The organism is Mesorhizobium shangrilense (assembly GCF_028826155.1).
GTDB classification, from domain to species: Bacteria; Pseudomonadota; Alphaproteobacteria; order Rhizobiales; family Rhizobiaceae; genus Arvimicrobium; species Arvimicrobium flavum.
Window position 1 is genome coordinate 3645152 of sequence record NZ_JAQGPN010000001.1, and the last position, 227400, is coordinate 3872551.

Genomic DNA, 227400 nt, shown 5'->3' on the forward strand with positions numbered 1-227400 from the left:
CATGCGGGATCGTGCCGACGCCCAGTGGAGAGACGCGGCCCGGGTAGAGCTCGACTTCGGTCATGCTGCATCGTCTCCGTCGAGCGCGGTGATTTTCGAAAAGTGCCTTGCGAGAGCGCCGAGGAATGCGGCCCGGGACTCCGGCGGGGCGATGCCCCGTGGCTCGTAGACGCTTCGGTCGAGGAAGAAGCCCGTCAGCCGGAACGCGTCCTCAAGGGCTGCCCGATCCGCCCTAATGCCGGAACCGGCGCGCAGGAAGCCGGGCAGTGCGAGCATCTTGTCATGCCACGGCGCACCGGCTGCACGCGAGACGGCGCGGCCCGACTTCGGAGAGACATAGGCGAGGTCGTCGGGCGTGCCGGTCGCGGCGCAGGTCAAGAGATCGAGGCCGAAACCGAGATCCTCCAGGATCAGCAATTCGAACCGGACCAGCAGCTCGCCCGCCGCAGACGGCTCGTCGAGATGTGCGATCATCACCCTCAGCGCCTCGAAGAGCGCGGCGTGTGGGTCCCGCTCCGGCAGGAGGCGCAGATGCGCGGCAAGCGTCTGGATGGCGAAGATGCCGGACGCGCTGTCGAAGAGGCGTGCGGCATTGAGCTCCAGCGGCTCGACCTGGAAGACGCCCATATGCTCGTCGAGCCGGGCCCGCCACAGGAGATCGACGAAATTGCCCACCTGCAGCGTCGGCTGCTGCTTGCGGGAGCGGCCACCGCGCACGAGCCCGAGGTGCCGTCCATGGGCACGCGTCATCACTTCGAGGATGGCGCTGGTTTCGCCATGTTTCCTCGTACCGAGAACGATTCCTTCGTCGCGCCACTCCATGCGCCAGCCTTTCATCGCATCCGCGACGAAATCAAGGACTGCGCGCGGCGAAGCGGCCCAGGCGCGCGTCTCCTGGCGTCAGCTCATCGCTTGCGCTCCGTCGTAGAAGGAGGGACGCCCGCCGACATCGACGCGAACGGGGCGCTGCGAGCGGTACGATTCCAGGCATTTTTCAGCTGTCTTCGTGGACGCGTAGCCGTCCCAGGCAGACGCGCCGACCGGTTTGCCCGGGGTGGCGATGGAATTCACCCATGCCTGCAGCTCGCGCCGGTAGGCGTCATCGAAGCGGCCGATCCAGTCCGGGTGCAACGCATGGCCGGACGAGCCGGAGGCATATGAATGGACCGGCGACGTCTGACCGAGCGACATTGCGCCCTTCTCGCAGACGAGTTCGGCGCGCACGTCGTAGCCGTATTGCGCGTCCACAAAAGCCTCGATGTCGACGATCACGCCGGATGCCGTCTCCAGCACCAGGAACTGCGGACGCCGGTCGGGCGCCGCTGACGTCGCGCGGCCGGCGCGCACGGTCGCGTCGACAAACTCCTCGCCGAGCAGGAACCGCGCGGCGTCGAGTTCGTGCACCGCAGTGTTGAGGATGATCATGTCCGAGGTGGTGTAGGAGGCGGCAACCGCGTTGCGGTGGATGCAATGCAGGAAGAGCGGCGCGCCGAGCCGCCGGTCGTCGACAGCCGCCTTCATGGCTTCGTAGCCGGGATCGAAGCGACGCATGAAGCCTACCTGCACGAGGCGCCTGCCGAGCTTGATTTCGGCTTCCACCACCTCCAGGCATTCCGCCGACGTCGTTCCTAGAGGCTTCTCGCAGAGGACCGGTTTGCCCGCGCGCAGGCATTCCATGACGAGCGGATAATGGGTCGGATCGGGAGACGCGACCACAACGGCGTCGACCCTCGCATCGCGAACGAGCGAAACGCCGTCGGGCAGCACGCGGGCGCCGCGCAACTGATCGCCCAGGCCACGTGCGCGGCCGGCGTCGGCGTCAGTCACTGCAGCAACCTCGCACCCGGCAATCTGGCCGTTCAGCATGCGGGCGTGGCCTGCGCCCATGCTGCCCGCGCCGATCACTCCAACCCTGACGCTCATCGCCTTTCCTCCACGATCGCGCCCCATAAGACAATCGGACGTGCGCGCCCGCAAGTCCGCGGTCGGGCTGGAGGACATTCCTGCCACGAAATCGCGGCCGAGGATCAGTGGAGAGCTGATCGGCGGGCTGGACGGCTCCGCCAAAGGGGGTCAGGTCGGGAACTGCAGACCCATCTCGCGATAGCGCTCGGGGTCGTCGCCCCAGTTCTCGCGCACCTTCACGAACAGGAACAGGTGCACCTTCTGCTCCAGGATCTCCGCAATCTCCTGGCGAGCAGCCTGCCCGATGGCGCGGATGGTCTCGCCCTTCTTGCCGAGCACGATCTTCTTCTGGCTGTCCCGCTCGATGTAGATCACCTGCTCGATACGGACCGAGCCGTCCTTCTTCTCCTCCCACCTTTCCGTCTCGACGTGGGAAGAATAGGGCAGCTCCTGATGCAGCCTCAGAAAGAGCTTCTCGCGGGTGATCTCGGCGGCGAGCTGGCGCATGGGGAGGTCGGAGATCTGATCCTCCGGATAGTACCAAGGGCCGGCAGGCAAAGTCTGGCCGAGATAGTCCAGGATATCCTGGCAGCCGGAGCCCGTCAGCGCGGAGACCATGAAGGTTCGCTCGAAGGCGACACGCTGGTTTGCCTCGGCCGTCAGGCCGAGAAGCACTTCCCGGTTGACGCAGTCGATCTTGTTCAGCACCAGGATCTTCGGCTGTCTGACGGTTTCGAGTTTTTCGAGAAGCGCTTCGGCGTCGCCCTTGATGCCGCGCTCCGCGTCGATGAGGACGAGCACGACGTCGGCGTCCTTGGCGCCGCCCCATGCGGTCGTCACCATCGCCTCGTCGAGCCGCCGTTTCGGCTTGAAGACGCCAGGCGTGTCAACGAAGACGATCTGCGCGTTGTGATGGGTGGCAATGCCGCGCACGATCGCGCGCGTGGTCTGCACCTTGTGGGTGACGATGGATACCTTCGCGCCGACGAGCTGGTTGACCAGCGTCGACTTGCCGGCGTTCGGCGCGCCAAGCAGCGCCACGAAGCCCGAGCGCGTTTCAGTGGGTTGTTCAGTCATGCCGCAGCATCCGCATTGTCGGTGACGCCCTCGCGGGCAAGGAACGCAGCCGCTGCCGCCTGCTCGGCCGCCTGACGCGACCTCCCCGTAGCGACGGAGGCGTCGAAGCCCGGCGCCTGCACCTCGACGGTGAAGACCGGCTCGTGATCCGGTCCCTCGCGTCCGATGATCGCATAGGTTGGGCGCGCGCTGTCCTTCTGCGCAAGCCACTCCTGCAGCATGGTCTTCGGATCGCGCACGGCGCGCCCCACCGTCTGCGCGCGCTTTTCCCAGAAGCGCAGGATGAAAGCCCGGGCGGGCTCAAGCCCACTGTCGAGATAGACCGCCGCGATCAGCGCCTCCATGGCGTCGGCGCGCACGTTCTTGGCCTTGCGTCCATTCACCCCTCGCACCGCGGCGTCGGCGTGAATGAACTCGGTCATGCCGATCTCCTCGGCCACCTCGGCGCAGGAGTCGCCGCTCACCAGAGAACTCAGCCGCACCGCGAGCTCTCCCTGTGTCGCCTCGGGATGCCGCCTGAACAGCATCTCGGCGACCACCAGCGCGAGCACCCGGTCGCCCAGGAACTCCAGTCGCTCGTTGTCGGCGCCGACCTTCCCGCGGACGCTCGAATGCGTCAGCGCACGCTGCAGCAGCGCAACATCGTGGAACGCGTAGCCGGTGCGCTCCGCGATTATCGCAGCCAGCGCATCTCCTTTGGGTCGCTTGAGCGGCATCAGTTCACGAAGTTGAACAAACGCGTCGGCCGCATCTCGGTCGGCCACTTCCAGATCTCCAGCGGGCTGGCGCCGCCGGCGATCGAGAAGAAGATGATATTGGCGCGTCCAACAAGGTTTTCATAGGGCACGAAGCCAACTGCGAAGCGGCTGTCGGTGGAGTTGTCGCGATTGTCGCCCATCATGAAGTAGTGGCCTTCGGGCACGATGAACTCGCGCGTGTCGTCGCCGATTCCGTTCGGCGAGAGATCCAGCGTGTCGTAGCTGACGCCGTTCGGCAGCGTCTCGCGATAGACGTCGACCGGGCGATCCATCTCGGTCACATCCGGATCCTCGATCTGGCCCACCTTCTCGCGCTGCACCGGCGCTCCGTTGATGTACAACTGGCCGCCGCGCATCTGAATGCGATCTCCAGGCAGGCCGATGACGCGCTTGATGTAGTCGAGCGAGGGATTCGGGGGATACTTGAAGACGACGACTTCGCCCCGCTCGGGCTCGCCTCCCCAGATGCGTCCCGAGAAGATGTTCGGCGAGAACGGCAGCGAGTGACGCGAGTAGCCGTAGGCCCACTTGGTGACGAACAGATAGTCGCCCTCCAGAAGCGTCGGCCGCATCGAACCTGAGGGGATCGAGAACGGCTGGAACAGGAAGGTGCGGATCACGAGGGCGAGCAGCAGCGCCTGCACGATGACGCTGACTGTCTCGCCAAGTCCGCCGGCCTTCTTCCGGGTCTTTTCGGCCACGCTCATGTCTTCCTCGTTTTCCGATGGGCTTCGTCTTAGCGGCTCGGTCGATTCCGGGCAACGGCCTCGCGCGCTTTGCCGCGGGGTTGTTCGGACGATGATGGCTGTTTCTCGCTCGTTTCAGACGATGATGGCTATTGTTCGACCGCAAGCGCCTCGATGATGACGAAGGCCTGCGCCAAGGGAAAATCATCGGTAATGGTGAGGTGGATGACTGCCCGATGCTTTGCCGGCAGCATCCTTTCAAGCCGCGCCGCCGCTCCGCCGGTCAGGTGCATGGTGGGCTTTCCGCCGGGCAGATTGACGACACCCATTTCGCGCCAGAACACCCCGTCCGACATGCCGGTGCCCAGCGCCTTGGCGCAGGCCTCCTTGGCCGCGAAGCGTTTTGCGTAGGAAGCCGCACGCTGGGCCCGGCGATCCGATTTGGCGCGCTCGACCGGTGTGTAGACGCGTGCCAGAAAACGCTCGCCGTGGCGCTCGAGCGCCTTTTCGATGCGACGGATGTCGATCAGATCGCTGCCAATTCCAAGGATCACCAGGGTGGCTCCTTCAGATGTTGCGGCTGCCCGGCTTGACGGGCGGAATGGCCGCCAGTTCGGGCGGAAGCCGGTCGGCCGGGTAGGCCGGCACCTCGTACTCGGCGAGCGCAATCAACGGGACACCCACGTCGGATTTGCCGGCCGAACGGTCGATGATGCACGCAGCGGCAATGACCTCCGCGCCAAGCTTGCGCAAACAGTCGATGGTTTCGCGGATCGACAGGCCGGTGGTGACAATGTCCTCGACGATGACGACGCGCGCCCCCTTCTCGATCTCGAAGCGGCGGAGCTGAAACTCGCCCGCTTCGCGCTCGACCCAGATGGCGGGAACGCCGAGGTGGCGTGACGTCTCGTAGGCAGGAATCAGGCCGCCGATCGCCGGACCGACGACAAAGTCGATCTGGCCCGGGACGTCCTGCCGGATCTTCGCGGCCAGCGCCTTGCACAGCCGCTCGGTCTTGTCGGCATGCATGAAGACCCGCGCCTTCTGCAGGAAGACCGGACTGCGCAAGCCCGACGTCAGGATGAAATGTCCCTCCAGCACCGCGCCGGCGGAGCGGAAGACGTCGAGGACTTCGTTGGTGTTCATTCTACCTCTATGCCTGCGTTTGACCTCAGCCATTCACGCGGCGCACGCCGCTGACGGCCGAACTGTCCTTCAGCTGCGAGAGCAGCCGGTTGAGATGCTTCAGGTCCCACACTTCGAGGTCGATCAGCATCTCGGTGAAGTCGGGCGCCGTTCTGACCATCGACAGCATATGAATGTTGGCGTCGTTAGTCGCGACGACCTGCGCTATTTCGGCAAGCGAACCGGGAGCGTTGATGGCCGACACCGAAATGCGAGCCGGGAACCGCTCCTTCATGCCCTCGTCGATATCCCAGCGCACGTCGACCCAGCGCTCCGGCTGATCGTCGAACGCCGTGAGCGAAGGCGACTGGATGGGGTAGATGGTGATGCCCGCGCCCGGCTGCAGGATGCCGACAATACGGTCGCCGGGCACAGCGCCTTCGGGTGCAAACTTCACCGGGAGGTCTCCACGCACGCCGCGGATCGGCACCGCGCCCTCCCCCTTGCGCTCGCTCCTCTGGCGGCGCGATGAACGGCCGGGAATTTGGAACAGCATGCCGGCGGCGTTGCGCAGGTTGAACCACCCCTCCTCGCGCGGCTTCTGCGGAGCGGACGTGACGCGCTCATCCTTATAGTCGGGGAACATCGCCTTCAGCACATCGGCGGACGCAAGCTCGCCGCGCCCCACCGAGGCCAGCACGTCCTCGACGTCCTTGCGCGCAAGGCGCGGCAGGACAGGCTTCAGCTTCTCCTTCTGGAAAACCTTTCCGGCGCGCTCGAATGCGCGCTCCAGGATGCGCAGGCCCAGACCGGAATATTGCTTGCGGACCGCATTCTTGGTCGCCCGCCGGATCGCAGCGCGCGCCTTGCCGGTAACGACGATGGACTCCCACGCGGCGGGCGGCGTTTGGGCGTTCGAGCGGATGATCTCGACCTCGTCGCCATTTTTTAGCTCGGTCATCAGCGGCATAGTGCGGCCGTTGACCTTGGCCCCGACGCAGGTGTCGCCGACATCTGTATGCACGGCGTACGCAAAATCGATCGGGGTGGCGCCACGTGGCAGCGCGATCAGCCTTCCCTTCGGCGTGAAGCAGAAGACCTGGTCCTGGAAAAGTTCAAGCTTGGTGTTTTCGAGGAAGTCTTCCGGGTTATCGCCTTCGGCCAGCTGCTCGATCGTGCGCCGGAGCCAGGCATAGGCGTTGGTGTCCTTCGACAAGGCATGGCTCGATCCGTTGCCGGACTGGCTACCGTCCTTGTAGAGCGCATGGGCCGCCACGCCGTATTCGGCGACGTTATGCATGCTTCGCGTTCGGATCTGGAGTTCGACGCGCTGGTTCGACGGACCGACGATGGTGGTGTGGATCGACCGGTAGTCGTTCTGCTTCGGCGTCGAGATGTAATCCTTGAAGCGACCGGGGACCATGGACCAGGAGGTATGGATGGCGCCCAGCGCGCGGTAGCAGTCCTCCACAGTATCGACCAGGACGCGGAAGCCGAAAATGTCCGACAGTTGCTCGAAGGAAAGCGCCTTGGTCTCCATCTTGCGGAAGACAGACCAGGGCTTCTTCTGGCGACTCTTGACCGTAGCGTTGATGGAGTATTTCTCGAACAGCTTCGTCAGCGTCTTCTCGATATCCTCGATGACGCCGCGATTCCGCTCGACGACCTCTGCCAGGCGCGCGGTCACCGTTTTGTAGGCTTCCGGATTGATGTAGCGGAAGGAGAGGTCTTCCAACTCCTCGCGCACGCCCTGCATGCCCATGCGCCCGGCCAGCGGCGCATAGATGTCCATTGTCTCTTCGGCGATGCGCAACCGCTTGCTCTCAGGCATGTGGTCCATCGTGCGCATGTTGTGGAGGCGGTCGGCAAGCTTGACCAGAAGCACCCGCACGTCCTCGGCGATCGCCAGAAGCAGTTTTCTCAGGTTCTCAGCCTGCTCGGCCTTTTTGGAGACCAGATCGAGCTTCTTCAGCTTGGTCAGGCCTTCGACCAGACGCCCGAGGTCCGGTCCGAACAGTTCGTCGATCTCCTGACGCGTCGCCGTCGTGTCCTCGATCGTGTCATGCAGCAGGGCAACCGCAATCGTCGCCTCATCCATGTGCATGTCGGTGAGGATCGCCGCCACCTCCAGCGGGTGGGAGAAATAGGGATCTCCCGAAGCACGGCGCTGGTGGCCATGCTTCTGCATGGCGTACACATAGGCCTTGTTCAACAAGGCTTCGTTTGCGTCAGGCTTGTAGCGCTGGACGCGCTCGACAAGCTCGTACTGACGCATCATAGGCGAAATCCCGGAAGCACAAAGAAATCAAGCGCCGCGTCAATGACGCAGCGCTTGAAGCAATTAGACATGAATCGCGCCGCCACGGAAGTGGCTGAACGCGTTTCGCAAATCAGAAGTCGTCGCTCTTTTCCGGCGGCACAAGGCCCTCGATGCCGGCGAGCAGATCTTCCTCCGACATCCGGTCGAAGGTGATGTTGCTGTCTTCGTCCTCGTCGACGGCGCTGGCGACGGCCGGCACCGTCTTGTCCGCAACCTCGGGGGCCTCCGGCGCCTCGGGCTCGTCAACCTCGACGTGCTTCTGGAGGGAGTGGATCAGATCTTCCTTGAGGTCGCCTGGCGACAGGACCTCGTCGGCAATCTCGCGCAGGGCGACGACCGGATTCTTGTCGTTGTCGCGATCCACCATGATCGAGGCGCCCTGCGAAATCTGCCGCGCACGATGGCTGGCGAGCAGGACGAGTTCGAAGCGGTTGTCGACCTTATCGATGCAGTCTTCAACAGTAACGCGGGCCACTGATTGCCCCTTTCACGCTTGGATGTGTCGGAAAACTTGCGTGCTCCATAAACTGAAGCACTCCAGATTTCAAGCAATTTGGGCATAGGGACGCGGAGCTCGCGGATCGGCGAGCCTAGCCCCTCCTCTTCACATTTCCTTGCGTCACCTTGCATGTGGGTTGCGGGAATAAGGAAGAACGCTATCTGATCTATCGTTGACATCAAATCGATTACGGCGTGAAACCGTAGACGCTGGCCGTACGTTTCACACTGGACTGTTTGAGATCATTACATTCAGGGACTACCGACATGTTTGATCCACGTGAAAAGATCGCCCTTTTCATCGACGGAGCAAATCTTTACGCAACATCACGCTCGCTTGGCTTCGACATAGATTACCGCAAGCTCCTGGGAAGCTTTCAGAAAAAAGGCTATCTACTTCGCGCCTATTATTATACCGCGCTTGTAGAGGATCAGGAATATTCATCGATACGCCCGCTGATAGACTGGCTGGACTACAACGGATACAAGGTCGTCACCAAGCCAGCAAAAGAATTCACCGACGCGTCCGGTCGCCGCAAGATAAAGGGCAACATGGACATCGAACTGACGATCGACGCGCTGGAGCTGGCGGACGTCGTCGATCACTACGTCATTTTCTCCGGCGACGGCGACTTCCGCACCCTGGTGGATGCGCTGCAGCGGCGCGGACGCAAGGTCAGCGTCGTCTCCACCATGGCGTCGCAGCCGCCGATGATCTCCGACGACCTCAGACGGCAGGCGGATTATTTCATTGACCTCATGTCGCTAAAGGCCGAGATCGGCCGCGATCCATCGGAGCGGCCAGTGCGACGTCCCGAGCCCCAGGAAAACGACGACGAGGTTTGACGCAGTTGCTTGCGCCGCATGTCACGGAGCCCGGCCACGACTGCCCGCTCTGCCCCCGCCTTCATGATTTCATCGCCGGATGGCGCGACAGGGAGCCCGACTGGTTCAACGGGCCGGTGCCGACCTTCCTGCCCGTCGGCGGCGACAGCAACGCACGCCTGCTGATCGTGGGACTGGCGCCCGGACTGCGCGGCGCCAACCGTACCGGCCGGCCCTTCACCGGCGACTATGCGGGCGATCTCCTCTACTCGACGCTCGTCCGCTTCGGCTTCGCGCGCGGCGTGTTCCAGGCGAGGCCCGACGACGGGCTGGAACTGATCGATACGGCGATCACCAATGCAGTTCGCTGCGTTCCGCCGGAGAACAAGCCGACCGGCGCCGAGATCACGACCTGCCGGCGGTTTCTTTCGGCAACCATCAATCGGTTTCCACGGCTTGAAGCAGTGCTGGCGCTCGGCGCCATCGCGCACCAGTCGACCGTACGCGCACTGGGTGGACGCGTGGCGGCCCACCCGTTCAAGCACGCCGGCGAACACAGGATCGGCGCGCTCACGCTCTTCTCCAGCTACCACTGCTCGCGCTACAACACGAACACCGGCGTGTTGACGGAGGCGATGTTTGTCGGCGTGTTCGAGAAGATCGCCGCGTTCCTGGAGCATGAGTTGCCGCGGTGACCGGGCCGATCAGCTCACGAGCACCAAAGAACGCCCCGACATCAGACGCCAAGCCGCGTCAGAACGAATTCCACGCGCCCTCGTGCGAAATCCCACATATGCGCGCGCCGAAATGAGCGATCTACTCTGAGCGGAAGCGGCGCCAGGTCCACCTGCATTCCTGCATTCCCTTGCCGCTTAGGGAAGTGCCGCATTCATGGGAGAGCGCGATGATCTCCGTGCTGACCGTATTCCATTTCCATCGTGCGGTGCATAGGAGCCCGAGCGGCGAGGACGCGCCCGACGGCCTCTACGACAAGGGCGCGATGGGGCGCGTCATCTACACTTGGGAAGAGCGCATCCGCGCTCGTCGGGAACTCGCTCGCCTTGCCAGCGAAGCTCCTGAGCTCATCCAGAAGATGGGCTTCACCATGGCCGAGGTTGACGCCGAGCTCGCCAAGCCGTTCTGGCGCCGCTGAACCGCGACACCGCTGGAACGCCGCATCCACGGCTCCCTCTCCTGCCGGGCAACAGGCGGTCGCGCGGCGACCGCCTCTCCGTCCATATCATCCCGTGCGTTGCAGTTCTCTGCTGCGAGCGCTACGCAACAGCAGACGATCACAGGCGGCCGAGCAGTTCCCTGCTTCGGATCGCATTGCGGACCTGCACGAATGAACATCGGCCTGACAATGAGTCCCGCCAACCGGATCTATGCCGGTTTCGGCATTTATTCGTTTGGCCTGGGAAACATCTTTCCCCGTCTGCCCGATATCCAGGCGTCAATGGGTATCGAGGAGGGAGCGCTTGGCCTCGGGCTGATCGGCACGCCGGTCGGGACCCTGGCGGCACTGACCTTCGCTGCCCCGATCCTCGAAAGGATCGGCTACCGCGCCGCGCTCCTGACCACAATTCCCTTGATGAGCCTTGGTTATGCCCTTGCCGTGCACGCGCCCGGGCCGCTGATCTTTTTTCTTCTGCTCATCCCGGTGGGGCTCATGGTCGGAACCATCGAGGTCGCGCTAAATGTCGAGGCCGATCGCACAGAGCATCTGATCGGCCGCCGCATCATGAACCGCGCCCATTCTTTCTGGAGCTTCGGCTTCTTCGGAGCAGGCCTGTTCGGATCGGGCCTGGCGCAACTTGGACTGTCGCCGCAGGTCCACCTCGCGCTCGTCGTGCCGATCTGCCTGCTCGGCGCAGCCTTGATCTTCGGCAACTATGAACCCGCTCCCCACCGTGCGGAGTCAAAGGGCGAGACCCTACCGCTCGTGGCACGGCCCAGCGCCGCGATCCTCATCCTGGTTGTGGTGACACTCGGCGCGATGCTGATGGAAGGCGCCAGCATGGACTGGTCCGCCATCTATATGAGGGACGTTTACAGCGCGGGACCGTTCTGGTCCGGTTTTGCGGTCGCCCTGTTCGCGCTGACCCAGGCGACCTCGCGCTTCTTCGCCGACCGGTTCGTGGACCGCTACTCGCCAAGCCGGGTCGCTCGCTTCCTGTTGAGCGTGCTCACGGCGGGCATCCTGCTGGTGTTCTTCTCCCATACGCCGGCGCTTTCGCTGCTAGGATTTGCGCTGCTCGGGATCGGCAGCAGCGCCATCTTCCCTCTCGCCATCTCCGCCGCCGCGCAGCGTACGGACCGACCTTCGGCCATCAATGTGGCGGCGCTGGCGCAGATTTCCTTCGTCATCTTCCTGCTCGGCCCGCCCCTGCTCGGCTTCGTCGCGGAGCACTGGGGCATAAGGTGGGCATTCGGGCTTGGCCTTCCACTCGTTCTCGTCGCGTTCGCGATGGCGGGAGCGCTTGGTCGAAAGCAAGCCTATTCGCGTGACAGACCGGACCGCACCTGACCAAGACTTGCCTCTGGACCGACGGAGGCAATAGGCGGCCGCAGAGGGGGCGACGGCGGGAACCTGAACATCCGCTTCGGCGGGTTTGGGAAGGTGGGGCGTCCTGGCCTCCGAAGAACTTACCGGCGTCAAGGCCGTCCAGGCATCAAGCCATCGCAGGCATACGAAGCGGTGGATTCCGAAGGTTGCGTGCGCTGGGGCAGGCTCCTAGCCGCGCTCCTTCAGCAACCGCCCCTTCTCCCGCGCCCAATCGCGCTGCTTTTCGCTCTCGCGCTTGTCGTGCAGCTTCTTGCCACGCGCGATGGCGAGCAGCAGCTTGGCGCGGCCGCGATCGTTGAAGTAGATCTTGAGCGGCACCATGGTCATGCCTTCGCGGTCGACTGCCTGCCCAAGGCGCGCCATCTCGCGCTTTTTCAGCAACAGCTTCCTGCGTCGGCGCGGCTCGTGGTTGAAGCGGTTACCCTGCAGATATTCAGGCACATAGGAGTTGATGAGCCAGATCTCGCCATCCTCCAGAGAGGCATAGGACTCCTGGATGTTGGCGTGCCCCTGCCGCAGTGACTTCACCTCGGTGCCGGTCAGCACAAGGCCGGTCTCGAGCGTGTCGAGCACCTCATATGCAAAGCGCGCCTTGCGGTTTTCCGCAGCGACCTTGTTGTTCGGATCGGATTTCTTGCCGGGAGCCATGCTGGGTAGATAGGCGGTTTGCGCCTAGTTTATCAATCCCGCGTGCTGCATCGCCGCATCGATCTTCTCGGCGGTCGACGCCTCGATCGTGGTGAGCGGCGAGCGCACAATGTTCTCGACCTTGCCCAGCTTCGACAGCGCGTACTTGGCGCCAGCAAGCCCGGGCTCAATGAAGATCGCCTTGTGCAGCGGCATCAGGCGGTCCTGCAGTTCCAGCGCGCGCTCCTTGTCGTTGCGAAGCGTGGCTTCCTGGAATTCCGCGCACAGGCGCGGCGCGACATTCGCCGTCACCGAAATGCAGCCGACGCCGCCGTGCGCGTTGAAGCCGAGCGCCGAAGCGTCCTCGCCGGAGAGCTGGATGAAATCCTTGCCGCAGGTCATGCGCTGCTCGGAGACCCGCTCGACCTTGCCGGTGGCGTCCTTGACGCCGACGATGTTCTTGAAGTCGTGAGCCAACCGGCCCATCGTCTCCGGCGTCATGTCAACGACCGAGCGCGGCGGGATGTTATAGATGATGATCGGCAGGCTGGTCGCCTTGGCGACCGCCGCGAAATGGGCATAGAGACCGCGCTGGGTCGGCTTGTTGTAGTAGGGCGTCACCACCAGCACGGCGTCGGCGCCGACCTTCTCCGCATATTCGACTAGGCCGACCGCCTCCGCGGTATTGTTGGAGCCGGCGCCGGCGACAACGGGGACCCTCCCCTTCGCCACTTCGACACAGGTCTTCACCACAGCGCGATGCTCGTCATGCGAGAGCGTTGGGGATTCACCGGTCGTACCTACGGGAACAAGGCCCGTAGTACCTTCCGCGATCTGCCATTCGACGAAAGCCCGAAAGGTTTTCTCGTCGAATGCGCCGCCATTCGTGAAAGGCGTCACAAGCGCAGTCAACGACCCTCTGAGCATCTTCTCGCGAACTCCATGGCCCCATTCCGCAGGGCGTATTGTCTTGAATCGCGCCTTCTAACGGAAGGCGAAGCCGCGCACCATAGTCTTGACACTTCAAGCCCGCAATAAACGGCGGTTCCCCGAAAAGCGACAATCTATGGATCGGATCAACCAATCGTTAACCCGCTCTTCACCGGCTGCCCATAGGCTGTCGCATACCCGCTCAGCCGTGTATTGTGACTGGAAGGGGAAATTGTTGATGTCAGTCCAGTGGTGCAGCCGCCTCGTGCTGATCGCGGCGCTCTCGCTCCTCGTACCTGCCGGCACGCCAGCGGTGTCCGGCGCTTCCAAGGTGCCCGGCGCCGCGAAGGTGGCTACCTTCCCCGGCACGCCCCCCAGCACCGAGAAGACCGGACGTCTCGACATCATCACCACCGCATCGATCCCGCGCGCACCCGCCTTCATGGAGGATGCCGGCGCAGTCAGCATGGCCGAGCTGAAGCGCGGCCTGGACGCCCTCGCAGTAGGCGACGTGCGGACAGCCTGGACCGCGCGCGAAGCGCTGATCGAAGGATCTCTCGATCACCACATCATGACGTGGGCCATCGCGATCGGCGGAGGCCTCGCCAGCCATGAGATCGCGGGGGCCGCGCGAGCACTGCATGATTGGCCGGGCGTGGACATGCTGCGCAGGAACGGCGAGCGGGCGCTCTTCAGGGAGAATCCCCCGCCGAACGTGGTGCTCGAAACGCTCGGAAGCATGCCGCCACAAACAGCCGAAGGCGCGAGAGCCCTTGCGCGCGCCCACCTCGCCCTCGACGACCGGACGGCAGCGCAGAAGGTGATCGGTCCGTTCTGGCGCACGGAAAAGCTCGAAGCGCGAGACGAGGCCGCAATCCTCAAGGAGTTCGGCGAACTCCTCACTAAATCGGATCATCGGTTCCGCATGGAGCGGATGCTCTATGCCGAGCGGATCCGCTCCGCCGAGCGCGTTGCGCCACGCGCGGGCGCGGAGCAACTGCAGAAAGCATGGGCGGCCGTGCTGCGCGGAGAAAAAGGCGCGGCAAAGCTGCTCGCCGCCGTGCCCGCCGACCAGAGATCGGCCGGCTTCTATTTTGCTGAGGCCAGACTCTTGCGGCGCGCGGAGCAGTTCGCCAAGGCCGCCGCAGCCATGGCGAAGGCGCCCAAGGATGGCGAAAGCCTGGTCGACCCGGACGCGTGGTGGATCGAGCGCCGCGTGCTTTCGCGTGAATTGATGGACATTGGCGATGTGAAGGGCGCCTATGGCGTGGCCGCCTCGCATTCCGCACAGAACCCCAGCAATGCGGTAGACGCCGAGTTCCATGCCGGCTGGTACGCGCTGCGCGGGCTGAACGAGCCGGTCAAGGCGGCCAGGCATTTCGCCCGGATCGCCGAGATCGCGGACGGGCCAATCTCGTCCTCGCGCGCCTATTATTGGATGGGGCGTGCCGCGGAAGCAGGCGCGCCCGGCGATGCAAAAACCTACTATCGGAAGGCCGCCGGCTACGGCACGGCCTTCTATGGACAGTTGGCGGCCCAAAGAATCGGCCTCTCCATCATCAACGTGCCCAACCCCGAGCCCAGCGCGTCCGACCTCCGGAGCTTTGCGCGCCGCGAATCGGTCCAGGCGATCGCTCGTCTCGAGGCAGCCGGCCATGCAGGTCTCGCCGACCGGCTCTACCGCGACCTCGCCGTCCAGCTGACGAGCGCCGGCGAAATGGCGCTGTTGACCGCCAAGGCAGAGAAGCGCGGCAACCATTTCTTTTCGCTGCGGCTTGCCAAAGCTGCCGCGCGCCGTGGCATCGATATCGGCGGACTCGCGCATCCGGTCGGGGTGATCCCGCCCTCCGCCGACATCAAGGACGCGGGCAAGGCCCTCGCCTATGCGATCGCGCGGCAGGAGAGCGAATTCAACATCGGCGCGGTCTCGAAAGCCGGCGCGCTGGGGCTGCTGCAACTCCTGCCCGGTACAGCCAAGGACATGGCGGAGCGGAACGGCCTGCCCTTCTCCAAGGCGCGGCTGACAACCGACGCCGGCTATAATGCGACGCTCGGGGCCGCCTTCCTCGGCGAGCAGCTCGAGCGCTTCGACGGCTCCTACATCCTCACTTTCGCCGGGTACAATGCCGGCCCCTCCCGTGCGTCGCAGTGGATCAAGCGCTACGGCGATCCTCGCGGCAAGGACATCGATACGGTCGTAGACTGGATCGAGAGAATTCCCTTCACGGAAACGCGCGGCTACGTGCAACGCGTCATGGAGAATTATCAGGTCTACAAGATGCGACTGACGGGACAGTTCAATATCGTCGGAGATCTGGTGCATGGACGGCAATAGGCGCGGCATGCCTCCTCGCCGCGGCAGAGCTTGATCGGCTCTCGTCGCTCGCGTACCCATGACGCCGGGTGCGCGGCCAAGCCGCACGAGGAGCGATGTCCGCCATGTCCGAAACCACCGAATTCAGCGACTTCTTCTATGAATCGGCGGACGGGCTGAGACTTCACGCCCGCGTCTATGGAAAGGACCGGAAAGGCCGGCTTCCGGTCGTGTGCCTGCCCGGACTGACGCGCAACGCGCGGGATTTCCACCGCCTGGCCCGGTTTCTGTCGCAGCAGGCTCCGGTTCCGCGCCGGGTCGTCGCGTTCGACTATCGCGGCCGCGGACTGTCGGCGTACGATCCGAACTGGCAGAATTATACCGTGGGCGCGGAACTGGCAGACATCCTGCTGGGTCTCGACGCGCTGAACATTCACCGCGCGCTCTTCATCGGCACCTCGCGAGGCGGCCTGATTGTGCAGGTCATGGCGGCGTTCAAGCCGCAGGTGATCGCAGCGGCGGTCCTCAACGATATCGGACCCGTCGTTGAGCGCCAGGGCCTCGAAGCGATCCGAAACTATCTCGACAATCAGGTGCGTCTCCAATCGCTTGCCGAAGCTATCGAGGCCCAGAAGAAGATCCATGGGCACGCCTTCCCTGCTCTCGCCGACGAGGACTGGGCGGCAATGGGAGACGCGCTCTACCGAATCGAGCATGGCCTGCCGGTGCCGGATTTCGACCCGGAACTCGTCAAGACCCTGACCTCGGGCGATCCCGACCAGCCCCTCCCGCAGCTCTGGAAGGAGTTCGATGCACTCGCCGGCAGGCCGGTCCTGGCGATACGCGGCGCCAATTCGACGCTTCTGTCCGAATCGACTCTTGCGGAAATGGCGAAACGCAGCCCTCAGATGGAGACGATCACAGTCGAGGGCCAGGGGCACGCGCCCTTTCTGGAGAGCGGCGACCTGCCTGAGCGGATCGCCGCTTTCTTCGATCGGGCGGAGCGCCGCTGACCGAAAGTCGAAGAGCTATCCTGCACAGTCCCGTTGGGAGGCGCTCTCCGGTTCGCCAACACCAGATCAAGGTAAAGTACGATCCGGCGGACCGCCGCGCCAATCGCCCAATGCAGCATCCGCGCATTCGGGGCCTTGGTCACCGAGCCCAATCCCACCCCGTTGATAAACGAAAAACCCGGCGGTTGCCCGCCGGGTTTTCACGAACGATCAGCTCAGCCGATCAGAAGCTGCGCTGGAAGCGGATGATGCCGCCGAATGCGTCATCGTCGCCGTTGTCGTAGTAGTCGATTTCAGGCGTGATCCGGAAGCCCGGGACCAGTTCGTACTGGACGTTCAACGAAGCGCCGAACTGCTCCGAGTCGTCATAGCCGAGCTGCAGGTTCATGACGGCCTTCTCGGAGACCTGCGCGGTCATGCCGCCCCAGATCGCCCACTCGCCGCCCCAAGGCTTGTAGAAGTTGGCGCCAGTCTCGCCGATGATCAGGAGACCCGTATCCGGATCGACACCGACCACCTCATCGGCGTCATCGTCACCCCAGCCGCCCATCAAGAAGAACGACAGGGCTTCGGTAGCCTTGATGTCCAAGCGCGCCTTGACAGCCCAGTTCTCATGGATGCTGTCGTAGCCGCCAACGATGCCGATGCCGCCCCAGCCCTGCGTGAACTTCGCACCGGCAACCACGTGCGGGACGTAGCTGTCGATCGAGTAGTCATGGCCGTAGGAGTCGTCCGCGCCGGTTTCGAGCGAGACGATCGCCGAGAAGCCGTTGCCGGTCGAGAAGGTGTAGCTGATCAGGTTGGTGTCGAACGGACCGTAGGGCACCAGATCGTCGGCGATGACGCCGCCGGCATAGTCGAGGAACACGGTATAGGCAGATTCGTCCTTACCGACGCGGAAGCCGCCAAGTTCGATCCAGGCGAAGTTCAGCGTAACGGAGGTGCCGTCATAGCCGTTGGTGCCGCCAGCCGAGTCGGCGAACCCGTCACCGTCGGTGTCGAAGATCACCGGGCCGCTCGGGGAGCCGTTGCCCCACTGGAAGCGGGTTTCCGTGTAGGTCTTCAGGGTGCCGAGTTCGGTCTCGGTGCCGGTCCAGGTCTGCAGCGACAGACGTGCATACTTGTTCCAGGTCTCGTTGATGCTGCCGTCCTCGTGATCGACCGCAGAACGCTCCCAGAGATCGCCGCCAGACGCCTGGTAACGGACGTAGCCGCCGATGCGCAGGCAGGTCTCGGTGCCCGGAATGTAGAAGTAGCCGGTGCCGTACACGTCGCAGACGCGAACGTATTCCACCGGCTCCGGCTCGGCAATCACGACCGCGTCAGCGGCCTGTGCGCCGGACACTGCGACGAGGGCCGCCGCCGAGCCGAGAAGAAGGCTCTTGATGCTCATTTCTGACCTCCAGTCAAAAGTTAAAGTACCGGGTCTGGGCTATATTTGCTGAAGGACAGCTGCTCCCTGTCCCATCCCCTACTTGAAAAAGGCCCGCTAGGCGCTCCCTCTTCCTCGCCAACTCTTACCGATGCTGATTTGCCGTTCAACCCTGACAATTCAAATGTGGCGGTTGCCCCACCTGTATGCCCAATCGCTGTTGCGAAAAGGACACGTTTTGGCCACGCTATTTACTTCCACGTAACCATCAAGAGGCTGACAACTCGCAACTTCATACGTGTGCAGACGAATACTTGCGGTCGACTCAGCTTGATTGAGCTCCATCTGACTCGCAACCTCCGCGCGAGCGCCGCCAGCCGGCAGCCTCTTGAGCCGGGCTGCGCCCGCCCTTGACGCCCGAGAAGTAACGCGACCCTCGAGGAGGACAAGGCGGCGAGACGACTGCCATAGGTTGAAGCGGAGGCGGCTCTCAATTTCTGTGTCTTTTTGGTCACAACTGCATCCGCCCAAGCCGATGCAACGGCCATAATCGTTGTATGAGGTTGAATGCACGCTCCGACTCGATATGAGTCCGCTCTCGAAGGGGGCGTGCTTCGGCTGCATTCTTCAAAGTTGGGAATGGGGGCTAGGGGATGGGGCAGGGAACGCCGGTTTAGGCGAGTACCCATACTTTTCAGCATTATACCCGGACTCGATACTTTAACCATTGATTGGAGGTACCACATGAACATCAAGAGCCTTCTTCTCGGCTCTGCTGCGGCCCTGGTCGCAGTGTCCGGCGCCCGCGCTGCCGACGCAGTCGTGATCGCCGAGCCGGAGCCCGTCGAATACGTTCGCGTTTGCGACGTGTACGGCACCGGCTACTTCTACATCCCGGGCACCGAGACCTGCCTGCGCATCGGCGGCTACGTCCGTTACCAGATCTCGGGCGGCGACCTGTGGGAGCGTTCCGCGACCGACCATCAGGACGGTAGCGAAAACGAGACCTGGAACAAGTATGCACGTCTGTCGCTGCAGACCTGGACCGGCACCGAGACCGAACTCGGCACCCTGAAGACCTTCACCGAGACCCGCTTCACGTGGGGCAACGGTGGCACGAGCGGCCCGGCGATCTTCCGCGACCGGAACGGTAACCTGGTGCCCGGCGGCAGCAACGGCTATGACGGCACCTCCGTCTCGCTGAACTTCGCCTGGATCGAACTCGGCGGCTTCCGCGTCGGCAAGGACGAATCGGCCTACACGACCTTCCTCGGCTACGCCGGCGCGGTCATCTCGGACGACATGGTCCCCTACGGTCCGTTCGACACCAACCTCATCAGCTACACCTTCAACGGCGGCAACGGCTTCTCGGCGATCGTCTCGCTCGAAACCGGCAAGGACGGTTCGTACGGCCACGACTACTCGATCGACAGCTACGTCCCGCACATCGTTGCCGGTGCGAAGTTCGCGCAGGATTGGGGTAGCATCGGCCTCGTCGGCGGCTACGACAGCATCCACGAAGCTTGGGCCGTCAAGGCGCGCCTGGACGTCAAGGCGACCGACACCATCTCGCTCTTCCTGATGGCCGGTTACGGCGACGACGGCGCCGAAGAGGTCGTCGGTCGCAATGCGGCGGGCGAGCTGGTCGTCGCTACGACGGGCGCCAACTTCTACAAGCCGTGGGGCGGCGAGTGGGCCATCTGGGGCGGCGCGAGCGCCCAGGTGTCCGACAAGGCCAAGGTCAACCTGCAGCTCGCCTATGACGACTCCGAGGCTTTCGGCGCTTCGATCAACGTCAACTACGACCTGGTTCCGGGCTTCCGCATCACGCCGGAAATCGACTACTACGACAACGGCGTCGACGACGCCTGGGGCGGCGTGATCCGCTTCCAGCGCAGCTTCTAATCAGCTGAGCTGATCGTTGTTGGGCCCGGCGGTTTACCGCCGGGCCTTTCATATCAATCTGACGCATGCGGCTTGGCTATATTTGCGCAACCGCGACCCCGAATGCCGCCGGCAACGCCTCGCGCCAACACCTCTTCGATTTGTCGTCGGGAAAGCGCTTGAATATAGGAACCCGGCAGGCTATGCGGACGCCACGGAGAGGTGGCCGAGTGGTCGAAGGCGCTCCCCTGCTAAGGGAGTAGAGGTCAAAAGCTTCTCGAGGGTTCGAATCCCTTCCTCTCCGCCATTGGCCGCCGTTGCACCCCATCCTGCGCTGTTTCCGCCGATCACCGGACCGCCACCGAGCGGCAGGGTACGCTACCGATAGTGCGCACATCCCGACCGATGTCGGCCCAGCTGTGAATTGGCCAGCGCGATATCGGCAGCTTTCAGCCTCCCGACAGTTCCTTGTGCAACTCGACCGCGCGTGCAAATTCCGTCGCGGTCGTTGCTGCAAACCGATATCCTGAAGCTCCGTAGAACGGACGAGCTCGCTCGCCAGCCACGACGAGCAGCGTGCGTGCCCCGATCGCGCTGGCACGACACTCAGCTTCGGCGAGTAGCTTTCTACCCACCCCCTTCCGCCATGCCTCAGGGGCGACGAACAGGTCCTCCAGCTCGGCCTGGAAGGCAGCTTCAGCAGGAAGGACCGTTGCAAAGCCTACAATCTCTCCTTCAATCTCCGCGACGATGGCATGTGGCAAGTGCGCGGCAGGCACCTCTCTCGCTTCCGAGAGTGCTTGCAGCTTTTCAATGTTCTCCCCCCACCCCAGAGAAGACCGCAGCTTAAGTGCTCCGAGGGTGTCCCTGTCCTCAGGCCGTGCTTCCCGAATGAGAATCGCCATCCGCATCGCCCCTCCCCCCAAGTGGCCTATGCCCCGACTGGACGTCTCAATCCGCCAGAGCATCTTCCGCCACTATCATCGACCCACTACGCGGGTTCGCTCCCCGTTGCCCGCAGCTTCGGGATCGCTGCCAGTCGTGTCGCCTGCCTGCTTGAAGGCTCGGACAAGAAGACGAGGCAGCAGCGCATCATGTGCCCGGCGATTCGCATGCTCTCAGGGAAGACAGCCGTCACCTCAGTCGCTCACGAGCGTGCCAATCGCTGGACGATTCCTTCCCGGCACTAGAGAAGAGCCTCCGAGATGTCCCGACAGGTCGCGACCAGCCGATCACGAATGTCGCCGAATTCGCGACTGGCGCCGATTTTCTGCAGGCAGGGCATGACCACGCTGGCGACGCCGCGTCCCGACCTGTCGAGGATCGGCGCGCATATGTCGGTGATGCCGACGAAATGATGGCTCTCCGAGATCAGGAAACCTGCCGCGGCGATCCGGTCAAGCTCGGCGTTCAGCGTTTCCCGCAAGGGCCCGCACTCGAGAAGCGAGAGGCTTTCTTCCATCATCACTTGCCGGCGTTCAGGTGACTGGAAAGCCATGATGGTCAGACCGGATGCGGCGTCAGTCGCCGGTCGGCTGTAGCCGAGCTGCAGCGTGAAATTGAACTCGGCGCGCGCTGCCGCACTCGCGACGACCACTGTCTCGCCTCGACTGATCACCACCAGATGGCTTGCATGGCCCACCCTGCCGCTGAGCCGCTCCATCGCCGGCAGCGCCACCTCCACCAACGCGCGCGGACGGGGCGTTCGCATGCCGAGCTCGAACAGGCGATTGCTCAGTGAGAGCCTGTCGGTGGCGGCGTCCCGGCGCAGATAGCCGCGGTCGACCAGCACATAGACCATGCGGAAGATCTCGTTCTTCGAGCGGCCCAGGCGCTCGCCGATCTGCCGCGCCGTCATCGCCTCGCCTTCCGACGCAAGCACTTCGAGGATATCCAGCCCCTTTTCCAGGGCCGGCGCCGAATAGGCGCCGCGCTCCTCGTGGGACGTGTCGCTGATCATCGCCATACGCCTTTGGCGGTTTCATGTGCGGTTCTTGACTTCATATGCGAAACGACCCCTAATCGCAATTGCGATACGCTGTTTTGCGCATGGAGCACACGGGGTAGAAGCCCAACGCGGCCACTCTGTGCCACGCGCCGGCGCTGACCGATCGGAACGGAGAAGCTGAAATGTCCGGCGCCAGTCCGGTTTCGATCCAACTCGACCCACTTCAGTTTGGAGACAGCGAGCGATTGATCGCCCGAAGTGGCATGCTCAGCGCCACGGCCTTCCGCTACCGCTCGGGCGTTGCCGGACTTCGAATCGAGAACGGCGCAGGCACGGCAACGCTGCTGCCGTTCCAGGGCCAGCAGATCTGGGATGCGCATTTCCTCGGCCGCAGCCTCACCATGCGCTCGCTGTTCGACGAGCCGCAGCCGACCCGTGACTATCTGAGGACCTACGGCGCGTTCTTCATCCATTGCGGCGGAACGTCGATGGGCAATCCCGGCCCGACCGACACGCACCCGCTGCATGGGGAGTTGCCCAACCTCCCCTATGAGATCGCAGCGCTGGTGTTCGGTTCGGACGAGGCCGGAGTCTATGTCGAGCTGACTGGCACAGGACGTGACACGCTGGCCTTCGGCCACGACTTCATCGCCCGGCCGCGCGTGCGACTGCGCGAAGGCGCGACCTCCTTCGAGGTCACAATGGAGGTCGACAACCGCGCCGGCAGGCCCATGCCGTTCCTTTACCTCGCCCACGTCAACTTCCGCCCCATGGATGGCGGAGTCCTGGTGGACGCGGTGGAGGACGACCGCGCCGATATCGTGATCCGAAAGCCCGAACTCGATCCCGGAGAACGCGAGGAAGTCCGCGGCTACCATGCCGCGGTGGCCGCCAATCCTTCCGTGCACCGGACACTCGCTGCGGGCGTACCGGTCGAACCTGAGTTGGTGCTGACGATGAAGGCGAGGAGCGACGTGGACGGCTGGACCCATGCCGTGCATCGCCGTCCGGACGGCTCCGGCGACTGTGTGAGCTACCGTCCGTCGGAGCTGCCCTTTGCGGTGCGGTGGATCACCCGGGGACCGGACCAGGATGCGCTCGGGCTGGTGCTGCCGGCCACTGCGCCGCCGGACGGTCTTGCTGCCGCCAAGGCGAACGGCCAGTTGGTCTGGATCGCGCCGGGCAAGTCCTGGCGTACCGAGATGCGCTTCGGGGCGATCGACGCAGCCGCGGCACGGAAACTGGAAAACCGCATCACCTCAGTGCGCAGCCGCTGAACCGGCCGACGCAATATGACGGACACGACGTTGAACACCACCCCTCAGCCCTACGCCGGCAACGCCTTCACCGAGATCGACTTCGAAAAGCCCGGGCGGCAGATCGGTTTCATCAACTTCCCGCACTCCCCCCACTCAGATGCATGGGGGGTGACGCAGGTTCCGATCGCAGTGATTTCCAACGGCGCCGGCCCCACCGTCGTGATCGAGGGCGGCAATCACGGCGACGAGTACGAAGGGCCGATCACCATCGGCGAACTTGCACGAGACCTCGACCCCGGCAGCATGCAGGGGCGGCTGATCCTGATGCCCGCCAACAACGTGCATGCGGTGCTCGCCGCGACGCGCACCTCGCCGGTGGACGGGCTGAACTTCAATCGCGTCTGGCCGGGGGACCCGATGGGCTCGATCACCCAGCAGATCGCCGCGTATGTGGCGCACCGCATTTTTCCGATGGCTGACGCCTTCCTCGACCTGCATTCGGGCGGCTCGTCGCTCGACATCCTGCCGAGCGCGATCATCGAGCCGAGCGGCGACGCCGACCTGCATAGGCGCAACGTAGCCGCCGTTCAGGCTTTCGATGCGCCCTACACCGTCGTCATCTCAAATCTCGGTGACAAGCGCACGGCCACTGCCGCCGCATGCGCAGCAGGCCTCGTCACGGTCGGCACCGAGATGCGCGGGTGCGGCGCCGTCTCACTCGACGCGCTGCAGATCTGCCGGCGGGGCGTTCGCAACGTGCTGGCGCATCTCGGGATGCTGGTGGGCGATGCGTCGCCGGTTTGTGCGGAGCGACCGATCCTCGAGCTGCGCGGACCCTCCGCTTATGTCTACGCAACCGAAGACGGCATCTTCGAGCCATTCCACGCCAATGGAGAACAGGTTTCCGCCGGGCAGCCGGCGGGTCGCATCCACCGGATCTGGGACATGGCCACAAAGCCGCTGACGCTGCACTATGGAGCAGACGGCATCGTCTATGGCCGCCGCCATCCCGGCCGGGTCGCGCCGGGCAACTGCTGCGTCGTCGTCGCGTCGCCTTACGGAGAGAGAAAATGATCACTGTCGCCGACATCGAAGCTGCGCGCGAGCGCATCGCACCCTATGTGCGGCGCACACCGATCATGGAGGCGACGCTGGCGCGCGAACCGCTGCCGGTCAGCGGCAGTGTCGTGCTGAAGCTGGAACTGCAGCAGGTGACAGGTTCATTCAAGGCGCGCGGCGCCATGAACCGCCTGCTCGGCGCATCAAAGGATGAGATCAAGGCCGGCATCGTGACGGCGTCGGGCGGCAACCATGGGCTGGCCGTGGCGCGCACCGCCAAGGTGGCGGGCGTGCCGGCGGTGGTCTACGTGCCGGAAACTGTCTCGCCCGCCAAGGTCGACAAGATGCGGGGCTGGGATGCGGACGTCCGCGTCGTCGGCGCCGAATGGTCGGTGTCGAATGAGGCGGCATGGGCCTACGCACGCGAGAGCGGCGCCGCCTATTTCCATCCCTTCGCCGATCCGCTGGTCGTGGCCGGACAGGGCACGCTCGGGCTCGAACTGATTGAGCAAGTCGACGTGGACACCGTGGTCATCGCCATCGGCGGCGGCGGTTTGGTCGCCGGCATGTCGACTGCGATCAAAGCAGTTCGGCCGAACGTGCGCATCGTCGCCGTTGAGCCGACCGGTTCGCCGACGATCAAGGCGAGCCTCGACGCCGGCGAGGTCGTCACGCTGGCCGAGGTGACGAGCAAGGTGGCGACCATGTCCTGCCGCAGGACGGACGAGCGCGTCTTCGAGATCGCCCGCCGCAACATCGAAGAGGTGGTGCTGGTATCCGACGAAGAAATGCTCGGCGCCTCGCGCTGGCTGTGGCAGGAGTTCGGCATCGCCGCCGACCTCTCCGGAGCAGCCACCACCGCCGCGCTCCGGAGCGGCCACCCGACCTTCGCCGACAGCCGCCGAATCTGCGCGGTGGTCTGCGGCGCCGGTGCGGAAGGCACGACGCCATGAAAATCATGGTCGCGGGCGGCGGCGCCTTCGGCAAGGAACACCTGAAGACATTGGCGGAGATCGGTGGCATCACCCTCGCCGTCGCGGAAGCGCGCGTTTCCGAGCATGACCTTCTTCGCCAGATCTTCCCGCTCGCCGACTGCGATGCGGACGCCTTCGCCTTGCTCGACCACTTCGAGCCCGACGGCGTCATTGTGGCGACCCCGGCCGCCGCTCACGCGTCGCTGGCGACGAAGGCGCTGGAACGCGGGATCCCGGTGCTGGTCGAGAAGCCGGTCGCACCGGACGACGCCACGATGCGCAGCTTGTGCCAGGCAGCAGCGGTCAGCCGCGCCTTCCTCCAGCCCGGCCACATCCTGCGCTTTTCAGCCGGCCACCGGCAGCTGCTGGACGTGCTGCGCAGCGGCGAGATCGGCCAATTGCTGAGCTTCAGCTCACGCCGCTATCGCGATGCAGGTCATGCGGGGCGCTATGCCGACATCGATCCCGTGCTGATGACGATGATCCATGACATCGACCTCGCGCTGTGGTTCGACGGCGGAACCGCCGTTTCAGCGAACGCCACGCGGCGGCCGTCCGAAATGGCCCGCTCGCTGACCTCCGCACGCCTCGAAAGCACGTCGGGGTCGGTCTGGCATCTTTCCACGTCCTGGCTGCATCCCGGCCCCGACTGCCCACCGGATCGTGTGGAGATCATCGGCACCAAGGGCAGTGCCGAGTTCGAGATCGGCAGCCATATCGAGATTTTCGGCAGCCTCCAGCGGCGCATCTCGGTCGACGCGAGTGACAATCCCCTCCGTGCCGAACTCGACTGCTTCCTCAGAGGCATCCGTGCTGGCCGTTCGCACGCGCCGGTCACGCCTCAGGACGCGATGAATGGCCTGCTCGCGGCGGAAATGATCATCGGCAAACTGAACCAATGACAATCATCGATGCCCATCTCCACCTGTTCCCGAACGGCTACACCGGGTTCCAGCGCCCCTCGCCGCTCGGCCAGGAAGTCGACCTGGACGTCTATGAGCGGCTGATGGCAGCGCACGGTATCTCCGGCGGACTGGTGGTGTGCTACGAAGGCGACGGGATTGATCCGACCAACAACGCCTATGTGCGCGACCTTGCGGGCACGCGGCGCTGGATAGAGAGTGTCGCTTACGTCGATCCGTCATCGGCGCTCCTGCCCGGGCACATCGAAGCGCTGCTTGCCGCTGGCCATGTCGGCGTCGCACTTTACCTGCCCGACGCGTCGACGGTGAAGGCGGCTTTGGCATGGCCGCGCGAAACATGGGACCGGCTCAGCATCGCGCGCGCCATTGTCTCGCTGAACGCGCGGCCGGAAGCGATTGCCGCGTTGCCGCCGCTTATCGAACGGGCCGAAGGCTGCGCGTTCCTGTTCTCACACCTTGGACTGCCCGGCCGTTGCGAGGCGCGTCCGGCGCTTGCCAAGGCAGCCGTCCGTCTCGATCCGCTTCTGCGCCTCGCCCCCTGCGGCAATGTCGGGGTCAAGATTTCCGGCCTCTACGCAATCGATCCGGTTGCCCCGCACCGAGCCGCCCAGCCGTTCGTCGAACTTTTGCTGGAGCGGTTCTCCCCATCGGACCTACATTGGGGTTCGGACTTCAGCCCGGCGCTGGAGTTCGTCAACTTCGAAGAGACAATGCAGTTTCCCGGGAGCGACGTCCTCAGCGACTCCCAGCGCCGCCTGATCTTCGGCGAAGGTCTGGCCGCGAAGATCCGTGAGGTCCGTCGCTGACCAAAATGGCATTTGAGTTGCCCTGACAACTCGGCCGTCAGTGTCTCGGCTCTATCGCCTCTCTTCGCTTCAGTCTGGTTGACAGTTGCTTGAGCCAGGTTCGCAAACAAGGCTGGCCTCGCGCACCAAATCGTCCGGAATGGATCTCAACTCCTTCAAAAATTTCGCAAAATTCGCTTCCATCGCTTCGAACAATCCTTCCTTGCTGCCAGGTACCGGCATTCCTCGGCCCTGCGCTGCGGTTCGAAGCCTCCGATCCTGATGGGCAAGATCCGAACGCCCAAGCGGCGAACAAACTGTTCGAAAAGCGGCCGCAGGGGCGCTTTTGGATAGCGCTGGTGCGCCCGCTTGCTCTAAGAGGCACACGGAATTGTGAGCCGACTAGATTATTGAACGGGATTCACGACGATGATGAGCTTCTTTCGGGCACTGCTGCCGCGTGAAGACCGGTTCTTCGATCTGTTCGAGGCGCACTCCAAGCTGCTGGTGGAAGGCGCCGAAGCGCTGGAGCGGCTCCTCGCCGGCGGTGAAGGCGTCGAGGCCGAATGCCAGAAGATCAAAGACCTTGAGAACAAGGCTGACGCCATCACGCGCGATGTGCTGCTGGCGGTGCGCCGCAGCTTCATCACCCCCTTCGACCGGGGTGACATCAAGGACCTCATCCAGTCGATGGACGATGCCATCGACATGATGCACAAGACGGTGAAGACGGTCATCCTGTTCGAGCAGCGCGAATTCGAACCGCGCATGCGCGAGATGGGCGGCATCATCGTCCAGGCCGCCAAGCTGACAGCGCAGGCCGTCCCGCTGCTCGAGAAGATCAGCCCGAACGCCAGCCGGCTGAGCATGATCACCGAGCAGGTCATGCGTGTGGAGGAGCGCGCCGACGAACTTCACGACCTCGGCCTCAAGGAGTTGTTCCAGAGGCAGGGTCGCAGCGATCCGATGGCCTACATCATCGGCAGCGAACTCTATTCCGAGCTGGAGAAAGTGGTCGACCGTTTCGAGGACGTCGCCAACGAGATCAGCGGCATCGTCATCGAAAACGTCTAAGCCATGGATGCCTCCCTCGCATTTCCGATCCTGGTCGCGCTGATCGCGATCGCGCTCCTCTTCGACTTCCTCAACGGGCTGCACGACGCGGCCAATTCGATCGCCACGATCGTATCGACGCGCGTGCTTAGACCGCATTACGCGGTCGCCTGGGCGGCCTTCTTCAACTTCATCGCCTTCCTCTTCTTCGGGCTGCATGTTGCAGAAACGCTCGGCAGGGGCATCGTCCACGCCGACATCGTCGACCCGACCGTCATCTTCGCCGCGTTGACGGGCGCCATAACGTGGAACGTCATCACCTGGCTCTACGGCATCCCCTCGAGCAGCTCCCACGCCCTGATCGGCGGGCTGGTGGGAGCCGGCGTCGCCAAGGCGGGAGGCGGCGCCATCGTATGGTCCGGCCTGCTGAAGACGACGGCGGCCATCGTCGGCTCGCCGCTGACCGGTTTCATCCTGGCCCTGCTTCTGGTGCTGATCGTGTCCTGGGTATTCGTGCGCAGGACGCCGTTCGCGGTCGACAGCACGTTTCGCGTGCTGCAGTTCATCTCGGCATCGCTCTATTCGCTCGGTCACGGCGGCAATGACGCCCAGAAGACGATGGGCATCATCGCCGTGCTGCTCTACTCACAGGGCATGCTCGGGTCGGAGTTCTACGTCCCCCTATGGGTGGTGCTGTCTTGCCAGGCCGTACTGGCGCTGGGCACGCTGTTCGGCGGCTGGCGCATCGTCCACACGATGGGTTCGAAGATTACGCGGCTCAACCCGATGCAGGGGTTTTGCGCGGAAACCGGCGGCGCGATCACGCTGTTCGGCGCGACCTGGCTCGGCATTCCGGTTTCGACGACCCACACCATCACCGGCGCCATCATCGGCGTGGGCGCCGCCAGGCGTGTGTCTGCCGTGCGCTGGGGCATTGCAGGCAACATCGTCTGGGCCTGGATCATCACCATCCCGATCGCGGCCGCGATCTCGGCCGCGACCTACTGGGTGACGTCGCTGATCACCGGCTGAGCGGCTCTTGAGGAGCTGCGGCGGGCGCGCTCCGTCAGTCTACCCGGCCGCGCGCGGCGACCGGAACGGTCTCGATGACACGATCGCCGGACACGAGATGCACCTCGTCGAACAGGTTCGACACAACGCAGGCGTGATTTGGCAAAATGCGGACGCGGTCGCCGATCGACAGGTCCGCACCGGCGGCCAGGGTCACGTTGCCGTGTTCTTCGCTGAGGCCCGTGACGGATGCGCCGGGTATGCCGACGATCTCGCCGAAGCCGTCCATGCCCAACGTGTCGCTGGTCAGCGCCTTGGAGCCTGAATCGAGGATGGCGCGCGTGGCGGTCGGCTTGCTGACAACAGTCGCCAGCACCGTCAGGGCGCAGTTGTCGGCGGTGCCGACGTCTTTCGCCACCTGATACCTATCCAGATAGATGTAGGTTCCAGGCCGATATTCGGTGATCACATCACTATCGCCGGCATGCCACATGTCCGGCGTTCCGCCGCTCGATATGCGCTCGCAGGCAATGCCTTGCTTGGCCAGGAGATCGCGCGCTTCTTTCAGCCACGCGTTCGCCTCGGCCGCCTTGCCGGCGGCCGGATAGGTCATCAAGCCGCCGAACCTCAATCCGGGGGCAGCATCGATCCGCTTCGCGAGATCCAGCGCCTCTTGGGGCGACTGCACGCCGCATCGCGCCATGCCGGTGTCGCATTCCACTAACACTGTCAGCCTGTGATCGGGGTCGGTGAATACCGACGCCAGGCCCTCGATGGTCTCACGGCTGTCGGCCGTCACGGAAAGCGTGATGCGCCTGTGCAGCGCGAGCAACCGCTCCAGCTTCTGGCGGCCGATGATGTTGTAGGGCAGGAAGATGTCGGCAATGCCAGCATCCGCCATCACTTCGGCCTCGCCGATCTTCTGGCAGGTGATGCCGACGGCCCCGGCCTCGACCTGCTTCCTGGCCCAGAAAGGCAGCTTGTGCGTCTTGATATGCGGCCTGAGCTTCTTGCCATGGGCATCTGCATAGGCCTGCGCCCGCAAAATGTTGGCCGAGGCGCGGTCCAGGTCGACGAGGACACAGGGCGTTTCAAGATCGTCGATGGTTCGGTCGGCGGTCATTTTTCAGTCTCCTAGCGGCAGTCGCGGATCGTCCACCTTGAGCGTGTTCAGGCTCAGCTTGATCCGACGCAGAGATTCCAGCACGTTGCTGTCGCGGCTCTCGGCTGTCGCCGTGGCGATCATGTCCACGACCGCCAGCAGAGCGTAGCGCGACGATGTCGGCTTGTAGATGTTACTGTCCTCGCCGTGCTGGAACGGGATGACGATCTCCGCCGCCTTGGCCAGCGCGGAGCCCGGTCCGGTGATGGCGACGGTGCGCGCGCCGTACTGGCGCGCCACCACGACCGAGTCGATGACCGACTTCGCGTAGCCTGAGATGGAGAACGCGAGGACTGTCGTCTCCGACGTGGCCACCGCCGCGTACATGCGCTGCAACTGACCGTCGACCTGCGCCACCACTGAAACGCCGAGCCGGAACAGCCGGTTCTGCATCTCCGTCGCCATCATCGATGAGGTGCCGCCCGAGCCGATGCACAGGACGTGCCTGGAGGCGGACAATCTTTCGGCAACCGACATCAGCGTCGACATGTCCAGGCTCGCGGCAATGCGCTCGATCGCCTGGGTCGCCCCAACGGTGATGGCCGCCGCAATGCGCTGCTCGCGCGCATCGCGGTTCAACGGCGCCGGCATCAGGTAAAGCCCGCCAATGGCGATCGCCTGGGCCAGCCAAAACTTGAAGTCCCTCACCCCTTCGCAGCCGAGATTGCGGCAGAAGCGTGTAACAGTTGGCTCGCTGACGTCTGCGCGCGCCGCAATCTCCGAGATCGCGGCCTTCGAGGCGAAATCCAGATCGGCGAGTACCAGGGCGGCGAGGCGACGGTCAGACTTCGAACCGTCCTGCGTCATCATCTGCAGGCGGGTGATGATGTCCGCGACCTGTTTCATACGGCGAGGCCGCTCGCCTTGTCGAACAGATGCGCGTTGCCGGGGTCGACGCTCACCGGCAGCCGGTCGCCCGGCTTCACCGAAATGCGGTCGCGGAAGACTGCCCGCACCTTCTCCCCACCGATCGAGCCGTATACATGCGTCTCGGCCCCCGTGGGCTCGATCACGTCAACGGCGATCCTGGCCGCGGGCCGCTCTTCGTCGATGCGGAAATGCTCCGGACGGATGCCGATCTCGACGTCCTTGCCGACGGCCTTGGCGCCGGCTTCCCCCAGATTGACACGCACGCTGTCGGCAGCCTCGAAGACCGCACCCTCGGCCGAGGTAGCGACGCGGCCGCTGACGAAGCTCATCGACGGCGAGCCGATGAAACTTGCCACGAACTTGTTCACCGGCCGGTCGTAGAGTTCGAGCGGAGGGCCGACCTGCTGGATCTTCCCCTGGTTCATCACCACGATCCGGTCGGCCATGGTCATCGCCTCGATCTGGTCGTGCGTGACGTACACGATGGTGGACTTCAGGCGTTGATGCAGCGCCTTGATTTCCACGCGCATCTGCACGCGCAGCTGGGCATCGAGGTTGGACAGCGGCTCGTCGAACAGGAACACGGAGGTGTCGCGCACGATGGCGCGCCCCATGGCGACACGCTGCCGCTGGCCGCCGGAAAGCTGGCGCGGATAACGGTCCAGATAAGAGAATAGGTTCAGGATGTTGGCCGCATTCTTCACCTTCTCGGTGATCTTGTCCGAGGCCTCGCCGCGTATCTTCGGACCGAACCCTATGTTGTCCGACGCCTTCATGTGCGGGAACAGCGCGTAGGACTGGAACACCATGGCGATGTTGCGCTTCTGCGGCGGCAGGTCGTTGGCGCGCGTGCCTCCGATCCTGAGCTCGCCGTCAGTGATCGGCTCGAGGCCCGCCAGCATGCGAAGCAGGGTGGACTTGCCGCAGCCGGATGGCCCGACGAGCACCACGAACTCGCCGCTCGCAATGTCGAGATTGATGTTGTCGAGAACCTTGTGGCTGCCAAAGGCCTTCGAAAGATTGCGGAAGTGAACGTCGGTCATCGCTCAGGTACCTCCCAGGACATCGTCAATGAAGGGCAGGCAGCCGGCGGTGAGGCCGCCATCCACCGGCAATACCGTACCGGTGATCCCGCTCGCCCGGTCCGACGCCAGGAAGGCAACCGCCTCTGCCACCTCCTCGGCCTCGACGATCCGCTCCAGCGGATAAATGCGCTTCAGATGGTCCATCACCGCAGGATCCCTGGCAAGGCGGTGGGCCCAGGCCGGCGTGCGGATGGAGCCCGGACAGACGACATTGGAACGGATACCCTTGCGGCCATGCTCGACGGCGACGGCGCGGGAGAAGGCGTTGATGCCGGCCTTCGCCGCCGCATAGGCCGGATTGCCGAAATGCGCGAGGGAATTCACCGAGGAGATGAACACCACCGCGCCCGAGCCGCGCTTCGTCATCTCGCGCAGCATCACATTCGTGAAGGCCGCCACACCGGTCAGGTTGAGCCGGATCTCCGCATCGATGTTATCGAACGTCAGCGCCGACATGGTCTCGGCGCGCGTCCAGCCCGCATTGTTGACGATGACGTCGGGCACGCCCTGCCCCGCAAGGATGAGTTCCGCGGTGTCGCGGATCGATGCCTCGTCGAGCAGGTCGAATACGTAGGCGGGCCAGCGCGAAGACGCCAGAAGGTCAGCCGAACGATCGCATAGGACAAGATCAGCGCCGCGCTTGGCGAAGGTTTCGATGAAGGCCGCACCAAGGCCGCCGCCAGCGCCCGTGATGAGAACCTTCTTGCCGCGAAAATCACCTTCGGTCACTATGCCAATTCTCCCCTTTGGCGGCAGACGCGTACTGTCACCTATCGCAGTTTTTGTAAGTTAGCAACATCGAAATTGCTCTTGCATTCGCCGTTTGGTCGGATAATGTAAGAAAGTCACGGAATTCTGACGCCGGGTCATCTGGCGCGACACGTTGACACGAATGGGAGAAGATTCATGAAGACAGCTACTTGGAAATCCGCGCTTCTGGGCGGGCTCAGCGTGCTGGCCCTCGCCGCGCAGGCGAATGCCGGAGAGGTCCGCGTCACCGTCGCCGAATACAGCTCGAAGACCGGGCCCTATTTCGCCGAAGTGGAGAAGGCGTTCGAGGCCGCCAATCCCGGCATCGACGTGCAGTTCGAAATCGTGCCGTGGGACGTGCTGCTGCAGAAGCTCACCACCGATATCGCTGCCGGCACCAATGCCGACCTCTCCATCATCGGCACGCGCTGGCTGATCGATTTCGTCCAGCAGGGCATTGCCGAGCCGCTCGACGGCTACATCACGCCTGAGTTCAAGGACCGCTTCATCGAAACCTTCCTCTCGCCGTCGGTGATGGATGGCAAGACCTACGGCCTGCCGATCGCGGCCTCCGCCCGCGCCATGTACTACAACAAGGACATCCTTTCGAAGGCCGGCGTCGCCAATCCGCCTGCGACCTGGGCCGAGCTCCAGGACGCAGCGCGCAAGATCAAGGCGTCGGGCGGCGACGTGTTCGGCTTTGGTCTGCAGGGCAAGGAAATCGAGACCGACGTCTACTACTACTATGCGATGTGGTCGATGGGCACCGAAATCCTTAACCAGGATGGAACCTCGGGCCTCGGCACGCCGGGCGCGCTGGAGGCGGCGAAGCTCTACAAGTCGATGATCGATGAAGGGTTGACCGAGCCGGGCGTCACGTCGCTTGCCCGCGAAGACGTGCAGAACATCTTCAAGCAGGGCAAGGTCGGCATGATGATCACCGCGCCGTTCCTGTCCAACCAGATCAAGGAAGAAGCGCCGAACCTCAATTACGGCGTGGCGGCCATTCCGGCCGGCCCGACCGGCGCGCGTGGCACCTATGGCGTCACCGACTCCATCATCATGTTCCAGAACTCGAAGAACAAGGAAGAGGCCTGGAAGCTGCTCGACTATCTCTTCACGACCGAACAGCGCGCCAAGTTCACGCAGGGCGAAGGCTTCCTTCCGGTGAACAAGGAAGAGGCGAAGATGGACTACTACGTGAACAACGCCGACCTGGCCGCGTTCACGGCGTTGCTGCCCGACGCCCGCTTCGCCCCGGTCATCCCCGGCTGGGAGGAGATCGCGCAGATCACGTCGGACGCCATGCAGAAGATCTATCTCGGCAAGCCGGAGGAGATCGAGGCGACGCTCAAGGACGCTGCCGCGAAGGCGGACGCGATCCTGAAGAAGTAAGCCCGGCGCCTTCCCCTCTGCCCGTCTGCGGGCAGAGGCTGGCGCGAAAGTCCGGATGAGGGGCGGCGGGCAACTCCCGACATTGCCCACGGCTCCTCGTCCGCCTGCCGGCATCCTTTCCTCGCAAGCGGGGAGAGGACCGCCAATCGCGAAGCCCCGAACACGCCGAGAGCCATGCACAACCGGGCCCTGCCCTATCTGCTGACCCTGCCAAGCCTGCTGCTTGCGGCGGTGGTGATCTTCTGGCCGGTCTGGGACCTCATCCAGATTTCGACGCATGACGTCAGCCGCTTCGGCCAGTTGCGCGACTGGAACGATTTCGCGAACTTCTGGGCGCTCGTCGAAGATCCGGACTTCATCAGCGCTCTCCTCCGGACCGGGCTATGGACCGTACTGGTGGTCGGCGGCGCGCTGCTGATCTCGATCCCCGTGGCCATGATCCTCAATGCGGATTTCTACGGCCGCGGCATTGCGCGCGTCATCATCATGCTGCCATGGGCGGTATCGCTCACCATGACCGCCATCGTCTGGCGCTGGGCGCTCAACGGCGAGAGCGGCATGCTCAACTCCGCGCTGCGCAATCTCGGCATCATCGACCAGAATATCCAATGGCTGGCGAGCGCAGCCACCGCGTTTCCAATGCAGGTGCTGATCGGCATCCTGGTCACGGTTCCCTTCACGACCACGATCTTCCTGGGTGGCCTGTCGTCCATACCGGACGACCTCTACGAGGCCTCGGCGCTTGAGGGCGCCACACCGGTTCAGCAGTTCAGGCACATCACTTTCCCGCTGCTGAAGCCCTTCGTGAACATCGCGATCGTGCTGAACACGATCTACGTCTTCAATTCCTTCCCGATCATCTGGGTGATGACGCAGGGGGGGCCGGCAAACTCGACCGACATCCTCGTCACGCACCTCTACAAGCTCGCCTTCCGGCTCGGGAAGCTGGGCGAAGCTTCGGCCGTGTCGCTGGTGATGTTCGCCATTCTGCTCCTCTTCACCATGATCTATGTCCGCCTTGCCATGCGGGAGAGCCGCGGATGAGCCCGAAGCTGAAGCGCACGATCATTGCATGGGTGCTGCTGGCGCCGCTGATCGTCGTGACCCTTTTCCCCTTCGCGGTGATGTTCCTGACCGCCGTCAAGCCGCGGGCAGAGGTGCTCAATCCGACCTGGTGGCCAAGCGAGTTCCGCTGGTCGAACTTCTCTGAAATGTGGGTGGCGATCAATTTTGGCCGTGCGTTGTGGAACTCTCTCTTCGTTTCGCTCATCGCGACGGTCGGCGCGATCCTGATCTCGATCCCGGCCGCCTACGCCATGTCGCGTTTCCGGTTTGCCGGCCACGGCGCCTTCCGTCAGTTCCTGCTCATCTCACAGATGATCTCGCCGATCGTGCTGGTGCTCGGCCTGTTCCGCCTGCTCGCCGCCTGGGGCCTGATCGAGAGCACGACTGCCGTGGGCTTTGTCTACATGGCCTTCAACATCGCCTTCACGGTTTGGATGCTGCAGAGCTATTTCGACACCATCCCGCGCGACCTGGAAGAAGCTTCCTGGATGGAGGGCGGCAGCCGGTGGCTGACGCTGAGAAAGGTGTTTTTGCCGCTCGGCGTGCCCGCCATCGCCGTGACCGCCATCTTCACCTTCATCAACGCCTGGAACGAGTTCGTCATCGCGCTGACCATGCTGCGGCGCGACGAGACCTATACCTTGCCCATCAAGGTGTTCTCGCTGGTGGCGGGGCGCTATACGGTCGAGTGGCACCATGTGATGGCGGCCACGCTGCTTGCAACCGTGCCCGTCGCCATCCTTTTCGTCTGGCTGCAGCGCTATCTCGTCCGCGGACTGGCGCTCGGCGCGGTAAAGTAAGAAACCACGGAGACCAAAATTGTCCAAGAAGCAGGTTTTCGGCACCTCGCACGTGCCTTTGTCCCCCGCCGTTCGCGCCGGTGACATGGTCTATGTTTCCGGCCAGGTGCCGGTCAGGCCGGATGGCTCGATGGAGAGCGGCAACATCGAGGTGCAGACGCGCCAGGTGCTCGAAAACGTCAAGGCCGCCCTGGCGCTTGCCGGCGCGACCATGGACCAGGTCGTCAAGACGACCGTCTGGATCGAGGACGCCCGCGATTTCGGCGGCATGAACAAGGTCTATGCGACGTTCTTCCCCAGCGAGCCGCCCGCGCGAACCACTGTGGAATCGCGGCTGATGGTGGACATCAAGGTTGAGATCGAGGCGGTGGCGTACGCGCCGGTGCAATAAACCCATGGCTCGCCGTTCGGGGCTGGCTCTCCAATGAGGAGAAGCCGGCCGTCGGGCGCGTGCGGGTTGCGCCCCTCATCGGGGATGCGTCGTTCGCACAACGCTTGCCGCGGGGCTGCGGCCCGCCTCCCCATCCTGACGTGAGGGCCCGCTGAGCACCGGCGAACAGAGCACCAAACCTGAGCGGGGGCGCGTCAAGAGACGCCCCTCGGAAACAGACGGGCAAATCGAAATGCGCATCTTCACCGCCTCGCTGGCGACCGAAACGAATACGTTCTCGCCGGTGCCGACGGACCGGGCCTCCTTCGAGATGGCGTTCTATGCCGCCCCGGGGCAGCACCCGGACACGCCGACGCTGTGCTCTTCGCCCATCGTGGCACTGCGCGCCAGGGCCCAACACGACGGCCTGACGGTCATCGAGGGAACCGCGACCTGGGCGGAGCCGGGCGGCCTCGTGCAGCGCCAAACCTATGAGGCGCTGCGGGACGAGATCCTCGATCAGCTTCGGGCGACCCTTCCCGTCGACGCGGTGATCCTCGGCCTTCACGGCGCCATGGTTGCGCAAGGCTATGACGACTGCGAGGGCGATCTGCTTTCCCGTGTGCGGGAAATCGTCGGACCAGACGTCGTCGTTGCCGCGGAACTCGATCCGCACAGCCATCTGACGCCCAAGCGCGTCGCCGCCTCCAACATCCTGGCCGCCTTCCTGGAATTTCCCCACACCGATTTCTACGAGCGGGGCGAGCATGTGGTGGATCTCGGTCTGCGCGCCGCCCGCGGCGAGATCAAGCCGGTCATCTCGACCTTCGACTGCCGCATGATCCAGGTCTTTCCGACCAGCCGCGAGCCGATGCGGTCCTTCGTGGATCGCATCAAGGCCTTGCATGGCAAGGACGACATTCTGTCCGTCTCGGTCATCCACGGCTTCATGGCCGCAGACGTGCCAGAGATGGGCACGCGCATCATGATCGTCACCGACGACCAGAAGGCGAAGGGTGACGCCTTGGCCGAGAAACTCGGGATGGAGCTTTTTGCGCTGCGTGAGCAGACCGCAATGGCGATGGTGACCCCCGACCAGGGCATCGACCGCGCTCTCACCGTACACGCGGAGACCCCGCAGAAGCCCGCAGTGATCGCCGATGTATGGGACAATCCCGGCGGCGGCGTGCCGGGCGACGGCACGACGGTGCTGCGGCGCATTCTCGAGAGAGGCGTCAACAATGTCGGCGTGGCGACCATCTGGGACCCGCTCGCGGTCACCTTCTGTCATGCTGCCGGCGAGGGAGCGGAGATCGACCTGCGCTTCGGCGGCAAGGCGGGACCGCAGGCGGGCGAGCCGATCGACGCCAGGGTCAAGGTGCTGAAGACCGTCGCCGAAGGCTGGCAAAGTTTTGGCCGGAGCCGCGTGACGCTCGGACCTTCGGCGGTCGTGCGGATCGAAGGCACCGAGGTCGACATCATCCTCAACACGAACCGGACGCAGACCTTCGAGCCCGACGTCTTCTCCAACATCGGCATCGATCCGCTGAAGAAGGACCTGCTGCTGGTGAAGTCCACCAACCACTTCTATGCGGGCTTCGCTCCGATCGCCGCCGAGATCATCTACGTGACCGCTCCGAGCTCTTATCCGAGCGCCCCGCGCGTCACCGACTACCGCAAGCTCAATCGCAAGATATGGCCGCGCGTCGAGAACCCGTTCAGCGAGGCCTGAAACCGCGCTGCTTGGCGGCGGGATCGGCAAGCCGGTTGAGGAGATAAGCCCGAGGCGCTCGCGGAACCATCGGGTTTCCCTTCCGTTCCCCCATCGATCGCAAGGACGATCGATGCAGACAAAACGGAAGGAAAGAGCAATGACCCTGAAGTCCCTCGCCCTCGCCGCGGCTGCGGTTGCGATGCTTTCCGGCGCGGCAATCGCCCAGTCTTCGGACGTTGATCAGACAAAGACCAACACGGTTTCCCCGACCGGCAGCACGGCGCTCGAAGACAAACAGCTGATGGGGCCGTTCTATACGGACGACTCCATGACTACGCTGCGCACCGGCGACGAGTTCACCGCCGCGTTCAACGCGATGTCGAGCGAAGACAAGGAGCGCGTGCGCAGCGAGTGCGCCAACAGCACCTCGCCGCGCGAGGCGTTCTGCGAGAGCATCAAGAACATCCAGTAGTCTCTTGTCCCAGGGAATGGCGGGCGTTGCCGCCCGCTGTTCCCCTTGCGGGGCACGGCAGCGCTTGCGCCCGTGAAAAATGCGCTTTAGCCAGAGAGCAGCGAGATCATAAGCTGCGGACTCCCACCATGAAGCGCCCCGCCCTGACGCCAGTCGTCGAAGCCCTACCCTCTTTCGTGCCTTTCGTCGGACCGGAAGCCCAGGAACGCACCCGGGGACGGCCGTTCCGGGCGCGCATCGGCGCCAACGAAAGCAGCTTTGGGCCCTCCCCTAAGGTGATCGCCAAAATGCAGCAGGTCGCGGCCGACCAGTGGATGTACTGCGATCCGGACAACCACGACCTCCGGGAGGGACTGGCAAGGCATCTCGGCGTACCGATGGGTTCGGTGGTCGTGGGCGAAGGCATCGACGGGCTGCTCGGACTTGCGGTGCGTATGTACGTTGACGAAGGCACGGTCGTCGTCACGTCGCAGGGCGCCTACCCGACCTTCAACTTCCATGTCGCGGGCTCGGGCGGGCAGCTGGTCACCGTGCCCTTCGAGAAGGACAAGGAGAGCCTCGACGGTCTCCTGGACGCAGTGCGTCGTGAGAACGCGGCGATCGTCTATCTCTCCAACCCCGACAATCCCATGGGGACCTGGTGGGAGGCGGACGAGGTCATGCGCCTCGCCGACGCGCTGCCCGAGACGACGCTGTTCATCCTCGATGAAGCATATGGGGAAACCGGTCCCGCATCGGCTTCGCCGGCTATCGACATTTCGCGTCCCAACTTCTTGAGGATGCGAACCTTTTCCAAGGCCTACGGCCTTGCGGGCATCCGCTGCGGCTATGCGTTCGGCGAACAGGAGCTCATCCAGAACTTCGAGAAGATCCGCAACCATTACGGCACCAGCCGCATGGCGCAGGTTGCCGGCCTGGCGGCGCTCGAGGATCAGGCGTGGCTCCAGCAGGTGGTGGCGAAGGTTGCAGCGGGACGCCAGCGCCTGAACGATATCGCCCGGTCGAACGGGCTTGTTCCGATCGCCTCGGCCACAAACTTCGTCACTATGGATTGCGGCGCCGACGGCGCCTTCGCGCTCAAGGTGATGCAGCATCTCCTGTCGCGCGACGTCTTCATCCGCAAGCCGATGGCGCCGGGCCTCGACCGCTGTATCCGCGTCAGCGTCGGCCTCGACCACGAACTCGACATCTTCGCCGAGGAACTGCCCGGCGCGCTCGCTGCGGCGCGCGGCGACTGATCGCCGCCGCTCTCCCCGTGTTTCCACTGGCGAGGCCAAGATGACCATTCTCGTCACCGGCAGCTCCGGCCATCTCGGCGAGGGCCTGATGCGGACGCTGCGCGATGCGGGGCGCAGCGCAAGGGGAATCGACATCAAGCCGTCGCCGTTCACGGACGCCGTAGGCTCGATCGGAGACCCGGCTTTCATTGCCGGCTGCATGCAGGGCATCAACGCGATCATACACTGCGCGACCCTGCACAAGCCTCACGTGGCGACCCACGGTTATCGGGATTTTGTAGACACCAACGTCAGCGGTACGCTGGTGCTGCTCGAGGCCGCAATCGCAGCGAAGGTTTCGTCGTTCGTCTTCACCAGCACGACCAGCACCTTCGGTTCGGCGTTGACGCCCCTCGCCGGCCAGCCGGCTGCCTGGATCACCGAGGAGGTAACGCCGGTCGCCAAGAACATATATGGCGTGACGAAGCTTGCCGGCGAAGGTCTGTGCGAGCTCTTCGCCCGCCGCCATAGCCTGCCGACCATCGTGCTGCGCACGTCGCGCTTCTTCCCCGAAGCCGACGACGATGCCGGAATGCGCGGACGCTATACGCTGGACAATGCGCAGGCGAACGAACTGCTCTATCGCCGCGCCGATATCGAGGACGTTGTCTCGGCGCATCTGCTGGCGATGGAGAAGGCGCCGGCGCTAAGGTTCGGCCGGTACGTCGTCTCGGCGACCACGCCCTTCTGCCAGCGGCATCTCGCGGAACTGAGAAGCGACGCCGCTGGCGTGACGGAACCCCTGTTTCCGGGCAGTTCGGCGCTCTATGCCGCCCGTGGCTGGACCATGTTCTCGAGCATCGATCGCGTCTATGTCAACGCCAGGGCAAGGCAGGATCTCGGATGGGCTCCCAGGTATGATTTCGGCCATGCGCTCCAATGTCTTCGACAGGGCCGGGACTTCCGCAGCCCGCTTGCGCGGGAGGTGGGCAGCAAGGGCTATCATCAGGAGACGTTTGCAGAAGGTCCCTACCCCGTCGCATAGGCTGCGGACGGCCGGAACGATTGTTGACTGCTGAATTCATATTTATTAGCAGCGAAGAAGCCGCCACGGCGGATTGCGCGCGCATGCAGAGCCAGAAAGGAAACCTCGATGTACATCGCCATGAACCGTTTCAAGGTGCAGAAAGGCTCGGAAGAGGCTTTCGAGAACCTCTGGAAGGGGCGCGACTCACGCCTGCACGAGATGAAGGGTTTTCGCGAGTTCCATCTGCTGCGCGGACCTGAGAACGAGAGCGAGGGCTACACGCTGTTCGCCTCGCATGCGGTCTGGGATAGCCAGGAGGATTTCGTCGCCTGGACGAAGTCCGAGAACTTCCGCGCCGCCCACAAGAACGCCGGCAACAACAAGGCGATCTACCTCGGACATCCCCAGTTCGAGGGGTTTTCGGTCGTCGAAGGGGCATAGGCCCGGACACTGGCGAGCGTCTTCGTTCTTGCATCGTCGGACGGTTTGCGGCCGCCCAAACGGGCGGCCGATTGATTCCGGGCGCATCACATCCGGCAAAGAATCCACTTGAATAATTGAACGTTCGTTTTATTATCAATTCGAGGAGCGAGAATGGCACGGACCACCGGATCGGACGGGGAGAGGACGGAAGCGGCGATCCGCGAGGCGGCGCTCGCCCTTATTGCCCAGCATGGCTACGAGGCCATGTCCATGCGCCAGCTCGCGGAACGCGTGGGCGTGCAGGCGGCAGCCCTCTACCGCTACTTCCCTACCAAGGAGGCGATGCTCTTCACGCTGATGCGCGAGCACATGGAGGATTTGCTCGGCACATGGCAGCGTACGCAGCCGGAGGCTTCAGATCCAGCTGCCCGGCTCCGTGCATTCGTCCAGAACCATATTGGCTTCCATGTCGAGCAGCGTCACTCGACGCATGTCTCCAACATGGAGCTTCGCAGCCTGTCGCGGGACAATCTCAGCCAGATCCTGCGCATGCGCACGGCCTATGAACGCGAGCTGAGGACCATCCTGCGCGACGGCGCCGAGGACGGCGTGTTCGAGGTCGACGATGTCGGACTGACCGCGATGGGCATCATCCAGATGATTACCGGGGTGATCGTGTGGTTCCGGCCGGACGAGAGGCTTTCCGTCGCCGAAGTGAGCGACACATATCTCAAGATGACAATGCGTCTCGTAGGTAACCGGGACGGGAGGAGTGACCTTGTACGACCATACGATCGACTTCGGGCTAGGTGAGGACATCGATGCGCTGCGCGAGACCGTGCGGCGCTTTGCACAGGAGAGGATCGCGCCGCAAGCGGCCGAGATTGACCGCTCCAACGAATTCCCAGCCGCCTTGTGGCGTGAGTTCGGCGAACTCGGCCTGCTGGGTATGACCGCCGCTCCCGAATACGGCGGAACGGGCATGGGCTATCTCGCACATGTCGTCGCCATGGAGGAGATCAGCCGGGCCTCCGCCTCTGTCGGGCTTTCCTACGGCGCCCACTCCAATCTCTGCGTCAACCAGATCAACCGCTGGGCGACGCCGGCGCAAAAGGAAAAGTACCTCCCTGCCCTGTGCTCGGGCGAGCACGTCGGCGCACTCGCGATGTCCGAGAGCGGCTCGGGCTCCGACGTCGTCTCGCTGAGGCTCAGGGCCGAGAAGCGCAACGACCGCTACGTGCTGAACGGCACCAAGATGTGGATCACCAACGGGCCGGACGCCGAGACCCTGGTCGTCTACGCGAAGACTGACCCGGAGCGGAAATCGCGCGGCATCACCGCCTTCATCATCGAACGCGACATGCCCGGATTCTCGGTCGCGCAGAAGCTCGACAAGCTCGGCATGCGCGGCTCCAATACCGGCGAACTCGTGTTCGAGAACGTCGAGGTGCCTTTCGACAACGTGCTCCACGAGGAGGGATCGGGCGTCGAGGTACTGATGTCGGGCCTCGACTACGAGCGCACGGTGCTGGCGGGCGGCCCGCTCGGCATCATGGCCGCCTGTCTGGATGTCGCCATGCCCTACGTCCACGAGCGCAAGCAGTTCGGCCAGGCGATCGGCGATTTCCAGCTCGTCCAGGGCAAGCTCGCCGACATGTACACGACGATGAATGCGTGCCGCGCCTATGTCTACGCTGTCGCTTCGGCTTGCGATCGCGGCCAGACCACGCGCAAGGATGCTGCCGGCTGCATACTCTATGCGGCGGAAAAGGCGACACTGATGGCGCTCGACGCCATCCAGTTGCTGGGCGGCAACGGCTACATCAACGAGTTCCCGACCGGGCGGCTGCTGCGGGACGCCAAGCTTTACGAGATCGGCGCGGGCACGAGCGAGATCCGCAGGTGGCTGATCGGCCGCGAGATGATGGCCGAAACAGCCTAGCCGCACCCGAAAAGTCGCCTCCGTCCCACCTCGCAAAACTGCCGGAGCTCCAATGCCCATCATCCAATCGCAGATCTCCACCGGTTCCGATGCGTTCCGGGCCAACGACGAAAAGATGCGCGCGCTGGTCGCCGACATCAGCGACAAGGCGACCATCGTCGAGCATGGCGGGCCCGAGGAGGCCCGCAAGCGCCATCTGTCGCGCGGCAAGCTACTGCCGCGCGAGCGACTCGCCCAGTTGCTGGATCCGGGCTCGCCCTTCCTGGAGATTGGCCAGTTCGCCGCCTGGGGCATGTATGGCGGCGACATCGCATCGGCCGGCATGATCGCCGGCGTCGGCCGCGTCGAGGGCCAGGAGGTGATGGTCGTCGTCAACGACGCTACCGTCAAGGGCGGCACCTACTACCCGCTCACCGTGAAGAAGCACCTGCGCGCGCAGGAAATCGCGCGCGAAAACAATCTGCCCTGCGTCTATCTCGTGGATTCCGGCGGCGCCAATCTGCCCAACCAGGACGAGGTGTTTCCGGACCGCGAGCATTTCGGCCGCATCTTCTTCAACCAGGCCAACATGAGCGCGGCGGGCATCCCCCAGATCGCCTGCGTCATGGGCTCCTGCACCGCGGGCGGCGCCTACGTGCCGGCCATGTCGGACGAGTCCATCATCGTCAAGAACCAGGGCACGATCTTCCTCGGCGGCCCGCCGCTGGTGAAGGCGGCGACCGGAGAGGATGTGACGGCCGAGGAACTCGGCGGCGCCGAGGTCCACACCCGCCAGTCGGGCGTCGCCGACCACTATGCGCTGAACGACGAGCACGCGCTGGCGATCTGCCGGCGCATCGTCAGAAACCTGAATCGGAAGAAGGCCGTAGGCCTCAATCTTCGGAAGCCGATTCCGCCGCTTCACGCAGCGAATGAGATCTACGGGATCGTCCCGCAGGACACCCGCCAGCCCTATGACGTGCGCGAGATCATTGCGCGCATCGTCGACGGCTCGGAACTCGACGAGTTCAAGCAGAATTTCGGCACGACGCTCGTTACCGGCTTCGCGCACCTGCACGGCATGCCGGTCGGCATCCTGGCGAACAACGGCGTGCTCTTCTCGGAGAGCGCGCTGAAGGGCGCCCACTTCATCGAGCTATGCTGCCAGCGGAAGATCCCCCTGATCTTCCTTCAGAACATCACCGGCTTCATGGTTGGTCGAAAATATGAGGCAGGCGGCATCGCCAAGGACGGCGCGAAGCTGGTGACGGCGGTGGCGACCGCTCAGGTGCCGAAGGTCACGATGATCATCGGCGGCTCGTTCGGCGCGGGCAATTACGGCATGTGCGGCCGCGCCTACTCGCCCCGCTTCCTCTGGATGTGGCCCAACGCGCGCATTTCGGTCATGGGCGGCGAACAGGCAGCCACGGTGCTGGCGCTGGTCAAGCGCGAGGGTATCGAGCGCAAGGGCGGCCACTGGTCGGCCGAGGAGGAGCAGAAGTTCCGCGACCCGATCCTGGAGAAGTACGAACGGGAGGGCCACCCGCTCTATTCGTCCGCACGCCTGTGGGACGACGGCATCATCGATCCGGCAAAGAGCCGCGAGGTGCTGGCCCTATCGCTCGGCGCGGCGCTCAATGCGGAAGTCGCGGACACGCGCTTCGGCGTCTTCAGGATGTGAGGGGCACGGCGATTCCCAGCCCCGCTCCCAGACGGTTGTCGCTTTGCAGCAAAGGGCCGGCGCGTTTCCGCGCCGACCCCTCCAAAACGTCACGCCTGCTGGATCGCCGAGACTTGCCACTCGCCGCCCTTCGGGCGAACGAAGGTCCACAGTTCTGTCGTCTCGGTCGGCTCGTCGGCATCGCCGTCAACAACCGCGCCCGTCTGCCTGTCGCGGACGACGTCGCGCGACTCGTAGTTCAGGGCAGCCGTCGCGAACTCACGATCACCCTCGCTCCAGGCTTCTGCAATATCGGCCTGCAGCAGCTTGACATCGGTGACCTCGTTGCGGACTCCGTTCTGGGCGTTTTCGGCCAGTTCCTCGGAGAGGTAGGACACGATCTCGGGGGTCGTCAGGCGGCGCATGGCGGCATGGTCCTCGCGGCCGAAGGCCTCCTGGACTTCCGTCAGCATCCGCTCGAACGTGTTGAGGTCCGCCTCCTCGAGAGAGATGTCCTCGCTGACAGGCGCGGCCTGAGCCGGCGCTTGGGCGCCGCCACCGCCGAAGCTGGGGACGCGGAAGCCGCCGATGTTGCCGCCCGGCTCACCCGGCGCACCGTTGCGCGCCATGCCGGCCGGACTGCCTGCGCCGGCCAGCGCCGGTTGCTGCTGCTGGCGCGAGCGGAAGAAGCGCAGCGCGAGCATCACCAGGCCACCGATCAGCAGCACTTGCAGCAGAAGGCCGAACATGCCGGCGAGACCGCCGAGGCCCTGCCCCATCAGCAGGCCGATCAGGCCGCCGAGCGCGAGACCCTTGAGCATCGTACCGCCGAAGCCGTTCATGAAACCGGGGCGCTGCGGACCCGCCGGGGTCTGGCGCGCCGCACTGTTCGTGTTGGTGTTGGGCGTCATCGAACGATCGACGGGAGCGGTCTGCTGAGGCGCGGTCCGGGTCGGCGGCGCCGACTGGAAGGTCTTTGTGCCGCGGCTGCCGAAGCTCCCTCCACGGCGCGCTTCCGCATGGTCGATGGCGATCATGGAGAAAGCCATGAACAGAACTGCAAACAGCGGGGCACAGCGCCACGCGCGCGACAATTGCATCGGTACTTTCCTCGTATGTTGGTCCGTCGCTCCCGATATGGGATGCCACCAGCGAGATTTCAGCCCCCGAAGTCGCTGTCAACCAACAAATGCATACAGTTGACGCATTGTGATGGCGCGAAACCGCTTGCGGCCAGCCTGCGCCCTCGTACCTGCGACGCGGCAACGCCATCCCGCCATCAGTTGTCAGGAGGCCGATCGCCCAAAGTAGGCGGGCGTTTGCGCGCCCGCCGCACCGAGCCTAGCATGAACGCGGCGGAGCTGGGCTGATGGAGGATGCGATGATTGGCAAGTTCTTCTGGTACGAGCTGATGACGAAGGATGTGTCCGCAGCCGAGGATTTCTACAAGAAGGTTGTCGGCTGGAACTCCGAGCCGTTTCAAGGCGCCGGCATGCCCTACATCGTCGTGAAGGCAGGCGACCGCGGCGTCGGCGGCATCATGGCGTTGCCCGAAGAGGCCGCGAAGATGGGCATGCCGCCCGCCTGGCTGGGTTACATCCACACCGACGATGTCGATGCGCGAACACGGAGCATCAGGGAGGCAGGCGGCGCCGTGCACCGCGAGCCGAGCGACATCCCCGGCGTAGGGCGCTTCTCGGTCGTGGCCGACCCGCAGGGCGGCGTTTTCATGCTGCTGCAGCCCACCGGACCCGACCAGCCGCCGGCCCCGCCGATGACTCCCGGCCACATCGGCTGGAACGAATACATGGCCGACGACTGGGAACAGGCCTTCGCCTTCTATTCGAAGCAGTTCGGCTGGACAAAGGACCAGAGCGTCGACATGGGCGAAATGGGCACCTACCAGCTCATCGCCGCAGGCGGCGAGCCCATGGGCGGCATGATGAATCGGCCGCCGCACGTCCCGGTCAACTGGGGTTTCTACTTCATCGTCGAGGGGATCGACGCGGCAGCGAAACGCGCCACCGACAACGGTGGCAAGACCATCATGGGCCCCATGGAAGTTCCCGGGGGGCAGTGGGTGGTCAATTGCGTCGACCCGCAGGGCGCGCATTTTTCATTGCTTAGCAACACCAAATAGCAGGGGCTGCATGTTCTCGAAGATCCTGATCGCCAATCGCGGCGAGATCGCCGTCCGCATCGTCCGCACCGCCCGGAGAATGGGCATCGCAACGGTTGCGGTCTATTCCGACGCGGATGCGAAGGCGCTCCATGTGGCGGAAGCCGATGAGGCGGTGCATATCGGCCCCTCGCCGGTCGCCGATAGCTACCTGCGGGCCGACAGGATCATCGCCGCCGCCCTGGCGACAGGGGCCGAGGCGATCCATCCGGGATACGGCTTCCTGTCGGAAAATCCCGATTTCGTCGATCAGGTCACCGCCGCCGGACTGGTCTTCATCGGTCCGTCGGCGGCCGCCATTCGCGCCATGGGTCTGAAGGACGCGGCCAAGCGGCTGATGGAGGAAGCCGGCGTGCCCGTCGTCCCGGGATATCACGGCGAGGCGCAGGATGATGGACTGCTCGCCGGGAAGGCAGCCGAAATCGGGTATCCGGTGCTGATCAAGGCTCGGGCCGGCGGCGGCGGCAAGGGCATGCGGCGCGTCGACCGTACGGACGATTTCGCCGAAGCGCTTGCCGGTGCGAGGCGCGAGGCGAAGGGGGCCTTTGGCGACGACAGCGTGCTGGTGGAAAAGTATGTCGAGAAGCCGCGCCACATCGAAGTGCAGGTGTTCGGCGACAACCACGGCGACGCCGTTCACCTGTTCGAGCGGGACTGCTCGGCGCAGCGCCGACACCAGAAGGTGATCGAGGAGGCCCCCGCGCCGGGGATGACCATGGAGATGAGGCGCGCCATGACGGAAGCCGCGGTGACGGCCGCCAAGGCGATCGCCTATTCCGGCGCCGGCACGATTGAGTTCATCGTCGATGCCTCGGAAGGGCTGCGACCGGACCGCTTCTGGTTCATGGAAATGAATACCCGGCTGCAGGTCGAGCATCCCGTGACCGAGATGGTGACGGGGGTGGACCTTGTCGAATGGCAACTGCGCGTGGCCTATGGCGAACGGCTGCCCAAGACGCAGGAGGAAATCGCGCTCAACGGCCACGCCTTCGAGGCGCGCGTTTATGCCGAGGATGCGTCGAAAGGTTTCCTTCCGGCGATCGGTACGCTCCATCACCTCTCGTTTCCCATCGATTCCGCCCGCGGCACGACGATGCGGATCGAAACGGGCGTGCGCGCCGGGGATTCGATCTCGCCCTTCTACGATCCCATGATCGCCAAAATGGTCGTTCATGGACCGGACCGCCGGCAGGCGCTGAACGGGCTGGCGGAGGCGCTGGCAGGCGTCCAGGTTGCCGGCTCGGTCACCAATGTCGGCTTCCTGCATGCCCTGGCGACCGATGCCGACTTCGCCGCGGGCGACGTGGATACTGGCCTGATCGGCCGCAAGCAGGAAGCCTTAACCACGGTCGACAGGCCGTCGCAGCACGCCATCTCGCAGGCGATGCTCGCCGCGGCCCAGTTCGGCAACGCGCAAGCGGACGGCGACCCTTGGGGCGCGCTTGCCGGCTATGCGCATTTTCATCCGATCGCGCGCAAGGTGACCCTGGGCTTCGGCGAGGAAAAGCTCGACGCCCAGCTCACCTATGACGGCAAGCCTTCTTCAAACGCGGCGCTGTGGCCGGGGCACGTCACGGTCTTCGAGCGCGGCAACGCCTTCACCTTCTCGATCCCCGATCCCTTCGCCGAGGCGGCGGAGGCGGGCAGCGCCCATGGCTCGATGCGAGCGCCGATGCCGGGGCTGGTCAAGATCGTGCGCGCCGCGGCGGGTGATACGGTTGCCAAGGGCCAACCGCTCCTCGTGCTCGAAGCCATGAAGATGGAGCACACCATCGCCGCCGCCCATGACGGCGTCATCGCGGAGATCGCCGCCAACGGCTCTCAGGTGACCGAAGGCACGGTGCTCGTGCGGTTTGCGGAAGAGGCCTGAACCTCTACGCCTGCACGCCTGCACGCCTGCACCGCAGGGAAAGGCAGTTCACCGGAGGGCGTGACAGTTCAGTTCACCGGCCCTCCGCCTCCGATCTCCTCCATGACCGGCTCCGACGGGATCACGCCGGTGCGTCGGTTGATCATCACCGTCACCAGCCAGAGCACGACGCCGATGGCAAGCAGCACTCCGGCAATGACGTACTGCTCCGGATTGCGTCCGGTCCACGGCCCGACGAGGAAGCCGCAACAGATAGCGCCCAGGACCGGCAGCGCCGTCGGCGCCGTGAAATGTTCATGCGGGACCTTGTCCTTGCGCAGGACCAGCACCGCTACGTTCACCACGGTGAAGACGCACAGCAGCAGCAGCGCGGTCGTGCCGCCGAGCTGCGGCACCGTGCCGACGAACGTGATCAGGCCGAAGGCCAGAAGCGTCGTGAAGGCGATCGCAATGTAAGGGGTGCGCCGGCTCGTATGAACCTTGCCGAGCACCGGCGGCAGCACATGCTCGCGGCTCATGCCGTAGACCAGCCGACTCGCCATCAGCATGTTGATCAGCGCCGTGTTGGCGACCGCGAACATGGTGATGAAGGCGAAGACGCCGATCGGAAAATTCGGCGCGCCGGCGGCCACGACCTTGAGCAGCGGCGCCTCGCCCTCGCCGAGTTCCGCGGGCGCGACGAGCGTTACCGCCGAGATCGACACAAGCATGTAGATCAGTCCGGTGAGCAGCAGTCCGATCAGCAGTATCTTTGGAAAAATCCGCGAGGGTTCCTGCGTTTCCTCGGCCATGTTCACCGAGTCCTCGAAGCCGACCATCGCGAAGAAGGCCAGCGTCGTTGCAGCGATGACCGGCCATACGGGGCTTTGTCCCTCCGGCGTATGGAATTCGGTGATGCGGGAGACGTCCCCCTGCCCGGCGCCGATTGCCCAGAGACCGATAACGATGACGATGAGCAGGCCGGACAGTTCGATGCAGGTGAGCACCACGTTGGTTTTGACGCTCTCGCCGACGCCGCGGAAGTTGATCGCCGCGACGATCGCCATGAACAGCAAGCCAAGGAAAATGGTGCCTGCGCCTTCTTCGAGCCCCAGCCCGAACGCGCTCGAAAAGTTCACCGCAAACGCTCGCGAGGCCGTCGATGCGGACGTGATCCCCGAGCACATGACGGCGAAGGCGACGATGAAGGTCACGAAATGGATACCGAACGCCTTGTGCGCATAAAGCGCAGCCCCGGCGGCTTGCGGATATTTGGTGACCAGCTCGAGGTAGCTGAACGCCGTGATCAGCGCGACGACAAACGCCACGAGAAAGGGCAGCCAGACAGCGCCGCCGACCTGCTTGGCCACCTGGCCCGTCAGGGCATAGATGCCTGTGCCCAGAATGTCGCCGACGATGAAGAGCAGCAAGAGCCAAGGGCCCATGGCCCGATGGAGAGTTGGCTCGGCTTGCTGCGCTGCCGCAGCCTTGTCGGCGTCCATCATGGTGCGTCCTCGTTCGATGACAAGACCACCCAAGCCCACCCAGGACTATGGAACAGCTGTCGACGAAGTCAAACCGCTTGACGCTTCGCGCGCCGCGCCATCGCGCCTAGGCGAATTCCATTATGATTGCGTCGACCGCCAGGCTGTCGCCCGGCCTGGCCTTGATGCTCGCAACGGTGACGTCGCGCTCGGCGCGCAGAACGTTCTCCATCTTCATCGCCTCGACAACCGCCAGCGTCTCCCCTGCCTTGACCTCCTGTCCCTCGGCGACGGCGATCGAAACGACCATGCCCGGCATGGGGCACAGGAGCAGGTTCGAGGTGTCAGGCGGCGTCTTCACCGGCATCAGCCTGTCCAGCGCCGCCGTTGCCGCCAGCATCGCACGGGCAATGACCGACATGCCCTGCCAGTCGATCCTGACGCCGTTGAGCACCGGACGGATCTGCGCCGACACACGCCTTTCGCCGACCTTGCCGTGCCAGACTGCCTCTCCCGGCCTCCAGTCGGACTGAATGGTGAGGATCCTGCCCCCGTCGACCGAGACGTCCACCTCCATCGGCACCGAAACCATGCCCTCGAGGACTGCGACGGGCAGGAAGTCCGTCCCGATCCTGACTTCCCAGTCTCGCTTGAGCGCGCCGGCGTGCGGAGCCAACCGCCCTGAAAGACGGTCCAGTCGGTCCCGGCGCACCAGCTCTACAGCCAGCGCGATCGCTGCCAGGACAGCGCGCTCCTCGCCGTCGGGTGAGACGGGCGCAAAGCCGTCTGGATACTCTTCCGCGATGAAACCGGTGGACAGGCGTCCCTCGCGCCAGCGCGGGTGGCGCATCAGGGTCGCAAGGAAGGGGATGTTGTGCTCGATGCCGTCGACGACGAATTTGTCGAGCGCATCCGACATGGCGTCGATCGCAGCCTCCCTGGTCGGCGCCCTGGTGCATAGCTTGGCGATCATCGGATCGTAGAACATCGAGATTTCGGAGCCCTCGGTAACGCCGGTGTCGTTGCGCACGGTCACGTCCCCGAACCGGCCCTCCTCCGGCGGCCGATACCTTGTCAGCCGGCCGATCGACGGCAGGAAGTTGCGGTACGGGTCTTCAGCGTAAAGCCGGCTCTCGATTGCCCAACCGTCCAGTCTGACGTCGCCCTGCTTGATCCTGAGCTTCTCGCCGGCCGCGACGCGGATCATCTGTTCGACCAGATCGATGCCGGTGACGAGCTCCGTGACCGGATGTTCGACCTGCAATCTCGTATTCATTTCAAGGAAGTAGAAGTTCTTGTCGCGATCGACGATGAATTCGACGGTCCCGGCGCTCTGGTAATCGACGGCTTTGGCAAGCGCCACTGCCTGCTCGCCCATCGCACGGCGCGTCTTCTCGTCCAGAAAGGGCGACGGCGCCTCCTCGACTACCTTCTGGTTTCGCCGCTGGATTGAGCATTCCCGCTCGCCCAAATAGATCGCGTTGCCGTGCGCATCCGCCAGCACCTGTATCTCGATGTGGCGCGGCTCGGTGACGAATTTCTCGATGAACACGCGATCGTCGCCGAAGGAACTCTTCGCCTCCGAACGCGCACGCTCAAAGCCGTCACGCACTTCCTCCCTGGACCATGCGATGCGCATACCCTTGCCGCCGCCTCCGGCGGAAGCCTTGATCATGACCGGGTAGCCGATTTCGCCGGCGATCGTCTCAGCGTGGTCCGCATCCTCGATCACCCCGAGATGTCCAGGAACGGTCGAAACCTTGGCGGCGTTGGCGAACTTTTTTGATTCGATCTTGTCGCCCATCGCCTCGATCGCCCTGGGTTTCGGCCCGATGAAGACAATGCCCTCCTTCTCCAGCGCCGCGCAGAACGAGGCGCGCTCCGACAGGAAGCCGTAGCCGGGATGGACCGCCTCCGCGCCGGTCGCCTTGCAGGCGTCGATGATCTTCTCCTGCACCAGATAGCTCTGCGCGGCGGCCGGAGGTCCGATGTGCACCGCCTCGTCCGCCATCTCGACATGAACGGCGTCGCGATCGGCATCCGAGTAGACGGCCACCGTCGCGATGCCCATCTTACCGGCGGTCCTGATGACACGGCAGGCGATCTCGCCGCGATTGGCGATGAGGATTTTCTTGAACATGGGCGCGCGATCCTCCGTAGGCCGAACCTTGAATGAGCAACACGGGTGTGGTCAAGAACGAGGGCGCTCGATCGCTGGCCCGGGCGTTCCGATGGCGCGCCGACGCACCATGGCCAGTTCTGATCCGATCACGATGCAGTCGTCATGAACCAGCCAAGCATATATGTCGATGCCGATGCCTGCCCGGTGAAGGAAGAAGCGATCAAGGTCGCCGAACGCCACGGCCTCGTCGTCACCTTCGTCTCCAATGGCGGGCTTCGTCCCTCGCGCGATCCGATGATAAGGAACGTGGTGGTTTCCAAGGGTGCGGATGCGGCAGACGACTGGATCGTCGAGACGGCCCACCCCAACGACATCGTGGTGACGGCCGACATCCCGCTCGCGGCGCGCTCCGTCACGCTTGGCGCACATGTCCTCGGTCCAACGGGGCGTCCGTTCACGCCCGAGACGATCGGCATGGCAGTGGCAATGCGCGACTTGAAGCAACACCTGCGCGAAACCGGCGAAAGCAAGGGCTACAATGCAAGTTTTGCACCTGCCGACCGTTCGCGCTTTCTTGCCGAACTCGACCGGCTGTGCCGGCGGGCACTCAATGCAGCCCCGTCAACCGACGACGGACACGGGGGATGAACGGCCGCCCGACACGGCATCGTGCCTTCGCGATCGCCGCGGTCTTGGGCCTGCTGACGTTCGGAACGAGCTTCGCGCTCTCTCTTCCCCAGCCCTACACGCTTGCGGCCAACGTCTACTTCCTCGCCTACTCGACGCTCGTGCTGATCGAGATGTCCAAGATGTCCGTCCACTATCTCCGCACCAATGCGCGGAGGGAGGATCTGCCTGTCCTGGCAATCTTTGCCCTCACGCTGCTGGTGGTGGCGGCGGCGATCGCGGCGCTCTTCAATCTGATCAATGCTGCGCGATGCCCCTCGATCCTGGAACTGGTGGTGTCCCTGGCATCCATTCCGCTCGGCTGGTTCACCATCCAAGCGATGACGGCCGTACACTATGCGCATCTCTACTGGGTTCGTGACGAAGCGGCGGAGGAAGACGGGCCCGGATCGAGGCGCGCCGGCGGGCTGGAGTTCCCCGGCAAGGCGGCCCCGGTCGGTTTCGATTTTCTCTACTTTGCCGCCACCGTCGGCATGACGGCGCAGACGGCGGACACCGCAATCACGTCGTCGGACATGCGCAGGATGGTGCTGATGCACGCCATCGTGTCGTTCTTCTTCAACACCATCATCGTGGCGGCGGCAGTCAACCTAGCGGTGAGCCGCGGCGATTGCGAGCCACAGGCTTCTGCGGGCGCCTACATTGTTGGCATCGTCGCCAGCGCAACCCCGGTCCGTCTCAGTGGATGTCGCTAACGGGATTGCCATCGACATTACAAACCATTTAGTTTCAGATAGTTACGAGATTTCTTGTCGCAAACGGTTGCGATCGGCGGCTTGATGCGACATGCTTTCCTGCTTCACCGTCGTGACCGACGACATGTTCCCACTCACAATCTGGAGGTGCGCCGGGTGCCGGACAGCACGAGCATTTTCGACGACGAACCTGACCTTGACACATTTGGCGGACGCCTTTCCCGCGCGCGGGACGCCGTGGGCCTCACAGCCAAGGAACTGGCGTGGCGCCTCGGCGTGAAGACCGCCACAATAAAAGCATGGGAGTGCGACCGCTCCCAGCCCGAGGCCCGTTGCCTGGCAACGCTGGCCGGCCTGCTCAACGTGAGCCTTTCCTGGATGCTGCATGGCGTTGGGCCATCGCCCGACGAACCTGATACCTCCACGCTGGTCGGCGCGGTCAACTCCCAGCTCGACCGGCTAAAGCTGCTTCATCTGGAAACCGGGCATCTCATCAATCGCCTCGAGGGTGATCTGGACCGGTTGCGGCAGCCGCTTCCCGCCGAATAACGCCGCGAGAAGTCGCGCGCCCTGAAACATTCCTGCCTTCCGGTTCGTAAAAAGAACAACGGGAGCCCGGTAGATCCGTGGCCTCCGCCGACGGCCGGAGGATCGGGAACATGGTTGCAAGGGATGTTATCGACGGCGCTGCCGCATCGGCGCCGCGCACGCTGGTCTATCGCCAGTCCGCCTGGACGCGGGCGACACACTGGATCTGGGCCGCCAGCCTCTTTTTCCTGCTGCTCAGCGGCCTGCAGATCTTCAACGCGCATCCGACTCTCTACATCGGCGACCAGTCGGGGTTCGAGTTCGACAACAGCGTGCTGTCGATCGGCGCGCAGAAGGCCGATACCAGCGTTGTCGGCGTCACGAAGGCGCTCGGATTAACGTTCGACACCACCGGCTTGCTCGGCGTCTCGGGCGAACGCGCCGAGCATCGCGCCTTTCCGGCCTGGGCGACGATCCCCTCCTATCGCGACCTCGGAACGGGCAGGGTCGTTCACTTCTTCTTCGCATGGGTGCTGGTCGCGACACTTGGCGTCTGGCTCGTAGCAGGGATCCTCAACGGCCATCTCCGCCGCGACCTTGTTCCTCGCCTCAGCGACATGCGCGCCCTCCCGCGCGACCTCGCCGACCACCTGAAGCTGAAATTCCATCACACGCGTGAGTACAACACCCTCCAGAAGCTGGCCTACGCCGGGATCCTGTTCGTGTTGCTGCCGCTGATGATCGCCACCGGCCTCGCGATGTCGCCTGGCGCGAACGCGCTCATGCCGTGGCTGCCGGAACTGCTGGGCGGCCGCCAGACCGCGCGTACGATCCACTTCGTCGCGATGCTGCTTCTGGTCGGCTTCTTCGTCATTCACATGCTGATGATCGTCGCGGCCGGACCTATCAACGAAATGCGCTCGATCGTGACTGGCTGGTATCGCATCGATCGCCGCGAGCCGATGACGGGAGGCTGAAATGAGGACGCCCCATCTTTCGCGCCGCGCCCTGCTGTCGGCTGCAGGTGCTGCAGGTTCCGGCCTCCTGCTTTCCGGCTGCGATGCGTTCGGCCTGCTGGAGGGTTCCGACAGCGTCGTTCGCAGCACGCTGGAGCGCGCCAACGACCTCACCTACCGCGTCCAGCGCTTGCTGCTGGGCGCGGACCGGCTGGCGCCCGAATTTGCGGAAAGCGACATCCGCCAGGGTCAGCGGCCGAACGGCGTCACTTCGCCCGCCGACCAGGACTATCAGGACCTTCTCGCCGGAGATTTCGCCGACTGGCGTCTCGAAGTGGGCGGACTGGTGGAACGGCCGCTTTCGCTGTCGCGCGATCAGTTGCTTGCCATGCCCTCTCGCACCCAGATCACGCGTCATGACTGCGTGGAGGGCTGGAGCACCATCGCCAAATGGACCGGCGTTCCGCTGGCGCTCGTGCTCGACCTGGCAATGGTCAAGCCGCAGGCTCGCTTCGTGGTCTTCCATTGCATGGATACGATCGAGCGCAGCCTTTCCGGGCAGTTCAGATACTACGGATCGATCGACATGATCGATGCACGTCACCCGCAGACGATCCTCGCCTACGGGCTCAACGGAAGGCCTTTGCCTGTCGAGAACGGCGCGCCGCTGCGCGTGCGCGTCGAACGCCAGCTTGGCTACAAGATGCCGAAATACCTGCAACGAATTGAACTGACCGACAGCTTCGCCGGCCTGGGCTTCGGCAAGGGCGGGTACTGGGAAGACCGCGGTTACGACTGGTTCGCCGGCATCTGAACGAGCCCGGGGCGAAATGGGAGGGGTGACAAAGCCCGCACGATCGGCTAGGGAATCGGCCGTCGAGGGCTTCGGCCCTGCCGGTTTGCGGGAGAGAGCAGCTTTGCTGCCGCCGAAGGGGAAATCGCCCGAAATCTCTCAGGCAAAAGAACCGTAACCGGACGAAGACGCTCTGGAAAGTCGGGGACGAAACGCCCCGCGCCGAAGGTGTAAGCGCCGCTGACAGAGTTCCGGCAGCGCGAGTCTCTCAGGCTTCCGACAGAGGGGCACGGAACGGCCGCTTCAAGCGGCGCTTGCGTGCGACTCTGGAGGACCGATTGAGCAACGACGACCTGAAACACCTGCCCCTCGAAGACCTGCATGTTGCGGCTGGCGCCAAGTTCGGCGGATTTGCCGGGTGGTCCATGCCGCTCACCTATCCCCCAGGCGTGATGAAGGAGCACCTTCACACCCGCGAGCATGCGGGACTTTTCGACATTTCCCACATGCGTCTGTTCGAGTTGGCCGGCCCGGGAGCGATCGGCCTTCTCGATCGCGCCTGCCCGCTGGATGCCGGCTCCCTGGCCGCCGCCCAGTCGAAATACACTTTCCTGCTCGACGAGCAGGCAGGCATTCTCGACGACCTCATCGTGACGCGGCTCGGACCAGACCGCTTCATGGTGGTCGCGAATGCCGGAAACGCCGCTGCCGATGAAGCGCGCCTGCGCGCGCTGGGCAAGGATTTCGACTGCGAGATCAAGGCGCTCGATCGCGTCTTTCTCGCGCTGCAGGGACCGGAGGCGGAGGCCGCCCTGTCAAAGGCGGGCGTTTCGGCGGCACAGCCCCTCGCCTTCATGACGGGGATCGAACCGCAGCCCGACTGGTTCCTCAGCCGCTCCGGCTACACCGGCGAGGACGGCTTTGAGATCGGCCTGCCCGAAGCGGACGCGCGCAGCCTTGTCGCCAAGCTGCTGGCCGACGGGCGCGTGATGTGGATCGGACTCGCAGCGCGCGACAGCCTCCGCCTGGAGGCTGGCCTCTGCCTTCACGGGCAGGATATCACCGAAGCACTGAACCCAGTCTCCGCCGGCCTGCTCTGGGCAATCCCGAAGGAGATCCGCGCCAGCGGCGCGTTCGTTGGTGCGGAAGCGTTACGGTCGCTGATTGCCGCGGGCGCCGCCGAAAAGCGCGTCGGGCTCAAGCCGGAAGGCCGCCAGCCGGTGCGCGCCGGCGTCGAACTCTATGACGAGGCGGGCAACTCCATCGGCCGAGTCACCTCCGGCGGCTTTGGTCCCTCGGCCGGGCATCCCGTCGCCATGGGATATGTCGCAACCGACCTCGCCAAACCCGGAACCCGTGTTTTCGCGGACGTCCGCGGGACGAGGATTCCCGTCGACGTCCACACGCTTCCCTTCACGCCGCACCGCTACCGCAAAGGATGATCCTGATGGCCGCTACCTATTACACCGAAGACCATGAATGGCTGAGCGTCGATGGCGACGTCGCCACGATCGGCATCACCGACTATGCACAGGAGCAGCTGGGCGACATCGTTTTCGTCGACCTTCCGGAAGCCGGTCGCGGCCTGAAGAAGGGCGAAACGGCCGTGGTTGTAGAGTCCGTCAAGGCCGCGTCGGACGTCTATGCGCCGGTCGATGGCGAGATCATCGAGGCGAATGGCGCACTGTCGTCCGATCCGGCGCTGATCAACTCGGCGGCGACCGGTGACGGCTGGCTCTGGAAGATGAAGCTCGCGGACAAGAGCCAGCTCGCAGGGCTGATGGATGAGGCGGGCTACAAAGCCCATATCGGCTAACGGAACCCCGACATCATGAGCGACATTCTGCCTTTCTTTTCGCGCCACATCGGCCCGCGTCCGAGCGACCTCAGGTCGATGCTGGCCACGCTCGGCGTTCCATCGGTCGAGACGCTGATCTCGCAGACGGTGCCAAAGTCGATCCGGCTCGACCGGCCGCTGCGGCTGCCCGAGCCGTCGACCGAACATCAGGCCCTCGCGGAGCTTTCCGCCAAGATGGCAGACAATGTCGTTCTCAAGAGCTTTGTGGGCGCAGGCTACCACGGCACCCTGGTTCCGCCGGTCATCCAGCGAAATCTGTTCGAGAACCCCGCCTGGTACACGGCCTATACGCCTTACCAGGCCGAGATCAGCCAGGGCCGGCTGGAGCTGCTGTTCCACTTCCAGACGCTGATCGCGGAACTGACCGGGCTGCCCGTCGCGTCCGCTTCGCTGCTCGATGAGGCAACCGCCGTCGCCGAGGCGATCGGCATCGCGTTCCGGCATCATCGCGAGAAGCGCACGCAGATTGCGCTTGCCGGAGCGCTCCACCCGCAGACGCTCGACGTCGCGCGCACGCGCGCCGAACCGCTCGGCATCACGGTCGACGGCAACGAGATCACCGAGGACACCGCGGCGCTGGTCGTTTCGTGGCCGGATACGTTCGGCGTCTATGGCAACCATGCAGACCTCATCCAGAAAGCCAAGGCCGCGGGCGCGCTGGTGATCTTCGTCGCCGATCCGCTTGCGCTGACCATTTCGGATTCGCCCGCCAAGCTCGGGGCGGACATCGCCTGCGGCTCCATGCAGCGTTTCGGCGTGCCGATGGGTTTTGGCGGCCCGCACGCCGCCTATTGCGCGGTTTCCGAGAAGCTGACGCGGCTGATGCCCGGCCGTCTTGTGGGCCAGTCGGTCGACGCCCACGGGCGTCCCGGCTATCGCCTGGCCCTGCAGACCCGCGAACAGCACATCCGCCGAGACAAGGCCACCTCCAACATCTGCACCGCGCAGGCGCTGCTCGCCAACATGGCGGTGTCATACGCGATCTGGCACGGCCCTGAGGCGCTGAAGGCGATCGCGCGGCAAGTGCACGCGCTTGCGGAGCGTCTCGCCGCGGGCCTGCGCGCGGCCGGCGTGAAAGTCGATGGAAATCACCGTTTCGACACGGTGACCGTGACCGTCAAGGGCAAGGCGAAGGACATCGCGGCCGCGGCGGAAAAGAACGGACGGCTGCTGCGTCTCATCGACGAAGACCGGATCGGCATCAGCTTCGACGAGGCTTCCACCGAAGAGGACCTTCAGGCGGTCGCCGCGCTGTTTGACGCCAAGACGCCCGCCGAGGTCACCAGGACCACTCCCGGCTCGGTGCGCGGCAAGGAGTTCATGACGCAGCCGGTTTTCCACGAGAACCGCTCGGAAACCGACATGATGCGCTTCCTGCGCCGGCTGGCGGACAAGGACCTGGCGCTCGACCGGACCATGATCCCCCTCGGCTCCTGCACCATGAAGCTCAATGCAGCGGCGAAGATGATGCCGGTCAGCTGGCCGAGCATCGCGAACCTCCACCCCTTCTCGCCCAAGGCACATTCGAAGGGCTACAGGTCGATGATTGCCGACCTCGAGGAATGGCTGGGCGAGATCACGGGCTTCGATGCAGTCTCGCTGCAGCCCAATGCCGGCAGCCAGGGCGAGTTCGCCGGCCTGCTCGCCATTCGCCGCTATCACCAGGCGCGTGGCGATGCGGCGCGCGACATCTGCCTGATCCCCTCCTCCGCTCACGGCACCAATCCCGCCAGCGCCGCCATGGCCGGCATGCGGGTCGTCGTGGTCAAGTGCACCGATGCGGGCGATGTCGACGTCGAGGACCTAAAGGCCAAGGCCGCGGAACATGCGGACGACCTTGCCGCCCTGATGATGACCTACCCCTCGACGCACGGCGTGTTCGAGGAAGGTGTCCGCGAGATCTGCAAGGTGATCCATGACCACGGTGGGCAGGTCTATCTCGACGGCGCCAACCTCAACGCCCTGGTCGGTCTGGCCCGGTTGGGCGACCTCGGCGGCGACGTCTGCCACATGAACCTGCACAAGACCTTCTGCATCCCGCACGGAGGCGGCGGTCCGGGCGTCGGCCCGATCGGCGTCAAAAAGCACCTGGCGCCGTACATCCCGGGCCATGAGGCTGAAGGCAGCGACCACGCCGTCTCGGCTGCCCCCTTCGGCAGCGCGTCGATCCTGCCGATCACGTGGATGTACATCCGCATGATGGGCGCAGCGGGCCTCAAGCAGGCGACGGAGATCGCGATCCTCAACGCCAACTACATCGCCACCAAGCTCAGCGCGCACTACCCCGTGCTCTACAGCGGCAAGCAGGGCCGCGTGGCGCATGAGTGCATCCTCGACACACGCGTGTTCAAGGAGCGCGGCGGCATCAGCGTCGAGGACGTCGCCAAGCGCCTGATCGACTACGGCTTCCACGCGCCGACCATGTCGTGGCCGGTCGCCGGCACGCTGATGGTCGAGCCGACGGAATCCGAGCCGAAGCGCGAGCTCGATCGCTTCTGCGACGCGATGATCCTGATCGCCCGCGAGGTCGACCGCGTCGCCAGGGGCGACTGGCCGAAGGAGGACAACCCGCTCGTCAACGCGCCGCATACGGCAGCCGAGGCGCTTGCCGCAGAGTGGAAGCATCCGTACTCGCGCCTGGAGGCGGCCTATCCCGCCGGCGATGGCGTTACCATGGTCAAGTACTGGCCGCCGGTCTCGCGCATCGACAACGTGGCCGGCGACCGCAACCTCGTCTGCGCCTGCCCGCCGATGTCGGATTATCTCGGCGCGGCGGAGTAGGCTCGTGAACCGACATTTTCGCCCCAACGAAGTGGTTCGATTGCATCGGAGACTGCAGATCATTGATCGCATGTATCCGATAGGCTACAGATAGTGATCGAAGTTCGGCGAACCGCTGCGTATGACGCCTGGTTCGCCGAGCTTCGCGATCTCAATGCGCGTGCTCGCATCAACGCCCGGATACGCCGTTTGTCGCTCGGGAACCTCGGCGACACGAAATCTCTTGGCGGTGGCATTCACGAATTGAGGATCGACTATGGTCCCGGCTATCGCGTGTATTTTGTCAATCGGGAAGGAACAATTGTCGTGTTGCTCTGTGGCGGCGACAAGCGGACCCAGAACCGGGACATTGCGAACGCGCGGTCCCTCGCCTCACTGTTGCGGGATTGAAGATGGCATTGAAAACGGAACGCTGGGATGTCGTTGAGTATCTGGACGACGACGACGCGATTGCCGCATATCTGGACGCCGTTTTGGAGGAAGGCGATCCTCAGCTTCTCGCCGCCGCGATCGGCGACGTTGCGCGGGCGCGCGGAATGACCGACATCGCAAGGAGCGCCAATCTTTCGCGAGAAAGTCTCTACAAAGCTCTGAGCGGAACGGGGAATCCCGAGTTCTCAACCATCATGAAGGTGCTTCAAGCGATGGGCCTTCGTATTTCCATCCGCCCGGTCGGCCCCACGCCAGATGCCGATGCCTCCGCTGAAGCGCACCATTCCGGAAAGTCCAGCTAGCGCCTCATTCAACTCTTTGCCAGGAGGGCAAGGTTGGCGTCGACGACGGTGGTGTCAGACATGCCGCTGCGGGCTTCGAGCAACAGTTCCTTGGCCTTGGTCCTGTTGCCGCGCAGCAGCTGGGAATAGCCCATGTTGTTGATGACCTGCGGCTTGCGGCCGGCGACTTTCAGAAGTTGATCGTAGGCGCGGTCGGCAAAGTCGAAGCGTCCGAGTTCGTCATAGGAGGCCGCCAGCCCCATCCACGCCTCGGCATTCGACGCGCGCAATTCGACAGCCTTGCGGAAATGCTTCTCGGCCAGGCCGTAGTTGGCGTCGCGGAACTGCGCCTTGCCCTTGTCGAGGTCGGTGGCGCTGATGTCCCTGGCGGTGTGCCTGATCGAGGTCGTTTCGGTCGTGTCGACCCCGCTCGTCGTACAGGCCGACAAGAAGGCGACCGCAGCCGCTGCCACTAGGGCCGAAAAGATCTTGCGCATGTCCCTGTCCCACTTGCCCCGTTTTCCCGGGTGCTTTCATCAAGGACGATAGCAGGGAGGCATTAAACTTCGGTCAGGAATTTCGCTTAATTTTATCTGTCCGAGGCAAGACTATTCGAGCATGTTGAGCTTCACGATGATCGGGATGATCGCGATCATCAGGACGACCGGAAGAATACATACCGTGACCGGCACCGACATCTTCGCCGGCAGCGCATGAGCCTTCTCCTCGGCGAGCGACATGCGCTTGTGGCGCATCTCGTCCGAGAACACGCGCAACGCTCCCGAGAGACTGGTGCCGAGTTCCCTCGACTGCTGCAGCAGCGTCGCGAAAGAGCGGACCTCATCAAGGTTCAGCCGCTCCGACAATGATCTCAGCGCATCGTCCAGGCGGCGGCCCGCGCGGAGCTCGAGCGAGACGAGCTGCAGGTTCTGGCTGAGCGAGGGATAGGTCAGCGCCAGTTCCTTCGACACACGCTCGATGCCAGCCTCCATGCTCATGCCGGCGTCCGAACAGACGATCATCAGATCCATGAAGTCCGGAAAGCCGTTGCGGTATTCACGCACTTTGGAGCGGATGCGTCCGGCGAGGACCAGACCGGTCGCGAAATAGCCGGCGCCGCCGGCCATGACGACGAAGGTCCAGCGGCTCATCGTCGAGGCGTCACGGCCCAGCCAGCGCTCCAGCAGGAAAGCGGCGAGCGCAAGGCCGAAGAACATCGCGAAACGGATGAGGAAGTAGTTGCCCACGGCGTTCGGATTCATGTAGCCGGCCTGGATGAGCTTCATCCTCAGTCGGGCCACGTTCTCCGGGTCACTCTTGGAATAGAACTCCTGCGTGGTCTTCAGCGCCCGCTCGTGCACCATTGCGGCGCCGGACTTTTCCGGGGTCGGCTCGGCCTTCGCGGCCGCCTTTATCTCCTCGAGCTTGAGCCGCCGCTTCACTTCGTTGCGCGCCTCGCCCCCGGCCAGCAGGGGCCACGCCAGGACGACGCCGCCGGCAAGTAGCATCAGCACGGCAATCGGCAGCATCAGCGTCGAGGCGGCCGAAGAGGAAACGAGGGCGACCAGGGTTTCCATTGCCTAGAACCTGAAATTGGCCATCTTGAACATCATGGCGTTGCCCAGCATCAGCCACGCGATCGAGCTGATCAGGAGATACCAGGTCAGAGGTTCGTCCCAGATGTCCGCGTAGTAGTTCGGCATCAGCACGGTGATCGCGGCAAAGAGGAGCGCCGGCACCGCGGTCAGGATGTAGGCAGACATGCGGCCTTCCGTCGAAATGGCGCGTACCTTGCGGCGCAGCTTGCCGCGCTCCCGGATGACCGTCGCCAGGCCGTCCAGTATCTCGCGCAGGTTGCCTCCGGTGGTGCTCTGGATCGAGACCGCCGTGACGAACAGCGGCAGATCCTCGTGGCCGACGCGCTCGAACAGGTTTTGCAGCGCCGAGACCAGGTCAGAGCCATAAGTCACCTCGTCGGCGATGACGCCGAATTCTGTGCCGATCGGGTCCGGCATTTCGCGCGCCACCATAGCGATCGCCACCGGCACCGGATGCCCCGCCTTCAGGCCGCGGGTGATCAGCTCAATAGCCTCCGGCAGCTGCATGCCGAACATCTTGTGGCGGCGTTTGAGGAGATACTTCATTGCCATGAGCGGGAAGACGAAGCAAAGCACGGGAAAGGCGGCCGCCGCATAAGCCGTCGACAGGCCCTTCCAGGTCGCGAGAACTACGACCGCAAGGGCCACGCCCGACGTCTTCAGCAGGAACTGCGGGAGCGGCGTCGTCAGCCCCGATTGCGTTCGCAAGGCGCGGAAGCCGGCAGGCGAGAAGATCGATCGACTGCCGTCGAGACCCCTCTCCTTGCGCAGCTGGATCAGCACCTGTTCCTGCGTGAGGCTCTTTTCCTGGAGCTTCATGCGCCGGTTGATCGCCTCACGCCGGTCGGCGCTGCTGGAGACAAGCAGATAGACCGCCTCCGCGATCATGATCGCGGTGAGGCCGACAGCGGCGTAGATGACGAAGAGACCGTTACCCATGATCTCGCCTACGGCTTGCCCGGTTCGAAATACTTGCCTGGGAACTCGATACCCATGGCGCGCAGGTCCTCCAGGAACCGCGGGCGCAGGCCGGTGGCTTCAAAGTACCCGAGGATCTTTCCGTCGGCCTCCATGCCGGTACGGACGAAGCGGAAGATCTCCTGCATCTGGATGACGTCGCCCTCCATGCCGGTCACCTCGGCGACGCTGGTCACCTTGCGCTTGCCGTCCGAGAGGCGCGTCAGCTGGACGATGATGTCGAGCGCGCTGGAGATCTGGCTGCGGATCGACTGCACAGTCATCGGCATTCCGGTCATGCCGAGCATCTGCTCGAGGCGGGCGATCGCGTCGCGCGGCGTGTTCGCGTGAATGGTCGCCATGGAGCCCTCATGGCCGGTGTTCATGGCCTGGAGCATATCGAAGGCCTCCTCGCCGCGGCATTCGCCGAGGATGACGCGGTCGGGGCGCATGCGCAGCGCGTTCTTGACCAGGTCGCGCTGCTTGAGTTCGCCCTGCCCCTCCACATTGGCGGGACGCGTCTCCATGCGGGCCACGTGCGGCTGCTGAAGCTGCAGTTCCGCCGCATCCTCGATGGTGATGAGCCGCTCGTCCTCGGGAATGAAGGCCGAGAGCGCGTTCAGCATCGTGGTCTTGCCGGTGCCCGTGCCGCCCGAGATGATGGTTGTCTTGCGGGCATGAACGGCTGCCGCCAGCACCTCGGCCATGTTCTGCGTCAGGGCTCCGAATTCCACCAACTGGTTGAGGCCGAGCTTGTGCTTGGAGAACTTTCGGATGGAGACCAGCGGCCCGTCGACGCCGATCGGGCGGATGGCGGCGTTGAAGCGCGAGCCGTCCGCCATGCGCGCGTCGACCATGGGCTGCGATTCGTCCACGCGGCGGCCGACCGCGGCGACGATCTTGTTGATGATGCGCAGCAGATGCGCCTCGTCCTTGAAGGGAATCTGCACCTGCGTCAGCTTGCCCTTCTTCTCGATAAAGCAGCTGCGGTGGCCGTTGATGAGAATGTCGGCGATGTCCGGGTCCTTGAGCAACGGCTCCAGCGGGCCCAATCCCACCATCTCGTCGACGATGTCATCGACCAGCGAGTCGAGCTCCGCGACGTTGATGGCCATCCGCTCCTCGCGGATCTTCTCCGATACGAAGTCATGGACCTGTCTGCGCATCTCGTCCTTGGGCAGGCGCTCCAGCGCAATGAGGTTGATCTCCTCGATCAGCATGCGGTGGATGCGGTCGCGTGCATCGAGCACGCGGTTCGTCTTGGCGTTGCCTGGCGTCTCCGGCCTCGGCGCGGCCTGGCGCGTCGACGGGATGACCACCGGCGGCGCGGCGGCCGGTTCCGGCGCGTGCGCCGGCGCGACAGCCCGCTTCTGCAAGGTGGAGAAACGCGACATCATGCGGTCTTCCTCAGCAGGCCGCGCCCGAAGGCGAAGAGCGAACGAGACTTCTGCGCCTGCGCTTCGACTTCCTCGGGCAGGATGATCTTTTTCAGGTCGGCGATCACGTTCGCGTTCGGGTCGATCTTCTGCAGCGGCACGCCGCGGTCCACCGCCTCGCGAACAAGCTTGTAGTTGTTCGAAATGCCGCCCACGAAGTGCTCGCCGAGAATGGCCTGAACATCCGCCTGCTTGATGCCGTTCTCGAACATCTTCTGCTCGAAGCGATTGACGATGACGTTGGGTTTTACTTCCTTGCCCACCGTTTCGTAGATCGCCTGGATCAGGCGCTGGGTGTGCCTGAGGCAGGGCACCGTCATTTCGGCGACGATGTAGAGCCTGTTCGAGCCGAGCAACACGGTCTCCGTCCACGGGAACCAGGTGCGCGGCATGTCGATGACGACGTTGTCGAAATAGGCGGAAACAAGGTCGAGCATGCGCACCACCACGTCGGTGTTGAACGTGCGCATGTCCGACGGCCTTGTCGGCGCAGCAAGAACGCAGAGCCCGCTCTCGTGCTTGGAGAGCATGACGTCCAGCAACTGCCGGTCCAGCCGCTCCGGCTGGTTCTCGATCTCGGTGATGTCGAAGCGCGGCTCCAGATCGAGATATTCGGCGCAGACGCCCTGCTGGAAGTTCAGGTCGACGACGCAGGTCGATGCGCCGCGCGAGACGGAATTGTGCAGCTGAAACGCCGTCTGGAGCGCCAGCGTCGTGGTGCCGACGCCGCCGGCCGCCGGCATGAAGGTGGAAATCTCGGATTCCCTGTTCTCGTCGCGGCCGGGCCCCTGCAGCGCGCGCAGGCACGAGCGGACAAGGTCGGCGGTGGTGAGAGGCTTGATCAGGAAATCCGCGATCTGAAGCTGCACGAGGATGCGCACCGCCGCGGCATTGAATTCCTGCGTGACGACGACGATCGGCGTGCGACCCTCGAGCCTCCGGACGAGCCGCTGCAGCGCCTCTATGTGCTCGAGCTTTGAAGCGTCGAGATCGATGATCAATGCCCCGCATTCAGCGTCGTGGATCTCTCCGCGCAGCTCGGCGATCGGCTTCTCTATGGTGAGGAGCTGGATCTTGTCGGACGACGAGAACGCGGCGCGCGTGTCCTGCACGAACGTCTTGTCGGTAGAGACGAGCGCTATGCTCCCTGTGGACAGGCCGGCCATGATCCCTCCCTACTCCACGACCGTCGCCGACGTGGAGCGGCCGCTGTCGGAGCCGGATACCTCGCCTGATATCTGGCCCTGTACGGCGGCGGCGGCACGCTGCGCCGGCACGAGAAGCTCGGTGTCCTCGACGCCCGGCTGCCAAGGGTCCACCATTTGCATCACCGTGTTCGCTGCGACGGCCTCGCCGGCGCCCAGGGTGACGCCGTCCATCCGCATCGTCTGGTCGCTTGTGCAGCCGCCTGCCAGGGCTGCGATCGCCAAGAGGGCCAATCGCTTCATCTCATTGCTCCGCGAGTTCGAGGAAGTGACCGGACGTAGGCGCAGCCGCCCGCCGGTTCGCTGCCGCAACGGCGCGGTTGGCCTCGGAGACCTTCACCTCCTCGACATTGCCGAGGAAGAAGTCCGCATCGTTGGCCGGAGCCAGCTGATCGGCGGGCGTGACGGCCCGCCTCGAGGGGTCGATCGGCTTCACCAGATACGGCGTCACGATCATCACCAGCTCGGTCTCGCGCCGCTCATAGGCCTTCGAGGAGAACAGGGCCCCAAGAACCGGCATCTGGCCTAGACCGGGCACCCGCTGGTTGCCGAGATGGTTCTCGCTCTGCAGAAGACCGGCGACCATGAAGCTCTGGCCGCTCTTCAGGTCGACCGAGGTGCTGGCGCGGCGCACGATGAAGCCCGGAATGGAGATGTTGCCGACCTGGTACGAAGAGGACGGATCGACCGACGACACCTCCGGCTCGATGTCGAGGCTGATCAGTCCGTCACTCAGCACTGTCGGCATGAAATCGAGGCTGATGCCGAACTTCTTGTAGGTGACGGTGACCCGGTTGTCCTCTTCCGACACCGGAATCGGGAACTCGCCGCCGGCGAGGAAGCTCGCCTTTTCGCCGGAGCGCGCGATCAGGTTCGGTTCGGCCAGACGCCGGGCGACGCCACGATCCTCCAGCGCCTTGATCGCAACGTCGATCGACCAACCGCCCGAGATCAGGCCGCCGATTATCTGCCCGGCGGGTGTCGGTGACACCGGGCCCTTCGGATCCGAATTGATGATGACGCCGCCGTTGTGCCCCGCATACGCGGCCGTGATCTTGGTGCCGAGTTCGCGGGCGACGTCCCGGTTGACCTCGACGAAGCGCACGTTCAGCTGGACCTGCTGCGACGAGGAGATATTGACGGAGTTGATGACGTTCTCCTCACCGGAGAATTCCGAAGCGATTTTCTGCGCCTTCTCGGCAGCCACGGCATCCTGCGCCTCGCCGGACAGCACGAGCCGCCCATTGGCGGACTTCACCTTGATATCGGCGCCTGGCACGGTGTCGCGGATGGTGCTCGCCAGCCGCTCCGTGTCCAGCGTCACCTCGACGTCCACCGTGCCGACCAACTGCTTGTTCTGGTCGAATAGCGCGATGCCGGTCGTGCCCAGGTTGTTGCCGAGTACGTAGAAGGAGCGGTCGGTCAACGGGTTGACGTTCGCGATCTCGGGATCGCCGATGACGATCTCGTAGAACGGCACATCGGTCTTGATCGTACGCGGCTTGCCCCTAGCGATCTTCACCGACGCTGGCTTGGTCGACGAAATGCGGATCACACCGTCCGCCGCCGACGCCGGCGCGAGCCCGCCTGCGACGAGCATAACCGCCGCTACGAGCGCAACAAGCCTGTTGCGTACGGTCGGCGCCGTCAACGTCCTGCAAAACCCGCCCATGGATTGGTCCCCAATTACGGCCCCGAGCCGTTCCCTATTCGGCGGCCCCCGCCGCCTTCTTGGCTTCAGCCTTCGCCGGCACGATGACCTGGTAGGGCTGCGACTGCAGCGCGCGCGTCACGATCACGGTGGTGTGCTTCGGCCCCTCCGGCTCCCCTGTCGACGAGGTGAACATCTCGCTGACTTTCTCGACAGCGCTGGAGGCAACCGAGCCGCCGAAGGCCGAGATCGTCGTAATGCCGGACTCCAGAGCTTCCGTTTCGGCGCTCGAGCGTAAGGTCAGCGAGAGGCTGCCAACCTTGCGGGCGAGCGCGATCTTCTGGGCGCCGTCGGTCGTCACCTCGATCGTCAGCGAGTCGGCGATCTGGGGCGTCGTCTGGCGCTCGTCTGCGCCCTGCCCCACCGACAGCACCTTGACGTTCTCGACGACAACTTCGCTCGTGATGGTCGAGCCGGCCGCGCCATGCGCGTTGCCCTCCACCTCCTGGATCGCGCCGGCGTCGCGCGTCAGCACGACGTCGACACGGTCGCCGGGGGTGATGAAGCCTCCGACGCCGGCGATCTCGTCGGTCTGGACGGTAACCGCCCGCATGCCAGGGGTCAGCAAGTTCGACAGCGTGGCGCGTCCGTTCGGCCCGGAGAGCTTTGCCAGCAGCACCGGCTCGTTCGGCTCGATGGGAGACAGCACCACGCGCGAGCCCTCGGCCAAAAGCCCTTCAATGGAAGCAAAGGCGCCCTGCGGCAGCGCTTCCTGCGGCCACGGAATCTCCGACAACTGCGCCGCATCCAGCGGCATGCCGAAGCGCAGCGGTTGCTTGGCGACCACGATCTTGTTGAAATCCACGGCGGGCCCGGCCCCCTTCGGGGCGTTGTCGGCCAGGGCTCGAGCCCTTGCATCCGCCGCATTCTTGATCCATGCATCCGCCGCGAAGATGGAGACAGCCCCCATCACCGCGGCAATGCCGATCATCGTTATGATCTTGCGCTTCACAGCCCCCGAGTCCTTGCTCGCCGCCCTGTTCTTATTCGGCCAGACTAGTGCCCATTGTTAAAACTTCAGGAATCTTTGGGGGTGCATCTGGTGTCATATTGGAAGTCGTGGTTATCGAACTGTTGCCTCTACCGCGAATCATTGAATAGAACAGAACGCGAACTCCGACGGACTGAACGCAATAAGGGTGGCCAGGCGGGAGCCACCCAACCCGAGACAAGATCTAGCCATGGATAGCAACGACGATCTCTTCGCCAATCTGGAGCGCCAGCCCAAGTCGGCGCGCACGGCGCTGAAGCCGTCCGATCCCCTGGTGCAGGCCACGCGCAAGAGCCAGGCTCCCAAGGACGCCAGCGACAGCTATAGCGCCGCCGACATCGAGGTTCTCGAAGGATTGGAGCCGGTGCGCCGCCGCCCGGGCATGTATATCGGCGGAACCGACGAGAAGGCGCTGCACCATCTCTTCGCCGAAGTCATCGACAATGCGATGGACGAGGCGGTGGCCGGCCACGCGACCTTCATCGACGTTGACCTCGACGCCCAGGGCTATCTCACGGTCACCGACAACGGGCGCGGCATTCCGGTCGATCCCCACCCGAAGTTCAAGGACAAGTCGGCGCTCGAAGTCATCATGACAACGCTGCATTCCGGCGGAAAATTCGACTCCAAGGTCTACGAGACGTCCGGCGGCCTGCACGGCGTCGGCGTGTCGGTCGTCAATGCGCTGTCGGATTTCCTCGAGGTGGAGGTGGCCCGCGGCCGCCAGCTCTATCGCCAGCGTTTTTCGCGCGGCCTCCCCCAGGGCAAGCTCGAACTGCTCGGCGACGTGCACAACCGGCGCGGCACGAGGGTGCGCTTCCATCCGGACGCCGAGATCTTCAAGGGAGCGGCATTCGAGCCGGCCCGTCTCTACCGAATGGCGCGCTCGAAGGCGTATCTGTTCGGCGGCGTCAACATCCGGTGGTCGTGCGATCCGTCCCTGACCCGGGAGAAAGACACCACGCCCGCCAAGGCGGAATTCCATTTTCCGGGCGGTCTCAAGGACTATCTGCTCGCCTCGCTCGGCGACGAGTTCCAGGTGACGCGCGAGGCATTCGCCGGCAAGAGCGAGAAACAGGGCGGCCACGGCTCGGTCGAATGGGCGGTCACCTGGTACGGCGGCGACGGGTTCGTCCACTCGTACTGCAACACCATCCCCACCGGCGAAGGCGGCACGCACGAGACCGGCTTCCGTAACGTCCTCATGCGCGGCCTGCGCGCCTATGCCGACCTCACCGGCAACAAGCGGGCCTCGATCATCACCAGCGAGGACGTGATGATCTCGGCCGCCGGCATGCTCTCGGTATTCATCCGCGAGCCGGAATTCGTCGGCCAGACCAAGGACCGCCTGGCGACCATCGAGGCGCAGCGCATCGTCGAGAGCGCCATTCGCGACCCGTTCGACCACTGGCTCGCAGACAATCCGCAGGAAGCCTCGAAGCTGCTCGACTGGGTGATCGCCCGCGCCGACGAGCGCCTCCGGCGACGCCAGGAGAAGGAGGTCAGCCGCAAATCGGCGGTCCGCAAGCTGCGGCTGCCGGGCAAGCTGGCCGACTGCACCCAGAATGCGGCGGCGGGAGCCGAGATCTTCATCGTGGAAGGCGATTCCGCCGGCGGCTCGGCCAAGCAGGCGCGCGACCGGCAATCCCAGGCGATACTGCCTTTGCGCGGCAAGATCCTGAACGTCGCCAGCGCGGGCGCAGACAAGCTCGCCGCCAACCAGCTGATTTCGGACCTGATCCAGGCGCTCGGCTGCGGCACCCGCTCAAAATACCGGGAAGAGGATCTGCGCTACGACCGCGTGATCATCATGACCGACGCCGACGTCGATGGCGCCCACATCGCTTCGCTGCTGATCACGTTCTTCTATCAGGAAATGCCGCAACTCGTGCGGGGCGGCCATCTCTACATGGCGGTGCCGCCGCTCTACCGCATCAGCCAGGGCGGCAAGACCATGTATGCGCGCGACGACGCCCACAAGGACGAACTGCTCCAGACCGAGTTCACCGGTCGGGGCAAGGTGGAGATCGGCCGTTTCAAGGGCCTTGGCGAGATGATGGCGAGCCAGCTCAAAGAAACCACCATGGACCCGAAGAAGCGCACGCTGCTCCGCGTCGAAGTTGACGAGACCGACCCCGAGGGCACCAAGGGAGCTGTCGATGCACTGATGGGAACCAAGCCGGAGTTGCGCTTCCGCTTCATCCAGGAACGAGCGGAATTCGCGGCCGCAGAGGCCCTGGATATCTGATCATGCGAGGCGGCTGAGATCTGGACCCTCGTCAAGACGATCCTGGCCTCGGCCGCGCTGGGCTATGTAGCGTTCGTCGCGATGGTGTACGCCATGCAGCGCACCCTGCTTTATCCCGGCGCCGGCGGCTTCACGCCCCCGCCGGCGGTCGCGCCCTGGGGCAGCCGGGTGAGCATCGCAACCTCCGACGGTGAGACGCTCGCGGCGCTCTACCAATCGCCCGCAAACGCCAAGGCCACGTTCCTGTACCTGCACGGGAACGGCGACGACATCGCAGCCTACGGTTTCCTGGCCGATGCGCTTGGGGCGCGCGGATATGGAATGCTGGCCGTTGCCTTTCGCGGCTATCCGGGCTCGACCGGGTCGCCAACGGAGGCCGGCCTCCTCGAAGATGGCGTCGCGGCCTTCGATTGGCTGAAGACCACGCATCCGGGGACACCGGTCGCAATTCTCGGTCGATCGCTGGGCTCGGGCGTCGGGGTGCATGTCGCCGCCGAGCGCGACGTTTTTGCGATGGTGCTGGTTTCTCCGTACGCGTCCATCCTCGCCGCTGCGGGGAGCCACTATCCCTATCTGCCGGTCGCCCCGCTCATCAAGGACAGCTTCCGATCCGACCTTTGGATCGGGCAAGTCTCCGCGCCCAAGCTCTTCCTCCACGGCGAGTTGGACGACGTGATCCCCGCCAGTTCCGGGCGAGCTCTCTTCGATCTTGCATCGGAGCCCAAGAAATTCGTCCTGATGAGCGGGCGTGGGCACAACGATGTCTGGAGCGCCCAACTGGTCGACGAGGTCGTCGGCTTTGCCGATGCCGTCAAGGGCCGGGAGAGGTAGCGCGCCTCAGGCCGCGGCGATCGCCAGCGCATGACCGCGCGCATTGTCGCGCAGGGCCTCAATGTGGATCGACTTGAGCAGGCCGGCCAGTTCGCCCTCGGCGCCCTGCCCTCCCACCTCCTTCAGCATCGTCCACGACACCTCTTGCGCACCCGCCACGCGCTTACCGTTGGCGACTTCGCGCCAGATCTTCAGGGCGGTCAGGATGACGCGATGGATCCCCTCCGCAAGTCCCGCGGCGCGCATCAGCGCCGAAACGGCGACGTCGTTGCCGCGGGCCAAAAGCGTGCGGACCCGGCTTTCCGTCTGGCCGCTCAGGGCGATCATGACCGCGCCGAAGAAATCGATCTTGCCATGCGCGATGGCCCGGATGACGAAGCTGGCGCTCAACTCTCCGGACAGCCGCAGATGCTCGACCAGCGCGCCCAACTCGTCCGGGCGGGCGCCGTCGATCAGGGTCAGTGATGCCTTGGCGCACGCTTCCCGCGTGATCCGCTCGGCCCGCTGAGGGCCGACCAGCTTCAGCAGCAGGGGCGAAGTCTTGAAGGCCTCGCCCACGCGTACAAGCAGCATGTGCCGGCAGTCGGAGGGCAGATCGGGACGCTTGAGTATCGCGTCTCTCAGATCGGCATTGTCCCCATGCCGCTCGATCATGCGCCGGAAGCTGATTGCCGCGACCTTGCCGCCAGAGTTTCCGACGAGCGCAACGCAGGCGCAGACCTCGGCGACCTCCGCGATGGCGGCAGACACCTGAAGCGACACCAACGGTCGGCGCGCGACGAGAAGCTGGATGGCGGGATCGCCGCTGCACACGCGCTCGACGAGGTCGGCGTCGGTCAGGAGAGGCGAACGCCCGATGATCATCGCGGCGACATCCGGCTGGTCGGCCGCCAGGGCGCTGACGATCTGGAGGGGTGCGCGCCGGCTCATGGAGAGCGCATCGGCGATAGCCGCCCTCACCTTCGGTGAAGGATCGTCGAGAAGCAGCGTCAGCGCCGCCTCCGCCGCACAGCGGTCCTCGAACGAGAGGTCTCGATCGTTGAACGTGCGCGCCAGCGCACTTGCCGCGGCCACCCGCTCCGCCACGCGCGCCGTGCGCATCCATTTCAAGAGATGCTCGATCACCATCCGCCCAAGCCCTGCCGGCCTACCCTGAGGGCGAGACTAGCGGGGAATAGGTTTACGAACGGTTCACCATATCCGTTAACCTGACGCAACGCCTTGCGCACGAGGCTGGCGCCGCATATCAGACGCGAGCGTCAAGGGAGGTGTCGATGCCGGGTCTTTACCTAGAGGAATTCATCGTCGGTCAGGTGATCAAGCATCCGCTCCGCAAGACGGTGACGGAGAGCGACAACATGCTCTTCTCGGTCATGACGCTGAACACGCAACCGCTGCACATCGATTTCGAGGCCGCGGCCCAAAGCGAGTGGGGCAAGCCACTGGTGAACTCGCTCTTCACGCTCGGGCTGATGATCGGCATCTCCGTCAACGACACGACCGTCGGCACGATCGTCGCCAATCTGGGCATGACGGAAACCGTTTTCCCGCATCCCGTCTTCCACGGCGACACCATCAGCGTCGAGACCGAGATCAAATCGGTGCGCGAATCTAAGTCGAAGGACGATCGCGGCATCGTCGAGATGGAGCACCGGGCGTTCAACCAGAACGGGGTGCTGGTGGCGCGCTGCCTGCGGCAGACCATGGTCAAGAAGAAGGGGGCGTGACATGCGTTCGCTGCTGTTCGTCCCCGGCGATTCCGAGAAGAAGCTGGCGAAGGGCTTCCAGTCCGAAACGGACGTCGTGATCGTCGATCTCGAGGACTCCGTAGCGCCCGCAAACAAGGTTTCGGCGCGCCAGATCGCCCGGGAGTTCATCGACGCGAACCGCGGCGGCGCGACCGGTCGCATCTATGTCCGCGTAAACGAGCTGAACTCCGGCGAGATCGACCTCGACCTGAAGGGGATCATGTCGACACGGCCTGACGGCATCATGCTGCCGAAATGCAGCGGCGGTCAGGACGTGGAGCAACTGTCCGCCAAGCTGCGGGTTCATGAGGCCGAGAACGGCATCGCGGACGGGGCTACCCTCATCATCCCGCTCATCACGGAAACCGCCGCTTCGGTGCTCGCCGCATCGACCTATCGTCCGCAGGCCCGGATTGCCGGCCTCACCTGGGGCGCCGAGGATCTTTCGGCTTCCATCGGCGCACGGACGGCGCGCGATGAGGCGGGCGCCTATACGGACGTCTTCCGGCTGGCGCGCGCCCTGACGCTGCTTGCCGCATCGGCCTCAGACGTCGCCGCAATCGACACCGTCTTCCCCGACTTTCGCAACGAGGCGGCGTTCCGCTCCGAATGCATCGCCGCCGAGCGCGACGGCTTCACCGCGAAGATGGCGATCCACCCCGCGCAGGTTGCGATCATCAACGAGGTGTTCACGCCGTCGGCGGATGCGGTCGCGCAGTCAGCGGCCGTCGTCGAGGCGTTCCGTTCGGCGGGCAATCCCGGCGTCGTCGCGATTGACGGCAAGATGTACGACCGCCCTCACCTGAGACTGGCGGAGCGGCTGCTGGCCCGGGCGCGCAAAACCTGACGCACCACTCCCGAACCCGCGCAGCGGATTTGGAAGTAAAAACATCCTTCACAACAAGAGCTTAGATCGGATCGCGTGAATTCAGAGTCACGCGATCGATTTTGACGAGCAGAGAAAGCGCTATCCCTCCCACGGCCCGGAATAGTCGGCATAGATCGTCGATGCATCCGGCCGCGGTCTTTCTGGAACTGTGCCGCCAAAGGTTCCGATGTGGACGAAGCCGACCACGCGCTCGTGTGGCGCGAGGCCGAGGATGCGACGGCCTTCCTCGGTTCCCGAGTACCAGTTGGTGATCCAGTTGGTGGCGTAGCCAAGCGCGTTCGCGGCAAGCACCAGGCTCATCGCCGCGGCCCCGCCGGACAGGAACATCTCCCATTCCGGGATCTTCGGATGCTCCTTGCGGCTCGAGACGACGCCGATCACCAGCGGCGCGCGGGAGAAGCGGGCCAGTTCCTGGTTGCGGCGACCTTCCAGCAAGGGCCCTTCACGCTCCTCCGCGAGGTCGGCGAGCATCTCGCCGACGCGTTGGCGCGCCTCACCCCGATAGAGGATGAACCGCCACGGCTCCAGCCGGCCATGGTCGGGCACGTGGGAAGCTACCCGAATCATCGTCTCGATCTCCGAGTCGCTGGGCGCTGGCTCCTTCAGTTCGTGGATTGGCGGAGATTTTCTGCTCAGCATGAAATCGATGATAGGCGACGCCACGACGTTGTTTCTCCTTGAATTTCTGGCTGGATCCGCGGTGCCGGATGGGAGGCGGACGGAACTCGGGCGGGTGAATCGCCCAGCGATTGGGCCTTGAAATTGCCACCGGCTTGCGTTTCAAGGCAAGGGATGATTGCACGCCCACTCCGACATTCGGCGCGGCTCCTTCTTGTCGCCCTTTTAGCGGCAGCGGGCACGACAGCCAATGCACAGGGATTTGCCGATTCAGCGCCTGGCATCTCGCTCGATCTGCCCCCCCTCAACAACTTCGCATCGCCGGAGCAAAAGCAGGGAAGGTCGCTGGCGGCGGCCACCGCAGGCAAGACGACGCTGGCGGCGCGCCTGGTCGGCGAAGGCGAGGACATCAGCCGGGGCCTGATGTGGCGTATCTTCAAGCCCCAGGCCGGCTCCGACGGCAAGCTGCCGCTCGTCGCGTCGGCCCAGGGCGGCACCAGTGTGTTTGACCTGCCGCCCGGAAGCTATCTGGTTCATGCCGCATTCGGCCGCGCCGGCGCCACCAAGCGGATCACGGTGGGGCGAGATTCGCAACGCGAGACGATCGTCCTCGACGCAGGCGGGCTCGAACTCGACGCTGTCCTGGAGGGCGGTAAGCGCATCGCAGCCGACCAGCTGAAATTCTCGATCTACGAGGCGAATGCCGACGAGCAGGGAGAGCGCGCGCTCATCATCCCCAACGTCAAGCCGAGCACCGTCGTCAGACTGAACTCCGGCGTCTACCATGTGGTTTCCACCTACGGTTCGGTCAACGCCGTCATCCGGTCGGATATCAGGGTGGAAGCGGGCAAACTCACCGAGGCGACGGTCGAGCATCGCGCGGCCGAGATCACACTGAAGCTGGTACGCGACCGAGGCGGCGAAGCGATCGCCGATACGTCCTGGTCCGTGCTGACAGCATCTGGCGACCCGATCCGCGAGAGTGTCGGGGCCTATGCCTCCATGGTGCTGGCGGAAGGCGAATACACCATCATCGCCAAGAATCGCGATCGCATCTATCAGCGCGCGCTGACGATCGAAGCCGGCAGCGATCAGGACGTCGAGGTCCTGGCAACCGAAGAGGATGCGATCCCCGAAGGCGAGATCACGGACTAGGCGCCAGCCGGTTTTCCCCTCCTACATCAGCGGTTTGGAACCAAGAGGCGAGCTGCGGCATTCTGGGTGCGCAATCACTGCTGGAGTGTCCGTGATGGTTACATTCAGGGAAATGAACGTTCAGCGCATCGCCGAAGACCCCAACCGGTCGACGCAGGACAAGATCAAGGAACTGCTGGAGCTCGAATCCGAGGCGCGCGGTCTGCAGCGCGCGGCTTCAGAGAGCCCGATGAACGCTTACGACGGCTTGGACGCGGACCTTCGCCAGATACGCCTTCTTCTGGGGAGGCTCGGCTGGAGGGAGCCCAAAAAGGGCGCGGCAACCCTATAAAAAGCTGTCGGGAGGACGCGATCACATCAGTCACCTGACCCTATCGGCGGCCTTGGCCGCCGAACAGCATCAAGGATGCATGACGTGGAAAAGCACTTTACCAAAATTGCCAACAAGGTGGCGTACCTTGCCGGCAAGCCGCTCACCTTTCTTTCCTGCGTCGCAATCGTCATCATATGGGCGATCAGCGGTCCGATCTTCGGCTTCTCGGACACCTGGCAATTGATCATCAACACGGGCACCACCATCATCACCTTCCTGATGGTGTTCCTCATTCAGAACACGCAGAACCGCGACGGGGCGGCGGTCCAGGCCAAGCTCGATGAACTTATCCGGGTCTCCACGGAGGCTAAGGATGAGTTCATCGGCATTGAGCACTTGACGGAAGCGGAAGTGGAGGAGTTCCGCAAGAAGTGCGAAAAGGCCGCCCAGAACGCGAGCGAAAAGGCCGCCGACCGCGCCCAGGAAGCCGCCTAGCCAATGATGTCCACGGCCGGCTGCAGTCGGCGAAAGCGGTCTACTTCTTCTTCATACTTGAATCGCCCGGCCTGGAATGGCACATGAGGGCAGTGTTTTGCCCGCGTTGCGGGCCGTTTTCATTCCAGGTCAGGCATGGTCACCTATCTCGACGCCGCTACGGCACCGCTACGCAATACCGGGCAGATCAGGCTCTATGGGGCGGAAGCCTTCGAGGGCATGCGCAAGGCCTGCCAGCTTACGGCTCGCTGCCTCGATGAGCTCGTTCCCATGGTTGAGCCGGGGGTGCCGACGGAAACGATCGACCGGTTCGTCTTCGAATTCGGCATGGACCACGGCGCGATGCCGGCCACGCTCAACTATCGCGGCTACACAAAATCGTCCTGCACCTCGATCAATCACGTCGTATGCCACGGCATCCCGGACGCCAAGCCGCTGCGCGATGGCGACATCGTCAACATCGACGTCACCTACATCGTTGACGGCTGGCACGGCGACTCCAGCCGGATGTACCCGGTGGGCCAGATCAAGCGCGCAGCCGAGCGTCTTCTTGAAGTCACCCACGAATGCCTGATGCGCGGCGTCGCGGCGATCAAGCCAGGGTTGCGCACCGGCGTCATCGGCGCAGCGATCCAGAGCTATGCCGAGGCGGAGCGCTGCTCGGTGGTCCGCGATTTCTGCGGACATGGCGTGGGGCAACTCTTCCATGACGCGCCCAACATCCTGCACTACGGCAGCGCATCGGAAGGCATCGAGATGCGTCCCGGCATGATCTTCACCGTGGAGCCGATGATCAATCTCGGCCGCCCGCACGTAAAAGTGCTGTCGGACGGCTGGACCGCCGTCACCCGAGATCGCTCGCTGTCCGCGCAGTACGAGCACACCGTGGGAGTCACCGAGACGGGCTGCGAGATCTTCACGCTCTCCCCGGCGGGGCTGGACCGGCCCGGCCTGACGTCGTAGCCTCCTCCCCGCCGGTCTTGAGACCTGGGGCGGGGACATGACGTCGGATCGCGACGCGGACGAGCGGGATTTCTTTCTCGACAGTGGCAGGCCAGCGCCTGCACGGCGGGCTTCCGCGACGAAACCGCACTATGCCGGGCATCGCGAGCGGTTGCGCGAGCGCTTCGCGCAAACGGGCGCTGACGCACTCGCCGACTATGAACTCCTTGAACTCCTGCTTTTCCGCTCTGTTCCGCGGGCCGACACCAAGCCCGCCGCCAAGGCGCTGCTCGCCCGGTTCGGCTCGCTCGCCGAGGTTTTGGGAGCACCGCTCGACCTATTGTGCGAGGTCAACGGCGTCGGCCGATCGGTCGCGCTGGATCTCAAGATCGTCGCCGCAGCCACTCAAAGGGCATTGAAGAACGAGATCAGGGGGCGCGAGGTGCTTTCCTCCTGGCAGCAGGTGCTCGACTATTGCAAGGCGGCCATGGCCTTCGAGGAGCGCGAGCAGTTCCGCATCCTCTTTCTCGACAAGAAGAACACGCTGATCGCCGACGAGGTGCAGCACATCGGCACGGTGGACCATACGATGGCCTATCCGCGCGAGATCCTGCGCCGCGCGCTGGCGCTTTCGGCGACCGCCGTCGTCCTCGCTCACAATCATCCTTCCGGCGATCCGACGCCGTCGCGCGCGGACATCGACATGACCAAGACGATTGTGGAGGCGCTGAAGCCGGCCGGGATCGCCGTTCACGACCACATCATCATCGGCAAGAAGGGCTTTGCCAGCATGAAGGGATTGCTGCTGATCTGAGGCGGACCCCACCATGAGCTCGAATGCCGGTTTCCGGATCCCCCCGACCGCGAGGCACCAACGAAGGTGTGCCGGAAGCGCCAAGGCGATCCCGCCACGCAACGACCCACCCGCGCGAACAGGCGGCGACCGCCTGCGGCGTAAAGAGCGGCGAAGACCGGCGCCGCGCCGATGGCAGCTTCAGCTGCCCTGAGAACGCGGCCTATCCGAGAAAGGCCTCACGCAACCGTGCGAGCAGCCCCGGCTTCCTTCCGACCAGAATCTGCCGCACATGGGCCGCGGCGGTTGCAGCACTCACGCTGCTGCCGAAGTGGCAGTAGCAGATGACTTCGTGCAGTTGACCGTCGGTCAGTTCAAAGAACCGCTTGGCCTCGCCATAGGTGTCGTTCTTCATCCCTGCTTCGCGCAGGACGTCATCCGCGAAGGCAACGGAGATCGGAGATCCCTCGCTGCTCATGCGATCCCGGGCCAGAGGCGCCTGGTACTCCGTCTGATGCAGGGTCGACAGGCGGCGCCCCGGATCACGCTCGAGGAGTTCCGCCCAGCGCTGAAGACGCTCGCTGCGCGTCAAAGTCCGCGGCAGTCCGGGTTGTATCTCGGCAACTGCCTGCAGCTCGTCGATAGTCTGGTGTTTCATCCTGGTCTCCTATGCGGACGACAGTAGATCCACCCCCTTTTCTTTCTGAGGACAGCCTGCTCCCGACTGATATCGAAGTCCAATCACGATCTTGGACACAGGCATCAATCACGAAAATGTGGACGACCGGAGCGCGAGGACGCGCACATCAACACGTCAGGCGTTCATTTGGCCGTCCTATTGGGACTGACAGGACGCAACCGACGGTCAATCCCGCACGGTGCGCAACTCTCGACGGGGCGAGCCAACAAAAAAGCCGCCCGGAGGCGGCTTTCCTGAAATGTCTGTCGGTATGACGATTACTCGGCGTCCTTGGCAGCAGCCTTTTTCTTCGGAGCCGCCTTCTTCTTGGGCTCCTCGGCCTTGTCATCAGCGGATGCGGCAGCCTCGCCCTTCTCGGCGTCCTCGGCCTTTGCCGTCTTCTTGGCGGCCTTCTTCGCCGGCTTCTTGGCAGTCTCTTCCGTATCGTCGGCCATCAGCTCTTCCTTGGTGACCTTCTTGTCGGCCACGGAGATCTGGCCGAGCAGGTGATCGACCACCTTCTCCTCGAAGATCGGCGCGCGGATCGTGGCGAGCTGCTGCGGATTGTTGCGATAGAACTCGAAGACCTGCTGCTGCTGGTCGCCCGGGAAGCGGCGTACGAACTCGAAGAGCCCGCGCTGCATCTCTTCCTCGGAAACCTGCACGCCGGCCTTCTCGCCGATCTCGGCAAGCACCAGGCCGAGCCGCACGCGACGCTCTGCAAGGCGCATGTACTCGGCGCGGGCCTCCTCTTCGGTGGTGTCCTCGTCCGCGAAGGTCTGGCCGGCGGCCTGAAGGTCGCGGTTCACCTGGTTCCAGATGTTGGAGAACTCAGCTTCGACGAGCTTCGACGGCGCCTCGAAGGAATAGCTCGCATCCAGAGCGTCGAGCAGCTCGCGCTTCACCTTCTGGCGCGTCATCTGGCCGAACTGGCTCTCGATCTGGCCGCGCACGATCTCACGCAGGCGCTCGAGCGACTCGATGCCGAGCGCCTTTGCGGTCTCGTCGGTCACTTCCATCTCACCCGGCTTGGCGACTTCCTTGACGGTCACGTCGAAGGTGGCTTCCTTGCCGGCCAGGTTGGCGGCGTTGTAGTTCTCCGAGAAGGTGACGGTGATCTGGCGCTCGTCACCAGCCTTGACGCCGATGAGCTGGTCCTCGAAGCCCGGGATGAACTCCTTGGAGCCCAGCACCAGCGGCTGGTCGTTGCCGGCGCCGCCAGCAAAGGCCTCGCCGTCGATCTTGCCAACATAGTCGATGGTGACGCGGTCGCCTTCCTCGGCCTTGCCCTTCTTCTCTTCGTACGGACGCATGGAGTCGGTGACGCGCTTCACCTGCTCCTCGACCTCCTCGGTGGGGACGTCGTAGACTTGGCGGGTCACCTTGATGTCGGAGACGTCCTTGATCTCGATGGGCGGCAGCACCTCATAGTTCAGGCTGAACTCGAAATCGGCGCCGCCGGCCAGGATCTTCTCGGCTTCCTTCTCGTCCTCGGTCATCACGACTTCCGGCTGCATGGCGGCCTTTTCGCCGCGCTCGGAGAGGATGTCGCGCGTCGAGTTCGACAGGATCTCGTTGACGACCTCGGCCATGAAGGACTTGCCGTACATCTTGCGCAGGTGCGGAAGCGGCACCTTGCCCGGCCGGAAGCCATTGATGCGCACCTTGTCCTTGGCATTGGTCAGGCGCTGCATCAGGCGCTCCTCCATGTCCTTGGCGGGCACGGTGACCTTGATCTCGCGCTTGAGGCCGGAATTCAGCGTTTCGGTGACCTGCATCATAAAACCTTTGCTTCGACGAATCCTGCAGCTTGCGGCGCCTTCCGCCGTTCAGCCTGCCGGGTTGCGTGCCGGGAGTGCCATCTTGTGAAGTCGGTGTGTCGAGATTTCGGCGATAGGAGCCTTAAACCCGGACCTGTTTCGCGACGCCTTTGAAGAAGCAAGGATAATCTCTTGACTTTCCTGATGCTTTCGTCAGCTGCGCCAACGACTGCCTAGCCGTCTGTCACATTCGGCTCGCCTTTTGTCACACGCGACTACGATTTTCAACGCAATTTTAGGCGGGACAAGGCGCGCGGGCCTGAGCGCCTCCCTCTCCGATGATGGCATCGGCGGTTTTTTTGGAACTGGTGCCCCCGGCAGGACTCGAACCCGCGACCCCCTGATTACAAATCAGGTGCTCTACCAACTGAGCTACAAGGGCACTCGCACGTGGCCTTACCACATTGGACGCGGCAGTAAAGACAGTATCGGCGGCAGCCGGACTGTGGCGCGCTGCACGAACGGGCCTGATCACGCTGCGGCCCTCCCCTGCAGCCTTGCGGCTTTCAGCCGACCCGCGCACATGCTAACGGGGCGCCGGTTGTATGCGCAGGGAGGCTTCAGGGCCATGGTCAATAGGATCGCCTTCGTTTCGTCAGAGGCTGACGATGCGCGCGAGGCCTGCGCCCGTCTGACCGAGCAATACGGCCAGACGGAGATCGCGGAAGCAGACATCGTCGTCGCACTCGGTGGCGACGGCTTCTTATTGCAGACGCTGCGAGAGACCATGGGAACCGGCAAACGCGTCTTCGGCATGAACCGCGGCACGATCGGCTTCCTGATGAACGAGTTCCGCGAAGACGGATTGCTGGAGCGCCTCAAGGCGACGGTTCACGAAACTATCCGGCCACTGGAAATGGAGACGACGTCAGAAGACGGAACTGTCTCCACGGCTCTCGCCATCAACGAGGTCTCGCTCTTCCGCCAATCCTACCAGGCGGCAAAGGTGCGCGTCACCGTCGACGATCAAGTCCGCATGGAGGAATTGATCTGCGACGGAGTGATGGTGGCGACCCCGGCGGGCTCCACCGCCTACAACCTTTCCGCTCACGGCCCGATCCTGCCCCTGGACGCACCACTGCTGGCGCTGACGCCAGTGAGCCCTTTTCGGCCGCGACGCTGGCGCGGCGCGCTGCTGTCGAACAAGGCCGTGGTGCGCTTCGACATACTGGAAGGCAGGAAGCGGCCGGTGAACGCCGTCGCCGACCACACCGAGATCAAGTCGGTGACCAGCGTGAGCGTCCGCGAATCGCGCGACGGGACCGCGACACTGCTCTTTGACCCCTCGCACTCCTGGAACGAGCGCATCCTGACCGAGCAATTTCGCTACTGAATCCAGCGAATCCGCTACCAGGAACCCGGGACGCATCTTCCGTTAAGGAAATTGCGGTCGAATTGCCGCGTTCACTGGCGATTGTGTTGACAAATCCATATCTTCCGCTTACGGCAGCCCACAATATCCAAGGCGCGCGGCGCCTGGCGCCGTCGGCCTTTGCCTGCCCCGCCCGCGCGCAGAACACGCAAAGACGCGAAAAACACTTGTCATCAGATACGCAGAACGACAACGAAGCGGTTACTTTCGCCGACCTCGGTCTCTCCTCCAAGGTTCTCTCCGCAGTCTCCGACGCCGGATACACTACTCCGACGCCAATTCAGGCAGGCGCGATTCCGCAGGCCCTGCAGGGTAAGGACGTTTTGGGCATCGCCCAGACCGGTACCGGCAAGACGGCCGCGTTCGTGCTTCCGATGATCACGCGCCTGGAAAAGGGCCGCGCCCGCGCACGCATGCCGCGCACGCTGATCCTCGAACCGACGCGCGAACTCGCCGCTCAGGTCGAGGAAAATTTCGTCAAGTACGGCAAGAACCATCGCCTCAACATCGCACTGCTGATCGGCGGCGTCTCTTTCGACGAACAGGAAAAGAAGCTTGAGCGCGGCGCCGACGTACTGATTGCCACGCCCGGCCGCCTGCTCGACCATTTCGAGCGCGGCAAGCTGCTCCTCACGGGCGTTGAGATCCTGGTGATCGACGAGGCCGACCGCATGCTCGACATGGGTTTCATCCCCGACATCGAGCGCATCTGCAAGCTGATCCCCTTCACCCGCCAGACGCTGTTCTTCTCGGCGACGATGCCGCCGGAGATCACCAAGCTCACCGAGCAGTTTCTTCATACGCCGGTGCGCATCGAGGTCGCCAAGGCTGCGACCACCGCTTCGACGGTGACGCAGCGTCTCGTGAAGTCCGGCTCGAAGCCGTGGGACAAGCGTGGCGTCCTGCGCGATCTCATTCGCGCCGAGGGCGACGAGATCAAGAACGCCATCATTTTCTGCAACCGCAAGGTCGAGGTGTCGGAACTGTTCCGCTCCCTGGTCAAGCACGACTTCGACGCAGGCGCGCTGCATGGCGACATGGACCAGCGGGCGCGCATGGCCATGCTGGCGGGCTTTCGCGACGGCAAGCTGAAGCTGCTGGTCGCCTCCGACGTGGCTGCGCGCGGGCTCGACATCCCCGATGTCAGCCATGTGTTCAATTATGACGTGCCTATCCACTCCGAGGATTACGTCCACCGCATCGGTCGCACCGGCCGCGCCGGACGCTCGGGCAAGTCGTTCACCATCGCGACGCGGGGCGACACCAAATATGTCGACGCCATCGAGAAGCTGATCGGCAAGGAAATCGAGTGGCATGACGGCGATCTCTCGACGCTGACCGAAAGCGACGAGGACCATGGTCATCGCGGCCGTGGCCGGGAACGCGCAGGGCGCGGCCGGGAGCGAGGCGAGCGGCATCCGCGCGACGAGCACCGCGCGCGCAAGACGCGCGACGTCTCCGAAACCGCGGAGCAGCCGAGCGCCGCCGTCGTCCCGGCTGAAGCGCTCGAGGAGCGGCGCAACCGCAAGGAAGCGATCAAGGCGAACAACGCCGAGCGTGAGCCGCACCGCGACAACGAGCAGCCGCGCGGCAACGGCAGGCAGGATCGTCCGCGTCGCTACCGCGACGAGGACGAGGTCAACACGGTCGTCGGCTTCGGCGACGACACGCCGGCCTTCATGAAGGTGGCGATGAAGGTTTGACCTTCCGCTTCGCGGGGTCAGCCTTTTCCGCACGCAGCCCCGCCTCGTAGGACTTCCGCGCCCAGACCGCCATTTCGTCCGGATCGTCCAGCGCGCCATCCGGCACCGTCCAGTACGGCATCGCCACCTGTTTTCCGTGTCGCGAGCCAGTGTAGGTCCAGCGGCTGCAGCCGGCCGCTTCGAGATCCGGCGCGGTTTGCGCATCACCCTTCAGCATCAGCTCGCCACGAATCTCGATCGCGATGATGACGCCGCGATGGTAGATTCCCTTGCCGCCGAACATGCGGCGGATGTCGACCGGCCCGAGACCTGAAAACAGATCGGCGATTGCATCATTGTCCATCGGTCATGTCCCGCAGCGTGGAAATCCGAAACCGCAAGTCTGCACCGTTAATCACGCAGGAGGAAGCACCGCATGCCCATTCTGCTGAAAGGCTCCTGCCGCTGCGGCGGCGTGCGCTTCGAGGTCATGAGCCACACGCCTGTCCCCTACCAGCTCTGCTACTGCTCGATCTGCCGGAAGCAGCAGGGCGGCGGCGGATATGCCATCAACCTCGGCGGCATCGCGACGACGCTGAAGGTCGAGAGCGCTGAAACGCTTGGCGTCTATCGGGCAAAAATCGAGGACGATGAGCGCGGGCACTGCGAGGTGTCGACCGGGGAGCGGAACTTCTGCATGTCCTGCGGGTCGGCGCTCTGGCTCTACGACCCGACCTGGCCGGACCTGATCCACCCGTTCGCCTCGGCGATCGACACGGAACTCCCGAAGCCTCCGCACCGGACGCATCTCATGCTGAAATACAAGGCCTCGTGGGTCGAGCCGGACATCCGCGACGGCGACCTCGCCTTCGAACTCTACCCCGAAGAGTCGATCGCCGACTGGCACAGGCGCAACGGGGTTTGGGTGGAGTAAAGTCCCGACCTGAAAACCGTAGTCGCGCCGGCACGGCGCTACATCGCCGACCCACCGCCGTCCTCTTCCTCAAATGTGACCGCGACATCGGCATTGGCGGAGAGGCGGACCTTGCCGCCTTCCACGTCGGCGACTAGGCTGAGCGGAACATAGTGGTGGTGGCCTCTGTGATGCCCCTCCCCGCTGTCGCGCTTCGTAAGTTTTATGCGACCATCCACTACGCGGTCGACCGTACCAACGTGGACACCGTCCGCGCCGATGACTTCCGCATGTTCCTTGATCTTGCTGGTGTCAGCCATGGCCATCTCCTTCGTTGCGCAGGACAACGTCGGATGATGGCAAAGGATGCAGGCGAAATTGCAGGCAGCGCGCTCGGGGCGCGCCGGACCACCGGCTCAGGCGGCGTCGGCGGCGCGAGCCTCGGCGAGGGCCTTGAGGTCGGCCGGCTTCAGCTCCACCGATTCACCGCAGCCGCAAGCCGAACTCTGGTTCGGATTCCGGAAGGTGAATCCGGTGCGCAGCGTGGTCTGCTCAAAATCCATCTCGGTGCCGAACAGAAACAGCGCCGCTTCAGGCGCGACCCAGACATTTGCGCCTTCGCGCTCGATGTGGTCGTCCTTCGGGTTGGGCTCGGTCACGAGGTCGACCGTGTACTCCATTCCGGCGCAGCCGCCCTTCTTGATGCCGAGACGCACGCCGAGAGCATTCTCGCGCGTCGCGACGATCTCCCGCACGCGCTCCGCAGCCCGGTCGGTCATGCTGATGACGGCAAAGCGTCCCATTCAAAGTCTCCCACTCACGGCAGGTTCAAAGGCCTGCGGAATGTCTTGCCACTAACATGGTGAAGATTCGTGGCTCAGGCAAGTTCTCAGTACCAGCCGACCGCGACCTGCGCCTCTTCCGACATGCGGTCCGGCGTCCATGGCGGATCGAAGACCATGCTGACCTCGACGTCTGAGACACCCTCGACGGCGCCGACGGCGTTCTGCACCCAACCCGGCATTTCGCCCGCCACCGGGCAGCCGGGCGCAGTCAGCGTCATGTCGATCTTGACCGACCGGTCGTCCTCGATGTCGATCTTGTAGATCAGGCCAAGCTCGTAGATGTCGGCCGGGATCTCGGGATCGTAGACGGTCTTCAGCGCGGCCACGATGTCGTCCGTCAGCCGGGCCAGCTCGTCCGCCGGAATCGCCGAGGCAGTCCCTGCCGGGGACGGCTCGGTCGTGGTGGTCACGGATGCGTCTTCCATATCGCTCACCCGAAGAACTTTCGCGCTTTTTCCAGCGCTTCGGCCAGCACGTCAACCTCGGCCAGCGTGTTGTACATGCCGAATGAAGCCCTGCATGTGGAGGTGACGCCGAAGCGTTTCAACAGCGGCTGCGCGCAGTGCGTACCGGCGCGCACCGCGACGCCCGCGCGGTCGATGACCATCGAGACGTCGTGGGCGTGGATGCCCTCGAGTTCGAAGGAGACGATGGCGCCCTTGTCGGGCGCATCGCCGAAGATGCGCAGCGAATTGATGGCGCGCAGGCGTTCATGCGCATAGGCCTTCAGTTCCGCCTCGTGGGCTGCGATGCGCTCGCGGCCGATGGAATCCATGTAGTCCAGCGCCGCACCCAGGCCGATCGCCTGGACGATCGGGGGCGTGCCCGCCTCGAAGCGATGCGGCGGGTCGTTGTAACTGACGTTGCCCTCAGTCACCTCCAGGATCATCTCGCCGCCGCCCTGGAACGGGCGCATGGCCTGCAAGAACTCCTTCTTGCCGTAGAGTACGCCGATGCCCGACGGGCCGTAAACCTTGTGGCCAGTAAAGGCATAGAAGTCGCAGTCCAGGTCCTGGACGTCGACCGGCATGTGGACGGCTGCCTGGCTGCCGTCCACGAGGACCGGAATTCCCCGCGCATGCGCGATGCGGCAGATATCCTTGATTGGGGTCACCGTGCCCAGCGCATTCGACATATGGGTGATGGCGACCAGTTTCGTGCGGTCCGTCAGGCACTTCTCGAAATCATCGAGATGGAATTCGCCGAGATCGTCGACCGGAGCCCAGACGAGCTTGGCGCCCTGGCGCTCGCGGATGAAATGCCACGGCACGATGTTGGAGTGGTGCTCCATGATGGAGAGCACGATCTCGTCGCCCTCGCCGATGTTCGGCATGCCCCAGCCATAGGCGACGGTGTTGATGGCCGACGTCGCGTTCGAGGTGAACACGATCTCGTCGATCGACGGCGCGTTGAGAAAGCGGCGAACGGTCTCGCGCGCCTTCTCATAGGAGTCGGTGGCGGCGTTGGAAAGGAAATGCAGGCCGCGATGGACGTTCGCATATTCCTCGGAATAGGCGCGCTGGACCGCGTCGAGCACCGCCTGCGGTTTCTGGGCCGACGCACCGTTGTCGAGATAGACCAGCGGTTTGCCGTAGACTTCGCGGGACAGGATCGGGAAATCGCGGCGGATCGCCTCGACGTCGTAGGGTGCTGAAGTCAATGATTGGTCCATGCGCGTTCCGTCCAACTCACCTGATCCGTCTTGGCGCTCCGCGCCAATCCACCTTCTCCCACACCGGGAGAAGGTCCAGCGCCCAATTTTCCCTCTCTCCGAGGGAGGTGGCCGAGCGAAGCGAGGTCGGATAAGAGTGCGGCGCCCGAACTCGCTTCTCAGCCTGTCTTACCCATGCTCCGCAAACCAGCGGTCGAGCCGCGCTTCCAGCGCATCCACGATCTTCTCGTCGTCCAGTTCCTCGACCACCTCGGCAAGGAACGCCTTGACCAGCAGGCCCCGCGCCGTCTTCTCGTCGATGCCGCGCGCCATCAGGTAAAACAGATGGTCAGCGTGGATCTCGGTGACGGTCGCGCCGTGGCCGCAGGCCACGTCGTCCGCGAAGATCTCGAGCTCGGGCTTGGCCGCAAACTCGCCCTCGTCCGACAGCAGCAGCGTGTTGCAGGCCATCTTGGCGTCGGTCTTCTGCGCGATCTGGTGCACGTTGATGCGGCCCTGGAAGACGCCCCGCGCCTTGCCGGTCACGACGTTGCGGACGAGTTCGCGCGAACCGGTGTGCGGCACCATGTGGTCGAGCACCATCGTCACATCCGTATGCGTGTCGCCGGCGAGCAGGTTGATGCCCCGCAGCTGGAAGTCCGAGCCTTCGCCCTTCGCGGCTACATGGATCTCCTGGCGGACGAGCTTGCCGCCGGCGTTCATCACGAACAGCGTAAGCTTCGCGTTCTTGCCGATCCAGGCATTGAACTGGCCGAGATAGGTCGCCGTCTCCGGCTGTTCCTGGACGATCACGTAGAGCACGTCGCTGTCGTCGCCGACGACGAGATTGCCGACCGAGGACACGAACGCCTCGCCCGTGCCGGTCTGGCGCTCTACGATCGTCGCCTTGACGCCGGCGCCGACGCGAACCGGCAGGCGCACGTGCACCTGACCGCCCGCCTGTACGTTCTGCAGCTCGATCGGCTTCTCCAGTTGCGTGCTGTCGGCGATGTCGACGAACCAGCCGTCGGCAACGAAGGCTGCGTTGATCGCACCGATCGCATCGTCGAGGCCGGTCGGCTCCAGGGCGGCGGCATAGCTGCCGTCGGCCAGCTTCTCGGAGATGTGCCGCACGGCGACGCCCTCGAGGCCAGCCGGCGCCTTGCCGGAGGCGACCCCGTTCAGCACGGGCAGCACCGTCGACCCTTCGAGCACCGGGGCGACGACCTCAGCCCTCGCGGCGGCGTCGTGCGACGGCACGTCGGAGAGCAGGCGACGAAAATCCGTGTAATGCCAGGCTTCGATGCGTTTGGTCGGCAGGCCGAGCTTGAGCTGCTCGATGGCGTTGTCGCGCTTGATCATGACGGCTCCGTCGCCCGGCAGGTCGGCCAGGCGTGCGTCGAAGGCCGCGATCAGCGCGGTCTCCGCCTTCGTCCTTTGCGGTGTGGCGTGGATGTTCATGAATTCACTCCGCCGCTTCCTGGATGAAACCGGCATAGCCATTGGCCTCGAGCTCGTGCGCGAGCGTCTTGTCGCCGGACTTGATGACCTGGCCGCGGTAGAGCACGTGAACGGTGTCCGGCACGATGTAGTCGAGCAGGCGCTGATAGTGGGTGATGACGACCACCGCGCGATCCGGCGCACGCAGCGAGTTGACGCCGTCGGCAACGATCTTCAGCGCGTCGATGTCGAGACCGGAATCGGTCTCGTCGAGCACGCAGAGCTTCGGCTCCAGCAGCTTCATCTGCAGGATTTCCGCGCGCTTCTTCTCGCCGCCGGAGAAGCCGACGTTGAGCGGGCGCTTCAGCATCGCCATGTCCATGCTCAGCGAGGCGGCCGCGTCCTTCACCTTCTTCATGAAGTCCGGAATCTTGAGCGCATCCTCGCCGCGCGCCTTGCGCTGCGAGTTCATCGCCACCTTCAGGAACTCCATCATGGCGACGCCGGGGATCTCCATCGGATACTGGAAGGCCAGGAAGATGCCCGCTGCAGCGCGTTCGGCCGGATCCATCTCCAGAATGGACTCGCCGTTGTAGAGGATGTCGCCTTCCGTCACCTCATAGTCCTCGCGGCCGGCGAGGATATAGGACAGCGTCGACTTGCCGGAGCCGTTCGGGCCCATGATGGCGGCGACCTCGCCCGGCTGAACCGTCAGGTTCAGGCCGCGGATGATCTCGACGCCGCTTTCGGCGATGCGGGCATGCAGGTTCTTGATCTCAAGCATTCTCGTCCGTCTTTCGTCTTCGCGCCTTGCGCGTATGCGTTCTGTTCCTTGGCTTCGGAAAGTCCGCCGTTTCCATTGTTTGGCACCCGCTCAGCGCGTCACGCGCAGGGCTCTCGACTTGCCGGGCAATAGCCCTCGGTCATCCGACCGAGCCCTCGAGCGAGATGTTGATGAGCTTCTGCGCCTCGACAGCGAACTCCATCGGCAGCTCCTGGATGACTTCCTTGACGAAGCCGTTGACGATCAGAGCGATCGCCTCCTCCTCGGGAATACCGCGCTGCATCACGTAGAACTTCTGGTCCTCGGAAATCTTGGACGTAGTTGCTTCGTGCTCGAACTGGGCGGAGGAATTCTTCGCCTCGATGTAGGGCACCGTGTGCGCGCCGCACTGGTCGCCAATCAGGAGCGAGTCGCAGTTGGTGAAGTTGCGCGCGTTGGTCGCCTTGCGGTGCGCCGAGACCTGGCCGCGATAGGTGTTCTGCGAGAAGCCGGCGGCGATGCCCTTCGAGATGATCCGGCTCTTGGTGTTCTTGCCGAGATGAATCATCTTGGTGCCGCTGTCGACTTGCTGGTAGCCGTTCGACACCGCGATCGAATAGAACTCGCCCTGGCTGTCGTCGCCGCGCAGGATGCAGGACGGGTACTTCCAGGTGATCGCCGAGCCGGTCTCGACCTGCGTCCACGAGATCTTCGAGCGGTCGCCGCGGCAGTCGCCGCGCTTGGTGACGAAGTTGTAGATGCCGCCCTTGCCCTGGGCGTCGCCCGGATACCAGTTCTGCACCGTCGAATACTTGATCTCGGCGTCATCAAGCGCGATCAGCTCGACAACGGCTGCGTGAAGCTGGTTCTCATCGCGCTGCGGCGCCGTGCAGCCCTCGAGGTAGGAGACGTAGGCCCCCTCCTCCGCAATGATCAGAGTTCGCTCGAACTGGCCTGTGTTCTTCTCGTTGATGCGGAAATAGGTCGAGAGCTCCATCGGGCAGCGCACGCCCTTGGGCACGAACACGAACGAACCGTCCGTGAAGACTGCGGAGTTCAGTGTCGCATAATAGTTGTCGGTCGTCGGAACGACGGAGCCGAGATACTTCTTCACCAGCTCCGGATGCTCGCGGATCGCTTCCGAAATCGAGCAGAAGATGACGCCGGCCTTGGCCAGCTCTTCCTTGAAGGTGGTGACGACCGAGATGGAATCGAACACGGCGTCGACCGCGACGCGGCCCGACTTGTAGACGTTGTCGTTTTCGGAGTCGTCGCCGTCCTCGTCAGCCGGCTTCTGCACGCCAGCGAGGATTTCCTGCTCGCGCAGCGGAATGCCGAGCTTCTCGTAGACCCTCAGCAACTCGGGATCGACCTCGTCCAGCGACTTCGGGCCGGTCTGGTTCTTCGGCGCGGCGTAGTAGTGGATGTCCTGGAAGTCGATCTTCGGATAGTCGACGCGCGCCCAGGTAGGCTCCTCGAGGGTCAGCCAGCGGCGGAAGGCGTCAAGACGCCACTCGAGCATCCACGCGGGCTCATTCTTCTTCTCAGAGATGAACCGGATGATATCTTCGTTCAGACCCTTGGGGGCCTTGTCGGTTTCGATATTGGTCTCGAAGCCGTATTTGTATTGGTCGACATCGATCTTTCGGACCCGATCGATCGTGTCCTGCACAGCAGGCATCAGCGTTCTCCATCCACGCCAGGGTCAAGGCCCGGCAGTTTTCAAACTATGGCACCGGTGGGACGGCGTACGCCCCATATAGTGCCTTTCATCCGGAACTTCATCCGGCAGAGGGGCCAAAACACCGGCCCACGTCAATTTGCCGCCTATGCGGCCTCGTCGCCCGGCGGGCGAGAATCTTGCCCAACGCCGTCCTGAACAGGTCGAGCTCGGCGTCGGTCGTGGAAGGCCCGATCGACACGCGCAATGCGCCATCCCGGTCTCCAAGACCCATGGCCTTCAGCACATGGCTGGCTCCTACCTTGCCCGAGGAGCAGGCCGAACCCGCAGAGAGGGCAACACCGGCGAGGTCGAAGGCGATCTGCGCGGTCTCGGCCTTCATGCCAGGAACCGCGAAGAAGGTAGTATTCGGCAGGCGCTCCGCGCCGACGCCGAAGATCTCGACCGCGGGCTCGGCGTCGCGAATCGAACGCTCCAGCGCGTCGCGACGCGTCCGCAGCTCGTCCATGCGCGCAAGCTCGGACAGAGCCTCGCGCGCCGCAGCACCGAAACCGGCGATCCCCGGAAGATTCTCCGTGCCGGCGCGATGGCCCTTCTCCTGCCCGCCACCGACGACGAGCGCTGCTGGCATCATCAGATCCGAGGACGCCACGATGGCGCCGACGCCCTTCGGGCCACCAATCTTGTGCGACGACAGGATGAGATAGTCGCCGCAACCGCTTGACATATCGAGCGCGATCCGTCCCGCCGCCTGGACCGCGTCGAGCACCAGCACCGCACCGGCCGCCTTGACGATCGCGGCAATCCGCTCGACCGGCTGGACAACCCCCGTCTCGTTGTTTGCGAGGTGAATGGCGACAAGCGGAAGTCCCTCGGCCTTGTCGTGGGCAGCGAGCGCGCCCTCCAGTTCCACGAGATCGACGGCGCCGTCTTGCTGGACCCCGATCCTGGTAACGTTCTCCGGCGCAAACCTGCCGCCTGTCAGAATGCATGGGTGGTCGGACGCGCAGACATAGAGCCGCGACATGCGCACCTGACCGCGGCCCATACGCCAGTCTGGCGTCAGCAGCGTGGTCGCCGCTTCGGTGGCGCCAGACGTGAAGACCACATGCTCGGGCTTGCCGCCGACCAGCGCGGCGACGCCGCGCCGGGCCTGCTCGACGATCCTTCGCGCCTCCCTGCCCTCGGCATGAACCGAAGACGGATTGGAAGCGGCAAGCGCATCGATCACTGCAGCGCGCGCACAATCACGCAGAGGCGCGCTCGCATTGTGATCCAGATATGCCCTCGTCGCAGCCATTCGACGCCGATATGTCCCTTCGCAGCGTCCGGACTATCCGGACAGCGTTATTTCCTTGAAAATGCAAGGCGAGGCGTCCTATCTACCGGCCTTGCGAACAAGCGGCCATCGCCGCCAGTTTTGAACCATTCTAAACTAGCTTCTAAGGAGGCGCTGGCTCTGCGTCAAGGCCGCAATGGCCGAGCAGGCGGCTTCGCTTCCTCAACGTTGCTGTGCACGGAGTACCCATGCCCGAGGTCATTTTCAACGGTCCGGCCGGACGTCTTGAAGGCCGCTATCAGCCTTCGAAGGAAAAGAACGCGCCGATCGCCATCGTCCTCCATCCCCACCCGCAGTTCGGCGGGACGATGAACAACAAGATCGTGTACGACCTGTTTTACATGTTCCAGAAGCGCAATTTCACGACGCTGCGCTTCAATTTCCGCGGCATCGGCCGCAGCCAGGGCGAATTCGACCACGGCACGGGCGAATTGTCGGACGCGGCCGCCGCGCTCGACTGGGTGCAGTCGCTGCATCCCGATTCGAAGAGCTGTTGGGTCGCCGGCTATTCCTTCGGCGCCTGGATCGGCATGCAGTTGCTCATGCGCCGGCCGGAGATCGAGGGCTTCATCTCGATTGCGCCGCAGCCGAACATCTACGACTTCTCGTTCCTGGCACCCTGCCCTTCCTCGGGCCTCATCATCCACGGCGAGGCCGACAAGGTGGCGCCGCCGAAGGACGTGCAGGGGCTTGTCGACAAGCTGCACACCCAGAAGGGCATCACCATCACGCAGAAGACGCTGGCGGGGGCGAACCACTTCTTCGCCAATGACGCGCCGCTGCTGCTCGAGGAATGCGCTGACTATCTGGACCGTCGCCTCGCCGGCGAACTCGCCGACCCGAGGACGAAGCGGCTGCGCTGAGCCTGCGCGCGCCAGTTCGGAATGACGAAGGCCCGGGATCGCTCGATCCCGGGCCTTCCGCTTTCTGGGCCTGAACCTATTTTGCGGCCAGGAATTCGCCGACCTCGAGCAGGACGAATTCGTTGTCGTCGGCCTTGTCGAGCGCACGGCCAGCTGAGAACGGCAGGTTGTTGTCGTCGCCCACAACGATGTGCGTGGCATCGACCAGGTCGACGTTCTCGATCGTGTTGAACGGCATGTCGTAGAAGCCGTCGCCGCCGCCCTGGCGCTTCCTGTTGTCCGGGTCTTCGATCTTCATCAGGTCGATGTAGCCGATCTTGCGAACCGCTCCGCCGAGATTGGCGTCGTTCATCTCGATCTTGTAGATGCGCTTGAAGAGCGCCGGCGTCGCAAAACAATCCGTGGCCGGGTTCTTGGGATCGGCGCAGGCCTTGTCGGGCGACCCTGCGCCCTGGTCGCGCTCGATGACAAGCGCGGTGGTTTCGTCGATCATGTTGAAGTCGCCGATCGCGTCGCCGCCGGCGGTGAGTGGATACATCCAGCTGCGCCCGGTCCACTGCTTGCTCGCCGCATCGAATTCGATGACGCGCAGCGCCTGGCTGCCTTCCGCCTGCTCCATCGAACCGTCTTCCTTGAAGAGCGCGCCCTCGAGCAGGCCGTAGAGCTTCGTACCGTCGGGCGACTGCGCCAGCCCCTCGAAGCCGCCCGAGCGCTTGATGTTGAAGGCCGGCATCGGCAGCGTCGGGTTGGCCTGCACCGTCAGCGTCGGATGATCGGGGGACTTCACGGGCTTGCCCTCGACGAGGGTGTCCACCACGTCGGTGAGTCTGCCCTCAGTGTCGAACTTCAGCAGATAGGGTCCGAACTCGTCGCCGATCCAAAATCCGTCCGCCACCGGCTGGATCGCCTCGATGTCGAAATCGGCCCCGGTGAGGAAGCGGGTATCGCTGCCCTCGAGCACGATCGGGAAAGGCGCTTTCCGGTCGGGATCGGTGAGGAAAATGGTCTGCAGCCGGTCCACCGTGCCGGTGTCCCAGTCGAACTTGACCTGGTGCAGCATCAGCGCGGCGTCGCTGGAGTTCATCTTGTTGCCGAAGCCGTTGTCGGACAGCGTCCAGAAGGTGCCGTCGCCGGCGTTCCTGATGCCCGAGAAGCCCTGGACCGGCTGGCCGTCGAAGGGCAGCGACAGGCCGGTCGGGCGCACGCCGTCCTTGCCCGGAACGGTGCCGAGCCCGGCGGCGCGCTTGCGGTCCGGCGTGGAGAACTTTCCGGCAGTCTGCAGGTGCTCCGGCGCGTTCTCGGGGGCCTTGATGATGGTGTTGGCCGGAAGGATGGCGTGGCCGACCAGCTTCGCCGCGAACTGCGTCTCCTCGGCCTTGGCGGAGGCCGCGAGCGCCAGCAGGGCTGCGCCGGCGAGGAGGATGGATCGTTTCATGTCGGGACTCGCTTGTTTGAGTGAAGCGCCCTCCAGCTAGGTCCGCGCCGTGACCGCGCGTTAAAGCTTCCGTGACGTTTCGATGAACAAGCCGAACTCCTGCAAGCAGCCCATCACAAAACGTCCAAAAGCAAGCAGATGGGAGGTCGGGCAGAGTCTCCGACGGCAGAGCCGCTTGGGTGCACCAAGATGTTGTGCAGTCTCATCACTGATCACCAACATTGCTCGACAGCATGCTTGACGAGTGGCACGCTTTGAACTGCAAGCGAATCAGTGCCTGAGACAGGGGATCAAGATGAGCACGTTCGAAGTCTACAAGGACAAGAAGGGTGAAACCCGCTTTCGCTACCGGGCGGCAAATGGGGAGATCGTATTCAGCTCGGAAGGCTACAAGGCGAAGGCGTCGGCACTGAAGTCGATCGAGTCGCTGAAGAAGAACGTCGCGGCGGCTGCCGTGGAGGATATGACTGCGGTCGCCAAGAAGCCTGCACCAAAGGCGGCGGCGAAGCCGGCCGCAAAGGCTGCAGCGAAACCGGCCGCCAAGGCGCCGGCCAAGGCAGCCAACGGAAAGGCGCCTGCAAAGGCGAACGGAAAGGCACCGGCCAAGGCTGCGGCAAAGCCCGCTGCGAAGGCGGCCAAGGCGCCTGCTGCCGCGAAGGCTGCGCCCAAGGCGAAAGCCGCCGCCAAGCCGAAGACGCCGGCCAAGGTCTGATCGGTCAGCGCGGGGTCGTCACTCCTCGCCCGCCATTACGGACGGGCGAGAGTTCCCCCCGTCACGGCCCGGCTGCAGCCCGTCGTCGTTGGAAATGTGAGAGGCAAGCCGCGCAATGAGCGTACCGCGAGGTGCGCCCATGCCTCTGCTTCCGTAAAATCGCCGTTCAATTCCACGTCCTCGGCAATGACGACGTCTGCGCCATGCTCGGCCGCACCGGCGCGGAGATCGCCGACGATGTGGGGATTGCGGCGGCCGCCGCCGCAGACGATCCAGAGTTTCGGCGGCTCGGGCAGATGGCGGACCGACTTGAGGATGGCCTCGGCCGCGACGGCGGCGAGCGTGCGTGCGCCGTCGGCCAGTTCCAGCCCGGCAGCTTCGGAGAGCGTGAAATCGTTCCGGTCCAGTGACTTGGGAGCCTTCCTTTCGAAGAAGGGATGGGCGAGGTAGCGCTCGACCACGGCGCGCACGACACCGCCCTCACTCGCGATGGCGCCGCCGGCGTCGAAGGGCACGCCGCCTTCACGCGACACCCATTGATCGATGAGCGTATTGCCGGGGCCTGTGTCGAAGGCGACCGGATCGCCGTCGCGCGGGACGTAGGTGATGTTGGATATGCCGCCGACATTGACGAAGCAGGCCGGGAACCTCTCGCCGAGCATCTGCGCCCGCGAACGCGCCAGCGCGGCGTGATAGGCCGGCACGAGCGGCGCGCCCTGCCCGCCATGCACCATGTCGTTGGCGCGCATGTCATAGACCACGGGAATTGCGGTCCGTTCGGCGAGCCTGCCGCCGTCACCCAGTTGTACCGTCAGCGCCTGCTGCGGCCTGTGCAGGACGGTCTGACCGTGAAATCCGATCACATCGACCGCTTCGCGGCCGATTCCCTGCCGGCGGAGAAAATCCTCCACCGCCTCGGCATGGCGGTCCGTGATCTCACGCTCGATTTCCGCCAGTTCGCCCGGCCGCTGCTCGCGGCTCGCGATGGCCTTGGCGGTTTCAAGCGCGCCTTCGAGGCGTCGCCGGAAGGCAGCATCATAAGGAACGAAAAGATTGCCCCCGAACTCCATCCGGGAGACGCCGTCGGTCGCGAGCATAGCGAGGTCGATGCCGTCCATCGACGTTCCGCTCATCAGGCCGATCGCTGTTGTCAGTTCGTGGGGCATGGCTTTGTCGAGACCGTCCTTGTGATTCCCGGGTTCCAGATGCTAAAGCCGCGCATCCTCCAACGCCAACATCACGGTTTACCACCGCCAAGAGAGTTCGCATGTCCGGTTTCAAGTCCGACTTCCTTCGCGTCATGTCCGAGCGCGGTTTCATCCATCAGGTTTCGGATGAGACGGGTCTCGACGAGTTGTTCCGCAAGGAGATCGTGAGCGCGTATATCGGCTTCGACCCCACGGCGCCGAGCCTGCACGCCGGCGGCCTCATCCAGATCATGATGCTGCACTGGCTGCAGCAGACCGGGCATCGCCCGGTCGCGCTGATGGGCGGCGGCACCGGCATGGTAGGCGACCCGTCCTTCAAGGACGAGGCGCGCAAGCTGATGACGCCGGACACGATCCAGTCGAACATCGCCGGCATCAAGCAGGTGTTTTCCAACTACCTCAATTTCGGCGACGGGCCGCGCGACGCGCTGATGGTGAACAATGCCGACTGGTTGCTGGCGTTGAACTATCTCGAATTCCTGCGCGACGTCGGACAGCATTTCTCGGTCAACCGCATGCTGTCGTTCGATTCGGTGAAGATGCGGCTCGAGCGCGAGCAGTCGCTGTCCTTCCTCGAATTCAACTACATGATCCTGCAGGCCTACGACTTCGTCGAGCTCAACAAGCGCTACGGCGTGCTGCTGCAGATGGGCGGCTCCGACCAGTGGGGCAACATCATCAACGGCGTCGACCTCGGCCACCGCATGCTCGGCCGTCAATTCTACGCGATGACCACGCCGCTGCTCACCACCGCCTCGGGCGCCAAGATGGGCAAGTCGCTCTCAGGCGCGGTGTGGCTCAACGCCGACATGCTGAGCCCCTACGATTTCTGGCAGTACTGGCGCAACACGGAAGACGCCGACGTCGGCCGCTTCCTGAAGCTCTACACCACCCTGCCGCTGGACGAGGTCGCCCGGCTTGCCGCCCTTGGCGGCGCCGAGATCAACGACGCCAAGAAAGTGCTGGCGACAGAAGTGACGGCCATGTTGCATGGCCGCGCCGCCGCCGAGCAGGCCGCCGAGACCGCCCGCAAGACATTTGAGGAAGGCGCGCTGGCCGACACTCTCCCGACGGTCGAAGTCCCACGTTCCACGTTGGAGGCCGGCATCGGCATTCTGTCGCTGTTCGTGACGGCCGGGCTTGCCGCCTCCAACGGAGAAGCGCGCCGCCACGTGCAGGGCGGCGCCGTGCGGGTGAATGACCAGTCGGTCAGCGACGAGCGCCGCGTCGTGAACGCCGATGACGTCGCAGATGGCGGCGTCGTCAAGCTGTCTCTCGGCAAAAAGAAGCACGTGCTGGTGCGCCCGGTATAAAAGCCCGCCGCCTTCGGATCGGATCGAAACGGGCTCCGTCTCCTTGTCGGGGCCCGACTTTTTTCTCCCCCCAACGACCAGCCTTCAGGCGGACGGGCAACGCGTTCCTCCCGGCTCAAAGGCTTGATTGTCCCAGCCTACTGGAACTCGAAGATCTGCCTGAAAATGCCGGGCGCGATGACCGACAGCGGGTTGATCTGGAGCTGCGGCTTGCTCGCCTTGCCCGCGAGCTTGAAGGTGACGCCGATCAGCCCGCGATCGCGGCCGTTGCCGAGCAGCACCCCGATAATGGGCAGTTCGCCGAACAGCCGGTTGAGCCCGTAGGCCGGCATGAAGGTGCCGGTCATATCGATGTTGCCACGCTGGTCGTAGAGGGTGCCCTGGAAAGTGGCGCCGATCATCGGCCCGCGCAACACGCCGCCGTCGAGCTTGAGGTAGCCGTCGCCCTTCTCCACGGCCGCAAAGCCGCGCTGGAACTGCACACGCGCGGTGTCGATGTCGCGGCGGACGGCCTGGTTGAGGCTGCGATCGCTGCCGTCCGGCTTGGTCGAGACGATGGAGCCCAGCCGTTCCTCGTTGACGATGTCGAACTTGGTCGCATTGACCTGGCCGCGCATGGAGCCGCTGTTCTGGCCGCGCAGGACCAGATCGACCTCGCCGCCCTGCATATGCTCGTAGATGTCGAGGAAACGCACGAAAGAGCCAGCGTCAGCGGATTGAACCCGCATCACCTGGCGGCCATCCTCGACGCCACTCTTGACGCTGACCGCGCCGCCGCCGCGGGTAGCCGCCGACAGCGAATAGATGGCATCACCGCCCTGAGCACCGCGGTAGGTGAGCTGCACATTTGAAAGGGTTTCGCCATGAAACCCGGCCAGGCGGTCGATCGCGGCCTTGACGGAAACGGTCGGCCCCTTCTCCGTACCCTTCTGGCCCGCGCCGGCATCGCCGAGCACCAGCTTGATGAGGGAGCGCCCGTCGAAGCTCTCGCCTTTCACCGTTACGGCATAGCCTTTGCCCTGCCGGGAGACATCGACGCGGGCGGAATCGCCCCGGTTGAGCCGCACCTTGTCGAACTGGGCCGACGCAAGCGCCCCTTCCGCCAGCTTGACCTCGCCTCCAATGGCGAACGTCTCGCCGGAGAGTTCGAACTTCGAGAGGGTCGCCTTGCCGCCGTCCGCCGCCATGTTGAAGGAGACGTTGGCGGGCACGCCGGCGCCCTTGCTCCAGCCGACCCAAGGGATGTTGAGCTTGGCCTTGGTGAGGTCCGCCTTCGTTGATTGGGGCTTGTCAGGCGCGGAGGCGTCCACCTTGATGACCATCGTGCCGGACACCAGACCGTCCAGGCCGGGCGCGATCTTGTTGCGATTCTCGTCGTTTACGGTGAGCGAGATTTCGCGGCGACGTGAAGTCGGATCCGGGCCGAGCGGCTCGACAAGAGACAATTCGGCCGGCACCCCGTTCAGCCTGCCGTCCAGTTCGACAACAGCCTTGCCGGGATCCACGACGATCGTTCCGTCCGCGTTGGTCAGCTTCTGGCCTTCGAGCGGCTTTGCGAGCGCCAGCTGCGAAACCTTGAGGTCGACCTTCCACTTCAGCGACTTGAGGTCCGTGCTTTTCTGAAGCGGAAGCTGCGTCTTCACGTGTCCGGTAACAGTGCCGCTGAAATCTGCCGGCGCCATGCCGAGACGCCGCATCGCGTCGATGGGATCGAGCGACCCCAGTTCGGCAACCGCCGCGGCGTCGCCCTTGATGTCGAGAGCCAGATCGCCGACCACCGGCTGGATGTGGGCATTCCGGAAAGTGAGCACGCCGTTCGACAGGTCAACCTGCTTCCCGCTCGGCAGGAAGGCAACACCGGACGACAGCGAGATGTCGACGTCATTGCCGCGGAACTCGATTACGCCGCCGGCGTCGCGAATGGGGGGAAGCTCCCCGGTCGTGTCGAAGCGCGAGTCGGCCACCACGAAGCGGCCGGAGATTTCGTCGCCGTTCAGCGGAACGCCGTCGCCGATCCGCCCCGGGGGGACCCTGTAACGGACCTGGCTCTCCATCATCCTGCCGCCAAAAAGGTTGGCGAGCGCCCATTGGCGAGCCTTGCCGGCTGCAAGCCATGGCCAGAACTGCTTGACGTGCGCAACCGGCATTTCGGACGCCGACACCGCCAGGGCGAGGCCCGGGGTCTTGCCACGAACGAATTCGACCGAAGCAACCCCGGCCAACTCCCCCTCGCCCGTGCGAACGGCAAGTTCGTCGGCGCTCAGGAGCATGGTCGCTTCGTCGAAGTGGCCGGCCATCCGGGCGAAGAACTCGATCGGCGCCTCGGGAGAATCGATCGGCGAGAGCAGCGCGCGATCGGTCACGAACTCGTATCGATAGACGGGTCCCTGCGAGGAGCCGGCCTCGCGCGGCTTCGGCCCTACCGCGCCCGTCGCTTCGATGCGCGACCTGCCGGTCGAAATCAGCAGCTTGTCGATCTCGATCTTGTTCGCCCCCACCTCGAGCGTCGCGTCGATGTCGGCATCGGCCGGCACCACCCCGCGCTTACCCATGTCGATGATGGAGTTGTCGAGATGGACTTCGAGCGCGAGGCGAGAAGGGTTGCCGGCCACGCCTTCCGAGCCGGTGATCTTCACCTCGGCGGCCCCGAGTCGGCTCTTGCTGCCGTCGGGCGACAGCATGCCGGATGCGTCGAGGACCAGCGGTTCTGCCGGGGCGACCGCAAGGTTCAGCTCGACACTGGAGATGCGCCGGTCGCCGCCCTCGTGCGCGGCCGTTCCGGTGAGAGACATTGCGCGTCCGTCGAGCGAGCCCGTGGCCGACAGCGTAAGGATGCCGCGCCCGTCGTCGGCCAGCGACGCCTCCGTGATGACGAGACTGCGGATGCGGCCGGTATCGGCAAGCACGAGTTCCGTATTCGCAAGGTCGATGCGGCGCGTACCGCCGCGCTCCAGCGTGTCGAGCGCGTGATGAAGGACCCGGAAAAGAGCCTCCCCGGCGAGGTCGGGGTCGATCAGCCCATCCTCGTTGCGGATACTGCCAGTCCAGTCGCCGGTCCGTCCGAACAACAGCGCCGGCACCGAGATGCGCGCGTCCGATATCTTGGCGCTGCCGAGGCGAAAATCTCCGCTGAGAAGCGGCAGCAGACGGACGCCGAACTGCAGCGTCCCCGCCTCGACCTGGGGCGCCCCATTGGTGCTGACGCGGACGTCACTGATGTTGAGGGCAAGGAATCGCGAGCCGTCGAGCGAAATGCGTGCGGGACCGATCGCCGCGGCCACGCCCGGACCCGCCGCGCGCCGCAGCGCCGCCTCGGCTTCGAACCTCAGGCGCTCTGTTCCGATCCCCGACGCACCGATCCCGTAAAGACCAAGGAGCAGCACGAGGATAAGCCCCAACAGCGCCGCCACGGACTTCCCGGCCGTCCGCAGCGCACGCCCATAGACCGGCGCGCGCGGCGGGCGCGGCACGTCCTGGCCCAGCGCCGACGGAAGTGCGGTGAGATCGCAGATTTCGTCGCGTCTGAACCGGATTCTCTCGTGTCTAGGTATCTCCAGCTGCACGCACCTTCCCGTCGCGCCTGAGCCCTGTGGACGAGTTCCGTCCTAACATATAACCGAAGGCCGCTCGCGACTATTTCCGAACAACGGCAACGATATGACTGATTTGCAAATTGGCACAAAGGCCCCCGACTTCAATTTGTCGCTGGGGGGTGAACCCCAAACGCTGACGGGGCTGGAGGGCCGTCCTGTCGTCGTCTTCTTCTACCCGCGAGCCGGGACGCCGGGCTGCACCAACGAAGTGACCGAGTTTTCGAAACGGTACGGCGAGTTCGCCGCGATCGGCGTCGAGGTGGTGGGGATATCGCCCGATGCCCCGGCAAAGCTGGCGCGCTTTCGTGACAAGCACGGGTTGCACGTTCACCTCGCCTCCGACGAGGGCCTCGAGATTGCTAAGGCGTGGGGCGTCTGGGTGGAAAAGCAGATGTACGGCCGTCGCTACATGGGGGTCGAGCGGGCGACTTTCCTCGTCGATTCAAAGGGAACGATCGCCGCGCTCTGGCGCAAGGTCAAGGTCGCAGGCCATGTAGAGGAAGTTCTGGCGACGGCACGCGCTCTGGGCGGCGCAAGGGGGGACGCCTAAGACCGCAAGGCGTGGATTGACACGCGGCGGCGGGAACCCACGGCGAAGCATTCGCGTTCTGGCTTGGCAAACAAACCAGGAGAATGACATGCTTCGCTCGATCGTTCTGTGGATGCTCGGTATCCCGATCCCCATCATCATCCTGCTGTGGCTGTTCCTCGATTGAGTGGGTCAGGAGGGTGGCCGGGGGAGCCGCCCTCACCGCTTGAAACACCGCAACAAAAGTTTGTTAACCCTAATAATGTCTAATCAAACGCGTCATTGGCCTTCTCGGAAAGACGCGTCTCGTGAAGCAAGCCGGTCAGTCCGCCACATTTGGACGGCGCAAGGAGCCGCATACCGTCATCATCGCTCGTGGCGATGAGATCAAGCATTTCACCATCAAGCCCTGGGTCGGCGCACTGCTCGGATCGACGTTCGCTGCAATCGCCATCGGCTACCTGCTCGCCACCTCATACCTCGTCCTGCGCGACGACCTCATTGGTGCGTCGGTCGCGCGGCAGGCGCGCATGCAGCAAGCCTATGAGGACCGCATCTCGGCGCTCCGGGCACAGGTGGACCGCATCACCAGCCGGCAACTGCTCGACCAGCAATTGGTCGAGAGCAAGGTCAGCGAGTTGCTGGAGCGGCAGACTCAATTGTCGCAGCGCCATGGCAAGCTCGGCCCCCTGCTCGACCGCGCCGGGGGCATGCAGGCGATGCCGGAAGCTGCGCCCGTGCCTCCCGAGAAGCCGGAGATTAAGGCCGAGCTCGGCGGCGCCAATCCGCTGCTTGCATCCACAGGTCACTCAGTGACCGAAGCGCTGTCGTTCTGGGGTGCGCGCCAGGAGCCGAGCCATCGCGACTCCGCGGCCGACAGGGCCGACAAGCTTTTCGTCGGCCTCAACCAGTCGCTGCGCTCGATCGAGAGCGAGCAGATGGAGAGGGTGAGCAGGCTTGCGGAGAATGCCTATGAAAGGGCGGACACCATAGCCGGGGCCCTGGAAGCGGCAGGTCTCTCAGTCGACCGGGATGAAGACAGGCCGGCGCTCGGCGGTCCGCTCGTGCCGCTCGATCCCACGACCGCCTTCGACGCCAAGGTAAGGGAACTGGACGAAGCGCTGACCACCCTTGAAACGGTCAAGGCCGCGGCGCTGCGTCTGCCCATCGCCAATCCGGCGCCCGGGCGTTCCGTCACCAGCACATTCGGGCCTCGCCGCGATCCGCTGCTCGGCACGATGGCCCTGCACTCCGGGATGGACTTTCGGTCCAGCGTCGGATCATCCGTACACGCCACCGGCGCCGGAAAGGTCATTCACGCAGGATGGAATGGCGGCTACGGCAAGATGGTCGAGATCGACCACGGCGACGGCCTCGTTACCCGTTACGCCCATATGAGCGCGGTCACTGTGCGGGTGGGGCAGAACGTCAACGCGGGGGACGAAGTGGGCGCGTCGGGCAACAGCGGCCGGTCAACCGGCCCGCACCTCCACTATGAGGTGCGCAGGAACGGCGAAGCGCTCAATCCATTGCCGTTCATCAAGGCCGGACGCAAGATCGGCCGGTATCTGACGAGTTCCTGACCGGATCATCACCCAAAACCCGTCCGGGGAGCGCCTGAAACTGCTGAGGCGGGCTTGAGAAAACTGTCCCGGGACCCGGCATTCCGCCTCCCGGGATCATGTTCAGTCGATATCGGCGACGGGTTGCGCCGAGCCGCCCTGGATGCGTTGCGCTAGCGACGCCTCCATGAACTCGTCAAGGTCGCCATCGAGCACGTCCGACGGGCTTGGGCTCTCGACCCCGGTGCGCAGATCCTTCACCAACTGGTAGGGCTGCAGCACGTAGGACCTGATCTGGTGACCCCAGCCGATGTCGGTCTTGGTCGACTCGGTCGCGTTGGCAGCCGCCTCGCGCTTCTTCAGCTCTTCCTCGTACAGCCTAGAGCGCAGCATTTCCCACGCCTTGGCGCGGTTCTGGTGCTGCGAGCGGCCGGCCTGGCAGGCAACCGCGATGCCCGTCGGAATGTGCGTGATGCGAACCGCCGAGTCCGTCGTGTTGACGTGCTGGCCGCCGGCGCCCGACGACCGGTACGTATCGATACGGACGTCCGACTCGCTCACCTCGATCTGGATGTTGTCGTCGATCACCGGATAGACCCAGATGCTCGAGAACGAGGTATGGCGGCGCGCATTGCTGTCGTAGGGCGAGATGCGGACGAGACGGTGCACGCCCGATTCGGTCTTCAGCCAGCCGTAGGCGTTATGGCCCTTGATGAGCACGGTCGCCGACTTGATGCCGGCTTCCTCGCCCTCGTGGACCTCCAGCACCTCGACCTTGAAGCCGCGACGCTCCGCCCACCGCGTGTACATGCGCAAAAGCATGTTCGCCCAGTCCTGGCTCTCGGTGCCGCCAGCGCCGGCATGGACTTCGAGATAGGTATCGTTGGAATCGGCCTCGCCCGAGAGCATCGTCTCGATCTGGCGGGCGCGTATCTCGCCCGACAGCGACCGGATCGCCGCCTCGGCATCCTCCACGACGCCAGCGTCGCCCTCGACCTCGCCGAGTTCGATCAGCTCGATGTTGTCGTTCAGCGCCTGTCCCAGTCCCTTGATAGCTCGGACATTGTCATCGAGGCTCTGACGTTCCCGCATCAGGTTCTGCGCTTCCTGCGGGTCGTTCCACAGCGCGGGGTCTTCCGCGCGCATGTTGAGATAGTCCAGTCGCTTCAGCGCCTGGTCCCAGTCAAAGATGCCTCCTCAGCAGGGCAATCGCCTGCTTGATTTCGTCGACCAAATTCTCGGTTTCGGTACGCATTCCCGGATCGTGTCCTGATGGTTCGGGCCGCAGCCCAATGGTGGGCGCGATACATAGGGACCGCGTCCGGACCTGTAAAGCAAAATGGGCCGGCGTGGCCGGCCCATCAACATGACCAAATGACCAAGGCTAAGCCGCCTCAGTAGAGGCCGCCGGCCGACTCCGTCACCGCCTTGCGGGCTTCCGACGAGATCGGGCCGCCGCCCTCCTCGCCTTCCATGCCGATGACCCAATAGCTGTCGGCGGGGCCGGTGCCGGGCTTGAACGCCTCGACGATGGTGCCTTCGCCGCCGGCCTCGGCCTGCATGCCGGTCTTGCGGTTGATGGAGATGAGCTTCATGCCCTCCGGCACCTTGAAGTCCACGACGGGCACGTCCTTCATCGCCTCGGCCATGAACGCCTTGAAGACCGGCGCGGCAAGACCGCCGCCGGTCGCGCCCTTGCCGAGATTCTGAGGCTTGTCGTAGCCGAGGTAGAGGCCGACCGCGAGGTTGGGCGTGTAGCCCACGAACCACGCGTCCTTCTCGTCATTTGTGGTGCCGGTCTTGCCTGCGATCGGGCGGCCAAGCTCCGCAAGGGTGGTCGCCGTGCCGCGCAGCACGACACCTTCCATCATGGAGGTGATCTGGTAGGCCGTCATCGGATCGAGCACCTGCTCGGCGTTGTCGATGAGTTCGGGTTCGGTCTGGCCGGTCCATGTCTCGGCGACGCAACCCTCGCAGCCGCGCTCGTCATGCTTGTAGACGGTCTTGCCGTAGCGGTCCTGGATGCGGTCGATAAGCGAGGGCCGGATCTGCCGGCCGCCGTTGGCCATGATCGAATAGGCCGAAACCATCCGCATCACAGTCGTCTCACCCGACCCCAGGGCCATCGGCAGATACTGCGCGAGGCGATCGTAGACGCCGAATCGCTCGGCATATTCGGCGACGATCTTCATGCCCATGTCGTTGGCGAGGCGGACCGTCATCAGGTTGCGCGATCGCTCGATGCCGTTGCGCAGCGTCGACGGGCCTGCGGCCTTGCCGTCGTAGTTCTTCGGGGTCCATGTCGTGGTGCCCGTCGTGATGGTGATCGGGCCGTCCATGATGACCGAGGCGGGCGTATAGCCGTTGTCCAGCGCCGCCGCGTAGACGATCGGCTTGAACGAGGAACCGGGCTGGCGCATCGCCTGTGTGGCGCGATTGAACTCCGATTCAGCGTAGGAGAAGCCGCCGACCATGGCCAGCACGCGGCCGGTGTGCGGATCCATGGCGACCATGCCGCCCGAGACCTCGGGCGATTGCCGCAACTCGTAGCCGGTTTCCGAACCTTCCTTCTTCTCGACGAAAACGACGTCGCCGGGCTTCAGCACGTCGGCCGGTGACTTGGCCTTGACGCGCTTGCCGTCGACCACGTGGCGCATCGCCCAGGTCATGTCCTCGACTGAAACCATGCCGGTCTCGCGCTTGTCCTCGAGTGCGCCGGATACAAGGCGTTTCGGCTGCAGGCCGATCGACAGGCCAGAACCGGAGCTCTCCAGCACCACCGCGAGACGCCACTCGGGCACGTCGTCCAGCCCCTTGACCTTGCCGACCGCTTCGCCCCAATCGCCCGAAATCTCGACGTGGTCCTTCGGACCGCGATAGCCGCGCAAGCGGTCGAACTTGACCAGCCCGTCCTGGAGCGACTTGCGGGCGATGAGCTGAAGATGGGGATCGAGCGTGGTGCGGACAGAAAGACCGCCCTCGTAGAGCGCATCGACGCCGTAGCGCGCGATGAGTTCCCGTCGCACCTCTTCCGTAAAATACTCGCCGGCAAACAGGTAGGTGCCGTTGCGGCGCGGCGACACGCCGAGCGGCTCCGCCTTGGCCTTGTCGCCTTCCTCGCGCGTCACGTAGCCGTTCTCGACCATCTGGTCGATGACCCAGTTGCGGCGCTCGACGGCGCGCTCCGTCTGGCGGAACGGATGATAGTTCGACGGCCCCTTGGGCAGCGCCGCCAGATAGGCCGCGTCGGCCACGGTCAGCTCGTTGACCGACTTGTCATAGTAGGTGAGCGACGCACCGGCGATGCCGTAAGCACCCAGGCCGAAGAAAATCTCGTTCAGGTAGAGTTCGAGGATCCGATCCTTCGAATAGGCCTGCTCGATCCGGAAGGAGAGGATCATCTCCTTGATCTTGCGTTCGTAGGTCTGGTCGGCGGTCAGAAGGAAGTTTTTCGCGACCTGCTGCGTGATGGTCGACGCGCCGACCTGGCGGCGTCCCGAGCCCATGTTGCGGAAATTGGTGACGACGGCGCGGAAGAGGCCGGTCACGTCGATGCCCGGGTGGGTGTAAAAATTCTTGTCCTCGGCCGACAGGAACGCGGCCTTCACGCGGTCAGGCACGGCCTGGATGGGCAGGTAGAGGCGACGCTCCTTGGCGAACTCGCCCATCAGCGAGCCGTCGGACGCATGCACGCGCGTCGTCACGGGCGGCTCGTAATTGGCGAGCACCTCGTAATCGGGCAGTTCCTTCGTCAGATGGCCGACATAAACGGCTACTCCCGCTGCAACCAGCAGCGCCAGCATCGTGCCGATGCCGAAGAAATAGCCAATGAGCCTGATCATGCCCGCTCCAGTCGATTCTGCGCAACGCCCTTAGGGCCACGAGCGACTTCCCCTCGCCCGGAAATCATCGCGACTTTCAATCCCTACATCCTTCGTTCGCCGATGTGGGGAAAATGCGGCGAAGCGCAAGCTTCATCTGGCAGTCGTTGCAACATTTGCGTTCGTGTGGTCGTCCGGCAACGCTGCAAGGAGCGGCCGGCGCTCCCAGAAAAGGCGGAAGGCTCCTCCAGTCAACCCGCTCCGGCGCGGCTCCCCGCGAATATTGCCACCGCCTTGGAGATGCTTTCGGCCGCTTTTCGGCGCCAGTCCGCGTCCTGCAGCAGTTTTTCGTCCTTGGCGTTCGACAGGTAGCCCAGTTCCACAAGCACCGACGGCACGTCCGGCGCCTTCAGAACCCTGAAGCCGGCGAAGCGGTGGGGATTGTTGATCACGCCGATGGAGTGCGTCAGTTCGCCGACCAGCGTGCGGGCGAAACGGATCGAAAAGCTGTGGGTCTCGCGGCGGATCAGGTCGACGAGGATGTCAGCGACCTCGGTGTCGGCCTCCTGAATGTCGATGCCGGCGACCTGATCGGCGAGATTTTCGCGAATCGCCAGCGCCTCGGCCTCCGGGTCGGACGCCTTGTCCGAAACGGTGTAGACGGTGGCTCCCCGAATCCCTTTCAGGTTGATCGTGTCCGCGTGGATGGACACCAAAAGGTCGGCGCTCCGCTCGCGCGCGATGCGCACCCGGTCGTCAAGGCGCAGGAACTGGTCCGATTCGCGCGTCATCGAGACATCGTATTTTCCCGTAGCCTCAAGGACTTCGCGGAGCTCCTTCGCGAAGGCCAGCGTCACGGCCTTCTCGACCGTGCCGGCCGCCCCTTCCGCCCCGCCGTCGGCACCCCCGTGGCCGGGATCCAGGACGATGACAAACCGCTTCGACGCCTCGGGCAGCCGTTCCGTCTTCGGCGTCGACTGGCTGGAGGCGGTAACGAGCGCCTGATCGGCAAGCGCCTGGTCGAACGCCGCGGCGGATACGGACACCAGGTCTATCGCCAAGCGGTAACCCTTGGCGTCTTCGTTTGGAAGTACATCGACCTTCTCGACCGAGAACGGCCCCTTGGCGGAAATGACCAGCCGGGACACTCCGCCCTTGACGGCGCCGAAGCGCGCGTTCGCCACGAGGCCGTGCGGCTTCAGGTCAGCGTGGTCGAGCCGGAACGTGGTCTCGGGAAGGTCGACCACGAGTCGATGCGGTCCGCGCAGCAGGAACCACCGCGGTTCCGGCTCGCGGTCGAACTGCATCACAATCCGCACGCGAGAGGCGTCGCCCGCGATCTTATACGCATGCGCTTCAAGCGAAGTCGCGCGCGCTGCAGGAACTCCGGCGAGCAACGTCGCAAACAGGACAAGCGCCAGAAACACCAAATTCCGCAAAAGATATCCCTTGTGCTTCTCAACCGACACGGCGCTTCCCATATCAGTGTTGCCTGACCTACCGGCAGTGTTGCTGCGGACGTGCCTCCGCGAAAACGGGCGCAATCAATTAACGATTGGTAGCCTCGTAAGGTTAACCAAGCCTTTTCAGCCGGCATGACGCGACGGAAAGGCAGTGTGCCGCGTCGCCGAATTTGGGTTGCCATGATCGCCGGCAAATCATAAAAGCGACATTGGATCACTGCAATGCCCGACCCGCATCCGCCTACAGCTGAAGATTGTGGCGAGGTGAGGAACAGGCGGTTTCCGTCACGGATGCGGCAGCGGCGTCAGGTGACCCCGACAGATTTCTTCAAGGCGTTCCGGTGACGCGGAACCCTGAATGTGAGGAAAAACGGCCGGAACGGCAACGTTTCGCGCCGGCTCTTCGTGAGCATGAGCTGGTCCGGCGATGCCGGGCTTTGGTAAATTGTCCGCAAGGTACGCGATGACCCCACGTGCACACTCGAACATGACGGACCGGTCCGGCGCTCTGCGCGCCGGCGGCGCCATGTTCGTCGCGCGTAGTGAGCAGCGACCGGCGGGCACAATTTGGTCCGGCCCCTTGTCAGAAGGCATCCTGGGAGTCTCTCCCGGATTGCCTCGGCACTTGGGCGCTGGGGAGATAATCGATAATGCCCAACAAAATGCTGATAGACGCCTCCCACCCGGAGGAAACGCGAGTCATCGTCGTCCGCGGTAACCGCATCGAAGAATTCGATTTCGAGTCCCAGGACAAGAAACAACTCAGAGGCAACATCTATCTTGCCCGCGTGACGCGGGTCGAACCTTCGCTTCAGGCCGCCTTCGTCGAGTATGGCGGGAACCGGCACGGCTTCCTGGCCTTCAGCGAAATCCATCCCGACTACTACCAGATCCCCGTCGCAGACCGTCAGGCGCTTCTGAAGGCCGAAGCCGCTCAGGCTCGCGCCGACGAGGACGACGACGAGGACAGCGACGGCGAGGAGCGCCAGGATCGTGGACGCGGACGGCGCAAGCGCCGCGGACGCGGACGCGACCGCAACGGCGACGCCGCCCAGGCAGCGGCGACGGAGGATGCCGACAGCGATTCTTCCGGCGATGCTTCGGACGAGATCGCGCCGATCGAGGAGTTCGAGGCGAGCGAGACGATTGAAGCGAGCCACGAAGAGACGGACACCGACGAGACCGCAGAAACTGCAGTATCCGACGCCGCCGATGCGGAAGCGCAGGCCGAACCGGCCGAGAGCGAGGCCGATGGCCAGCCGGCGACCGAAGATGGCGGCAAATCGATGGCTGCGGCGATTGAAGGCGACGTGGTTTCGGAGCCCGCCGCCGAGGCTTCCAACGAGGTAGAGCCGCGCAGCGGCAGCGTCGAGGAAGTCAACCACGCCTCCAGCGAGGAGAATGAGGTCGAATCGGTCGGTGCAGAGGATGCGCTGGAAGAGGTTCACGCCCGCCGCAAGCCGCTGCGCCGCCAGTACAAGATCCAGGAAGTCATAAAGCGGCGCCAGATCCTGCTCGTGCAGGTCGTCAAGGAGGAGCGGGGCAACAAGGGCGCGGCGCTGACCACCTATCTGTCGCTCGCCGGGCGCTACTCCGTCCTGATGCCGAACACCGCCCGCGGCGGCGGCATCTCGCGCAAGATCACCAACGCGCAGGACCGCAAGCGGCTGAAGGACGTGGTCAAGGACCTCGAGGTGCCGGAGGGCATGGGCGTCATCCTGCGCACCGCCGGCGAGAACCGCACCAAGGCCGAGATCAAGCGCGACTACGAATATCTGATGCGCCTGTGGGAGAACGTCCGCAACCTGACGCTGCAATCGACGGCGCCCGCCCTCGTCTATGAGGAGGGCTCGCTCATCAAGCGTTCGGTGCGCGACCTCTACAACAAGGACATCGACGAAATCCTGGTCTCCGGCGAGGAAGGCTACCGCGAGGCCAAGGACTTCATGCGGATGCTGATGCCGAGCCACGCGAAGGTGGTCCAGCCCTACCGCGACACCACGCCGATCTTCGCCCGCAACGGCATCGAAGCCCAGCTGGACCGCATGGTTCAGCCGCAGGTGACGCTGAAGAGCGGCGGCTACATCATCATCAACCAGACAGAGGCGCTGGTTGCGATCGACGTGAACTCCGGACGTTCGACCAAGGAGCACTCGATCGAGGACACCGCCCTCCAGACCAATCTGGAGGCGGCGGAGGAAGTCGCCCGGCAGCTGAGGCTGCGCGATCTTGCCGGACTGATCGTCATCGACTTCATCGACATGGAGGAGAACCGGAACAACCGAGCGGTCGAAAAGCGTCTCAAGGACCATCTGAAGAACGACCGTGCGCGCATCCAAGTCGGGCGCATCTCGCATTTCGGCCTGATGGAGATGAGCCGCCAGCGCATCCGCGCCTCAGTGCTCGAATCGACGATGAAGCCCTGCCCGCACTGCGGCGGCACGGGCCATGTCCGCTCCGATTCGTCCGTGGCGCTGCTCGTGGTCCGCGCCATCGAGGAATTCCTGCTGAAGGACTCGCGCAACCACCTGATCGTCAAGACCCCAGCGGCCACGGCGCTCTACGTCCTCAATCACAAGCGCAGCACGCTTTCCGAACTGGAGCGGCGCTTCGCGCTTACCATCACGCTCGATGTCGACGAGACGCTTGGCGCCCAGCACTACGCGATCCTCAAGGGCGCAATCGCCGAGAAGCCGATCGACTTCGTCGAACCGGCCAGCCTGCCCGCACCGGTCTATGACGAACCAGAAGCAGCCGAGGAGATCGAGGAGGAAGTCGAGGAGACCGCCGCCGCCGAGGCTCCGTCCGAGCAGCACGCCGAGCGCCACGACGGTGCGCATCGCGAGGATGGCGAGCATGGCCGCGACCGCAAGCGCCGCCGCCGCCGTCGGCGTCGCGGAGGTCGCGACCGCGACGAGCATCACCACGACGAGCACGACCAGCAGCCGCATGATGACGCGGAGCACCCCGTCGCCGCGGCGAACGACGACCAGCCCGAGGAAAGCGCAGAAGCGGCCGATTTGGCTGCGGCCGCCACGGGCGGCGAAGTGGTCGCCGAGGCCGTGTCCGATGCCGAGCGCAAGAAGCGGCGTCGCGGCAAGCGCGGCGGCAAGCGCAACCGGCGCGAGGACGGCACTGAGGTCTCCGAGCTCGAGGCCGGTGCGGACTCCGATGCGGAAGACGCAGCCGACGAGACGCCTGAGGCCGCAGAAGTCGCCGTGGAGGTTGCAGCCCCGGTAGAAGCAGCAGCAGAGGAGGCCCCCGCCCCTGAGGCAGCCGTCGAACCCGTTGCCGAACCGGTTGTCGAAGCTGCCCCGGAGAAGCCGAAGCGCGCGACGCGCTCCCGCAAGGCAGCGACTCCCGCCGCCGCCGATGAGGCGACTGCGGAGGCCAAGCCCGCGCGCAAGCCCCGCGCAAGCCGCAAGAAGACGGTTGAGGCGCCTGCCATCGATGCCGCCCCGGCCATTGCCGCGGAGGTGGAGAGCGAGCCCGCTGCGGAGCCGGCAGCGCCTGCGAAGCAGGTGATCGAATCGGTCGACGCCGTACGGCCGGCGACTGAGCCTGCCGAAGCCGTGGCGAACCTGCCGGAGGCAACGCCCGAAGCCGAGGCAGCGCCCGAAGGGGAGCCGAAGCCCAAGAAGGGTGGATGGTGGCAGCGCAGCAAGAGCTTCTTCTGAGAGCTCAGCGCCTGACGTTATCTCGTTGAGTTGAAAGGGCCTGCCGACATCGGCAGGCCCTTTCACATTGTGGACGCCAATGTGGAGGCTTCATCGCCCGGGCCAGCGCGTTCAGGGCGAATGAGCCGAGCGTCGAATTGCCGTTCTCGTCCGCCCCGGTGGCCACATGCAGACGGGTGCGAGGCCGAGGCCGGGTTCAGAATGCGATGCTGCGTCTGCCGGGAATGCCAGCATGGAACCCAGTGCACGGATCAGTATCAGCGCGTGGATGCGCCCTGCCGCTTCGCGAAGACAACCGAATGCCCGCGTTCGGGATCGCGCCCGCCACGAGCGACGGGGCCCTGCCCGCACCAGCTTACGGCCGACGCGCCGTCACAGCGTGTCGCTTGCTTCAGGAATTTTTACGGAACGAGTGCGCGGGACGAACCTTCAGCGCAGCCATCGGTCAAGACGTTCGAGCGCCTCGACCATGTCGTCATGGCTGCCCGCATAGGAGAACCGCATGTAGCGATGCCCTTGCAGGGGATCAAAGTCGCGCCCCGGCGTAGCGGCCACATGCGCCTCGGCGAGCATCTTTTGCGCAAACTCCATGCTGTCGTTGGTTAGCCTGGCGACGTCGCAGAAAGCGTAGAAGGCGCCGTCCATCGGAGCCGCCAGGGTGAATCCCAGCTCGGGCAGCCGCTGCATGAGCAGATCCCTGTTCCAGGCATAGCGCGCCTTGACCGCCTCGAGCTCCTCGGTGGCGCCGAAGGCCTCGACGGCCGCGGTCTGCGAAAGCTCCGGCGCCGAGATGTAGAGGCTCTGCTGCACTCGCTCCACGGCCCGCACCAGGCGTTCCGGCAGCACCATCCAGCCGATCCGCCAGCCAGTCATGCAGTAATATTTCGAGAAAGAGTTGATGACGGTGACATCGTTGTCGAACGCCAGCGCGGTGACGTCGGGTCCGGCATAGGACAGGCGGTGGTAGATCTCGTCCGAGATGACGGCGATGTCCAGTTCGGACGCCGTGCGCACCAACCGTTCGAGTTCCGCGGGCGGCACCAGTGCGCCAGTCGGGTTGGCGGGACTGGCGAACAGGACGCCCTTGAGCTTCTTCTCGGCGTAGGCTGCAGCGAGATGATCGGCATCCAGGAAGGGTGCGCCTTCGAGCTCGATCTCGACGACGTCGATGCCGAGCGCGGCCATGATGTTGCGGTAGGCCGGGTAGCCGGGCGCGGCAATCGCCACGCGGTCACCCGGATCGAACATGGTGAGGAAGGCGAGGTTGAACGCCGCCGACGAACCCGTTGTCACCGCAATGCGCGACGCCGGCACATCGACGCCGTAGTGCTCGGCGTAATGCTTCGAGATGGCTGCCCGCAGCGATGCCGTGCCGAGGGAATCTGTATAACCGATGCGGCCGTCGACCAGCGCCCGCTGCGCTGCCTCGCGCACGGCAAGCGGCGCAGGGTCGGAGGGCTGGCCTACCGCCATCGAGATGACTGGGGTCCCGCCGGCCCGCAGCCGATTGGCCTCGGCAAGCACGTCCATGGCATGGAATGGCTCGACCTCGCCGCGTTTCGAGAGTGCAACAGTCATGAGGGAAACTCCGGGCGGATCCCGAGCGTCCGCCTTGCGCCGCACAAATGCCCGATTGATATGGGGATCACAAGTTGATGAATCGGCTGCTCTTCCCTTTTCACTTCCATGCAGCTCGTTTACCAGTGGGCGCTCAAATGGCGAAGCTGACGAAATCCTTGGCCTCCTGGACGCGCCTAGCCGTCAGCGCGACGGTGGCCGCATCCCTTTTCGCGTTCTCCATCCAGCCTTCCTTCGCCCAGCAGCGCAGCGTGCCGATCGTGCGGGATGCAGAGATCGAGGCACTGGTGCGCGAATATGCGCGCCCCATTCTCAAGGCCGCCGGCCTCGCCAATTCCGGCATCGAGATCGTGCTGGTCAACGAATCGAGCTTCAACGCCTTCGTCGCCGGCCGGCGCATTTTCATCAATACCGGCGCGCTGATGGCTGCCGAGACGCCCAACGAGATCATCGGCGTACTCGCCCATGAGGCCGGCCACATCGCCGGCGGCCACCAGGAGCGGCTGCGCGATCAGCTGGCGCGCGCCCAGACCATGGCCATCGTCGCCGGGCTGCTCGGCGTCGGCGCGTCCCTGGCGGGTGCGGGCGCGAAGAGCCCAGCCCTCGCCCAGGCGGGCGCCGGCATCGCCATGGGTGGTGGCGAGTTCGCGCGCCGCGGCCTGATGAGCTACCAGCGGACGGAGGAGGCTACGGCCGACCGCTCGGCCCTCACCTACCTCGAGCGCACCGGACAGTCTCCCGTCGGCATGCTGAAGACGTTCGAGCGGTTCCAGTCGGCGCTCGCCCTTTCCGGCGCGCAGGTCGACCCGTACCGGATCAGTCACCCCACCCCGCGCGACCGTATCGCCAACCTGGAGGCGCTGGCGCAGAAAAGCCCCTACTTCGACAAGGTCGATGCACCTGGCCTGCAGCAGCGCCATGACATGATGCGCGCCAAGATCGCCGTCTACACGCAGGGGCAGTCGGCGGCGCAACGGCTATTCCGAAAGGAGCGCACGTCGCTTGCCGCCCAGTATGGTGACGCACAGGCGACCTTCGTCTACGGCAACCCGCGCTCGGCGCTCTCCAAGACGGACGCACTGCTCGCGGAACAGCCCAAGAACCCCTATTTCCACGAGCTGCGCGGCGACGTACTGATGAAGGCTAACCGGCCGGCAGAAGCTGCGAAGGCCTATGCGACCGCCGTCAGTCTCGATCCCGAAAAATCGGGCATGCTGATGATCGGATACGGCCAAGCCCTGCTGGCGGTCGGCACGCCGGATGCCGTCGACAAGGCGGTGACGCAGCTGCGCAAGGGGCTGGACCGGGATCCCGAGAATTCCGCCGCCTACCGCTATCTGGCGCAGGCCTACGGGCAGAAGGGCGACATCGCCGAGGCCGAGCTTGCAACTGCCGACGGCTATTACTACGCCGGCAACTACAGCGAGGCGAAGGTTTTGGCCGCCAGGGCGCAGCAGAAATTCAAGCGCGGTTCCCCGGGCTGGGTGCGGGCGCAGGACATCATCAATCACCAGACAGGCAAGAAGAAGAAGGGCTGACGCGCCGCAAGTCGCCGCAGCCCATCTCAAGGGATCGAAGCAATGAACAAATCCATCCTGCTCGGCGCGACGGGCATCGCCGTCGCGTTCGGCATGCTTGCATTCGGCTACACGGCGGGCAACGTCCAGCCGGCCAGGGCCGTGGAGGCGCCGCAGACCGTGGCGACGCCAGCCCCCGTGGACAAGGGCGAGGTCGAGAAGATCGTCCGTGACTATCTGGTCGCCAACCCGGAGATCCTCGACGAGATGCAGGCGGCGTTGGACGCCAAGCGCACAGAGCAGCAGCGGATCGCCCAGATCGAGACGATTCGGGCGAACAAGGACGAGATCTTCAACTCCAAGCACGACGCCGTCGTCGGCAACCCGAACGGCACGATCACCATCGTCGAGTTCTATGACTACAATTGCGGCTTCTGCAAACGCGCGCTGGACGACATGAAGGCGCTGACCGACGCCGACCCCGAGCTGCGATTCGTGCTGAAGGAGTTTCCGATTCTCGGTCCCGACTCCCAGAAGGCCCATATGGTCGCCAGCGCATTCCAGCGCCTGATGCCGGAGAAGTATGAGGAGTTCCACCAAAAGCTCCTCGGCCACGAGGGTCGCGCCGGTGAAGAATCGGCCATGAAGCTCGCGCTTTCGCTGGGAGCCGACGAAGCCAGGCTGCGGGCGGAACTGGAGAATCCCGAGATCGTGGAAAACTTCTCGCGAACCTACGACCTCGCCAGCAAGCTCGCCATCACCGGCACGCCGTCCTACGTAGTCGGCAACGAGGTGGTGTTCGGCGCACTCGGCAGGGACGTCCTGAGCGAGAGGATCGCCGCCGCCCGGGACTGAGGCAGACAGCTTCTGCTAATCGCGTTCCTGCGGGAGCGGCGGGCACTCTAACGAACGCACGTCCGCCGCTCTATCTGTTCGTGATCAGAATTTGTACGATGCCGGACGATTCCCTCTGGCTGCGAAACGCTCTACGCCAGCGGTCCCGATCCTGCCGAAGGCGTCCCGGCGCCGCGGCAGCGGCTCGTGCGCGGCCCCTGGCAAACGCGATCCTACGAAGATCGCCTGTCGCCGAGATCCGTCTCGACGGCGGAGGACCGTCTCTCAGAAAGCATCGCCCTGAGGGGCGGCATACGTTCGAAGATCGGAAGGAGGATCAATTCCGGGCATGTCGCCCTGGAAAAAAATGGCGCGAGTGACGGGGCTCGAACCCGCGACCTCCGGCGTGACAGGCCGGCACTCTAACCGACTGAGCTACACCCGCGCACCCGACGCTTGCTTCGTCAGCGGCGTCGTGGCGGTCAATTACGAAGTTCGTTGGGGAGTGTCAAGCGCACCAAACGCCTTTGTGCAGAACATCTCGATTTCCGCAACGGAAGGTCGAGAAAACCGTCGGTGTTCCTATCCGGCAACTGGCGATTTCAGCTTGCGCATGTCGGCCTTACAGCCTAAACGATCCGCCGGTCCGGGCGATTAGCTCAGTTGGTAGAGCGCTTCGTTTACACCGAAGATGTCGGCGGTTCGAGTCCGTCATCGCCCACCATTTTTCTTCGAATCTCACGGCAGTTCGCTTCGCTCACGCCCCCGATGGGATGGCCTGATCGGCCGGCCGAGGCCGCCCTGCGAACCCTGTGGGTTCGACATCTCTCCCGAGACCTCTATCAGAAACTGCTTCCGCCCCAGAGCCATGGGCAGCAGTCTGTACCGATGACATGGGTGACAACCTCGTGCCGAACAGGTTGTCGATAACCTGCAAGGTCTGTCTGCCAGCGCACGGTCGCATAGCATCGCGGACATGCCGCTTGATGTCTGCATGCCGGAACGCGCCGCGTCAGGCCCTCGCCGCGTCGAGCACGCGGAATTGCACCCGCCGCACCCCGTTCCAGTAGTTCGAGGACAAGGTGCCTGCGAGATGCACGGTAGAGCCCCTGTTCCTGACGAGGAAGTCGCCAAGGTCGGTGTCGGCCGCGCGGAAGGCCATTGCCTGCAGGCGGCCGCCGCCGTCGGAGCGCAGTTCGACCCTTATGTGGTTGGCGCCGACGAGGCGCGCATCGACGATTCGGTGCCGCGGCACGGCAAAGGCCGGCGCCGGATGGCCCGCGCCGTAAGGCCCCGCGGCCTCCAGCGAATCGAGCAGCGATTCTGTCGCGCCCTCGGCGGCCACCGCAGCGTCTATCTTCAGCGTCTCCTCGTCGCGCAGCTTCGCCACCGCTGCCTGGGCGCGGTCCTCGAAGAAGGCGCGCAGCGCGCCAAGCTTCGCGCGCTCAACCGTGATACCGGCCGCCATCGCGTGGCCGCCGCCCTTCACGAGCAGGCCTTCCGTCACCGCGTCGCGCACCAGATGGCCGAGATCGAAGCCGGGGATCGAGCGCCCCGAACCAGCGCCGACGCCACTCGGGTTGAAGGCGATCGCAAAAGCCGGCCGCCGCGCATGATCCTTGAGGCGGGAGGCGAGCAGGCCGACAATGCCCGGGTGCCAATTGTCCCGCGCGGTCACCAGAATGCCGGGGCCGCCTCCCCCGATCAGTTCCGCGTCGGCCTCGGCGCGCGCTTCGGCCAGCATGGTCTGCTCCATCGCCTGCCGTTCCTGGTTCAGCCGGTCGAGGGTTTCGGCGATCCGCTGCACCTCCACCGGATCCTCACTGGCGAGCAGCCGGCTGCCGAGCGCGGCGTCCCCGATGCGTCCTCCAGCGTTGATGCGCGGACCGAGCAGGAACGAGAGGTGGAAGGTGTTCATCGGCTCGCCGATGCGCGCCACGCCCGAGAGTGCGGCGAGCCCCTTGTTCTGCAACTGGCGAATGGCCAGCAATCCCTTCGCCACGAAGGCGCGGTTGATGCCTGTCAGCGCCACCACGTCGCAGACGGTCGCCAGCGCGACAAGGTCAAGGTAGCCGAGGAGATCGGGCCCAGGCGTGGCCGGCAGCCGCGCGCGCAGGACCTTCGCGGTCTGGACCAGCGCAAGAAACACCACACCGGCGGCGCACATGTGCCCCTGCCCCGAAAGATCGTCCTCGCGATTCGGATTGACGACCGGGATAGCTTCCGGCAACGCGCCGCCGACCTGGTGATGGTCGAGCACCACGACGTCGGCGCCGGCCTCGCGCGCCGCAGCAATGGACGGCGCACTGTTGGTGCCGCAGTCGACGGTCACGATCAGCGTCGCGCCGCGTCCCACCAGCTCGCGCATCGCGTCCGGATTGGGGCCGTAGCCTTCGAAGATGCGATCGGGGATGTAGATTTCGGAGGAGACGCCGTAGTGGACCAAAAAGCGGCTGAGCAGCGCCGAGGAAGCCGCGCCGTCGACGTCATAGTCGCCGAATATCGCGACCTTCTCGTTGCGGACGACGGCGTCGGCGAGGCGTTCGGCCGCGGCCTCCATGTCGGTCAGCGACACGGGATTGGGCAGGAGGTCGCGAATCGTCGGATCGAGGAAGCGGACGGTCTCCGCTGTCGTGACGCCCCTGCCCGCGAGGACGCGTGCCACGATGTCCGGGACCCCATGATCCTGCGCGATGGCGAGAGCGGCCATGTCCTGCCGCTCGTTCAGCCGGTGCTCCCAGGCAAGCCCGGTCGCAGACTTCCGCACGCCCAGAAAGAAACGCTTTTCGTCCGCCACCGCTTCACCCGTCCGACAACGGCTGAACATAGGCGCGGTCGGTGCGCTTTTTCAAAGCGAAAGCTGCCTCGGGCCGCCTGACGTGGCGGTAATCATCAGAATTTGTCGAGATCCTGATGCCGCGCCTTGATCTCCCGCACCGTCTTGGTCGACGAGCGCAGCACGATGGTGTGGGTGCGGATCGAATCCTTGCCGAACTTGACGCCGGCCAGCATGTTTCCGTCGGTGACGCCGGTTGCAGCGAACAGAACGTCGCCGCGCGCCATCTCCTCGGCGCGGTAGACCTTCTTTGGATCGGCAATGCCCATCTTGGCCGCCCGTGCGACCTTCTCCGGCGTATCGAGGATCAGCCGGCCCTGGATCTGGCCGCCGATGCAGCGCAGCGCGGCTGCCGCCAGGACGCCCTCGGGCGCACCGCCCGAACCGATATAGATGTCGATGCCGGTCTCGTCGGGATCGGTCGTATGGATGACGCCGGCGACATCGCCGTCGCCGATCAGACGGATGGCGGCGCCGGTCGCACGCACCGCCTCGATCAGCTTTGCGTGGCGCGGCCGATCCAGGATGCAGGCCGTGATCTCGGACACCGACACGCCCTTGGCCTTGGCGAGACGGGCGATGTTCTCCGCCGGCGGCGCATCGAGGTCGACGACATCGGGGGCGTAGCCGGGGCCGATGGCGATCTTGTCCATATAGACGTCGGGCGCGTTGAGCAGGCTGCCCTTTTCGGCGATCGCAACCACCGCCAGCGCATTCGGCAGGTTCTTCGCGCAGATGGTGGTGCCTTCCAGCGGATCCAGCGCGATGTCGACTTCCGGACCGTCGCCGACGCCCACCTCCTCGCCGATGTAGAGCATGGGCGCCTCGTCGCGCTCTCCTTCTCCGATGACGACAGTGCCGCGGATCGGCAGTCGGTTGAGCTCGGAGCGCATGCCGTCGACAGCGGCTTGGTCAGCGGCCTTCTCGTCGCCACGGCCGCGCAGCCGCGCTGCAGCCACCGCCGCGCGTTCGGTGACGCGCACCAGTTCAATCGTCAGTATCCGGTCCAGCCCATCAAGGGGCGTGCTCGCATTCGCGCTGATCTGGCTGTCCATTCCGTTCCTCGTTGTTTCCGCCGCCACATGTATTTCTCAGGATCGCATGACGGCCATGCGACCGTCGGTGCGGTCTGGCGACGCGCCGCTATCCGGCGCGTTCGATCCGGATCACCTGCGGCTTGTCGGTCAGGTGACCGTCCTTGGTGATGCCTTCCACCGCCCTGCGGACCGCCGCCTCGGTGGTCTCGTGGGTCACGAGGATCACCGTTTTGCGATCCTCGCCGTCAGGCCCAACGCCGTGCTGGACGATGGATTCCAGGGAAATCTCGTTGTCCGCCATCCGCTTGGCGATCGCCGCGAAGACCCCCAGGCGGTCATATACGGTCAGGCGAATGAAGTAGCCGCCCGCATGGCTGCGCATCTGCGCCTTCTTGTAGGGGCGTAGTTCCTTTGCAGGGAGGCCGAAGACAGGGCCGTGCTGGAAGCCCGGACGGCTCTTGGCTATGTCGGCGATGTCACCGACCACAGCCGAGGCCGTGGCGTTGCCGCCCGCCCCTGGCCCGGAGAGCAGCAACTCGCCGAGAATATCAGTCTCGATGGCGACCGCGTTGGTCACGCCATGCACCTGCGCGATCACCGAGGCGGTCGGCACCATGGTCGGGTGCACACGCTGCTCGATGCCGCTTTCGGTGCGCTGGGCAACGCCCAGCAGCTTGATGCGGTAGCCGAGTTCAGCCGCGGCGCGGATGTCGGCCTGGGTGATGTTGGAGATACCCTCCAGGTAGATGTCGCCGGCCGAAATCCGGCATCCGAAGGCAAGGCTGGTGAGGATCGACAGCTTGTGCGCGGTGTCGTGACCCTCGATGTCGAAGGTCGGGTCGGCCTCGGCATAGCCAAGACGCTGCGCGTCCTTCAGGCAGGCGTCGAAGGACAGGCCTTCCGCCTCCATGCGGGTCAGGATGTAGTTGCAGGTGCCGTTGAGGATGCCGAAAACGCGTGTGACCGTGTTGCCGGCCATCGCCTCGCGCATCGTCTTGATGACCGGGATGCCGCCAGCCACCGCCGCCTCGTAGTTGAGCAGGACGCCGTGCTTCTCTGCGATCTCAGCCAGCGCCACGCCATGCTTGGCAAGCAGCGCCTTGTTGGCCGTCACGACATGCCGGCCGGCCTCGAGAGCCGCCTTGACCGCCTCATGCGCCGCACCGTTGTCGCCGCCGATCAGTTCCACGAAGACATCGATGTCCGCGCTCCGCGCCAGATCCACGGGATCGTCGAACCAGACGGCGCTCGAAAGGTCGATGCCGCGGTCGCGCCCCCTGCTCCGCGCCGACACGGCGGTCACGGCGATCTCTCGACCGCACTGCCTCGACAACTCGGCCGTCTTCTCCGCCAACACGCGAGCAACCGAGCTCCCGACTGTGCCGAGCCCGGCAATCCCGACGCGCAATGCTTCGGCCATACTTCAGCCCTCTGATTGATTTCGATGGGGTCCGGTCGGGCGCGAGGCCCGCCCTGCGTCAGCGACGCGCGGCAAGCGAGACGACGTTGTTCGGCTGCTTGGCGGACGAGGTGAGGAATTTCTTGATGTTGCGGGCGGCCTGACGGATACGGTGCTCGTTCTCGACCAGCGCCAGGCGCACGAAGTCATCCCCATGCTCGCCGAAGCCGACGCCGGGCGCGACAGCAACGTCGGCGTGCTCGATGAGCAGCTTGGAGAACTCGAGCGATCCGAGGTGGCGGAACGGCTCCGGGATCGGCGCCCAGGCGAACATCGAGGCGGCAGGCGCCGGAATGGTCCAGCCGGCGCGCTCGAAGGAATCCACCATCACGTCGCGGCGCTTGTGATAGACGTCGCGGACCTCCGCGATATCCGAGCCGTCGCCGTTCAGCGCCGCCGTGGCGGCCACCTGGATCGGCGTGAATGCGCCGTAGTCGAGATAGGATTTTACCCGCGTCAGCGCCGAGATCAGCCGCTCGTTGCCAACCGCAAAACCCATGCGCCAGCCGGGCATGGAGAAGGTCTTCGACATCGAGGTGAACTCGACGGTGACTTCCATTGCGCCCGGCACCTGCAGAACGGAGGGCGGCGGGTTGCCGTCGAAGTAAATCTCCGAATAGGCGAGATCCGATAGGATGATGATCTCGTTCTTGCGGGCGAAGGCGACGACATCCTTGTAGAAGTCGAGCGAGGCGACCAGCGCCGCCGGGTTTGACGGATAGTTCAGGATTAGCGCCAGCGGCTTCGGGATGGAATGACGCACGCCGCGCTCAAGCGCGGGGATGAAGTTGTCGTCCGGATCGGCCTGCATGGAGCGAATGACGCCGCCCGACATGATGAAGCCGAAGGCGTGGATAGGATATGTCGGGTTCGGGCACAGCACCACGTCGCCGGGTGCCGTGATCGCCTGCGCCATGTTGGCGAAGCCTTCCTTCGAGCCGAGCGTCGCGACGATCTGCGTGTCGGGGTCGAGCTTCACGCCGAAGCGGCGCGCATAGTAGTTGGCCTGCGCGCGGCGCAGGCCGGGAATGCCGCGGGACGACGAATAGCGGTGGGTGCGCGGGTCACGCACGACTTCGCAAAGCTTGTCGACGATGGCCGTCGGCGTCGGCAAATCGGGATTTCCCATGCCCAGATCGATGATGTCGGCGCCACGAGCTCGCGCGCTGGCCTTCAGGCGATTGACCTGCTCGAAGACGTATGGCGGCAGCCGGCGGACCTTGTGAAACTCTTCCATCATCATACCAATCAGGGAGTGGGCGGGAACGGCGGCGGCTATACACCCATTCGCCTACGCGGTCGATAGGATCACTGCTTGCCTTCGATGTCGGCCAGGACGGAATCTCCGCGATCCTTGGCCAACGTCAGAAGCCGCAGCCGTTCTTCCTCGGTGATGCTCGATGCGCCGACGCCCGCCTTGGCGGCGCTGGCGCTGGACACCAGTCCCGTGCGCCCCGAAGTCTGCTCCTGGGGCGTCAGCTGCGGTCCGGCCGCCTGCGGCCTGATGTTGAGGTTCGGGTAGGTTCCGGTGTTCTGGGGGGCCGAGCCGCTGATCGACGGCACCGTGCTGACGGGGCCCACACCCTCTTCGATATTCGACGCGCAGCCGCCGATGGTCAAAAGAATGCCACAGATCGCTGCATTGCGCATGACGGCGCGGCCGGAGAATTTCCATGCACCGTCAAGGTGATATCTCATACGTTCGTTTCTCCACGTCGGACCATTGCCGTTGGACCGTGTCAAAGCTGCCATGATACTATGTCAAAAGAAAAGTCCATGGGAGGATCGTTTCGATCATGTCGAGAACTGCCGATTCGAACAATGCGAACGAAGACGGCAGATCCCCCGTTGACCAGTATCTGGTCAAGGATCCCGAGAAATTTGCGCTGAACGTCGCCAAGATGATCGAGGAAGCCGGCAAGGCTGCTTCCGCGTGGGCGACCCCGCGCGAGAACGGCGAGATGCGCGACACCGTGGCGGAGCCGATGGCCGACATGGTCAAGACGTTCTCCAAGCTGACCGAATACTGGCTCGCCGATCCCTCGCGCGCCCTTGAAGCGCAGACGCGCCTCTTCGCAGGCTACATGGACGTGTGGAGTTCGGCGATCCAGCGCGTCAGCACGGGCGACGAGGTCGAGGGCCAGGTCGCGCCCGAGCGGGGCGACAAGCGCTTCCTCGACCCCGAATGGGGCAAGAACGCGTTCTTCGATTTCCTGAAGCAGGCTTATCTCGTCACCTCCCGCTGGGCCGGCGACTTGGTCGAGCACGCCGAGGGGCTCGACGAGCACACGAAGCACAAGGCCGGCTTCTACGTGAAGCAGATCTCCAACGCGATCTCGCCGTCGAACTTCATCCTCACCAATCCGGAGCTCTTCCGCGAGACGGTGGCGTCGCACGGCGAAAACCTGGTGCGCGGCATGAGGATGCTGGCCGAGGACATCGAGGCCGGCAAGGGCGACCTGAAGCTCAGGCAGGCGGACAGCTCCCAGTTCAGGATCGGCGAGAATATCGCCGTGACGCCCGGCAAGGTCATTGCGCGCAGCGAACTGGCGGAAATCATCCAGTATGCCGCCACCACCGACAAGGTGCTGAAGCGGCCGCTTCTCATCTGCCCGCCGTGGATCAACAAGTTCTACATCCTCGACCTCAACCCGGAAAAATCCTTCATCCGATGGGCGGTGGAGCAAGGGCACACCGTATTCGTCATCTCCTGGGTGAACCCCGACGAGCGACACGGGCGCATGGACTGGGAGGCGTATATCCGGGACGGGCTGCAGTTCGGCCTCGACACGATCGAGAAGGCGACCGGCGAGCGTGCGGTCAATGCGATCGGCTACTGCGTCGGCGGCACGCTACTGGCGGCCGGTCTGGCCCTCTTCGCCAGGGAAGGCGAGGACCGCATCAAATCGGTCACCTTCTTCACCACCCAGGTCGACTTCACCCATGCGGGCGACCTCAAGGTGTTCGTCGACGAGGACCAGATTGCCGCGCTCGAGCGCTCGATGAACCAGAAGGGCTACCTCGACGGCACCAAGATGGCCACAGCCTTCAACATGCTGCGCTCCGGCGACCTGATCTGGCCCTACGTCGTCAACAACTACATGCGCGGCAAAGCACCGATGCCGTTCGACCTGCTCTACTGGAACTCCGATTCCACCCGCATGGCGGCGGCGAACCACTCGTTCTACCTGCGCAACTGCTATCTCGAGAACAATCTCTCGCAGGGCCGCATGAAGCTCGACGGCAAGACCGTGTCGCTCGGCGACGTCAAGATACCGGTCTACAATCTCGCCTCGCGGGAAGACCACATCGCCCCTGCCCGCTCGGTGTTCCTCGGGTCGCGCTATTTTGGCGGCGAGGTCGAGTATGTGATGGCCGGCTCCGGCCACATCGCGGGCGTCGTCAATCCGGTGACGTCGAAGAAGTACCAGTACTGGACCGGCGGCAAGCCGGTCGGCGAATTCGAGGACTGGGTCGCCAAGGCTACCGAGCATCCGGGCTCATGGTGGCCCCACTGGCAGCGCTGGATCGAGGAAAAGGATGGCGCCCGCGTGCCGCCCCGCAAGCTGCCACCAGCCTCGCGGACGCTCGGCGACGCGCCCGGCGCCTACGTCAAGGTGCGGGTCTAGGGTCGAGGCAGGTTCGATGCTGCATCCAACCGCAAGCTTCGCGAAATGCGGATGGATCATGCTGCGATAAGCATCGTGCGCCCGGAGCGTATGTGTTGACGCTGCGCCACATTCCGGCGAAAACGTGACCGGTATCATGTTCTCGCCCCATTTCCCGCATACGCAGTTGCTCCGGGGAAATAGGTCTATCTGGGCGATTTGTTTCGAGGCGTTTGCCTCGATCCATGGATAAGTGGGCCGCTCCTAGCGCGCCAATGCGGTTGGAAGGGGAAGCGATTTTGAGTCCAGTGCGATCGCGCTCCGCGAAGAGGTTGGTGCATGCGTTTGCCGCTGCGGCGACCTCGCTGCTCATCGCTTCCTGCTCGACCTCCCCTGACGGCCAGGCCAGCTTCGCGCTTTCCAATCCCGCATTGAGTTCCGACGCCGCCACGACCGACGACACAGCGAACGGCGTTGCCCCGGAGGCAACGGCGGTCGCGGCCGATTCCAGCGCCGACCACCGAGCCGGCGCCGGCAACTCCGCCCTCCCCGCGAAGGTAGCCTATCTTCCCCCGGCGAAGCCCGGCGCGGCTTTTCCCAAGGCCGGCCTGGCCGCTTCGGCCGAATCATCAGCCGATGCGAATACGGCAGTGAAGGCAGACGCAACAGCCGCCGCCACCGCCGGGCAGGAGCCCGCTGCAAAGGAACAAATCCTTACTGCCTCGCCGCCCTCGCCGCGCAACGAACAGGTGATGACGGCTGCTAACCCGGCGGCTGCCGAACCAGCGCCGAAGAAGCGGAGCTTCCTCGCCTCCCTTTTCTCGGCGAATCAGGCGGCCGCAGCTCCCGTCAGGACGCAGAAGCCGGAGACCCAGGACAGCAACGCGACGACGGCGGCTTCCGTAAAGCCGGAGGCCCCGAAAGCGGCCTCCCAAAAGCCCGAACCGGCGCCGCTCGTCAAACTCGCCTCCACGGAACCGTCCGAACAGCTCGCGATATCGCGGGGCGTCACCGGCTCCTACGGCAGCGACGCCCTGCCCGGCGTGCGCAAGACCGAGCTCTTCGAGATCAAGCGCAAGTCGGGCCTCGACGACGACAGTGACGTCGACCTGCACGAGGAGGACGACATTGGGCCGATCAGGGTCGCCTCGGCTGCGGGCCTCGCGCGACTGGCTCCCAACGGGCTGCTCAAGCAGACCGACCGCGTCGACACGGCCTGCCTCAAGCCGGCACTGGTGCGGACGCTGAAGCAGATGGAGCGCCACTTCGGCCGCAAGGTCGTCATCACCTCCGGCTATCGCAGCGCGAGCTACAACCGGCAGGTGCGCGGCGCCAAGAATTCGCAGCACATGTACTGCGCCGCAGCCGACATCCAGATCCCGGGCGTCAGCAAGTGGGAGGTCGCGAACTTTGCGCGCAGCCTGCCCGGCCGTGGCGGCGTCGGCACATACTGCCACACCGAGTCCGTTCATGTGGACGTCGGGCCGGAGCGCGACTGGAACTGGCGCTGCCGCCGTGGCAAGGCCTGAAACAGGTCGCTGAAAAAAGTACGAAAATCGATGACTTGGCGGGTTGACCCTTCGGGACCAAGCTGACTATAAGCCCGCTGTCCGCGCCCATCGTCTAGCGGTCTAGGACGCCGCCCTTTCACGGCGGAAACACGGGTTCGATTCCCGTTGGGCGTGCCATTTTTTTCCGGCACTTTGCGCTGCGAGCGTGCAGCGAATCAGTCAATCGAAGGGTCCCTAGACGGCCCTCGATGACAGGTACGCGCGTTTCTCGCCGGCCGACGTCGTCTCGCCACTTTCCGCGCGCCGAACCAGCACCTTCCGTACCTCGATGTGACTGCGGACATCGTCGTCATGATGTCCGGAACACTCCCCTTCCCTGTCCCGGCACAGGATGCGGCCTGCAAAGACCTCAGGCGCGCCAAAGGGCGCGAGAGCGTGACGCGCAAGTCACCTGCGCGTCATCCGACGTTGCCGCAACAGCTCAGAGAATAATGCTCGCGCTCCACGTGCATGCTTGCGCCGAATCGTTCATTTGTACAATTCGCTACAACCGTACGTTAAGAAACGGCGTGGCATTCCAGCCGATCGGCATTGGACAGGGGGAGACGTTTCATGGCCACTTTCACGGGCAGTAACGGCGCCGAGATACTCCCTAACCTGATCGACGGCCCGGCCCAGGCGATCGGCAACGACTTCGTCGATGCGCTCGGCGGTGACGACATCGCGATCGGCTGGTCCGGGGATGACGTCATCCGTGGCGGCGCCGGCGCGGACGTCATCATCGGCGGTCTGCTCAATGCAGCAGGCGTGATCACTGCGTCCGGTATCGACGCCGCCGACTACACGACCTCCGTCGACGGCGTGACCATCGACCTGTCGCAAACGGTCGCCCTCACCCTTCCAAGGCTTGGCATCAATCTGCAGCTCACCAACGCGTCGCAGGGCTTTGGCGGCGACGCGGAGGGTGACTATCTGCACGACATTGCAAACCTGATCGGGTCCAACACGGGCGGCGACAGACTTACTGGCAACGCTGCCGCCAACACATTCAACGGCCAGGGAGGCAACGACATCCTCGACGGCGGCGGCGGCAACGACATCCTGCTTGGCGGCGCCGGCGATGACGTGCTGATAGGCGGTGCTGGCGCCGATTCCCTGCAGGGCGGCTTGGGTTTCGACACGGCGGACTATTCGGGCTCGGCCTCGGCCGTGACCGTCAACCTGACTACCGGCACCGGCAGCGGCGGCGATGCACAAGGCGACACGCTCACCGGCATCGAGCGCCTGATCGGCTCGGCCGGAAATGACACCCTCACCGGCTCGGCCGGCGACGACACCCTCAACGGCGGCGCCGGCGATGACACGCTCACTGGTGGCGATGGCAACGACACCATCGAGGGCGGCCTCGGCGCCGACAACATGGACGGCGGGGCCGGCTACGACACGCTGAGCTACGCCAATGCCGCCGCCGGCGTTAGGGTGGCTTTGAACGTCTCCGCCGAATACGGCGAAGCTGTCGGCGATACGATGACCGGCTTCGAGGCTTTGATCGGCAGCGCCTTCAACGACCAACTCGCCGGCGACGGCGGAAACAATGTGGTCGACGGCGGCGCGGGCGACGACTACATCCAGCTGAGCGGCGGGGCCGACACGCTGATCGGCGGCGCAGGAAGGGACCTTGTCGACGGCCGAGTCGTTGGCTCCGGCATCACCGTCAACCTGACGACAGGTACGGGCAGTGGCGGCGGCATGGCCGCGGGAACCACATTCTCCGGCTTCGAAATGGTGCTGGGCTCGGGTTTCAACGACGTCCTGACCGCCAATCTGAACCTCGGGACCGATCTGATCGGCCTCAATGGCGCAGACACGCTCAACGGCGCCAACGGCGATGACCTTCTCGTCGGCGACAATTTTGGCGGCATTGTCGTCACCGGCGGCGCCGATACGCTGAACGGCGGCGCCGGCAATGACAGGCTCGAAGGCGGCGCCTTCGGCGACGTGCTGAACGGCGGAGCCGGCGTCGATACCATCGTCTATACCAGTTCTACGGCCGGGGTGACGATCAACCTTGCCACCGGGGCCGCCTCGGGCGGAGAGGCCCAGGGCGACACGATCATTGACATCGAGAATGTCGACGGTTCCGCCTTCGATGACGTGCTCACCGGCAGCGCCGTGGCAAACCGCCTCGACGGCGGCGCTGGCAATGATACCCTTGCCGGCGGCGGCGGAGCCGATGTCCTCATTGGTGGAGGCGGCGTCGACACCGCGGACTATTCCGCCTCCGCAGCTAGTGTAACAGTCGACCTTGCCACCGGCACGGGCAGCGGCGGCGACGCGCAAGGCGACACGCTCAGCGGCATCGAGATCCTCAGCGGGAGCGCCTTCGCCGACACCCTGACCGGCGATGCCGGCGACAACGTTCTGATGGGCGGCGGCGGCGACGACACACTCATGGGTGGCGGCGGAGCGGACACTCTCATTGGCGGTGCCGGCTCGGATACCGCAGACTATTCCGCCTCGGGCGCGGGTGTCACCGTCAACCTTTCCAGCGGCACTGGCGCCGGCGGCGACGCCCAAGGCGACACGCTCAGCGGCATCGAGAATCTCCTCGGAAGCGACTTCGCCGACACCCTCATAGGCGACGCCGGCGCGAACCAACTGACGGGCGGCGGTGGCAACGACACGATCACGGGTGGCGGTGGCGACGACGCGATCGATGGGGGCAGCGGCTCGAGTGACGTTGCAGTGTTCTCAGGCAATCGGGCCGACTACACCGTCACTTTCAACGACGCCACCGACACCTACACCGTCGTCGACGACCGAAGCGGCTCGCCGGACGGCACTGATCAGATCGTCAACGTCGAGATCTTCCGCTTCGCCGATGGAGACAAGACCCAAACAACCCTCATCAACGACACGCCGGTCGTCGCAGCCGGCATCGCCGACCAGAGCACGCTGGAGGACGCGGCGTGGAACTTTGTCGTGCCGACGGCGACCTTTTCGGACCCGGACGGAGATACGCTGACCTACAGCGCCACGCTCGCCGATGGATCGGCCCTGCCGGCCTGGCTTGACTTCAACGCTGCGACGAGAGTGTTTTCCGGCATACCCCCGCTGAACTTCGGCGGCGCAATCGACCTGAAGGTCACTGCCAGCGATGGCACGCTTTCGGTCTCCGACACCTTCACGCTGACGGTCACCCCGGTCAACGATGCGCCACAAGGCACCAGCGGCACCGTGACGGCCACCGAGAATGTCGCGTATGCGTTCACGGCGGCGGACTTCGGCTTTTCCGACACGAATGACAATCCGGCGAACGCATTGTCGGCGGTCAAGATCACCACGCTGCCCGCGGCAGGGACGCTGACGCTGAACGGCCTGGCCGTGACGGCGGGACAGGACGTGTCGAAGGCCGACATCGATGCCGGCGCCCTCATTTTCACGCCCGCTGCCGATGGCAACGGCACGGCCTACGCCGCATTCACTTTCCAGGTGCGCGACAACGGCGGCACCGCCAATGGCGGCGTCGACCTCGATCCGAACCCAAGAACGCTCACTGTCGACGTCACTGCGGTCAACGACGCGCCGCAAGGCGCCAGCGGCACGGTAACGGCGAGCGAGGATGTGGCCTATGCCTTCACGGTGGCGGACTTCGGCTTCTCCGACCCGAACGACACCCCGGCGAATGCTCTGTCGGCGGTCAGGATCGCCACGCTGCCCGCGGCCGGAACGCTTCTTCTAAACGGCAACCCCGTGATGGCAGGCGACGAGGTGTCGAGGGCCGAAATCGAGGCGGGTCTTCTGACTTTCCTGCCCGCGCCGGATGTGAACGGCACGGCCTACGCCTCCTTCACTTTCCACGTGCGCGACAACGGCGGCACCGCCAATGGCGGCGTCGACCTCGACCCGACCCCAAGGACGCTCACCGTTGACGTCACCCCGGTCAACGACGCGCCGGCTGGCTCGCCGACGGCGGTGCTGCAGCCCGGCGTCGAGGATGTGCCCTATGTCGTCAACGCGGCCGACCTGCTGGCCGGCTTCAGCGATGTGGAGAACGACCCGCTGTCGGTGATCGGCCTGTCGGCGTCGGGTGGCGGGGTCGTGGTCGACAATGGCGACGGCACCTACACGGTCACCATGCCGGTCGATTTCAACGGCACGGTGACGCTGTCCTACCAGGTCAGCGACGGCAATGGCGGAACGACCGCCGCCACGCAGAGCTTCGTGATGACGCCCGCGAACGATCCGGCCGCCGTCGGCGGAACGCTCACCGGGCAGGTCGTCGAGGCCGGCCTTGCCGGGCCCGGCGCGCCGGCTGCCACCGGCGTTGCGAGCGCGTCCGATCCGGACGGGGGTGGGAGCAGCTTCGAGCCGATCAAGGCCGGCACCGCCTCGACGCGCGGCTATGGCAGCGTCGAGATGGCCCGCAACGGCAGCTGGACCTACACGCTCGACAATGCGAATGCGACCGTCAACGGCCTGAAGCATGGCGAGACGCTGAGGGACACCTTCACCATCACGACCGCCGACGGGACGACCAGCACGGTCACCATCACCATTGCCGGCGCCGACGACGCCCTCACAGGCACCCCCGACAACGACATCCTGCATGGCGGCTCCGGCAATGACGTGTTCCGGCCGCTCGAAGGCGAGGACGACATCTTCGGCGGCGACGGCGACGACAGCGTCGTCCTGCCCGGCGATGCGGACGGCTATGTCTTCGTACAGCTCGCGAACGGCAGGATCGGCGTGCTCGACATCGATCCGTCCGACGGCGATCAGGGCGCAGATGTGCTCGACGGCATCGAGTTCATCCGCTTCGGTGCGGACAACGCCGCCGACACGCCACTCGCCGGCCTGATCGACATGGAGCAGCCGGACTGGACGCTGGACCGCTTCGAGACCGGGTTGGTGGCGGCGGTCTGGCAGCTCTTCATGCAGACGGTACCGTCGGAAGCCGGCTTCGAATACCTGATCCGCTCGGAGACCAACCCGCACGACCTGACCGACGCGTACTATTCGCCGTACAATGCGGAGAACAAGTATCTGAACTTCACCACCAACCTCGCCACCGGCAACCCGGACGGACAGGCGTGGTTCGACCTTGCGTTCGGGGCCCTGAGCTACGAGGCGGCGGTGGAGAAGGCCTTCGACCTGATCATCACCGCGGCCGCCCTCACGGCCGCCGGCGGCGATCCGGACGCGTCAAAACAGTTCTTCCTCGATGCGGAAAGCTACTTCGAGCAGGTCGCCGCCGACCGCATCGTGCCGTCGGTCGGCGTCAGCCTCGACGACGCCAAGAAGATCGCGCTGTTGAGCTCCGTGCTCTACGAGGCGGTGCGGGCCGACATAGGACCCTATGCGGATGCCGTCAACGATTTCGCCGATCAGGCGCAGCGGGTCGGAACCTCAGGCGACTTCCTCGCCGACCTGCTACAAAGCGCCTAGAGCGGAGCCGCATTTGTGCGACGCCGGACGATTTCGTCTGGCTGAAAATGCTCAAGGCGGAAGGAAGGGCGGCAACAGCCCCGATCCAGGCGACTTGCAGCGGCATGCGAGGCGCGCTCAACGCAGGTTGAGCGTCCTCAGCCGAAGCGCGTTGGCGATGACCGAAACCGACGACAGGCTCATCGCCGCCGCCGCGATCATCGGTGACAGCAGCGTTCCGAACACCGGATACAAGACGCCTGCCGCCACCGGCACGCCGAGCGCGTTGTAGATGAAGGCAAAGAACAGGTTCTCCTTGATGTTGCGGATGGTCGCCTGGGCCAGGGTCCGGGCGCGCACGATGCCGTTCAGGTCGCCCTTGACGAGGGTGATGCCGGCGCTCTCCACGGCCACGTCGGCGCCGGTGCCCATGGCAATGCCGACATTGGCGGCGGCAAGCGCCGGCGCGTCGTTCACCCCATCTCCGGCCATGGCGACGCTGGCCCCCTTGGCGTGCAGTTCCTCGATCAGCTTCTGCTTGCTTTCGGGGAGCATGTCGGCGCGCACCTCGTCGATACCGAGTTTCGCCGCAACCGCCTTCGCGGTCCGTTCGTTGTCGCCGGTCGCCATGATGATCCTGAGGCCACGCGCATGCAGCGCCTCGATCGCCTCAGCGGTCGTCGCCTTGATCGGATCGGCGACCGCGACGATGCCCGCAAGCGCGCCCTCCACGGAAACGAACATCGCCGTCTTGCCTTCCGAGCGGAGCGCATCCGCCTGCCCAGACAAGATGCCGACATCAACGCCTATGTCCTGCATCATCGCAAGATTGCCCAGGGACACCTTTCGACCGGAAACGACGCCTGAAACGCCCTTGCCGGTCACAGCCTGAAAGTCGGTTGCGTCAGCTACCGTCGCGCGGCGCTGTTGGGCGCCTTCCACGATCGCTTCGGCCAATGGATGCTCCGAGCCGCGCTCGAGGCCGGCCGCAAGCGACAGAAGATCCGCCTCGTCAAAGCCATTTGCGACGACGACGTCCGTCAGCTTCGGCCTGCCCTCGGTCAGCGTTCCCGTCTTGTCGACGATCAGCGTGTCGACGCTGGCGAAGCGCTCCAACGCCTCGGCGTCCTTGATGAGCACGCCTGCCTGCGCGCCTCGTCCGGTCGCCGTCATGATCGACATGGGCGTGGCCAGCCCGAGCGCGCACGGACAGGCGATGATCAGCACGGATACCGCCGAGACGATGCCGAACACCATGCTGGGGGCCGGCCCGAAGACGGACCACACGATAAACGCCACGATCGCGATCAGCACGACAGCCGGCACGAAGAAATAGGACACGCGGTCGGCCAGCCCCTGGATCGGCGCACGGCTGCGCTGCGCCTTGGCGACCATCTCGACGATCCGGGCGAGCATCGTTTCGGCGCCCACCCTTTCGGCGCGAATGACGAGTGTGCCGTTCTTGTTGAGCGTTCCGCCCGTGACGCTGTCACCCGTCGCCTTCTCGACCGGGACAGGCTCGCCGGTGATCATCGACTCGTCGACAGAGGAGCGTCCCTCCAGCACCGTGGAGTCGACCGGAACGCTCTCCCCGGGGCGCACGCGCAGTCGATCGCCCGCCCTCACCTCGTCCACCGGCACATCGGCCTCGCTTCCGTCGGAGGCAATGCGGCGGGCGGTTTTCGGGGCGAGATCCAACAGCGCGCGAATGGCCGAACCGGTGCGCTCCCGCGCCCGCAGTTCGAGCACCTGGCCGAGGAAGACCAGAGCGACGATGACGGCCGCCGCCTCGAAATAGACCGGCACCGCGCCGGCATGTCCGCGGAACTGATGCGGGAACAGATCCGGAAACAGCGTCGCGATCACGCTGTACACATAGGCCGTTCCGACTCCGATCGAGATCAGCGTCCACATGTTGGGACTGCGGTTGACGAAGGATTCGTAGCCCCGATGGAAGAACGGCAGCGCAGCCCACAGCACGACGGGCGTCGCCAGCACCAGTTCAATCCACACGGCGGCGGGCTCACCGATCCAATCCCTGACGGGCAAGCCGACCATCGGCCCCATGGTCAGCACCAGCAGCGGAATCGATAGAACTGCGCTGACCCAGAACCGCCGCGTAAAGTCGATCAGTTCCGGATTCGGTCCTTCCTCACCGGTCGGCACGCCCATCGGTTCGAGCGCCATGCCGCAAATCGGACAGGACCCCAGCTTGTCGCGGATGATCTCCGGATGCATCGGGCATGTGTATTGCGTGCCTGTCGGCACGGGATCCACCGCCCGGCGGTCGCCCAGATACGTCTTCGGCTCCTTCTCGAACTTGTCCTTGCAGCCCGCGGAGCAGAAGTAGAAGCCCTGGCCGTCGTGGCGGAGATGATGCTTTGCCGTCGACCGCTCAACCTCCATCCCGCAAACCGGATCCGTCGCCGTCAGATAGGCTTCCGGTTCCTTCATGAACTTGTTGCGGCACGATTCGGAGCAGAAACGATAGGTGTGGCCGCCATGGTGGGCAGTCGGCTTGCCTGACGCCGGATCGACCGTCATCCCGCAAACCGGATCACGGACTGCATCGGTCGCGGGAGCGGTCGTGTGCGCCGCATGGTCGTGCTTGTCATGGGGGTGGTGGGGTGCCGTCATCGAAGCCTCTGTCGGTAGAACGACATGCAGACTAAGGCTTCCGGCAACTGGAAGGTCAAGCGCCCCTGGCCGCATTCTCCCGGCCCGCTGTCGCACGGCCGGAGGGCCGACTTCTCGCCTCGCAGGCTTGCAGATTCAGGTGGTTGCCGGCCGCCCGCGCAGCGGCCCAACCCGGCCCGACGGCTATCGGACCACCAGCACCGGCACGTTGCTGTGCGAAAGCACCTCGGAGGTCTGGCTCCCCAGCAACAGGCGGCTCAGGCCGCGACGTCCGTGCGACGCCATCACGATCAGGCTGCAGTCCCGCGCGGCAGCGGTTTCGATGATTGCAGTGGCGGGATGCTGATCCGACACATGCATTGTCTCGACGGCCACGCCCTGCTTGTCCGCATCGGCCTGCGCAGCGGCAAGGATCGCACGCGCGTGCTCGGTTTGGCTCGCCTCGTAGCGGTCGATGTCCGCGGCGGTGGGAGCCCAGGCGTCCCCCATGCCGGTCGCCATCGGCGGAAATGGCTCCGTCACCGTGACGATCAGGACCTTGCTGCCAAGCGCCTTCGCAAGGCCTATCCCGTGGTCGACGCCTTTTTGCGCGAGTTCGGAACCGTCGGTGGTAATCAGGAGGTGGCTATACATTCTGGCATTCCCGCTGTGACGAGGCATAGCAAATCAGAGACCATAGGCTCCGTCCAGCCTTCTGGCGCGCCGCCATCCGCCATCTCCCCACTGTCGGGTTCCAGCTACTCCCCCTTTGCCTTGCGCTTGAGCTTGACGCCTGGCTTGCGCCCCAGCCCCGCCGTCTTGGCCAATCGCGAGCGCATGGCGGCGTAGTTCGGCGCCACCATGGGGTAGTCGGAGGGCAGGCCCCATTTCTCACGATACTGGTCCGGCGTCATGCCGTGGCTCGCCATCAGGTGTCGCTTCAGGGATTTGAATCGCTGTCCGGTTTCGAGCGAAATGATGTAGTCGGGAAACACCGATCGCCTTGGATTGACAGCCGGCTTCAGGTTCTCAACCTCCGCCGCCGTCTGGCGCGAGCCGAGCATCGTGATCGCGGCACTGACGTCAGCAATCACCTTCGGCAGTTCGGCAACCGGAATCGAGTTCTTTCCAACATAGGCGCTGACGATCTCTGCCGTCAGCTCAAGCAAGTTCTTCATCTTCCCCCCGGATCAACATTGTTTCGCAGGACTTGCGCGTCTGTCCGGCAACTCCGCGATTTCACCTCGAACACCGCCTTCAGGCAAAGAGACTTAGCCCGAAGAAGGCTTCCCCATCCGACATATAGTCGCTGACGAAATCGTTGACGGCCCCGGCATAGAGGCCGACGTCGGCCTTCATGGATTCGTGGAGCACCGAGCCGATCATGACGAGCTTGGTCGCCTCGGCGAGCGGGACGCCGGACGGCGTCACCCGCTCCAGCGCCACCGCCGTGTAGAAGCCAATGGAACCCTGGAAGAAGGCGAGTGCGGCGGCGACATCGATGCCGGCCCCCTCGGCCGCGGCGATGCCGACGATCGCGTCATAGGCCTTGGCCACCGCCTGGTTGAAGCTCAGCCCCCCATAGGCGGCGTCGAAGGCGTCCGCGCCGACCCCGAACGCGCCGAGATTGTTGGCGAAGTTGATGAAGCGGTTCTCCTGGTTGAAGACCGCATAGTAGGCGTCGTTGAGATCGCTGGCGTTCCCCGGCGAATCGATCAGGTAGAGGAAACCGGCCTCACCCGGCACCGCTCCGGTGAAGAACTGGTAGGTTGCGGCCACCAACTCCATGTCCCGCGCTCCAAAGAGCACCAGACCGTCGATATAGATGTCGTTCTCGATGATCGACGTGAACAGCCAAGCGTGCCCATCGACGGTCGCGGCGGCGCCTCCGGTCGACACGACGCCGACTACATAGGGTCCCGAACTGGTGTTCACCCAGACCGGGCCGCCTGAGTTGCCCGGATTGATGTCCATGGCGCTGATGTCGATGTAGTAGTCCGTCCGGTCGACCAAGGCGAAGCCCGTGTCCGCCACCATGTAGCCGTTGGCGTACCCTGGGAAGCCGGTCACATTGATGGAGCCCGACCAGAAGTTCGGGTCCATTCCCATCCAGCCCTGCGCGTTGCCGATCGGGGCCGAAAGGCTGATCAGCGCGATATCGAGTTCAGCGCCGCCCAGCGTCAGGGGGGAACCGTCGCCCGGGAAGAGAAAGCCGTCTCCGTCCGGATCGAAGTCCGTAAAATACTCGAGGTAGACGGCCGAATACGACGTATTGAATTGCGACGGATTGTACGACGCATATACGAGAACCTCGTCTGCCGCCCCATAGTTCGGGTCGTAGATCATGTGGGACGCTGTCAGCACGTCATTCGCGCCGACCAGAACTCCGGATCCGACGACCCAATTGCTGCCGAACCTGGCCTCTACGTAGACGACCGTCGTGTACGGATAGACATCCTCGTTGGGTAAGAAACTCACGAAACACCCGCCCTCACAACGAAAACATCATGAGTCTATTTGCTCATACTGTGTGTGTAGATCGCTGAATATCGATCAGTTGCGAGACAGAAGTCAACTCTAAGTGGCAGGTCCGCGATTGATCCAGACACAGGCCCCGGCAGCGCACATAGGCCCCAAGCGCGGGCGACGGTCCCCAAACCTATTTGAGGCTCTCGGCGCGCCGCTACCGACCGACGCCCCTGGACCAGCCATTTGTTATTGCCACCATTGGCTTGGCTGATACACGCAAAATGAACCTGTCTCCGAGCGAATTCCTTGGCATCTTCTCCCAATTTTCGCGGCGCGCTGTTCATGGTCGTCGCCATGGCCGGTTTCACGCTCAACGACACCCTGGTCAAGGCGGCCTCCGCCGGCATGAACATGGGCCAGGTGATGCTCGTCCGCGGCCTGTTCGCCACTGCGTTGATCGGGCTCCTCGCCTGGCATCGAGGGGCGCTGGCCAAGCCTTGGATCGGGCTGCATCCACTGATCGGCGTGCGCGCGGTTGGCGAACTCGGGGGGACCGTATTCTACCTGATCGCCCTCGCCCATCTGCCGATCGGCAACGTCTCGGCCGTATTCCAGGCGCTGCCGCTCGCAGTCACCATGGGCGCAGCGCTGTTTTTCGGAGAGCGCGTCGGCTGGCGGCGCTGGCTTGCGATCAGCGTCGGCTTCGTCGGCATCCTCATCATCGTGCGCCCCGGCATGGAAGGCTTCACCATCTATTCGGTGTACACGCTGATCTGCGTCGCCTTCTGCATGCTCAGGGATCTGGCGACCCGTCGCCTTCCGGACGATATTCCAACGCTCTACGTATCGACGTTCACGGCGGGCATCGTCACGATCTCCGGCGGACTGCTGGTCCAGCCGATGGGAGGGTGGTCGCCCCTGTCATTCGAACTTCTCATCTACCTGCTGGGCGCCAGCATCTTGCTGCTCATAGGCTATCAGTTCATCATTCAGGCCATGCGGACGGGCGAGGTTTCGTTCATCGCACCATTTCGCTACACATCGCTGCTCTGGGCCTTGCTGATGGGCTACCTGGTTTTCGCAGACGTTCCGGATATGGCCGTGCTCGTCGGATCAGCGCTTGTAATCGGATCCGGCCTCTACATGCTCTACCGGGAGCGCGTTGTCGGCCGCACGAAAGTCGTCGCCGAAAGCACCCGGCCCGACATGGCGCCTGATGGTGTATGAGCAATGAACGAGTCGCGTCCTCGCCTTCACCTCTTTTCTGTCTCTGCGAGCGACAGCAGATGACGGACAGCATCGCGGGGATCATCCTGGCAGGCGGCCGCTCACGGCGCATGGGCGAGGACAAGAGCCTGATGAGGCTGGCGGGATCGCCGCTGGTGGCGCGCGTCACGGCTCGGCTTGCGGCCCAGTCGGGACGGCTCGCGCTCAATGCGAACGGCGACCCGCAGCGCTACGAATTCCTCGGCCTGCCGATCGTCGCCGATACGACCGGCGATTTCGCGGGACCGCTGGCGGGAATCCTGGCCGGCCTGCGATGGGCCGGTGGAGCTGGGTTCCGGCGAGCGGCGACGGTTGCGACCGACACGCCGTTTTTCCCGATCGACCTGGTGGAGCAGCTCGAGCGCGCGACGCAGGATGAAGATATGATCGCCGTGGCGCGCTGCGGCGGCCGAGCCCATCCGGTATTTGCGCTGTGGCCGACGGACTGCGCGCCTGCAGTCGACGCGTTCCTGCAGTCCGGGCAAAAGGCGAGCGTCCTCGGCTTCATCGAGCGCCAGAGACATGTCTTCGTCGATTTCGAGCTCATCATCACCTCGCGCGGCCCGCTCGACCCGTTCTTCAACATCAACACGCCGGCCGAACTCGCCGAAGCGGAACAGATAGCAGCGGAGCTGGACCAATGACGCAGCGCGTGTTCGGGATCACCGGCTGGAAGAACTCCGGCAAGACCACGCTGACCGAGCGCCTGGTGGCCGAACTGTCGGCGCGCGGCTGGACGGTCTCGACGGTCAAGCACGCGCATCACGAGTTCGACATCGACAAGGAAGGCACCGACAGCCACCGCCACAGGTTGGCCGGCGCTCGCGAGGTGGCGATCGTGTCGGGTCGCCGCTGGGCGTTGATGCACGAACTGCGCGACGAGCAGGAGCCGTCTCTCGGCGAGATCCTTGGCCGCCTGGCCCCGTGCGACATCGTCCTCGTCGAGGGCTACAAGCGCGAGGCGCACAAGAAGATCGAGACGCGGCGCCGCGATACCAGCGACAGGTCACCGCTGTCCGCCAATGACCCGAACATCGTCGCTGTCGCCGCCGACACCCCCCTGCCTGGCGAGCCGCTGCCGGTCTACGCGCTCGATGACGTCCGGGCGATCGCGGACTTCATCGAGAGCGCAACTGGCCTGAAGCGGACCTAGCTGAAGCTTCCCCAGCGTCATAACTGCAAACTGGTCGACGCCACAGCCGTTTCGCGCGCCATCCCCGATTGTCCAGCGCTATCAGGTGGATTGAGATTGCTTTTTGCGAAAAAAGAGTGGGAATATCCGCGCCAGCGGCGGCGGAAAGCCGCCCGGGCGGCGCGACAGCGCTGCCGTGGATAACCCAGAGAGGAACATCATGCGAATTACCAAGCGTATCACTTTGGCGGCGTCTGCCGCCGCGCTCGCCTTGTCGCTGGGCGCTGCGCAGGCACAGGAGACGTTGAAGATCGGCACCGAAGGCGCCTACCCTCCCTTCAACAACCTCACGGCCGACGGCAAGCTCGAAGGCTTCGACATCGATATCGCCAATGCGCTCTGCGAAGAGATGAAGGTAAAGTGCGAGTTCGTGACGCAGGATTGGGACGGCATCATCCCGGCGCTGCAGGCCGGCAAGTTCGACGCCATCATCGCGTCCATGTCGATCACCGAGGAGCGCAAGCAGAAGGTCGACTTCACCAACAAGTACTACAACACCCCGCCGGCGATCGTCGCCCCCAAGGATACCGACATCAAGGGCGTCACCAAGGAGGATCTGGCAGGCAAGACCATCGGCGTCGCGACCTCGACCACGCACTTCAACTATTCGGAAAAGACCTACACCGACAGCGAGATCAAGGGCTATCCGTCGAGCCAGGAGTTCCTGCTCGACCTCGCCAACGGTCGCCTTGACGCGGTTAACGACGATATCAGCGTGCTCGAGGGCTGGCTGGCCACGCCGGACGGAGCCTGCTGCAAGCTGGTCGGCGCTATCACGCCGGTTCCGGAGATCCATGGCCCGGGCGCCGGCATCGCGGTTCGCAAGGGCGAGACGGCGCTGGCCGAGAAGTTCAATGCCGCAATCGACGCCATCCGCGCGAGCGGCAAGTACAAGGAAATCAACGACAAGTACTTCAAGTACGACGTGTACGGCGGCGAATCCTGAGACATGTCGGCAAGGCGGCGCGCAAGCGCCGCCTTGCTGGCCAGAATGATCACGGGAGTACACTGACCATATGCCGAGTGTCTGGACTCTGCTGAGCTGGGGGTCCGAAGGCTGGCTGGACGATATTGCACACGGCGTGTTCATCACCGTTGCGCTCGCCGCCGCGACCCTGCCGTTGGGCCTCCTGGTCGGCTTTTTCATCGCACTTGCCAAGCAGTCGAACGAGGCTTCGCTGAGGCTGGCGGGCAACGTCTACACGACGATTTTCCGCGGGCTGCCGGAACTGCTGACCCTGTTCCTCGTCTATTACGGCGTGCAGATCGGCCTTCAGAACGCCGCCCGTCTTATCCGGCCGGACGCGACGATCGAGGTCAACAGCTTCGTCTCCGGCATGGTGGCCCTCGGCGTCGTCTTCTCCTCCTATGCCAGCGAGGTGTTCCTGTCGGCGTTCCGGGCGATCCCCCGCGGCCAATATGAAGGCGGCTATTCCATCGGCTTGAGCAAGGGCCAGACGATGCGCCTCGTCGTCATGCCGCAGCTCATCCGGATCGCGTTGCCGGGGCTTTCCAACCTCTGGCTGATCCTGCTCAAGGACACCGCCCTGGTTTCGGCCATCGGGCTCTCGGACATCCTGCGGCAAGCCGGCGTCGCGGCTCGCGTGACCCGCGAAGCCTTCCTCTTCTTCGGTGTCGCGTGCCTGATCTATCTGGTGCTGGCCATCATCTCCTCCTTCGGCATCGGCGCCATCGAGCGGAGCGTCGGACGCCATGAGGGCACGCGATGACGCTTGCCGCTGAAACGTCGGCCATCGAGATTCCTCCGCCAGTCGAGCGCGGCTGGCCGCGCGAGCGCATCCTCGGATATGTGCTGCTTGGCCTGTGGGCGGCCGCCGGGCTAGGCATCGTCGCCTACCTCGTCGGCGCATGGAATCCTGAGCTTTTCGACCGGTGGGCGCCCGCCTATCTGTCGGGCCTCGGCGTGACGCTCACCCTCGTCGCCATCTCGATCGCGCTGGGCGCAATCCTTTCGATCCCGATCGCCTACGCCCGCATGTCCCGCAATCCGGTGCTGTCCGCATGCGCCTACGGCTACGTTTACTTTTTCCGCGGCACGCCGCTCTTGGCGCAGACGTTTCTCATCTATTACGGCCTCGGCTCGTTTCGTCCGGAATTGCAGGCACTGGGACTTTGGGGCTTCTTTCGTGAAGCCTGGTACTGCGCGGTCCTCGCCTTCTCGCTCAACACCGCTGCCTATCAGGCCGAAATCCTGCGCGGCGCCATCGAGAGCGTCCCGAAAGGCCAGTGGGAGGGCGCCGCGTCGCTGGGCATGCACCGGCTGCCGACGCTCTGGAAGGTGATCCTGCCCCAGGCGCTGATCGTGGCGCTGCGGCCCTACGGCAACGAAATCATCCTGATGATCAAGGGATCCGCCATCGTCGCGATCATCACCGTTCCCGATCTGATGGGCCAGACCCGGCTCGCCTTTTCCCGCAGCTTCGACTTCCAGACCTATGTCTGGGCGGCTCTCATCTACCTCGCCGTCGTCGAAACGCTGCGGCATGGGATCGACTGGATCGAACGCATCATCACCCGCCACCTGAAGAGATAGCGTCCGGACGGGGCTATCGCGCCAGCATCCAGTTGAGGACATCCCGCCAGTCGGTCATCCGGATCGGCGTGCCGTGCGACCCGGTTTCGAACCGCACGAAGCGCGCCGGGTATCCGGGTCCGAGCGAACGATAGAAGGCCTCCTGCTTCTCGACGGGAAACACGCTGTCGCGGCTGCCGTGTCCGAAGAACACCGGCAGCTTGCGCCTGTACGCCCTCGAATTCCGGAAACCGTCGTCCCACAGCGAACCGAGCAGCAACAGTCCCGAGAGCCTCTCGCTGGTCTTGGCCTGGGCAAGACCCCAGCACAACTGGCCGCCCATCGAACCGCACGCCACGATCACGGGCGCGCCAGGCGATTGTTGCGCGTAGTGATCGATCAAGGCCCCGACGTCCCGCAAGCCGCCATCCTCGAAGTCAGGGAAGTCGGGCGACAGATAGAGCCCGCCATTGGCGGCCGCCAGGTTCTTGATGCGGTTGAAATTGCCGCCGAAGGTGAAGTCCTCGACGCCCTGCTTGCGGCTGCCGCCCTGGCCATGAAGATAAAGAACGATGAAACGTGCGCCATCTGTCTTGCCGACAGCAAAATGACGAACAGCCGCACCACCGTCGGTCTTCAGCACCAGATCCCTCTGCACCTTGCGGACGCCGAGCGAGACATATTTGCCCTTGACGCGGCGCTCCGCCACCTCGTCGCGCCGGTCGATGTCGCGCTCCTCGGAATAGTCCACGACCTTGTAGGCGCCGCCGTCCTGCTGGGAGAGGATGGCGGGATAGGCGAACAGGGCGTCCTTGTAGGGTTTCAGTGGATCGGCGGAGGCGGCGGCGACAGTAGACGCAAGTGCCGCGATAACCACACCCGCGAGGTACGCATGGCGCAACGACGACGCCAGTCCGCCAGCGTTCGCTCTGAACGAAAGGGGGAATGCCGGAGTTTGCGCTCTCCTGGACTTAAGGCAAAAAATCAACTGTTCAGTCCTGTAGCACGCCGCCCGCGCTCGCCATTGCGTCGGGCGTGTCGACGTCGATGAACGCGCCCTCCCCGATCTCCACGTCGATCACGTTGGCGCCTTCCGCCTCCACCAGGTGACGCGCGCCGGTGTCGCCCTCCAGATGGGCGATCGCGGGAAAGAGCGCGCGCGGCAGGATGACGGGATTGCCTCGCTTTCCCCTGAAGGTGGCGCGCACGATCGAGTGACCGCCATCGGCCACGAACGCGCTGATCATGCGGTCGAGGTCGTCCACACCGACGCCGGGCATGTCGCCAAGCACGATCATCGCCCCGGCAGCGCCGGGCGAGAGGGCCGCGATGCCAGCCTTCAGCGAGCTTGCGAGCCCGGTCGTGACATCATGGTTCTCCGCGATGGTCGCATCCAGCCCCTGCAGCGCCGCGCGGACCCGGTCGTTCTGATGTCCCGTGACGACGACGACCCGATCGGCGCGCGATGCGAGCGCGCGCTCCGCCGTGCGGCGAACGAGCGGCTTGCCTTCGAACAGCGCCAGAAGCTTGTTCGGCCCGCCCATGCGGCTCGAGCGCCCCGCCGCGAGCAGAACGATCTCGACGTTCGGCCGCTTCTCCGTCGCCTGCGCTTCGCGCGGCTGCGGACGGCTGGCGATCTCCATGAGCAGCCCGCCGACGCCCATCCCTGCGATGTCGGAATGCGTGACCGGTATGCCAGCCAGCAGGCGGTCGAGAACCCAGTCGAAGCCGTTCTCCTTCGGGCTGCGGGCGCAGCCCGGCGCGCCGACCACCGGTTTTCCATGAAGTTCGCCGAGGATGATGAGGTTGCCGGGATCGACCGGCATGCCGGCACGCGTGACGGTTCCGCCCGCCTGCCGAATCGCAGCCGGGATCACGTCGTCGAAATCGCTCATCGCAGACGCGCCGAATACAAGCACCATGTCGCTGTCGCGGTTGAGAGGCGGGAGCAGGTCCGCGACCGCCGAAGCCTCGTGTGTCGTACGCCGCTCGGCAACCACCCGGCTGCCCGAGCGCGCAAGCCGCTCCTCAGTCACCCGCACGGTCTTGTCGAGCACGCTCGGCTTCACCGTCGGCAATTGCGTCTGGATCACCGCCACACGGCTCGGCCGGAACCGGGACACGCGGAAGATCTCGCCGGAACGACAGATGGCCTCGACCCTGTCGACGACGGCTCGAGAGACGGCAAATGGGATGATCTTGACCGTCGCCACCATCTGCCTGGGTTGGACCGGCGCGTAATCCTTGAGCGTGGCGATGGTCACGGTCGGGTCCACCGCATTGATCGCATCGATCATCGCACGGTCGACCGTAAAGAGCCCGGCCGCATCGGCATGGAGGTTGACGCGACCGGTTGCCGGCGGCTTCACCTCGACGCCCGCAAAACGCATCGCAGCCACGATGCGCGCCGCTGCCTCGTCCTCGCCAAGATCATCGGCCTCCAGGGTCGCGGCGATCACCTCCACCAGGCCCGCTGCCTTCAACGATCTTATGTCATCGGCGCTCAGCCGGTGCGCCTTGCGCAGGCGCACGTCGCCGGCGCTTGTCGCATGGGCGAGGATCGCGCCTTCCGCCTCATCCAGCGCAATGAGACCAAACTTCACGCCGCCGCACTCCGGGCTTCCCTGCCGCGCGAGCGGAAGGCCTCGATCACCTGCGCCAGGATGGCGACGGCGATCTCGGCCGGAACCAGCGCGCCGATGTTGACGCCGATGGGCGCCTGGATGCGCTCGATCTGATCCTGACCGACGCCCATGGCGAGAAGCCGCTCGGCGCGCTTGGCGTGAGTCTTGCGGCTGCCCAGCGCACCGACATAGAAGCAGCCGGCGTCCAGTGCGGCCTTCAGCGCAAAGTCGTCGATCTTGGGATCATGCGTCACGGCAGCCAGCGCGGTGTATCCGTCGAGTGGCCGCGCCTTCAGGGCGTCCTCCGGCCATTCCGCCAAGAGCTCGACATCGGGGAACCGCTCGGGGCTGGCGAAAGCCGTGCGCGGGTCGATGATCTCGGCCGGATAGCCGGCGACCTTCGCCATCGGTGCGAGCGCCTGGCTGATATGGACGGCGCCGATCACCACCAGCCGAGGCTGCGGCATGTAGACGTTGAGGAAGCACTCGCGGCCATCCGCGGTGACTGCACCGGACTGGCCGGTATGAAAGGCCTTGCGCACCATCTCGCCAAGCTCGCCACCCAACGCCGCCGCCTCGGCCTCCGGAATGACGCGGTGCGCTTGGGTCGCAGGCTCGGTGAGCAGTATGACCGCCCGGCGCGCACGGCGCTCGGCATTCACCGCCTTGAGACAGGAAACGTCCATTGTCAGCCCAGCCTCTCGACATAGACCTTGATGCGGCCGCCGCAGGAGAGGCCCACGCGCCATGCGGTCTCGTCCGCCACGCCAAATTCCAGCAGCTTCGGATCGCCGGTTCCGATCACGTCGACCGCTTCGGAGACGACCGCGCCTTCGACGCAGCCGCCCGAGACGGAGCCGTGGAAATTGCCGTCCTCATCGATGACGAGGTGGCTGCCGACCGGCCGTGGGGCCGAGCCCCAAGTCTCCACCACCGTCGCCAGCGCCACACCGCGGCCGGTGTTCTTCCAGTCCTCGGCGATCAGCAGCGGATCGCGGGTTTCATCGAGATGCACACTGTCCATCCTGGATCTCTCCCTGGTCGCGCCGGTCAGGCGGCGCTCCTGGCCGCATCGAACCACTTGCGCGGATCGGATTGCGCGGCGTTGCCGGCCGACAATGCCCCGCAGAGGTCGGCCAGCGCATTCAGATTGTGGACGGCGCGGAACTCATCGACATGCGGCAGCATCGCTTTCACCCCTCGCGCCCGGGGCTCGAAACCGTCGAAGCGCAGCAGGGGATTGAGCCAGATCAGGCGCCGGCAGGATTTCCTCAGCCGATCCATCTCCTCGCCGAGCCCCGTCACGTCGTCGCGCTCGAGGCCGTCGGTGATCAGGAGCACGATCGCGCCCTGCCCCAGCACCCGACGCGACCACAACCGGTTGAACTCGTGGAGCGTGTCCCCTATGCGGGTGCCGCCCGACCAGTCCTTCACCACCGTCGCGCATTCGGCAAGTGCCGCGTCGGGATCGCGATGGCGCATCTGCCTGGTCAGGTTGGTCAGGCGCGTGCCGAAGACGAAGGTGTGCACGCGTCGCCGTTTCTCGGCCAGCGCATGCAGGAAATGCAGGAAGATGCGGGTGTACTGGCTCATTGAACCGGAAATGTCGGCCAGCGCGACCAGCGGCGGATGCACCTCGCGGGGCGAACGGAACTTGGGCAGGATCAGCTGCCCGCCGGTGCGCACAGCAGAGCGCATCATCGCCCGCGGGTCAGCACGATCGCCGCGCGGGTCCGGCGTGTAGCGGCGCGTCCTGACGGAATCGAACGGCAACCTGAGCGCCGCAATCGCCTGCCTGGCCTCCGCCAGTTCGGCAGCCGACATCTGCGCGAAATCCTTGGCGCGCAGCACCTCGTTGCCGGAAACGGTGAAGCGGGCGTCCACCTCGATCTCCGGGATCTCGCGCGGCGGCTGGTTTTTCTGGTGGCCCTCGAACATCGCCTGGCTGACGCGGTTCTCGGCCGCGCGCGGCTTCTGCTTCTCGCGGTGGTCGGGCGCCACCGGCGAGAACATGGCGATCATCTTCTCGATCAGCTCGCGCGACTTCCAGAACAGCCGGAACGCCTCGTCAAAGACCTGGTGATCCTCGTGCCGCGTCACCAGCACGGCGTGCAGCGTCCAGTAGAAGTCGTCGCGGCTGCCGATGCCGGCCGCCAGCACCGCCTCTATGGCATCCTTCACCGAGGCCGGGCCGACGCGCATGCCGGCCTTGCGCAGCGCACGGGCGAAATAGACGATGTTGTCGGCGATGCGCCCGTCGGTGTTGGCTGCGCTGGCTATCGTCACGCGCGCCGCCTCACGCCGAAACCGGCAACAGTTCGAACACGCGCGCCTCCCGGCTGGCTGCCGCCACATCGCCGCGCTTGAGCAAGGCACGAATGCGATCCAGCTTGAGGGCGTCTTCCTTGGAGATGTATGGTCCCCAAGCACCGTCATCGGGAACGAGCTCAATCTCGACCTCGGCGGCATATCTGTCGGTGTGCACGAAGCGAACGGCCTTCCGCTTCATTTTGGCCTCCTCTTCAAGAAATCGGCGCTCCATCTGCTTGCATCCGGCCTGTACGCGGTGACGAGCGTCGCTTCATCCGGTGAGTTCTTCGCGATGCCCCACAAGACGTGCACAGGTTCCTGACGGCCGATCGTCTGCAGGACGAGAACGCATGGGCCCTTGTAATAATCTTGGTATTCCTCGACCTGCGTGGCCTGAGGCAGACCCTCAAGCAGCTCTCCAAAGGAGATATCATCCTCGGTAAGCTCTTCAAAGCCATGCGCGGAAACCCGGACCTTCCCCGCGCTGACCAGTCGCTGGATAGTCGCCAGCAGGTTTTCCATCTACTCGGCCGCGGCGAGTTCTGCCCTGACCTCGTTCAGCAAGCGCCGGCCCTCGCCCTGATCGATGCGCGCAATGTCATCCTGATATTTCAGCAGGACGCCGATCGTGTCGGACACCGTTTCGGGATCGAGCGCCACCTTGTCCAGTTCGGTCAGCGCGCCCGCCCAGTCGATGGTCTCGGCCACGCCGGGCACCTTGAACAGCTCGAGCTCGCGCAGCTTCTGTACGAACCGCACCACTTCCGCGGAGAGCCGCCGGTTGGCCTGCGGCACCTTGCGGTGCACGATGTCCAGCTCGCGTTCGGCGTTGGGATAGTCCACCCAGTGATAGAGGCAGCGTCGCTTCAGCGCGTCATGTATTTCGCGCGTACGGTTGGTCGTGATGATGACGATCGGCGGCTCCTCGGCCTTGATGGTGCCGAGTTCCGGCACCGTCACCTGGAAGTCCGCCAGGATCTCGAGGAGGAACGCCTCGAATGCCTCGTCGGTGCGGTCGAGTTCGTCAATGAGGAAAACGGGCGCCGCACCCGTCGTGCCAGTGAGCGCGTCCAGCACCGGACGCCGGATCAGGTATTTCTCCGAGAAGACATTGCGCTCCATGTCCTTCCGGTCGACCTGCCCCGCCGCCTCCTCCATGCGGATCTCGATCATCTGGGCGGCGTAGTTCCACTCGTAGACTGCTGAGGAGACGTCCAGGCCTTCGTAGCACTGCAGGCGGATGAGCCTGCGGCCCAACGCCGAGGCGAGTACTTTTGCGATCTCTGTTTTGCCAACTCCTGCCTCGCCCTCGAGGAAAAGCGGTCGCTTCATGCGCAGCGCGAGAAAGAGCACCGTCGCCAGCGCGCGGTCGGCAACGTAATCGGCGCCTGAAAGCAGCTCGAGCGTCTCGTCGATCGATTGAGGCACGGGACGCGGAGAGTTTTCAGACATTTGCCGCCCCGGGCTCAGAGAACGTGATAGGCGCGATCGTGGTATATAAGCGGCCGGAGGTTATCGCCGATGCGCAGGCCTGTCACCTTGCCAAATAGCACACGGTGTGTGGCCAGTTCCTTGGTGTCGATCAGTTCGCAGTCGAACACGGCGACCGCGTCCACCAGTGTCGGCGCCCCGGACGCGATGACGTCCCATTCCGCCATCGCGAAGCGCTCTTCCGGTGAGAGCCGGGTCACGCCCGAGAAGGCCACGGCCATCGGTTCGTGTTTCACTGCCAGCGTGTTGAGCGCGAAATTGCCGTTCTGGAGGAAGAGATCGTTGTTCGGGTTGTGACGGTTCACGCAGGACAGCACCATCGGCGGACCGTCGGAAACGGAGCACGCAGCGATCACCGTCGTCCCCCGCCTGCCGGCGGGACCGTCGGTCGTGATGACGTGCACGGCGCCCGCGAAACGGCTCATGGCGTCGCGGTAATCCTGTGGCTCGATAACGTGTTTCTTCAGCAATGTGATAATTCCAGAAAGTGGCTCGGCGTTATATATGGCCGTAGCGCGCAGGCCACAAGGAACGCGCGCGTTGCGCGAGTGGCCATTACTCACTAACCAGTCGTCCATCGTTCCAAGGGCCGAGCTATTCCAATTTGACCAACTGGCTGCGAACCATAGCTGCGATCGGCGGCGTCCTTCTGGCTGACGCCGCGCAGGCCGGCGGCATCGGCCTGTCGGCGCCGTTGTCGGGTCCGTCCGCGATCCTGGGCGAACAGATGCAGACGGGTGCACGCGCGGCTGCCGCGGCAACCGGCGTTGCGCTCGAGGTCGCCGACGATGCCTGCACGGCGGCCGGCGGAGCAGATGCCGCGCGTCGCTTCGTCGAGGCAGAGGTGTCGGTCGTGGTCGGATACCTGTGCACCGAGGCGTTCGAAGCGGCGCTGCCGATCCTCAAGGAGGCGGGCATACCGGCCATCACGGTCGGCGTTCGCACCGACAGCCTTACCGACCGACGCGAGAAGACGGGCTGGCCGGTGTTCCGCCTGGGACCGCGCGGGGACAGCGAGCGCGAAGCCGCCGCCCGGATCCTGTCGAAACTCTGGCGGCAGGACCTGTTCGCCATCGTGGACGATGGGACCATCTATGGACGCGAGCTGGCCGAGACGGTCCGCGCGGCGGCCGAGCACGCTGCGTTGAAGCCGGTCTTCGTGGATACCTTCCGCCCCCAGATGGACAACCAGATTGCCCTGATCGGCCGCCTTCGCAAGGCCGGCGCCACGCACGTCTTCGTCGGCGGCGACCGCGAGGACGTCGCCGTGATGGGCCACGACGCCGCGCAGCTCGGCGTGCCCCTGACCATCGCCAGCGGCGAGACGCTGCGCGCTGCGCCGGATGAAATGACGGTCGCCGAAGGCACCCTCATGATCGCCATGCCGGAATGGCACGTGATCGCAGAGCCTTCGGTCGTCAATGCGATCCAGGACAAGGGTGCGGTCGCGGAAGGCTATGTGCTGCCTGCCTATGCCGCTGTGCAGGTCGCCGCGGCGGCGGTCGAGAAAGCTGCCGCCGCAGGCGCCGACGTTGTGCGCTCGCTCTCCGAGGACAGGTTCGAGACCGCGCTCGGCCCCGTGAAGTTCGACTCCAAAGGCGACCTGGCGCAGAATCCCTATCGCCTCTTCCGCTTCGATCACCGCCGCTTCGTGCCCATGGAATCGCAATGAGCTTTCAAGCCGGACCCAGGAACCTCATCACCGACGTGGCGGGCCTCAAGGTGGGCAACGCGGCCGACCACCGGCTGAAATCCGGCGTGACGGCCGTCGTCTGCGACGAGTCGGCCGTCGCCGCGGTTCAGGTACTCGGGGGCGCGCCCGGCACGCGGGAAACCGACCTTCTGGAGCCCCACAACTCCGTCGAGACCGTCAACGCCCTCGTGCTGTCGGGCGGGTCCGCCTTCGGGCTCGATGCCGCCTCGGGCGTGCAGGCGGCGCTGCGCGAGCAGGGCATCGGCTACCTCGTGCGCGATCAGATCATTCCGATCGTACCGGCCGCGATCGTCTTCGACCTGGCGAATGGCGGCGACAAGGACTGGGGACGCTATGCGCCCTACCGCGAACTCGGCCACCAGGCAGCCGCGGAAACCTCCCTCGACTTCCCGTTGGGAACCGTGGGCGCCGGGGTGGGCGCACTGAGCGCGGGGCTCAAGGGCGGGCTTGGCTCGGCCTCCACGGCCCTGCCGAACGGCGTCACCATAGGAGCATTGGTCGTCGCAAACCCGGTCGGCTCGGTGACGGTCGGCAGCACCAGGCATTTCTGGGCTGCGCCGTGGGAAATCGGCGACGAGTTCGGCGGCCTCGGGTTCCCCTCGCCGCTCCCGGCTGACGCGCAGAAGGTCCGCCTCAAGTTCCGCGACAAGCCGCGCGACCTGGAAAACACTACCATCGCCGTGATCGCAACCGACGCCGTGCTGACCAAGGCCGAGGCCAAGCGGCTCGCGATCGCCGCCCACGACGGATTTGCACGCGCGATCTGGCCGACCCATACGCCGGCCGACGGCGACCTGGTGTTCGCTCTGGCGACGGGAAGCAGTGGCAAGAGGCTCGCTCTCGACGACGCCATCGACCATTACGCGGCAGCAGGCGCAACAATGGCCCGCGCCATCGCTCGCGCGGTGTATACCGCGACGCCGGCCCCGGGCGATCTCTTCCCGGTCTGGTCTTCCAGATCGTAAGGTGCTGCAATGAATCGACAGCGAGTGCTGCGGATCCAACAGGTTGCACCCAGACACAGGTTCCAGGATAGCTCGATGACCCGTTCGCTCACGAGACATGCTGCTCGCGCCGGTCGGCGAGCACTTGCGCTGGCTCTGCTGCTGCCAGCGCTGTCGCTGCCGCTGCACGCCGGCGACACAGCCCAGCTCAACATCCTCGGCTTCAGTGAGGACGGAAGCATCTTCGCCTTCGAGGAATACGGCATCCAGGACGGTTCCGGCTTTCCCTACGCCAACCGCTACTACGTCGACACGGGCACCGACGCGTTCGTGAAGGGCACGCCGATCCGCGTCAGGCTGGATGACGAATCGGCATCCCTCGGCGTCGCCCGGGCGAAGGCCCGGGAAAGCGGAGAGAAGATCGTCGCCGAGAAGGTCCTGCAGGCGAACCCCGGCTTTACCGCCGCCTTCAACGCCGTCACCGAGGTGAATGCCGACCCTGCACGGATCGTTGCCTACCCGTTCCCGGTCTTTCCGCCGATCGCACAGGCGTTGGAATTCCGGCTCGAGGAAGTTCCGGTCGCTGAGGACGAGCGCTGCCACGGCCTCGGCGAGATGAAGGGCCTTCGCCTGCTCCAGATCGACCCTAGTGCGGGAGGCGTAACGCGTATCGTGCACGAAGACACGACCGTTCCGCAAAGCCGCGGCTGCGCCATCGGCTACAGGCTCGCGGGCTTGCAGACCCACGCACCCGACGGCAGCCTCGGCAGCTATGCAGTGCTGATCGCAGTCGAACGGGTCGGCTTCGAAGGTCCGGATTACCGGTGGATGGCGGTCACGGGGCGTCCATGACGCATACCGCCCTCTCGCCCGAGAAGCATCCAGAGGTGCTACCCTCCGGCCTGCGCGCGCGGCTGCGGGCGTCGGCCCCGCCGCCACGCATGGCGATGGCGGGAGCAGCACTTTGGACTGTCGCTATCGCCGCAAGCGCCGGCTACGGCCTTTACGTTCGTGGCTGGCAGACGGCGGAGACTGCGCGCATCATCCTCGGCATCATCGTCTTCGGCGCTGCCCTCGCATTTCCCATCGCGCTATGGGGCGCCCGCTTTCTCGCGATCGGCCGTCCCGCCCCGGTGGCGTTCGTTGCGTTTTTCATCTCGTCGGTGCTCATCACCGCCGGCGTGACGGCCGTGACCTATGCGCTCTACTATCGCCTCTACTTCGTGCAGTGGCACGACGCACCTTTCACGAAAACCTGGGCGATCCAATTCTTCTTCACAGTCGCGGGCGCTCTCTTCCAGTTCGCGGTGCTGGGCTTGCGCCTCTATTTGCCGTTCGGGCTCGTCGTCGCGCTGATGGGAAGCCTCTGGTTTGCGCGCATGTCGCGTTGAACCTTTGGCCGCACGCTGTTAGGACGCGGCCAGAACAACAGCGAGGCCGAGAACAACAATGATCCCGCGCTATTCGCGACCCGAGATGGTCGCAATCTGGTCGCCCGAGACGCGTTTCCGCATCTGGTTCGAGATCGAGGCGCATGCCTGTGATGCGCTGGCCGAGATCGGCGTGATCCCTAAACAGGCGGCGAAAACCATCTGGGAGAAGGGCGGCGCAGCAACCTTCGACGTCGCGCGCATCGACGAGATCGAGCGCGAGACCAAGCACGACGTCATCGCCTTCCTGACCCATCTGGCGGAGTTCGTCGGACCTGACGCGCGCTTCATCCACCAGGGCATGACGTCTTCGGACGTGCTCGACACCTGCTTCGCGGTGCAGCTGAAGCGCGCCAGCGACATCCTGCTGGACGACATCGAAAGGCTCCTTGCCGCGCTGAAGAAGCGCGCCTTCGAACACAAGGACACCGTCACCATCGGCCGCAGCCACGGCATCCATGCCGAGCCGACGACCTTCGGCGTCAAGCTGGCGCAGGCCTACGCCGAATTCTCGCGTTGCCGCGACCGCCTGATCGCCGCCCGCGAGGAGATCGCCACCTGCGCCATCTCGGGCGCAGTCGGCACCTTCGCCAACATCGACCCGCGCGTCGAGGAACACGTCGCCGAGAAGCTCGGCTTGAAGGCTGAGCCGGTCTCCACCCAGGTGATTCCGCGCGACCGCCACGCGATGTATTTCGCGACGCTCGGCGTGATCGCCTCCTCCATGGAACGCCTGGCGACAGAAATCCGCCACCTGCAGCGCACCGAGGTGCTGGAGGCGGAGGAGTATTTCTCACCCGGCCAGAAGGGTTCGTCGGCGATGCCGCACAAGCGCAACCCGGTGCTGACGGAGAACCTTACGGGGCTTGCACGGATGGTGCGCGCCTTCGCACTGCCGGCGATGGAGAACGTCGCGCTCTGGCATGAGCGCGACATCTCGCATTCGTCCGTGGAGCGCATGATCGGACCGGACGCCACGATCACGCTGGACTTCGCGCTGGCGCGCCTCACCGGCGTGATCGAGAAGCTCGTGGTCTATCCCGAGAACATGGAGAAGAACCTCAACAAGTTCCGCGGACTGGTGCACTCCCAGCGCGTGCTGCTGGCGCTGACCCAGGCCGGCGTCTCTCGCGAGGATGCCTATCGGCTGGTCCAGCGCAACGCCATGAGGGTCTGGCAGGAAGGCGCTGATTTCCTTGAAGAACTTCTCGCCGACGAAGAAGTGCGAGCCGCGCTCTCCGAGGAAGAGATCCGCGAAAAGTTCGATCTTGGCTATCACACCAAGCACGTCGACACGATTTTTGAGCGCGTGTTCGGCTGACCGGAAGAGCCGTCCCTGCGAATGACGTCGCCAGGAAGTGAAAAGCCCTCGCAGCACGCAGCTGCGAGGGCCTTCTCACGTTGCGGGAGCCGTTGTCGTCAGGCCGGGAATGCATCCATTAGGATGAACGTCCCTTCCTGCCGCTGGTAGCTATTGATGAGCGGGACGAGCCGGGTGAAATGCTCCGTCCGACAATGGATGTCCAGCGCGGCGCGATCCGGCCATTCCTCGATGAATACGAAGTGGCCGGGATCCTTCTGATCGACGAAGAGATCGTAGGAGATGCAGAGCGGCTCCTGCCGCGTCTTCTCGACGAGTTCCGCATAGAGCGGCGCGACGACGTCGACGTACTGGGGCTTGATGAAGTCCTGAGCGATGACTTTCAGCATGACTGGCTTGAAATCTCCGGTGCCGACGGCCGGGCCGCGATCGCCGCAGGCCCGAATCCGTTTGAATAGCTCCGGACTTACCGTCTTCGCGCAGGGTCGATAAGCCTTAACCGGGCATCGCCTCGATGGTGCGGATAACCGTGCCCCAGGGATCCCGCTTTTCGCCGGCATATTTCGGGTCCGTCGCGCGCAGTTCCACCCAGCTCAGGCCCGACCGCTCATCGTCGCGCCTGCCGGCGCGCGCGCTCTGCCAGATGTTAGCTCCGATATGGTGGTGGTAGCCGCCCGACGACAGGAAGACCGCCGCAGGGCCGTACTTCGCCACTGTGTCGAACCCATACTCCTGGTGCCAGAAGCGCTCCGCCGCGAGGGGATCGCCCACCCGCAGATGGACATGGCCGACGATGGTGTTCTCGGGCGCGCCTTTCCAGTCGGGCTGGTCCGCCGGGACCGAGGCGACGACGCCCTCGACGTCCAGACGTTCCGTGGCCATGGCGACCGACTGGCCTTCCCAACTCCAGGCCTCCTTCGGCCGGTCGGCATAGATCTCAATGCCGTTGCCTTCGGGATCGGTGAGATAGAGCGCCTCGCTGACGAGATGGTCGGACGCGCCCTCGACCCGGATGCGGTTCTGGGCGGCATGCTTGATCCAGCGGCCGAGGTCGGCTCGCGACGGGAACAGGAACGCAGTATGGAACAGGCCCGCGCTGCGCGGATCGTCCGGCTTCGCCTTGGGTGCAGACTCCAGCACCAGCAACGGACGCCCGGCGGCGCCAAGCGTGATGTCGCCGCCAGAACGGGTCAGTTCCTCGAGGCCGAGAAGCGCCTTGTAGTAGGAAGCCAGGCCCTCGGCGTCCCTCGCCCTCAGTCCGACGCGTGAAACGCTGATCGGCGTCGTCCCGGAAAATGGCAAATCGGTCATGTCGGTCTCCGTCGCTGAACGGGCCGTCGTCGCGCCGATCGCAGCGAGGCCGGCAGTCGCCAGCACTGTACGCCTTGTGATCATCTCGGTCGCTCCTCAAAAGGCCCTTTCGCAAAAGATGGGCGACTTCGATTGTTCAAACAAGCGAGTAAATTCCGAACATGCCGTTCACTTTTATTGAACGCAGGAGAGCTCGTGGTACGAACGAAGGACCAGAGACGTCCGCAATGCGCGGCGCGTTCGCAGCGCGCACGGTCGCGAAAAGAGCTTAGGATCTGAAAGATCCGCGGCTGCCGTCGGCGCACGGCCGAGCAATAGCGCCGGAGGCGACCCGGGAAAACGGGCGTCTTTTTGGTTGGAGGCTGCCGCACGGGGCGGCAGCTTCGCTCAGGCCGCCTGAAGGGCAGCCTTGACCGCGGCAATCGCCTCGCCTGCCTTGGAGGCGTCGGGGCCGCCGGCCTGGGCCATGTCGGGTCGTCCGCCGCCGCCCTGTCCGCCGAGCGCCGCGGAGGCGACGCGAACGAGGTCGACCGCGCTGAAGCGCTGGACGAGATCGTCGGTCACGCCGACGACGACGCTGGCCTTGCCCTCGGTGTCGCCGACGAAGACGACGATGCCGGAGCCGAGCGATTTCTTGCCCTCGTCGGCGAGGCCTTTCAGGTCCTTCGGCGCGACGCCGGAAACGGACTTGCCGAGGAAGCCGATGCCGGCCACGGTCTCACCGGCGCTTTCCGCGCCGCCGGACGAACCGCCCCCGAGAGCCAGCTTCTTGCGTGCGTCGGCCAGTTCGCGCTCGAGCTTCTTGCGCTCGTCGACCAGCGCCTCGACGCGGGCGAGCACCTCGCCGGGGCCGACCTTCAGCGCCGATGCGACTGCCTTGAGGCGACGGTCCTGCTCGTCGAGATGACGCCGCGCGGCCTCGCCGGTCAGCGCCTCGATGCGACGAACGCCCGCCGCGACCGCGCCCTCGGACACCAGCCGGATGAGGCCGATGTCGCCGGTCGCCGCCACATGCGTGCCGCCGCAGAGCTCGGCCGAGTAGGTCTTGCCGGCCTTGTCGCCGTGCAGCGCCGTGCCCATCGACACGACGCGCACCTCGTCGCCGTACTTCTCGCCGAACAGCGCCATGGCGCCCTCGGCAATGGCGTCGTCGACCGTCATCAGGCGGGTCGAGACCGGGCTGTTCTGGGTGACGATCTCATTGGCGAGCAGCTCGACCTGCTCGAGCTCCTCCGACGAGATCGGCTTGGGATGCGAGAAATCGAAGCGCAGACGCTCCGGCGCGACCAGAGAACCCTTCTGGGCGACATGCGTGCCCAGCACTTCGCGCAGCGCCTCGTGGACGAGGTGCGTGGCGGAATGGTTGGAGCGCAGCCGGGTGCGGCGTGCATGGTCGACCTTTAGCTCGACCGCAGCGCCGGGCTTGACGGAGCCTTTGGTCACGCGACCGAGATGGACGAACAGGCCGTCGGCCTTCTTTTGCGTATCGGTGACCTCGATGGCGAAGCCCTCGCCCGTGATCGTGCCGGTGTCGCCCATCTGGCCGCCGGATTCGCCATAGAACGGCGTCTGGTTGACGACGATCGCGACCGTCTCGCCGGCCGAGGCCTCCGCCGCCTCTGCGCCATCCTTGACGACCGTCAGCACCACGCCTTCGGCAACTTCCGTGTCATAGCCGAGGAACTCAGTGGCACCGGTCTTGTCGCGGACGGAAAACCATACGGTCTCGGTCGCAGCCTCGCCCGAGCCTGCCCAGCTCGCGCGAGCCTCGGCCTTCTGGCGCTCCATCGCGGCGTTGAAGCCGTCCGTGTCGACGGAAATGCCGCGCTGGCGCAGCGCATCCTGGGTGAGGTCGAGCGGGAAGCCGTAGGTATCGTAGAGTTTGAAGGCGGTCTCGCCGTCGAGCCTCGCGCCCTCGCTCATGTTCTCCGTCGCGTCGGCCAGCAGCCCGAGGCCGCGCGCCAGCGTCTGGCGGAAGCGCGTCTCCTCCAGCTTCAGCGTCTCGGTGATCAGCGGCTCGCCGCGCACCAGCTCCGGATAGGCCTGGCCCATCTCGCGCACCAGCGCCGGCACCAGCCGATACATCAGTGGATCGCGCGCGCCGAGCAGCTGCGCATGACGCATGGCGCGGCGCATGATGCGGCGCAGCACGTAGCCGCGGCCTTCGTTGGACGGTAGCACGCCGTCCGCGATCAGGAAGCTGGACGCGCGCAGGTGGTCCGCAATGACGCGATGGCTGGCGCGGTTCTTGCCCTCCGCCTTGACGCCCGTCGCCTCCTCCGAGGCGTGGATAAGCGTGCGGAACAGGTCGATGTCGTAGTTGTCATGTTCGCCCTGCAGGACGGCTGCGATGCGCTCCAGCCCCATGCCGGTGTCGATCGAAGGCCGCGGTAGGTCGATGCGCTCCTCCTTCGAGATCTGCTCGAACTGCATGAAGACTAGATTCCAGATCTCGATGAACCGGTCGCCGTCCTCGTCCGGGCTGCCGGGCGGTCCGCCCGGGATGTGTTCGCCATGATCGAAGAAGATCTCCGAGCATGGGCCGCAGGGGCCGGTATCGCCCATCGCCCAGAAATTGTCGCTGGTGGGGATGCGGATGATCTTGTGGTCCGGCAGGCCGGCGATCTTCTTCCACAGGTCGAACGCCTGGTCGTCGGTGTGGTAGACCGTCACCGTCAGCCGGTCCTTCGCCAGCCCGAACTCCCTGGTGATCAGGTTCCAGGCGAATTCGATCGCCTGGTCCTTGAAGTAGTCCCCGAAGGAGAAGTTGCCGAGCATCTCGAAGAAGGTGTGGTGGCGCGCCGTATAGCCCACATTGTCGAGGTCGTTGTGCTTGCCTCCGGCGCGCACGCACTTCTGCGAGGTCGCGGCGCGGCTGTACGGGCGCTGCTCGAGGCCCGTGAAGACGTTCTTGAACTGCACCATGCCGGCGTTCGTGAACATCAATGTCGGGTCGTTGCGCGGCACGAGCGGGCTCGATGCCACGACTTCGTGGCCGTTCTTCTTGAAATAGTCGAGGAAAGCCGACCGTATTTCGTTCACGCCGCTCATGGACACGCCCTTGAAAAGAAACCGCCGGGCTTTTGCCCGGCCCGGCATTGCTGTCGGCTTTTAGCCGTCGATCGTTTTCCTGTCCAGAAAGGCGCGTAAATGACATGGCGTTCGATAGTCAATCGGTCGAGTGCCCAAGCTTCGATCTCCGGGCTATCGCATCCAGCGCCCGATGGGTATCCTGATCCCGCTCAGGGAAAACAGCGGGACATTGACACTGCATGGCAGTCGAAGCGTCGAACAGCGAACTGGTGAGCGTGGTGGCGTTGCTGGCGGCCGGTGTGGTCGCCGTGCCGATCTTCAAGCGGCTGGGTCTCGGCTCCATCCTCGGGTATCTCGCAGCCGGCCTTGCGATCGGGCCCTTCGGCCTCCGGCTGTTCTCGGATCCTGCGGCCATCCTGCATGTGGCCGAACTCGGCGTGGTGATGTTCCTCTTCATCATCGGGCTCGAGATGCGCCCCAGCCGACTCTGGGGCCTTCGCAAGGAGATCTTCGGGCTCGGCGTCCTGCAGGTGGGGCTCTGCGCGGCGCTGCTGACAGCCATCGGCCTGTTCGCCGGCTTTCCCACGGCGGCCGCCTTCGTGGCGGGCGCGGGCTTTGTCATGACGTCCACCGCAATCGTCATGCAGGTGCTGGAAGAGCGGGGGGACCTCGGGCTGCCGAAGGGCCAGCGCATCCTCTCCATCCTGTTGCTGGAAGACCTCGCCATCGTGCCGCTGCTTGCCCTCATCGTCTTCCTGGCGCCGGGCGGAGCGGAAACCAGCATGGCCGACCGGCTGACCGATGTCGGGATAGGCGTCGCGGCCATCACGGCCGTCGTGGTCGCCGGCCTCTACCTTCTGAATCCGATCTTCCGGATCCTGGCCGACGCGCATGCGCGCGAGGTGATGACCGCCGCAGCCCTGCTGGTGGTGCTCGGCGCAGCGCTGGTCATGCAGCTAAGCGGCCTGTCGATGGCCATGGGCGCCTTCCTGGCAGGCGTGCTGCTTTCCGAATCGACCTTCCGCCATCAGCTCGAGGCGGATGTCGAACCATTCCGGGGCATCCTGCTCGGCCTGTTCTTCCTGGCCGTCGGCATGTCGCTCGACCTGGCCGTGGTCGCCGCCAACTGGATGAAGGTGGCTGCGTTCGTGGTGCTCTACATGCTCGTCAAGGCGGCGGGCATCTATGGAGTGGCGCGGATGCTCAGGACCGGCCACGCCGAGGCGCTGGAGCGCGCGGTGATCATGGCGCAGGGCGGCGAATTCGCCTTCGTCCTCTACTCCTCGGCGGCGGCGGTTGGCATCATAGACGCGGTGACGAATGCCGTTCTGACGGCAGTCGTCATCATCTCGATGGTGCTAACGCCGCTCGCCATGCTCGGGCTGCGCTTCCTGCTTCCGCAAGGCGAAGAGGTGTCGTTGGACGGCGTCGACGCAGCGGACGGACTTCAGGGCAGCGTGCTCGTCATCGGGTTCGGGCGCTTCGGCCAGATCGCGAGCCAGCCGCTGCTGCTCCGGGGCGTCGATGTGTCGATCATCGACAATGATGTGGAGATGATCCAGGCGGCGGCCAATTTCGGATTCAAGGTCTATTACGGCGACGGCACGCGGCTGGACATCCTCCACGCCGCGGGCGCCGGGCGGGCGCAGGCCGTGCTCGTATGCGTGGACAAGGCGGAGACGTCGCTGCGCATCGTCGAACAGCTGAAGGCCGAGTTTCCCCTGACTAAGGTTCTGGCCCGCGCCTATGACCGCGGCAGCGCGCTCGACCTGATCCAGGCCGGCGTCGACTACCAAATCCGCGAAACCTTCGAATCGGCGCTGATCTTCGGACAAGCGATTCTCGAGGCCGTGGGCGTGGACACCGAGGAAGCCGCTGAGGTGATCGAGGACGTGCGCAGGCGCGACGCTGCCCGGTTCGAGGCGCAGACAACCGGCGGCTTGACCGCGGGCCGCGGCTACTTCAAGGGCAACATGCCGGTGCCGACACCGCTGACACCGCCCAAGCGCGCCGGTCGCGCCTTGAGCGACGAAACAGAGGACGTCCTGAAGAAGCCGCCCGCCGGCCTTCCCGAGGACGCGACATAAGGAAGAGAGAATGCATCCACAGCCCGACCCACGCGCCCTCGAGTGCGCCCAATTCTGGCTGGATCTCGGGCTGGAGGGCTGGTTCAAAAAGAGCGACGCCTTCGACGCGGAGTTCCGCGAGCGCTTCCTCGACCTCCACTTCTCGGCCGCCCGGCGCGAGCTTGACGGATGGAGCGAGCATGCAGACGGATCATTCGCGCTCATGGTGCTGCTCGACCAGTTCCCGCGCAACAGCTTCCGCGGCTCCGGGCACATGTACGCCACCGACCCTCTCGCCCGGTATTTTGCGCGAAAGGCGATCGCGGCAGGGCACGACAAGGACATCGACGCCAGCGCTCGCGTGTTCTTCTACCTGCCCTTTTCGCATTCAGAGGACATCGAGGACCAGAAATCCGCGGTCGAACTCAATCGCGGCATCGACCCCGAGTTCCTGAAGCATGCGGTCCAGCATCGGGACATCGTCGCGCGGTTCGGCCGGTTCCCCCACCGCAACGCCATTCTCGGCCGCGAGACGACGCCGGACGAGCAGGCATTCCTGGAAGCCGGCGGCTTTGCAGGATAACGCTGTGGCGCGGCGCCTAGCCGCGCCACCAGTCCGCCGGAAGCTCCTGAGGGACGATGCCGGCACTGTCGAGCGCAGCCGCGCGGGCAGATGCCGTCTCGCCCGACAGGACGAGATCCGGCGCGATCTCCGCGAGCGGCACCATGACGAAGGCGCGCCCGAGCATGCGGGGATGCGGGATCACCAGGCCCGGCTCGGCGATTGCGTCGTCGCCATATACCAGCACGTCGAGATCGACGATGCGCGGCCCCCAGCGCTCTTTGCGGACGCGCTTCAGCGCCTGCTCGGTCGCCAGGCACAGTTCCAGCAGCTCTCGCGCGGTGCGGCCGGTTTCCACTTCCGCCGCGCAGTTGAGGAAATCCGGCTGGTCGGTCTTGCCCCAGGGCGGCGTACGATAGACCGACGAGACCTTGGCCACCCGCGTGCGGGGGTCCGCATCGATCGCCATCAGCGACGCCGACATCGAATGCACCGGGTCGCCAAGGTTTCCACCAAGGCCGAGGAACGCACGGGTTCTCGCCGGATCAGACAAGCGTCACCTCGCGCGGGCCCATGTCAGCGGTTGTTCTCAAACTGGGTCGGCCTCCTGCCCCTTGTGTGGTAAGGACGGGGGGGAAACGGTACCGTCTCGGTCTCCATTGCGCGCAAAGTGCGTACGAAGCAAGGTCGTGCGGAAAAGGTGATCGAAATGATGAGAACCGCCTGCGCCGCGCTCCTTCTCCTCGGAGCTACGGGACATTCGGACGCTGCCGAACTCTCGAAGACGTACAGCTATTTCTCGATCCGCGGCAACACGCTTGACGAGATCGAGGCGGAGCTTTCGCGGCGCGGACCGAATGTGAACACCACCGGCCAGCGGCATCCCGGCGCCACGCGGATGGAGTTCAAGACGCGGCTCACCTACGCCGATACGGGCAAACGCTGCGAAATCACGTCGGCGAAAGTGCGCGTCACCGCCAAGGTGATCCTGCCGCGCTGGCGGGCGGGTCGCAAGGCGAGCGCCGAGACGCGTTTCGTCTGGGATACGCTCGCCTCGGACATCAAGCGGCATGAGGAAGCGCACGTCGTCATCGCCAGGAACTACGGGCGGAAGCTCGAGGAAGCTCTGAGCGGAATCGGCCGCCAGCGGACCTGCGAGCAGGCATCGGCGAAGGCGACCAAGGTGACCGACAGGATACTGGGGCGTCATGACGCGGAACAGCAGCGCTTCGATCGTGTCGAAAGCGCCGGGTTCGAGAAGAGGCTGCTGCGGCTCCTGGAAAAGCGCATGAAGGCGCGCCAGCAAGGGTAAGTTCGCAAAAAGGCTTCCCGCCCCTGCAGTGGCGGCGCTACTCCACTGCCTTCAACGCTTCCAACAGCCGCACCGCCGACATCATCTCCGCCTTGCGCGTCTTGCGCCGTGCGGCGGCCTCGAAGTCCTCGCCCCACTGCTCGACGTTCCAATCCTCATCGACATGAGCGGCCGTCCAGCCCGTCTCGGAATCGATCTCGCCCGCCTCGACCGCGAGTGCGATCAGCGCGGAACCGGTCAGCGTCGTCATGACATGCAATGCCGCAAGCGTCAGCGCATCCTCGCGCTCCTTCAGATGACGGCCGACCGCCGCGATAGACTCGCGCGGCTGTTCGACATGCATGACGCCCTCGGCGAGGAAGAAGCGCGCGCCGAGCACCTCGCGCGCCCAATCGAGCACCGGGTCCCACGCCTCGCCCTGACGCACGACGAGCCGATCGGGGCCGTCGGCGCGGTAGAAGAGGAGATCCGTCGAAGCAAATCGCAGTATGTCCTCGAGGACGGCCTGCGGATCGGTGGCGACGCCGTCGATGGCCGTGTTCACCAGCCGCATGACGGGCATTGACACCGGATTGAACGTCTCGCTCTGCGCCGCGAACTCGTCGCCGACAAGCTGCGCCGCCGCTCGCGTCGGCAGCCGCAAGGCGTTGTGACCGGGCGTGCGGACGGGCTTGCCGTCCAAATGCACGCCAAAGCCTTCAGGCTCTTCGCTGATTGTCACGTCGCGGTAGAAGCGCTTCACGACCGGCGCCTTCATCGCGTTCTGTGCGCGCTTCGTCGGATCCGGGTCGGACAGGTGGCTTCCGTGCTCCAGGTCGTTGAGGATCTCTCGCATCGGGGTCTCCTAATGTGTGGGCGCGCGGGACGGCCGGTTGACGATGATCAGACCGGCTGCGATCAGCGCCAATGCCGCGAAAATGCGCCACGACAGCGGCTCGCCCAGGATGACGCCTCCACATAGAACGCCGAAAGCGGGCGTCAGGAAGGCAAAGCTCGACAGGCCGGCTGCGGGATAGCGGGCCATCAGCCAGAACCAGACGACATAGGTGAAGGCGACCACATAGACGGCCTGGAACATCAGTGCGCCCGTCGCGACCAGATTGGCATCCCGGATCGCCGGCCCTGCGATCCCCAAGAGCGGCATCGTGGCGGCCGCGGAGACGGCAAGCTGGTACAGCAGGACCTTCTCCGGCTTCGCGCTCGCGAGCTTGCTGCGCTTGATCACCAGCGTCGTCAGCGCCCACAAGATGCCGGCGCCGAGGCTGAGGATGTCGCCGGTAATCGCGTCGGGGGACGGCAGGCTGAGCTTGTCCGAGAAGACGAGGACGACGCCCGCGAAGGCCAGCACCAGCCCCGCCCACTTGCGCGCCGACATATGCTCGCCGAGCAGGAAGTGGGCGCCGATCAGCACCCAGAACGGCATCGAATTGACCAGCAGGCTGCTGCGGGCGACCGTCGTGTATTCCAGGCCGATGAAGATGAGCACGAACTCGCCGCCGAACAGCAGTCCGGCAACCACGCCGGCAAACAGCGTGCCGTCCCGATCGAACAGACGGATGCCGCGCAGCATGCACCAGACGAGAACCAGCGCACCGCCGATTGCCGACCGCGCGATGGACACGAAAATCGGGTCGTAGCCGGTGTTGGCGAGCTTGGCGGCAACCCCGTTCAGCCCCCATGAGAACGTGAGGCCGATCATCGCCACGACCGCCAACGCATCTATGTGGTGGCGGCGTTCGACGGTGATGGCGCTCACCGGTCTTCCTCGGCGCTGGCTTCGTCGAAGCCAAGCAGGTTCCAGCTCTGGCGCATATGCGGGGGCATGGCGGCGGTGACGTCGACGACACCGCCGTCGGGATGGGGGATCACGATGCGGCGCGCGTGGAGGTGGAGACGGTTCTGGATGCCGCCCGGAAACTCCCAGTTGATATCGGCCTCGAAATATTTCGGGTCGCCGATGATGGGATGACCGATGTGGGCAGCGTGGACGCGCAACTGGTGCGTGCGGCCGGTGTAGGGCTCCATCTCCAGCCACGACAGGCTTTGACCGGCCTGCTCGATGACGCGATAGTAGGAAACGGCGTGATCGGCGCCGTCCTCGCCATGCTTGGCGATGCGCATCCGGTCGCCATCAAGCGTTTGCTCCTTGACCAGCCAGGTCGAGATCTTCTCGTCACGCTTGCGAGGCACGCCTTTCACCAGCGCCCAATAGGTCTTCTTGGTCTCCCGCGTGCGGAACGCCTCGGCGATCTTCATGGCGGCAAGGCGCGTGCGCGCAACGACCAGCACCCCCGACGTATCGCGATCGAGCCTGTGCACGAGGCGTGGCTTCTCGCCCTTTTTGTTGCGCCAGGCCTCCAGCATGTCATCGACGTTGCGCGTCACGCCCGAGCCGCCCTGCACCGCCAGGCCCGACGGCTTGTTGAAGACGAAGACCTTGGGATCCTCATGGATCAGCATCTTGGACAGCAAATCGCCGTCGCCCGTGCCCCGGATCGTGTTGAGCGTCAGTTCCGCGCCCGCGCCCTTGCGATCGACGCCGAGCGGAGGCACGCGGACCATCTGGCCGGGCTCGACGCGCGTGTCCGACTTGGCGCGGCCGCCATCGACGCGAATCTGCCCGGAGCGCAACAGTTTCTGCAACTGACCGAAGGCAAGGCCCGGGTAGTGCGCCTTGAACCAGCGGTCGAGCCTCATGCCCGACTCGCCGTCCTCGACCTTTATCTGTTCTACGCCAGCCATATTTTTGCGCGTCCGTTCCGAAACGGGCCAGATAGCATCAGCCGAGGCTGCGCGCGAGCCACAATCCCAGGAACAGGGCAAGGATCGCTCCGACGACGCTGGCGACCGCATAGCCCACGGCCGACCCCATCGCTCCCCGCTCCCATAGAACGGCGAAATCGAGCGAGAATGCGGAGAAGGTTGTGAAGCCGCCGAGAATGCCCGTCGCGACGAACAGGCGGATCTCGTGCGACGCATGGAAGCGCTGCGACAGCCATCCCACGAACAGCCCCATCAGGAAGGAACCCGCGATATTGATGGCAAGCGTGCCCCAGGGAAAGTTGGGGCCCAGGATCCGCAGCGCCAGGCCATTCGATAGGTGGCGGAGCGAGGCGCCGACAGCGCCGCCGGTCGCAACGATGAGGATGTTCAGCAAGGGCGGGTCCCCGACGGCTTGATGGAAAGTGTCATGGCGCTCATTTTCGGCATGAACACCGCTTCGAGACGGGCCTATTGCCATGACGCAAACCAAAGAAGTGGACCAGGGTATTCATTCGCATCGTCGCCTTGACCTTGCGGTCATCGTCGTCCTCGCCGGTGTCGTTTCCTATTACTTCGTGACCTATACCTTGCCCGCCGCGGGCGGCGGCTATCTGGTCTGGATCTGCATAGCGGTTCTGATCGCAACGACAGCCTGGGTGCTTGGCCAGTTCTACGGGCAGGAAGCTGAAATCGACCTGCTGAGGTTGGAGACGGTTGCCCACTCCAAGTCCCGCGACCGGCTGCCTCCGCCCGACGAGGAAGATCGACTGAGAGAATAGAAATTGCTCAGAAGGGTCCGAGGCTCCTCCGACCGGTCGAGACGTTCGGCTGCCCCGCGATCTAAGACCGCTCCTTGCGCAGCTTTGCCCAATAGTCGAGCCGCTTCCGGACCTCGCGCTCGAAACCGCGATCCGGGGGATCGTAGAATGTGCGGCGGCCCATCTTCTCCGGAAAATAGTCCTGGCCGGAAAAGGCGTCCGGCTCGTCATGGTCGTAGCGATAGCCGGCGCCATAGCTCTCCGACTTCATCAGCTTGGTCGGCGCGTTCAGGATATGCTTGGGCGGCAGCAGCGAGCCGTGCTCCTTCGCGGCGGCGGTCGCAGCCTTGAAAGCCGTGTAGACGGCATTCGATTTCGGCGCGGTTGCGAGGTAGACGCAGGCCTGCGCGAAGGCGAGTTCGCCTTCCGGCGAGCCGAGATAGTCATACGCGTCCTTCGCCGCGTTGGCGACGACAAGCGCCTGCGGGTCGGCAAGGCCGATATCCTCGACCGCCATGCGCACCAGCCGGCGGCCGAGATAAAGCGGGTCCTCGCCGGCATCGAACATGCGCGCGAGATAGTAGAGCGCGGCGTCCGGATCCGAGCCGCGCACCGACTTGTGCAGGGCCGAAATCAGGTTGTAGTGGCCGTCCTGGCCCTTGTCGTAGATCGGCGCGCGGCGCTGGACGATGCGCTGCAGCGCCTCGGCGTCGAAGGTTTCGCGCGGTTTGGCAGCGCGCCAGACTTCTTCGGCCAGGGTGAGAGAAGCTCGGCCATCGCCGTCTGCCATCCGCAGCAGGACCGCCCTCGCCTCCGCGTCCAGCGGCAGAGGCTTGCCTTCCACCTCCTCGGCGCGGGCAAGCAGCTTCACCAGGCTGTCCTCGCCCAGAGACTGGAAGACCAGCACGCGGGCACGCGACAGCAGAGCCGCATTGAGCTCGAAAGAGGGATTTTCCGTCGTCGCGCCGACCAGCACGACCGTGCCGTCCTCCATGACAGGGAGGAAGGAATCCTGCTGGGCGCGGTTGAAGCGATGGATCTCGTCGACGAAGAGCAGCGTCTGTCGCCCATTCGCGCGACGCATCCGTGCTGTATCGAACACCTTCTTAAGGTCGGCAACGCCGGAAAAGATGGCCGAGATCTGCTCGAATGCGAGTTCGGTCTCGCCTGCCAGCAGCCGCGCAACCGTCGTCTTCCCGGTCCCCGGCGGCCCCCAGAAGATCATCGATCCGAGCGAACCCGAACGGATGAGGCGCGTCAACGCGCCATCCTCGCCGGTCAGGTGTTCCTGGCCGACGACCTCCCCGAGACTCGCCGGACGCAGCCGGTCGGCGAGCGGCCTTCCCGGCCGCGGCTTCTCCGGCTCACCGACACTGAACAGATCGGCCATTTGATCCCATCAGTAGCGCAGCATCTGCCGCATTATCCGCCCGTCGCGCTCGACGGTAAACCGCCACCAGCGCGTGTCCTTCGAAGCGACCTGGCGCAACTTCTCCGGCGTGTCGATCACCTCGCCATTGATTTCGCGAACGATGTCGCGGCGCTGGAAGCCGAAGCTCGCGGCAGAAGAGTTCGGATCGATTTCCGTCATGACGACACCCTTGCCCTCGGCACGCAGGCGAAGTCGCTGGGCAACGCGCGGCGACAGCTCCATCACCGTCGCGCCGGCAAACGGGCTCTCCCCATCGATGGTAACCTCCGCCGCCGAGCCGCCAGCAGGTGCCCGGGCGAGAGCGACGTCCACTTCCTTCTGCCCTCCCCCGCTCAGCACGCTCAGCTTGGCCGTCGCGCCGACCGCCTGTGTCGCGAGGCGATAGCCAAGGGCGTCCACATGCTGGATCTCGGCGCCGTTCATCGCAAGCACGACGTCGCCTGCCTTGAGGCCACCATGTTCCGCGGGGCCGTCGTCATCGACGGCGGACACGAGCGCGCCGCTCGGCCGAGGCATGCCGAGCGCTTCGGCGATCTGCGCCGTCACCGGCTCGAATGTCGCGCCGATGTAGGGGCGTTCGAAGTAGTCGCGGCCGTCCTTCGCGGACTCCACGACGGCGCGCACCATGTTGGAGGGAATGGCGAAGCCTATGCCGATCGACCCGCCGCCGCGGCTGTAGATCGCTGTGTTGATGCCGACGAGCTGGCCGCCCATGTTGATCAGCGCGCCGCCCGAGTTGCCGGGATTGATGGCGGCGTCGGTCTGGATGAAGAAGCCAAAGTCGGACACGCCGATGTGCGACCGCGCAAGCGCCGACACGATGCCGCTGGTGGTGGTCTGTCCCACACCGAAGGGATTGCCGATGGCAAGCACGAGATCGCCGATCTCGATGGCATCCGAATCGCCGATCGGCGCGACCGGGAAAGGATCGTCGCCATCGATCTTGAGGACCGCCAGGTCGAGCGATTCGTCCTTCAGCAGCACCTTGCTCTGGAATTCGCGGCCGTCCGACAGGGCCACCTTGAGCTCATCGGCATTGCTGATGACGTGATAGTTCGTCACGACGAGGCCGCTCGCATCGACGATGACGCCCGAGCCCAGGGAAGACTGGGCGCGCGGCGGCATCTGGCGGCCGAAGAACTGCTCAAAGAATGGATCGCCGGCAAACGGAGACTGCGCCTTCGGCTTCTGCGTAGCGTAAACGTTCACGACTGCGGGCGTGGTTTCCTTCACGAGCGGCGCAAAGGAGAGCTGCATGGCCTCGCGGCCGAAGGGCACACGCCGCTGCGGTTCAGCGGCAGGTGCGGGGGCTGTCGTCGCCGGCGCATTCTTGGAGTCTCCCAGGAACTCCTTCATGATGTCGCCCAGGAAATTGCCCTCTTCGGCGACCGCGCCGCTCGCTGCGGCGAGACCCGCCGCGATGAACACTCCTGCGACGACGCGCTTGAAATGGCCTGCCAGCATCAGCGATTCCCTTGTTCTACCCGCAAGGTAGATGGGCGATGATTGTGCAAAATGAAAGACCCTGGGCGCGATGGCGGCGCGTCGACCGGCGCGGCTACTTGACCGCGGGTCCCGCTTCGATCCGGCGGACCATCTCCGCAAAGCCGCGTTGGCGCGCATGCTGGAGGGACGTGACGCCGTCGCTGTCCGGAATGTCGCTCGCCCCGGCGTCGATCAGAAGCCCGACGATCTCCTGGTGCACCGGCCCGCCATCACTGAGGATCACCGCCTCGATCAAAGCCGTCCAGCCGAGCTTGTTGATGTGATCGACGTCGACACCTGCAGCAAGGAGCATCCGCACCGCTTCGGGATGCCCCTTTTCGGCTGCCGGGATCAGGGCAGTTCCACCGTATCGGTTGGTGTCTTTGAGATTCGCTTTTCCTGTGGCGAGTATCCCCTCGAGGATGTCGATGCGCCCCTCGGCGCCAGCATAAAGGTAGGGCGTGTCGCTGATGTCGTCCTTGGCATTGACGTCGGCGCCTGCATCGATCAGCGCCAAGGCGGCGGCGACCTGGTTGGCGCGCGTCGCCACCAGCAGGGGCGTACGGCCATCGCCGTCACGGACGTCCATCGCAGCGCCGCCGCGAAGCAGGTCACGCACGGCGCCGGCATCACCGCTTCGCGCGGCTTCGTGAAGTGACGACATAAGTGCTTCCTCTGCATGCAACTGGGCAGCGCGCCAGAACGACGCTACCGCGACCAACATGATCACAGCCCATACAAGGCGACGACTGACGAGCATATCATTCCTCAAAGAATCCGGGAGGCCGGTGCAAATGCCGGTGCGGGAGGGCAGTTTTTGGCCCCACCGCCATGTGGGGGCTCATGCGTCGCCGCGCAAATCAACAAACGCAGACGTGATCGCCCGGAGAGAAACCTATCCCCGCAAAAGCAGAAAGGGGCCCTGAGGCCCCTTTTCGCGATTCAAGATGCTCGGACGGAGATTATGCCGCCTGTGCGTCCTCGTTTGCACCCTCTGCCTCGAGGCGGGCGCGGTCGGCCGCACCCTTGGCGGACGTGTCGCGATCGACGAACTCGATCACGGCCAGCGCGGCGTTGTCACCGCGGCGGAAGCCCGCTTTCATGATGCGCAGGTAGCCGCCGTGACGGTCGGCGTAGCGCGGCGCGACGGTGTCGAACAGGCGCTTGACAACCTTCTCGTTGCCGATCTGCGCGATCACCTGGCGGCGGGCATGCAGGTCGCCGCGCTTGCCCAGCGTGACCAGCTTCTCGACGATCGGACGCAGGTCCTTCGCCTTCTCCAGCGTGGTGACGATCTGCTCGTGCTCGATCAGCGAGACGGCGAGGTTGGCAAACATCGACTTGCGATGGCTGACACTGCGGGCGAACCGGCGGCCTTTGAAACCGTGGCGCATGGCTTTCTCCTATTTAATTCTGGTTCAAAGAGGCCACGGCCTCTGATGTTTTCCGCATGACCGTCGGGCCGAGCGGCTCGCGCCGCCCCGCCATTGGCATCATGCTCAATACTGGTCTTCGTAACGCTTGGCCAAGTCTTCGATGTTCTCCGGCGGCCAGTCCGGCACTTCCATACCGAGGTGCAGACCCATCGAGGCCAGCACTTCCTTGATCTCGTTGAGCGACTTGCGGCCGAAATTCGGCGTGCGCAGCATCTCGGCTTCCGTCTTCTGGATCAGGTCGCCGATATAGACGATGTTGTCGTTCTTCAGGCAGTTGGCCGAACGCACCGAAAGCTCGAGTTCGTCGACCTTCTTGAGCAGCGCCGGGTTGAAGGCAAGCTCCGTGACCTGCTCTTCGGCAACCGCCTTCTGCGGCTCGTCGAAGTTGACGAACAGGCCGAGCTGGTCCTGCAGGATGCGCGCTGCGAACGCAACGGCGTCTTCGCCCGAGACCGAACCGTTGGTCTCGATCGACATGGTCAGCTTGTCCTTGTCGAGTTCCTCGCCGTGACGCGTGTTCTCGACCTTGTAGGAGACCTTCTTGACCGGCGAATAGAGGCTGTCGACCGGGATCAGGCCGATCGGCGCATCTTCGGCGCGGTTGCGGTCGGCCGGCACATAGCCCTTGCCGGTGTCGACCGTGAACTCCATGCGGATCTCAGCACCCTCGTCGAGCGTGCAGATGACGTGATCCGGGTTGAGGATCTCCACGTCGCCAACCGTTTGGATGTCGCCGGCAGTGACCATGCCAGGCCCCTGCTTGCGCACGACCATGCGCTTGGGTCCATCGCCTTCCATCTTGATGGCGATTTCCTTGATGTTGAGCACGATGTCGGTCACGTCCTCGCGAACGCCCGCAATCGAGGAGAATTCATGCAGCACGCCGTCGATCTGGACGGCCGTGACCGCAGCACCGCGCAGCGAAGACAGCAGCACGCGCCGCAGAGCATTGCCAAGCGTGAGACCGAAACCGCGCTCCAGCGGCTCCGCGACCAGCGTCGTCAGGGTACGACCCTTCGACGTGAAGTCGATCTTGTTCGGCTTGATCAGTTCCTGCCAGTTTTTCTGGATCATTTTTGTTCCTTCCTGCCCCTGTCACCATCCAATCGTGACAGACGATCTGGAAAACCAACAAAGGAGCGCCGGAATAGCGCTCCTTCGATCTCGATGTCTAATTAGACGCGGCGCTTCTTGCGCGGCCGGCAACCATTGTGCGGAATCGGGGTCACGTCACGAATGGATGTAATGGTGAAGCCCGCAGCCTGCAAGGCGCGCAGGGCCGACTCACGGCCGGAGCCGGGACCGCAGACCTCGACCTCGAGCATGCGCATGCCATGCTCCTGCGCCTTCTTGGCGCAGTCTTCGGCTGCAACCTGCGCGGCGAAAGGGGTCGACTTGCGCGAACCCTTGAAGCCCTGAGCACCTGCCGACGACCAGGCAATCGCGTTGCCCTGCGCGTCGGTGATGGTGATCATGGTGTTGTTGAAGGTCGAATTGACGTGGGCAACGCCCGAAGAGATGTTCTTGCGTTCGCGGCGGCGAACTCGTGTGGCTTCCTTGGCCATTAATAATCCTTCCGTTGATCTCTACACCGCCGTAGTGCCAGCGGCTCCACCTAAAAAGCGAATAGGAGGTAGGGACTAGCGAGTAGGGACAAGCTGCCAGACTACTCGCTTTCGCTATCTCGCTATTTGCTCAATTACTTCTTCTTGCCGGCGATTGCCTTGGCGGGACCCTTGCGGGTGCGCGCATTGGTATGCGTGCGCTGACCGCGGACCGGCAGCGAGCGGCGATGACGCAGACCGCGATAGCAGCCGAGGTCCATCAGGCGCTTGATGTTCATCGAAACTTCGCGGCGCAGGTCGCCTTCGACCTGGTAGTCGCGGTCGATCGCTTCACGGATCTGCAGCACCTCGGCGTCGGTCAGCTGGTGCACACGGCGCTCCGCCGGGATACCGACCTTCTCGGTGATCTCCTTGGCGAACTTCGCGCCAATGCCGTGGATGTACTGAAGCGCGATGATCACGCGCTTGTTGGTCGGAATGTTTACGCCGGCTATACGAGCCATCTTCACCTTCTCCATGTAAGCCGGTTCGACCGGCGTTTTCGTGTTGACCCGCGTCCGGTGGAGGCCGGCCCTTGCGGGTGTTTCCAATCAAATGCCAAGCGGCGCGTCGGCCATGCCTCTGAATGAAAGACCGGCCGCCGGTAGTTGAATGTTCACCGCTTGTCAAGTTTTTCCTGACAGCGCCGTATGCCGTGGCGAGATCAGACGGCGGCGAGGATCTTCTCGATCTCTGCCGTCACGGTGTCCATGTCGGCCATACCATCTATGCTCTTCAAGGCGCGGTGGGCGTAATAGTACCCGATCAGCGGCGCGGTCTTCTTGTAATACTCACGCAGGCGCTCCTCGAAAACCTCAGGATTGTCGTCCTTGCGCACGGGCTGCCCGGCGGCCTTGGCCTGCTCGGCACGATTGACGATGCGTCCGACCAGGACCTTGTCGTCGACCACCAGTTCGACGACCGCATCGAGCTTCTCGCCGCGCTCGGCGAGCATCGCCTCCACCGCATCGGCCTGCGCAAGCGTGCGCGGATAGCCGTCGAGGATGAAGCCGTTCGCGCAATCTGGTTGATCGATACGCTCGGCAACAATCGCGTTGACGATTGCGTCGGAGACCAGTTCGCCGGCATCCATCACCGCCTTGGCCTTCACCCCGACGGCCGTCTGCGCGGCCACTGCGGCCCGCAGCATGTCACCCGTGGAGAGTTGCGGAATGCCGTATTTCTCGACCAGTCTTTGTGCTTGCGTTCCCTTGCCTGCCCCCGGCGGCCCAAGCAGAATCAGCCTCATCGTCCCCTCTTCCCTCCCCGGAGCTTCGACTTCTTGATCAGCCCTTCATATTGATGGGCGATCAGGTGGCCCTGAATCTGGGCAACGGTGTCGAGCGTTACACTGACGACGATGAGAAGCGAAGTGCCACCAAGGTAGAAAGGTACGCCGGTCGCCGAGATCAGGAATTCCGGCAGCAGGCAGACCAGGACCAGATAGATCGCGCCGACGACCGTGATGCGCGTCAACACATAGTCGATGTACTCGGCCGTCCGCTCACCCGGGCGATAGCCGGGAATGAAGCCAGAATGCTTCTTCAGCTGGTCGGCCGTGTCCTTCGGATTGAAGACGATCGCCGTATAGAAGAACGCGAAGAAGACGATCATCGCCGCGTAGAAGAACATATAGAGCGGCTGACCGTGGCCGAGCGCAGCCAGCACCACGTTCGCCCAGGACGGCAGCGTCTCGGCATTCGAGAAGCCGGCAAGGGTCGCGGGCAGCAATAGCAGCGAAGACGCGAAGATCGGCGGAATGACGCCCGACGTGTTGAGCTTGAGGGGGAGATGCGAGGTATCCCCCTGGAACATGCGGTTGCCGATCTGACGCTTCGGATACTGGATCAGAAGCCGGCGCTGCGCACGCTCGAAGAAGACGATCAGGGCGATGACGACGATCGCCAGAACGATGATCGCCAGGATGAGCCCGGTCGACAGCGCTCCCGTGCGGCCGAGCTCCAGAGTTCCACCGATCGCCGACGGCAGGCCGGCGACGATGCCGGCGAAAATGATGAGGGAGATGCCGTTACCGATGCCGCGGGCGGTGATCTGCTCACCCAGCCACATCAGAAACATCGTCCCACCAACCAGCGTGATCACCGCGGAGACGCGGAAGAACAAGCCCGGATCGGTCACGATGCCGTTGCCGCTCTCCAGACCGACGGCAATGCCGTAGGCCTGGACCAGAGCGAGAAGCACGGTGCCATAGCGGGTGTACTGGTTGATGACCTTGCGGCCCTGCTCGCCTTCCTTCTTCAGCGCCTCGAGCGACGGCACGACCGACGTCATCAGCTGCATGATGATGGAGGCGGAAATGTACGGCATGATGCCGAGCGCGAAGATCGCCATGCGCTCCACGGCGCCGCCCGCGAACATGTTGAACATGCCAAGCACGCCGCCGGCCTGGCCCTGGAAGGCCTGCGCGAAAGCGTCGGGATTGATCCCGGGCAGAGGAATGTACGTACCGAGACGATAGACGAGCAGCGCGCCAAGCGTAAACCAGATACGCTTCTTGAGATCTTCCGCCTTCGCGAAGGCAGCGAAGTTCAGATTGGCGGCAAGTTGTTCGGCAGCCGATGCCATACAGGATTCTCCGCTGAATCGCGCTGAGGAGCCAGGGCCGGCAGGTCGCGCATCACCGAAGCACGAAATAGGCTCCGGGCGTCAAACATGCAAGCGGCGGACTGTGTCCGCCGCCTGATAGTTCAAAGGTTACTTCGACTTCTTGGCCTTGGGCTGGGGCTCAGCCTGCTCGGGAAGCTTTACCGAGCCGCCCGCCTTCTCGACCATTTCCACAGCCGACTTGGAAGCGCCGGCAATGTCGAAGCTGAGCTTGGCGCTGAACTCGCCCTCGCCGCCCAAGAGGCGCACGCCGTCCTTGGCGCGGCGAATCACGCCGGCCTTGATCAGCGCAGCCGCATCGACCGTCTCTTTGGGATCCAGTTTCTTGGCGTCGATCGCCGCCTGGATGCGGGCGAGCGAAACCGAGTTGAAGTCCTTCGAGAACGGGTTCTTGAAGCCGCGCTTCGGCAGGCGCCGATAGAGCGGCATCTGGCCACCCTCGAAGCCGTTGATGGCCACGCCCGAACGGGACTTCTGGCCCTTCACACCGCGGCCGCCGGTCTTGCCGGAGCCCGAACCGATGCCACGCCCTACCCGCTTGCGCGACTTGGTCGCACCTTCATTCTCGCGCAGTTCGTTGAGTTTCATGACAATTCTCCTGCGCCTACTTCTCGTCGACGACGCGAACGAGATGCTGCACCGAGTTGATCATGCCGCGCACCGCCGGGGTATCTTCCAGCGTGCTGCGGCGATGCAACTTGTTGAGGCCGAGGCCCACCAGCGTCGCGCGCTGTTCCTTCGGCCGACGGATCGGACTGCCGATCTGCTCGACGGTGACCGTCTTGGCTGCTGCTTTCTTGGCCATGGTTTTGATCCCCTGGTCAGCGACTATTCGTCAGCCGCAACGGCGGAGCCGCGGCGAGCCTGAAGCGTCGAATACTTGATGCCGCGCTGCGCGGCCACATCCTTCGGATGCAGCTGGCTCTTCAGCGCGTCGAAGGTAGCGCGAACCATGTTGTACGGGTTCGACGAGCCCATCGACTTGGCGACGACGTCGTGCATGCCGAGCGTTTCGAAGACAGCGCGCATCGGGCCGCCCGCGATGATGCCGGTACCCGGCTTCGCAGCGCGCAGCAGAACCTTGCCGGCGCCCCAGCGCCCAGCCACGTCGTGATGCAGCGTACGTCCTGAACGGAGCGGCACGAAGATCAGATCGCGCTTGGCAGCCTCGGTCGCCTTGCGGATGGCTTCCGGCACTTCGCGCGCCTTACCATGACCAAAGCCCACGCGGCCCTTCTGGTCGCCCACCACGACAAGCGCGGCGAAGCCGAAGCGGCGACCACCCTTGACGACCTTGGCGACGCGATTGATGTGGACGAGCTTGTCGACGAATTCGCTGTCGCGCTCTTCCCGGTCACGGCTGCGCTCGCGGCCGCCGTCCCTACGTTCCTGTGCCATATCCTAGTCCTTGTTCTTTTCCGGAAGCACGGGTTGCTGAAATGCCGGCGCCCTTTTGGAGAACGCCGGCGGCGAAATCTCGCGCCTTTTGCACGATCCGTTTCCGAATGTCAGCCCCTTTTTGCAGCGGGCATTCGAAACGGTGCTGGCCTTAGAAGCTCAGACCGGCTTCGCGGGCAGCCTCAGCCAGCGCCTTGACGCGGCCGTGGTAGATGTAGGCGCCGCGGTCGAACACGACTACCTTCACACCGGCCTTGACGGCGCGCTCGGCGACCAGCTTACCGATGGCAGCAGCAGCCGCGGAATCGGCGCCGGTCTTCAGCGAACCCTTGAGGTCCTTCTCGAGCGTCGACGCGGCAGCCAGAGTGTGGCCATTCGCGTCGTCGATGATCTGGGCGTAGATGTGCTTCGATGAGCGGTGCACCGAAAGACGCGGGCGATCGCCTGCGACCTTCTTCAACTGGCGACGAACGCGCTCGGCGCGCTTCTGGGTAGCTTGCTTGTTGGCCATAGCCGGTATTCCCTGCCTTGTAAGACGGCGGCGGCCATATGCGGTAAGCCGGTATGCGCTTCCCGCGACCGCCATCCGTGGCGTTACTTCTTCTTGCCTTCCTTGCGGAAGATCTTCTCGCCCGCGTAGCGCACGCCCTTGCCCTTGTAGGGCTCGGGACCGCGATACTTGCGGATCTCGGCCGCGACCTGGCCAACCTGCTGCCTGTCGATGCCCGAGATAGTGATCTCGGTCGGCTTCGGCGTGACGATCGTGATGCCTTCCGGCGTCTGGTAGACCACGTCGTGGCTGAAGCCGAGCGCGAGCTGCAGGTTCTTGCCCTGCATCGCTGCACGATAGCCGACGCCGGTGATCTCGAGCTTGCGCTCGAAGCCGTCCTTCACGCCCGTCAGGATGTTCTCGATCTGGGTGCGGGACATGCCCCACTTCGAACGCGCATCCTTCGACTGGTCGCGAGGCTCGACGGCGATATGGCCGTCTTCCAGCTTGACCAGGACTTCCTCGTTCACCACGAACTTGAGTTCGCCCTTCGGGCCCTTCGCAGTCACCGTCTGACCATTGACCGCGGCGGTGACGCCTGCCGGGACGGCGACGGGTTTCTTGCCAATACGAGACATCGTTGTCTCCTCTATCTTCTAGCCGCCGTCAGATCAGAATATCTGGCAGAGGATCTCTCCGCCGACATTCTGTTCACGGGCTTCATGATCAGCCATCACGCCCTTCGGCGTCGACAGAATCGAAATGCCGAGGCCGTTGGCGACCTGCGGGATCGACTTCACCGACACGTAGACGCGGCGGCCCGGCTTCGAGACGCGGGCGATCTCGCGGATCACCGGAACGCCGTCGAAATACTTGAGCTCGATCTCGATCTCAGACTTGCCGTTCTCGAAATCGGTCTGGCTGTAATCGCGGATGTAGCCTTCGGTCTTCAGCACCTCGAGAACGCGGGCACGCAGGCGCGAGGCCGGAGTGGACACCTTCGTCTTCTTGCGGCCGATGGCGTTACGAATGCGCGTGAGCATATCGCCCAGAGGATCATTCACTGACATATCATGCCCTCCTTACCAGCTCGACTTGACCAGGCCCGGGATCAGGCCGTTGTTGCCGAGCTCGCGCAGTGCAACGCGCGACATCTTCAGCTTGCGATACACGGCCCGCGGACGACCGGTGACTTCGCAGCGGTTGCGGATACGGGTCTTCGACGAGTTACGCGGCAGTTCGCTGAGCTTCAGCTGTGCGCGGAAACGCTCCTCGAGCGGCTTCGACTGGTCCATCACCACGTCCTTGAGCGCCTTGCGCTTCGCGGCGTACTGATCGACCAGCTTGCGCCGACGATTGTTCTTCTCGACTGAGCTGGTCTTTGCCATTTCTCAAAAATCCTCTGATCGCTGCCGTTACTGCCGGAAGGGGAAGTTGAAGGCCTTGAGCAGCGCCCTGGCCTCGTCGTCCGTCTTGGCAGTCGTACAAACGATGATGTCCATGCCCCAGATCTGATCAACCTTGTCGTAGTTGATCTCCGGGAACACGATGTGCTCCTTGATGCCCATGGCGTAGTTGCCACGGCCGTCAAAGCTCTTCGGGTTCAAGCCACGGAAGTCGCGAACGCGCGGCAGCGCGATGTTCACGAGGCGATCCATGAACTCGTACATGCGCTCCTTGCGCAGCGTAACCTTCGTGCCGATCGGCATGTTCTCGCGAAGCTTGAAGCCGGCGATCGAATTGCGCGCACGGGTGATGACCGGCTTCTGGCCGGCGATCAGCGCCAGGTCTTCGGCCGCAATCGAGGGCTTCTTGGAATCGCCGGTGGACTCACCGACACCCATGTTCAGCACGATCTTGTCGATGCGCGGAATCTGCATCTCGTTGTCGTACTTGAACTGCTCCTGCAGCGTCTTGCGGATGGTCTCGTTGTAGACCTTCTTGAGCCGCGGCGTGTATTCAGCTGCCTTAGCCATTGATGACTTCTCCCGAGCGCTTGGCGACGCGCACCTTCTTGCCGTCCGTCTCGACGCGGAACCCGACGCGGGTCGGCTTGCCGTCCTTGGGGTCGGCGATCGCGAGGTTGGACAGATGGATCGGCGCTTCCTTGGTGATGATGCCGCCTTCCTGGGACTGCGTCTGCTTCTGATGGCGGCGGATCTGGTTCACGCCGCGCACGATGGCGGTGTCGTCCTTCGGCTGCACGGACAGCACCTCTCCGGTGCGGCCCTTGTCCTTGCCGGCCAGGACGACGACCTTGTCGCCTTTACGAATCTTCTGCATTTCAACCGGCTCCTTACAGCACTTCCGGCGCGAGCGAGATGATCTTCATGTGGTTCTTGGCGCGAAGCTCGCGCGGAACCGGGCCGAAGATACGCGTGCCGATCGGCTCTTTCTTGTTATCGACGAGAACGGCTGCGTTCTTGTCGAAACGGATCACGCTGCCGTCCGGGCGGCGGATGTCCTTGGCCGTGCGCACCACGACCGCCTTCATCACGTCGCCCTTCTTCACGCGGCCGCGCGGAATGGCGTCCTTGATCGACACGACGATGATGTCGCCGACCGAGGCGTACTTCCGCTTCGAACCGCCCAGCACCTTGATGCACATGACACGACGGGCGCCGGAATTGTCCGCGACGTCGAGGTTTGTTTGCATCTGAATCATGACTGGCCGCCTTCTTATTCATTCCGGGAGGTGTTCTATCGCCCTCCCCGGCTGTCCAAACTCTGTTATTGCGCCTGGGCTTCGGTAATGACGACCCAGCGTTTATCCTTCGAAATCGGCTTCGACTCTTCGATGAAGACCATGTCGCCGACCTTGTGCGCATTGCTCTCGTCATGCGCCTTGTACTTCTTGGTCATGCGGACGACCTTCTTCATGACCGGGTGCGTGAAGCGACGCTCCACCTTGACCACCACGGTCTTGTCGTTCTTGTCGCTGACGACCGTGCCCTGCAAAACGCGCTTTGGCATCGTTGTTGTCCTTATGCCTTCTTGCCGGCCGCTTTTTCAGCGGCGATGGTCTTGATGCGCGCGATGTCCCGGCGGACCTGCTTCACGCGCCCTGTCTTCTCGAGCTGACCCGTCGCCTTCTGGAAGCGCAGGTTGAACTGCTCCTTCTTGAGGCTCCCCAGGTCGTCGTTGAGCTGGTCCGGGGTCTTGGTCCTGATATCTGAAGCTTTCATGATCAAAACCTTCCTATTCCGCGATGCGCTGGATGAAGCGCGTCCTGACCGAGAGCTTGGCGGCGCCGAGGCGCAGAGCCTCGCGAGCCGTCGTCTCGTCGACCCCGTCGATCTCGAACATCACGCGGCCCGGCTTGACGCGCGCCGCCCAGTAATCAACTGCGCCCTTACCCTTGCCCATGCGGACTTCGGTGGGCTTCGAGGTCACCGGCAGATCCGGGAAAATACGGATCCACACGCGACCCTGGCGCTTCATCTCGCGGGTGATCGCCCGGCGAGCCGCCTCGATCTCACGAGCCGTCACGCGGTTCGGTTCCAATGCCTTCAGTCCGAAGCCGCCGAAGTCAAGGTTGGTGCCGCCCTTGGCGGCGCCGTGGATGCGGCCCTTGAACTGCTTGCGGAACTTTGTGCGCTTAGGCTGCAACATCGTCCTTACTCCAAATCCTCAATGCTCAGGCGTTTTCGCGACGGCGGCCGCGTTCGCGTTCGCCCTGGTGCGAATGCTCGCCTTCGGTCGCGCGGCGCTCCGAAGCCATCGGATCGTGCTCAAGGATCTCGCCCTTGAACACCCAGACCTTGACGCCGCAGATGCCATAGGCCGTCTGCGCTTCGGCGGTACCGTAGTCCACATCGGCGCGCAGCGTGTGCAGCGGCACGCGACCTTCACGGTACCATTCCATGCGGGCGATCTCAGCGCCGCCCAGACGGCCGGCGCAGTTGATACGGATGCCCTCGGCGCCCAGCCGCATGGCCGACTGAACCGCACGCTTCATGGCGCGGCGGAACGCGATGCGGCGCTCGAGCTGCTGCGCGATGGACTGCGCGACCAGCGTGGCGTCGGTCTCTGGCTTGCGAACCTCTACGATGTTGAGGTGCGTTTCCGCCTTCGTCATCTCGGTCAGCTTCTTGCGCAGCTTCTCGATGTCGGCGCCCTTGCGGCCAATGATCAGACCCGGACGCGCAGCATGGATGGTCACGCGGCACTTCTTGTGCGGGCGCTCGATGACGATCTTCGACACCGCCGCCTGCTTGAGCTCCTTCTTCAGGTACTCACGGATCTTGAGGTCTTCGTGAAGCAGCTGGCCGTATTCGCCGGTGTTCGCGTACCAACGCGAATCCCAGGTGCGGTTGATGCCGAGGCGGAGACCGATCGGATTGATTTTCTGGCCCATCAGGCGGCCTCCTCTTTCTCTTCGACTTCGCGAACGACGATCGTGAGGTGCGAAAACGGCTTCTCGACGCGGCTGGCGCGACCACGGCCACGGGCGTGGAAGCGCTTCATGACGATCGACTTGCCGACATAGGCCTCGGCCACCACCAGCGCGTCGACATCGAGATCGTGATTGTTCTCTGCATTGGCGATCGCCGATTCCAGAGTCTTCTTGACGGTCTCGGAGATGCGCTTGCGCGAGAATTCCAGATCGTTGAGCGCGGTCTGCACCTTCTTGCCGCGGATCATGGCGGCAACCAGGTTCAGCTTCTGCGGGCTGATACGGATCGTGCGCAGGACGGCACGCGCCTCGTTGTCAGCAAGCCTGCGCGGAGCTTTGGCCTTGCCCATCGTTACTTCCTCTTCGCCTTCTTGTCCGCGCCGTGACCATAATAGGTGCGGGTCGGAGCGAACTCACCGAACTTGTGGCCGACCATCTCTTCCGAGACGGAGACCGGAATGTGCTTCTGGCCGTTGTAAACGCCGAAGGTGAGCCCCACGAACTGCGGCAGGATGGTGGACCGGCGGGTCCACATCTTGATCACCTCGTTGCGGCCGCCTTCACGGACCTTGTCTGCCTTCTTCAGCAGATAGCCGTCGATGAACGGGCCTTTCCAGACTGAACGTGTCACTACAGCTACCTCTTCTTAGCTCTTGCGCGCATGGCGCGAGCGCATGATGAACTTGTCGGTCGCCTTGTTGGACCGCGTCTTCTTGCCCTTCGTCGGCTTGCCCCAGGGCGTCACTGGGTGACGTCCGCCCGAGGTGCGGCCCTCGCCGCCGCCGTGCGGGTGATCGACGGGGTTCATGGTGACGCCGCGGTTATGCGGACGCTTGCCGAGCCAGACCTTGCGGCCGGCCTTGCCCAGGTTCACGTTGCCGTGGTCGGGGTTCGACACCGCGCCAACAGTGGCGAAGCACGAGCCGTGCACGATACGCTGCTCACCCGAGTTCAGCCGCAGGATCGCCATGCCCTGATCGCGACCGACCAGCTGGGCATAGGTGCCTGCCGAACGGGCGATCTGACCGCCCTTACCGGGCTTCAGCTCGACATTATGCACGATCGTGCCGACCGGCATCGACTGCAGCGGCATCGCGTTGCCAGGCTTCACGTCAACCGATTCGCCAGCCACGACCTTGTCGCCAGCCGCGACTCGCTGCGGCGCAAGGATGTAGCTAAGCTCTCCGTCCTCATACTTCAACAGCGCGAGGAACGCAGTGCGGTTCGGGTCGTATTCCAGCCGCTCGACGGTCGCCGAGACGTCAAGCTTGCGACGCTTGAAGTCGACGATACGATAGGTCTGCTTGTGACCGCCGCCGATGAAACGGGCCGTGATGCGTCCGTAGTTGTTGCGGCCGCCCGACTTGGTCAGACCTTCGGTCAGACCCTTGACCGGCTTGCCCTTGTAGAGGCCCGAACGGTCGACGATGACCAACTGGCGGGTGCCTGGGGTAACCGGCTTGAATTTCTTGAGTGCCATTGTCCTGTCCTCGCGCCTTAGCTCAGAGGCCCGTGGCGACGTCGATCGACTGGCCGTCGGCCAGCGTCACAATCGCCTTTTTCACGTCGCTCTGCCGGCCGACCGTGCCGCGGAACCGCTTTACCTTGCCCTTGCGGACGAGCGTGTTCACGCTGGTCACCTTCACGCTGAACAGCGCTTCGATGGCCGCCTTGATTTCCGGCTTCGTCGCCTTGCGGGCGACGTTGAATACGACCTGGTTCTGTTCGGAAGCCATGGTCGACTTCTCGGTGATCGCCGGGCTGACGATCACGTCGTAGTGGCGAAGGTCAGTCATTTGAAGCGCTCCTCGAGAGCCTCGACGGCGGCCTTCGAAAGGACCAGCGTGCCGCGGCGCAGAATGTCGTAGACGTTGATGCCCTGAATCGGCAGCACGTCGATGTTCGGGATGTTGGTCGCCGCGCGCTTGAAGTTCACGTCGAGCTCCGCACCACCGATGACCAGCGCATTGGTCAGACCGAGCGCCGACAGGTTGGCCGCCAGCGCCTTGGTCTTGGCCTCGGCCAGCTTCAGCTCGTCGATGACGATGATGCTGGACGACTTGGCCTTGGCCGACAGCGCATGCCTCAGGCCGAGTGCGCGCACCTTCTTGGGCAGGTCGTGCTCATGGCTGCGGACAACCGGGCCGTGGGCCTTGCCGCCGCCGCGGAACTGCGGTGCACGAGCCGAAGAGTGACGGGCGCGGCCGGTCCCCTTCTGCTTGTACATCTTGGCGCCGGTGCGCGCGATCTCGGCGCGCCCCTTCGTCTTGTGCGTGCCCTGCTGCTTCTTGGCGAGCTGCCAGCGCACGACGCGCTGCAGGATGTCCTCGCGCGGGTCGAGGCCGAAGATCTCCTCGGAGAGCTTCACCTGACCGGCTTCCTTGCCGGCGAGCGTGGTGATCTTGATGTCCATTATTCCGCTCCCTGGGTGGCCGGAGCCTCAGACTTGGCCGCAGCGCGAATGGCAGCCGGCTTCGGCGCATTGGCGGGCAGCGCGCTCTTGGCCGCATCGCGAACCAGGATCCAGGCGCCCTTGGAGCCCGGAACCGCACCGCGGATGAGGATCAGGCCGCGGTCCGCGTCGGTCGAAACGATCTCGACGTTCTGCGTGGTCACGCGGGTGTCACCCATGTGGCCGGCCATCTTCTTGCCCTTGAACACGCGACCCGGATCCTGGCGCTGGCCAGTCGAGCCGTGCGTACGGTGCGAGACCGAGTTACCGTGGGTGGCACGGCCGCCGCCAAAATTGTGGCGCTTCATGACGCCCTGGAAGCCCTTGCCTACCGAGGTGCCGGTGACGTCGACCTTCTGGCCGGCGACGAAGTGGTCAACCGTGATCTCCGCACCCACGTCGAGAAGGTTCTCGGGGGTTACGCGGAACTCGGCCACCTTCGCCTTGGGCTCGACGGAAGCAGCCGCAAAATGGCCGCGCATCGCCTTGGACGTGTTCTTGACCTTGCTGAGGCCGACGCCGAGCTGGACGGCGGTGTAGCCGTTCTTCTCCTGCGTGCGCTGTGCCACGACCTGGCAATTCTCCATCTGGAGAACGGTGACCGGGATGTGCTCGCCAGCGTCGTTGTAGACGCGCGTCATCCCCACCTTCTTTGCAATTACACCTGAACGCATCGGTTCATCTTCCTTCAGAGGAGCCGCACCGGAACTTCCCGGTCGGCTCATGTTTCAGCTCTCAGAGCTTGATTTCGACGTCGACGCCTGCGGCCAAGTCGAGCTTCATCAGCGCATCGACCGTCTGGGGGGTCGGATCGACGATGTCGAGCAGACGCTTGTGCGTGCGCATCTCGAACTGCTCGCGGCTCTTCTTGTCGATGTGAGGCGAGCGGTTGACCGTGAACTTCTCGATCCGCGTCGGCAGCGGAATCGGGCCCCGGACGTTGGCGCCGGTGCGCTTGGCGGTCGACACGATCTCGCGCGTCGAGGCATCGAGCACCCGGTGATCAAACGCTTTGAGGCGTATGCGGATATTTTGGCCGTTCATCTAGTCTATTCCTTGTTCTGGCGCGGCGCGGGCGTATTCCCGCCCGCGACAGATCACTTGGTTTGCTCGTTACTCAACAATCGCGGCGACGATGCCGGCGCCGACGGTGCGGCCGCCTTCGCGGATGGCGAAGCGCAGGCGCTCCTCCATGGCGATTGGCACGATCAGCTCGACGTCGACCGTGATGTTGTCGCCGGGCATCACCATCTCGGTGCCCTCCGGCAGCGTCACCACGCCGGTCACGTCCGTCGTGCGGAAGTAGAACTGCGGACGGTAGTTGGTGAAGAACGGCGTGTGGCGGCCGCCCTCCTCCTTGGTCAGGATGTAGGCCTCGGCCTTGAACTTCTTGTGCGGCTTCACCGAGCCCGGCTTGGCCAGAACCTGGCCGCGCTCGACGCCCTCGCGGTCGACGCCGCGCAAGAGCGCGCCGATGTTGTCGCCGGCCTGGCCCTGGTCGAGCAGCTTGCGGAACATCTCGACGCCGGTGCAGGTCGTCTTCGAGGTCGGACGGATACCGACGATCTCAAGCTCCTCGCCGACCTTGACGATGCCGCGCTCGACGCGACCCGTCACCACCGTGCCGCGGCCCGAGATCGAGAACACGTCCTCGATCGGCATCAGGAACGGCTTGTCGATCGGACGCTCCGGCGTCGGGATGTAGCTGTCGACGGCCTCCATCAGCTTGCGGACCGCGTCCTCGCCGAGCTCCTTGTTGCTATCCTCGAGGGCGGCCAGCGCCGAGCCCTTGATGATCGGAATGTCGTCGCCCGGGAACTCGTACTTCGACAGAAGCTCGCGCACCTCCAGCTCGACCAGCTCGAGCAGCTCCGGATCGTCGACCATGTCGCACTTGTTCAGGAACACCACGATCGCCGGAACGCCGACCTGACGGGCCAGCAGGATGTGCTCGCGGGTCTGCGGCATCGGGCCGTCGGCCGCCGACACCACCAGGATGGCGCCGTCCATCTGCGCCGCGCCGGTGATCATGTTCTTCACGTAGTCGGCGTGGCCGGGGCAGTCGACGTGCGCATAGTGACGGTTCGGCGTCTCGTACTCGACGTGCGACGTCGAGATCGTGATGCCGCGCGCCTTCTCTTCCGGCGCCGCGTCGATCTGCTCGTACGCCTTGAACTCGCCGAAGAACTTCGTGATCGCCGCCGTCAGCGACGTCTTGCCGTGGTCGACGTGTCCAATCGTCCCAACGTTCACATGAGGCTTCGTACGCTCGAATTTACCTTTGGCCATGTGAGCTCTCCATTCTTTCTTACGCCGCGTGCGGCACTAGATTAGGGTGTTCGCGCAAATCCCGGGGATTACGCGTACTTCTTCTGGATTTCCTGAGCCACCGCGGTCGGCACCGGCTCATAATGGTCGAACTGCATCGTGTACTGGGCGCGGCCCTGCGACATCGAGCGCAGACTGTCGACGTACTTGAACATGTTGGCGAGCGGAACCATCGCGTTGACGACGACGGCGATGCCACGGCTTTCCTGGCCCTGGATCTGACCGCGACGGCCGTTCAGGTCGCCGATCACGTTGCCGACATAGTCCTCAGGCGTCACCACCTCGACCTTCATGATCGGCTCGAGCAGCTGGGCGCCAGCCTTCTGTGCACCCTCGCGGAACGCGGCGCGGGAAGCGATTTCGAACGCCAGGACCGAAGAGTCGACGTCGTGGTATGCGCCGTCGATCAGCGTCGCCTTCACGCCCAGCATCGGGAAGCCCGCAATCGGACCGGAAGACAACACGCTCTGGATGCCCTTCTGGACGCCCGGGATGTACTCCTTCGGCACCGCACCGCCGACGATCTTGGATTCGAACACGAAATCCTCGCCTTCGGGGTTGGGCTCGAAGACCAGCTTGACGCGAGCGAACTGACCCGTGCCGCCCGTCTGCTTCTTGTGGGTGTAATCCACTTCGGCAAGGCGCGTGATCGTCTCGCGATAAGCCACCTGCGGAGCGCCGACGTTGGCTTCGACCTTGAATTCGCGACGCATACGGTCGACCAGAATGTCGAGGTGGAGCTCGCCCATGCCGGCGATGATCGTCTGGCCGGACTCTTCGTCAGTCTTCACGCGGAAGGACGGATCCTCAGCGGCAAGGCGATTGAGCGCGAGGCCCATCTTTTCCTGGTCGCCCTTGGTCTTCGGCTCGATCGCGATCTGGATGACCGGATCAGGGAACTCCATACGCTCCAGGATAACGGGCTTCAGCGGATCGCACAGCGTATCGCCGGTCGTCGTGTCCTTGAGGCCGGCCAGAGCGACGATGTCGCCGGCAAATGCCTCCTCGATGTCCGAACGGGCATTCGAATGCATCTGCAGCATGCGGCCGATGCGCTCTTTCTTGCCCTTGACGGTGTTGTCGAGCGAGATGCCCTTGGTCAGCTTGCCCGAATAGATGCGGCAGAAGGTCAGCGAGCCGACGAACGGATCGTTCATGATCTTGAACGCCAGCATCGACAGAGGCTCGTTGTCCGACGACTTGCGGGTGACCTCGGCCTCAGTCTTGGGATCGATGCCCTTGATGTCAGGAACTTCGTCCGGAGCCGGCAGGAAGTCGACGACGGCGTCGAGCAGGGGCTGCACGCCCTTGTTCTTGAACGCAGTGCCGCAATAGACCGGATGGAACTTCACGGCGATCGTGCCGATGCGGATCAGTTCGCGGATCTTGTCGTTGTCGGGCAGATTGCCCTCGAGATAGGCCTCCATCGCGGCCTCTTCCATCTCGACGGCGGCCTCGATCATCTTCTCGCGATATTCCTCGGCCTTCTCCTTGAGATCGGCCGGGATCTCGACGACGTCCCACTGCGCACCGAGAGCTTCGTCGCGCCAGATCAGCGCCTTCATCTCGATCAGATCGACGACGCCCTGGAAATCGCTCTCAGCGCCGATCGGCAGCTGCATGGCGACGGGAACCGCACCGAGGCGCGACTTGATCATGTCGAGGCACCGGTAAAAGTCGGCGCCGATCTTGTCCATCTTGTTGCAGAAGATCATGCGCGGAACATGATACTTCTCGGCCTGACGCCAGACCGTCTCGGTCTGCGGCTCGACGCCCGCGTTGGAATCGAGCAGGGCGATGGCGCCGTCGAGCACGCGCAGCGAACGCTCGACCTCGATGGTGAAGTCGACGTGGCCGGGCGTGTCGATAATGTTGAAGCGACGAACCTTGCCGTCACGGCCCTTCCACGAAGTCGTGGTGGCTGCGGACGTGATCGTGATACCGCGCTCCTGCTCCTGCTCCATCCAGTCCATGGTGGACGCGCCATCGTGCGTCTCGCCCATCTTGTGGCTTTTGCCGGTGTAGTAAAGGATGCGCTCCGTCGTCGTCGTCTTGCCGGCGTCGATATGCGCCATGATGCCGAAATTGCGGTAGTCTTCGATCTTAAATTCGCGGGCCATGGAAGGTGCCTCTTGCTCGTTCGTTCGCGCTTACCAGCGGTAGTGCGCGAAAGCGCGGTTGGCTTCCGCCATCTTGTGGGTGTCTTCGCGCTTCTTGACGGCGGTGCCGCGATTATTCGCCGCATCCATCAGCTCGCCCGACAGGCGATCGACCATCGTCGTTTCGTTGCGGTTGCGGGCGGCCGTGATCAGCCAGCGGATGGCCAGCGCCTGACGGCGCTCCGGACGAACATCCACGGGAACCTGATACGTGGCGCCACCAACACGACGCGAACGAACCTCGACGTGCGGAGCAACGTTGTCGAGCGCCTGATGGAAGACCGTGACCGGCTCCTGCTTCGTCTTCGCCTGAACCTGATCCAGGGCGCCATAGACGATCGTCTCGGCGATCGACTTCTTGCCGTGGTACATGACGGCGTTCATGAACTTGGTGACGACAAGATCGCCGAACTTCGGGTCCGGGTTAATCTCGCGCTTCTCTGCACTATGACGTCGGGACATACTTTTCGTCTCTCGCTATCGACGGCCCGGCGCATGCAAAAGCACCGAAGCCGGGAAAAAGCACTTACTTCGGACGCTTGGCGCCGTACTTCGAACGACGCTGCTTGCGGTTCTTCACACCCTGAGTGTCAAGCACGCCGCGAATGATGTGATAGCGCACGCCCGGAAGATCCTTGACGCGGCCGCCGCGGATCATGACCACGGAGTGCTCCTGAAGGTTGTGACCTTCACCCGGAATGTAACCAATCACCTCGAAGCCATTGGTCAAGCGGATCTTGGCCACCTTGCGGAGCGCCGAGTTCGGCTTCTTCGGCGTCGTCGTGTAGACGCGCGTGCAGACGCCCCGCTTCTGCGGGTTCTGCTGCATGGCCGGAACCTTGTTGCGCTTCACCGGCGCAATGCGCGGCTTGCGGATCAGCTGGTTTACGGTAGGCATCAAACCTTCCTTCTAGATCTCAATCTCGTGTCGAAAACCCTTTCGGGTCGTTCCGAGCGGAATTTCCATACGCAAATTCGGGCAAAAAACCGTGTCTTACGGTTCCGCCCGAACAAAAGCAGAGGAAGCGTTTGCAGCTTCGTGCATGCCGGCAATGTCTATTCGCTCGTAGAACGAACCCTGTTTGAGGCTTAACTCCAAGACGCGACGTCTCGAAACCCAGGCCTCACATCGGTTCAGACGAGGCGGCTTCTACTCGGAGCGTGGGGATGCGTCAAGCCCGAAGCCGCAGAATCTGGCGTGCCGCAAGCGGTTGGCTGGCTTGCAAAAACCGCAGCGCAACAATGTTTCTCCATTGTGCAGCCGCGAAGAAGAATATGACGCGATGCGATGGTCACCCCAGATTCGCATGTGCTCTCGCATGGAACCGGGATAGAATCACGGTAGGAACAGCGACACCGGAAGAGAATCAGCCGTGAACGACAATGAGCAGCAGCCCGTCACCATCATCACCGGACGAGTCTGGCGCCGGAAGGGCGGCGTCGCCGAGGGCGTACATGTGATGCTGGTGGCGCCTGACGACGACAGCGCTGTCCGCGCCGCGCTCGAAGCGCTGGCCAAGGAAGGTTTTGCGGAAGCCGAGCTGGACCAGATCGGCGAGATGGAGGGCATGCCGGACGAGGAGCCGCACGCATCGGCCTACCAGGGCGCCATCGAAGGTGAAGTCTCGATCGTCACCTTCGATGAGAATCGCTGACCAAAGGGGCCGATGCAGGCCAAGGCTGATGGCGCTGTCGCAAAAGAGCTGGTCGTCCGGGTGAGTGCACTGGAGCGCCGACGCCTCTCCTTTTCGCGTCTCGCCCCGCCTGCATCAGGCCAAGCGTGATCCGGCGAGCCGGTAGCCGAAACGAAACATGGCCGGAGGTCGTCCGGCCATGTTCCTTGCAACCCGAGTGCTGGGGCCAGTTACGGCTGGATCGGCGCGTATTTGCCGTCGTGCCACTGGTTGATGTCGTACTTGGCGTCCTTGATGTCGCCCTTCTTGTCGAAGGCGATCGGGCCGATCACCGTATCCACCGGTTTGCCGTCCTTCAGTGCGGCGGCGACAGCGGCTGGGTCCTCGTCGGTACCGGCGCGCTCAATGCCCTGGGCAATGGCCTGGATCGTCGCGTAGGAGAACAGCGTGAAGCCTTCCGGCACGAAGCCGCCGGCCTTGATCTTCTCGACCGCTTCCTTGGCCTCGGGACGCGCCTGGGGATCGGACGGAAACACGAACATCGTGCCCTCACCCGCCGGGCCGGCAATCTGCCAGAATTCGGGCGACGCGATCGAGTCCGGCATGATCAGCTGGAACTTGAAGTTCTGCTCGGCCGACTGGCGCAGCATGAGACCGGCCTCGGGGTGATAGCCGCCGAAATAGACAACGTCCGCCTTCAGCTCCTTCAGCTTGGTGACCAGCGCCGAATAGTCCTTCTCACCAGCGTTGATGCCTTCGTAGAGAACTTCGGTGAGGCCATTGGCGTTCATCGTCGCCTTGACGGCATCGGCGACGCCCTGCCCGTAGGCGCTCTTGTCGTGCAGGACGACAACGTTCTTGCCGGCGTACTTCTTGGCGATCCACGGGCCGATATAGGCGCCCTGCGCGTCATCGCGCGTATAAAGCCGCATGATGGTCGGCCACCCGGCCTTGGCGGCCGCATCGGTGAGTTCCGGGTTCGACGAGGCCGGGCTCATCATCAGCACGCCCCCTTCCGCGTAGACTGCCGATGCCGGAATGCTGGAACCCGAGCAGGCATGACCATCGACGAACTTGATGCCATTGGCGACAATGCGGTTGGCGACGGAGATCGCCTGCTTCGGATCGCACACATCGTCCTCGATGACGATCTTGATCTGCTTGCCGGCGACGCCGCCCTTCTCGTTGATCGCCTTGGCCGCCGCTTCGGCGCCCTGCCGGAACTGGTCGCCGATATTGGCGAGCTGCCCGGTCATCGGGCCGGCCACCGCGATCGAGATCTCCTCGGCTACGGCAGCGCTGGCGCTGATCGTCAGCGCGGCGACGGACGCCGCGAGAATATTCCTCAACTTCATTATCTATCCTCCTTGGATGCGCGGCAGCGAGCCGGACATCAGACGAGAGTTTCACCGGCGAAGCGGTTTGTCTAGGCGCATCGATGCGGGGGTGATTGGGCCTCAGGCCTTTTCAGCATGAAAAGAGCCGCGCCGGCATTGTCCCTGCCGGTCGCGGCTCCCTCATTCGAACGATCGCCGCCCCCGGTCGATCACTCAGACGTCCCTGTTTTTCTGTCGCGCGGCTGGCCGCCCGTGGCTGCCGCGTTCTTCCTGTTGGAGCGCCGGCCGGAGGCCGCGCCCGGAATGCGTTCGCTCAGTGCATCGTCATCCACTCACGGGCCTCGCGAAGGGCGCGGGCGATATCCAGCTTCGACATGGTGGCGGAAAGCTCGGAGCGCAGCTCTGCAGCGCGCGTCGAACCCTTGATCGCGGCGATGTTCAGCCACTTGTGAGCGGCGACCGGATCAAGTTCGCAATCGCGGCCAGTCGCGTACATCATGCCCAGTTCCAGAAGAATGTCGGCCTGAGCCGTCGAGCCCATGGTGCCGAAGCCTGCGTCGAGTATCTCAAAACGTGCCATGTTTCGTCCCCTGTCCTGTCTCCCGAGAGCGCTTGCCCGTCATCTGCGGGCCGCTCTTTCGATGCTTTCGAGAGTGCCGGGGAGCCTTGAATCCGCCGTTAAATGGCTTGCTTAATTTGCGGAAAACAAAGCTAAAACAAGAGGTAAACGCGGGAATTCGTTAAGCATCAAGAGCCGCGGATTCGCTGGTAATTGACGAAATTTCGCTGAAAATGTCCCCTGCCAAAGGCAAGTCTTTGATAACCACGCAGGACGGTTGCAAGCCGACCACCTCCAACGAAACGCCTCGGACGAGGGCTGTTTCGATCCCGCGATCTGCTGATGACGCGAGCCCAGCGGGGACGCTTCCGCACCGAATCCCTTTCGACTACTGTGCACCTCGCAAGAGGAGAGCCGCGCGGGGTGGAAGAGCGCCGCGGGCGTGACGATCAGGGGAAACGCATGCTTCGCAGGACAGGACTGGCGATCGCCGCCACACTCTATCTCTCGGGCGCGGCGCTGGCCGACGACATCGTCGGCAATTGGCGCACGGATTCGGGCGAGACCGCGGTGATCGCGGGTGGCGGCCCCTTTTCCATCACGCTGAAGACCGGCAAGCACGCAGGAAAGCGCATCGGCAGCCTCAATGCGGCTGGCGACGGCAAATACGCCGGCGAGATCACCGATCCGGCCAACGACAAGACCTATTCCGGCAAGGCGACGCTGTCAGGGAGCAACCTCAAGATGAGCGGTTGCGTGCTCGGGGGCCTCATCTGCCGTTCGCAGAACTGGAAGCGGATGTAGCGGGCGCGGGCAAACCACCACTGCGCCCGCCCGTCACATCGATCTAGGCTCGCGCCCTCTGGCCGAAGAGCACCTTTTGCGCATCCTTGTCGTCGGCAAGGTTGCGGCGGTGCTCCTGCCCGACCTCGAAACCGCGTATGACCGCCGGCCGCGCCGTGATCTCGTCGAACCACCGCTTCAGATGCGGAAAGTCCTCGAGGTCCTGGCCCTGGTTCTTATAGGACCGCGTCCAGCCGACCGAGGCGATGTCGGCGATCGAGTAGTCGCCGGCGAGGAATGGGCGGTCGGCCAGCCGCCTGTTCATGACCCCGTAGAGCCTGTTCACCTCATTGGTGTAGCGGTCGATGGCGTAGGGAACCTGCTCCGGCGCGTACTGGCGGAAATGATGCGCCTGGCCGGCCATCGGCCCCAACCCGCCCATCTGCCAGAACAGCCACTGGTCGACCTCGACGCGGCCGCGCTCGTCTTCGGGATAGAGCTTTCCGAACTTGCGGCCGAGATATTGCAGGATGGCTCCGGATTCGAAGACCGAGATCGGCTGGCCGCCCGGCCCCTCGGGATCGATGATCGCCGGCATGCGGTTGTTCGGCGCGATTTTCAGGAATGCCGGTTCGAACTGCTCGCCCTTGCCGATATTGACGTATTTCACCACGTAGGGAACGCCGATCTCCTCGAGCATGACCGTGACTTTCCAGCCGTTCGGCGTCGGCCAATAGTAGACTTCGATCGGCTTGGTCTGTGTGGTCATCCTCGAACCTCCATGTGGCGTTGACATGGAGATAGATGCGCCCAGCCGAAACGCAAGCCAGGCAGCGCCCGGACGGCCATCAAGAATTTTGAACGTCAGATGAACGGCGGGCTCAGAGGCAGTTCAGCCGCCTCGCCGCATAGTGCAGGCATTGAAGGAAGACCCCGATGCTCGCACGCCGCTTCACCATCGTCTGCCTGCTGTTGACGCTGTTCAGCATGTTCTTCGCCAGCCTGGTGGCGCAAGCCGGGCGCACGGAACGCGGATGGCAAAACGCGCGAACGACGTGCCTCTTCAGCCAGGACATCAATTGCGGCCGCCGCCGCTGATCGAAGAGACCAGGACATGAGCCCGACCATCAACACCATCGCGAAGACGCTGAGCCTGCTGCCGCGCGCCGCCTTGGTCGCGCTGCTGATCGCGGCCCCGGCGCTCGTCGCGCCGTCGCTCGCCGGCTCGAAGGACACGCTGATCGAGGCGCCAGCCCACAAGAAGATGGGCGCAGGGCTGGTCATCCTGGTGAGTCTGCAGCGGGGCTAGTCGACCGATCGAGGCCAACAGCGCACTCCCACACCGAAGCGACCGCGACCGCGCGCCATCGCCACTCCGGCTTTGCCTTAAGCGCGATCGAGCCCCGAAAAGTTCCCTTCATACAGAATCTGCAGGGCGTGGTGCGCACCATCTCCCATCTGTCAAGAACTGTCCCTATAATGGGACATGGAAAAGAGAATCTACCCACGAGCAATTGAGACCGTCGAGCGGCCCGAGCCCTATCCGCGTCGCGATTTCACCGATGCGCGCGCCGCAGTGGAGGCGTTGAAAGGCCTCTACGAGCGCAACACGAAGTTCCTGCGCGAGGCCTTCTCATCGCTGGCCAGCACCGGCCGGGACGATCGGCGTTACCGCGCCTTCTATCCCGAGATCAGCATCCAGACGACATCGTACAGTCAGGTCGACTCGCGGCAGGCATACGGCCATCTTCCGACGCCAGGGCATTTTTCCACGACCATCACACGGCCCGACCTGTTCGAAAGCTATCTCGTCGAGCAGTTGAACTTGATGATGCGCAATCACGGCACGCCGGTGACCGTGGGCGAGTCGCAGACGCCGATCCCGATACATTTCGCGTTCTTCGAGGGCACGCATGTCGAAGGCTCGGTCGCCGACCGCATCAAGAGGCCGATCCGCGATCTCTTCGACGTGCCCGATCTGGAAGGCACGGACGACCACATCGCCAACGGCACGCTGGAGACCATGCCCGGCGACCCGAGGCCGCTGGCGCCCTTCACCGCGCAGCGCATCGATTATTCCCTGCACCGCCTCTCGCACTACACGGCGACCAGCCCGCAGTATTTCCAGAACTTCGTGCTGTTCACCAACTACCAGTTCTACATCGACGAGTTCTGCGTCTACGCACGCGAGATGATGGCGAACGGCGGCCGCGGCTACACGTCCTTCGTTGAACCGGGCAACGTGATCACCCCTGCCGGAGAGACGGCTCCGCAGGAAGGGGCGACACCGCCCCGCATGCCGCAGATGCCGACCTATCATCTTACCAAGCCGGGCCACGGCGGCATCACGATGATCAATATCGGCGTCGGACCGTCCAACGCCAAGACGATCACCGACCACGTCGCAGTGCTGAGGCCGCACGCCTGGCTGATGCTCGGCCACTGTGCGGGGCTGCGCAACACCCAGGCGCTGGGCGACTATGTGCTTGCGCATGCCTATGTGCGCGAAGACCACGTGCTGGACGACGACCTGCCGGTCTGGATCCCGATCCCGCCGCTGGCCGAGATCCAGGTCGCGCTGCAGGAGGCGGTGGCGGAAGTCACGGGCCTGACCGGCTACGACCTGAAGCGCATCATGCGCACCGGCACCGTCGCCACTATCGACAACCGCAACTGGGAACTGCGGGATCAGCGCGGCCCCGTGCAACGGCTCTCGCAATCCCGCGCCATAGCGCTCGACATGGAGTCGGCGACGATAGCGGCCAACGGCTTCCGCTTCCGCGTGCCCTACGGCACACTGCTGTGCGTTTCCGACAAGCCGCTGCACGGCGAACTCAAGCTGCCGGGCATGGCGACCGAGTTCTACAAGCGCCAGGTCGCGCAGCACCTCTCGATCGGCATCCGCGCCGTCGAGAAGCTCGCGGCCATGCCGGTTGAAAGACTGCATTCGCGTAAGCTGCGCAGTTTTTCGGAGACCGCATTCCAGTAGGCGGCGACGTTGCCTTGAAGCCGCCTCATTCGGTGTCGCAAAAAACAGCCATGTCGCTTCGTTCGCTGACTGTGTCCGCGTCACTGCTGGTGACGCTGCTCCTATCGGTGCCCTTGGTTGCCGGCTTCTTCGGGGCGTGGCACCCGGCGTTCGATTCGTTTGCGCATTTTCGCGTCCACCTGGCGGTGCTGATGGGACTGGCGGCGCTGCCGGTCCTCTTCTCCGCCTGGTGGGGACACGGGCTCGTGGCCCTGCTACTCGCCGCCGGAGCCGTCGCGTCTGCGCTCGGCGTTCCAGCCCTCGGCATCGGGCCCGTGCATGCCGGCTTCCAGACCAGGATCAACGGGGCGCCAAGCTATACGCTGATGCACCTGAACCTGCTCTACAATAACGACCAGCCCGAAAAGGCGCTCGCGCTTGTGCGGGACCGGCGGCCTGACATCCTGCTGCTCAGCGAAGCCTCTGACATGTGGGCGCAGCGGCTGAAGGACATGCTGGCGGACTATCCCTATCAACTCCGCTGCGGACGCGGAACGCGCCTGGGCGGCGCGGCCATCCTTTCGCGACTACCGTTCTCGCCCGACCGGCGCACGCAATGTTCCGACAACGGGCGGCTGGCGATCGCCGGCGTCGAGTTGGGCGATCGTGCGATGGATGTCGCGGCGCTGCATGTGGGCTGGCCCTGGCCGGCTGATCAGGCGGACGAGATTGCACGTCTGTCCCCGCTCCTGTCCTCGCTCGGCACCACCGCCATCCTGGCCGGCGATCTCAATGCGACGCCGTGGAGCAACGCCGCACGCCGCGTCGCCGCCGCAGGCGACCTGACACTGATCCGCTCGCCCGGACCAACATGGCTGTTCCGCTGGCTGCCCGCGAGCCTGCGTCCGCTGGTCGGGCTACCGATCGACCATGTCTACGCGAAAGGCGACGTGGTGCTGCACAGCGGGGAGACGCTGGAGGAGGTCGGCTCCGACCATCTCCCCATCCTGATCGAGTTCAGCCTGCCGGCTGTCGATCCGCCGAGCGACGACGAGATTGCAGTCGCCGCTCTTCCTTCGCTTGAAGGCTCCAAGGATATTCGCCCCGGCCGCTACTGAACGAGCCGATCCACCAGCCGGGAGACCACGCCGCCGTCACGGTGCTCGCGCGCATCGAAATCCCGCTGCTGGGCCTCGTACTTGTCGTAGGCCGCCGCAACGCGGCGCTTCACCTCGGCACGTGCGGCGAAGCAATGCGGATCGCGTTTGATGGATACTGCGGCCACCGACTTCTCGGCCGTCTTCACCATGCGCTGCGCGATCGCCCCGTGAGTCTCTTCGTGCTTCCTGACGCCGCGCAGGAACGCGTTCCACTTCTTTCCCATCGCCGGGGAAAGCCGGGAAACGACCCGCGGATAGGTGTAGGTGATGTCGATGTTGGCATTGACCCGCTGGACGCGACAATCACGGCCATTCGACTGCCAGGCAATGTCCCAGGTCACCGCATAGCGTGTCTGCGCGATGGCGCGCGTCAGGAAGCCGTGCTTGGGGCCCTTGCGGTCCATCTGGTTGAGCAGGTCATCGCCCGTCTTCCCGACGATGGCGTAGTTCTTGACGCTGCTGATGATCTTCACTTCAGCTGCAGCGTGCCCGCTCAGCGCAATACAGGCGACAGCCGTCAATCCTGCAGTGAAAAGCGTGCGCATAGCGCCTGCCCCATGTTTCCAACACGAAAACACAGTAGCCCGCCCTATTCAATCGGTAAGTTCCCGACAGTGGCAAGCCCCATGCCGATTTGCCGCCCTTGCCGCGCCCTGCCCTCACATGCCCGGATAGACCGGTCCCTCGCCGCCCTGTGGCGGCACCCAGTTGATGTTCTGGTTGGGGTCCTTGATGTCGCAGGTCTTGCAGTGCACGCAGTTCTGCGCGTTGATGACGAAGCGGACGTCCTTGGCCTCGGGGTCGGCGGCGGCGTTGCCGTCCTTGTCGACCCATTCGTAGACCCCGGCCGGGCAATAGCGCGTCGACGGGCCGGCGAAGACGTCGTGCTCGGAGCGCACCTGCAGCGCCATGTCGCCGACCTGGAGGTGGACCGGCTGGTCCTCCTCGTGATTGGTCGAGGACAGGAACACCGACGACAGCCGGTCGAAGGTCAAGACGCCGTCGGGCTTCGGATAGGCGATCTTCCTGTGGTTGGCCGCCGGCTCCAGCGATTGGGCGTCGGTCTTGCCGTGCTTCAGCGTGCCGAACAGGGAGAAGCCGAACAGCGAGTTGGTCCACATGTCGAGGCCGCCGAGCGCCACGCCGGCGGCGGTGCCGAAGCGCGACCACAGCGGCTTGACGTTGCGCACCTTCTTGAGATCCTTGCCGATGTCGGACGCCCGCCAGGCCGCCTCGTAGGCGGCCAGTTCGTCATGGGCTCGCCCGGCGGCGATCGCCTCGGCCACGTGCTCGGCCGCCAGCATGCCCGACAGCACCGCATTGTGGCTGCCCTTGATGCGCGGCACGTTGACGAAGCCGGCCGAGCAGCCGATCAGGGCGCCGCCCGGGAAGGCCAGCTTCGGCACCGACTGCCAGCCGCCCTCGGTGATGGCGCGCGCGCCGTAGGAGATGCGCTTGCCGCCCTCGAAGACGCCGCGGATCGCCGGATGCGTCTTGAAGCGCTGGAACTCCTCGAACGGCGACAGCCAGGGATTCTTGTAGTTGAGGTGGACGACGAAGCCGACCGCCACCTGGTTGTCCTCGAGATGGTAGAGGAACGAGCCGCCGCCGGTCTTCATGTCGAGCGGCCAGCCAAAGGAGTGCTGCACCAGGCCCGGCTTGTGGTGCTCCGGCTTGACCTCCCAGAGCTCCTTCAGGCCGATGCCGAACTTGCCGGGCTCGCGGCCCTCGTCGAGGCCGTAGCGGGCGATCAGCTTCTTGGCCAGCGAGCCGCGCGCGCCCTCGCCGATCAGCACGTACTTGCCCAAGAGCGCCATGCCGGGGGCGAAGGCCGGGCCATGCGTGCCGTCGCGCTCCACGCCCATGTCGCCGGTGACCACCCCGGTCACCGCACCGGCCTCGTCATAGATCAGGTCGGCGGCGGCAAAGCCCGGATAGATCTCGACGCCGAGCGCCTCGGCCTTGGCCGCCATCCATTTGCAGACGTTGCCGAGCGAGACGATGTAGTTGCCGTGATTGTTCATCAACGGCGGCATCAGGAGGTTGGGCAGCCTGACCGAGCCGGCCGGCCCCAGGACCAGGAAGTGGTCGTCCGTCACCGGCGTCTTGAACGGGTGATCGTCGTCGTTGCGCCAGCCCGGCAGCAGCCGGTTGATGCCGATCGGGTCGACCACTGCGCCGGACAGGATGTGCGCGCCGACCTCGCCGCCCTTCTCCAGCACCACGACCGACAGGTCCGGATTGACCTGCTTCAAGCGGATGGCGGCGGCGAGACCAGCAGGACCGGCGCCGACGATGACGACGTCGAACTCCATGCTTTCCCGTTCGACTTCGCTCATCACATCCTCCGAGTTGGCTGGCCGATCAAAATCCTGCTGGCGTTTCGGCTGCTTAGCGCATCCCGCAGCGTTGCGAAACCGGCCTATGCGCCGCACCTTGCCCCCCGCGTGCGGCATCACGGGGTAGGCTGCTCCATATGGCTCGTTGACGTTAGCGTCAATGAGGTCGACCCATCGCGCGGGCGCTATTTTCTGTGGCCTGCCACCCCGTTCTCGGCCATATTCGGTGCAACGATACGGGCAGCAGCGCATGAGGGAGGCAGGCGTTGAGGAAGATGCTGGCCGCTATGTTGGCGTCGTCGCTGACCGTGATGCAGGCCGCCGCCGGCGATGGAACGGCTTGGCGGGCTGGAGCCTATTCGTTCTCGGACGAGAAAGGCGGCTTCAGGATCACCTCTGTCCGGGGCAAGGGCGTCCTCGACGACCCGATCATCATCACTCAGGAGCTGAATTCGGCAAGCCCCGTAACGCTGGTCATCCGCACGACCAAGCCGATCCGGCCCTTTGACAGCGCGGACATGTTCGCCAACGGGAATCTGCGACTGAGGCTGGAAACGCTGAACAACAGCGGCCAGGCATGGGTCGAGTTCGAGTTCGAGCTGCAGGAGATTCTCGACCAGGCGAGCGTCTATGGCGACGGACTCTCCTTCGACCAGCGGCGCGAGGACGCCCGGCACATCGTGTCGGACAGTTTTGCGCGCTTCGACCGCAATTTCGAGCCATACGACCGGCTCCGCTTCATCGAAGGGCGCATCGACCCCCTGAAGATCGGCTCTTTCGAATTCCTGATCACCGACTTCACGCCGCGCCGCACCTTTTATCTCGTGCAGGATCCGCGCATCCCGTCATCCTGATGTTGCATCCATCGGCAAGGGCGCGGTAGCTGGAAGCATGGTCAAGTTTCTGTCCAGGGACGCGCTGCGCGACATCCTCGCCTTCTTCCGGGAAGCGGGTGTCGACGAACCGCTTGACGAGACGCCGTCGAACCGGCTGCTCAGCGCAGCCAGGCTGGCGCAGAAAGTCGCGCCCCCCACAACTTCACCCGCGCCGCCGCCCGCCGTCCCTGCCATGCCCCGGGCCGTCTCTGACAAACCTGCGGCCGACCCAGCCGCGCCGTCGGCAGAAGACCACGAAAGGTTCGCGTTCGTGCCGGACCGTCCCGTCACGCCGACGGCCGCCGTACCCGACGAGGGACAGGTGCTGCTTGCCCGGGAACTGGCGCGCAAGGCGCGCACGCTGGACGAACTGCGCGACCACATGTCAGCCTTCGAAGGCTGTAATCTCAGGTACACGGCCAAAAGCCTCGTCTTTGCCGACGGCAATCCCGAAGCCGACCTGATGCTGGTGGGAGAGGCGCCCGGCCGCGACGAGGACATCGAAGGCCTGCCTTTCGTCGGCCGCTCGGGACAGTTGCTCGACCGCATGCTGGCAGCAATCGGGCGCGACCGCACGAGCGCCTACATCGCCAACGTCATTCCGTGGCGACCGCCGGGCAACCGCACGCCGACCCCGCAGGAGACGGAAATCTGCCGCCCGTTCATCGAGCGGCAGATCGAGCTGGCCAATCCAAAGGTGCTGGTGACGCTCGGCGGCCCTTCAGCCAAGGTCCTCCTGAGGACGACCGACGGCGTGCTGCGGCTGCGCGGCGGCTGGAAGGCGCATGTCACGGAAGGCGGAGTCGCGGTGCCGACGATGCCCACTTTGCACCCCGCCTATCTGCTCAGGACACCCGCCCACAAGAGACTTGCATGGCGGGACCTCCTGGAGGTGAAGGCGAAGCTGCGCGAACTGGCGGCGGGAAGCTGACAAACCGATTCCGCGCGCTGCCCCAAGCCATTGATCGGACGGTGCTTCAGGCCGCTGCCCGACGCATGCCGACAAACTGCGCCTGGGCAAAGAGCGCGACGGCCACCGCCTGCACCGCGACGAAGGCAACCCCCAGCGCGGTCGGTGCGACGAGCCCGGAAAAGAGCAGGCCGAAGCTCGCAGCCACCCACACGGCATTGATCGCAATGATGTCGATCAGCACCAGGCGGGACACCGTCTCGCGGCGCGCCACGACGATCAGCATGGCGACAAAAGGCACAAGTATGATCCCGGCGCCCAGCAAGAGGGCTTCAGGCAGGCCGAGCACGGGTGCAAGCAGCGGCGCGCCGAGGATCATCAGAAGCCCCGCCGCTCCGCTGATCAGGGCGTCGGCGTAGAACACATTGCGCAAGTAGGTCGAGATGGAAACGGACATCGGGTCTCTCCTTGGGTTTCTTAGACGCTCGATCCGGGGAGCCGCATCGAACTGGACCCGAGGATGCCCGGCAGTTGAACGAGAGGCGATTACGCGTCAGGTAATCGGAATGAGAAATCTGACGTCATAGGTTCTGGCCGTCATCACGGAGGAGGAACGCGTGCAGCAGCCCCAGAATGCGGTCGGAGACCTTATCCGCGAATGGCGCACGCGCCGCCGCATGAGCCAGCTGGATCTGGCGGGCGAAGCCGAGATCTCGCAGCGGCACCTGAGTTTCGTCGAGAGCGGACGCGCTGCCCCCTCCCGCGACATGGTGATCCGATTGGCGGAAGGGCTCGACATCCCGCTTCGCCAGCGCAACCGCATGCTGCTGGCGGCGGGTTTTGCTCCGCACTACAGCGAACGCCCGGTCAACGGCCCGTCGCTGGCGCCGGCCATGGATACGGTGCGTGCGGTGCTGAAGGGCCACGAGCCCTGTCCGGCCATCGCAGTCGACCGGCACTGGAACATGATCGCCTCAAACGAGGCCATCGCGCCGTTTCTCGCCGGCGTCGAGGACCCGTCGCTCCTGCAGCCGCCGGTGAACGTGCTGCGGCTCAGCCTGCATCCGAAGGGGGTGGCGCCACACATCGTCAATCTCGCCGAGTGGAAGGCGCATCTGCTTGAGAGGCTCCGAAGGCAGGTCGACACGTCGGGGGATTCGACGCTGGAGGAACTGGAAAGCGAGCTGAGGGCCTATCCGGGCGGCGTCTCGCAGACAAGGATCGTGCACAACGAGGGCACGGCCATCGCCCACATGCTGCGCCTGAAAGCGGGGGACGCCGTGCTTTCGTTCATCAGCACGATCACCGTCTTCGGCACGCCGCTCGACGTCACGCTGTCGGAACTCGCCATCGAATCCTTCTTTCCGGCCGACGAGCCGACACGCATGGCGCTGCAACGCCTGTCGATGCCTCAGGCCTGACGGCCGTATCGGGACGCGGGCGGCCTTTGGCGTCTGGCCACGCCGGCGCGTTCATTGCGGTGGCGTGACCTTGCGGGCAGCCGCGCGCTGCAGCCCGAGCTGGCGCTCGCGCCAGATGATGAAGATGCCCGACCCGATGACGATGGCCCCGCCCACCAGCATGTGCAGCGTCGGCGCCTCCCCGAAGACAAGATAGCCGACGATCAGGCCGAGGATGAGCGAGGTGTATTCGAAGGGCGCGACGGTAGAGGCTTCCGCGTAGCGGTAGGCTTCCGTCATGAGGATCTGCCCGATACCGCCGCAGAAACCTGCGCCAATCAGAAGTGCTGCCTGAGCCCACGAGATCCGCTCCCATCCGAACGGAATCGACAGCAGCGCCAGCGTACTCGCCGTCAGCGAGAACCACAGCACGATCGTTGGCGTTCGTTCAGTATGAACGAGGTTGCGGACCAGCAGCACCGCCACCGCCGACACCGCTGCCGCGCCGAGCGCGGCCATCACGCCAGCGAGTTCTTCGCTGCCCATCCCGCTGGCCGCACCGAACAGCGACAGCTTCGGCCATGAGACGATCAGCACGCCGACCAGCCCCACCCCCACCGCCGTCCAGCGATAGGCGCGCACCGTCTCGCCGAGGAACAATGCGCTGAACACGACGACCAGCAGCGGCTGGGCATAGTTCAGCGTGATCGCCTCCGGCAGCGGCAGGCGCGTCAGTGCGAAGAAGCCGAGCCCCATCGACGTGACGCCCACGACGCCGCGCGCAACATGGTTGAGCGGGCGTTTGGTCGCGAAGGCGGAGCGCAGTTCCCTCTGATAGGAGAGAAACGCCAGGATCGGAATCATGGCGAAGAACGAACGGAAAAAGACGATCTGGCCGGCCGAAACCTGCCCGGACGCCTTGATGAACGACGACATGCCGACGAACACGGCAACAGAAACCACTTTGAGCGCAATTCCCGTCAGCGGATTCCTAGCTGACGGCCCCCCCGTAGAATTCACTCCGATCGCGCTTCAGTGATGGCAGTCCAAATGCGCGCCGGCGTAGCGGGCATTTCGATGTGGCGTATGCCGTAGGCGCGGTAGAGGGCGTCCGTCACGGCGTTGAGGGCGGCGGGCGTCGATCCGATCGTGCCGGCCTCGCCTGCACCCTTGATACCCATGGCATTTGTCGTTGACGGCACGTTGCGAGTCTCGAAATGGAATGACGGCACGTTGTCGGCGCGCGGCATGGCATAGTCCATGAAGCTTGCCGTGAGCAACTGGCCGTCCTCGCTATAGATCGAATCCTCGGTCAGCGCCTGGCCGATTCCCTGAACCACGCCGCCATGCACCTGGCCGGCGAGCAGGATCGGGTTCACCGTCGCGCCGAAGTCGTCGACGATCGTGTAGCGCAGGATCTCGGTTCCGCCCGTGTCCGGATCGATCTCGACCTCGCAGATATGTGTCCCATTCGGATAGGTGGCCTCGTCTTGAACGAACTCGCCAAACCCCTTGAGATCATCCGGTTTCTTCGCCGCCTTGGCGATGCCCGCAAAGCTGACGGAGCGGTCCGTGCCGACGATCCGCGCGGACCCGTCGACCAGTTCGATGTCAGCAGCTGACGCCTCCAGTTCGTCGGCGGCGATACGCTTGATCTTCTCCGCCAGGTCTTCACCGGCGCGCGACGTCGAGACGCCGCCAAGCGGAATCGAGCGCGAGCCGCCCGTACCGCCGCCAGCAGCGAGCCGGTCGGTGTCGCCCTGGTGCACCTTGATGCGCTCAATGCCGATATTGAGCTTTTCCGCGAGGAACTGGGCATAGGCGGTCGCGTGGCCCTGTCCGTTGGTCTGGGTGCCGATGAACAGGGTCACGGTGCCATCGCCATTCAGCTCGACATGGGCCGGCTCCGAGCCCGCAAAGGCGCAGGCTTCGATATAGGTCGCCATGCCGAGCCCCCGGATCTTGCCCTCAGCGGCCGACTGCTTCAGCCGCTTCTCGAAGGACTTCCAATCGGCCCGCTCGATCGCCTGGTTCATGTGGCCCTCGAACTCGCCGACGTCGTATTTGCGGCCGGTCGGCGTGGTGTAGGGAAATTGCTCGGGCCGAACGAAATTGCGCCGGCGGATCTCGTCATAGCCGAGGCCCAGGTCGCGTGCGCACGTATCAACCAACTTCTCCAGCAGCAGCGCCGCCTCGGGGCGTCCAGCCCCCCGATAGGCGTCCACCGGGCAGGTGTTGGTGTAGACGCCGGTCACCGAGACGTCGATGGCGCCGATGTCGTAGACGCCGGTGGTCATGCTCACGCCGATGTACGGGATGAACGGCCCGTACTGCGAGACATATGCCCCCATATTGGCGATCAGATCGACCTTGAGCGCGAGGAAGCGCCCGTCGGCGTCCATCGCCATTTGCGCCTCCACGATATTGTCGCGGCCCTGCGCGTCGGTCAGGAAATGCTCGGTGCGGTCGCAGGTCCATTTCACCGGCCGGCCGAGCCGCTTGGCCGCTTCCAATACCAGCGGATACTCGCGGTAGACGAATGACTTCGGGCCGAAGCCGCCGCCGACATCCGGCGTGACGACGCGGAGCTTCTTGGGATCGATGCCGAACACCTGTCCGGCGATGATGTACTGCATCGAATGCACGCCCTGCGACCCGGTCGTCAGCACGTAGCGGTCTTCCGACACCTTCCACTCGCCGATGGCCGATCGGGCCTCCATGTAGTTGCAGACCAGCCGGTTGTTGTAGAACGCGACCTTGCTGACGTGCTTCGCCTTGGCAAAGGCCGCTTCCGACTTGCTTTTGTCGCCAACATGATAGGTGAAGGCGCGGTTCGATTTCAGCTCGGGCCAGACGAGCGGCGTGGCCTCGTCCAGCGCGCTTGCGGTGCCCGCCGCAGCCTCTTCTGCATCGTAGTCGACCTCGATCAGTTCGGCGGCGTCCTGGGCAAGCGCACGCGTGTCCGCCACGACGAAGGCGACGGCGTCGCCCACATAATGGACGCGGTCGCGGCAGAGAATCGGGATGTCCCGGGTAGGCGCCTTGGTACCGTCCGGCTGGCGCTGCATCACGTCGGACTTGAGGTCGCCCAGATGCTTCAGGTCGGCGCCCGTCAGCACCAGGCGCACGCCCGGAGCGGCCTCCGCAGCCTTCGTCGAGACGACCTTGAAGCTGCCATTGGCGATTTGCGAGCGCAAAACGTAGCCGTGGAGATGATCCGCCGCACGGATATCGTCGGTGTAGCGGCCGCGACCCGTGATGAAGGTCTGGTCCTCGACGCGAAGAACGGACGCGCCCATCCCGAATTTCGGTGTGACGACGGTCATGACGGCTCCGGAAAGAGTGATTGGCGGGCAACAAAACATAGCCCTCGTTTCAGTTTTGTCGACCGGTTGTTTCGTGTAAAGAGCAGCACCCGCAATTTGTTGTGCCAGTGGGGGCGCTTGCCGGCGGGGACGGCGTCGGCCGTGCAGGTTCAAAACGGGATGGCGTTGTAGATGCGTACAGACACCGGCCAGGTTTTCCGGCTCGAGGACTACCGGCCCAGCGACTATCTCATTCCCGAAACCAATCTGACATTCCAGCTCTTTCCCGATGCCACCCTGGTGCGCGCAGAGCTGCTGATCGAACGCCGCTCCGGCGTTTCGGAGAAGACGCCGCTCATCCTCGACGGCGATGGACTGGAATTGAAGCGACTGGAGATCGACGGCGTCGTTGCGCAGGCCGGAACGTTCACCGCGGATGACGAGCGCCTCACCATCGCGCGGCCGCCGCGCGGCAGGCGCTTCCGGCTCACCATCGACACCGTCGTCGCGCCTTCCGGCAATCAGGCCCTCATGGGGCTCTATCTCTCCAACGGCGTCTACTGCACGCAATGCGAAGCGGAAGGTTTTAGGCGGATCACCTATTTCCTCGACCGCCCTGACATCCTGTCCGTCTACACGGTCCGCATCGAGGCGCCCCGCGCCCTCTCCCGCCTGCTCTCGAACGGCAATCCGGGCGAGAGCGGCGAGCTTGCAGGCGACCGCCACTATGCGGTCTGGCACGACCCGCATCCCAAGCCCTCCTACCTCTTTGCGCTCGTCGCCGGCGACCTCGGTTGTATCAAGGACCGCTTCGTCACCGCCTCCGGCAGGTCGGTCGAGCTCGGACTCTATGTCGAGCGCGGCAAGGAGAACCAGGCCAGCTACGCCATGGATGCCCTCAGGCGCTCCATGAAATGGGACGAGGAGGTGTTCGGCCTCGAATACGACCTCGACGTCTTCAACATCGTGGCCGTGTCCGACTTCAACATCGGCGCGATGGAGAACAAGGGTCTCAACATCTTCAACGACAAGTACGTCCTGGCTGGAGAAGAGACCGCGACGGACGCCGATTTCGCCAATATCGAGGCGATCATCGCGCACGAGTATTTCCACAATTGGACAGGTAACAGAATCACTTGCCGCGACTGGTTCCAGCTCTGCCTGAAGGAAGGTCTGACCGTTTACCGCGACCACGAGTTCTCGTCGGACCAGCGTTCGCGCGCCGTCAGCCGCATTGCCCAAGTGCGCACCCTGCGGGCGCATCAATTCCCGGAGGACCAGGGGCCCCTCGCCCATCCGGTACGACCGCGGCGCTATCGCGAGATCAACAACTTCTATACGGCGACGGTCTACGAAAAGGGCTCCGAGGTCGCGCGGATGATCCACACGCTGATCGGCGCCGACCTCTTCAGGCGCGGCATGGACCTCTATTTCGAGAGGCACGACGGCCAAGCCGTGACGATCGAGGATTTCCTGAAAGTCTTCGAGGATGCGTCCGACCAGGATCTGTCGCAGTTCGCGCTGTGGTACCATCAGGCCGGCACTCCCAATGTCGCGGTGACCGCGAGCTACAGCCCAGCGTCGCAGGAACTGACGCTGGAGATCGAGCAGTCGCTTGCGCCGACGCCTTCGGAAGCCCGCAAGCGGGTCATGCACATCCCTCTCGCCTTCGGCCTCGTGGGTCCGGACGGCCGGGACATGGTTCACGGCGCGGTCTCGGGCGCCAGCGTCGAGAACGACGTGATCCATGTGCGCAAGCGGCGGCAGTCGGTGAAGTTCACCGGCATTTCCGAGCGGCCTGTCGTCTCGCTCAACAGAGGCTTTTCCGCGCCGGTCACCCTCACCTTCGAGATGAGGAAGGAGGACCGCATCTTCCTGGCGCGTCACGACAGCGATCCCTACGGCCGCTGGCAGGCTTTCAACGGCCTGCTGACAGAAGAACTCATGGCGGCCTTCCGAAAGCTGCGCGGCGACAGGACGCCGGAGTTCGGCGACGACCTGGCGGCAGCCTCCCACACGATCGCCATGGATGAACGTCTGGAGCATGCCTTCCGCGCGCTGGCGCTGACGCTACCCGGCGAGGCCGATGTCGCGCGCGAGATCGGCACGAACATCGACCCGGATGCGATCTGCCTGGCGCGCGAAATGCTGGCCCGTTCGATTGCGACCCGCAACGCCGAGGCGTTCCGCACACTCTACGAAGGGTTGCGCTCCGACGCGCCCTACAGCCCTGACGCGGCGAGCGCCGGACGCCGGGCGCTGCGCAACACGCTGCTCGACTACCTCGCGCTGCTGCCGGAAGGCGACCGCCTCGCCTACGGCCACTTCGACGCCGCGACGAACATGACGGACCGCGCCGCGGCGCTGACGGTGCTGGCGCACCGGCATCCGGGCTCGGATCTCGCCGACCGTGCGCTCGCAGCATTCGAGATACGCTTCCGCGACGATCCTCTGGTCATGGACAAGTGGTTCCTGATCCAGGCGTCGGTGCCGGGGCATGCTACCGCGGACCGCGTCCGTGCGCTGATGCAGCACCCCGCCTTCTCGATCTCCAATCCGAACCGGGTCAGGTCGCTCGCCGGCACTTTCTTCAGCGCCAACCAGACCGGCTTCCACCGTCCGGACGGCGCCGGATACAGCCTGTTTGCCGAAACGGTGCTGGCAGTCGAGCAGCGCAATCCGCAGGTCGCGGCCCGACTGGCGACCGCGCTGCGGTCATGGCGCTCGCTCGAGCCGGCGCGTCAGCGGAAGGCGCGCGAGACACTCCTCGCGATTGCCGCGACCGACAAGCTCTCGGCCGATCTGCGCGACATTGTAGAGCGAACTTTAGCCTGAGTTTTCAAACGGTTACTGAATTGTTAACGAACCCACTGGACAACCCGAATCACCTCTGATTCTTTAGGGCAGGTTCGGGAGTGCGGGGTCCGAATCAGTAATCGCAAATCCAGCTTGGGGAGCCGGATCAATATGGCTAAGTCGGACGCGTGGAGCGCGCCCGGGCGTACTTCCTTTGCCCGAAACGCAATACCCAGCGCCAGTGTGCTTGCAGGGAATGCGCGGGGGCTGGCGGAACCTGCCCACCAAAGGCTGCTCGATGCGGAGCCGATGCTACGCCGGGCGATTCCGACGCTCATCATCGTCTTCCTGATCGTCGTCGCGGGAATGAGGGCGATCTCCCTCAATTCGGCGCGCGACGACGTCGAACGCAATGCCAGGACCTTGCTTGCGCTGGCCGCAAGCGAGCTTTCCAACGCGCTGATGCTGGAGATCGGCGGCGGCTCGCCGAAAGCCGATCTGGCCTCCGACCTGCTCAAGCGTGCGAACCAGTATGGCGGCATCAAGAATCGGTACGTGCTGGCCGTTACGGACAGCGACTTCAACATCGTCGCGGTGACCCCTGAGGGGATCGGCTGGGAGACGCGGACGCTCGATTCCATCGTGACCGGCGCCCAGCCGCTGTTCATGTTCGGCGAGCGCGCCGGCGTGATCGAGGTCATCGTTGACGGCAAGCCCTGGTATGCGGCGATGGACCTGACGGAACGGCGCGGAGCCGCAGCCGTCGCCATGATCTCGCGGGAGGCGCTGCTGTTCGAATGGAACCGCTCGGTATCGCTGAACGTCACGCTCTTCGTGCTGACCGCGGGCGTGCTGATCGTCATTCTCTATGGCTATTTCGGCCAGGCGTCGCGCGCCCGGACGGCGGATCGCATCTATTGCCGCGCGCATGAGCGCATCGATCTCGCGCTGATGCGTGGCCGCTGCGGACTGTGGGACTGGGACCTGGCGCGCGGCAAGATGTACTGGTCGCGGTCCATGTACGAAATCCTGGGCTACGAACCCTGCGAAGAGATGCTTTCGTTCGGCCGTGTCTCCGAGATCATCCATCCCGACGACGCCGACCTCTACGACATCGCCAACCAGATCGTGTCGCGTAAGACGGACTGCATCGACCGCGTCTTCCGTATCCGCCATGCCGACGGGCAATGGGTGTGGGTGCGCGCCCGCGCCGAGGTGGTCGACCCCGATGCGCAGGAGATCCATCTCCTCGGAATCGCCATCGACGTCACCGAGCAATACCACCTGACGCAGCGCTCGGAGGCTGCGGACCTGCGGCTTCGCACGGCGATCGAGAACATCACCGAATCCTTCGTGCTGTGGGACTCCAAGAAGCGCCTGGTGATGTGCAATTCGAAGTACCTGCAGGAGATGGGGTTGGCCGGCCGCGACATCGCGCCGGGAACGCCGCGCGAGGAGATCGAAGAACAGGCGATGGCGTTCGTGTCCGATCGCCGCCTGGCGAACGCCGGAGGATCGCGCGGCTCGGCCACCTACGAGCGGCTGCTCGCCGATGGCCGCTGGGTGCAGGTCAACGAGTTGACGACCCGCGACGGCGGCCTCGTTTCCGTCGGCGCCGACATCACGCAGCTGAAGCAGCACCAGGAGAAGCTCGTGGACAGCGAGAGGCGGCTCATGGCGACGATCCACGACCTCAGCGTCGCTCGCAAGTCGGAGGGCGAGCGGTCGAAGGAACTCGTGGAGCTCAACCGCAAATACATGAAGGAGACCGAGCGGGCCGAGGCGGCCAACCGTGCGAAGTCAGAATTCCTGGCAAACATGTCGCACGAACTGCGCACGCCGCTCAACGCCATCATCGGCTTCTCCGAGATGATGCAGTCCAGCATCTTCGGACCGCTCGGCTCGAACCGCTACGAGGAGTATGTCAGGGACATCCACGATGCCGGCGCGTATCTGCTGGGCGTAATCAACGACATACTCGACATGTCGAAGATCGAGGCGGGACAGCTCTCGGTCGACCGCGAGGAGATCGACCTCAACCCGCTGATCATCGAAACCGTGCGGGTGATCGCGCTGCAGGCAGGCAAGAAGGAAATCTCCATCGACACCGAGATCGGGGAACGCATGACGTTCTTCGCCGACCGCCGCGCCATGAAGCAGATCCTCATCAACCTGCTTTCCAACGCCGTGAAGTTCACCGGGCAAGGCGGCCGCATAGCCGTGCGTGCACGCAATATCGGCGGCGCCATGCGCCTGACCATCGAGGACAACGGCTGCGGCATCCCGAAGAAGGCGCTCTGCAAGCTCGGCAGGCCATTCGAGCAGGTGCAGAACCAGTTCTCCAAGAACCACACCGGTTCAGGCCTTGGCCTCGCCATCTCGCGTTCACTGGCGGAGATGCATGGCGGTTCGCTGCGAATCCGCTCGACGCACGGCGTCGGCACCATCGTTTCGGTGCGCATCCCCTGCCAAGAAATGCACCACATGATGGCCGCGTAGCATCGCTCTCCCCTTGTCCTCCCCCCGCAAAATGGGGAGAGGCAATATGCAAGCGATGTGGCCTGTTAACGCCGCCGGCCCTCGCCGCGCGCCGGCATCTCGTCCTGCGCAATCCTGCCGTCGTCGTTGCGGTCGAGCAGCGCGAACATCTTCTTCTGCCGCGCCTCAACCTCGGCCTTGGTCAACTCACCATCGCCGTTAACGTCGAAGCGCTCGACCATCCGCTTCGCCATGCGCTCGGCGCGCATGCGCTGGATCTCGTCGGCGATCTCGGCGACAGTCATCCTGCCGTCTCCGTTGGCGTCGGCACCCCCGAAGCGGCCGTTGATCGCCGCGGCGAATTCCTCGAAGGTGACGTCGCCGCTCTTGTCGACGTCGGCGCGTTCGAGCCGGCTTTGGTGATGTCCGCGCTTCCCGGTTCCATCCTGGGCGACGGCTGCAGTGCCAAGGGCACTTGCGACCGCGGCGAATGCGAGCGCGTATCTGGTCGTCTTCCTCATCAACTTCTCCATTGCATCGTCACCCCCGATGCGAAGCGAAAGGGCTGCGGGCCCCGACAGCCCATGTCAGCCTTTCGCGCGAAGCAGCCGGTCGAAATGCGTGCGAACCGACTGCGACGTTTCCTTCAGATGCGCCTCGAGCACGCCGAACTCCGGCAGGTCGGTCGCGCCCAGCAGCAGGTCCGCCAGCCCTGGCGGAACGTCGCTGCGGTCGAACGGAACGGTGAGGCACAGCCGGATCATCTGCGTCAACGACAGGTAGAGCGTGTAGGCGTCGACCAGGTCGCCCTGCGCCTGCGCCGGCGCGAAACCCGGATCGAGATGCGCAAGTATGTCGTGCGTGGAAGTGGTGCGGCTTGTCCATCGGACTTTGCCCGTCAGCACCGCCACCTGGGCAATGAATTCCAGGTCGATCAGTCCCCCCGGGATCAGCTTGATGTCCCAGAGATCCCGTGGCGGCTTCTCCTTCTCGATCAACCTGCGCATCTTGGCGGCTTCGGCGACCACCTCGCCCGCATTGCGTGAGTGGTCCAGCACCTGCGAGATCTCCTCGTCGATCTCGCCGGCAAAGCCCGCGTCGCCAGCAATGGGCCTGGCGCGTGTCAGGGCCATGTGCTCCCAGGCCCAGGCCTCCTCGCGCTGATACTTCCTGAATGCATCGATGTGGGTTGCGACCGGGCCCTTGTTCCCGGACGGCCTCAATCTCAGGTCGAGCTCGTAGAGCACGCCCTCCGCAGTCGGCGCAGAAACCGCCGCGATGAGCCTTTGCGTCAGCCGCGCATAGTAGTGCGACGGCGCCAGGGGCTTTTCGCCGTCGGACTCCTCGGCTTGCTCGTCATGATCGTAGAGCAGGATCAGGTCGACATCCGATCCTGCGGTCAGTTCGCGGCTGCCGAGCTTGCCCATGCCGAGAATGGCGACGCGCCCGCCCGGCACGCGGCCATGGCGTACGGCAAACTCCGCCAGCACGGCATCCAGCGCCGCGCCGATGGTCAAGTCGGCCAGGTCGGAAAAGGCCTTGCCCGCACGCGCCGCATCGATGGCGCCGGCGAGCAGCCGCACGCCGATCAAAAATTTTTGCTCGGAGGCGAAGATGCGCAGGCGGTCGAGGAGATCCTCATAGATCTCAGCGCCCTGGAGGAAGGTCTCAAGGCGGGCCGAGAGGTAGGCGCGATTGGGCAGTTCGGAGAGAAGCGCCGGATCCAGCAGGCCGTCGAACACATGCGGCCGGCGGGTAATCGTCTGGGCCAGGCGCGGCGCCGCGCCCATGATCGTCGCAAGGAGTTGCAGGAGCGCGGGATTGGACTGGAGCAACGAGAAGAGCTGGATGCCCGCGGGGAGCCCCGCGAGGAACTCGTCGAAACGCAGCAGCGCCTCGTCGGCGCGCCGGGTGCCGCCGAACGCCTTCAGCAGCGCAGGCGTGAGTTCCGTCAGCCGTTCGCGCGCCTCGGCGGACTGGGTGGCGCGATATCGGCCGAAATGCCACGTCCGGATGACGCGGCAGATGTCGCTCGGCCGCTGGAAACCCAACCCGCTCAACGTTTCCAGCGTGCCCGGATCGTCGACGTCGCCGGTGAAGACGAGGTTGCCGACCCCCGACGACAACTCGGGCGCCGTCTCGAACAATGCCGCGTAGTGTTTCTCGACCTCGTGAAGCGAAGCCCGGAAGTCGGCCGCGAAGGTTTCCGCCTCGTCGTAGCCGAGCATCAGCGCGATGCGCTCGAGCTCTTCGTCATCCTCCGGCAAGGTGTGGGTCTGCTCATCCGCCACCATCTGCAGCGCGTGTTCAACACGCCGCAGGAACCAGTACTGCCGCGTCAGCACGTCGCGCGCTTCCGCGGTGATCCAGCCCCGCTCTGCAAGCTCGGCCAGCATCGGCACTGTCTGGCGGCCGCGCAGCTCGGGGAACCGTCCACCCGCGATCAACTGCTGCGTCTGGACGAAGAACTCGATCTCGCGGATGCCGCCACGGCCGAGCTTCACATTGTGCCCCTTCACGGCGATCTCGCCATGGCCCTTGTGGGCATGAATCTGCCGCTTGATCGAATGGACGTCGGCGATCGCCGCGTAATCCAGATACTTGCGCCAGACATAGGGTTGGAGTTCGCGCAGGAAGGCGTCGCCCGCCACGATATCGCCTGCCACGGGCCGCGCCTTGATCATCGCGGCGCGTTCCCAGTTCTGGCCCCGGCTCTCGTAATAGTGGAGGGCCGCCGAGACCGGGATGGCGAGCGGCGTCGAGCCGGGATCGGGCCGCAACCTGAGGTCAGTCCGGAAGACATAGCCGTGTTCGGTGCGATCCTGGAGGATGCGCAGCAGGCGGCGCGTCAGCCGCGCGAACAGCTCGTTGGCTTCGTAGGGATCGATGATCGCCTTCGCCTCGGGATCGAAGAAGACGATGAGGTCGATGTCCGAGGAGAAGTTCAGCTCGCACGCGCCAAGCTTGCCCATGCCCAGCACGATCCAGCCGGAGCTCTGTGCAGGCTTGCCCGGATCCGGCAGCTTCAACTTGTCCTGCCCATGCGCGTCGCGCAGCAGGAAATCCACTGCTGCGTCCGTGCAGGCGTCCGCCAGGGCGCTCAGTCGGCGGACCGTTTGAGCCACCTCCGCCTCGCCGGCCAGTTCCGACAGCGCCACAAGAAAATGGCTTTCGCCCTTCAGCAGGCGCAGCCCCTTCATGATGCTGGCCTCGGTCGCGCCCTCCTCGTACGGCAAGGCGCGGATCGCAGCGTTGATGGCGGCGAGCCGCTCCTCGACAGTCTGGTCGAACAGGCGTTCCAGCATCTGCGGCTGTCGGCGCACCGCGTCCCTGACGAATTCGGAAAGGTCGAGCACGCTGCCCAGGAACGCCGCGTCCGGACCGCTTCCGGCGGCAAGCTTGCCCAGGCGAGGCAGCTTCTCCTCAGCAGCCAGCTGGACCAGTTCGGCCAACGCCTCCGCAGCATCCGCCGCGTCGAGCGCCTTCAATCGCCGCGGCGGCGTGGCAAACCATTGCGATTGTTGCGCCTTAGCTCGTGCCGCCTTCATCTACGCGCCCGCTTTCACCGGAAAACTCATGACCACCGATAATCCCGGATCAGCGGGCAGGAGATCAAGCCTGCCGCCATGATACTTCATGACGGCTTTCGTCAGGCTGAGGCCGAGGCCCGATCCCGGTTGCGAGCGGCTCTTTTCGAGCCGGACAAAGCGCTCGGTCACGCGGTTGCGATCGACCGCATCCGGGATGCCGGGCCCGTCGTCCGTGACGGTGAGGCGGATGTCGTCCGCGTCCCTGGCGAGCGCGACCTTCACATGCGCTTGCCTGCCGTTGCCGGACGCGTACTTGAGTGCGTTGTCGACGATATTCGACAGCGCCTGCGCGAGCAGTTCACGATTCCCTTCGATGACGAGGCCCTCGGCGACGGCGGCTTCCAGCTTGACGCCCATTTCCTCAGCCGCCGGCTCATAGAGCTCAATCACGTCCCTTACGGCGACGCTGAGATCCACCGACGTCGTCTGCTCCGCCGAGTACCCGGCCTCCAGGCGCGAGATCATCAGGATCGCGTTGAAGGTCTTGATGAGCTGGTCGGATTCAGTGATCGTCTGCTCAAGCGCGGCGCGATACTCGTCGGGCTCCGCCTTTGAGGCGAGCGCTGCCTCCGCCCGGTTCCTCAGTCTCGTCAGCGGCGTCTTGAGGTCATGCGCGATGTTGTCCGAGACCTGTCGCAGGCCCTCGTTGAGGCTGGCGATCCTGGCGAGCATGGCGTTGAGGTTTTCCGACAGGCGGTCGAACTCGTCGCCCGCCCCGGTCACCGGCAACCGGCCCGACAGATCGCCGCCCATGATGCGACGACTGGCCTCCGACACCTTGTCGATGTGCTTCAGCGCCCGCCGTCCGACCAGGAACCAGATCAGGAGGCCGCCGAGCCCCATCATGCCGAGCGCGATCATCAGCGACTGCCTGACGACGGCGCGAAACCGCTGCGGCTCGCCGAGGTCGCGCCCGACCAGGATGATCATCTGGTTGGGCAGCCTGAGCACGAGCGCCATCGCATCATGGCTGGCGCGCTGGTCCACGCGCGGCGCGGGAAAGGTATTGTCAGGAATTGCCTCGCGCTCGGCGCCCTCGCCGTAACGCTGATACCTGAACGGGATTTCGGTCCACCCGTTGGTCTCCAGCACCCCGGGCTGGATGTTCTCCACGTTGCCCGACAGGATGCGCCCGTTGGCGTCGGCGATGAGGTAGAGGTTGGCGCCGGGCTGGCGGGCGCGTCGCTCGATGGTGCGCACCAGAAGCGGCAGCCCGCCGCGTTGGTAGGACCGGCCGAGATCGGCCACCTCCTCGTTGATCGTATCCATCGTCTGCGCCGCCAGCATGCGGGCCGACAGGGACGTCATGTAGAAGACCAGAACGACGGCACAGATCGCGAACAGGAGGAGATAGAGCGCCGAAAGCCTGGCGGCAGTCGTCCTCAGTATGGCTGGCAGCGGAAGCGCCATTTTAGCCCGCAGGCCGAGGGGAAAGGTCCATCTCAACCGGCCTTCAGCATGTAGCCGGCGCCGCGGATCGTATGCAGGACGGGTCCTTCGAACCCCTTCTCGATCTTGCCACGCAGGCGCGAGACATGGACGTCGATCACGTTGGTCTGCGGGTCGAAGTGATAGTCCCACACGTTTTCGAGCAGCATGGTGCGCGTCACCACCTGCCCGGCGTGCCGCATCAGGTATTCGAGGAGACGGAACTCGCGCGGCTGCAGGGTGATCTCCTTGCCCGCGCGCTTCACTGTATGGGAGAGGCGGTCGAGTTCCAGATCGCCCGTGCGATAGACTGTTTCGGCCTCGCGGGCGCCGCCACGACGGTTGAGGACCTCGATGCGGGCCAGCAGCTCCGAGAAAGCATAAGGCTTCGTAAGGTAGTCGTCGCCGCCGGCGCGAAGGCCGGTGACACGGTCATCGACCTCCCCCAGCGCCGAGAGGATCAGCACAGGCGTGGTGTTGCCCCTGGCTCTCAGTTCGGTGATCACCGAAAGACCGTCACGACGCGGCAGCATGCGATCGACGATCATTACGTCGTAGTCACCGCTGTCCGCCATCTCGAAGCCGGTTTCCCCATCCGAGGCGACATGCGCCGTGTGGCCGGATTCGCCCAGCGCCTTGCGCAGATAATCGGCCGCCTCGCGATCGTCCTCGATGACAAGAATCTTCATGGGCAGGTTATACGCGAAATCGGCAGGGGCAGAGATGGTCATTGTCGCGTTTCCGAATGAACGCGGCAGCGGTTGTTCGGGGACCGCTGCCGCAGGCCGGAGGCGGAACTGACAAACGCATCCGGCCCTGCCCCGCCCACTCGACCGCCGCGACCTCGGGGGTGTTTGCGATCGCGGCGGACAAGGTCGATCGAGGCGTCAGCCCTTCGCGAGCGGCAGCGCGACGAAGCGGTTCGCATCATCGCGGGTGATCTGGAAAAGCACCGCCTTGCGGCCCGCCTTGGTCGCATCGGCCAGAGCCTTCTCGACATCGCCCGAGCCGTTTACCGGCAAGGAGTTGATCGACGTGATGACGTCGCCGGCCTGGATGCCGCGGTCGGCCGCATCGCTGTCTGGATCTACGTCGGTCACGACGAGACCGTTTCCATCCTCGGCGCGCGTCACGGTCAGCCCCATCTCCTCCAGCGTGCCGGGTTCAACCGGGCCCGACTGGGTGGCGGATGCGTGCTTATCGCTGCCGGGCATCGAACCGAGCTTCATCTTGATCGTCTCGGCCTTGCCGTTCCGCCACACGCCGATCTCGACCTCCTTGCCGGGCTGCATCGTGCCGATCAGTCGGGCAAGTTCCTTGGGTGACGTCACTTCCTTGCTGTCGACGCTGGTGATGACGTCGCCCGCAACGATGCCGGCTTCCTTGCCCGGGCCCTCCTGCGCCTCGGAAACGAGCGCGCCCTTGGCGCCTTCCAGGCCGAGCGAGTCGGCGATGTCCTGCGTCACCGGCTGGATCTGAACGCCGAGCCAGCCGCGGGCCACGCTGCCGTCCTTCATCAGGTCGTCGACGACCTGCTTGGCGGTCGAGGCCGGGATCGCGAAGGCGATGCCCACATTGCCGCCGGACGGAGAGAAGATGGCGGTGTTGATGCCAACCACTTCGCCGTTGAGGTTGAAGGCCGGGCCGCCCGAGTTGCCCCGGTTCACGGCCGCGTCGATCTGGATGAAGTCGTCGTACGGGCCTGCGCCGATGTCACGACCGCGGGCCGACACGATGCCTGCCGTAACGGTGCCGCCGAGGCCAAACGGGTTGCCGACCGCGACCACCCAGTCGCCGACGCGGATCTTGGCGTCGTCAGCGAAGGCGACGTAGGTGAACTTGTCGGAGCTGTCGACCTTCAGGACAGCCAGATCGGTGCGCGGGTCGGCTCCGACGAGCTTGGCGTCGAGTTCCTTGCCGCTATCCGTGACGACGGTGAACTCAGCGCCCTTCTCGACGACGTGGTTGTTGGTGACGAGATAGCCGTCCTCGGAGATGAAGAAGCCGGAGCCCTGGGAGGTCGGACGCATCTCGCGCTGACGCTCGCGCCGCTCGGAGCGGCGTCCCTGCTGGTCGTCGTCACGACGGAAATCGCGGAAGAAGCGGTAAAGCGGGTGGTCGCGCGGCAGGTTCTCGAGGCCATCGGGCCCACCGAAGAACTGGGTGACGCCATCCGACGCCGGCTCGATCTTGGATTTGACGCGTACGCTGACGACGGCCGGCGACACCTTCTCGACCACATTGGCGAAGCTTGGGGCCTGCGGCGCCTCGACGCGAACGGCCTCTGCAAACACCGGGGCTGTGCCCGAGACGGCAGCGCCGAAGCCGATCGCGCCGGCGACGGCGATCGAAGCGGCAGCGGCCATCAGGCGCGTGCGGGTCCGGGTTGAAACGTTGGGGGAGTTGCTCATCTGTCGGTCCTCTTAGGATCGGATGCACTGGCGACGCATCCTTCGAACCGAGAGATAGAGAGCGGCACATTACCGTGCCATTTCCGCAGCATGAAAGTTTTGTAATGTTGCGGCGGCGTTAGCCGCCATCCTTGAGGACGGCGTCGAGGCGCGCCTTCTCGTCCGCAGAGAGCGCGGCGTTGACGGCCGGCTTGCGCGAGCGGGCCGAGACGATGAGGAAGGCCCCGCCGACAAGGAGAAGTAGCGCCGGCGTCCCCCACAGGAGCGCATTGCGCACGTTGAAACGCGGCTTCAGGAGCACGAACTCGCCATAGCGGGCGACGACGTAATCGATCACCTGTTCGTCGGTATCGCCCGCCGTCAGGCGCTCTCGCACCAGCACGCGCAGATCGCGCGCCAGGTCGGCGTTGGAATCATCGATCGACTGGTTCTGGCAGACCATGCAGCGGAGTTCCGCCGATAGGCCCCTCGCGCGCGCCTCGAGCGCCGGGTCCGCCAACACCTCGTCCGGTTGCACGGCAAGCGCCGGAGCAACAAGGGACAGCCAGCCAACAAGCAGGATGGCGGCGCGGCGCATCACGCTGCGCCTTCCGGCACAGGCTTGCCGGCCGCCTTGCGGCGGGCCGGAACGCCGACCCGCAGCCGGCGGTCGAAGAGCGAAACCGCGCCGCCCGCCATCATCGCCAGTCCGCCGATCCAGATCAGCGTAACCAGCGGCTTCCACCAGATGCGCACCACGATGCCACCGTTCGAGGTTTCGTCGCCAAGCGATACGTAGAGTTGGCTGAAACCGAAGGTCCTGATGCCCGCTTCCGTCGTCGGCATCTGGCGGGCCGGATAGAAGCGCTTTGCCGAGACGATCGTCCCGGCATCCGCTCCGTCGGCGAGCGCGATGCGGAACGAGCCTCGCTCCTCGTCATAGTTGGCGCCCTTGAACGGCGCCAGGCCTTCATAACTCAGGGTATAGCCGGCGACGTCGAGCGACTCGCCCGGCTTCATCTCCACGATATGCTCCTGCTGGAACGCCACGGCGCCGACGATGCCGAGCAACGTGAAGCCGAGCCCCATATGAGCGATCGCGGTTCCGAACATGGATTTCGGCAGGCCGACCAATCGCTTCAGGGCAGTTCTCGCCGGGACGTTCCCGAAGCCCCCCTTCAGCCATAGATCGGTCACCGCGCCGAGGATCAACCAGGCGGCCAGCCCGCAACCGAGAGCGGCGAACACCGAAGCGCCATCCACGAACAGGTAGACGACGAGCAGGACCAGCAGCGCGCCGCCGAACGCTGCCATCAGGCGCTGGGAGACCGCCAGAAGGTCGCCGCGCTTCCACGACAATAGCGGTCCGAACGGCACCGCACAGAGCAGCGGCAGCATCAGCGGACCGAAAGTCAGGTTGAAGAAGGGTTCGCCAACGGAGATCTTGTCCGCGCTGAACGCCTCGACCAGCAAAGGATAGAGCGTGCCGACCAGAACGGTCGCCGTCGCGGTGGTCAGGAACAGGTTGTTCAGCACCAGCGCGCCCTCGCGCGAAACCGGATGGAACAGCCCGCCCGCGGTCAGGCTCGACGCACGCAGCGCGAAGAGCGCCAGCGAGCCGCCGATGAAGAAAATCAAGATGCCGAGGATGAACATGCCGCGGCTGGGGTCGGTCGCGAAGGCATGCACCGATGTCAGCACGCCGGATCGCACCAGGAATGCGCCGAGCAGCGACAGCGAGAAAGTCAGGATCGCGAGGAGCAGCGTCCAGATCTTCAGGGCCGCACGCTTCTCCATAACGATCGCCGAGTGAAGCAGCGCCGTGCCGGCGAGCCAGGGCATGAAGGAAGCGTTTTCGACCGGATCCCAGAACCAGAACCCGCCCCATCCGAGCTCGTAGTAGGCCCAGTAGGAACCGACGGTGATGCCACCGGTCAGAAACAACCATGCGGCAAGCGTCCACGGCCGGACCCAGCGCGCCCACGCGGCGTCGATACGCCCGTCGATCAGCGCGGCAATGGCGAAGGAGAAGCAGACGGAGAAACCGACATAGCCGAGATAGAGAAGCGGCGGGTGCACCGCCAGGCCGATATCCTGCAGCAGCGGATTGAGGTCGCGACCTTCGATCGGCGCGGGGTCGAGGCGCGCAAACGGGTTGGACGTGGCCAGGATGAACAGCAGGAATGCAGTGCCGATCCAGCCCTGCACCGCGATCACGTTCGCCCGAAGGGTGGCCGGCAGGTTGCTTCCGAAGATCGCCACCAACGCGCCGAACAGACTGAGGATCAGCACCCAGAGCAGCATGGAGCCTTCGTGGTTACCCCAAGTGCCGGTGATCTTGTAGATCATCGGCTTCAGCGAATGCGAGTTCTCCCACACATTCGCCACCGAGAAGTCGGACTGCACATAGGCCCAGACGAGGGCGGCAAACGACAGCGCCGTGAGTGCGAAACCGGCGATCGCGACCGGCTGGCCCACCGCCATCAGCCGTTCGTCCTGAAGGCGCGCGCCGACCGCCGGCGCGACCGACTGCACGATCGCGAGGGCCAGCGCCAGAACCAGTGAAAAATGCCCGATCTCAACCATGCTCAATTGGGCTGCCAGACGCCCTTCTCCTTCAGGCCCTCTGCGACCTCTCGCGGCATGTAGCTTTCGTCATGCTTGGCAAGTACGCTGTCGGCCACGAATACACCATCTGCACCGAAGACACCCTCGGTGATCACCCCTTGCTCCTCGCGGAAAAGATCTGGGAGCAGCCCGGTGTAGGTCACCTTCACCGATTTCTCGTGGTCGGTAACGGCAAACGCCACCTGCGTCCCCTGCCCCCGGGCGATCGTTCCCTTCTCCACCAGGCCGCCCAGCCGGATGCGCTGGCCGGGCGCTACCGACGCCGTGCTCAGGTCGGCAGGCATGTAGAAATACGAGGCCTTCTGGCCGAGCGCATACAAGGTCAGACCTGTCGCCGCACCGAGGAAGGCAAGTGCGCCCGCGATCACCGAAAGCCGCTTCTGTTTGCGGGTCATCGTCACTCCGTCATGCTCAGCCCGAGCGATGCTGCGAAGGCTGTCAGATCCTCGGCGGCGGCACCGTCCAGAACGTGGTGCCCGCGCGTGAGCGCATCGCGAGCCGCATCTGTCTTGCCAAGCACGACATATGAACGAACGAGCCGCTTCCAGCCTTCAAGATCGTTGGGATTGGCCTTCAACTTTTCGTCAAGAGAAGCCACCATCGCCTCGATCATCTGGTTGCGATCGCCCTCGGACATTTCGCCGGCTGCAGCCATGTCATCCTCGGTCGGCCCGGATGGGCGGGTGTCCGCCGCGGTCCTGCGCTGCTCGGCCATGGCGACCGCCTGCGCGGCCGCACCGCGCCACTCCGACTCCTGAGGCAAGGTCGTCGCCATCTCCTTCCAATCGGAGATCGCGTCGTCGAAGCGGCCCTCCTGGACAGCAGCAACGTTCAGGAAGAACCGCGCCTTCGGATATCCGGCCTCAAGCTGCAGCGCCTTTTCGAAGGCGGCACGCGCGTCGGCCGAGACGGTGCCTCCCGCCACGTCGCTCAGTGCGACACCGAGACCGGTCCACCGCTCTGGCGCATCGCCCAGCAGCTTGATCGCGTTGCGGTAAGCGAACACCGCCTCGTTCGCCCGTCCCAGTCTCTGGTAGACCGGCGCCAGCACATCCCAGCCGCGCCCATCGCCGGGATTGTCGCGCAAGGCGCGCTCGGCGCGCGCGACAAGCTCGTCGGGCGTGGAGTCCTGCGGCAGCTTGGCGAGGCGTTCTTCCAGCGGCTGAGACGGTAAATCAGGCGAGCCCAGCGCGGCATAGAAGCCCCAGCTCAGCAGCGGCACCGCAAGGACCGCCATGCCGCCGACGAGCCGCGCCCGTCGATCCGACATCCGCGCCGCAGCAGGCGCTGCCGGGCCGGCAACGCGAAGGATCCGGCGACCGATCTCGGCGCGGGCCTGCTCAGCCTCGCTCGGCGCGATCAGACGCCGATCGATGTCGCGTTCGACTTCGGCCAACTGGTCCCGGTAGACTTCGAGATCGTTCGTGGAGCGTCCTGCCGGCTCCAGCCTCCCGCGCGTCAGTGGCGCCAGGACCGCCAGACTTGCGGCGAGCGTCAGCAATGCGGCGACAATCCAGAACAGCATGCCGATCTCAATAGCCCTCGTCGGAGCATCTGCCAATCCGCGGCGGTGCGGCGATTTGACGACGAGGTTGCGCAGTTACGGCCCCCGTCTACAGCACCGGTCGCCGCCCTTCGTTGCGCTGGATCAAATCATCCCGACGTTTTCAGGTCAGCGGCGTCCAGCTGCCATCCGGGTTCCGGCACGCGGTGCCGCGCGCCGTCCGCGGCTGACCATCGAAAGAGACGCGATGCGAGTACTGCCGGCAGTCCTGCGAGCCGACACGATAGGGCTGGGCCGCAATCACCTCGCCATAGACGTTGGATTGCGCACCCCGCCAGGTCACCGGCTGCCCGCTTGGCGTGTGCTCCAGCGCGCGGTACTCGGCCTCGAGTGCGGCCGCCCGGTCGCGCTCTCCGAGGCCGTTCCCGATCCTGCCGCCGATGAGCCCACCGTTCATTGCGGCAATGATCGCCGCGGCGACCTTGCCGTCATTGCCCCCGCGTATCGAGGGCAAGCTCGGCTTGATGGACGTCGTCGTGCAGCCCGAAATCCCGATAGCCGCCGCCACCCAAAATGCTACGAATTTCATGGTCTTTACCGCATCCGAGCGCAGCGACTGCGGCGCAAGTCGCTATCTATGATGGAACGGCAGCAAGCGCCAGACAGTTTGTCAACTCGCAGCCGAAAGCTCGACGGTCACCTTGAGGCCGCCGAGATCGGAGCGTCCAAGGGTCAGGTTACCCCCGTACTCGCGCACGAGCTCGTTGACGATGGCGAGGCCGAGGCCTGTTCCGGGCGTCTTCTCGTCAAGGCGGGTCCCGCGCCGCAGCACCTTCTTGGCCATCTCCTCGGGTATCCCCGGCCCGTCATCTTCGACGAGAAGCTGGAAAGTCTTGGCCTGACGCTCGCCCGGGGGCGTCTCTATCGATAGCCTGACGTCACGCCGCCCCCATTTCGAGGCGTTCTCCAGCAGGTTGCCGACGATCTCTTCCAGATCCGCCCGTTCGCCGCCGAACAGAATCTCGTGCTTGGGATGCACGAAAGCTACGCTGATCTCGGGTTTCAGCTTCTGGATCACGCGCGCCATCGACGTCAGAGCCTCGACGACCGGGGTCCGGTAGACCACGCTGTCGCGTTGCGCCGCCACCCGGGCGCGTTGCAGGTAGTGGTCGAGCTGGTTCTGCATGGCGGACGCCTGGCCGGCCAGCAGCTTTCCCCTGTCGCCGCCGATGGACCGCGATTCGTTGAGCATGACCGCCAGGGGCGTCTTCAGCGAATGCGCCAGGTTGCCCACCTGCGTGCGTGCGCGCTCCACGATACGGCGGTTGTTGTCGATGAGCGCGTTGGTCTCGTTGGCCAGGGGCTCGATCTCGGCAGGAAACGTTCCCGTCAGGCGCTTGGCGGTGCCCTCGCGAACCTGCGCCAGCGCATCGCTCACACGCCTCAGCGGCTGCAGGCCCAGCAGAATCGCCAGCGCGTTGATCGCGATCATGCCGAGGCCGAACATCGCCAGGTAGACGAACAGCCGTCGCTCGAAGCCGTCGATCTCGTTCTCGAGTTCCGTGCGGTTGCCCATGACGCGGAAACGCGCGACGCGATTCGTGGTGTCGAGCACGAACTCGTTTTCGAAGACCTCGATCTCCTCGCCGTTGATGCCCTGGGTCACGTAGTTGCGCTGGAAGTTCGCGTTGAAAGGAACTTCGGCGGTGTCGGGCGAAGGGATGATCTCGGTCATCGAAGGGGACCGCAGCGTGCCCTTGAGCCCGCCGGAGACCGGCTCGACGGACCAGTACCAACCCGACTGAGGCTCGGAGAAGCGCAGGTCGCCGAGATCCGGGCTGCCGGTCAGGAACCCGCTCTCGGAAACGCCGACCGAGCCGATCAGGTGGAACAGATGCGCGGAGAGCACGCTGTCGAAGCCACGCTCGCTGGACTGGCGGTAGAGGGTTGTGATGATCGTCGAGATCACGATCAGCGACAGCACCGCCCAGAGCGTCGAAAGGGCGATGACGCGCAGCGTCAGCGAGCGAAGGCCGAATGTCATGGCGCGGATCCGCCGAGCCGGAAGGGCATGCGGCGCAGCGCTTCTGTCACGCCTCCGGCTCGCGCATGCGGTATCCCATGCCGCGCACCGTCTCGATCATGTCGATGCCCATCTTCTTGCGCAGGCGTCCGACAAACACCTCGATGGTATTGGAATCGCGATCGAAATCCTGGTCGTAGAGGTGCTCCACCAGTTCGGTGCGAGACACCACGTCGCCCATGTGATGCATCAGGTAGGCGAGCAGCCTAAACTCATGCGAGGTGAGCTTCAGCGAGGTCCCGTTGATATCCGCCTTCGAGGCCTTGGTATCCACCCTCAGCGGACCACAGGTGAGTTCGGACGAGGCGTGACCGGCGGCGCGCCTGATCAGCGCCCGGACACGCGCCAGCACTTCCTCGATATGGAACGGCTTCGTCACATAGTCGTCGGCGCCGGCGTCAATGCCGGCAACCTTGTCGCTCCAGCGGTCGCGCGCCGTCAGTATCAGCACCGGCATCTTCCTGCCCTCGCGGCGCCACCTTTCGACGACGCTTATGCCGTCCATCTGCGGCAGTCCGATGTCGAGCACCACCGCGTCATAGGGCTCCGTATCGCCCAGGAAGTGGCCCTCTTCGCCGTCATATGCGCGGTCGACCACATAGCCAGCGTCAACCAGCGCATCGGAGAGCTGTCGGTTGAGGTCCTTGTCATCCTCGACGACCAGTATTCGCATGGAATCAGATGCCTATCGTTGAGCCTTCGCGTCGATGGTGGCTGAAAACCGGCTGCAGTGAAACAGCGTCAGCCTGCCGGCACCACGAACTCGGCACGGCGTGGACGCTCACCGTCCTTGCCCGGCACGAGGATAACGATGATGCAGACCTGTTGCCCGCCACGGTTGGCCGCCTGCGCCTTGGCGAGCGTGCCGCCGTTCTGCGCGGCCACCTGCTGGCCGACAGCATAGCAGTCGGCCTGAGCGACGATCACCTCCTGACCGTTTCGGGAGGCGGCCTCCACCGGCAAAAGGGAAACTGTTGCCAGCGTCGCCGCGGCGAGCGCGGCGCCCAGGATGCGGAGAAATTTGCTTCTGTTGCCCATGCCCAAGCTTCTACCGCCAAACGGCTGAACAGGGCATGAACACCAGCCCCATCCGCGCGTACGTTCGGGCGACCATAGCGATCGAAGGCGACCCTGTCACCCGATCCTGTCTCTCGCCCCGATGCGGCCGAAGATTGCGATGAGGCCCGAAACCGCCGTGATCGCCTGCAGCAGCGTCTCCGCCAGCGCGGCGTTGTCGATGCCCTCGAGCGGCACGCCTGTCAGTCCGGCGATTGCCGTGGCGATCGTCACGAGAGAGGCCCAGATGGTGCGGGAGAGATACCAGGGTTTTGCGCTGGCCATGAAATCTTGCTCCGTGGTTGCTGATGTTCAGTCTGTCGCAAGCCGCCGTGTGGCCGGAATCCCCCAGCCGACAGCAGTGCTCCTCTGCCGAACCGTCACGTCGAGTTCCGGCGGCATCGTCCCGAAGTCGGCCGCGATGGATGCGGCGGTATAGATCCAGTGCGTTGTCGTCGACGTTGCGGCCCGAAGCACGGGCCCTCCCGCGGCGGCTATCTCGATTCGGTATTCCTCCAGCGTTTCGGCCAAGGGGATTTCCGACTGCTGCCAGTCGTCGCCGCCGAATCGACCACGCCTGATCCAGGACAGGGTCACGTTCCCCGCATCATCCGGCCTTGCCCGCAAATGGACCGGCGACAGCGGCAACTGTGCCCGCACACCGCCGGTGGCGGCTTCTTCCACAAAGTTCGCCGGCGTGATTTCGAAGCCGACGGGTCCGACCCGCCAGTTGCGCTCCAACCCCACCTCGCCTGCCGAGAGGCCGGCAGGAACGACGGCATGGTCGAGCAGCACAAAGATCGCGCCAGCCGGCGCGCCGGCTGCCATCGCGTCGTTTGTACCCGATTGCCCCCTGAGCAGGTTACCGAGCCGCCAAATATCGGGAGCGATCTCCTCGGCCGCTTCGAACTGCACGACCTCCCACGCGGCGGATGCAGATCGGATTGCCGCGGCATTGGCCCCGTTCAGCAGCTGCAGACGGCTGACGCTGGCCAGTTCCCCCGAGGAGAGCTTGACGGTGATTGACGTCCCACGATCGACGCGGCCCTCGAACCCGTTGCCGCCAAGCGG

General features: G+C 64.5%; 219 protein-coding genes, 5 tRNA genes, 1 pseudogene and 1 riboswitch (2 of these 226 only partly in view). Of the genes and pseudogenes, 90 read left to right on the forward strand and 135 right to left on the reverse strand.

The window, feature by feature from the left end; all coding sequences use genetic code 11:
* The 10 genes from PD284_RS17655 to rpoZ all read right to left on the reverse strand — a co-directional run.
* On the reverse strand, nt 1-64 hold the 5' end (the start) of the coding sequence (locus PD284_RS17655; RefSeq protein ID WP_274629466.1) for a PaaI family thioesterase. 455 nt of this gene lie to the left of the window's left edge; only the first 64 of its 519 coding nucleotides appear in the window; its start codon is at nt 62-64; the stop codon falls past the left edge of the window.
* Complete coding sequence (gene recO, locus PD284_RS17660) at nt 61-822, reverse strand: DNA repair protein RecO (protein ID WP_274630682.1); 762 nt, start codon at nt 820-822, stop codon at nt 61-63. The genes PD284_RS17655 and recO overlap by 4 nt, the downstream gene beginning before the upstream one ends.
* Before the next feature lie 78 nt (nt 823-900).
* The gene (locus PD284_RS17665) at nt 901-1923 is read right to left on the reverse strand and encodes a Gfo/Idh/MocA family protein (protein ID WP_274629467.1); all 1023 of its coding nucleotides are present in this window, start codon (nt 1921-1923) and stop codon (nt 901-903) included.
* A gap of 150 nt (nt 1924-2073) precedes the next feature.
* Nucleotides 2074-2982 carry a GTPase Era gene (gene era / locus PD284_RS17670; protein WP_274629468.1) on the reverse strand — a complete coding sequence of 303 codons (909 nt, stop codon included), beginning with the start codon at nt 2980-2982 and terminating at the stop codon, nt 2074-2076.
* The gene (gene rnc, locus PD284_RS17675) at nt 2979-3698 is read right to left on the reverse strand and encodes a ribonuclease III (RefSeq protein ID WP_274630683.1); all 720 of its coding nucleotides are present in this window, start codon (nt 3696-3698) and stop codon (nt 2979-2981) included. The genes era and rnc overlap by 4 nt, the downstream gene beginning before the upstream one ends.
* Nucleotides 3698-4447 carry a signal peptidase I gene (lepB, locus tag PD284_RS17680; protein WP_274629469.1) on the reverse strand — a complete coding sequence of 250 codons (750 nt, stop codon included), beginning with the start codon at nt 4445-4447 and terminating at the stop codon, nt 3698-3700. Before lepB ends, rnc begins: the two co-directional genes overlap by 1 nt.
* Before the next feature lie 128 nt (nt 4448-4575).
* Nucleotides 4576-4980 (reverse strand): holo-ACP synthase, encoded by a 405-nt coding sequence (gene acpS, locus PD284_RS17685; protein ID WP_274629470.1) that lies wholly within the window; start codon nt 4978-4980, stop codon nt 4576-4578.
* A gap of 13 nt (nt 4981-4993) precedes the next feature.
* Complete coding sequence (gene pyrE, locus PD284_RS17690) at nt 4994-5572, reverse strand: orotate phosphoribosyltransferase (protein WP_274629471.1); 579 nt, start codon at nt 5570-5572, stop codon at nt 4994-4996.
* Nucleotides 5573-5597: 25 nt separating this feature from the next.
* Nucleotides 5598-7829 carry a RelA/SpoT family protein gene (locus PD284_RS17695; RefSeq protein ID WP_274629472.1) on the reverse strand — a complete coding sequence of 744 codons (2232 nt, stop codon included), beginning with the start codon at nt 7827-7829 and terminating at the stop codon, nt 5598-5600.
* Between the two features lie 112 nt (nt 7830-7941).
* Nucleotides 7942-8346, reverse strand: coding sequence for a DNA-directed RNA polymerase subunit omega (gene rpoZ, locus PD284_RS17700; RefSeq protein WP_274629473.1), 405 nt, complete (start codon nt 8344-8346; stop codon nt 7942-7944).
* A 290-nt stretch (nt 8347-8636) separates the two neighbouring features.
* Here rpoZ and PD284_RS17705 point away from each other — a divergent pair, with 290 nt between their 5' ends.
* From PD284_RS17705 to PD284_RS17720, 4 genes are all read left to right on the forward strand, one after another.
* Complete coding sequence (locus tag PD284_RS17705; protein WP_274629474.1) at nt 8637-9215, forward strand: LabA-like NYN domain-containing protein; 579 nt, start codon at nt 8637-8639, stop codon at nt 9213-9215.
* Nucleotides 9212-9889: a uracil-DNA glycosylase gene (locus PD284_RS17710; RefSeq protein WP_411956228.1), complete on the forward strand. Its 678-nt coding sequence runs from the start codon at nt 9212-9214 to the stop codon at nt 9887-9889. Before PD284_RS17705 ends, PD284_RS17710 begins: the two co-directional genes overlap by 4 nt.
* Nucleotides 9890-10098: 209 nt before the next feature.
* Nucleotides 10099-10347, forward strand: coding sequence for a DUF1127 domain-containing protein (locus tag PD284_RS17715; protein WP_274629475.1), 249 nt, complete (start codon nt 10099-10101; stop codon nt 10345-10347).
* Between the two features lie 192 nt (nt 10348-10539).
* On the forward strand, nt 10540-11721 hold the full coding sequence (locus PD284_RS17720; protein WP_274629476.1) for an MFS transporter: 1182 nt from the start codon (nt 10540-10542) through the stop codon (nt 11719-11721).
* A 207-nt stretch (nt 11722-11928) separates the two neighbouring features.
* On the opposite strand, the gene smpB is transcribed toward PD284_RS17720, so the two are convergent.
* Both smpB and dapA read right to left on the reverse strand, forming a co-directional pair.
* Nucleotides 11929-12408, reverse strand: a complete 480-nt coding sequence (gene smpB, locus PD284_RS17725) for an SsrA-binding protein SmpB (RefSeq protein ID WP_274629477.1) — start codon at nt 12406-12408, stop codon at nt 11929-11931.
* 24 nt (nt 12409-12432) lie between these two features.
* Nucleotides 12433-13314 (reverse strand): 4-hydroxy-tetrahydrodipicolinate synthase, encoded by an 882-nt coding sequence (gene dapA / locus PD284_RS17730; RefSeq protein ID WP_274629478.1) that lies wholly within the window; start codon nt 13312-13314, stop codon nt 12433-12435.
* A 241-nt stretch (nt 13315-13555) separates the two neighbouring features.
* Here dapA and PD284_RS17735 point away from each other — a divergent pair, with 241 nt between their 5' ends.
* Together PD284_RS17735 and PD284_RS17740 are read left to right on the forward strand one after the other, a co-directional pair.
* Nucleotides 13556-15652, forward strand: a complete 2097-nt coding sequence (locus PD284_RS17735) for a lytic transglycosylase domain-containing protein (RefSeq protein WP_274629479.1) — start codon at nt 13556-13558, stop codon at nt 15650-15652.
* A 104-nt stretch (nt 15653-15756) separates the two neighbouring features.
* Nucleotides 15757-16644 carry an alpha/beta fold hydrolase gene (locus tag PD284_RS17740; protein WP_274629480.1) on the forward strand — a complete coding sequence of 296 codons (888 nt, stop codon included), beginning with the start codon at nt 15757-15759 and terminating at the stop codon, nt 16642-16644.
* A gap of 223 nt (nt 16645-16867) precedes the next feature.
* Here PD284_RS17740 and PD284_RS17745 read toward each other — a convergent pair whose 3' ends face one another.
* Nucleotides 16868-18037: a porin gene (locus tag PD284_RS17745; RefSeq protein WP_274629481.1), complete on the reverse strand. Its 1170-nt coding sequence runs from the start codon at nt 18035-18037 to the stop codon at nt 16868-16870.
* Between the two features lie 723 nt (nt 18038-18760).
* Here PD284_RS17745 and PD284_RS17750 point away from each other — a divergent pair.
* On the forward strand, nt 18761-19921 hold the full coding sequence (locus PD284_RS17750; protein WP_274629482.1) for a porin: 1161 nt from the start codon (nt 18761-18763) through the stop codon (nt 19919-19921).
* A gap of 195 nt (nt 19922-20116) precedes the next feature.
* Nucleotides 20117-20207, forward strand: a tRNA-Ser gene (locus PD284_RS17755).
* Nucleotides 20208-20349: 142 nt separating this feature from the next.
* Here the strand turns inward: PD284_RS17755 and PD284_RS17760 are convergent.
* Both PD284_RS17760 and PD284_RS17765 read right to left on the reverse strand, forming a co-directional pair.
* Nucleotides 20350-20805 (reverse strand): GNAT family N-acetyltransferase, encoded by a 456-nt coding sequence (locus PD284_RS17760; RefSeq protein ID WP_274629483.1) that lies wholly within the window; start codon nt 20803-20805, stop codon nt 20350-20352.
* A gap of 281 nt (nt 20806-21086) precedes the next feature.
* Nucleotides 21087-21860, reverse strand: coding sequence for an IclR family transcriptional regulator (locus PD284_RS17765; RefSeq protein WP_274629484.1), 774 nt, complete (start codon nt 21858-21860; stop codon nt 21087-21089).
* Nucleotides 21861-22093: 233 nt separating this feature from the next.
* Here PD284_RS17765 and PD284_RS17770 point away from each other — a divergent pair, with 233 nt between their 5' ends.
* The 7 genes from PD284_RS17770 (at nt 22094) to PD284_RS17800 (ending at nt 28933) form a co-directional block, all read left to right on the forward strand.
* Complete coding sequence (locus PD284_RS17770) at nt 22094-23125, forward strand: DUF4432 family protein (protein ID WP_274629485.1); 1032 nt, start codon at nt 22094-22096, stop codon at nt 23123-23125.
* Nucleotides 23126-23155: 30 nt separating this feature from the next.
* The gene (locus tag PD284_RS17775) at nt 23156-24181 is read left to right on the forward strand and encodes a succinylglutamate desuccinylase/aspartoacylase family protein (RefSeq protein WP_274629486.1); all 1026 of its coding nucleotides are present in this window, start codon (nt 23156-23158) and stop codon (nt 24179-24181) included.
* Nucleotides 24178-25119, forward strand: coding sequence for a threonine ammonia-lyase (locus tag PD284_RS17780; RefSeq protein WP_274629487.1), 942 nt, complete (start codon nt 24178-24180; stop codon nt 25117-25119). Before PD284_RS17775 ends, PD284_RS17780 begins: the two co-directional genes overlap by 4 nt.
* The gene (locus tag PD284_RS17785; RefSeq protein ID WP_274629488.1) at nt 25116-26042 is read left to right on the forward strand and encodes a Gfo/Idh/MocA family protein; all 927 of its coding nucleotides are present in this window, start codon (nt 25116-25118) and stop codon (nt 26040-26042) included. Before PD284_RS17780 ends, PD284_RS17785 begins: the two co-directional genes overlap by 4 nt.
* A complete protein-coding gene (locus tag PD284_RS17790) occupies nt 26039-26869 on the forward strand; it encodes an amidohydrolase family protein (protein ID WP_274629489.1) in 831 nt (276 codons plus the stop codon). The genes PD284_RS17785 and PD284_RS17790 overlap by 4 nt, the downstream gene beginning before the upstream one ends.
* 408 nt (nt 26870-27277) lie before the next feature.
* Nucleotides 27278-27922, forward strand: a complete 645-nt coding sequence (locus PD284_RS17795) for a DUF47 domain-containing protein (protein ID WP_274629490.1) — start codon at nt 27278-27280, stop codon at nt 27920-27922.
* 3 nt (nt 27923-27925) lie between these two features.
* Nucleotides 27926-28933, forward strand: a complete 1008-nt coding sequence (locus tag PD284_RS17800; protein WP_274629491.1) for an inorganic phosphate transporter — start codon at nt 27926-27928, stop codon at nt 28931-28933.
* A 34-nt stretch (nt 28934-28967) separates the two neighbouring features.
* On the opposite strand, the gene PD284_RS17805 is transcribed toward PD284_RS17800, so the two are convergent.
* From PD284_RS17805 to PD284_RS17820, 4 genes are read right to left on the reverse strand one after another with little or no spacing between them, the layout of a single operon-like run.
* Nucleotides 28968-30035, reverse strand: a complete 1068-nt coding sequence (locus PD284_RS17805) for a D-TA family PLP-dependent enzyme (protein WP_274629492.1) — start codon at nt 30033-30035, stop codon at nt 28968-28970.
* A gap of 3 nt (nt 30036-30038) precedes the next feature.
* Nucleotides 30039-30920 (reverse strand): MurR/RpiR family transcriptional regulator, encoded by an 882-nt coding sequence (locus PD284_RS17810; protein WP_274629493.1) that lies wholly within the window; start codon nt 30918-30920, stop codon nt 30039-30041.
* A complete protein-coding gene (locus PD284_RS17815) occupies nt 30917-31987 on the reverse strand; it encodes an ABC transporter ATP-binding protein (RefSeq protein WP_274629494.1) in 1071 nt (356 codons plus the stop codon). The genes PD284_RS17810 and PD284_RS17815 overlap by 4 nt, the downstream gene beginning before the upstream one ends.
* A gap of 3 nt (nt 31988-31990) precedes the next feature.
* Nucleotides 31991-32761, reverse strand: coding sequence for an SDR family oxidoreductase (locus PD284_RS17820; protein WP_274630685.1), 771 nt, complete (start codon nt 32759-32761; stop codon nt 31991-31993).
* Between the two features lie 174 nt (nt 32762-32935).
* On the opposite strand from PD284_RS17820, the gene PD284_RS17825 reads away from it, so the two are divergent.
* From PD284_RS17825 to PD284_RS17880, 12 genes are all read left to right on the forward strand, one after another.
* Entirely contained in the window at nt 32936-34174 is a 1239-nt protein-coding gene (locus PD284_RS17825; protein WP_274629495.1) for an ABC transporter substrate-binding protein, read from the forward strand.
* A gap of 174 nt (nt 34175-34348) precedes the next feature.
* The gene (locus tag PD284_RS17830; protein ID WP_274629496.1) at nt 34349-35218 is read left to right on the forward strand and encodes a carbohydrate ABC transporter permease; all 870 of its coding nucleotides are present in this window, start codon (nt 34349-34351) and stop codon (nt 35216-35218) included.
* Nucleotides 35215-36039 carry a carbohydrate ABC transporter permease gene (locus tag PD284_RS17835; RefSeq protein WP_274629497.1) on the forward strand — a complete coding sequence of 275 codons (825 nt, stop codon included), beginning with the start codon at nt 35215-35217 and terminating at the stop codon, nt 36037-36039. The genes PD284_RS17830 and PD284_RS17835 overlap by 4 nt, the downstream gene beginning before the upstream one ends.
* 19 nt (nt 36040-36058) lie before the next feature.
* Nucleotides 36059-36430 (forward strand): RidA family protein, encoded by a 372-nt coding sequence (locus tag PD284_RS17840; RefSeq protein ID WP_274629498.1) that lies wholly within the window; start codon nt 36059-36061, stop codon nt 36428-36430.
* Between the two features lie 232 nt (nt 36431-36662).
* Nucleotides 36663-38141, forward strand: coding sequence for a M81 family metallopeptidase (locus tag PD284_RS17845; RefSeq protein WP_274629499.1), 1479 nt, complete (start codon nt 36663-36665; stop codon nt 38139-38141).
* Nucleotides 38142-38280: 139 nt separating this feature from the next.
* Nucleotides 38281-38595: a hypothetical protein gene (locus tag PD284_RS17850; protein ID WP_274629500.1), complete on the forward strand. Its 315-nt coding sequence runs from the start codon at nt 38281-38283 to the stop codon at nt 38593-38595.
* Between the two features lie 128 nt (nt 38596-38723).
* Nucleotides 38724-39833 carry a pyridoxal phosphate-dependent aminotransferase gene (locus PD284_RS17855; RefSeq protein ID WP_274629501.1) on the forward strand — a complete coding sequence of 370 codons (1110 nt, stop codon included), beginning with the start codon at nt 38724-38726 and terminating at the stop codon, nt 39831-39833.
* A 40-nt stretch (nt 39834-39873) separates the two neighbouring features.
* Nucleotides 39874-40857 (forward strand): NAD-dependent epimerase/dehydratase family protein, encoded by a 984-nt coding sequence (locus PD284_RS17860; RefSeq protein WP_274629502.1) that lies wholly within the window; start codon nt 39874-39876, stop codon nt 40855-40857.
* 108 nt (nt 40858-40965) lie between these two features.
* Nucleotides 40966-41280, forward strand: a complete 315-nt coding sequence (locus PD284_RS17865) for an antibiotic biosynthesis monooxygenase family protein (protein WP_274629503.1) — start codon at nt 40966-40968, stop codon at nt 41278-41280.
* A gap of 153 nt (nt 41281-41433) precedes the next feature.
* Nucleotides 41434-42075, forward strand: a complete 642-nt coding sequence (locus PD284_RS17870; protein WP_274629504.1) for a TetR/AcrR family transcriptional regulator — start codon at nt 41434-41436, stop codon at nt 42073-42075.
* Complete coding sequence (locus PD284_RS17875; RefSeq protein ID WP_274629505.1) at nt 42041-43204, forward strand: isovaleryl-CoA dehydrogenase; 1164 nt, start codon at nt 42041-42043, stop codon at nt 43202-43204. Before PD284_RS17870 ends, PD284_RS17875 begins: the two co-directional genes overlap by 35 nt.
* A gap of 52 nt (nt 43205-43256) precedes the next feature.
* A complete protein-coding gene (locus PD284_RS17880; protein WP_274629506.1) occupies nt 43257-44864 on the forward strand; it encodes a carboxyl transferase domain-containing protein in 1608 nt (535 codons plus the stop codon).
* Nucleotides 44865-44953: 89 nt separating this feature from the next.
* Here PD284_RS17880 and PD284_RS17885 read toward each other — a convergent pair whose 3' ends face one another.
* Complete coding sequence (locus PD284_RS17885; protein ID WP_274629507.1) at nt 44954-45892, reverse strand: Tim44 domain-containing protein; 939 nt, start codon at nt 45890-45892, stop codon at nt 44954-44956.
* 332 nt (nt 45893-46224) lie between these two features.
* On the opposite strand from PD284_RS17885, the gene PD284_RS17890 reads away from it, so the two are divergent.
* Both PD284_RS17890 and PD284_RS17895 read left to right on the forward strand, forming a co-directional pair.
* Entirely contained in the window at nt 46225-46983 is a 759-nt protein-coding gene (locus PD284_RS17890; RefSeq protein WP_274629508.1) for a VOC family protein, read from the forward strand.
* A gap of 10 nt (nt 46984-46993) precedes the next feature.
* Complete coding sequence (locus PD284_RS17895; RefSeq protein WP_274629509.1) at nt 46994-48892, forward strand: acetyl/propionyl/methylcrotonyl-CoA carboxylase subunit alpha; 1899 nt, start codon at nt 46994-46996, stop codon at nt 48890-48892.
* 68 nt (nt 48893-48960) lie between these two features.
* Here the strand turns inward: PD284_RS17895 and PD284_RS17900 are convergent, their stop codons facing one another.
* Both PD284_RS17900 and PD284_RS17905 read right to left on the reverse strand, forming a co-directional pair.
* Nucleotides 48961-50376, reverse strand: coding sequence for an APC family permease (locus tag PD284_RS17900; protein ID WP_274629510.1), 1416 nt, complete (start codon nt 50374-50376; stop codon nt 48961-48963).
* Between the two features lie 106 nt (nt 50377-50482).
* A complete protein-coding gene (locus PD284_RS17905; RefSeq protein ID WP_274629511.1) occupies nt 50483-52495 on the reverse strand; it encodes an acetyl-CoA carboxylase biotin carboxylase subunit in 2013 nt (670 codons plus the stop codon).
* Between the two features lie 144 nt (nt 52496-52639).
* On the opposite strand from PD284_RS17905, the gene PD284_RS17910 reads away from it, so the two are divergent.
* The 10 genes from PD284_RS17910 to PD284_RS17955 all read left to right on the forward strand — a co-directional run bounded on the left by PD284_RS17910 (nt 52640) and on the right by PD284_RS17955 (nt 61509).
* A complete protein-coding gene (locus PD284_RS17910; RefSeq protein ID WP_274629512.1) occupies nt 52640-53125 on the forward strand; it encodes a YaiI/YqxD family protein in 486 nt (161 codons plus the stop codon).
* Nucleotides 53122-53859, forward strand: a complete 738-nt coding sequence (locus tag PD284_RS17915) for a DUF1345 domain-containing protein (protein ID WP_274629513.1) — start codon at nt 53122-53124, stop codon at nt 53857-53859. The genes PD284_RS17910 and PD284_RS17915 overlap by 4 nt, the downstream gene beginning before the upstream one ends.
* Nucleotides 53860-53913: 54 nt before the next feature.
* Nucleotides 53914-54408: a helix-turn-helix domain-containing protein gene (locus tag PD284_RS17920; protein WP_274629514.1), complete on the forward strand. Its 495-nt coding sequence runs from the start codon at nt 53914-53916 to the stop codon at nt 54406-54408.
* Between the two features lie 110 nt (nt 54409-54518).
* On the forward strand, nt 54519-55364 hold the full coding sequence (locus tag PD284_RS17925; RefSeq protein ID WP_274629515.1) for a cytochrome b/b6 domain-containing protein: 846 nt from the start codon (nt 54519-54521) through the stop codon (nt 55362-55364).
* 1 nt (nt 55365) lies between these two features.
* Nucleotides 55366-56157, forward strand: a complete 792-nt coding sequence (locus PD284_RS17930) for a molybdopterin-binding protein (protein WP_274629516.1) — start codon at nt 55366-55368, stop codon at nt 56155-56157.
* Between the two features lie 78 nt (nt 56158-56235).
* Nucleotides 56236-56321: riboswitch (glycine riboswitch) on the forward strand.
* 153 nt (nt 56322-56474) lie between these two features.
* A complete protein-coding gene (gene gcvT, locus PD284_RS17935) occupies nt 56475-57578 on the forward strand; it encodes a glycine cleavage system aminomethyltransferase GcvT (protein ID WP_274629517.1) in 1104 nt (367 codons plus the stop codon).
* A gap of 5 nt (nt 57579-57583) precedes the next feature.
* Entirely contained in the window at nt 57584-57952 is a 369-nt protein-coding gene (gcvH, locus tag PD284_RS17940; protein WP_274629518.1) for a glycine cleavage system protein GcvH, read from the forward strand.
* 15 nt (nt 57953-57967) lie between these two features.
* Nucleotides 57968-60775 (forward strand): aminomethyl-transferring glycine dehydrogenase, encoded by a 2808-nt coding sequence (gene gcvP / locus PD284_RS17945; protein ID WP_274629519.1) that lies wholly within the window; start codon nt 57968-57970, stop codon nt 60773-60775.
* Nucleotides 60776-60868: 93 nt separating this feature from the next.
* Complete coding sequence (locus PD284_RS17950) at nt 60869-61165, forward strand: type II toxin-antitoxin system RelE/ParE family toxin (protein WP_274629520.1); 297 nt, start codon at nt 60869-60871, stop codon at nt 61163-61165.
* 2 nt (nt 61166-61167) lie between these two features.
* Complete coding sequence (locus tag PD284_RS17955) at nt 61168-61509, forward strand: addiction module antidote protein (RefSeq protein WP_274629521.1); 342 nt, start codon at nt 61168-61170, stop codon at nt 61507-61509.
* 8 nt (nt 61510-61517) lie between these two features.
* Here the strand turns inward: PD284_RS17955 and PD284_RS17960 are convergent, their stop codons facing one another.
* The 8 genes from PD284_RS17960 to cpaB all read right to left on the reverse strand — a co-directional run bounded on the left by PD284_RS17960 (nt 61518) and on the right by cpaB (nt 69347).
* A complete protein-coding gene (locus PD284_RS17960) occupies nt 61518-61985 on the reverse strand; it encodes a tetratricopeptide repeat protein (RefSeq protein WP_274629522.1) in 468 nt (155 codons plus the stop codon).
* A gap of 111 nt (nt 61986-62096) precedes the next feature.
* On the reverse strand, nt 62097-63065 hold the full coding sequence (locus tag PD284_RS17965) for a type II secretion system F family protein (RefSeq protein ID WP_274629523.1): 969 nt from the start codon (nt 63063-63065) through the stop codon (nt 62097-62099).
* Between the two features lie 3 nt (nt 63066-63068).
* Nucleotides 63069-64025 carry a type II secretion system F family protein gene (locus PD284_RS17970; RefSeq protein WP_274629524.1) on the reverse strand — a complete coding sequence of 319 codons (957 nt, stop codon included), beginning with the start codon at nt 64023-64025 and terminating at the stop codon, nt 63069-63071.
* 8 nt (nt 64026-64033) lie between these two features.
* Nucleotides 64034-65440 carry a CpaF family protein gene (locus PD284_RS17975; protein WP_274629525.1) on the reverse strand — a complete coding sequence of 469 codons (1407 nt, stop codon included), beginning with the start codon at nt 65438-65440 and terminating at the stop codon, nt 64034-64036.
* Nucleotides 65437-66645 carry an AAA family ATPase gene (locus PD284_RS17980; RefSeq protein ID WP_274629526.1) on the reverse strand — a complete coding sequence of 403 codons (1209 nt, stop codon included), beginning with the start codon at nt 66643-66645 and terminating at the stop codon, nt 65437-65439. Before PD284_RS17980 ends, PD284_RS17975 begins: the two co-directional genes overlap by 4 nt.
* 9 nt (nt 66646-66654) lie before the next feature.
* Nucleotides 66655-66927 carry a hypothetical protein gene (locus PD284_RS17985; protein WP_274629527.1) on the reverse strand — a complete coding sequence of 91 codons (273 nt, stop codon included), beginning with the start codon at nt 66925-66927 and terminating at the stop codon, nt 66655-66657.
* Nucleotide 66928: 1 nt separating this feature from the next.
* Nucleotides 66929-68356 (reverse strand): type II and III secretion system protein family protein, encoded by a 1428-nt coding sequence (locus PD284_RS17990; RefSeq protein WP_274629528.1) that lies wholly within the window; start codon nt 68354-68356, stop codon nt 66929-66931.
* Nucleotides 68357-68390: 34 nt separating this feature from the next.
* A complete protein-coding gene (cpaB, locus tag PD284_RS17995; RefSeq protein WP_274629529.1) occupies nt 68391-69347 on the reverse strand; it encodes a Flp pilus assembly protein CpaB in 957 nt (318 codons plus the stop codon).
* Between the two features lie 229 nt (nt 69348-69576).
* On the opposite strand from cpaB, the gene parE reads away from it, so the two are divergent.
* Nucleotides 69577-71634: a DNA topoisomerase IV subunit B gene (gene parE / locus PD284_RS18000; protein WP_274629530.1), complete on the forward strand. Its 2058-nt coding sequence runs from the start codon at nt 69577-69579 to the stop codon at nt 71632-71634.
* A 93-nt stretch (nt 71635-71727) separates the two neighbouring features.
* On the forward strand, nt 71728-72465 hold the full coding sequence (locus PD284_RS18005) for an alpha/beta hydrolase (RefSeq protein WP_274629531.1): 738 nt from the start codon (nt 71728-71730) through the stop codon (nt 72463-72465).
* Nucleotides 72466-72471: 6 nt separating this feature from the next.
* Here PD284_RS18005 and PD284_RS18010 read toward each other — a convergent pair whose 3' ends face one another.
* Entirely contained in the window at nt 72472-73593 is a 1122-nt protein-coding gene (locus tag PD284_RS18010) for a DUF2336 domain-containing protein (RefSeq protein WP_274629532.1), read from the reverse strand.
* A gap of 146 nt (nt 73594-73739) precedes the next feature.
* Between PD284_RS18010 and PD284_RS18015 the strand changes: the two genes are divergently transcribed.
* Together PD284_RS18015 and PD284_RS18020 are read left to right on the forward strand one after the other, a co-directional pair.
* Nucleotides 73740-74192 (forward strand): MaoC family dehydratase, encoded by a 453-nt coding sequence (locus tag PD284_RS18015; RefSeq protein WP_274629533.1) that lies wholly within the window; start codon nt 73740-73742, stop codon nt 74190-74192.
* Nucleotide 74193: 1 nt separating this feature from the next.
* Complete coding sequence (locus PD284_RS18020) at nt 74194-75060, forward strand: HpcH/HpaI aldolase/citrate lyase family protein (RefSeq protein ID WP_274629534.1); 867 nt, start codon at nt 74194-74196, stop codon at nt 75058-75060.
* 120 nt (nt 75061-75180) lie between these two features.
* On the opposite strand, the gene PD284_RS18025 is transcribed toward PD284_RS18020, so the two are convergent.
* Nucleotides 75181-75765 (reverse strand): nitroreductase family protein, encoded by a 585-nt coding sequence (locus PD284_RS18025; protein ID WP_274629535.1) that lies wholly within the window; start codon nt 75763-75765, stop codon nt 75181-75183.
* Between the two features lie 129 nt (nt 75766-75894).
* Between PD284_RS18025 and PD284_RS18030 the strand changes: the two genes are divergently transcribed.
* The 5 genes from PD284_RS18030 (at nt 75895) to radC (ending at nt 79439) form a co-directional block, all read left to right on the forward strand.
* Complete coding sequence (locus PD284_RS18030) at nt 75895-76875, forward strand: hypothetical protein (RefSeq protein WP_274629536.1); 981 nt, start codon at nt 75895-75897, stop codon at nt 76873-76875.
* Between the two features lie 94 nt (nt 76876-76969).
* Complete coding sequence (locus PD284_RS18035) at nt 76970-77206, forward strand: hypothetical protein (protein ID WP_274629537.1); 237 nt, start codon at nt 76970-76972, stop codon at nt 77204-77206.
* Nucleotides 77207-77281: 75 nt separating this feature from the next.
* Nucleotides 77282-77683: a low affinity iron permease family protein gene (locus PD284_RS18040; RefSeq protein ID WP_411956229.1), complete on the forward strand. Its 402-nt coding sequence runs from the start codon at nt 77282-77284 to the stop codon at nt 77681-77683.
* 135 nt (nt 77684-77818) lie between these two features.
* A complete protein-coding gene (gene map, locus PD284_RS18045; RefSeq protein WP_274629539.1) occupies nt 77819-78646 on the forward strand; it encodes a type I methionyl aminopeptidase in 828 nt (275 codons plus the stop codon).
* A 37-nt stretch (nt 78647-78683) separates the two neighbouring features.
* On the forward strand, nt 78684-79439 hold the full coding sequence (gene radC / locus PD284_RS18050) for a RadC family protein (RefSeq protein ID WP_274629540.1): 756 nt from the start codon (nt 78684-78686) through the stop codon (nt 79437-79439).
* 202 nt (nt 79440-79641) lie between these two features.
* Here radC and PD284_RS18055 read toward each other — a convergent pair whose 3' ends face one another.
* From PD284_RS18055 to PD284_RS18065, 3 genes are all read right to left on the reverse strand, one after another.
* Complete coding sequence (locus PD284_RS18055) at nt 79642-80076, reverse strand: hypothetical protein (protein WP_274629541.1); 435 nt, start codon at nt 80074-80076, stop codon at nt 79642-79644.
* Between the two features lie 299 nt (nt 80077-80375).
* A complete protein-coding gene (tig, locus tag PD284_RS18060) occupies nt 80376-81875 on the reverse strand; it encodes a trigger factor (protein WP_274630686.1) in 1500 nt (499 codons plus the stop codon).
* 348 nt (nt 81876-82223) lie between these two features.
* Nucleotides 82224-82299, reverse strand: a tRNA-Thr gene (locus PD284_RS18065).
* A 186-nt stretch (nt 82300-82485) separates the two neighbouring features.
* Between PD284_RS18065 and PD284_RS18070 the strand changes: the two genes are divergently transcribed.
* Nucleotides 82486-83250 (forward strand): NAD kinase, encoded by a 765-nt coding sequence (locus PD284_RS18070; RefSeq protein ID WP_274629542.1) that lies wholly within the window; start codon nt 82486-82488, stop codon nt 83248-83250.
* A gap of 206 nt (nt 83251-83456) precedes the next feature.
* Entirely contained in the window at nt 83457-84992 is a 1536-nt protein-coding gene (locus tag PD284_RS18075; RefSeq protein ID WP_274629543.1) for a DEAD/DEAH box helicase, read from the forward strand.
* Here PD284_RS18075 and PD284_RS18080 read toward each other — a convergent pair.
* Entirely contained in the window at nt 84967-85335 is a 369-nt protein-coding gene (locus PD284_RS18080) for a TfoX/Sxy family protein (protein WP_274629544.1), read from the reverse strand. The two genes, PD284_RS18075 and PD284_RS18080, sit on opposite strands and share 26 nt — an antisense overlap.
* A 72-nt stretch (nt 85336-85407) precedes the next feature.
* On the opposite strand from PD284_RS18080, the gene PD284_RS18085 reads away from it, so the two are divergent.
* Nucleotides 85408-85905, forward strand: coding sequence for a GFA family protein (locus tag PD284_RS18085; RefSeq protein WP_274629545.1), 498 nt, complete (start codon nt 85408-85410; stop codon nt 85903-85905).
* Nucleotides 85906-85943: 38 nt separating this feature from the next.
* Here PD284_RS18085 and PD284_RS18090 read toward each other — a convergent pair whose 3' ends face one another.
* The 8 genes from PD284_RS18090 to PD284_RS18125 form a co-directional block, all read right to left on the reverse strand.
* Nucleotides 85944-86204 (reverse strand): DUF2171 domain-containing protein, encoded by a 261-nt coding sequence (locus tag PD284_RS18090; protein WP_274629546.1) that lies wholly within the window; start codon nt 86202-86204, stop codon nt 85944-85946.
* A 96-nt stretch (nt 86205-86300) separates the two neighbouring features.
* Nucleotides 86301-86687 carry a Fe-S cluster assembly scaffold SufA gene (gene sufA / locus PD284_RS18095; RefSeq protein ID WP_274629547.1) on the reverse strand — a complete coding sequence of 129 codons (387 nt, stop codon included), beginning with the start codon at nt 86685-86687 and terminating at the stop codon, nt 86301-86303.
* Between the two features lie 86 nt (nt 86688-86773).
* Nucleotides 86774-87154 (reverse strand): SUF system Fe-S cluster assembly protein, encoded by a 381-nt coding sequence (locus PD284_RS18100; RefSeq protein ID WP_274629548.1) that lies wholly within the window; start codon nt 87152-87154, stop codon nt 86774-86776.
* A gap of 5 nt (nt 87155-87159) precedes the next feature.
* Nucleotides 87160-88401, reverse strand: coding sequence for a cysteine desulfurase (locus tag PD284_RS18105; protein ID WP_274629549.1), 1242 nt, complete (start codon nt 88399-88401; stop codon nt 87160-87162).
* A gap of 168 nt (nt 88402-88569) precedes the next feature.
* Nucleotides 88570-89841 (reverse strand): Fe-S cluster assembly protein SufD, encoded by a 1272-nt coding sequence (gene sufD, locus PD284_RS18110; protein WP_274629550.1) that lies wholly within the window; start codon nt 89839-89841, stop codon nt 88570-88572.
* 4 nt (nt 89842-89845) lie between these two features.
* Complete coding sequence (gene sufC, locus PD284_RS18115; RefSeq protein ID WP_274629551.1) at nt 89846-90604, reverse strand: Fe-S cluster assembly ATPase SufC; 759 nt, start codon at nt 90602-90604, stop codon at nt 89846-89848.
* 139 nt (nt 90605-90743) lie between these two features.
* A complete protein-coding gene (gene sufB, locus PD284_RS18120; RefSeq protein ID WP_274629552.1) occupies nt 90744-92264 on the reverse strand; it encodes a Fe-S cluster assembly protein SufB in 1521 nt (506 codons plus the stop codon).
* 100 nt (nt 92265-92364) lie between these two features.
* On the reverse strand, nt 92365-93564 hold the full coding sequence (locus PD284_RS18125) for a cysteine desulfurase family protein (RefSeq protein WP_274629553.1): 1200 nt from the start codon (nt 93562-93564) through the stop codon (nt 92365-92367).
* Between the two features lie 227 nt (nt 93565-93791).
* On the opposite strand from PD284_RS18125, the gene PD284_RS18130 reads away from it, so the two are divergent.
* Nucleotides 93792-94466, forward strand: coding sequence for an alpha/beta hydrolase (locus PD284_RS18130; protein WP_274629554.1), 675 nt, complete (start codon nt 93792-93794; stop codon nt 94464-94466).
* Between the two features lie 76 nt (nt 94467-94542).
* Here PD284_RS18130 and PD284_RS18135 read toward each other — a convergent pair whose 3' ends face one another.
* A complete protein-coding gene (locus PD284_RS18135) occupies nt 94543-95901 on the reverse strand; it encodes an esterase-like activity of phytase family protein (RefSeq protein ID WP_274629555.1) in 1359 nt (452 codons plus the stop codon).
* Between the two features lie 295 nt (nt 95902-96196).
* Between PD284_RS18135 and PD284_RS18140 the strand changes: the two are divergent.
* Nucleotides 96197-96382, forward strand: a pseudogene (locus PD284_RS18140) (YegP family protein); the annotation flags it as partial.
* A gap of 266 nt (nt 96383-96648) precedes the next feature.
* On the opposite strand, the gene PD284_RS18145 reads toward PD284_RS18140, so the two are convergent.
* Nucleotides 96649-97779, reverse strand: coding sequence for an anhydro-N-acetylmuramic acid kinase (locus tag PD284_RS18145; protein ID WP_274629556.1), 1131 nt, complete (start codon nt 97777-97779; stop codon nt 96649-96651).
* A 101-nt stretch (nt 97780-97880) separates the two neighbouring features.
* Between PD284_RS18145 and tyrS the strand changes: the two genes are divergently transcribed.
* Nucleotides 97881-99134, forward strand: coding sequence for a tyrosine--tRNA ligase (gene tyrS, locus PD284_RS18150; RefSeq protein ID WP_274629557.1), 1254 nt, complete (start codon nt 97881-97883; stop codon nt 99132-99134).
* Between the two features lie 137 nt (nt 99135-99271).
* Here the strand turns inward: tyrS and PD284_RS18155 are convergent, their stop codons facing one another.
* Nucleotides 99272-102544: a YhdP family protein gene (locus PD284_RS18155; RefSeq protein WP_274629558.1), complete on the reverse strand. Its 3273-nt coding sequence runs from the start codon at nt 102542-102544 to the stop codon at nt 99272-99274.
* A 247-nt stretch (nt 102545-102791) separates the two neighbouring features.
* Between PD284_RS18155 and PD284_RS18160 the strand changes: the two genes are divergently transcribed.
* Together PD284_RS18160 and PD284_RS18165 are read left to right on the forward strand one after the other, a co-directional pair.
* A complete protein-coding gene (locus PD284_RS18160; RefSeq protein WP_274629559.1) occupies nt 102792-103277 on the forward strand; it encodes a peroxiredoxin in 486 nt (161 codons plus the stop codon).
* 287 nt (nt 103278-103564) lie between these two features.
* The gene (locus PD284_RS18165; protein WP_274629560.1) at nt 103565-104839 is read left to right on the forward strand and encodes a M23 family metallopeptidase; all 1275 of its coding nucleotides are present in this window, start codon (nt 103565-103567) and stop codon (nt 104837-104839) included.
* A gap of 102 nt (nt 104840-104941) precedes the next feature.
* On the opposite strand, the gene prfB is transcribed toward PD284_RS18165, so the two are convergent.
* From prfB to PD284_RS18180, 3 genes are all read right to left on the reverse strand, one after another.
* Nucleotides 104942-106073 (reverse strand): peptide chain release factor 2 gene (prfB, locus tag PD284_RS18170; protein ID WP_274629561.1). Its coding sequence is split into 2 segments (ribosomal slippage): nt 104942-106006 and nt 106008-106073, totalling 1131 coding nucleotides; the frame shifts between segments, so codons are not numbered across the junction.
* Nucleotides 106074-106212: 139 nt separating this feature from the next.
* Entirely contained in the window at nt 106213-108660 is a 2448-nt protein-coding gene (locus tag PD284_RS18175; RefSeq protein ID WP_274629562.1) for a penicillin-binding protein 1A, read from the reverse strand.
* Between the two features lie 230 nt (nt 108661-108890).
* Nucleotides 108891-110120, reverse strand: coding sequence for an N-acetylmuramoyl-L-alanine amidase (locus PD284_RS18180; RefSeq protein WP_274629563.1), 1230 nt, complete (start codon nt 110118-110120; stop codon nt 108891-108893).
* A 632-nt stretch (nt 110121-110752) separates the two neighbouring features.
* On the opposite strand from PD284_RS18180, the gene PD284_RS18185 reads away from it, so the two are divergent.
* Nucleotides 110753-113779 carry an Rne/Rng family ribonuclease gene (locus tag PD284_RS18185; RefSeq protein ID WP_274629564.1) on the forward strand — a complete coding sequence of 1009 codons (3027 nt, stop codon included), beginning with the start codon at nt 110753-110755 and terminating at the stop codon, nt 113777-113779.
* Between the two features lie 429 nt (nt 113780-114208).
* Here PD284_RS18185 and PD284_RS18190 read toward each other — a convergent pair whose 3' ends face one another.
* Nucleotides 114209-115357, reverse strand: coding sequence for a pyridoxal phosphate-dependent aminotransferase (locus PD284_RS18190; RefSeq protein WP_274629565.1), 1149 nt, complete (start codon nt 115355-115357; stop codon nt 114209-114211).
* A gap of 137 nt (nt 115358-115494) precedes the next feature.
* Here PD284_RS18190 and PD284_RS18195 point away from each other — a divergent pair, with 137 nt between their 5' ends.
* Nucleotides 115495-116895, forward strand: a complete 1401-nt coding sequence (locus tag PD284_RS18195) for a M48 family metalloprotease (RefSeq protein ID WP_274629566.1) — start codon at nt 115495-115497, stop codon at nt 116893-116895.
* Between the two features lie 42 nt (nt 116896-116937).
* A complete protein-coding gene (locus PD284_RS18200) occupies nt 116938-117729 on the forward strand; it encodes a DsbA family protein (protein ID WP_274629567.1) in 792 nt (263 codons plus the stop codon).
* A gap of 347 nt (nt 117730-118076) precedes the next feature.
* Here PD284_RS18200 and PD284_RS18205 read toward each other — a convergent pair.
* A tRNA-Asp gene (locus tag PD284_RS18205) sits at nt 118077-118153 on the reverse strand.
* Nucleotides 118154-118356: 203 nt separating this feature from the next.
* Between PD284_RS18205 and PD284_RS18210 the strand changes: the two genes are divergently transcribed.
* Nucleotides 118357-118432: transfer RNA gene (locus PD284_RS18210), tRNA-Val, on the forward strand.
* A gap of 288 nt (nt 118433-118720) precedes the next feature.
* On the opposite strand, the gene recJ is transcribed toward PD284_RS18210, so the two are convergent.
* The 5 genes from recJ to PD284_RS18235 form a co-directional block, all read right to left on the reverse strand.
* On the reverse strand, nt 118721-120535 hold the full coding sequence (gene recJ, locus PD284_RS18215) for a single-stranded-DNA-specific exonuclease RecJ (protein WP_411956230.1): 1815 nt from the start codon (nt 120533-120535) through the stop codon (nt 118721-118723).
* A 65-nt stretch (nt 120536-120600) separates the two neighbouring features.
* Nucleotides 120601-121599, reverse strand: coding sequence for a class II fructose-bisphosphatase (gene glpX / locus PD284_RS18220; RefSeq protein ID WP_274629569.1), 999 nt, complete (start codon nt 121597-121599; stop codon nt 120601-120603).
* A gap of 88 nt (nt 121600-121687) precedes the next feature.
* On the reverse strand, nt 121688-123001 hold the full coding sequence (locus PD284_RS18225; protein WP_274629570.1) for a homoserine dehydrogenase: 1314 nt from the start codon (nt 122999-123001) through the stop codon (nt 121688-121690).
* Between the two features lie 58 nt (nt 123002-123059).
* Nucleotides 123060-124277 (reverse strand): LL-diaminopimelate aminotransferase, encoded by a 1218-nt coding sequence (locus PD284_RS18230; protein WP_274630687.1) that lies wholly within the window; start codon nt 124275-124277, stop codon nt 123060-123062.
* A 71-nt stretch (nt 124278-124348) separates the two neighbouring features.
* Complete coding sequence (locus tag PD284_RS18235; protein WP_274629571.1) at nt 124349-124738, reverse strand: hypothetical protein; 390 nt, start codon at nt 124736-124738, stop codon at nt 124349-124351.
* Between the two features lie 98 nt (nt 124739-124836).
* Between PD284_RS18235 and PD284_RS18240 the strand changes: the two genes are divergently transcribed.
* The 4 genes from PD284_RS18240 (at nt 124837) to PD284_RS18255 (ending at nt 133607) form a co-directional block, all read left to right on the forward strand.
* Entirely contained in the window at nt 124837-126669 is a 1833-nt protein-coding gene (locus PD284_RS18240; RefSeq protein WP_274629572.1) for a PHA/PHB synthase family protein, read from the forward strand.
* A 314-nt stretch (nt 126670-126983) separates the two neighbouring features.
* A complete protein-coding gene (locus tag PD284_RS18245) occupies nt 126984-128177 on the forward strand; it encodes a YcbK family protein (protein WP_274629573.1) in 1194 nt (397 codons plus the stop codon).
* Between the two features lie 83 nt (nt 128178-128260).
* Nucleotides 128261-128336 (forward strand) — tRNA-Glu (locus tag PD284_RS18250).
* A gap of 435 nt (nt 128337-128771) precedes the next feature.
* Nucleotides 128772-133607, forward strand: a complete 4836-nt coding sequence (locus tag PD284_RS18255) for a beta strand repeat-containing protein (RefSeq protein WP_274629574.1) — start codon at nt 128772-128774, stop codon at nt 133605-133607.
* 117 nt (nt 133608-133724) lie between these two features.
* Here the strand turns inward: PD284_RS18255 and PD284_RS18260 are convergent, their stop codons facing one another.
* The 4 genes from PD284_RS18260 to PD284_RS18275 all read right to left on the reverse strand — a co-directional run bounded on the left by PD284_RS18260 (nt 133725) and on the right by PD284_RS18275 (nt 138680).
* Nucleotides 133725-136223 carry a heavy metal translocating P-type ATPase gene (locus PD284_RS18260; RefSeq protein WP_274629575.1) on the reverse strand — a complete coding sequence of 833 codons (2499 nt, stop codon included), beginning with the start codon at nt 136221-136223 and terminating at the stop codon, nt 133725-133727.
* A gap of 183 nt (nt 136224-136406) precedes the next feature.
* Nucleotides 136407-136856, reverse strand: a complete 450-nt coding sequence (locus tag PD284_RS18265) for a universal stress protein (RefSeq protein ID WP_274629576.1) — start codon at nt 136854-136856, stop codon at nt 136407-136409.
* A 104-nt stretch (nt 136857-136960) separates the two neighbouring features.
* Nucleotides 136961-137380, reverse strand: a complete 420-nt coding sequence (locus PD284_RS18270) for a Ros/MucR family transcriptional regulator (protein ID WP_274629577.1) — start codon at nt 137378-137380, stop codon at nt 136961-136963.
* A gap of 79 nt (nt 137381-137459) precedes the next feature.
* A complete protein-coding gene (locus PD284_RS18275; RefSeq protein WP_274629578.1) occupies nt 137460-138680 on the reverse strand; it encodes a trypsin-like serine protease in 1221 nt (406 codons plus the stop codon).
* Between the two features lie 297 nt (nt 138681-138977).
* Between PD284_RS18275 and PD284_RS18280 the strand changes: the two genes are divergently transcribed.
* The 6 genes from PD284_RS18280 to PD284_RS18305 all read left to right on the forward strand — a co-directional run bounded on the left by PD284_RS18280 (nt 138978) and on the right by PD284_RS18305 (nt 143683).
* Nucleotides 138978-139898, forward strand: a complete 921-nt coding sequence (locus PD284_RS18280) for a DMT family transporter (protein WP_274629579.1) — start codon at nt 138978-138980, stop codon at nt 139896-139898.
* A gap of 59 nt (nt 139899-139957) precedes the next feature.
* A complete protein-coding gene (gene mobA / locus PD284_RS18285) occupies nt 139958-140581 on the forward strand; it encodes a molybdenum cofactor guanylyltransferase MobA (protein ID WP_274629580.1) in 624 nt (207 codons plus the stop codon).
* Nucleotides 140578-141090 carry a molybdopterin-guanine dinucleotide biosynthesis protein B gene (mobB, locus tag PD284_RS18290; RefSeq protein ID WP_274629581.1) on the forward strand — a complete coding sequence of 171 codons (513 nt, stop codon included), beginning with the start codon at nt 140578-140580 and terminating at the stop codon, nt 141088-141090. Before mobA ends, mobB begins: the two co-directional genes overlap by 4 nt.
* 199 nt (nt 141091-141289) lie before the next feature.
* Complete coding sequence (locus PD284_RS18295) at nt 141290-142075, forward strand: ABC transporter substrate-binding protein (RefSeq protein ID WP_274629582.1); 786 nt, start codon at nt 141290-141292, stop codon at nt 142073-142075.
* A gap of 70 nt (nt 142076-142145) precedes the next feature.
* Nucleotides 142146-142859 (forward strand): ABC transporter permease, encoded by a 714-nt coding sequence (locus PD284_RS18300; RefSeq protein WP_274629583.1) that lies wholly within the window; start codon nt 142146-142148, stop codon nt 142857-142859.
* On the forward strand, nt 142856-143683 hold the full coding sequence (locus PD284_RS18305; RefSeq protein ID WP_274629584.1) for an ABC transporter permease: 828 nt from the start codon (nt 142856-142858) through the stop codon (nt 143681-143683). The genes PD284_RS18300 and PD284_RS18305 overlap by 4 nt, the downstream gene beginning before the upstream one ends.
* Before the next feature lie 13 nt (nt 143684-143696).
* On the opposite strand, the gene PD284_RS18310 is transcribed toward PD284_RS18305, so the two are convergent.
* The 9 genes from PD284_RS18310 to PD284_RS18350 all read right to left on the reverse strand — a co-directional run bounded on the left by PD284_RS18310 (nt 143697) and on the right by PD284_RS18350 (nt 150557).
* Nucleotides 143697-144563: an alpha/beta hydrolase gene (locus tag PD284_RS18310; protein ID WP_411956231.1), complete on the reverse strand. Its 867-nt coding sequence runs from the start codon at nt 144561-144563 to the stop codon at nt 143697-143699.
* A gap of 91 nt (nt 144564-144654) precedes the next feature.
* Nucleotides 144655-146265 (reverse strand): molybdopterin-binding/glycosyltransferase family 2 protein, encoded by a 1611-nt coding sequence (locus PD284_RS18315; protein ID WP_274629585.1) that lies wholly within the window; start codon nt 146263-146265, stop codon nt 144655-144657.
* Entirely contained in the window at nt 146262-146972 is a 711-nt protein-coding gene (locus PD284_RS18320) for an XdhC family protein (RefSeq protein ID WP_274629586.1), read from the reverse strand. The genes PD284_RS18315 and PD284_RS18320 overlap by 4 nt, the downstream gene beginning before the upstream one ends.
* A gap of 2 nt (nt 146973-146974) precedes the next feature.
* Nucleotides 146975-147310, reverse strand: a complete 336-nt coding sequence (locus PD284_RS18325; RefSeq protein ID WP_274629587.1) for an XdhC family protein — start codon at nt 147308-147310, stop codon at nt 146975-146977.
* 26 nt (nt 147311-147336) lie between these two features.
* Nucleotides 147337-148572, reverse strand: coding sequence for a vWA domain-containing protein (locus PD284_RS18330; RefSeq protein ID WP_274629588.1), 1236 nt, complete (start codon nt 148570-148572; stop codon nt 147337-147339).
* Nucleotides 148573-148582: 10 nt separating this feature from the next.
* Complete coding sequence (locus PD284_RS18335) at nt 148583-148795, reverse strand: hypothetical protein (RefSeq protein WP_274629589.1); 213 nt, start codon at nt 148793-148795, stop codon at nt 148583-148585.
* Complete coding sequence (locus PD284_RS18340; RefSeq protein WP_274629590.1) at nt 148792-149118, reverse strand: DUF4258 domain-containing protein; 327 nt, start codon at nt 149116-149118, stop codon at nt 148792-148794. The genes PD284_RS18335 and PD284_RS18340 overlap by 4 nt, the downstream gene beginning before the upstream one ends.
* A complete protein-coding gene (locus tag PD284_RS18345) occupies nt 149119-150048 on the reverse strand; it encodes an AAA family ATPase (protein ID WP_274629591.1) in 930 nt (309 codons plus the stop codon).
* A gap of 14 nt (nt 150049-150062) precedes the next feature.
* A complete protein-coding gene (locus PD284_RS18350) occupies nt 150063-150557 on the reverse strand; it encodes a flavin reductase family protein (RefSeq protein ID WP_274629592.1) in 495 nt (164 codons plus the stop codon).
* A 134-nt stretch (nt 150558-150691) separates the two neighbouring features.
* Between PD284_RS18350 and PD284_RS18355 the strand changes: the two genes are divergently transcribed.
* From PD284_RS18355 to purB, 5 genes are all read left to right on the forward strand, one after another.
* Nucleotides 150692-151759: an ABC transporter substrate-binding protein gene (locus tag PD284_RS18355; RefSeq protein ID WP_274629593.1), complete on the forward strand. Its 1068-nt coding sequence runs from the start codon at nt 150692-150694 to the stop codon at nt 151757-151759.
* Nucleotides 151756-152766 carry a P1 family peptidase gene (locus PD284_RS18360; protein WP_274629594.1) on the forward strand — a complete coding sequence of 337 codons (1011 nt, stop codon included), beginning with the start codon at nt 151756-151758 and terminating at the stop codon, nt 152764-152766. The genes PD284_RS18355 and PD284_RS18360 overlap by 4 nt, the downstream gene beginning before the upstream one ends.
* 75 nt (nt 152767-152841) lie before the next feature.
* A complete protein-coding gene (locus PD284_RS18365) occupies nt 152842-153597 on the forward strand; it encodes a DUF2259 domain-containing protein (protein ID WP_274629595.1) in 756 nt (251 codons plus the stop codon).
* Nucleotides 153594-154136: a hypothetical protein gene (locus PD284_RS18370; RefSeq protein WP_274629596.1), complete on the forward strand. Its 543-nt coding sequence runs from the start codon at nt 153594-153596 to the stop codon at nt 154134-154136. The genes PD284_RS18365 and PD284_RS18370 overlap by 4 nt, the downstream gene beginning before the upstream one ends.
* Before the next feature lie 58 nt (nt 154137-154194).
* Nucleotides 154195-155496 (forward strand): adenylosuccinate lyase, encoded by a 1302-nt coding sequence (gene purB / locus PD284_RS18375; RefSeq protein WP_274629597.1) that lies wholly within the window; start codon nt 154195-154197, stop codon nt 155494-155496.
* Between the two features lie 98 nt (nt 155497-155594).
* Here purB and PD284_RS18380 read toward each other — a convergent pair whose 3' ends face one another.
* The 3 genes from PD284_RS18380 to alaS all read right to left on the reverse strand — a co-directional run bounded on the left by PD284_RS18380 (nt 155595) and on the right by alaS (nt 159858).
* Nucleotides 155595-155885: a putative quinol monooxygenase gene (locus PD284_RS18380; RefSeq protein WP_274629598.1), complete on the reverse strand. Its 291-nt coding sequence runs from the start codon at nt 155883-155885 to the stop codon at nt 155595-155597.
* Nucleotides 155886-155991: 106 nt separating this feature from the next.
* A complete protein-coding gene (locus PD284_RS18385) occupies nt 155992-156807 on the reverse strand; it encodes a VOC family protein (RefSeq protein WP_274630689.1) in 816 nt (271 codons plus the stop codon).
* A gap of 387 nt (nt 156808-157194) precedes the next feature.
* Nucleotides 157195-159858 carry an alanine--tRNA ligase gene (alaS, locus tag PD284_RS18390; RefSeq protein WP_274629599.1) on the reverse strand — a complete coding sequence of 888 codons (2664 nt, stop codon included), beginning with the start codon at nt 159856-159858 and terminating at the stop codon, nt 157195-157197.
* 221 nt (nt 159859-160079) lie between these two features.
* Between alaS and PD284_RS18395 the strand changes: the two genes are divergently transcribed.
* Both PD284_RS18395 and PD284_RS18400 read left to right on the forward strand, forming a co-directional pair.
* On the forward strand, nt 160080-161927 hold the full coding sequence (locus tag PD284_RS18395; protein WP_274629600.1) for a monovalent cation:proton antiporter-2 (CPA2) family protein: 1848 nt from the start codon (nt 160080-160082) through the stop codon (nt 161925-161927).
* Nucleotides 161928-161937: 10 nt separating this feature from the next.
* Complete coding sequence (locus PD284_RS18400) at nt 161938-162489, forward strand: DUF924 family protein (protein WP_274629601.1); 552 nt, start codon at nt 161938-161940, stop codon at nt 162487-162489.
* A gap of 16 nt (nt 162490-162505) precedes the next feature.
* Here PD284_RS18400 and folK read toward each other — a convergent pair whose 3' ends face one another.
* Entirely contained in the window at nt 162506-163021 is a 516-nt protein-coding gene (gene folK / locus PD284_RS18405; RefSeq protein WP_274629602.1) for a 2-amino-4-hydroxy-6-hydroxymethyldihydropteridine diphosphokinase, read from the reverse strand.
* A gap of 156 nt (nt 163022-163177) precedes the next feature.
* On the opposite strand from folK, the gene PD284_RS18410 reads away from it, so the two are divergent.
* Nucleotides 163178-163780, forward strand: a complete 603-nt coding sequence (locus PD284_RS18410) for a DUF922 domain-containing Zn-dependent protease (protein WP_274629603.1) — start codon at nt 163178-163180, stop codon at nt 163778-163780.
* A 37-nt stretch (nt 163781-163817) separates the two neighbouring features.
* On the opposite strand, the gene PD284_RS18415 is transcribed toward PD284_RS18410, so the two are convergent.
* The 4 genes from PD284_RS18415 to crcB are packed head-to-tail and all read right to left on the reverse strand — an operon-like array spanning nt 163818 to nt 166937.
* Nucleotides 163818-164615 (reverse strand): ATP12 family chaperone protein, encoded by a 798-nt coding sequence (locus tag PD284_RS18415; protein ID WP_274629604.1) that lies wholly within the window; start codon nt 164613-164615, stop codon nt 163818-163820.
* A gap of 9 nt (nt 164616-164624) precedes the next feature.
* Nucleotides 164625-165479 carry a DMT family transporter gene (locus PD284_RS18420; RefSeq protein WP_411956278.1) on the reverse strand — a complete coding sequence of 285 codons (855 nt, stop codon included), beginning with the start codon at nt 165477-165479 and terminating at the stop codon, nt 164625-164627.
* Between the two features lie 53 nt (nt 165480-165532).
* Nucleotides 165533-166522, reverse strand: coding sequence for an RluA family pseudouridine synthase (locus tag PD284_RS18425; RefSeq protein ID WP_274629606.1), 990 nt, complete (start codon nt 166520-166522; stop codon nt 165533-165535).
* Nucleotides 166523-166559: 37 nt separating this feature from the next.
* Entirely contained in the window at nt 166560-166937 is a 378-nt protein-coding gene (gene crcB / locus PD284_RS18430; protein WP_274629607.1) for a fluoride efflux transporter CrcB, read from the reverse strand.
* 82 nt (nt 166938-167019) lie between these two features.
* Here crcB and PD284_RS18435 point away from each other — a divergent pair, with 82 nt between their 5' ends.
* Complete coding sequence (locus tag PD284_RS18435) at nt 167020-167322, forward strand: hypothetical protein (RefSeq protein WP_274629608.1); 303 nt, start codon at nt 167020-167022, stop codon at nt 167320-167322.
* 61 nt (nt 167323-167383) lie between these two features.
* Here PD284_RS18435 and PD284_RS18440 read toward each other — a convergent pair whose 3' ends face one another.
* The 34 genes from PD284_RS18440 to rpsL all read right to left on the reverse strand — a co-directional run bounded on the left by PD284_RS18440 (nt 167384) and on the right by rpsL (nt 190004).
* Complete coding sequence (locus PD284_RS18440; RefSeq protein WP_274629609.1) at nt 167384-168691, reverse strand: replication-associated recombination protein A; 1308 nt, start codon at nt 168689-168691, stop codon at nt 167384-167386.
* A gap of 9 nt (nt 168692-168700) precedes the next feature.
* A complete protein-coding gene (locus PD284_RS18445; protein WP_274629610.1) occupies nt 168701-170197 on the reverse strand; it encodes a DegQ family serine endoprotease in 1497 nt (498 codons plus the stop codon).
* A gap of 94 nt (nt 170198-170291) precedes the next feature.
* A complete protein-coding gene (locus PD284_RS18450) occupies nt 170292-170882 on the reverse strand; it encodes an ankyrin repeat domain-containing protein (protein ID WP_274629611.1) in 591 nt (196 codons plus the stop codon).
* 298 nt (nt 170883-171180) lie between these two features.
* Nucleotides 171181-171612 carry a 50S ribosomal protein L17 gene (gene rplQ / locus PD284_RS18455; protein WP_274629612.1) on the reverse strand — a complete coding sequence of 144 codons (432 nt, stop codon included), beginning with the start codon at nt 171610-171612 and terminating at the stop codon, nt 171181-171183.
* Nucleotides 171613-171717: 105 nt separating this feature from the next.
* A complete protein-coding gene (locus tag PD284_RS18460; RefSeq protein ID WP_274629613.1) occupies nt 171718-172728 on the reverse strand; it encodes a DNA-directed RNA polymerase subunit alpha in 1011 nt (336 codons plus the stop codon).
* Between the two features lie 101 nt (nt 172729-172829).
* The gene (gene rpsK / locus PD284_RS18465) at nt 172830-173219 is read right to left on the reverse strand and encodes a 30S ribosomal protein S11 (RefSeq protein ID WP_274629614.1); all 390 of its coding nucleotides are present in this window, start codon (nt 173217-173219) and stop codon (nt 172830-172832) included.
* Between the two features lie 134 nt (nt 173220-173353).
* On the reverse strand, nt 173354-173722 hold the full coding sequence (rpsM, locus tag PD284_RS18470; protein WP_274629615.1) for a 30S ribosomal protein S13: 369 nt from the start codon (nt 173720-173722) through the stop codon (nt 173354-173356).
* A gap of 200 nt (nt 173723-173922) precedes the next feature.
* Complete coding sequence (locus PD284_RS18475; protein WP_274629616.1) at nt 173923-174507, reverse strand: adenylate kinase; 585 nt, start codon at nt 174505-174507, stop codon at nt 173923-173925.
* Nucleotides 174504-175844: a preprotein translocase subunit SecY gene (secY, locus tag PD284_RS18480; RefSeq protein WP_274629617.1), complete on the reverse strand. Its 1341-nt coding sequence runs from the start codon at nt 175842-175844 to the stop codon at nt 174504-174506. The genes PD284_RS18475 and secY overlap by 4 nt, the downstream gene beginning before the upstream one ends.
* A 129-nt stretch (nt 175845-175973) precedes the next feature.
* Nucleotides 175974-176471 (reverse strand): 50S ribosomal protein L15, encoded by a 498-nt coding sequence (gene rplO / locus PD284_RS18485; RefSeq protein WP_274629618.1) that lies wholly within the window; start codon nt 176469-176471, stop codon nt 175974-175976.
* A 16-nt stretch (nt 176472-176487) separates the two neighbouring features.
* Entirely contained in the window at nt 176488-176688 is a 201-nt protein-coding gene (gene rpmD / locus PD284_RS18490) for a 50S ribosomal protein L30 (protein WP_274629619.1), read from the reverse strand.
* A 23-nt stretch (nt 176689-176711) separates the two neighbouring features.
* On the reverse strand, nt 176712-177281 hold the full coding sequence (gene rpsE / locus PD284_RS18495; RefSeq protein WP_274629620.1) for a 30S ribosomal protein S5: 570 nt from the start codon (nt 177279-177281) through the stop codon (nt 176712-176714).
* A gap of 151 nt (nt 177282-177432) precedes the next feature.
* Nucleotides 177433-177792, reverse strand: coding sequence for a 50S ribosomal protein L18 (rplR, locus tag PD284_RS18500; protein ID WP_274629621.1), 360 nt, complete (start codon nt 177790-177792; stop codon nt 177433-177435).
* Nucleotides 177793-177875: 83 nt separating this feature from the next.
* Nucleotides 177876-178409: a 50S ribosomal protein L6 gene (rplF, locus tag PD284_RS18505; protein WP_274629622.1), complete on the reverse strand. Its 534-nt coding sequence runs from the start codon at nt 178407-178409 to the stop codon at nt 177876-177878.
* Nucleotides 178410-178442: 33 nt separating this feature from the next.
* Nucleotides 178443-178841, reverse strand: coding sequence for a 30S ribosomal protein S8 (gene rpsH, locus PD284_RS18510; RefSeq protein WP_274629623.1), 399 nt, complete (start codon nt 178839-178841; stop codon nt 178443-178445).
* Between the two features lie 12 nt (nt 178842-178853).
* Nucleotides 178854-179159, reverse strand: coding sequence for a 30S ribosomal protein S14 (rpsN, locus tag PD284_RS18515; RefSeq protein WP_274629624.1), 306 nt, complete (start codon nt 179157-179159; stop codon nt 178854-178856).
* A 27-nt stretch (nt 179160-179186) separates the two neighbouring features.
* Nucleotides 179187-179747 carry a 50S ribosomal protein L5 gene (gene rplE, locus PD284_RS18520; protein ID WP_274629625.1) on the reverse strand — a complete coding sequence of 187 codons (561 nt, stop codon included), beginning with the start codon at nt 179745-179747 and terminating at the stop codon, nt 179187-179189.
* On the reverse strand, nt 179740-180054 hold the full coding sequence (rplX, locus tag PD284_RS18525; protein ID WP_274629626.1) for a 50S ribosomal protein L24: 315 nt from the start codon (nt 180052-180054) through the stop codon (nt 179740-179742). Before rplX ends, rplE begins: the two co-directional genes overlap by 8 nt.
* Nucleotides 180055-180067: 13 nt before the next feature.
* Complete coding sequence (gene rplN, locus PD284_RS18530) at nt 180068-180436, reverse strand: 50S ribosomal protein L14 (protein ID WP_274629627.1); 369 nt, start codon at nt 180434-180436, stop codon at nt 180068-180070.
* A 65-nt stretch (nt 180437-180501) separates the two neighbouring features.
* Complete coding sequence (rpsQ, locus tag PD284_RS18535) at nt 180502-180744, reverse strand: 30S ribosomal protein S17 (protein ID WP_274629628.1); 243 nt, start codon at nt 180742-180744, stop codon at nt 180502-180504.
* Nucleotides 180745-180755: 11 nt separating this feature from the next.
* The gene (rpmC, locus tag PD284_RS18540; protein ID WP_274629629.1) at nt 180756-180956 is read right to left on the reverse strand and encodes a 50S ribosomal protein L29; all 201 of its coding nucleotides are present in this window, start codon (nt 180954-180956) and stop codon (nt 180756-180758) included.
* Between the two features lie 13 nt (nt 180957-180969).
* Complete coding sequence (rplP, locus tag PD284_RS18545; protein ID WP_274629630.1) at nt 180970-181383, reverse strand: 50S ribosomal protein L16; 414 nt, start codon at nt 181381-181383, stop codon at nt 180970-180972.
* A gap of 25 nt (nt 181384-181408) precedes the next feature.
* Entirely contained in the window at nt 181409-182128 is a 720-nt protein-coding gene (gene rpsC, locus PD284_RS18550; protein ID WP_274629631.1) for a 30S ribosomal protein S3, read from the reverse strand.
* Nucleotides 182128-182517 (reverse strand): 50S ribosomal protein L22, encoded by a 390-nt coding sequence (rplV, locus tag PD284_RS18555; protein WP_274629632.1) that lies wholly within the window; start codon nt 182515-182517, stop codon nt 182128-182130. Before rplV ends, rpsC begins: the two co-directional genes overlap by 1 nt.
* A 2-nt stretch (nt 182518-182519) precedes the next feature.
* Nucleotides 182520-182798 (reverse strand): 30S ribosomal protein S19, encoded by a 279-nt coding sequence (gene rpsS / locus PD284_RS18560; RefSeq protein ID WP_274629633.1) that lies wholly within the window; start codon nt 182796-182798, stop codon nt 182520-182522.
* Nucleotides 182799-182813: 15 nt separating this feature from the next.
* Nucleotides 182814-183647 (reverse strand): 50S ribosomal protein L2, encoded by an 834-nt coding sequence (gene rplB / locus PD284_RS18565; RefSeq protein ID WP_274629634.1) that lies wholly within the window; start codon nt 183645-183647, stop codon nt 182814-182816.
* A gap of 22 nt (nt 183648-183669) precedes the next feature.
* Nucleotides 183670-183963 carry a 50S ribosomal protein L23 gene (locus PD284_RS18570; RefSeq protein WP_274629635.1) on the reverse strand — a complete coding sequence of 98 codons (294 nt, stop codon included), beginning with the start codon at nt 183961-183963 and terminating at the stop codon, nt 183670-183672.
* Nucleotides 183960-184580, reverse strand: coding sequence for a 50S ribosomal protein L4 (gene rplD, locus PD284_RS18575; protein ID WP_274629636.1), 621 nt, complete (start codon nt 184578-184580; stop codon nt 183960-183962). Before rplD ends, PD284_RS18570 begins: the two co-directional genes overlap by 4 nt.
* On the reverse strand, nt 184580-185293 hold the full coding sequence (gene rplC / locus PD284_RS18580; RefSeq protein ID WP_274629637.1) for a 50S ribosomal protein L3: 714 nt from the start codon (nt 185291-185293) through the stop codon (nt 184580-184582). Before rplC ends, rplD begins: the two co-directional genes overlap by 1 nt.
* 61 nt (nt 185294-185354) lie before the next feature.
* A complete protein-coding gene (rpsJ, locus tag PD284_RS18585; RefSeq protein ID WP_007066362.1) occupies nt 185355-185663 on the reverse strand; it encodes a 30S ribosomal protein S10 in 309 nt (102 codons plus the stop codon).
* Nucleotides 185664-185732: 69 nt separating this feature from the next.
* The gene (gene tuf, locus PD284_RS18590; protein ID WP_274629269.1) at nt 185733-186908 is read right to left on the reverse strand and encodes an elongation factor Tu; all 1176 of its coding nucleotides are present in this window, start codon (nt 186906-186908) and stop codon (nt 185733-185735) included.
* 68 nt (nt 186909-186976) lie between these two features.
* Complete coding sequence (gene fusA / locus PD284_RS18595; RefSeq protein WP_274629638.1) at nt 186977-189067, reverse strand: elongation factor G; 2091 nt, start codon at nt 189065-189067, stop codon at nt 186977-186979.
* A gap of 30 nt (nt 189068-189097) precedes the next feature.
* Nucleotides 189098-189568, reverse strand: coding sequence for a 30S ribosomal protein S7 (gene rpsG, locus PD284_RS18600; RefSeq protein WP_274629639.1), 471 nt, complete (start codon nt 189566-189568; stop codon nt 189098-189100).
* A gap of 64 nt (nt 189569-189632) precedes the next feature.
* Nucleotides 189633-190004, reverse strand: coding sequence for a 30S ribosomal protein S12 (gene rpsL, locus PD284_RS18605; protein WP_006333356.1), 372 nt, complete (start codon nt 190002-190004; stop codon nt 189633-189635).
* A gap of 475 nt (nt 190005-190479) precedes the next feature.
* Between rpsL and PD284_RS18610 the strand changes: the two genes are divergently transcribed.
* On the forward strand, nt 190480-190761 hold the full coding sequence (locus PD284_RS18610; RefSeq protein WP_274629640.1) for a transcriptional regulator: 282 nt from the start codon (nt 190480-190482) through the stop codon (nt 190759-190761).
* A 209-nt stretch (nt 190762-190970) separates the two neighbouring features.
* On the opposite strand, the gene PD284_RS18615 is transcribed toward PD284_RS18610, so the two are convergent.
* Nucleotides 190971-192095 (reverse strand): ABC transporter substrate-binding protein, encoded by a 1125-nt coding sequence (locus PD284_RS18615; RefSeq protein ID WP_274629641.1) that lies wholly within the window; start codon nt 192093-192095, stop codon nt 190971-190973.
* 295 nt (nt 192096-192390) lie between these two features.
* The gene (locus tag PD284_RS18620) at nt 192391-192657 is read right to left on the reverse strand and encodes an SEL1-like repeat protein (protein WP_274629642.1); all 267 of its coding nucleotides are present in this window, start codon (nt 192655-192657) and stop codon (nt 192391-192393) included.
* A 441-nt stretch (nt 192658-193098) separates the two neighbouring features.
* Between PD284_RS18620 and PD284_RS18625 the strand changes: the two genes are divergently transcribed.
* Nucleotides 193099-193440, forward strand: a complete 342-nt coding sequence (locus PD284_RS18625; RefSeq protein WP_274629643.1) for a DUF2147 domain-containing protein — start codon at nt 193099-193101, stop codon at nt 193438-193440.
* 43 nt (nt 193441-193483) lie between these two features.
* Here PD284_RS18625 and PD284_RS18630 read toward each other — a convergent pair whose 3' ends face one another.
* The gene (locus PD284_RS18630; protein ID WP_274629644.1) at nt 193484-194188 is read right to left on the reverse strand and encodes a glutathione S-transferase family protein; all 705 of its coding nucleotides are present in this window, start codon (nt 194186-194188) and stop codon (nt 193484-193486) included.
* Nucleotides 194189-194355: 167 nt separating this feature from the next.
* Between PD284_RS18630 and PD284_RS18635 the strand changes: the two genes are divergently transcribed.
* From PD284_RS18635 to PD284_RS18650, 4 genes are all read left to right on the forward strand, one after another.
* A complete protein-coding gene (locus tag PD284_RS18635) occupies nt 194356-194517 on the forward strand; it encodes a hypothetical protein (RefSeq protein WP_274629645.1) in 162 nt (53 codons plus the stop codon).
* Nucleotides 194518-194533: 16 nt separating this feature from the next.
* Nucleotides 194534-194728 (forward strand): hypothetical protein, encoded by a 195-nt coding sequence (locus PD284_RS18640; RefSeq protein ID WP_274629646.1) that lies wholly within the window; start codon nt 194534-194536, stop codon nt 194726-194728.
* A gap of 177 nt (nt 194729-194905) precedes the next feature.
* Nucleotides 194906-196408 carry an AMP nucleosidase gene (locus PD284_RS18645; protein WP_274629647.1) on the forward strand — a complete coding sequence of 501 codons (1503 nt, stop codon included), beginning with the start codon at nt 194906-194908 and terminating at the stop codon, nt 196406-196408.
* Nucleotides 196409-196458: 50 nt separating this feature from the next.
* Nucleotides 196459-197505, forward strand: coding sequence for an endonuclease/exonuclease/phosphatase family protein (locus tag PD284_RS18650; RefSeq protein ID WP_274629648.1), 1047 nt, complete (start codon nt 196459-196461; stop codon nt 197503-197505).
* Here PD284_RS18650 and PD284_RS18655 read toward each other — a convergent pair.
* Nucleotides 197499-198020 carry a DUF922 domain-containing protein gene (locus PD284_RS18655; protein WP_274629649.1) on the reverse strand — a complete coding sequence of 174 codons (522 nt, stop codon included), beginning with the start codon at nt 198018-198020 and terminating at the stop codon, nt 197499-197501. The genes PD284_RS18650 and PD284_RS18655 overlap by 7 nt on opposite strands.
* Nucleotides 198021-198206: 186 nt before the next feature.
* Complete coding sequence (locus PD284_RS18660) at nt 198207-199886, reverse strand: electron transfer flavoprotein-ubiquinone oxidoreductase (protein WP_274629650.1); 1680 nt, start codon at nt 199884-199886, stop codon at nt 198207-198209.
* A gap of 275 nt (nt 199887-200161) precedes the next feature.
* Between PD284_RS18660 and PD284_RS18665 the strand changes: the two genes are divergently transcribed.
* The gene (locus PD284_RS18665; RefSeq protein WP_411956279.1) at nt 200162-200740 is read left to right on the forward strand and encodes a hypothetical protein; all 579 of its coding nucleotides are present in this window, start codon (nt 200162-200164) and stop codon (nt 200738-200740) included.
* Between the two features lie 37 nt (nt 200741-200777).
* The gene (locus tag PD284_RS18670; protein ID WP_274629651.1) at nt 200778-201692 is read left to right on the forward strand and encodes a uracil-DNA glycosylase; all 915 of its coding nucleotides are present in this window, start codon (nt 200778-200780) and stop codon (nt 201690-201692) included.
* Between the two features lie 46 nt (nt 201693-201738).
* Here the strand turns inward: PD284_RS18670 and PD284_RS18675 are convergent, their stop codons facing one another.
* On the reverse strand, nt 201739-202128 hold the full coding sequence (locus PD284_RS18675) for a hypothetical protein (RefSeq protein ID WP_274629652.1): 390 nt from the start codon (nt 202126-202128) through the stop codon (nt 201739-201741).
* 160 nt (nt 202129-202288) lie between these two features.
* On the opposite strand from PD284_RS18675, the gene PD284_RS18680 reads away from it, so the two are divergent.
* Nucleotides 202289-203092, forward strand: a complete 804-nt coding sequence (locus PD284_RS18680) for a helix-turn-helix domain-containing protein (protein WP_459382274.1) — start codon at nt 202289-202291, stop codon at nt 203090-203092.
* A 51-nt stretch (nt 203093-203143) separates the two neighbouring features.
* Here PD284_RS18680 and PD284_RS18685 read toward each other — a convergent pair whose 3' ends face one another.
* Together PD284_RS18685 and PD284_RS18690 are read right to left on the reverse strand one after the other, a co-directional pair.
* Complete coding sequence (locus tag PD284_RS18685) at nt 203144-204091, reverse strand: DMT family transporter (RefSeq protein ID WP_274629653.1); 948 nt, start codon at nt 204089-204091, stop codon at nt 203144-203146.
* Entirely contained in the window at nt 204088-206397 is a 2310-nt protein-coding gene (locus tag PD284_RS18690) for a xanthine dehydrogenase family protein molybdopterin-binding subunit (RefSeq protein WP_274629654.1), read from the reverse strand. The genes PD284_RS18685 and PD284_RS18690 overlap by 4 nt, the downstream gene beginning before the upstream one ends.
* Nucleotides 206398-206568: 171 nt before the next feature.
* Between PD284_RS18690 and pepN the strand changes: the two genes are divergently transcribed.
* Together pepN and PD284_RS18700 are read left to right on the forward strand one after the other, a co-directional pair.
* The gene (pepN, locus tag PD284_RS18695; RefSeq protein WP_274629655.1) at nt 206569-209211 is read left to right on the forward strand and encodes an aminopeptidase N; all 2643 of its coding nucleotides are present in this window, start codon (nt 206569-206571) and stop codon (nt 209209-209211) included.
* A 132-nt stretch (nt 209212-209343) separates the two neighbouring features.
* On the forward strand, nt 209344-211671 hold the full coding sequence (locus PD284_RS18700; protein ID WP_274629656.1) for a PAS domain-containing sensor histidine kinase: 2328 nt from the start codon (nt 209344-209346) through the stop codon (nt 211669-211671).
* 65 nt (nt 211672-211736) lie between these two features.
* Here PD284_RS18700 and PD284_RS18705 read toward each other — a convergent pair whose 3' ends face one another.
* The 15 genes from PD284_RS18705 to PD284_RS18775 form a co-directional block, all read right to left on the reverse strand.
* Nucleotides 211737-212171 (reverse strand): EF-hand domain-containing protein, encoded by a 435-nt coding sequence (locus PD284_RS18705; RefSeq protein ID WP_274629657.1) that lies wholly within the window; start codon nt 212169-212171, stop codon nt 211737-211739.
* 66 nt (nt 212172-212237) lie between these two features.
* Entirely contained in the window at nt 212238-215198 is a 2961-nt protein-coding gene (locus PD284_RS18710; protein WP_274629658.1) for a bifunctional [glutamine synthetase] adenylyltransferase/[glutamine synthetase]-adenylyl-L-tyrosine phosphorylase, read from the reverse strand.
* Nucleotides 215199-216650 (reverse strand): sensor histidine kinase, encoded by a 1452-nt coding sequence (locus PD284_RS18715; RefSeq protein WP_274629659.1) that lies wholly within the window; start codon nt 216648-216650, stop codon nt 215199-215201.
* Nucleotides 216651-216682: 32 nt separating this feature from the next.
* Nucleotides 216683-217357 carry a response regulator transcription factor gene (locus PD284_RS18720; RefSeq protein ID WP_274630692.1) on the reverse strand — a complete coding sequence of 225 codons (675 nt, stop codon included), beginning with the start codon at nt 217355-217357 and terminating at the stop codon, nt 216683-216685.
* Between the two features lie 198 nt (nt 217358-217555).
* Nucleotides 217556-219079 carry a Do family serine endopeptidase gene (locus PD284_RS18725; protein WP_274629660.1) on the reverse strand — a complete coding sequence of 508 codons (1524 nt, stop codon included), beginning with the start codon at nt 219077-219079 and terminating at the stop codon, nt 217556-217558.
* Nucleotides 219080-219197: 118 nt separating this feature from the next.
* Complete coding sequence (locus tag PD284_RS18730; RefSeq protein ID WP_274630693.1) at nt 219198-219656, reverse strand: cytochrome c-type biogenesis protein; 459 nt, start codon at nt 219654-219656, stop codon at nt 219198-219200.
* Nucleotides 219656-221644, reverse strand: a complete 1989-nt coding sequence (locus tag PD284_RS18735; protein ID WP_274630694.1) for a heme lyase CcmF/NrfE family subunit — start codon at nt 221642-221644, stop codon at nt 219656-219658. The genes PD284_RS18730 and PD284_RS18735 overlap by 1 nt, the downstream gene beginning before the upstream one ends.
* A gap of 2 nt (nt 221645-221646) precedes the next feature.
* Nucleotides 221647-222081, reverse strand: coding sequence for a cytochrome c maturation protein CcmE (gene ccmE, locus PD284_RS18740; protein WP_274629661.1), 435 nt, complete (start codon nt 222079-222081; stop codon nt 221647-221649).
* A gap of 2 nt (nt 222082-222083) precedes the next feature.
* Nucleotides 222084-223211: a c-type cytochrome biogenesis protein CcmI gene (gene ccmI, locus PD284_RS18745; RefSeq protein WP_274629662.1), complete on the reverse strand. Its 1128-nt coding sequence runs from the start codon at nt 223209-223211 to the stop codon at nt 222084-222086.
* 142 nt (nt 223212-223353) lie between these two features.
* Nucleotides 223354-223779, reverse strand: coding sequence for a hypothetical protein (locus PD284_RS18750; RefSeq protein ID WP_274629663.1), 426 nt, complete (start codon nt 223777-223779; stop codon nt 223354-223356).
* Between the two features lie 81 nt (nt 223780-223860).
* Nucleotides 223861-225234: an ATP-binding protein gene (locus PD284_RS18755; RefSeq protein WP_274629664.1), complete on the reverse strand. Its 1374-nt coding sequence runs from the start codon at nt 225232-225234 to the stop codon at nt 223861-223863.
* 46 nt (nt 225235-225280) lie between these two features.
* Nucleotides 225281-225946, reverse strand: coding sequence for a response regulator transcription factor (locus tag PD284_RS18760; protein ID WP_274629665.1), 666 nt, complete (start codon nt 225944-225946; stop codon nt 225281-225283).
* 68 nt (nt 225947-226014) lie between these two features.
* On the reverse strand, nt 226015-226311 hold the full coding sequence (locus PD284_RS18765; protein WP_274630695.1) for a hypothetical protein: 297 nt from the start codon (nt 226309-226311) through the stop codon (nt 226015-226017).
* A 96-nt stretch (nt 226312-226407) separates the two neighbouring features.
* The gene (locus PD284_RS18770) at nt 226408-226614 is read right to left on the reverse strand and encodes a hypothetical protein (RefSeq protein ID WP_274629666.1); all 207 of its coding nucleotides are present in this window, start codon (nt 226612-226614) and stop codon (nt 226408-226410) included.
* 27 nt (nt 226615-226641) lie between these two features.
* Nucleotides 226642-227400 carry the 3' portion of a baseplate multidomain protein megatron gene (locus PD284_RS18775; protein WP_274629667.1) on the reverse strand. The gene runs 3138 nt beyond the window's last position, so only the last 759 of its 3897 coding nucleotides appear in the window; its start codon lies off the right edge, out of view; its stop codon occupies nt 226642-226644.

What these genes read in the sequence shown, in the direction of transcription:
- recO (WP_274630682.1), bottom strand. Translation starts at nt 822, where the DNA reads ATGGAGTGGCGCGACGAAGGAATCGTTCTCGGTACGAGGAAACATGGC.
- PD284_RS17665 (WP_274629467.1), bottom strand. Translation starts at nt 1,923, where the DNA reads ATGAGCGTCAGGGTTGGAGTGATCGGCGCGGGCAGCATGGGCGCAGGC.
- era (WP_274629468.1), bottom strand. Translation starts at nt 2,982, where the DNA reads ATGACTGAACAACCCACTGAAACGCGCTCGGGCTTCGTGGCGCTGCTT.
- rnc (WP_274630683.1), bottom strand. Translation starts at nt 3,698, where the DNA reads ATGCCGCTCAAGCGACCCAAAGGAGATGCGCTGGCTGCGATAATCGCG.
- lepB (WP_274629469.1), bottom strand. Translation starts at nt 4,447, where the DNA reads ATGAGCGTGGCCGAAAAGACCCGGAAGAAGGCCGGCGGACTTGGCGAG.
- pyrE (WP_274629471.1), bottom strand. Translation starts at nt 5,572, where the DNA reads ATGAACACCAACGAAGTCCTCGACGTCTTCCGCTCCGCCGGCGCGGTG.
- PD284_RS17695 (WP_274629472.1), bottom strand. Translation starts at nt 7,829, where the DNA reads ATGATGCGTCAGTACGAGCTTGTCGAGCGCGTCCAGCGCTACAAGCCT.
- PD284_RS17705 (WP_274629474.1), top strand. Translation starts at nt 8,637, where the DNA reads ATGTTTGATCCACGTGAAAAGATCGCCCTTTTCATCGACGGAGCAAAT.
- PD284_RS17715 (WP_274629475.1), top strand. Translation starts at nt 10,099, where the DNA reads ATGATCTCCGTGCTGACCGTATTCCATTTCCATCGTGCGGTGCATAGG.
- PD284_RS17720 (WP_274629476.1), top strand. Translation starts at nt 10,540, where the DNA reads ATGAACATCGGCCTGACAATGAGTCCCGCCAACCGGATCTATGCCGGT.
- smpB (WP_274629477.1), bottom strand. Translation starts at nt 12,408, where the DNA reads ATGGCTCCCGGCAAGAAATCCGATCCGAACAACAAGGTCGCTGCGGAA.
- dapA (WP_274629478.1), bottom strand. Translation starts at nt 13,314, where the DNA reads ATGCTCAGAGGGTCGTTGACTGCGCTTGTGACGCCTTTCACGAATGGC.
- PD284_RS17735 (WP_274629479.1), top strand. Translation starts at nt 13,556, where the DNA reads ATGTCAGTCCAGTGGTGCAGCCGCCTCGTGCTGATCGCGGCGCTCTCG.
- PD284_RS17740 (WP_274629480.1), top strand. Translation starts at nt 15,757, where the DNA reads ATGTCCGAAACCACCGAATTCAGCGACTTCTTCTATGAATCGGCGGAC.
- PD284_RS17745 (WP_274629481.1), bottom strand. Translation starts at nt 18,037, where the DNA reads ATGAGCATCAAGAGCCTTCTTCTCGGCTCGGCGGCGGCCCTCGTCGCA.
- PD284_RS17750 (WP_274629482.1), top strand. Translation starts at nt 18,761, where the DNA reads ATGAACATCAAGAGCCTTCTTCTCGGCTCTGCTGCGGCCCTGGTCGCA.
- PD284_RS17760 (WP_274629483.1), bottom strand. Translation starts at nt 20,805, where the DNA reads ATGGCGATTCTCATTCGGGAAGCACGGCCTGAGGACAGGGACACCCTC.
- PD284_RS17765 (WP_274629484.1), bottom strand. Translation starts at nt 21,860, where the DNA reads ATGATCAGCGACACGTCCCACGAGGAGCGCGGCGCCTATTCGGCGCCG.
- PD284_RS17780 (WP_274629487.1), top strand. Translation starts at nt 24,178, where the DNA reads ATGATCACTGTCGCCGACATCGAAGCTGCGCGCGAGCGCATCGCACCC.
- PD284_RS17785 (WP_274629488.1), top strand. Translation starts at nt 25,116, where the DNA reads ATGAAAATCATGGTCGCGGGCGGCGGCGCCTTCGGCAAGGAACACCTG.
- PD284_RS17790 (WP_274629489.1), top strand. Translation starts at nt 26,039, where the DNA reads ATGACAATCATCGATGCCCATCTCCACCTGTTCCCGAACGGCTACACC.
- PD284_RS17795 (WP_274629490.1), top strand. Translation starts at nt 27,278, where the DNA reads ATGATGAGCTTCTTTCGGGCACTGCTGCCGCGTGAAGACCGGTTCTTC.
- PD284_RS17800 (WP_274629491.1), top strand. Translation starts at nt 27,926, where the DNA reads ATGGATGCCTCCCTCGCATTTCCGATCCTGGTCGCGCTGATCGCGATC.
- PD284_RS17805 (WP_274629492.1), bottom strand. Translation starts at nt 30,035, where the DNA reads ATGACCGCCGACCGAACCATCGACGATCTTGAAACGCCCTGTGTCCTC.
- PD284_RS17810 (WP_274629493.1), bottom strand. Translation starts at nt 30,920, where the DNA reads ATGAAACAGGTCGCGGACATCATCACCCGCCTGCAGATGATGACGCAG.
- PD284_RS17815 (WP_274629494.1), bottom strand. Translation starts at nt 31,987, where the DNA reads ATGACCGACGTTCACTTCCGCAATCTTTCGAAGGCCTTTGGCAGCCAC.
- PD284_RS17825 (WP_274629495.1), top strand. Translation starts at nt 32,936, where the DNA reads ATGAAGACAGCTACTTGGAAATCCGCGCTTCTGGGCGGGCTCAGCGTG.
- PD284_RS17830 (WP_274629496.1), top strand. Translation starts at nt 34,349, where the DNA reads ATGCACAACCGGGCCCTGCCCTATCTGCTGACCCTGCCAAGCCTGCTG.
- PD284_RS17835 (WP_274629497.1), top strand. Translation starts at nt 35,215, where the DNA reads ATGAGCCCGAAGCTGAAGCGCACGATCATTGCATGGGTGCTGCTGGCG.
- PD284_RS17845 (WP_274629499.1), top strand. Translation starts at nt 36,663, where the DNA reads ATGCGCATCTTCACCGCCTCGCTGGCGACCGAAACGAATACGTTCTCG.
- PD284_RS17850 (WP_274629500.1), top strand. Translation starts at nt 38,281, where the DNA reads ATGACCCTGAAGTCCCTCGCCCTCGCCGCGGCTGCGGTTGCGATGCTT.
- PD284_RS17855 (WP_274629501.1), top strand. Translation starts at nt 38,724, where the DNA reads ATGAAGCGCCCCGCCCTGACGCCAGTCGTCGAAGCCCTACCCTCTTTC.
- PD284_RS17860 (WP_274629502.1), top strand. Translation starts at nt 39,874, where the DNA reads ATGACCATTCTCGTCACCGGCAGCTCCGGCCATCTCGGCGAGGGCCTG.
- PD284_RS17865 (WP_274629503.1), top strand. Translation starts at nt 40,966, where the DNA reads ATGTACATCGCCATGAACCGTTTCAAGGTGCAGAAAGGCTCGGAAGAG.
- PD284_RS17870 (WP_274629504.1), top strand. Translation starts at nt 41,434, where the DNA reads ATGGCACGGACCACCGGATCGGACGGGGAGAGGACGGAAGCGGCGATC.
- PD284_RS17880 (WP_274629506.1), top strand. Translation starts at nt 43,257, where the DNA reads ATGCCCATCATCCAATCGCAGATCTCCACCGGTTCCGATGCGTTCCGG.
- PD284_RS17885 (WP_274629507.1), bottom strand. Translation starts at nt 45,892, where the DNA reads ATGGCTTTCTCCATGATCGCCATCGACCATGCGGAAGCGCGCCGTGGA.
- PD284_RS17890 (WP_274629508.1), top strand. Translation starts at nt 46,225, where the DNA reads ATGATTGGCAAGTTCTTCTGGTACGAGCTGATGACGAAGGATGTGTCC.
- PD284_RS17895 (WP_274629509.1), top strand. Translation starts at nt 46,994, where the DNA reads ATGTTCTCGAAGATCCTGATCGCCAATCGCGGCGAGATCGCCGTCCGC.
- PD284_RS17900 (WP_274629510.1), bottom strand. Translation starts at nt 50,376, where the DNA reads ATGATGGACGCCGACAAGGCTGCGGCAGCGCAGCAAGCCGAGCCAACT.
- PD284_RS17905 (WP_274629511.1), bottom strand. Translation starts at nt 52,495, where the DNA reads ATGTTCAAGAAAATCCTCATCGCCAATCGCGGCGAGATCGCCTGCCGT.
- PD284_RS17910 (WP_274629512.1), top strand. Translation starts at nt 52,640, where the DNA reads ATGAACCAGCCAAGCATATATGTCGATGCCGATGCCTGCCCGGTGAAG.
- PD284_RS17915 (WP_274629513.1), top strand. Translation starts at nt 53,122, where the DNA reads ATGAACGGCCGCCCGACACGGCATCGTGCCTTCGCGATCGCCGCGGTC.
- PD284_RS17925 (WP_274629515.1), top strand. Translation starts at nt 54,519, where the DNA reads ATGGTTGCAAGGGATGTTATCGACGGCGCTGCCGCATCGGCGCCGCGC.
- PD284_RS17930 (WP_274629516.1), top strand. Translation starts at nt 55,366, where the DNA reads ATGAGGACGCCCCATCTTTCGCGCCGCGCCCTGCTGTCGGCTGCAGGT.
- gcvH (WP_274629518.1), top strand. Translation starts at nt 57,584, where the DNA reads ATGGCCGCTACCTATTACACCGAAGACCATGAATGGCTGAGCGTCGAT.
- gcvP (WP_274629519.1), top strand. Translation starts at nt 57,968, where the DNA reads ATGAGCGACATTCTGCCTTTCTTTTCGCGCCACATCGGCCCGCGTCCG.
- PD284_RS17955 (WP_274629521.1), top strand. Translation starts at nt 61,168, where the DNA reads ATGGCATTGAAAACGGAACGCTGGGATGTCGTTGAGTATCTGGACGAC.
- PD284_RS17960 (WP_274629522.1), bottom strand. Translation starts at nt 61,985, where the DNA reads ATGCGCAAGATCTTTTCGGCCCTAGTGGCAGCGGCTGCGGTCGCCTTC.
- PD284_RS17965 (WP_274629523.1), bottom strand. Translation starts at nt 63,065, where the DNA reads ATGGAAACCCTGGTCGCCCTCGTTTCCTCTTCGGCCGCCTCGACGCTG.
- PD284_RS17970 (WP_274629524.1), bottom strand. Translation starts at nt 64,025, where the DNA reads ATGGGTAACGGTCTCTTCGTCATCTACGCCGCTGTCGGCCTCACCGCG.
- PD284_RS17975 (WP_274629525.1), bottom strand. Translation starts at nt 65,440, where the DNA reads ATGATGTCGCGTTTCTCCACCTTGCAGAAGCGGGCTGTCGCGCCGGCG.
- PD284_RS17980 (WP_274629526.1), bottom strand. Translation starts at nt 66,645, where the DNA reads ATGGCCGGCCTGTCCACAGGGAGCATAGCGCTCGTCTCTACCGACAAG.
- PD284_RS17985 (WP_274629527.1), bottom strand. Translation starts at nt 66,927, where the DNA reads ATGAAGCGATTGGCCCTCTTGGCGATCGCAGCCCTGGCAGGCGGCTGC.
- PD284_RS17990 (WP_274629528.1), bottom strand. Translation starts at nt 68,356, where the DNA reads ATGGGCGGGTTTTGCAGGACGTTGACGGCGCCGACCGTACGCAACAGG.
- parE (WP_274629530.1), top strand. Translation starts at nt 69,577, where the DNA reads ATGGATAGCAACGACGATCTCTTCGCCAATCTGGAGCGCCAGCCCAAG.
- PD284_RS18005 (WP_274629531.1), top strand. Translation starts at nt 71,728, where the DNA reads ATGCAGCGCACCCTGCTTTATCCCGGCGCCGGCGGCTTCACGCCCCCG.
- PD284_RS18010 (WP_274629532.1), bottom strand. Translation starts at nt 73,593, where the DNA reads ATGGTGATCGAGCATCTCTTGAAATGGATGCGCACGGCGCGCGTGGCG.
- PD284_RS18015 (WP_274629533.1), top strand. Translation starts at nt 73,740, where the DNA reads ATGCCGGGTCTTTACCTAGAGGAATTCATCGTCGGTCAGGTGATCAAG.
- PD284_RS18020 (WP_274629534.1), top strand. Translation starts at nt 74,194, where the DNA reads ATGCGTTCGCTGCTGTTCGTCCCCGGCGATTCCGAGAAGAAGCTGGCG.
- PD284_RS18030 (WP_274629536.1), top strand. Translation starts at nt 75,895, where the DNA reads ATGATTGCACGCCCACTCCGACATTCGGCGCGGCTCCTTCTTGTCGCC.
- PD284_RS18035 (WP_274629537.1), top strand. Translation starts at nt 76,970, where the DNA reads ATGGTTACATTCAGGGAAATGAACGTTCAGCGCATCGCCGAAGACCCC.
- PD284_RS18040 (WP_411956229.1), top strand. Translation starts at nt 77,282, where the DNA reads ATGCATGACGTGGAAAAGCACTTTACCAAAATTGCCAACAAGGTGGCG.
- map (WP_274629539.1), top strand. Translation starts at nt 77,819, where the DNA reads ATGGTCACCTATCTCGACGCCGCTACGGCACCGCTACGCAATACCGGG.
- radC (WP_274629540.1), top strand. Translation starts at nt 78,684, where the DNA reads ATGACGTCGGATCGCGACGCGGACGAGCGGGATTTCTTTCTCGACAGT.
- PD284_RS18055 (WP_274629541.1), bottom strand. Translation starts at nt 80,076, where the DNA reads ATGAAACACCAGACTATCGACGAGCTGCAGGCAGTTGCCGAGATACAA.
- tig (WP_274630686.1), bottom strand. Translation starts at nt 81,875, where the DNA reads ATGCAGGTCACCGAAACGCTGAATTCCGGCCTCAAGCGCGAGATCAAG.
- PD284_RS18070 (WP_274629542.1), top strand. Translation starts at nt 82,486, where the DNA reads ATGGTCAATAGGATCGCCTTCGTTTCGTCAGAGGCTGACGATGCGCGC.
- PD284_RS18080 (WP_274629544.1), bottom strand. Translation starts at nt 85,335, where the DNA reads ATGGACAATGATGCAATCGCCGATCTGTTTTCAGGTCTCGGGCCGGTC.
- PD284_RS18085 (WP_274629545.1), top strand. Translation starts at nt 85,408, where the DNA reads ATGCCCATTCTGCTGAAAGGCTCCTGCCGCTGCGGCGGCGTGCGCTTC.
- PD284_RS18090 (WP_274629546.1), bottom strand. Translation starts at nt 86,204, where the DNA reads ATGGCTGACACCAGCAAGATCAAGGAACATGCGGAAGTCATCGGCGCG.
- sufA (WP_274629547.1), bottom strand. Translation starts at nt 86,687, where the DNA reads ATGGGACGCTTTGCCGTCATCAGCATGACCGACCGGGCTGCGGAGCGC.
- PD284_RS18100 (WP_274629548.1), bottom strand. Translation starts at nt 87,154, where the DNA reads ATGGAAGACGCATCCGTGACCACCACGACCGAGCCGTCCCCGGCAGGG.
- PD284_RS18105 (WP_274629549.1), bottom strand. Translation starts at nt 88,401, where the DNA reads ATGGACCAATCATTGACTTCAGCACCCTACGACGTCGAGGCGATCCGC.
- sufD (WP_274629550.1), bottom strand. Translation starts at nt 89,841, where the DNA reads ATGAACATCCACGCCACACCGCAAAGGACGAAGGCGGAGACCGCGCTG.
- sufC (WP_274629551.1), bottom strand. Translation starts at nt 90,604, where the DNA reads ATGCTTGAGATCAAGAACCTGCATGCCCGCATCGCCGAAAGCGGCGTC.
- sufB (WP_274629552.1), bottom strand. Translation starts at nt 92,264, where the DNA reads ATGCCTGCTGTGCAGGACACGATCGATCGGGTCCGAAAGATCGATGTC.
- PD284_RS18125 (WP_274629553.1), bottom strand. Translation starts at nt 93,564, where the DNA reads ATGGCTGCGACGAGGGCATATCTGGATCACAATGCGAGCGCGCCTCTG.
- PD284_RS18130 (WP_274629554.1), top strand. Translation starts at nt 93,792, where the DNA reads ATGCCCGAGGTCATTTTCAACGGTCCGGCCGGACGTCTTGAAGGCCGC.
- PD284_RS18135 (WP_274629555.1), bottom strand. Translation starts at nt 95,901, where the DNA reads ATGAAACGATCCATCCTCCTCGCCGGCGCAGCCCTGCTGGCGCTCGCG.
- PD284_RS18145 (WP_274629556.1), bottom strand. Translation starts at nt 97,779, where the DNA reads ATGCCCCACGAACTGACAACAGCGATCGGCCTGATGAGCGGAACGTCG.
- tyrS (WP_274629557.1), top strand. Translation starts at nt 97,881, where the DNA reads ATGTCCGGTTTCAAGTCCGACTTCCTTCGCGTCATGTCCGAGCGCGGT.
- PD284_RS18160 (WP_274629559.1), top strand. Translation starts at nt 102,792, where the DNA reads ATGACTGATTTGCAAATTGGCACAAAGGCCCCCGACTTCAATTTGTCG.
- PD284_RS18175 (WP_274629562.1), bottom strand. Translation starts at nt 108,660, where the DNA reads ATGATCAGGCTCATTGGCTATTTCTTCGGCATCGGCACGATGCTGGCG.
- PD284_RS18180 (WP_274629563.1), bottom strand. Translation starts at nt 110,120, where the DNA reads ATGGGAAGCGCCGTGTCGGTTGAGAAGCACAAGGGATATCTTTTGCGG.
- PD284_RS18185 (WP_274629564.1), top strand. Translation starts at nt 110,753, where the DNA reads ATGCCCAACAAAATGCTGATAGACGCCTCCCACCCGGAGGAAACGCGA.
- PD284_RS18190 (WP_274629565.1), bottom strand. Translation starts at nt 115,357, where the DNA reads ATGACTGTTGCACTCTCGAAACGCGGCGAGGTCGAGCCATTCCATGCC.
- PD284_RS18195 (WP_274629566.1), top strand. Translation starts at nt 115,495, where the DNA reads ATGGCGAAGCTGACGAAATCCTTGGCCTCCTGGACGCGCCTAGCCGTC.
- PD284_RS18200 (WP_274629567.1), top strand. Translation starts at nt 116,938, where the DNA reads ATGAACAAATCCATCCTGCTCGGCGCGACGGGCATCGCCGTCGCGTTC.
- recJ (WP_411956230.1), bottom strand. Translation starts at nt 120,535, where the DNA reads ATGTTCAGCCGTTGTCGGACGGGTGAAGCGGTGGCGGACGAAAAGCGT.
- glpX (WP_274629569.1), bottom strand. Translation starts at nt 121,599, where the DNA reads ATGGACAGCCAGATCAGCGCGAATGCGAGCACGCCCCTTGATGGGCTG.
- PD284_RS18225 (WP_274629570.1), bottom strand. Translation starts at nt 123,001, where the DNA reads ATGGCCGAAGCATTGCGCGTCGGGATTGCCGGGCTCGGCACAGTCGGG.
- PD284_RS18230 (WP_274630687.1), bottom strand. Translation starts at nt 124,277, where the DNA reads ATGGAAGAGTTTCACAAGGTCCGCCGGCTGCCGCCATACGTCTTCGAG.
- PD284_RS18235 (WP_274629571.1), bottom strand. Translation starts at nt 124,738, where the DNA reads ATGAGATATCACCTTGACGGTGCATGGAAATTCTCCGGCCGCGCCGTC.
- PD284_RS18240 (WP_274629572.1), top strand. Translation starts at nt 124,837, where the DNA reads ATGTCGAGAACTGCCGATTCGAACAATGCGAACGAAGACGGCAGATCC.
- PD284_RS18255 (WP_274629574.1), top strand. Translation starts at nt 128,772, where the DNA reads ATGGCCACTTTCACGGGCAGTAACGGCGCCGAGATACTCCCTAACCTG.
- PD284_RS18260 (WP_274629575.1), bottom strand. Translation starts at nt 136,223, where the DNA reads ATGACGGCACCCCACCACCCCCATGACAAGCACGACCATGCGGCGCAC.
- PD284_RS18265 (WP_274629576.1), bottom strand. Translation starts at nt 136,856, where the DNA reads ATGTATAGCCACCTCCTGATTACCACCGACGGTTCCGAACTCGCGCAA.
- PD284_RS18270 (WP_274629577.1), bottom strand. Translation starts at nt 137,380, where the DNA reads ATGAAGAACTTGCTTGAGCTGACGGCAGAGATCGTCAGCGCCTATGTT.
- mobA (WP_274629580.1), top strand. Translation starts at nt 139,958, where the DNA reads ATGACGGACAGCATCGCGGGGATCATCCTGGCAGGCGGCCGCTCACGG.
- mobB (WP_274629581.1), top strand. Translation starts at nt 140,578, where the DNA reads ATGACGCAGCGCGTGTTCGGGATCACCGGCTGGAAGAACTCCGGCAAG.
- PD284_RS18295 (WP_274629582.1), top strand. Translation starts at nt 141,290, where the DNA reads ATGCGAATTACCAAGCGTATCACTTTGGCGGCGTCTGCCGCCGCGCTC.
- PD284_RS18300 (WP_274629583.1), top strand. Translation starts at nt 142,146, where the DNA reads ATGCCGAGTGTCTGGACTCTGCTGAGCTGGGGGTCCGAAGGCTGGCTG.
- PD284_RS18305 (WP_274629584.1), top strand. Translation starts at nt 142,856, where the DNA reads ATGACGCTTGCCGCTGAAACGTCGGCCATCGAGATTCCTCCGCCAGTC.
- PD284_RS18320 (WP_274629586.1), bottom strand. Translation starts at nt 146,972, where the DNA reads ATGGACGTTTCCTGTCTCAAGGCGGTGAATGCCGAGCGCCGTGCGCGC.
- PD284_RS18325 (WP_274629587.1), bottom strand. Translation starts at nt 147,310, where the DNA reads ATGGACAGTGTGCATCTCGATGAAACCCGCGATCCGCTGCTGATCGCC.
- PD284_RS18335 (WP_274629589.1), bottom strand. Translation starts at nt 148,795, where the DNA reads ATGAAGCGGAAGGCCGTTCGCTTCGTGCACACCGACAGATATGCCGCC.
- PD284_RS18340 (WP_274629590.1), bottom strand. Translation starts at nt 149,118, where the DNA reads ATGGAAAACCTGCTGGCGACTATCCAGCGACTGGTCAGCGCGGGGAAG.
- PD284_RS18345 (WP_274629591.1), bottom strand. Translation starts at nt 150,048, where the DNA reads ATGTCTGAAAACTCTCCGCGTCCCGTGCCTCAATCGATCGACGAGACG.
- PD284_RS18360 (WP_274629594.1), top strand. Translation starts at nt 151,756, where the DNA reads ATGAGCTTTCAAGCCGGACCCAGGAACCTCATCACCGACGTGGCGGGC.
- PD284_RS18365 (WP_274629595.1), top strand. Translation starts at nt 152,842, where the DNA reads ATGACCCGTTCGCTCACGAGACATGCTGCTCGCGCCGGTCGGCGAGCA.
- PD284_RS18370 (WP_274629596.1), top strand. Translation starts at nt 153,594, where the DNA reads ATGACGCATACCGCCCTCTCGCCCGAGAAGCATCCAGAGGTGCTACCC.
- purB (WP_274629597.1), top strand. Translation starts at nt 154,195, where the DNA reads ATGATCCCGCGCTATTCGCGACCCGAGATGGTCGCAATCTGGTCGCCC.
- PD284_RS18380 (WP_274629598.1), bottom strand. Translation starts at nt 155,885, where the DNA reads ATGCTGAAAGTCATCGCTCAGGACTTCATCAAGCCCCAGTACGTCGAC.
- PD284_RS18385 (WP_274630689.1), bottom strand. Translation starts at nt 156,807, where the DNA reads ATGACCGATTTGCCATTTTCCGGGACGACGCCGATCAGCGTTTCACGC.
- alaS (WP_274629599.1), bottom strand. Translation starts at nt 159,858, where the DNA reads ATGAGCGGCGTGAACGAAATACGGTCGGCTTTCCTCGACTATTTCAAG.
- PD284_RS18395 (WP_274629600.1), top strand. Translation starts at nt 160,080, where the DNA reads ATGGCAGTCGAAGCGTCGAACAGCGAACTGGTGAGCGTGGTGGCGTTG.
- PD284_RS18400 (WP_274629601.1), top strand. Translation starts at nt 161,938, where the DNA reads ATGCATCCACAGCCCGACCCACGCGCCCTCGAGTGCGCCCAATTCTGG.
- PD284_RS18410 (WP_274629603.1), top strand. Translation starts at nt 163,178, where the DNA reads ATGATGAGAACCGCCTGCGCCGCGCTCCTTCTCCTCGGAGCTACGGGA.
- PD284_RS18415 (WP_274629604.1), bottom strand. Translation starts at nt 164,615, where the DNA reads ATGCGAGAGATCCTCAACGACCTGGAGCACGGAAGCCACCTGTCCGAC.
- PD284_RS18420 (WP_411956278.1), bottom strand. Translation starts at nt 165,479, where the DNA reads ATGATCGGCCTCACGTTCTCATGGGGGCTGAACGGGGTTGCCGCCAAG.
- PD284_RS18425 (WP_274629606.1), bottom strand. Translation starts at nt 166,522, where the DNA reads ATGGCTGGCGTAGAACAGATAAAGGTCGAGGACGGCGAGTCGGGCATG.
- PD284_RS18435 (WP_274629608.1), top strand. Translation starts at nt 167,020, where the DNA reads ATGACGCAAACCAAAGAAGTGGACCAGGGTATTCATTCGCATCGTCGC.
- PD284_RS18440 (WP_274629609.1), bottom strand. Translation starts at nt 168,691, where the DNA reads ATGGCCGATCTGTTCAGTGTCGGTGAGCCGGAGAAGCCGCGGCCGGGA.
- PD284_RS18445 (WP_274629610.1), bottom strand. Translation starts at nt 170,197, where the DNA reads ATGCTGGCAGGCCATTTCAAGCGCGTCGTCGCAGGAGTGTTCATCGCG.
- PD284_RS18450 (WP_274629611.1), bottom strand. Translation starts at nt 170,882, where the DNA reads ATGTCGTCACTTCACGAAGCCGCGCGAAGCGGTGATGCCGGCGCCGTG.
- rplQ (WP_274629612.1), bottom strand. Translation starts at nt 171,612, where the DNA reads ATGCGCCACGGTTTCAAAGGCCGCCGGTTCGCCCGCAGTGTCAGCCAT.
- PD284_RS18460 (WP_274629613.1), bottom strand. Translation starts at nt 172,728, where the DNA reads ATGATCCAGAAAAACTGGCAGGAACTGATCAAGCCGAACAAGATCGAC.
- rpsK (WP_274629614.1), bottom strand. Translation starts at nt 173,219, where the DNA reads ATGGCCAAGGAAGCCACACGAGTTCGCCGCCGCGAACGCAAGAACATC.
- rpsM (WP_274629615.1), bottom strand. Translation starts at nt 173,722, where the DNA reads ATGGCTCGTATAGCCGGCGTAAACATTCCGACCAACAAGCGCGTGATC.
- PD284_RS18475 (WP_274629616.1), bottom strand. Translation starts at nt 174,507, where the DNA reads ATGAGGCTGATTCTGCTTGGGCCGCCGGGGGCAGGCAAGGGAACGCAA.
- secY (WP_274629617.1), bottom strand. Translation starts at nt 175,844, where the DNA reads ATGGCATCGGCTGCCGAACAACTTGCCGCCAATCTGAACTTCGCTGCC.
- rplO (WP_274629618.1), bottom strand. Translation starts at nt 176,471, where the DNA reads ATGAAACTCAACGAACTGCGCGAGAATGAAGGTGCGACCAAGTCGCGC.
- rpmD (WP_274629619.1), bottom strand. Translation starts at nt 176,688, where the DNA reads ATGGCCAAGAAAGCAGCAGCCAAGACGGTCACCGTCGAGCAGATCGGC.
- rpsE (WP_274629620.1), bottom strand. Translation starts at nt 177,281, where the DNA reads ATGGCACAGGAACGTAGGGACGGCGGCCGCGAGCGCAGCCGTGACCGG.
- rplR (WP_274629621.1), bottom strand. Translation starts at nt 177,792, where the DNA reads ATGGCCAACAAGCAAGCTACCCAGAAGCGCGCCGAGCGCGTTCGTCGC.
- rplF (WP_274629622.1), bottom strand. Translation starts at nt 178,409, where the DNA reads ATGTCTCGTATTGGCAAGAAACCCGTCGCCGTCCCGGCAGGCGTCACC.
- rpsH (WP_274629623.1), bottom strand. Translation starts at nt 178,841, where the DNA reads ATGTCAGTGAATGATCCTCTGGGCGATATGCTCACGCGCATTCGTAAC.
- rpsN (WP_274629624.1), bottom strand. Translation starts at nt 179,159, where the DNA reads ATGGCAAAGACCAGCTCAGTCGAGAAGAACAATCGTCGGCGCAAGCTG.
- rplE (WP_274629625.1), bottom strand. Translation starts at nt 179,747, where the DNA reads ATGGCTAAGGCAGCTGAATACACGCCGCGGCTCAAGAAGGTCTACAAC.
- rplX (WP_274629626.1), bottom strand. Translation starts at nt 180,054, where the DNA reads ATGCAGAAGATTCGTAAAGGCGACAAGGTCGTCGTCCTGGCCGGCAAG.
- rplN (WP_274629627.1), bottom strand. Translation starts at nt 180,436, where the DNA reads ATGATTCAGATGCAAACAAACCTCGACGTCGCGGACAATTCCGGCGCC.
- rpsQ (WP_274629628.1), bottom strand. Translation starts at nt 180,744, where the DNA reads ATGCCAAAGCGCGTTTTGCAGGGCACGGTCGTCAGCGACAAGAACGAC.
- rpmC (WP_274629629.1), bottom strand. Translation starts at nt 180,956, where the DNA reads ATGAAAGCTTCAGATATCAGGACCAAGACCCCGGACCAGCTCAACGAC.
- rplP (WP_274629630.1), bottom strand. Translation starts at nt 181,383, where the DNA reads ATGTTGCAGCCTAAGCGCACAAAGTTCCGCAAGCAGTTCAAGGGCCGC.
- rpsC (WP_274629631.1), bottom strand. Translation starts at nt 182,128, where the DNA reads ATGGGCCAGAAAATCAATCCGATCGGTCTCCGCCTCGGCATCAACCGC.
- rplV (WP_274629632.1), bottom strand. Translation starts at nt 182,517, where the DNA reads ATGGGCAAGGCCAAAGCTCCGCGCAGGCTTGCTGACAACGAGGCGCGT.
- rplB (WP_274629634.1), bottom strand. Translation starts at nt 183,647, where the DNA reads ATGGCACTCAAGAAATTCAAGCCGGTTACCCCAGGCACCCGCCAGTTG.
- PD284_RS18570 (WP_274629635.1), bottom strand. Translation starts at nt 183,963, where the DNA reads ATGACTGACCTTCGCCACTACGACGTGATCGTCAGCCCGGCGATCACC.
- rplD (WP_274629636.1), bottom strand. Translation starts at nt 184,580, where the DNA reads ATGGACATCAAGATCACCACGCTCGCCGGCAAGGAAGCCGGTCAGGTG.
- rplC (WP_274629637.1), bottom strand. Translation starts at nt 185,293, where the DNA reads ATGCGTTCAGGTGTAATTGCAAAGAAGGTGGGGATGACGCGCGTCTAC.
- rpsJ (WP_007066362.1), bottom strand. Translation starts at nt 185,663, where the DNA reads ATGAACGGCCAAAATATCCGCATACGCCTCAAAGCGTTTGATCACCGG.
- tuf (WP_274629269.1), bottom strand. Translation starts at nt 186,908, where the DNA reads ATGGCCAAAGGTAAATTCGAGCGTACGAAGCCTCATGTGAACGTTGGG.
- fusA (WP_274629638.1), bottom strand. Translation starts at nt 189,067, where the DNA reads ATGGCCCGCGAATTTAAGATCGAAGACTACCGCAATTTCGGCATCATG.
- rpsG (WP_274629639.1), bottom strand. Translation starts at nt 189,568, where the DNA reads ATGTCCCGACGTCATAGTGCAGAGAAGCGCGAGATTAACCCGGACCCG.
- rpsL (WP_006333356.1), bottom strand. Translation starts at nt 190,004, where the DNA reads ATGCCTACCGTAAACCAGCTGATCCGCAAGCCGCGCATTGCGCCGGTG.
- PD284_RS18615 (WP_274629641.1), bottom strand. Translation starts at nt 192,095, where the DNA reads ATGAAGTTGAGGAATATTCTCGCGGCGTCCGTCGCCGCGCTGACGATC.
- PD284_RS18620 (WP_274629642.1), bottom strand. Translation starts at nt 192,657, where the DNA reads ATGGCACGTTTTGAGATACTCGACGCAGGCTTCGGCACCATGGGCTCG.
- PD284_RS18625 (WP_274629643.1), top strand. Translation starts at nt 193,099, where the DNA reads ATGCTTCGCAGGACAGGACTGGCGATCGCCGCCACACTCTATCTCTCG.
- PD284_RS18630 (WP_274629644.1), bottom strand. Translation starts at nt 194,188, where the DNA reads ATGACCACACAGACCAAGCCGATCGAAGTCTACTATTGGCCGACGCCG.
- PD284_RS18635 (WP_274629645.1), top strand. Translation starts at nt 194,356, where the DNA reads ATGCTCGCACGCCGCTTCACCATCGTCTGCCTGCTGTTGACGCTGTTC.
- PD284_RS18640 (WP_274629646.1), top strand. Translation starts at nt 194,534, where the DNA reads ATGAGCCCGACCATCAACACCATCGCGAAGACGCTGAGCCTGCTGCCG.
- PD284_RS18645 (WP_274629647.1), top strand. Translation starts at nt 194,906, where the DNA reads ATGGAAAAGAGAATCTACCCACGAGCAATTGAGACCGTCGAGCGGCCC.
- PD284_RS18650 (WP_274629648.1), top strand. Translation starts at nt 196,459, where the DNA reads ATGTCGCTTCGTTCGCTGACTGTGTCCGCGTCACTGCTGGTGACGCTG.
- PD284_RS18660 (WP_274629650.1), bottom strand. Translation starts at nt 199,886, where the DNA reads ATGAGCGAAGTCGAACGGGAAAGCATGGAGTTCGACGTCGTCATCGTC.
- PD284_RS18665 (WP_411956279.1), top strand. Translation starts at nt 200,162, where the DNA reads ATGCTGGCCGCTATGTTGGCGTCGTCGCTGACCGTGATGCAGGCCGCC.
- PD284_RS18670 (WP_274629651.1), top strand. Translation starts at nt 200,778, where the DNA reads ATGGTCAAGTTTCTGTCCAGGGACGCGCTGCGCGACATCCTCGCCTTC.
- PD284_RS18675 (WP_274629652.1), bottom strand. Translation starts at nt 202,128, where the DNA reads ATGTCCGTTTCCATCTCGACCTACTTGCGCAATGTGTTCTACGCCGAC.
- PD284_RS18690 (WP_274629654.1), bottom strand. Translation starts at nt 206,397, where the DNA reads ATGACCGTCGTCACACCGAAATTCGGGATGGGCGCGTCCGTTCTTCGC.
- pepN (WP_274629655.1), top strand. Translation starts at nt 206,569, where the DNA reads ATGCGTACAGACACCGGCCAGGTTTTCCGGCTCGAGGACTACCGGCCC.
- PD284_RS18700 (WP_274629656.1), top strand. Translation starts at nt 209,344, where the DNA reads ATGGCTAAGTCGGACGCGTGGAGCGCGCCCGGGCGTACTTCCTTTGCC.
- PD284_RS18705 (WP_274629657.1), bottom strand. Translation starts at nt 212,171, where the DNA reads ATGAGGAAGACGACCAGATACGCGCTCGCATTCGCCGCGGTCGCAAGT.
- PD284_RS18710 (WP_274629658.1), bottom strand. Translation starts at nt 215,198, where the DNA reads ATGAAGGCGGCACGAGCTAAGGCGCAACAATCGCAATGGTTTGCCACG.
- PD284_RS18715 (WP_274629659.1), bottom strand. Translation starts at nt 216,650, where the DNA reads ATGGCGCTTCCGCTGCCAGCCATACTGAGGACGACTGCCGCCAGGCTT.
- PD284_RS18720 (WP_274630692.1), bottom strand. Translation starts at nt 217,357, where the DNA reads ATGAAGATTCTTGTCATCGAGGACGATCGCGAGGCGGCCGATTATCTG.
- PD284_RS18725 (WP_274629660.1), bottom strand. Translation starts at nt 219,079, where the DNA reads ATGAGCAACTCCCCCAACGTTTCAACCCGGACCCGCACGCGCCTGATG.
- PD284_RS18730 (WP_274630693.1), bottom strand. Translation starts at nt 219,656, where the DNA reads ATGCGCCGCGCCGCCATCCTGCTTGTTGGCTGGCTGTCCCTTGTTGCT.
- PD284_RS18735 (WP_274630694.1), bottom strand. Translation starts at nt 221,644, where the DNA reads ATGGTTGAGATCGGGCATTTTTCACTGGTTCTGGCGCTGGCCCTCGCG.
- ccmE (WP_274629661.1), bottom strand. Translation starts at nt 222,081, where the DNA reads ATGACCCGCAAACAGAAGCGGCTTTCGGTGATCGCGGGCGCACTTGCC.
- ccmI (WP_274629662.1), bottom strand. Translation starts at nt 223,211, where the DNA reads ATGCTGTTCTGGATTGTCGCCGCATTGCTGACGCTCGCCGCAAGTCTG.
- PD284_RS18750 (WP_274629663.1), bottom strand. Translation starts at nt 223,779, where the DNA reads ATGAAATTCGTAGCATTTTGGGTGGCGGCGGCTATCGGGATTTCGGGC.
- PD284_RS18755 (WP_274629664.1), bottom strand. Translation starts at nt 225,234, where the DNA reads ATGACATTCGGCCTTCGCTCGCTGACGCTGCGCGTCATCGCCCTTTCG.
- PD284_RS18760 (WP_274629665.1), bottom strand. Translation starts at nt 225,946, where the DNA reads ATGCGAATACTGGTCGTCGAGGATGACAAGGACCTCAACCGACAGCTC.
- PD284_RS18765 (WP_274630695.1), bottom strand. Translation starts at nt 226,311, where the DNA reads ATGGGCAACAGAAGCAAATTTCTCCGCATCCTGGGCGCCGCGCTCGCC.
- PD284_RS18770 (WP_274629666.1), bottom strand. Translation starts at nt 226,614, where the DNA reads ATGGCCAGCGCAAAACCCTGGTATCTCTCCCGCACCATCTGGGCCTCT.